The sequence below is a fragment of the Stenotrophomonas maltophilia group sp. msm4 genome (assembly GCF_032025605.1).
GTDB lineage: Bacteria > Pseudomonadota > Gammaproteobacteria > Xanthomonadales > Xanthomonadaceae > Stenotrophomonas > Stenotrophomonas sepilia.
On sequence record NZ_JAVSKK010000004.1, the window covers coordinates 229,622 to 460,307 of the forward strand.

General features: G+C 66.5%; 191 protein-coding genes, 2 tRNA genes, 1 other RNA gene, 3 pseudogenes and 1 riboswitch (2 of these 198 cut by a window edge). Of the genes and pseudogenes, 84 read left to right on the forward strand and 113 right to left on the reverse strand.

Annotated features, from left to right (window positions below):
* Positions 1-1,041 carry the 3' portion of a sigma-54 dependent transcriptional regulator gene (locus ROV93_RS19360; protein WP_312540899.1) on the forward strand. The gene continues 333 nt to the left of window position 1, outside the view, so the window shows 1,041 of its 1,374 coding nt (coding positions 334-1,374); its start codon lies beyond the left edge, outside the window; the stop codon is at positions 1,039-1,041.
* A gap of 94 nt (positions 1,042-1,135) precedes the next feature.
* Here ROV93_RS19360 and pilB read toward each other — a convergent pair whose 3' ends face one another.
* The 3 genes from pilB to ROV93_RS19375 form a co-directional block, all read right to left on the reverse strand.
* The gene (gene pilB, locus ROV93_RS19365; protein ID WP_072167644.1) at positions 1,136-2,866 is read right to left on the reverse strand and encodes a type IV-A pilus assembly ATPase PilB; all 1,731 of its coding nucleotides are present in this window, start codon (positions 2,864-2,866) and stop codon (positions 1,136-1,138) included.
* Between the two features lie 155 nt (positions 2,867-3,021).
* Entirely contained in the window at positions 3,022-3,855 is an 834-nt protein-coding gene (locus tag ROV93_RS19370) for a sterol desaturase family protein (RefSeq protein WP_176698779.1), read from the reverse strand.
* A gap of 199 nt (positions 3,856-4,054) precedes the next feature.
* The gene (locus ROV93_RS19375; protein ID WP_072167642.1) at positions 4,055-4,483 is read right to left on the reverse strand and encodes a pilin; all 429 of its coding nucleotides are present in this window, start codon (positions 4,481-4,483) and stop codon (positions 4,055-4,057) included.
* A gap of 354 nt (positions 4,484-4,837) precedes the next feature.
* Here ROV93_RS19375 and ROV93_RS19380 point away from each other — a divergent pair, with 354 nt between their 5' ends.
* The 3 genes from ROV93_RS19380 to coaE are packed head-to-tail and all read left to right on the forward strand — an operon-like array spanning position 4,838 to position 7,587.
* Positions 4,838-6,097 carry a type II secretion system F family protein gene (locus ROV93_RS19380; protein ID WP_049416954.1) on the forward strand — a complete coding sequence of 420 codons (1,260 nt, stop codon included), beginning with the start codon at positions 4,838-4,840 and terminating at the stop codon, positions 6,095-6,097.
* Positions 6,098-6,100: 3 nt separating this feature from the next.
* Positions 6,101-6,964: an A24 family peptidase gene (locus ROV93_RS19385; protein WP_005418626.1), complete on the forward strand. Its 864-nt coding sequence runs from the start codon at positions 6,101-6,103 to the stop codon at positions 6,962-6,964.
* Positions 6,965-6,975: 11 nt separating this feature from the next.
* The gene (gene coaE / locus ROV93_RS19390) at positions 6,976-7,587 is read left to right on the forward strand and encodes a dephospho-CoA kinase (RefSeq protein ID WP_180890577.1); all 612 of its coding nucleotides are present in this window, start codon (positions 6,976-6,978) and stop codon (positions 7,585-7,587) included.
* Between the two features lie 173 nt (positions 7,588-7,760).
* Here coaE and ROV93_RS19395 read toward each other — a convergent pair whose 3' ends face one another.
* The 8 genes from ROV93_RS19395 to ROV93_RS19430 form a co-directional block, all read right to left on the reverse strand.
* Positions 7,761-8,147, reverse strand: coding sequence for a hypothetical protein (locus ROV93_RS19395; RefSeq protein WP_072167640.1), 387 nt, complete (start codon positions 8,145-8,147; stop codon positions 7,761-7,763).
* Between the two features lie 534 nt (positions 8,148-8,681).
* A complete protein-coding gene (locus tag ROV93_RS19400) occupies positions 8,682-10,052 on the reverse strand; it encodes a HAMP domain-containing sensor histidine kinase (protein ID WP_053499207.1) in 1,371 nt (456 codons plus the stop codon).
* Positions 10,015-10,692, reverse strand: coding sequence for a response regulator transcription factor (locus tag ROV93_RS19405; RefSeq protein WP_005410804.1), 678 nt, complete (start codon positions 10,690-10,692; stop codon positions 10,015-10,017). Before ROV93_RS19405 ends, ROV93_RS19400 begins: the two co-directional genes overlap by 38 nt.
* Positions 10,693-10,854: 162 nt before the next feature.
* On the reverse strand, positions 10,855-11,316 hold the full coding sequence (locus tag ROV93_RS19410) for a hypothetical protein (RefSeq protein ID WP_072167639.1): 462 nt from the start codon (positions 11,314-11,316) through the stop codon (positions 10,855-10,857).
* A gap of 115 nt (positions 11,317-11,431) precedes the next feature.
* The gene (locus tag ROV93_RS19415) at positions 11,432-11,902 is read right to left on the reverse strand and encodes a hypothetical protein (protein WP_072167638.1); all 471 of its coding nucleotides are present in this window, start codon (positions 11,900-11,902) and stop codon (positions 11,432-11,434) included.
* A 94-nt stretch (positions 11,903-11,996) separates the two neighbouring features.
* On the reverse strand, positions 11,997-12,476 hold the full coding sequence (locus tag ROV93_RS19420; RefSeq protein ID WP_072167637.1) for a hypothetical protein: 480 nt from the start codon (positions 12,474-12,476) through the stop codon (positions 11,997-11,999).
* Positions 12,477-12,734: 258 nt separating this feature from the next.
* The gene (gene rimK, locus ROV93_RS19425) at positions 12,735-13,613 is read right to left on the reverse strand and encodes a 30S ribosomal protein S6--L-glutamate ligase (RefSeq protein ID WP_057494737.1); all 879 of its coding nucleotides are present in this window, start codon (positions 13,611-13,613) and stop codon (positions 12,735-12,737) included.
* 97 nt (positions 13,614-13,710) lie between these two features.
* Entirely contained in the window at positions 13,711-13,953 is a 243-nt protein-coding gene (locus ROV93_RS19430; protein ID WP_061479300.1) for a hypothetical protein, read from the reverse strand.
* A 145-nt stretch (positions 13,954-14,098) separates the two neighbouring features.
* On the opposite strand from ROV93_RS19430, the gene ROV93_RS19435 reads away from it, so the two are divergent.
* Positions 14,099-14,602 (forward strand): hypothetical protein, encoded by a 504-nt coding sequence (locus tag ROV93_RS19435; RefSeq protein WP_141653572.1) that lies wholly within the window; start codon positions 14,099-14,101, stop codon positions 14,600-14,602.
* Between the two features lie 304 nt (positions 14,603-14,906).
* Here the strand turns inward: ROV93_RS19435 and ROV93_RS19440 are convergent, their stop codons facing one another.
* Positions 14,907-15,128 carry a DUF2188 domain-containing protein gene (locus ROV93_RS19440; protein ID WP_010481480.1) on the reverse strand — a complete coding sequence of 74 codons (222 nt, stop codon included), beginning with the start codon at positions 15,126-15,128 and terminating at the stop codon, positions 14,907-14,909.
* 613 nt (positions 15,129-15,741) lie between these two features.
* Positions 15,742-16,122: a conjugal transfer protein TraD gene (locus tag ROV93_RS19445; RefSeq protein WP_231298785.1), complete on the reverse strand. Its 381-nt coding sequence runs from the start codon at positions 16,120-16,122 to the stop codon at positions 15,742-15,744.
* Between the two features lie 340 nt (positions 16,123-16,462).
* Here ROV93_RS19445 and ROV93_RS19450 point away from each other — a divergent pair, with 340 nt between their 5' ends.
* The gene (locus ROV93_RS19450) at positions 16,463-18,184 is read left to right on the forward strand and encodes a MobA/MobL family protein (protein WP_099475867.1); all 1,722 of its coding nucleotides are present in this window, start codon (positions 16,463-16,465) and stop codon (positions 18,182-18,184) included.
* 20 nt (positions 18,185-18,204) lie between these two features.
* Here ROV93_RS19450 and ROV93_RS19455 read toward each other — a convergent pair whose 3' ends face one another.
* Complete coding sequence (locus ROV93_RS19455) at positions 18,205-18,543, reverse strand: helix-turn-helix transcriptional regulator (protein WP_099475866.1); 339 nt, start codon at positions 18,541-18,543, stop codon at positions 18,205-18,207.
* Positions 18,544-18,653: 110 nt separating this feature from the next.
* Between ROV93_RS19455 and ROV93_RS19460 the strand changes: the two genes are divergently transcribed.
* The 6 genes from ROV93_RS19460 to ROV93_RS19485 all read left to right on the forward strand — a co-directional run bounded on the left by ROV93_RS19460 (position 18,654) and on the right by ROV93_RS19485 (position 24,757).
* Positions 18,654-18,977 (forward strand): hypothetical protein, encoded by a 324-nt coding sequence (locus tag ROV93_RS19460; protein ID WP_224328466.1) that lies wholly within the window; start codon positions 18,654-18,656, stop codon positions 18,975-18,977.
* 562 nt (positions 18,978-19,539) lie between these two features.
* Complete coding sequence (locus ROV93_RS19465) at positions 19,540-20,487, forward strand: hypothetical protein (protein ID WP_099475863.1); 948 nt, start codon at positions 19,540-19,542, stop codon at positions 20,485-20,487.
* A gap of 9 nt (positions 20,488-20,496) precedes the next feature.
* Positions 20,497-21,093, forward strand: a complete 597-nt coding sequence (locus ROV93_RS19470; RefSeq protein WP_143570043.1) for a hypothetical protein — start codon at positions 20,497-20,499, stop codon at positions 21,091-21,093.
* 1,011 nt (positions 21,094-22,104) lie between these two features.
* A complete protein-coding gene (locus ROV93_RS19475; protein ID WP_158490954.1) occupies positions 22,105-23,112 on the forward strand; it encodes a Fic family protein in 1,008 nt (335 codons plus the stop codon).
* Positions 23,109-24,038 carry a hypothetical protein gene (locus ROV93_RS19480; RefSeq protein ID WP_188250283.1) on the forward strand — a complete coding sequence of 310 codons (930 nt, stop codon included), beginning with the start codon at positions 23,109-23,111 and terminating at the stop codon, positions 24,036-24,038. The genes ROV93_RS19475 and ROV93_RS19480 overlap by 4 nt, the downstream gene beginning before the upstream one ends.
* Entirely contained in the window at positions 24,023-24,757 is a 735-nt protein-coding gene (locus tag ROV93_RS19485; RefSeq protein ID WP_143570068.1) for a hypothetical protein, read from the forward strand. Before ROV93_RS19480 ends, ROV93_RS19485 begins: the two co-directional genes overlap by 16 nt.
* A gap of 90 nt (positions 24,758-24,847) precedes the next feature.
* Here ROV93_RS19485 and ROV93_RS19490 read toward each other — a convergent pair whose 3' ends face one another.
* From ROV93_RS19490 to ROV93_RS19500, 3 genes are all read right to left on the reverse strand, one after another.
* Positions 24,848-26,428: a site-specific integrase gene (locus tag ROV93_RS19490; protein WP_099476067.1), complete on the reverse strand. Its 1,581-nt coding sequence runs from the start codon at positions 26,426-26,428 to the stop codon at positions 24,848-24,850.
* A gap of 106 nt (positions 26,429-26,534) precedes the next feature.
* Positions 26,535-26,608, reverse strand: a tRNA-Gly gene (locus tag ROV93_RS19495).
* Positions 26,609-26,725: 117 nt separating this feature from the next.
* Positions 26,726-28,579: an autotransporter domain-containing protein gene (locus ROV93_RS19500; protein ID WP_312540962.1), complete on the reverse strand. Its 1,854-nt coding sequence runs from the start codon at positions 28,577-28,579 to the stop codon at positions 26,726-26,728.
* Between the two features lie 210 nt (positions 28,580-28,789).
* Between ROV93_RS19500 and thiS the strand changes: the two genes are divergently transcribed.
* The 4 genes from thiS (at position 28,790) to ROV93_RS19520 (ending at position 32,547) form a co-directional block, all read left to right on the forward strand.
* On the forward strand, positions 28,790-28,990 hold the full coding sequence (thiS, locus tag ROV93_RS19505; protein WP_072167635.1) for a sulfur carrier protein ThiS: 201 nt from the start codon (positions 28,790-28,792) through the stop codon (positions 28,988-28,990).
* A gap of 153 nt (positions 28,991-29,143) precedes the next feature.
* A complete protein-coding gene (locus ROV93_RS19510; RefSeq protein ID WP_312540966.1) occupies positions 29,144-29,938 on the forward strand; it encodes a thiazole synthase in 795 nt (264 codons plus the stop codon).
* Positions 29,938-30,672, forward strand: a complete 735-nt coding sequence (trmB, locus tag ROV93_RS19515; protein WP_053501092.1) for a tRNA (guanosine(46)-N7)-methyltransferase TrmB — start codon at positions 29,938-29,940, stop codon at positions 30,670-30,672. The genes ROV93_RS19510 and trmB overlap by 1 nt, the downstream gene beginning before the upstream one ends.
* Before the next feature lie 27 nt (positions 30,673-30,699).
* Positions 30,700-32,547, forward strand: a complete 1,848-nt coding sequence (locus ROV93_RS19520; protein ID WP_005418803.1) for an SLC13 family permease — start codon at positions 30,700-30,702, stop codon at positions 32,545-32,547.
* Positions 32,548-32,938: 391 nt separating this feature from the next.
* Here ROV93_RS19520 and ROV93_RS19525 read toward each other — a convergent pair whose 3' ends face one another.
* Positions 32,939-33,274 carry a Rieske (2Fe-2S) protein gene (locus ROV93_RS19525; protein WP_072167633.1) on the reverse strand — a complete coding sequence of 112 codons (336 nt, stop codon included), beginning with the start codon at positions 33,272-33,274 and terminating at the stop codon, positions 32,939-32,941.
* Between the two features lie 178 nt (positions 33,275-33,452).
* On the opposite strand from ROV93_RS19525, the gene ROV93_RS19530 reads away from it, so the two are divergent.
* The 4 genes and pseudogenes from ROV93_RS19530 to ROV93_RS19545 all read left to right on the forward strand — a co-directional run bounded on the left by ROV93_RS19530 (position 33,453) and on the right by ROV93_RS19545 (position 36,650).
* Positions 33,453-33,734, forward strand: a complete 282-nt coding sequence (locus tag ROV93_RS19530) for a hypothetical protein (RefSeq protein ID WP_005410817.1) — start codon at positions 33,453-33,455, stop codon at positions 33,732-33,734.
* Positions 33,735-33,809: 75 nt separating this feature from the next.
* Positions 33,810-34,525: pseudogene (locus ROV93_RS19535) on the forward strand (fumarylacetoacetate hydrolase family protein).
* Between the two features lie 54 nt (positions 34,526-34,579).
* On the forward strand, positions 34,580-34,984 hold the full coding sequence (gene mscL / locus ROV93_RS19540; protein WP_072167632.1) for a large-conductance mechanosensitive channel protein MscL: 405 nt from the start codon (positions 34,580-34,582) through the stop codon (positions 34,982-34,984).
* A gap of 244 nt (positions 34,985-35,228) precedes the next feature.
* Positions 35,229-36,650 carry a M28 family peptidase gene (locus ROV93_RS19545; protein ID WP_072167631.1) on the forward strand — a complete coding sequence of 474 codons (1,422 nt, stop codon included), beginning with the start codon at positions 35,229-35,231 and terminating at the stop codon, positions 36,648-36,650.
* 126 nt (positions 36,651-36,776) lie between these two features.
* Here the strand turns inward: ROV93_RS19545 and ROV93_RS19550 are convergent, their stop codons facing one another.
* The 11 genes and pseudogenes from ROV93_RS19550 to ROV93_RS19600 form a co-directional block, all read right to left on the reverse strand.
* Positions 36,777-38,228, reverse strand: a complete 1,452-nt coding sequence (locus ROV93_RS19550) for an alanine/glycine:cation symporter family protein (protein WP_072167630.1) — start codon at positions 38,226-38,228, stop codon at positions 36,777-36,779.
* 10 nt (positions 38,229-38,238) lie between these two features.
* Positions 38,239-39,225 (reverse strand): hypothetical protein, encoded by a 987-nt coding sequence (locus ROV93_RS19555; RefSeq protein WP_072167629.1) that lies wholly within the window; start codon positions 39,223-39,225, stop codon positions 38,239-38,241.
* 166 nt (positions 39,226-39,391) lie between these two features.
* Positions 39,392-40,225, reverse strand: a complete 834-nt coding sequence (locus ROV93_RS19560; RefSeq protein ID WP_072167628.1) for a TrmH family RNA methyltransferase — start codon at positions 40,223-40,225, stop codon at positions 39,392-39,394.
* Positions 40,226-41,734 (reverse strand): alanine/glycine:cation symporter family protein, encoded by a 1,509-nt coding sequence (locus ROV93_RS19565; protein WP_072167627.1) that lies wholly within the window; start codon positions 41,732-41,734, stop codon positions 40,226-40,228.
* Positions 41,735-41,914: 180 nt separating this feature from the next.
* On the reverse strand, positions 41,915-42,511 hold the full coding sequence (locus ROV93_RS19570; RefSeq protein ID WP_072167626.1) for a GNAT family protein: 597 nt from the start codon (positions 42,509-42,511) through the stop codon (positions 41,915-41,917).
* Positions 42,504-45,629 (reverse strand): efflux RND transporter permease subunit, encoded by a 3,126-nt coding sequence (locus tag ROV93_RS19575; RefSeq protein WP_072167625.1) that lies wholly within the window; start codon positions 45,627-45,629, stop codon positions 42,504-42,506. Before ROV93_RS19575 ends, ROV93_RS19570 begins: the two co-directional genes overlap by 8 nt.
* Positions 45,626-46,732: an efflux RND transporter periplasmic adaptor subunit gene (locus ROV93_RS19580; RefSeq protein ID WP_049412714.1), complete on the reverse strand. Its 1,107-nt coding sequence runs from the start codon at positions 46,730-46,732 to the stop codon at positions 45,626-45,628. Before ROV93_RS19580 ends, ROV93_RS19575 begins: the two co-directional genes overlap by 4 nt.
* Positions 46,733-47,005: 273 nt before the next feature.
* Positions 47,006-49,070 (reverse strand): annotated as a pseudogene (locus ROV93_RS19585) (TonB-dependent copper receptor).
* A gap of 72 nt (positions 49,071-49,142) precedes the next feature.
* A complete protein-coding gene (locus ROV93_RS19590) occupies positions 49,143-49,562 on the reverse strand; it encodes a DUF2946 family protein (RefSeq protein WP_072167624.1) in 420 nt (139 codons plus the stop codon).
* A gap of 622 nt (positions 49,563-50,184) precedes the next feature.
* Positions 50,185-51,535 (reverse strand): IS3 family transposase gene (locus ROV93_RS19595; RefSeq protein ID WP_312538553.1). Its coding sequence is split into 2 segments (ribosomal slippage): positions 50,185-51,085 and positions 51,084-51,535, totalling 1,353 coding nucleotides; the frame shifts between segments, so codons are not numbered across the junction.
* 178 nt (positions 51,536-51,713) lie between these two features.
* Positions 51,714-52,697: a LysR family transcriptional regulator gene (locus ROV93_RS19600; protein ID WP_061479313.1), complete on the reverse strand. Its 984-nt coding sequence runs from the start codon at positions 52,695-52,697 to the stop codon at positions 51,714-51,716.
* A 209-nt stretch (positions 52,698-52,906) separates the two neighbouring features.
* Here ROV93_RS19600 and cysK point away from each other — a divergent pair, with 209 nt between their 5' ends.
* A complete protein-coding gene (cysK, locus tag ROV93_RS19605; RefSeq protein WP_061479314.1) occupies positions 52,907-53,866 on the forward strand; it encodes a cysteine synthase A in 960 nt (319 codons plus the stop codon).
* Positions 53,867-54,076: 210 nt separating this feature from the next.
* Positions 54,077-54,676 (forward strand): O-acetyl-ADP-ribose deacetylase, encoded by a 600-nt coding sequence (locus ROV93_RS19610; RefSeq protein ID WP_065185299.1) that lies wholly within the window; start codon positions 54,077-54,079, stop codon positions 54,674-54,676.
* Positions 54,677-54,767: 91 nt separating this feature from the next.
* Here the strand turns inward: ROV93_RS19610 and ROV93_RS19615 are convergent, their stop codons facing one another.
* From ROV93_RS19615 to gap, 8 genes are all read right to left on the reverse strand, one after another.
* Positions 54,768-55,913, reverse strand: coding sequence for an ABC transporter substrate-binding protein (locus ROV93_RS19615; protein ID WP_072168482.1), 1,146 nt, complete (start codon positions 55,911-55,913; stop codon positions 54,768-54,770).
* Between the two features lie 129 nt (positions 55,914-56,042).
* A complete protein-coding gene (locus tag ROV93_RS19620; RefSeq protein ID WP_019660018.1) occupies positions 56,043-57,047 on the reverse strand; it encodes a class I fructose-bisphosphate aldolase in 1,005 nt (334 codons plus the stop codon).
* Positions 57,048-57,244: 197 nt separating this feature from the next.
* Complete coding sequence (gene pyk / locus ROV93_RS19625) at positions 57,245-58,711, reverse strand: pyruvate kinase (RefSeq protein WP_005418863.1); 1,467 nt, start codon at positions 58,709-58,711, stop codon at positions 57,245-57,247.
* 178 nt (positions 58,712-58,889) lie between these two features.
* On the reverse strand, positions 58,890-59,543 hold the full coding sequence (locus ROV93_RS19630) for an HAD hydrolase-like protein (RefSeq protein WP_072168481.1): 654 nt from the start codon (positions 59,541-59,543) through the stop codon (positions 58,890-58,892).
* A complete protein-coding gene (locus ROV93_RS19635; RefSeq protein ID WP_072168480.1) occupies positions 59,540-60,715 on the reverse strand; it encodes a phosphoglycerate kinase in 1,176 nt (391 codons plus the stop codon). Before ROV93_RS19635 ends, ROV93_RS19630 begins: the two co-directional genes overlap by 4 nt.
* 645 nt (positions 60,716-61,360) lie before the next feature.
* The gene (locus ROV93_RS19640) at positions 61,361-62,737 is read right to left on the reverse strand and encodes a DUF3999 domain-containing protein (RefSeq protein ID WP_072168479.1); all 1,377 of its coding nucleotides are present in this window, start codon (positions 62,735-62,737) and stop codon (positions 61,361-61,363) included.
* Entirely contained in the window at positions 62,734-65,409 is a 2,676-nt protein-coding gene (locus tag ROV93_RS19645) for a DUF2339 domain-containing protein (protein WP_072168478.1), read from the reverse strand. Before ROV93_RS19645 ends, ROV93_RS19640 begins: the two co-directional genes overlap by 4 nt.
* A gap of 124 nt (positions 65,410-65,533) precedes the next feature.
* Entirely contained in the window at positions 65,534-66,538 is a 1,005-nt protein-coding gene (gene gap, locus ROV93_RS19650) for a type I glyceraldehyde-3-phosphate dehydrogenase (RefSeq protein ID WP_005418885.1), read from the reverse strand.
* 192 nt (positions 66,539-66,730) lie between these two features.
* Between gap and ROV93_RS19655 the strand changes: the two genes are divergently transcribed.
* The 3 genes from ROV93_RS19655 (at position 66,731) to ROV93_RS19665 (ending at position 69,466) form a co-directional block, all read left to right on the forward strand.
* The gene (locus ROV93_RS19655) at positions 66,731-67,360 is read left to right on the forward strand and encodes an OmpW family outer membrane protein (protein WP_049410595.1); all 630 of its coding nucleotides are present in this window, start codon (positions 66,731-66,733) and stop codon (positions 67,358-67,360) included.
* Between the two features lie 475 nt (positions 67,361-67,835).
* On the forward strand, positions 67,836-68,654 hold the full coding sequence (locus ROV93_RS19660) for a S1/P1 nuclease (protein WP_072168477.1): 819 nt from the start codon (positions 67,836-67,838) through the stop codon (positions 68,652-68,654).
* Between the two features lie 11 nt (positions 68,655-68,665).
* The gene (locus ROV93_RS19665; protein ID WP_065179072.1) at positions 68,666-69,466 is read left to right on the forward strand and encodes an MBL fold metallo-hydrolase; all 801 of its coding nucleotides are present in this window, start codon (positions 68,666-68,668) and stop codon (positions 69,464-69,466) included.
* Between the two features lie 53 nt (positions 69,467-69,519).
* On the opposite strand, the gene ROV93_RS19670 is transcribed toward ROV93_RS19665, so the two are convergent.
* Genes ROV93_RS19670 through ROV93_RS19680 form a run of 3 tightly spaced genes read right to left on the reverse strand, consistent with a single transcriptional unit; the run spans position 69,520 to position 71,640 of the window.
* On the reverse strand, positions 69,520-70,083 hold the full coding sequence (locus ROV93_RS19670) for a hypothetical protein (protein WP_072168476.1): 564 nt from the start codon (positions 70,081-70,083) through the stop codon (positions 69,520-69,522).
* Complete coding sequence (locus ROV93_RS19675) at positions 70,080-71,282, reverse strand: M56 family metallopeptidase (RefSeq protein ID WP_069139290.1); 1,203 nt, start codon at positions 71,280-71,282, stop codon at positions 70,080-70,082. Before ROV93_RS19675 ends, ROV93_RS19670 begins: the two co-directional genes overlap by 4 nt.
* Complete coding sequence (locus ROV93_RS19680) at positions 71,275-71,640, reverse strand: BlaI/MecI/CopY family transcriptional regulator (protein WP_005418895.1); 366 nt, start codon at positions 71,638-71,640, stop codon at positions 71,275-71,277. Before ROV93_RS19680 ends, ROV93_RS19675 begins: the two co-directional genes overlap by 8 nt.
* A 118-nt stretch (positions 71,641-71,758) precedes the next feature.
* Between ROV93_RS19680 and ROV93_RS19685 the strand changes: the two genes are divergently transcribed.
* Positions 71,759-72,316, forward strand: a complete 558-nt coding sequence (locus ROV93_RS19685) for a flavin reductase family protein (RefSeq protein ID WP_005418896.1) — start codon at positions 71,759-71,761, stop codon at positions 72,314-72,316.
* 34 nt (positions 72,317-72,350) lie between these two features.
* Positions 72,351-74,303: an acetyl-CoA hydrolase/transferase C-terminal domain-containing protein gene (locus tag ROV93_RS19690; RefSeq protein WP_072168475.1), complete on the forward strand. Its 1,953-nt coding sequence runs from the start codon at positions 72,351-72,353 to the stop codon at positions 74,301-74,303.
* A 128-nt stretch (positions 74,304-74,431) separates the two neighbouring features.
* Here the strand turns inward: ROV93_RS19690 and tkt are convergent, their stop codons facing one another.
* The 14 genes from tkt to ROV93_RS19760 form a co-directional block, all read right to left on the reverse strand.
* Entirely contained in the window at positions 74,432-76,429 is a 1,998-nt protein-coding gene (gene tkt, locus ROV93_RS19695) for a transketolase (RefSeq protein WP_065179078.1), read from the reverse strand.
* Between the two features lie 126 nt (positions 76,430-76,555).
* Positions 76,556-76,978 (reverse strand): hypothetical protein, encoded by a 423-nt coding sequence (locus ROV93_RS19700; RefSeq protein ID WP_227837915.1) that lies wholly within the window; start codon positions 76,976-76,978, stop codon positions 76,556-76,558.
* A 77-nt stretch (positions 76,979-77,055) separates the two neighbouring features.
* Positions 77,056-78,375: a dicarboxylate/amino acid:cation symporter gene (locus ROV93_RS19705; protein ID WP_072168473.1), complete on the reverse strand. Its 1,320-nt coding sequence runs from the start codon at positions 78,373-78,375 to the stop codon at positions 77,056-77,058.
* A 57-nt stretch (positions 78,376-78,432) separates the two neighbouring features.
* A complete protein-coding gene (locus tag ROV93_RS19710) occupies positions 78,433-80,148 on the reverse strand; it encodes a BatD family protein (RefSeq protein WP_072168472.1) in 1,716 nt (571 codons plus the stop codon).
* Complete coding sequence (locus tag ROV93_RS19715; protein ID WP_180890578.1) at positions 80,145-81,983, reverse strand: tetratricopeptide repeat protein; 1,839 nt, start codon at positions 81,981-81,983, stop codon at positions 80,145-80,147. Before ROV93_RS19715 ends, ROV93_RS19710 begins: the two co-directional genes overlap by 4 nt.
* The gene (locus ROV93_RS19720) at positions 81,980-82,984 is read right to left on the reverse strand and encodes a VWA domain-containing protein (protein ID WP_072168470.1); all 1,005 of its coding nucleotides are present in this window, start codon (positions 82,982-82,984) and stop codon (positions 81,980-81,982) included. Before ROV93_RS19720 ends, ROV93_RS19715 begins: the two co-directional genes overlap by 4 nt.
* Positions 82,981-83,430, reverse strand: a complete 450-nt coding sequence (locus ROV93_RS19725) for a DUF4381 family protein (protein ID WP_072168469.1) — start codon at positions 83,428-83,430, stop codon at positions 82,981-82,983. Before ROV93_RS19725 ends, ROV93_RS19720 begins: the two co-directional genes overlap by 4 nt.
* Positions 83,427-84,356, reverse strand: coding sequence for a DUF58 domain-containing protein (locus ROV93_RS19730; RefSeq protein WP_180890579.1), 930 nt, complete (start codon positions 84,354-84,356; stop codon positions 83,427-83,429). Before ROV93_RS19730 ends, ROV93_RS19725 begins: the two co-directional genes overlap by 4 nt.
* Positions 84,357-84,364: 8 nt before the next feature.
* A complete protein-coding gene (locus tag ROV93_RS19735) occupies positions 84,365-85,390 on the reverse strand; it encodes a MoxR family ATPase (protein ID WP_072168467.1) in 1,026 nt (341 codons plus the stop codon).
* A gap of 173 nt (positions 85,391-85,563) precedes the next feature.
* The gene (locus ROV93_RS19740; RefSeq protein ID WP_065185316.1) at positions 85,564-87,534 is read right to left on the reverse strand and encodes a type IV pilus secretin PilQ family protein; all 1,971 of its coding nucleotides are present in this window, start codon (positions 87,532-87,534) and stop codon (positions 85,564-85,566) included.
* Positions 87,535-87,555: 21 nt separating this feature from the next.
* Positions 87,556-88,089, reverse strand: coding sequence for a pilus assembly protein PilP (locus tag ROV93_RS19745; RefSeq protein ID WP_005418914.1), 534 nt, complete (start codon positions 88,087-88,089; stop codon positions 87,556-87,558).
* A complete protein-coding gene (pilO, locus tag ROV93_RS19750) occupies positions 88,089-88,745 on the reverse strand; it encodes a type 4a pilus biogenesis protein PilO (protein ID WP_049411380.1) in 657 nt (218 codons plus the stop codon). The genes ROV93_RS19745 and pilO overlap by 1 nt, the downstream gene beginning before the upstream one ends.
* Positions 88,742-89,617, reverse strand: coding sequence for a PilN domain-containing protein (locus ROV93_RS19755; protein WP_088497528.1), 876 nt, complete (start codon positions 89,615-89,617; stop codon positions 88,742-88,744). Before ROV93_RS19755 ends, pilO begins: the two co-directional genes overlap by 4 nt.
* The gene (locus ROV93_RS19760; protein WP_014038321.1) at positions 89,617-90,675 is read right to left on the reverse strand and encodes a pilus assembly protein PilM; all 1,059 of its coding nucleotides are present in this window, start codon (positions 90,673-90,675) and stop codon (positions 89,617-89,619) included. Before ROV93_RS19760 ends, ROV93_RS19755 begins: the two co-directional genes overlap by 1 nt.
* A gap of 219 nt (positions 90,676-90,894) precedes the next feature.
* On the opposite strand from ROV93_RS19760, the gene ROV93_RS19765 reads away from it, so the two are divergent.
* Together ROV93_RS19765 and ROV93_RS19770 are read left to right on the forward strand one after the other, a co-directional pair.
* Positions 90,895-93,318 (forward strand): penicillin-binding protein 1A, encoded by a 2,424-nt coding sequence (locus tag ROV93_RS19765; protein WP_312541025.1) that lies wholly within the window; start codon positions 90,895-90,897, stop codon positions 93,316-93,318.
* A gap of 190 nt (positions 93,319-93,508) precedes the next feature.
* Positions 93,509-94,153, forward strand: coding sequence for a hypothetical protein (locus tag ROV93_RS19770; RefSeq protein WP_049411389.1), 645 nt, complete (start codon positions 93,509-93,511; stop codon positions 94,151-94,153).
* 454 nt (positions 94,154-94,607) lie between these two features.
* On the opposite strand, the gene ROV93_RS19775 is transcribed toward ROV93_RS19770, so the two are convergent.
* The 15 genes from ROV93_RS19775 to gmk form a co-directional block, all read right to left on the reverse strand.
* The gene (locus ROV93_RS19775; RefSeq protein WP_072168465.1) at positions 94,608-95,354 is read right to left on the reverse strand and encodes a hypothetical protein; all 747 of its coding nucleotides are present in this window, start codon (positions 95,352-95,354) and stop codon (positions 94,608-94,610) included.
* Between the two features lie 69 nt (positions 95,355-95,423).
* Complete coding sequence (locus tag ROV93_RS19780; protein ID WP_072168464.1) at positions 95,424-100,130, reverse strand: ESPR-type extended signal peptide-containing protein; 4,707 nt, start codon at positions 100,128-100,130, stop codon at positions 95,424-95,426.
* A 65-nt stretch (positions 100,131-100,195) separates the two neighbouring features.
* Positions 100,196-100,906 (reverse strand): pilus assembly protein, encoded by a 711-nt coding sequence (locus ROV93_RS19785; RefSeq protein ID WP_072168463.1) that lies wholly within the window; start codon positions 100,904-100,906, stop codon positions 100,196-100,198.
* A gap of 18 nt (positions 100,907-100,924) precedes the next feature.
* Complete coding sequence (locus tag ROV93_RS19790) at positions 100,925-102,058, reverse strand: CfaE/CblD family pilus tip adhesin (protein WP_180890581.1); 1,134 nt, start codon at positions 102,056-102,058, stop codon at positions 100,925-100,927.
* Complete coding sequence (locus ROV93_RS19795) at positions 102,055-104,781, reverse strand: TcfC E-set like domain-containing protein (RefSeq protein WP_072168461.1); 2,727 nt, start codon at positions 104,779-104,781, stop codon at positions 102,055-102,057. The genes ROV93_RS19790 and ROV93_RS19795 overlap by 4 nt, the downstream gene beginning before the upstream one ends.
* A 51-nt stretch (positions 104,782-104,832) precedes the next feature.
* Complete coding sequence (locus ROV93_RS19800) at positions 104,833-105,342, reverse strand: CS1 type fimbrial major subunit (RefSeq protein ID WP_151354762.1); 510 nt, start codon at positions 105,340-105,342, stop codon at positions 104,833-104,835.
* A gap of 281 nt (positions 105,343-105,623) precedes the next feature.
* A complete protein-coding gene (locus ROV93_RS19805) occupies positions 105,624-105,986 on the reverse strand; it encodes a NirD/YgiW/YdeI family stress tolerance protein (protein WP_072168459.1) in 363 nt (120 codons plus the stop codon).
* A 238-nt stretch (positions 105,987-106,224) separates the two neighbouring features.
* Positions 106,225-107,502 (reverse strand): citrate synthase, encoded by a 1,278-nt coding sequence (locus ROV93_RS19810; RefSeq protein WP_005418950.1) that lies wholly within the window; start codon positions 107,500-107,502, stop codon positions 106,225-106,227.
* A 296-nt stretch (positions 107,503-107,798) separates the two neighbouring features.
* The gene (locus ROV93_RS19815; RefSeq protein WP_005410871.1) at positions 107,799-108,041 is read right to left on the reverse strand and encodes a type B 50S ribosomal protein L31; all 243 of its coding nucleotides are present in this window, start codon (positions 108,039-108,041) and stop codon (positions 107,799-107,801) included.
* Positions 108,042-108,129: 88 nt separating this feature from the next.
* Complete coding sequence (locus tag ROV93_RS19820) at positions 108,130-109,068, reverse strand: nucleoside hydrolase (RefSeq protein ID WP_005418952.1); 939 nt, start codon at positions 109,066-109,068, stop codon at positions 108,130-108,132.
* A gap of 395 nt (positions 109,069-109,463) precedes the next feature.
* Entirely contained in the window at positions 109,464-111,575 is a 2,112-nt protein-coding gene (gene recG, locus ROV93_RS19825) for an ATP-dependent DNA helicase RecG (protein WP_072168456.1), read from the reverse strand.
* A 7-nt stretch (positions 111,576-111,582) separates the two neighbouring features.
* Complete coding sequence (locus ROV93_RS19830; protein ID WP_005418954.1) at positions 111,583-111,969, reverse strand: RidA family protein; 387 nt, start codon at positions 111,967-111,969, stop codon at positions 111,583-111,585.
* 195 nt (positions 111,970-112,164) lie between these two features.
* On the reverse strand, positions 112,165-114,327 hold the full coding sequence (locus ROV93_RS19835; RefSeq protein ID WP_005410876.1) for a bifunctional (p)ppGpp synthetase/guanosine-3',5'-bis(diphosphate) 3'-pyrophosphohydrolase: 2,163 nt from the start codon (positions 114,325-114,327) through the stop codon (positions 112,165-112,167).
* Positions 114,328-114,433: 106 nt separating this feature from the next.
* Positions 114,434-114,733: a DNA-directed RNA polymerase subunit omega gene (rpoZ, locus tag ROV93_RS19840; protein ID WP_005410877.1), complete on the reverse strand. Its 300-nt coding sequence runs from the start codon at positions 114,731-114,733 to the stop codon at positions 114,434-114,436.
* 110 nt (positions 114,734-114,843) lie between these two features.
* Positions 114,844-115,509, reverse strand: coding sequence for a guanylate kinase (gene gmk / locus ROV93_RS19845; protein ID WP_005410878.1), 666 nt, complete (start codon positions 115,507-115,509; stop codon positions 114,844-114,846).
* A gap of 290 nt (positions 115,510-115,799) precedes the next feature.
* On the opposite strand from gmk, the gene fdnG reads away from it, so the two are divergent.
* The 8 genes from fdnG to selD all read left to right on the forward strand — a co-directional run bounded on the left by fdnG (position 115,800) and on the right by selD (position 126,471).
* Positions 115,800-118,868, forward strand: a complete 3,069-nt coding sequence (fdnG, locus tag ROV93_RS19850) for a formate dehydrogenase-N subunit alpha (RefSeq protein ID WP_141653593.1) — start codon at positions 115,800-115,802, stop codon at positions 118,866-118,868.
* Positions 118,869-118,878: 10 nt separating this feature from the next.
* The gene (gene fdxH / locus ROV93_RS19855; protein ID WP_012481154.1) at positions 118,879-119,796 is read left to right on the forward strand and encodes a formate dehydrogenase subunit beta; all 918 of its coding nucleotides are present in this window, start codon (positions 118,879-118,881) and stop codon (positions 119,794-119,796) included.
* On the forward strand, positions 119,793-120,440 hold the full coding sequence (locus tag ROV93_RS19860; protein WP_312541043.1) for a formate dehydrogenase subunit gamma: 648 nt from the start codon (positions 119,793-119,795) through the stop codon (positions 120,438-120,440). Before fdxH ends, ROV93_RS19860 begins: the two co-directional genes overlap by 4 nt.
* Before the next feature lie 465 nt (positions 120,441-120,905).
* Entirely contained in the window at positions 120,906-121,889 is a 984-nt protein-coding gene (gene fdhE, locus ROV93_RS19865; protein WP_072168454.1) for a formate dehydrogenase accessory protein FdhE, read from the forward strand.
* Positions 121,890-121,892: 3 nt separating this feature from the next.
* Positions 121,893-123,317 carry an L-seryl-tRNA(Sec) selenium transferase gene (selA, locus tag ROV93_RS19870; RefSeq protein ID WP_072168453.1) on the forward strand — a complete coding sequence of 475 codons (1,425 nt, stop codon included), beginning with the start codon at positions 121,893-121,895 and terminating at the stop codon, positions 123,315-123,317.
* Positions 123,314-125,245 (forward strand): selenocysteine-specific translation elongation factor, encoded by a 1,932-nt coding sequence (gene selB / locus ROV93_RS19875; protein WP_072168484.1) that lies wholly within the window; start codon positions 123,314-123,316, stop codon positions 125,243-125,245. The genes selA and selB overlap by 4 nt, the downstream gene beginning before the upstream one ends.
* Positions 125,246-125,269: 24 nt before the next feature.
* Positions 125,270-125,365: transfer RNA gene (locus tag ROV93_RS19880), tRNA-Sec, on the forward strand.
* Positions 125,366-125,391: 26 nt separating this feature from the next.
* Positions 125,392-126,471, forward strand: coding sequence for a selenide, water dikinase SelD (gene selD / locus ROV93_RS19885; protein ID WP_072168452.1), 1,080 nt, complete (start codon positions 125,392-125,394; stop codon positions 126,469-126,471).
* Between the two features lie 57 nt (positions 126,472-126,528).
* Here selD and ROV93_RS19890 read toward each other — a convergent pair whose 3' ends face one another.
* The gene (locus ROV93_RS19890) at positions 126,529-127,389 is read right to left on the reverse strand and encodes a YicC/YloC family endoribonuclease (RefSeq protein ID WP_072168451.1); all 861 of its coding nucleotides are present in this window, start codon (positions 127,387-127,389) and stop codon (positions 126,529-126,531) included.
* Between the two features lie 124 nt (positions 127,390-127,513).
* Here ROV93_RS19890 and rph point away from each other — a divergent pair, with 124 nt between their 5' ends.
* The 7 genes from rph to pepQ all read left to right on the forward strand — a co-directional run bounded on the left by rph (position 127,514) and on the right by pepQ (position 134,761).
* Positions 127,514-128,239: a ribonuclease PH gene (gene rph, locus ROV93_RS19895; protein ID WP_072168450.1), complete on the forward strand. Its 726-nt coding sequence runs from the start codon at positions 127,514-127,516 to the stop codon at positions 128,237-128,239.
* Positions 128,236-128,625, forward strand: a complete 390-nt coding sequence (locus ROV93_RS19900; RefSeq protein ID WP_072168449.1) for a VOC family protein — start codon at positions 128,236-128,238, stop codon at positions 128,623-128,625. Before rph ends, ROV93_RS19900 begins: the two co-directional genes overlap by 4 nt.
* The gene (gene rdgB, locus ROV93_RS19905) at positions 128,622-129,218 is read left to right on the forward strand and encodes an RdgB/HAM1 family non-canonical purine NTP pyrophosphatase (protein ID WP_005410891.1); all 597 of its coding nucleotides are present in this window, start codon (positions 128,622-128,624) and stop codon (positions 129,216-129,218) included. Before ROV93_RS19900 ends, rdgB begins: the two co-directional genes overlap by 4 nt.
* Positions 129,219-129,274: 56 nt before the next feature.
* On the forward strand, positions 129,275-130,501 hold the full coding sequence (gene hemW, locus ROV93_RS19910; protein ID WP_258012547.1) for a radical SAM family heme chaperone HemW: 1,227 nt from the start codon (positions 129,275-129,277) through the stop codon (positions 130,499-130,501).
* Between the two features lie 202 nt (positions 130,502-130,703).
* Complete coding sequence (locus ROV93_RS19915; RefSeq protein WP_072168448.1) at positions 130,704-132,983, forward strand: DUF1631 family protein; 2,280 nt, start codon at positions 130,704-130,706, stop codon at positions 132,981-132,983.
* On the forward strand, positions 132,980-133,354 hold the full coding sequence (locus tag ROV93_RS19920; RefSeq protein ID WP_072168447.1) for a PilZ domain-containing protein: 375 nt from the start codon (positions 132,980-132,982) through the stop codon (positions 133,352-133,354). Before ROV93_RS19915 ends, ROV93_RS19920 begins: the two co-directional genes overlap by 4 nt.
* A 75-nt stretch (positions 133,355-133,429) precedes the next feature.
* On the forward strand, positions 133,430-134,761 hold the full coding sequence (gene pepQ / locus ROV93_RS19925; RefSeq protein WP_072168446.1) for a Xaa-Pro dipeptidase: 1,332 nt from the start codon (positions 133,430-133,432) through the stop codon (positions 134,759-134,761).
* Positions 134,762-135,292: 531 nt separating this feature from the next.
* Here the strand turns inward: pepQ and ROV93_RS19930 are convergent.
* The gene (locus tag ROV93_RS19930) at positions 135,293-136,615 is read right to left on the reverse strand and encodes an aminopeptidase P N-terminal domain-containing protein (protein WP_088123875.1); all 1,323 of its coding nucleotides are present in this window, start codon (positions 136,613-136,615) and stop codon (positions 135,293-135,295) included.
* A 5-nt stretch (positions 136,616-136,620) separates the two neighbouring features.
* On the reverse strand, positions 136,621-137,169 hold the full coding sequence (locus ROV93_RS19935; RefSeq protein ID WP_005418994.1) for a UPF0149 family protein: 549 nt from the start codon (positions 137,167-137,169) through the stop codon (positions 136,621-136,623).
* A 154-nt stretch (positions 137,170-137,323) separates the two neighbouring features.
* On the opposite strand from ROV93_RS19935, the gene ROV93_RS19940 reads away from it, so the two are divergent.
* The 8 genes from ROV93_RS19940 to ROV93_RS19975 all read left to right on the forward strand — a co-directional run bounded on the left by ROV93_RS19940 (position 137,324) and on the right by ROV93_RS19975 (position 141,475).
* On the forward strand, positions 137,324-137,545 hold the full coding sequence (locus ROV93_RS19940; protein ID WP_005418996.1) for a TIGR02449 family protein: 222 nt from the start codon (positions 137,324-137,326) through the stop codon (positions 137,543-137,545).
* Positions 137,542-137,838, forward strand: coding sequence for a cell division protein ZapA (locus ROV93_RS19945; protein ID WP_006467013.1), 297 nt, complete (start codon positions 137,542-137,544; stop codon positions 137,836-137,838). The genes ROV93_RS19940 and ROV93_RS19945 overlap by 4 nt, the downstream gene beginning before the upstream one ends.
* A gap of 97 nt (positions 137,839-137,935) precedes the next feature.
* A non-coding RNA gene (gene ssrS, locus ROV93_RS19950) (6S RNA) lies at positions 137,936-138,121 on the forward strand.
* Positions 138,122-138,204: 83 nt separating this feature from the next.
* Positions 138,205-138,798, forward strand: a complete 594-nt coding sequence (locus ROV93_RS19955; protein ID WP_032954483.1) for a 5-formyltetrahydrofolate cyclo-ligase — start codon at positions 138,205-138,207, stop codon at positions 138,796-138,798.
* Entirely contained in the window at positions 138,795-139,274 is a 480-nt protein-coding gene (locus ROV93_RS19960; RefSeq protein WP_005419001.1) for an EVE domain-containing protein, read from the forward strand. Before ROV93_RS19955 ends, ROV93_RS19960 begins: the two co-directional genes overlap by 4 nt.
* A gap of 23 nt (positions 139,275-139,297) precedes the next feature.
* Positions 139,298-139,945: a ribose-5-phosphate isomerase RpiA gene (rpiA, locus tag ROV93_RS19965; protein ID WP_005419003.1), complete on the forward strand. Its 648-nt coding sequence runs from the start codon at positions 139,298-139,300 to the stop codon at positions 139,943-139,945.
* 21 nt (positions 139,946-139,966) lie between these two features.
* The gene (locus ROV93_RS19970; protein ID WP_014648292.1) at positions 139,967-140,413 is read left to right on the forward strand and encodes a DUF192 domain-containing protein; all 447 of its coding nucleotides are present in this window, start codon (positions 139,967-139,969) and stop codon (positions 140,411-140,413) included.
* 216 nt (positions 140,414-140,629) lie between these two features.
* Positions 140,630-141,475, forward strand: coding sequence for a SirB1 family protein (locus tag ROV93_RS19975; RefSeq protein ID WP_072168444.1), 846 nt, complete (start codon positions 140,630-140,632; stop codon positions 141,473-141,475).
* A gap of 40 nt (positions 141,476-141,515) precedes the next feature.
* On the opposite strand, the gene ROV93_RS19980 is transcribed toward ROV93_RS19975, so the two are convergent.
* Positions 141,516-141,740, reverse strand: coding sequence for a rubredoxin (locus ROV93_RS19980; protein WP_014038358.1), 225 nt, complete (start codon positions 141,738-141,740; stop codon positions 141,516-141,518).
* Between the two features lie 34 nt (positions 141,741-141,774).
* Here ROV93_RS19980 and thiE point away from each other — a divergent pair, with 34 nt between their 5' ends.
* Together thiE and hemL are read left to right on the forward strand one after the other, a co-directional pair.
* Complete coding sequence (gene thiE / locus ROV93_RS19985) at positions 141,775-142,401, forward strand: thiamine phosphate synthase (protein ID WP_072168443.1); 627 nt, start codon at positions 141,775-141,777, stop codon at positions 142,399-142,401.
* Positions 142,402-142,419: 18 nt separating this feature from the next.
* Positions 142,420-143,709, forward strand: a complete 1,290-nt coding sequence (gene hemL / locus ROV93_RS19990) for a glutamate-1-semialdehyde 2,1-aminomutase (protein WP_072168442.1) — start codon at positions 142,420-142,422, stop codon at positions 143,707-143,709.
* 72 nt (positions 143,710-143,781) lie between these two features.
* Here the strand turns inward: hemL and azu are convergent, their stop codons facing one another.
* Complete coding sequence (gene azu, locus ROV93_RS19995; RefSeq protein ID WP_072168441.1) at positions 143,782-144,231, reverse strand: azurin; 450 nt, start codon at positions 144,229-144,231, stop codon at positions 143,782-143,784.
* Positions 144,232-144,354: 123 nt separating this feature from the next.
* Here azu and ROV93_RS20000 point away from each other — a divergent pair, with 123 nt between their 5' ends.
* Positions 144,355-144,957, forward strand: coding sequence for an HAD-IA family hydrolase (locus ROV93_RS20000; protein ID WP_072168440.1), 603 nt, complete (start codon positions 144,355-144,357; stop codon positions 144,955-144,957).
* Positions 144,958-145,008: 51 nt separating this feature from the next.
* Here the strand turns inward: ROV93_RS20000 and ROV93_RS20005 are convergent, their stop codons facing one another.
* Positions 145,009-146,235: an acetylornithine transaminase gene (locus ROV93_RS20005; RefSeq protein WP_312541067.1), complete on the reverse strand. Its 1,227-nt coding sequence runs from the start codon at positions 146,233-146,235 to the stop codon at positions 145,009-145,011.
* Between the two features lie 63 nt (positions 146,236-146,298).
* Between ROV93_RS20005 and ROV93_RS20010 the strand changes: the two genes are divergently transcribed.
* On the forward strand, positions 146,299-147,171 hold the full coding sequence (locus tag ROV93_RS20010) for an ion transporter (RefSeq protein WP_069139259.1): 873 nt from the start codon (positions 146,299-146,301) through the stop codon (positions 147,169-147,171).
* A gap of 102 nt (positions 147,172-147,273) precedes the next feature.
* Here ROV93_RS20010 and ROV93_RS20015 read toward each other — a convergent pair whose 3' ends face one another.
* The 3 genes from ROV93_RS20015 to ROV93_RS20025 all read right to left on the reverse strand — a co-directional run bounded on the left by ROV93_RS20015 (position 147,274) and on the right by ROV93_RS20025 (position 150,300).
* Entirely contained in the window at positions 147,274-148,215 is a 942-nt protein-coding gene (locus tag ROV93_RS20015) for a YiiG family protein (protein WP_072168438.1), read from the reverse strand.
* A gap of 160 nt (positions 148,216-148,375) precedes the next feature.
* The gene (locus ROV93_RS20020; protein WP_111200506.1) at positions 148,376-149,368 is read right to left on the reverse strand and encodes a YiiG family protein; all 993 of its coding nucleotides are present in this window, start codon (positions 149,366-149,368) and stop codon (positions 148,376-148,378) included.
* A 113-nt stretch (positions 149,369-149,481) separates the two neighbouring features.
* Complete coding sequence (locus ROV93_RS20025) at positions 149,482-150,300, reverse strand: NAD(P)-dependent oxidoreductase (protein WP_072168436.1); 819 nt, start codon at positions 150,298-150,300, stop codon at positions 149,482-149,484.
* Between the two features lie 108 nt (positions 150,301-150,408).
* On the opposite strand from ROV93_RS20025, the gene ROV93_RS20030 reads away from it, so the two are divergent.
* The gene (locus ROV93_RS20030; protein WP_072168435.1) at positions 150,409-151,092 is read left to right on the forward strand and encodes a hypothetical protein; all 684 of its coding nucleotides are present in this window, start codon (positions 150,409-150,411) and stop codon (positions 151,090-151,092) included.
* Positions 151,093-151,172: 80 nt separating this feature from the next.
* Here ROV93_RS20030 and ROV93_RS20035 read toward each other — a convergent pair whose 3' ends face one another.
* Together ROV93_RS20035 and ROV93_RS20040 are read right to left on the reverse strand one after the other, a co-directional pair.
* Positions 151,173-151,679, reverse strand: a complete 507-nt coding sequence (locus ROV93_RS20035) for a DUF2867 domain-containing protein (protein ID WP_072168434.1) — start codon at positions 151,677-151,679, stop codon at positions 151,173-151,175.
* Entirely contained in the window at positions 151,676-152,338 is a 663-nt protein-coding gene (locus ROV93_RS20040; RefSeq protein ID WP_049413709.1) for a serine/threonine-protein kinase, read from the reverse strand. Before ROV93_RS20040 ends, ROV93_RS20035 begins: the two co-directional genes overlap by 4 nt.
* An 85-nt stretch (positions 152,339-152,423) precedes the next feature.
* Between ROV93_RS20040 and ROV93_RS20045 the strand changes: the two genes are divergently transcribed.
* On the forward strand, positions 152,424-154,421 hold the full coding sequence (locus ROV93_RS20045; protein WP_072168433.1) for a bifunctional DedA family/phosphatase PAP2 family protein: 1,998 nt from the start codon (positions 152,424-152,426) through the stop codon (positions 154,419-154,421).
* Between the two features lie 132 nt (positions 154,422-154,553).
* Here the strand turns inward: ROV93_RS20045 and ROV93_RS20050 are convergent, their stop codons facing one another.
* From ROV93_RS20050 to ROV93_RS20060, 3 genes are all read right to left on the reverse strand, one after another.
* Positions 154,554-155,132, reverse strand: a complete 579-nt coding sequence (locus ROV93_RS20050; RefSeq protein WP_072168432.1) for an LON peptidase substrate-binding domain-containing protein — start codon at positions 155,130-155,132, stop codon at positions 154,554-154,556.
* Positions 155,129-156,493: a UDP-N-acetylmuramate:L-alanyl-gamma-D-glutamyl-meso-diaminopimelate ligase gene (gene mpl, locus ROV93_RS20055; RefSeq protein WP_072168431.1), complete on the reverse strand. Its 1,365-nt coding sequence runs from the start codon at positions 156,491-156,493 to the stop codon at positions 155,129-155,131. The genes ROV93_RS20050 and mpl overlap by 4 nt, the downstream gene beginning before the upstream one ends.
* A gap of 328 nt (positions 156,494-156,821) precedes the next feature.
* Entirely contained in the window at positions 156,822-157,385 is a 564-nt protein-coding gene (locus ROV93_RS20060) for an adenylate kinase (protein WP_005419045.1), read from the reverse strand.
* Between the two features lie 136 nt (positions 157,386-157,521).
* Here ROV93_RS20060 and ROV93_RS20065 point away from each other — a divergent pair, with 136 nt between their 5' ends.
* Entirely contained in the window at positions 157,522-158,778 is a 1,257-nt protein-coding gene (locus ROV93_RS20065) for a 6-phosphofructokinase (protein WP_072168430.1), read from the forward strand.
* Between the two features lie 117 nt (positions 158,779-158,895).
* Positions 158,896-159,285 carry a DUF488 family protein gene (locus tag ROV93_RS20070; RefSeq protein WP_072168429.1) on the forward strand — a complete coding sequence of 130 codons (390 nt, stop codon included), beginning with the start codon at positions 158,896-158,898 and terminating at the stop codon, positions 159,283-159,285.
* 72 nt (positions 159,286-159,357) lie between these two features.
* On the opposite strand, the gene ROV93_RS20075 is transcribed toward ROV93_RS20070, so the two are convergent.
* Complete coding sequence (locus ROV93_RS20075) at positions 159,358-159,861, reverse strand: hypothetical protein (RefSeq protein WP_072168428.1); 504 nt, start codon at positions 159,859-159,861, stop codon at positions 159,358-159,360.
* Positions 159,862-160,168: 307 nt separating this feature from the next.
* Here ROV93_RS20075 and ROV93_RS20080 point away from each other — a divergent pair, with 307 nt between their 5' ends.
* A complete protein-coding gene (locus ROV93_RS20080; protein ID WP_072168427.1) occupies positions 160,169-162,196 on the forward strand; it encodes a sodium-translocating pyrophosphatase in 2,028 nt (675 codons plus the stop codon).
* 95 nt (positions 162,197-162,291) lie between these two features.
* Here the strand turns inward: ROV93_RS20080 and ROV93_RS20085 are convergent, their stop codons facing one another.
* Positions 162,292-162,759 (reverse strand): YbaN family protein, encoded by a 468-nt coding sequence (locus tag ROV93_RS20085; RefSeq protein ID WP_072168426.1) that lies wholly within the window; start codon positions 162,757-162,759, stop codon positions 162,292-162,294.
* Positions 162,760-162,790: 31 nt separating this feature from the next.
* Positions 162,791-163,378 (reverse strand): biliverdin-producing heme oxygenase, encoded by a 588-nt coding sequence (locus tag ROV93_RS20090; protein ID WP_072168425.1) that lies wholly within the window; start codon positions 163,376-163,378, stop codon positions 162,791-162,793.
* A 108-nt stretch (positions 163,379-163,486) separates the two neighbouring features.
* Between ROV93_RS20090 and ROV93_RS20095 the strand changes: the two genes are divergently transcribed.
* Entirely contained in the window at positions 163,487-163,744 is a 258-nt protein-coding gene (locus ROV93_RS20095) for a DUF2789 domain-containing protein (RefSeq protein ID WP_005410930.1), read from the forward strand.
* A 94-nt stretch (positions 163,745-163,838) separates the two neighbouring features.
* On the opposite strand, the gene ROV93_RS20100 is transcribed toward ROV93_RS20095, so the two are convergent.
* The 5 genes from ROV93_RS20100 to ROV93_RS20120 form a co-directional block, all read right to left on the reverse strand.
* Complete coding sequence (locus ROV93_RS20100) at positions 163,839-166,757, reverse strand: TonB-dependent receptor (RefSeq protein ID WP_180890583.1); 2,919 nt, start codon at positions 166,755-166,757, stop codon at positions 163,839-163,841.
* A 254-nt stretch (positions 166,758-167,011) separates the two neighbouring features.
* The gene (locus ROV93_RS20105) at positions 167,012-167,947 is read right to left on the reverse strand and encodes a FecR domain-containing protein (RefSeq protein WP_072168423.1); all 936 of its coding nucleotides are present in this window, start codon (positions 167,945-167,947) and stop codon (positions 167,012-167,014) included.
* Between the two features lie 103 nt (positions 167,948-168,050).
* Positions 168,051-168,551 (reverse strand): RNA polymerase sigma factor, encoded by a 501-nt coding sequence (locus ROV93_RS20110; RefSeq protein WP_072168422.1) that lies wholly within the window; start codon positions 168,549-168,551, stop codon positions 168,051-168,053.
* 84 nt (positions 168,552-168,635) lie between these two features.
* Positions 168,636-169,127, reverse strand: coding sequence for a hypothetical protein (locus ROV93_RS20115; RefSeq protein ID WP_072168421.1), 492 nt, complete (start codon positions 169,125-169,127; stop codon positions 168,636-168,638).
* Complete coding sequence (locus ROV93_RS20120) at positions 169,127-169,618, reverse strand: hypothetical protein (protein ID WP_072168420.1); 492 nt, start codon at positions 169,616-169,618, stop codon at positions 169,127-169,129. Before ROV93_RS20120 ends, ROV93_RS20115 begins: the two co-directional genes overlap by 1 nt.
* A gap of 184 nt (positions 169,619-169,802) precedes the next feature.
* Here ROV93_RS20120 and ppa point away from each other — a divergent pair, with 184 nt between their 5' ends.
* Complete coding sequence (ppa, locus tag ROV93_RS20125) at positions 169,803-170,339, forward strand: inorganic diphosphatase (RefSeq protein WP_005410935.1); 537 nt, start codon at positions 169,803-169,805, stop codon at positions 170,337-170,339.
* A gap of 152 nt (positions 170,340-170,491) precedes the next feature.
* Positions 170,492-171,613, forward strand: coding sequence for an HDOD domain-containing protein (locus tag ROV93_RS20130; protein WP_065178351.1), 1,122 nt, complete (start codon positions 170,492-170,494; stop codon positions 171,611-171,613).
* Positions 171,614-171,681: 68 nt separating this feature from the next.
* On the opposite strand, the gene ROV93_RS20135 is transcribed toward ROV93_RS20130, so the two are convergent.
* The 6 genes from ROV93_RS20135 to thiC all read right to left on the reverse strand — a co-directional run bounded on the left by ROV93_RS20135 (position 171,682) and on the right by thiC (position 181,223).
* Positions 171,682-171,891 carry a hypothetical protein gene (locus ROV93_RS20135; protein WP_032954496.1) on the reverse strand — a complete coding sequence of 70 codons (210 nt, stop codon included), beginning with the start codon at positions 171,889-171,891 and terminating at the stop codon, positions 171,682-171,684.
* 166 nt (positions 171,892-172,057) lie between these two features.
* Positions 172,058-174,928, reverse strand: a complete 2,871-nt coding sequence (locus tag ROV93_RS20140) for a TonB-dependent receptor (protein WP_072168419.1) — start codon at positions 174,926-174,928, stop codon at positions 172,058-172,060.
* Positions 174,929-174,977: 49 nt separating this feature from the next.
* Positions 174,978-175,877: a helix-turn-helix transcriptional regulator gene (locus tag ROV93_RS20145; RefSeq protein ID WP_053497516.1), complete on the reverse strand. Its 900-nt coding sequence runs from the start codon at positions 175,875-175,877 to the stop codon at positions 174,978-174,980.
* Between the two features lie 115 nt (positions 175,878-175,992).
* The gene (locus ROV93_RS20150; RefSeq protein ID WP_180890584.1) at positions 175,993-178,311 is read right to left on the reverse strand and encodes a winged helix-turn-helix domain-containing protein; all 2,319 of its coding nucleotides are present in this window, start codon (positions 178,309-178,311) and stop codon (positions 175,993-175,995) included.
* Positions 178,312-178,570: 259 nt separating this feature from the next.
* Positions 178,571-179,242 carry an ion channel gene (locus tag ROV93_RS20155; RefSeq protein WP_065196438.1) on the reverse strand — a complete coding sequence of 224 codons (672 nt, stop codon included), beginning with the start codon at positions 179,240-179,242 and terminating at the stop codon, positions 178,571-178,573.
* Positions 179,243-179,378: 136 nt separating this feature from the next.
* Positions 179,379-181,223, reverse strand: coding sequence for a phosphomethylpyrimidine synthase ThiC (gene thiC / locus ROV93_RS20160; RefSeq protein WP_312541101.1), 1,845 nt, complete (start codon positions 181,221-181,223; stop codon positions 179,379-179,381).
* A gap of 82 nt (positions 181,224-181,305) precedes the next feature.
* Positions 181,306-181,407, reverse strand: a riboswitch (TPP riboswitch).
* A 223-nt stretch (positions 181,408-181,630) separates the two neighbouring features.
* On the opposite strand from thiC, the gene ROV93_RS20165 reads away from it, so the two are divergent.
* Positions 181,631-183,208 (forward strand): BCCT family transporter, encoded by a 1,578-nt coding sequence (locus ROV93_RS20165; RefSeq protein WP_088497632.1) that lies wholly within the window; start codon positions 181,631-181,633, stop codon positions 183,206-183,208.
* A 564-nt stretch (positions 183,209-183,772) separates the two neighbouring features.
* Here ROV93_RS20165 and ggt read toward each other — a convergent pair.
* Positions 183,773-185,491: a gamma-glutamyltransferase gene (gene ggt, locus ROV93_RS20170; protein ID WP_072167686.1), complete on the reverse strand. Its 1,719-nt coding sequence runs from the start codon at positions 185,489-185,491 to the stop codon at positions 183,773-183,775.
* 659 nt (positions 185,492-186,150) lie between these two features.
* Here ggt and ilvC point away from each other — a divergent pair.
* The 9 genes from ilvC (at position 186,151) to leuB (ending at position 195,799) form a co-directional block, all read left to right on the forward strand.
* Positions 186,151-187,125 (forward strand): ketol-acid reductoisomerase, encoded by a 975-nt coding sequence (ilvC, locus tag ROV93_RS20175; protein ID WP_072167585.1) that lies wholly within the window; start codon positions 186,151-186,153, stop codon positions 187,123-187,125.
* A 39-nt stretch (positions 187,126-187,164) separates the two neighbouring features.
* The gene (gene ilvG, locus ROV93_RS20180) at positions 187,165-188,901 is read left to right on the forward strand and encodes an acetolactate synthase 2 catalytic subunit (protein ID WP_069139240.1); all 1,737 of its coding nucleotides are present in this window, start codon (positions 187,165-187,167) and stop codon (positions 188,899-188,901) included.
* Positions 188,885-189,136, forward strand: coding sequence for an ACT domain-containing protein (locus ROV93_RS20185; RefSeq protein ID WP_005419108.1), 252 nt, complete (start codon positions 188,885-188,887; stop codon positions 189,134-189,136). Before ilvG ends, ROV93_RS20185 begins: the two co-directional genes overlap by 17 nt.
* Before the next feature lie 96 nt (positions 189,137-189,232).
* The gene (locus ROV93_RS20190; RefSeq protein WP_072167586.1) at positions 189,233-190,324 is read left to right on the forward strand and encodes a threonine dehydratase; all 1,092 of its coding nucleotides are present in this window, start codon (positions 189,233-189,235) and stop codon (positions 190,322-190,324) included.
* Positions 190,321-191,907, forward strand: coding sequence for a 2-isopropylmalate synthase (locus ROV93_RS20195; protein WP_072167587.1), 1,587 nt, complete (start codon positions 190,321-190,323; stop codon positions 191,905-191,907). The genes ROV93_RS20190 and ROV93_RS20195 overlap by 4 nt, the downstream gene beginning before the upstream one ends.
* A 10-nt stretch (positions 191,908-191,917) precedes the next feature.
* A complete protein-coding gene (locus ROV93_RS20200; protein WP_072167588.1) occupies positions 191,918-192,691 on the forward strand; it encodes a class I SAM-dependent methyltransferase in 774 nt (257 codons plus the stop codon).
* Positions 192,692-192,751: 60 nt separating this feature from the next.
* Complete coding sequence (gene leuC, locus ROV93_RS20205) at positions 192,752-194,170, forward strand: 3-isopropylmalate dehydratase large subunit (RefSeq protein WP_072167589.1); 1,419 nt, start codon at positions 192,752-192,754, stop codon at positions 194,168-194,170.
* Positions 194,170-194,748 carry a 3-isopropylmalate dehydratase small subunit gene (gene leuD / locus ROV93_RS20210; protein ID WP_021202144.1) on the forward strand — a complete coding sequence of 193 codons (579 nt, stop codon included), beginning with the start codon at positions 194,170-194,172 and terminating at the stop codon, positions 194,746-194,748. Before leuC ends, leuD begins: the two co-directional genes overlap by 1 nt.
* Positions 194,738-195,799 carry a 3-isopropylmalate dehydrogenase gene (gene leuB / locus ROV93_RS20215; RefSeq protein WP_072167590.1) on the forward strand — a complete coding sequence of 354 codons (1,062 nt, stop codon included), beginning with the start codon at positions 194,738-194,740 and terminating at the stop codon, positions 195,797-195,799. Before leuD ends, leuB begins: the two co-directional genes overlap by 11 nt.
* Before the next feature lie 130 nt (positions 195,800-195,929).
* On the opposite strand, the gene ROV93_RS20220 is transcribed toward leuB, so the two are convergent.
* Positions 195,930-196,703, reverse strand: coding sequence for an SDR family oxidoreductase (locus ROV93_RS20220; protein WP_072167591.1), 774 nt, complete (start codon positions 196,701-196,703; stop codon positions 195,930-195,932).
* Positions 196,704-196,820: 117 nt separating this feature from the next.
* Between ROV93_RS20220 and ROV93_RS20225 the strand changes: the two genes are divergently transcribed.
* Positions 196,821-197,726, forward strand: coding sequence for a LysR family transcriptional regulator (locus ROV93_RS20225; RefSeq protein ID WP_180890587.1), 906 nt, complete (start codon positions 196,821-196,823; stop codon positions 197,724-197,726).
* 123 nt (positions 197,727-197,849) lie between these two features.
* On the opposite strand, the gene ROV93_RS20230 is transcribed toward ROV93_RS20225, so the two are convergent.
* Complete coding sequence (locus ROV93_RS20230; RefSeq protein WP_180890588.1) at positions 197,850-201,011, reverse strand: efflux RND transporter permease subunit; 3,162 nt, start codon at positions 201,009-201,011, stop codon at positions 197,850-197,852.
* Positions 201,012-201,015: 4 nt separating this feature from the next.
* Positions 201,016-202,146: an efflux RND transporter periplasmic adaptor subunit gene (locus ROV93_RS20235; RefSeq protein WP_072167594.1), complete on the reverse strand. Its 1,131-nt coding sequence runs from the start codon at positions 202,144-202,146 to the stop codon at positions 201,016-201,018.
* A 118-nt stretch (positions 202,147-202,264) separates the two neighbouring features.
* Here ROV93_RS20235 and ROV93_RS20240 point away from each other — a divergent pair, with 118 nt between their 5' ends.
* The 3 genes from ROV93_RS20240 (at position 202,265) to ROV93_RS20250 (ending at position 205,103) form a co-directional block, all read left to right on the forward strand.
* Complete coding sequence (locus ROV93_RS20240) at positions 202,265-202,945, forward strand: TetR/AcrR family transcriptional regulator (protein WP_312541117.1); 681 nt, start codon at positions 202,265-202,267, stop codon at positions 202,943-202,945.
* Positions 202,946-203,080: 135 nt separating this feature from the next.
* Positions 203,081-203,728, forward strand: a complete 648-nt coding sequence (locus tag ROV93_RS20245) for a protein-L-isoaspartate O-methyltransferase (protein ID WP_049416694.1) — start codon at positions 203,081-203,083, stop codon at positions 203,726-203,728.
* Positions 203,729-203,744: 16 nt separating this feature from the next.
* Complete coding sequence (locus ROV93_RS20250; RefSeq protein ID WP_005419128.1) at positions 203,745-205,103, forward strand: TolC family outer membrane protein; 1,359 nt, start codon at positions 203,745-203,747, stop codon at positions 205,101-205,103.
* A 101-nt stretch (positions 205,104-205,204) separates the two neighbouring features.
* Here ROV93_RS20250 and ROV93_RS20255 read toward each other — a convergent pair whose 3' ends face one another.
* Positions 205,205-206,455, reverse strand: a complete 1,251-nt coding sequence (locus tag ROV93_RS20255; protein ID WP_088497409.1) for an amino acid transporter — start codon at positions 206,453-206,455, stop codon at positions 205,205-205,207.
* Positions 206,456-206,678: 223 nt separating this feature from the next.
* Entirely contained in the window at positions 206,679-207,977 is a 1,299-nt protein-coding gene (gene waaA / locus ROV93_RS20260) for a lipid IV(A) 3-deoxy-D-manno-octulosonic acid transferase (protein WP_065178339.1), read from the reverse strand.
* Between the two features lie 60 nt (positions 207,978-208,037).
* Between waaA and ROV93_RS20265 the strand changes: the two genes are divergently transcribed.
* A complete protein-coding gene (locus tag ROV93_RS20265) occupies positions 208,038-208,955 on the forward strand; it encodes an LpxL/LpxP family Kdo(2)-lipid IV(A) lauroyl/palmitoleoyl acyltransferase (RefSeq protein ID WP_061479569.1) in 918 nt (305 codons plus the stop codon).
* Positions 208,956-209,063: 108 nt separating this feature from the next.
* Here ROV93_RS20265 and ROV93_RS20270 read toward each other — a convergent pair whose 3' ends face one another.
* The 4 genes from ROV93_RS20270 to ROV93_RS20285 form a co-directional block, all read right to left on the reverse strand.
* Positions 209,064-209,513 (reverse strand): transposase, encoded by a 450-nt coding sequence (locus ROV93_RS20270; RefSeq protein ID WP_072167598.1) that lies wholly within the window; start codon positions 209,511-209,513, stop codon positions 209,064-209,066.
* A gap of 150 nt (positions 209,514-209,663) precedes the next feature.
* Positions 209,664-210,995, reverse strand: coding sequence for an O-antigen ligase family protein (locus ROV93_RS20275; protein WP_072167599.1), 1,332 nt, complete (start codon positions 210,993-210,995; stop codon positions 209,664-209,666).
* Positions 210,976-212,091, reverse strand: a complete 1,116-nt coding sequence (locus tag ROV93_RS20280; RefSeq protein WP_061479571.1) for a glycosyltransferase — start codon at positions 212,089-212,091, stop codon at positions 210,976-210,978. The genes ROV93_RS20275 and ROV93_RS20280 overlap by 20 nt, the downstream gene beginning before the upstream one ends.
* A gap of 15 nt (positions 212,092-212,106) precedes the next feature.
* The gene (locus ROV93_RS20285; RefSeq protein WP_005410967.1) at positions 212,107-212,304 is read right to left on the reverse strand and encodes a zinc-finger domain-containing protein; all 198 of its coding nucleotides are present in this window, start codon (positions 212,302-212,304) and stop codon (positions 212,107-212,109) included.
* Between the two features lie 418 nt (positions 212,305-212,722).
* On the opposite strand from ROV93_RS20285, the gene ROV93_RS20290 reads away from it, so the two are divergent.
* On the forward strand, positions 212,723-216,067 hold the full coding sequence (locus ROV93_RS20290) for a GH92 family glycosyl hydrolase (protein WP_072167600.1): 3,345 nt from the start codon (positions 212,723-212,725) through the stop codon (positions 216,065-216,067).
* A complete protein-coding gene (locus tag ROV93_RS20295) occupies positions 216,064-216,807 on the forward strand; it encodes a basic secretory protein-like protein (RefSeq protein ID WP_072167601.1) in 744 nt (247 codons plus the stop codon). The genes ROV93_RS20290 and ROV93_RS20295 overlap by 4 nt, the downstream gene beginning before the upstream one ends.
* 392 nt (positions 216,808-217,199) lie before the next feature.
* Here ROV93_RS20295 and ROV93_RS20300 read toward each other — a convergent pair whose 3' ends face one another.
* Together ROV93_RS20300 and ROV93_RS20305 are read right to left on the reverse strand one after the other, a co-directional pair.
* Positions 217,200-219,491 carry an NADP-dependent malic enzyme gene (locus ROV93_RS20300; protein WP_005419150.1) on the reverse strand — a complete coding sequence of 764 codons (2,292 nt, stop codon included), beginning with the start codon at positions 219,489-219,491 and terminating at the stop codon, positions 217,200-217,202.
* Between the two features lie 230 nt (positions 219,492-219,721).
* Entirely contained in the window at positions 219,722-221,065 is a 1,344-nt protein-coding gene (locus ROV93_RS20305) for a dicarboxylate/amino acid:cation symporter (RefSeq protein ID WP_072167602.1), read from the reverse strand.
* Positions 221,066-221,397: 332 nt separating this feature from the next.
* Between ROV93_RS20305 and ROV93_RS20310 the strand changes: the two genes are divergently transcribed.
* The gene (locus ROV93_RS20310) at positions 221,398-222,567 is read left to right on the forward strand and encodes a porin (RefSeq protein ID WP_072167603.1); all 1,170 of its coding nucleotides are present in this window, start codon (positions 221,398-221,400) and stop codon (positions 222,565-222,567) included.
* Between the two features lie 66 nt (positions 222,568-222,633).
* Positions 222,634-225,275: pseudogene (locus ROV93_RS20315) on the forward strand (PAS-domain containing protein).
* A 444-nt stretch (positions 225,276-225,719) separates the two neighbouring features.
* Here ROV93_RS20315 and ROV93_RS20320 read toward each other — a convergent pair.
* The 4 genes from ROV93_RS20320 to ROV93_RS20335 are packed head-to-tail and all read right to left on the reverse strand — an operon-like array spanning position 225,720 to position 229,524.
* Complete coding sequence (locus ROV93_RS20320) at positions 225,720-226,370, reverse strand: response regulator transcription factor (protein WP_065185360.1); 651 nt, start codon at positions 226,368-226,370, stop codon at positions 225,720-225,722.
* Positions 226,371-226,398: 28 nt separating this feature from the next.
* Entirely contained in the window at positions 226,399-227,454 is a 1,056-nt protein-coding gene (locus ROV93_RS20325) for an ABC transporter substrate-binding protein (RefSeq protein WP_111008233.1), read from the reverse strand.
* Positions 227,451-228,842: a sensor histidine kinase gene (locus ROV93_RS20330; RefSeq protein WP_072167687.1), complete on the reverse strand. Its 1,392-nt coding sequence runs from the start codon at positions 228,840-228,842 to the stop codon at positions 227,451-227,453. Before ROV93_RS20330 ends, ROV93_RS20325 begins: the two co-directional genes overlap by 4 nt.
* Positions 228,835-229,524, reverse strand: a complete 690-nt coding sequence (locus ROV93_RS20335) for a response regulator transcription factor (RefSeq protein ID WP_072167605.1) — start codon at positions 229,522-229,524, stop codon at positions 228,835-228,837. Before ROV93_RS20335 ends, ROV93_RS20330 begins: the two co-directional genes overlap by 8 nt.
* Positions 229,525-229,766: 242 nt before the next feature.
* Here ROV93_RS20335 and ROV93_RS20340 point away from each other — a divergent pair, with 242 nt between their 5' ends.
* Positions 229,767-230,686: the 5' portion of a porin gene (locus ROV93_RS20340; RefSeq protein WP_072167606.1), read on the forward strand. It continues 220 nt past the right edge of the window; only the first 920 of its 1,140 coding nucleotides appear in the window; it begins with the start codon at positions 229,767-229,769; the stop codon falls past the right edge of the window.

Genomic DNA, 230,686 nt, shown 5'->3' on the forward strand with positions numbered 1-230,686 from the left:
CTGCGTGGCCTGGTCAAGCACGCGCTGGAACTCAACAACACCGAGCGCCCCGTGCCCGGCCCTGCCGCCGAACAGGGCGCACGCCTGCTTGGCGACTCGCCGGCCATGGACGTGCTGCGTACCACCATCGGCAAGGTCGCGCGCAGCCAGGCGCCGGTCTACATCCTCGGTGAATCCGGCGTGGGCAAGGAGCTGGTCGCACGCACCATCCATGCCCAGGGTGCCCGCGCGGCCGGCCCGTTCGTGCCGGTCAACTGCGGCGCCATTCCCGGCGAGCTGATGGAGAGCGAATTCTTCGGCCACCGCAAGGGCAGCTTCAGCGGCGCCCACGCCGACAAGCCCGGGCTGTTCCAGGCCGCGCATGGCGGCACCCTGTTCCTGGACGAAGTGGCCGAGCTGCCCCTGCAGATGCAGGTGAAGCTGCTGCGCGCGATCCAGGAAAAATCGGTGCGCGCGGTCGGTGCGGCCAACGAAGAGCCGGTGGACGTGCGCATCCTCTCGGCCACCCACAAGGACCTGGCCGAACTGGTCGAGGACGGCCGTTTCCGCCACGACCTCTACTACCGCATCAACGTGATTGAGCTGAGGGTGCCGCCGCTGCGCGAGCGTCGCCAGGACCTGCCGGAACTGGCCGCGTCGGTGCTGGCACGGCTGGCCCGCAGCCATGGCCGCCCGACGCCGTTGCTGGCGCCGTCGGCACTGGACGCACTGGCCCAGTACGCCTTCCCCGGCAACGTGCGCGAACTGGAGAACATCCTGGAACGCGCGCTGGCCCTGGCCGAAGAAGACCGCATCGGCGCCGACGACCTGCGCCTGCCGCAGCATGCCCCGCGCACGCCCGGCAGCGCAGCACACGCCGAGGCCGTGGTGGACCTGCAGCCCGGCAGCGCCGCCCTGCCCTCCTACATCGAACAGCTCGAGCGCAGCGCCATCCAGCGCGCGCTGGAAGAAAACCGCTGGAACAAGACCCGCACCGCCGCGCAGCTGGGCATCACCTTCCGCGCGCTGCGCTACAAGCTGAAGAAGCTGGGGATGGAGTAAGCACAGGGCCCGACGCGGGCCCACCAACGGGTAGTGCCGGCCGCTGGCCGGCAAACTCATGCATCGCGGCATCCACGCATGGCGTGGATCGACCTCAATCCTTGGTAACGCGGTTGATCTCGGCCAGGCTGGTAATGCCCGCAGCGGCCTTCTTCAACGCCGACTGGCGCAGATCGTTCACCCCGATCTGCTGTGCGGCCTCGGCAATCTGCAACGCATTGCCGCCAGCCAGCACGATCGTGGCGATCTCGTCGGTCATCGGCATCACCTGGTAGATACCCGTACGGCCCTTGTAGCCCTCGGTGCACTCATCGCAGCCGACCGCCTCGTACAGCTCGATACCCGCGTCCAGCTGCGCCTGGGTGAAGCCTTCGGCCAGCAGCGCATGCTCGGGCAGATTGGCCGGGCGCTTGCAGTTGTTGCACAGCCGGCGCGCCAGGCGCTGCGCGATCACCAGCGTCACCGAGCTGGTGATGTTGTACGGCGCGATGCCCATGTTCATCAGGCGCGCGATGGTCTGCGGCGCATCGTTGGTGTGCAGCGTGGACAGCACCATGTGGCCGGTCTGCGCCGCCTTGATCGCGATCTCGGCCGTTTCCAGGTCGCGGATTTCGCCGACCATGATGATGTCCGGATCCTGTCGCAGGAACGAGCGCAGGGCCGCGGCGAAGGTCATGCCGCGCTTGTTGTTCTGCTGCACCTGGTTGACGCCGGGCAAGCGGATTTCCACCGGGTCTTCGGCGGTGGAGATGTTGCGCGTCTCGTCGTTGAGGATACCCAGCGCGGTGTACAGCGACACCGTCTTGCCCGAACCGGTCGGGCCGGTCACCAGCACCATGCCGTACGGCTTGTGGATGGCTTCCAGGAACAGCTTCTGCTGGTCCGGCTCGTAACCCAGCTTGTCGATGCCCAGCTTGGCCGCGCTGCCATCCAGGATACGCAGCACCACCTTCTCGCCGAACAGGGTCGGCAACGTACTCACGCGGAAGTCGATCTGCTTGGTCTTGGACAGATTGAGCTTGATGCGCCCGTCCTGCGGCACGCGCTTCTCGGCGATGTCCAGCTGTGCCATCACCTTCAGGCGCGCGGCGATGCGCTGGTTCAACTTCACCGGCGCGCGCGCGACCATCTTCAGCAGGCCATCGATGCGCAGGCGCACGCGATAGTCGTCTTCATAGGGCTCGAAGTGGATGTCCGAGGCGCCCTTGCGGATCGCGTCCACCAGCACCTTGTTGACGAACTTCACCACCGGGGTGTCATCGCCCTTGGCATCGATGCCGGCGTCGCCGCCCCCGGAAATGTCCTCGTCACCGCCGGACACATCCAGGTTACCAATGCCATCGTCGTCACCGCTTAGCGCGTCGCCCAGCGTGTCATGGCTGGCATGCCACTGCTCGAGCGTGCGGCGGATCTGGTCTTCATCGACCAGGATCGGTTCCACCACCAGATTGGTGTGGAACTTGATCTCGTCCAGCGAATGGGTCGGGTTGCTGGTGCCCACGAACAGCTTGCCGCCGCGTTTGAACAGCGGCAGCACGTTGTGCTTGCGCAGCAGCTCCTCGCTGACCAGGCTCATCGCGTTCTGGCTGGCGTCGAACGTGGACACGTCGAACAGCGGCATGCCGAACTCGACCGCATTGGCGGCCGCCAACTGGGCCGCCCCGACCACCTTGTTCTGCGCGAACCAGGTCGGCAGCGGCTGGCGGGCCGCAGCGGCCTTGGCCATCGCGTCGCGGGCGGAAGCCTCGTCCAGCGCACCATCCTGGACCAGGCGACGGGCCAGGCCGGTGATGCCGACGAGGTTGGCGGTGGTTACGGTGTTCATCTACTGATCTCTTGCCTATCAACGCCGGTGATATCGAATTTCGTACCGTTCACCCGTAAATGCAGCGTCCCGGCACGCCCCACATTGAAGAGGATAATCCATTGCTAGTGCAGCCAGAGAGCGCACTATGACCACCCTTCGCTCCCCCCGATTGCCTACGGAACAGCATCGCTCCCGACAGCGGAGGGACGCCTCAACCTAAACAAGCGAGCGAAGGGACTGAAGATCTGATGCAAGAAGGAATCGTGGCCGGCACCGGCCACCCCCAGGGGTGCGTCGCACGGAAAGGGCACATACCAAGTGCCAAACCACTGGTCGAATACCGAGAACACTGTCGCGAAATTGTTACCCACCCCTTCCCCGTTGCGCACGTGATGCCATCTATGCATGGCGGGCGACACGAATAGGCGACCCAAGGCGCCATAGGTCCATGGCACGTTCGCGTGAATGAACAAGCCATAGTAATGACGGATGAGCGCGTTCATGAAGATGACCCACAGCGGGAACCCAAAGAGCAGAAGCGCCCCCATATCGATGAACACCGTTGTCAAACGGTTGATGGGATGAAAACGGTACAGAGAGAACCAAGTCATCCTGCGATCACTGTGGTGCATCTCGTGAAACAACCATAGCCACCTACAGTGCTCGAGCCGATGCCGGAAGTAACCGATTGCATCCCCCACAAAGAGCACTACTAAGAGCAGCAGCCACTTCGGAAATTCAGCCCACATCGCACCCATTGCACCGGTCCATGTCCATGCAACTGAATGTTGCATCAACACCATGCCTACTGCCAGAAGCGGTGCAATTAGCAGCGCGTCTAGCAGAAAAGAAAAGACGTTGACATGGAACCCTGCAGGCAGTAAACGCCGAACAACGCCCACAAGATCGTTGCGATTAATGATCGCAGCCAATAGCAGAAATGCCCCCATCTCCGGAAGGAGCCCGGATATAGCGCTCTGCAACTGTGCGACAACGTCGAAGTTCATCCCCGGCCCGATCATTCGACAGCCCTCTGCCTGTTGTGACACTACACAGAAGCCACCTTGAGCCGAGGAGATCGGAATCTCGCGGCCAACGACATCAATCCCCAGCGGCGAGTGGCCCCGTCCCCCGGACGGCTACCCCGTACAAAGCAAGAGCCCCGCAGTGCGGGGCCCTTGTTGTCTCAATCAGCGCGGCAACCGCTTACGGCGTCGGAGCGGCGGCAGCACCACACTGGCCCGGACGATACTTCGCATCGAGGCTGGTGGAGCAGGACCACAGGCCGCTGTTGGCGTCGCGGGTCCACGTAATGTTCTTGCTGTTGAACTTGGTAGCGTTGCCGTTCTTGGTGGTGCAGGCAATGGTCGTGGCAGTCACGGCCACATTGCAGTAGGAGGTGCTGGCAGCAACGCCGATGAAGCCCGCATCGGTTGCGGTGGTCGACGGAGTCTTGCCTTCGTTGGTCGCCTGTTCGAAGCCGACCTTGCCGGGGGTAATCTCAGCCAGGGCGGAAGCCGCCTGCGAACGAACGACGTAGTCCTGATAGGCCGGGATCGCAATCGCAGCCAAAATGGCGATGATCGCAACGACGATCATCAGTTCGATAAGGGTGAAGCCCTTCTGGTTCTTCATTTGGTACATCCCCAAGATGGTGGTGGTTGATGTCAGCGGACAGGTTCGACCCGGCCCATGGCCGGTTGAGCGGGCCCTGCCCCCTGCGGGTGGTTCAACGCAGGTTGCGTGCCAACCCCGGCACGCCTCCCCCTGGATTTCCCCGCGCCAATGATGGCAGCAATTTCGCGGATGGGAACCCCCCGTACTCCAATCTGCGATGGAGGCGGCAATGTGACGCAGTGCGTCACCTTTGGTCAGCGGCCGGCACGAAATCGCACAGCCCGCCATTCTCCCGCTGCCCAGACGGCCCTGAACCGGCTACCATCTTGAGCTAGACACCCGCCTGGGGATGGCGGGTCTTGGGGAGCCGATATGTCTGTCAGTGGCAGTGCAATGAAGAAAGAACCCGTGGCGCGCAGCACCACGGAACTGCAGCCGTTTGTATGGGAGGGGACCGACAAGCGGGGTGTGAAGATGAAAGGCGAGCAGATGGCAAAGAACGCCAATCTGTTGCGCGCAGAATTGAGACGCCAGGGCATCACGCCCAAAGCGGTGAAGGCGAAGCCAAAGCCTATTTTCGGCAGCACAGGCAGCAGGATTACGCCGAAGGACATTGCCTTCTTCAGTCGCCAGATGGCAACCATGATGAAGTCAGGTGTGCCTATCGTCTCTTCACTCGAGATCATTGGCGAAGGGCACAAGAACCTTCGGATGAAGAGGATGATCGGAACGATCCGCGCCGATATCGAGGGCGGCTCATCCCTATATGAGGCGATCAGCAGACATCCAGTGCAGTTCGACGAACTGTATCGCAACCTGGTCCGCGCGGGCGAAGGCGCTGGCGTATTGGAGACCGTGCTTGACACTGTGGCCAACTACAAGGAGAACATCGAAACACTCAAGGGCAAGATCAAGAAGGCGCTGTTTTATCCGATCATGGTCATGGCAGTCGCCATCCTGGTCAGTGGCATCCTACTTGTCTGGGTGGTCCCTCAATTCGAAGATGTCTTCAAAGGCTTCGGAGCCGAATTGCCCGCTTTCACCCAGCTGATTGTTGGCGTTTCTCGCTTCTTGGTGTCTTGGTGGTGGCTGATCCTGTTCACTTTTGTGGGGGCGATAGTTGGCTTCATCGCAGCCTACAAGCGCTCTCCGAAGCTGCAACACACGATGGACCGATTGATCCTGAGGGTGCCAGTGATCGGCCAGATCATGCACAACAGCTCAATTGCCCGCTTTGCACGTACCACTGCAGTGACCTTCAAGGCCGGCGTGCCCTTGGTGGAGGCGTTGGGCATTGTCGCCGGCGCGACCGGCAACAAGGTCTACGAAGAGTCCGTACTGCGGATGCGTGACGACGTGTCGGTCGGCTATCCCGTGAACATGGCCATGAAGCAGCTGAACCTATTTCCTCATATGGTCATCCAGATGACCGGCATCGGCGAGGAGGCCGGTGCTCTGGACGCCATGCTGTTCAAGGTCGCCGAGTACTATGAGCAGGAAGTCAACAACGCCGTGGACGCATTGAGCAGTCTGCTTGAACCTTTCATCATGGTCATCATTGGCGGAATTGTCGGCAGCATCGTGATCGGCATGTACCTGCCGATCTTCAAGCTCGCAGGAGCGGTAGGATAAGCAATGGCATTTCTCGACCAGCATCCCGGCCTCGGCTACCCCGCCGCGGCCGCCCTGGGGCTGCTGCTGGGCAGTTTCCTCAACGTCGTCATCCTGCGCCTGCCCAAGCGGCTGGAGTGGCAGTGGAAGCGCGATGCGCGCGAGGTCCTGGAAGAACCGGACTTCTACGAGCCCCCGCCACCGGGGATCGTGGTCGAGCCCTCGCACTGCCCGCACTGCAAGCACAAGCTGAGCTGGTACGAGAACATCCCGCTGTTCAGCTGGATCATCCAGGGCGGCAAGTGCCGCCACTGCAAGGCGCCAATCTCGCTGCAGTACCCGCTGGTCGAGGCCCTGACTTCAGTGCTGGTTCTGGCCTGCGTCTGGCAGTTCGGCTTCGGCTGGCAGGGCTTCGGCGCCATCGTGCTGACCTGCTTCCTGATCGCCCTGTCCGGCATCGACCTGCGCACCCAGCTGCTGCCCGACCAGTTGACCCTGCCACTGATGTGGCTGGGCCTGATAGGCAACATCGACAACCTGTATATGCCGGCCAAGCCTGCCTTGGTCGGCGCGGCGGTGGGCTATCTGTCGCTGTGGATGGTCTGGTGGCTATTCAAGCAGCTGACCGGCAAGGAAGGCATGGGCCACGGCGATTTCAAGCTGCTGGCCGCCCTCGGCGCCTGGTGCGGGCTGAAGGGCATCCTGCCGATCATCCTGCTGTCGTCGGTGCTGGGCGCCATCATCGGCTCGATCTGGCTGTACACCCGGGGCCGTGACCGCGCCACGCCGATCCCGTTCGGCCCCTACCTGGCCATCGCAGGCTGGCTGTACTTCATGTGGGGCGCGCCCGTGGTCGAGCAGTACCTGGTGTTGAGCGGACTGCGCTGAGGGGAATCCCCATGAGCCGGTATGTAGTGGGCCTGACCGGCGGCATTGCCGCCGGCAAGAGCGAGGTGACCCGGCGCTTCGAGGCGCTGGGCATCGTGGTGGCCGACGCCGACCTGGCCGCCCGCGCGGTGGTCGCTGCCGGCAGCCCCGCCTTGGGCCGCATCGCCGAGCGCTTCGGCGCCCACATGCTGCAGGCGGACGGCAGCCTGGACCGGGCGCGCCTGCGTGCCCATGTATTCGCCGATCCGGCCGAGCGGGTGGCATTGGAAGCCATCACCCATCCGGCCATCCGCCTGCTGATGCAACAGCAGTGCGAGCAGGCCGCCAGCCCCTATGCGATTGCCGCCATTCCGTTGCTGACCGAGGTCGGCGGGCGGCAGGCCTACCCGTGGTTGGACCGGGTATTGCTGGTGGACGCGCCCGAAGCCGTGCAGCACGCCCGGCTGATGCAGCGCGACGGCATCGACGCCGCGCTGGCCGACAAGATGATCGCCGCCCAGGCCAGCCGCGCGCAGCGGTTGGCACTGGCCGATGATGTGGTGGTCAACGATGGCCACCCCGAGGATCTGCAGGCGCAGGTGGAAGCGCTGCATGAGCGCTATCTGGGGTTGGCTGGGAGTTGAGGCCGGGTTGCCGGCCAGCGGCCGGCACTACCGGAGCGCATCCACGCATTGCGGCGATCTGCCCGGCGCCAGCGTGGAATTGCTGCAGAGCCGAGCCCATGCTCGGCTGCGATCATCAAGCCGAGCATGGGCTCGGCTCTACAAAGCGTTCTGCATCCACGCATGGCGTGGGCCTACTCCAGCTGCAGGCGGGCATAACGGGCCAGTTCTCGTGCGCCAAGCAGCAATCCATCTACGACATCCGGGCTGAGCTGCTGATGGGCACCGCCCTGCTCGCGGGCGGCTTCGGCGGCGTGCAGCACCTGCATGAGTGCATTCAAGCCGGCCAGGGTGCGGCTGAGGCCGGCCATGGTGGCCGCCTGTGCCGGGCTCAGTCCCTCCGCTTCCAGCCGTCGACCGTCGGCTGCATCGCGCCCGTCCATGCGGGCCAGCAGCGCGGGCAGCAGATCCTTGGGATCATCGAGCAGGGTTTCGATGCGCTCGGCGACGTCGGCGGGCAGCAGGTCAGCGGCTTCGCCGATCAGGGCGTGCAGCTGGGGGAACAAGGGGCGTGCGGACATGATGAATCTCCTCGCAGACGGCGAGCCACCTGCGGTTGCGAGGTGGCGGACGGTGCGGGTTGGCGTACCGGAGGTCCGACATTCAGCAAAAAGACTCCAGCGGATTCTGATGAATCCCCACGCACCGCCCGCCGAAGCAAGGCACGCGGTGCATTTTCGACGACTGACCGAGGGTCAGTTGAAGATTGCTGAATGTTGGATTTTTTTCAGGACGCCAATCCCGGCCAGGGCACCTGCCCCGGCCGCCCCATCTGGCCATCACGCAGCGCTGTGATCTGTAAGGAAATTCTCAAGCCGCAGTTGGGTGCACGAATGCGTGCATGCGGACACGCGCGCGGCGTGGCGGCGATCACGGTGATGTCGTGTTGGGCTTCTGGCCCATCACGACTGCGAAGTTATTTCGATGGCACTAGCGACACAGGGCGCAACACGAACCCGCGGTAGAGCCGGGCCAATGCTCGGCTCCGGGAAGCCACCGCAGCCGAGCGCGGGCTCGGCTCTACAAACGTGGAGCACCCACCAAGGTAAAGCCCCTTACAACGGCTTCGGCGAGAATGTCAGGGTGGCGATTACGCCGCGCTCGCCACCGGGGCGCACGCTGACCTGCCAGCCATACAGATCGCACAGGCGGCTGACGATCGACAGGCCGATACCACCGCCCTGCGAATGGCCGGCGTGCGTGCCGCGATAGCCGCGCTGGAACAGCTTGGCGGCATCCTCTTCGCTCAGGCCCGGTCCGCTGTCGGTTACCGACACCGAATTGCTGCCGACAAAGACGCGCACCTCACCATCCTGCGAGTACTTCACCGCGTTGCCGATCAAGTTGCCCAGCGCCACCGACAATGCGGCTTCCGGCGCATCGATCACCAGGTTGCGCTCGCCTTCCAGTGCCAGTTCCAATGGCTTGCCGCCCAGCTGTGCGCGGTGGGCATCCAGCAGCTGTTCGGCTACGCGCGCGACGTTGCTGGTGCCCTGCCCTCGTTCGTTGCGCGACAGCAGCAGCAGCGCGCCGATCAGGTCGCTGCACTGCTGTTCGGCACGCTGGATGCGCTGCAGACGCTGCAGCACCTTCTCATCCAGGCCGGGCCGGGTCAGCAGCAGCTCGGTGGCGCCACGGATCACCGCCAGCGGCGTGCGCAACTCGTGGCTGACGTCGGCGTTGAACTCACGGTCGCGCTGCACCACTTCGGTCAGCCGCGACGAATAATCATCCAGCGCCTGCGCCAGTTGCCCCACTTCGTCATCGGGGAAACGTGGCGCCAGCGGCTCGGGCTCGCTGGTGCCGCCGCGATAGGCGCGCAACCGCGCGGCCAGGTCCGAGACCGGCTTCATCACCTTCGATGCCGACCACCAGCCCAGCACCAGCGACAGCAGGCTGAACACCAGCACCGACAGCACCAGCGCGCGGTTGAGCTGCTGCCCACCGCGCACGCTGTCGGTCATGTCGTAGGCCAGGAATGCCCAGGCGTCAGGCGTCTTGCGTACGGCCAGCTTGTAGGAATAGCGCTGGCCGCGCTCGTCCACGCCGCCCATGTTGTACAGGCCATCCTTGAACTCGTACCAGTCCGGCTCTTCCTCGCGCAGCGCCTCGAACTTGTCAGGCTTGATCAGGCGCGCACGCATCTGCTGCACGGGCAGGTCGGGGTTGCGATCCGGGCTCTCGTAGAACCGCCGCACGTACTCGTTGATGTTGCGGTTCATCACGTCTTCCACCAGCTGGTTTTCCACGCGCATGCGGGCCCAGTTGGTGGCGAACGCGAACAGTGTCGTCAGGCAGAAGCCCAACAACACGAACGAGACGATGATGCGGCTGCGCAGGCGCCGCCGATACGGCGAACGCCGGCGCTCCCCCTTGGTTGCCACGGAATCAGGCTTCCGGGGTAGCGATGCGGTATCCGATGCCATGGCGGGTCTGGATCAGCGGCACTTCAAACGGCTTGTCGACCACCGCACGCAGGCCGTGGATGTGGACACGCAGAGAATCCGAGTCGGGCAGCTCTTCGCCCCAGACGCGGGTTTCCAGCTCCTGGCGGGTGACCACGGCCGGCGCGGCTTCCATCAGGGCCTGCAGGATCTTCAGCGCGGTCGGGTTGAGCTGCAGCAGCTTGCCCTGGCGGCGCACTTCCAGCGTGTCCAGGTTGTATTCCAGATCGCCGGTTTCCAGCACGCGGGTCTGCACGCCTTTGCCCCGGCGCGACAGCGCGTTCAAGCGCACTTCCACTTCCTGCAGCGCGAACGGCTTGATCAGGTAGTCGTCGGCGCCGGAATCGAAACCGGCCAGCTTGTTGTCCAGCGAGTCGCGGGCGGTCAGCATCAGTACGGGGGTCTGCTTGCGCGCTTCGTTGCGCAGCTTGCGGCAGACTTCAATGCCGTCCATGCCCGGCAGGTTCAGGTCCAGAACGATGGCGTCGAACTCGTGGACCACCGCCAGGTGCAGGCCGGTCACGCCGTCGGCGGCGAAGTCCACGGTGTGGCCACGATCCTCAAGGTAGTCGCCAAGGTTGGCGGCGATGTCGCTGTTGTCTTCGATTACGAGAATGCGCACTGGGACCTCTGGTTCTTGAAGGGTCGTCGGGGGGCCAGGCCCACCTGCTCAGGATGCCCCTGTGCGGGTGGACGCGACGTCTACCTGCTGAACGATACAGGTTCCATTCTTAACATTTCGTACCGAAGGGACGACACCGGCAAACGCCCCCGGGGCGAGCGCTCAGCGGCTGATGCGCTGCTGGTCGGTCAGCGCCTGGCGGCTGTCTTCCTGGGCCTTGCGACGCTGGGCCACGGTCAGGCAGACGCTGGTCGGCATGTTGCTGCCGGTCAGGCGCTCGCGGCGGCAGATCATGCGGCTGTCGGCCTGGGCGCGGGTCATGATGGTGTTGACGATCTCCTGCTCGTTGAACAGGTCGTTGCGCTCCTGCGGGGCCAGCTCATCCACCTTCTCGCGGCCATTCATCTTGATCCGGATCCGGTTCAGCGCCTGCTGCACGCGGCTCTTGTCCTCCAGCCCGATCTCGCTGTAGTCCTCGCTGCCCATGGCCGTTTCAACCCGGCGGATCTGTTCGGATACCGGGGTGAAGGAATCCATCTGCACGGTGTCCTTCTGCGCCTTGGCCTGCACGGTGGCCACCAGGCCGAGCGACAGCATCAGAGCGAGCATAGTGGTGCGGTACATGACGAGCTCCATGTTCGTCCATGAATAGGGTCTCGACTTTACGGTTCCGCCGATGCGTCCACAAGGGACGCACGGCAGGGTGACCGATGGCGGCCTGCGACCGGTCCAACCACGGTTACGGCTTGTAGTTGTTGAAGCGCTGGTTGTCGTTGAGGGCCTTGCGGCTGTCTTCCTGCGCCTTGCGGCGCTGGGCCACGGTCAGGCAGACGCTCTGCGGCATGTTGCTGCCGGTGGTGCGCTCGCGGCGGCAGACCATGCGGCTGTCGGCATGGGCGCGGGTCATGATCGTGTTGATCACTTCCTGGTCGTTGAAGATCTCGGTGCGGTCCTGCGGGCTCAACTGCTCCACCCGTTCGTGGTCGCCCATCTTGATCTTGATGCGGCCCAGCGCCTGCTGTACGCGGCTTTTGTCTTCCAGCCCGATCTCGCTGTAGTCCTCGGTGTTGATCGCCGTCTCAACGTTGCGGATCTGTTCGGCCACCGGCGCGTTGGCGTCGAACTTCACCTGCCCTTTATCGGGCTTGGCGTGCGCAGTGGTGGCCAGTGCCAGGCCCAGCATCAGGGCGAAGGGGGTCATGCGCTGCATCGTTACCTCCAGGTTCTTCCATGAGTGGAACATCGACCCTGCGGTGCCACCGATACGCCGTTACGGCACCCCGGTGGACCGAAAGGCGGTGCGGTCAACGCCCAGCGGGCGGTGGGCTGAGCGTGTTGTAGCTGCGCTGGTCGTTGATCAGCGCCTTGCCTTTCTCTTCGATCCGGCGCCGTTCGGCCACGGTCAGGCAGCGGCTCCTGGGCATGTTGCTGCCGGTGGTGCGTTGGTACCTGCAGATCTGCCGGCTGTCGTCATGGCCACGCGCCATCAGGGTGTTGATGCGTTCCTGCTCGTTGAAGACCTCGGCCTGCAACTGCGGCGGCAGCTCCTGCACGGTCTGGCGTTCGCCCATGTGCTGGCGGATACGCGACAGCGCCTGCTGCACCTGGCCGCGATCCTCGGCAGACAGTTCGGCATAGTCGGGGGCAGCCAGCGCGGTTTCCACCTGGCGCATCTGCTCGGCGACCGACCCCTGCCGGTCCATCTGTACAGCGACTTTCTCCGGCTTGGCGGCAACAGCGCCAGACAGGCCCAGCAGCAACGCGATCGTCATGATGCGGTACATCGCCAACCTCCCGATCCATCCCGGAACGAAGGGCCAACTCTACGACCGTCACGCGGCCTCCACAAGAGACCTTGGGCACAGAGCCGACAGGCATAAAAAAGGCCCAGGCGGTGCACCCGCCTGGGCCTGAAGTCGTATCCCGATACCGATCCTGCTGAGAGGCAGAGCTGCGGTTCGCTGAAGCCTACGCCGACGCCGATTAAAGCCTCGTTAAAGCCTTGGCTCATTTACCCATGAGAATCTCAACCCCATGAATAATCAGGGTTTTTTGACCTTCTCTACGTGTTCGATGATGCGTGTGGCCACGTCCACACCGCAGGCCGCTTCGATGCCCTCCAGCCCCGGCGTGGAGTTGACCTCCAGCACCAGCGGGCCGCGCGCGGAGCGGATCAGGTCCACGCCGCACACCGACAGGCCCAGCGCCTTGGCCGAACGCACCGCCACCTGCTGCTCGGCGCGACTGGCCTTGGCCGCAACGGCGGTGCCGCCGGCGTGCAGGTTGGAGCGGAAGTCGCCCTCCGGCGCCTGCCGCTGCATCGACGCCACCACCTGGTCGCCCACCACGAAGCAGCGCAGGTCGGCGCCCTTGGCCTCGCCGATGAATTCCTGCATCAGGAAGTTGGCGTACAGGCCGCGCAGCGCTTCGACAATGCCGCGCGAGGCACTGGCCTTTTCGGTCAGGATCACGCCGCGACCCTGGGTGCCTTCATTGAGCTTCACCACATGCGGCGGCGGGCCGAGCATGGACAGCAGATCGACGGTGTCATCGGGGTTGTCGCCGAACACGGTGACCGGCATGTCGATGCCCTTGGCCGCCAGCAGCTGGTGCGCGCGCAGCTTGTCGCGCGAACGCAGGATGGCATCGGACGGATTGGGCGTGCGTGCGCCCATCAGTTCGAACTGGCGCAGCACGGCGGTGCCGTAGCGGGTGATCGAGGCACCGATGCGCGGAATGACCATGTCCACGCCGGTCATCGGCCGGCCTTTGTAGTGCATGGAAAAGCCATCGGCGGCGATGCGCATGTAACAGCGCAACGGGTCGAGGATGCGCACGGTATGGCCGCGCGCGCGCGCCGCCTCGACCAGCCGACGGGTGGAATACAGGGAGCTGTTGCGGGACAGGATGGCGAGCTTCATCGCGGAGGGATCGGTCGGCAGGCGCGCAGCATAGCGCGGGCGTGTGGCGGGCGGATGATGCCCGTCGCCGACGATCTCGAGCGTTGTGGATGAAGCTTCAGCTGTCCCGTTCAGCACTGGCCTGGAAGCCACGGGCCGCTTCGCCCAGCGCCGCCACGCAGGCCATCTGCAGGGCAGAATTGCTGAACGCCTGCTGGTAGATCTGCTCGAGCAGTTTCGCGGCCTTGGGACCACCAGCACGCCCGAGCGCGCGCACGGCCTCAAGCTGCTTGTTCGAGCCGACGCCGGCTGAAAGAAAGATCCGATGGATGCGCTCGACGACGTCGTTCCGGCAATTCATGGAAGGCAGCTCCTGATCAGTATCCGCTCACGCTAGCTGCTCAGTGCCGGCCTGCCCATGGGAAAAGTTTGAAGCGTTACGCGCCCCTCCGCAGCGCCTCTAGGAGTTCTACGAAAATGTCGCTTTCGGCTGGAAGCAGGCGAGCGTGCCGATCACCATGGAAGCTCCTCCCAAAGCGGAAATCCCGATGTCGAAAATGGAGCAACTTGCACAGAAGCTGCAGCAATCCGCACACGCGGAGCAGGCCAGGGCCGCCGCCATCGAAAAGCAGTACCAGGACTGGATCCAATCGCTGCATGTGCTGTTCGACACCCTCGAACTGTGGCTGCAACCATTGGTGCAGGCGCAGGTGGCCACGCTGCGTCGGGACACGGTCACCATCACCGAGAATCCGTCATCCGGGGAACTGAAAACCTACGCGGCCCCCGCACTGACCCTGAACGTCAATGGCAAGGCCGCCGCGATCAAGCCTCTGGCCCGCTTCTGCTTCGGCTGCCAGGGACGGGTGGATATTCTGGCCCGGGAAAACCAGTGGCACCTGACACGGCACTTGGAGCCGAAAGAGGTCTGGTACCTGCACACGCATGATCGCACCCAGGGACGCGTGCTGGACGCGGACGCGTTGGCCGCGGTGTTCGCGGCGTACTGAGGCGGTCTGAAGGAACCTGCGCGGCGGAAACGCGACGCGGTCTTGAAGGATGGAGCGGGCGATGGGAATCGAACCCAAATCCACCTAACCGACTGTCCCATAAGAAAATCCCCGGAACATTCGACTAAAAAAACGATACCTCAAACGATACCTGGAAGCCTAACAGGCTTGCAGAAGGGCCAGCAAGCAGCGGGGCAATGCGTCCCACTTGCTCCCACTGCTGGGGATGGCTCGGGTGCGCATTGCCCCGTCGGCAAACCAAGCTCCAGCAAAAGACAAGGCCGCCAAACGGCGGCCTTGTTGATCAACCCTTGGGAGGATTTGGGTCGTTCCCGTAACTGTCCTTGTCCCGGATAAGGCCCTGACGGTCGTGGATCACCACTTCGCTGCGCTGGTTGATGGCGATCTCACGCGCATGCTGCCTTGCCTCTTCCTGGGTCCGGTGGTGAGAGGTATCGCGCGAGTTGCCTTCGCCACGCACCGCCCAGCCATCCGGCCGCTTCACCACGTGCTGATTCTTGCCCATTTCGACCTCGACAATGGTTTTGGGCGACGACCGCCCAAACCCATGATCTTGTGTAAAAATTACAAAATCAACACCAGATATAGTTAATTCACAAAGAAACACGCCAATTCACTCCGCAGCCGCGGATGTCGCAAACGCGTCTCAATTCACGCCGAGAGGAAAGCCTTCAAAGCTCGCGGGTAAGCCAGACCGAACGGCGTCTCGTGTCGGCAATTCGGGGCGTTTGGCTCAGCGCCTGCGGCAAGGAGCGTCGCACACGTGGCGGCAGGGTCACGCCGTTCCCACGCATCCAGAAACCTAGTGGCGTGAACGGACGTCCAGGGGCGCCCATCGGCCAGCGCGGCCAGAGCCGCCGCGGCGGGTCCGGAAGACCCAAAGTGATCTGAGCGTGCTGCCAAGTGAAGCGGGGTCTGGGCATGGCGATCACGTGCATTCGGGGAAGCACCGGCCAGCAACAGCGCGGACACTGCCTCAACGTTTCCCAGATGGGCGGCGAAGTGGAGCGGTGTCTGACCGTGGCGATCGCGCGGATCAGGAAAGATGGTCGCGGCCAGTGCAGCGTTGAGCGCGGCAACATCGCCCATGACCACGGCCTCGTGTAATGGCGTCCAAGTCATGATTGCCCTGCCCTTCGAGTGGCAGCCCTCGCCTCCAAATGGGCGATGCCTTTCTCGCGCAGGGCATTTCGTCGGGTCGGTTGTAGCAACAGCTGCTCGCTCACAACCAACAATCCTCCGACAACTTCTGCCGGATCCCAACTGTCCACCCCGGCAGCGATTACCAGACCACCCAGTTCGATCTTCCGGTGGGCATCGGCACGGCGATCCGCTTCGCGTTGCTTCAGTTCTGCACGCCGGCGCTTGCGTTGCTCTTCGCGTTCGACGAGCAGCAGCTTGGCTTGCTCCTTGGCCAGCGCCCCGACCATCCGCTCCAACTTCAGTTTCTGCTTTTCAACGTTTCCCACAGCACGCTTGCTCTTGCTTCGTTGATCCATGCAACCAGAAATGGCGCGAAGCGCAAGGGGGGCCCGCCCCACCGTGGATGCGAGCGGTTAGCGAGCATCGCTTTTGCTCTTGGCTAAAAAGTTGACAGTTCTGACGTGCATGTAACCCTGAGAAGGGGGCCCGGCGAGCGGCAGCGAGCGGCCCGGTTCTATGCAGTTGGCAGGGGGCGATTTCGCCCCCAACAACCCAGCAATAGCGCACTTATGGTTTTGCTTCGCAAAACCGTGCGGTCAGGGCTTCGCCCCGACACCCGAACGCCACGCCTTGCGCGTCGCCTTCTCCCCAATCCTCGCCCCCATAGGGGGCTGCGGTGCATCGGAGCTTTGGGCAGTGGCGATCTACAGCGTTCAAGTGAAAAGTCTCAGCCGAGGGAAGGGCGACAGCGCGACCGCTGCCGCCGCTTACCGGGCTGGTCTCGACCTGGACGATCCCAGCGGTGCACGCCACAGCTACAGCCGCAAAACCGGCGTGCTTTCCGTGGACATGCTGGCCCCCACTAAGGCGCCGGCGTGGGCACTGGATCCGCACCAACTCTGGTCCAAGGTTGAAGAACACGAGACGCGGAAGAACGCGCGTGTCGCGCGCGAGGTGCTGATGGCTCTGCCCCACGAACTCACCCCCGAACAACGCCGGGTGCTGGCTCGGGAGGTTGGCCAACTGTTGGTGGAACGTTACGGCGTGGCCGTGCAGATCGCTCTACACGCCCCGGACAAGGGAGGCGATGAGCGGAACTACCACGCGCACATCCTCATGACCCCTCGCCAAGTGGGTCCGACCGGGTTTGGCGACAGCGCGGCCAGGATCTTGGACGAGTTCAAGGCAGGCGCTCAGGAGCTGAAAGCACTGCGGGCCTTGATCGGTGAGCGCATCAACGATGCCCTGAGCGCTGCCTGCCAATCGGCACGCGTGGACCACCGCAGCCTGCGCGACCAGCAAGGCAGCGCCATCGAAACGGGCGATTTCTGCGCCGCCGCCAAGCTGGACCGTCTGCCCTCCCAGCACGAAGGCAAGGCGGTCACCCAAGCCCGCCGAAGGGGGGAGCGCCTCCCTCGTGCAAAGCGCAACGATCGCTTGAAGACGGCGGGGGAACGGCGGTTCAACCAGCACTCCCGTCGCTTCGAGGAAATCAAAGCCAAGGCCGCCGCCGAAGGCCGATTGGCAGCCGTGGACGAACAAGCCCTGCATGCGCGCGCCTTGGTTGAACGCCGCAAAGCAGGGGCTCAGCGGTTGCAGGCTGCGACCGAAGCCCTTCTGGTTCCAAACACCCCCAAAGCCAATGGCGCCGTTCCAGCACGTGAGGTCCGTCCCGCTTCCCTCCAACCCAGATCCTCATTGCCCAAAAGGACCACTCGGGTGATCAGTCACCGGGGGAAAGAGGCAGCGGCCAAACTGCCTTCGCAAGTCCACACTCGGGTCACCGGTAATGGAACGAGGGAAAGCGAACAAGCGGCCCACCTGGCCAACCTATGGCTGGCTCAGGTGGAAAAAGACGTGGCCGATCTGATCCGGCGTGCCCTGGCTTGGGCTCAGAACCATGCTGATCCCTTGCCCCGCTCGCTGGCCCGGGACTACCTCTCTGCCGAGGGAGAAGCCCAGTTGGCCCTCGTCGTACGAAACCAAGCCGCGGCTGACCTCAAGCAGGCCCGACGGATCCGGCACGATGCCCGCTACTACCGCGATCAAGGCGAAGCAGGGTTGAAGGGCAAAGACAAGCTCGCCCAGCGCCTGGGCTGGACGCCCAGGACCCTGCGGGACCTGCAAGACGCGGTGAAACTGACTGAAGAGCAAGTAATCCTCGCCAAACAGGCCGAGCACCTGGCCGTCGGCACCCAGGAAAAGACCACCCGAGAAGCCGAGCGCCAACGCCAACGCCTCCTGCAGGCGTTCCACAAGGCCCGTCCCACCAAGGACTTCCGGTTCCCAGAGCAGTGGCCGCCTGTGGCGCCGTCGCCCGCAACAGAGCAATCACCAAGCAAGCAGCCTGGGGCGGACACCGGCATTCTGCCTCCGCGGTGGGAGCCCCCGCACCTTCGACGGCCGGGACCGCGCTAAGAACGCAAATGCACGTCCTGTCAGGGTGTGACGCTGTCGCCGGTGTATCCCTTGATGAGGCCCAACACCTCTTTTTGCCGCTCAACGGGCAGTCGGGCCACCAACAAAATGACTTCCGCCAACACATCCGAGCTCGCGTGGAAGTAGGCCGGCGGCACGCCAAGCGCCTTGCTTAGGGCCTCCAAGGTTTCGCCGTCGGGCTCTCGCTCCCCACGTTCGTAGCGGGACAGGCGTGACGAAGCCGATTTCTCATTCATGCCGATCAACGCCCCCAGTTCGACCTGCGACAACCCGGCAGCCTGACGCGCTGCACGGAGGCGAAGGCCGAAGACAGAGATTGCGGGCAACGGAGCGGGCATGGGGGACGGGCAATGGATCAGCTCCTTAGTCTGCACGGACTGGCATGATAAGGCACGCATCTGCCAAAATGGCAGATGCCGCCATCCGGTGGACTGCCAAGGAATTGATCATGAAGCCCGTTCGCACCGTGCTCGCATCGCTTGTTGCCGCGTTGAGCCTTTCTGGATGCAGCAGCAACCAGCCGTCCGTCGAAGAAGCTCAAACTGCCATCGGGGCCACCTTCACTCAGGTTTCCAGTGGATCCATGACCGTGATCGGCTATCGGGACTTCACACTTTCAAACTGCCGCAACGCCGCCCCCTCTGAGGGGGTCGTTTGTGACCTTGGAGGAGAGGTCGTCCTCAATGTGTCAGGCGCCGAACTGGTGCGCCCGATCGTGGAGCCCGTTCGTTTCAGCAAGTCCCATGGCACTTGGACCGCCCACAGGCCCTGACTATGAGCTCTTACGCGAACGTGGGCTGCGCGTCTGTTCTTCTCGGAGGGGCCGGTCTCGTCTTCGTCGGTGGTGGCTTGGAGATGCTCCAGAACGGAAGCTCATTTGGGTGGCTGGCGGTCTTGGGAGGCATTGGCACCTGGCTGGTGCTGGCCTTCCTCTCCTGGATCACCCATCGGGCCAACCGACGACGGGCGTGGATCAACCGCCAGCCCTTCCCCCATCACGCAGAAGAGGAGCTCCCCCGTGGGGGCTTCTGGCGGGGCTTCCTTTGGACTTGGGCCGGGGTCATCGCCGTCCACATGCTGGTCTTCCTGGTAAGCGGCTTCGCCGATATCCTCCCCAGCCCGGCCCAAGTGCGGGGCCTGACTGCGCTGGCAGAGTTGGTGCTAGTGCCGCTCCACGTGGCCCTACCACTAGCAGGGGGCACGTTCTTCACCCTTGTCCGATCTACGTCATGTCCCTAGGCATCGGAGACGACCTGGTAGATGGGCGCATAACGTCGTGCCATGTCAGAATGCGCAAACTCGCAGGATCGCTTGTGCATTCAGGGGGATGTTAAATGGCGCTTATTCGCCGGACCTTGTTGGTAAAGAAGGTTGCTCAGATTGATGGTCAGCGGTATCCGGCCATTCCGGCCATCAATCTTCACCTCCAAATGGATGCAGTCTTCACGGCTGCTAACACTGTTTGGGATCGTCACTATCCTAAGCGTGAAAAGATAAAGCCCGGCAACAGGTGTGTGTTCTTTGAGCGCGTGGAAAGGAAAGGGCAGGCAGTACTTTTTCATGCCTATTCATATGTGGCAGGCCTCACGCCAGACCAAGCCGTGCTTGATGACATTAAAGCCCGCATATCTGCCGAGCCTATTGTCGACGAGGACGGAACTCCCAAAGAGGTAGTGGAGCGCTTCGCGATCCTTGTTTTCGGCGAGGCAATTGTGATTGAAACTGCACGGGTTGCCGGCAGTGGCCCCCTTGCGATCCATGCAATTCGCGACCTTGTTCGTCGACACGTATCGCCCAAATTCCCTAATTTGCGGCTGGAAGATGCGCCGAGCTTAGGGTTCAAGGAAATGGCAAAGTTGCATCGAGGTGTGAAGGAGGTTACGGCGCGTCTTCACAGTGGCTTTGTCGCTGAGCCGAACACCTTTGGCAAGTCGTTAGAGACGTTCATCACTCCCAAGGGCTTGGGAGCGCTTAAGCGAGTGACCACCACTGTCGAAGCTTTGGATGGCCAAGAGCTTGATGTTGACGAAGTCGAAAAGTTGGTAAATGAAAGTGAGGATGGAACTGGCCTGAGTGGGATAACCGTCACATTTGTGGACGGCGTGTCACTGGGCGACCTTGAGAAGTATCGAGAGAAGTTGATGATCGAGGTTCAGCAAGTGCGTCCAGGCGTTCCAGCAGTCACAGAAATTGAGACGGAGGTGGTGAATTATATGACCCACCTAGTGACACCCAATGCGAACAATTTCCAACTTATTGATAACACCGGAAAATTCACGTAACACGGACCTATGAGTATCGCTGTGAGCCTACGAGATCTTACGCCTCCCGAGGTTTCAGCAGCTGCTGAAACGCTGGCGGCTGCGCGTCGTGATGCACTGCCGACGAAGGCCGCCAAGCGCTCCAGGATCGCTTTTTATGCTTTAACGTTGATATCTGGTGGGGCAATCGGGTATGTGCTCTTGCAAGTCGGGCTGATTGATCCCAAGGACAAAGATCTGTGGAGAGCGGTCCTTACGGCAACCTCAGTTCTCAGCGGGTTCATGATCGCGACCATGTTGTTCACTGGCAAGATTGACGTAGCTAAGAGTCTGTCTATCTCAGAACTTCGAGATGTTTCGCTTAAGGCGAACTATCTTCTTCTTTACCAGTTCGGAACACTGATAAATCACTTTACCTGTTTGGTGATGGCTCTCCTTGTTCCCGCGATTGTTTCACGCTGGGAGCAGGCGGGGCAGCCAGCAGTAATACTTGTTTGCGGCTTGTTTTTTGCTTCATTGATTAGGTCGACCTTGATCCCGCTTCAGATCATAGAGATTCACAGATTCACGCATGCTGCTTTGCTACGTGAAAAGAGAGATGAAGTAGCGAAGCTGCCGCCCATTTAGCCAAACTTTAAAAAAACGCCCCGGGCTTGACAAAGCTCCGGGGCGTTTTACTTTGAGTTCATGGCCCCCGGGTTGGACGACCCGGAGGCGAGCAAGGTAGTGACAGCTACGACATGCCCAGGCACTGGCCCCTCAAGGCCACTCTAGCAAGCCTCGGATGGACCGCAAGCCTCCCTCTCTTCTCTCCTCCCCGTCTGTCCAGCCCAAAGGCCGTTGGTAGCCGTATCACGGTGCCGGTGGAGTGACCGGCGGTGCGCAATGCAATACTGGGAGCCCAGTGCGGGCTTGGATTGACCATCACCAGCGTGCACCGGTTTTAAAGCGAGGGGACACAGGGCGCGGTATGGCCCGGCAACTCGCGCCAGCCAGGTAACGCAGATGTCGATGGTAACTGGGGAGTGCTCAATCTGGCCCCAGCAGCGTCTCCCATTCGCGGTCCCGTTACCAATGGTTCGTTGCTAGGAGAAGCCCCAGGAAAAACGCGCCTGGGCACGGGAAAAGTAAAGCAACACCGGAGAGACGCCCTCGCATGGGGGTGACAGGACCCGGACCCGGCGCGACTGATCGCGTGAACCTGTCGAAGCGGTGCAGATTAGGGAATCACCGCGCCCTGAAGTGCTGGGGGTCGCCGCCACGGGACCGACGCACGGGCCAAGTCACCCCACCGCTTTAGTCAGCGGGGTATGGGGAGACTTTGCCCTTCGGCTGGAGGGGACACGGAGGGGACCCGACAGCCGAAGGGCAAAGCAGGGGGGGGCTTTGGCAAAGCTATTGGGGTTTAAGGAAAAGCTTGTGCACGCTTTTCCCGTTTTCGAAAAGCAGATCGGGCGAAATTTTTTTCCCAAGTTCCGCTTTCACCCGCCCGCCCCTTGAACCATGCAGCTCGGCTGAGCGTGCGCTGCGATCGCTTTCGTGGGGAAGCACACCACTCACAACCATCCAAGACGGTGACAACTGTAACGAACGGCAGTGCACGCTCAGGCGCTGGACTTCACTCGCCTGGAACGCGCCGTGACACTGCACTACATTCCTTCTCCCCTGATCCGATCAGCGGGCGAAGCACAGATCTGGGGCACCCACGGCGTCGTGGTTTCGCAACCCCAACCACTGCGCTCCGAAGCATTTGAGCTGCGGCAGGCTTACGAGCCAAAGCTCCTGGAACCGGACCTTCACCCGCTCCTGCTGCTTTCGTCACGACTGAATCGGGTTCACTCCCAAGCTTACAACGGGGACTTCCTGCTGCCCGTCAGCGCCGTTGAAAAAGCCCACAAGGCAATCGCGCCCCTGAGCCCAGCGGATCTGCGCACAACCGATGCCTTGATCGCCTCACTGACGTCCGCAGCAGGCCTACAGGCACCTTCGCTTCGATCAGATCGTGCCTGGGTGGCAGGACGAGGCCCCAAAGAGGCGGTGCTCGTGCTGCCACCGGTCACGGTCGTCGATCCGCTGCTCGCCAATCTCCTGGCCACCCTCTCCCAGCACCAATCCAACTGCAACGAGCACCTCGACGAGGCGCTGGCGCATCAACTGCTGACGATCCACCCATTGGCCGATGGGAACGGACGGATCACACGTTCCTTGCTGATCAAGCTCGCCGCTCGCAAACGCAGTTTGTTCCCGCTCTACATTTGCTGGCGGCTAATGTTTGACAACTTGGCAACCGTTGCTTCGTGGAACGACGCCTCCCTCACCGGGCAGCACACGCCCGAGCCCGCAAGGATGGAGCGGTGGTTGGCAGCGGCGCGCGCCCTGACCTCCGCGTGGCGAGAGGCACGAACAGAACTCGATCGCAGGGCCATTGACGCCCTGCTGTTCACAGGAGCCGTGAACGAAGGCGCCGTGCAAGCCGTCAGCGAGAACTGCTCCCCACCGCTTGCCCGGCGAATTGCCTCGACCTACGCCGCATCCCCCCTCCCCTCCAAAAGAGACCTCGAAGAAGCCATTCAAACATGCATTGGAACGTGCAAGAAGCTCGCATCGCCCGCTTTGAAGCCCCCAAGGACTGATGGTGATTCATGAAGAACAAACCGACGTTAACTCCCGAAGACATCTCCACATCGCAGAACCTCAAACGCCAGATCCGCGACATCCTTCGCATATCGCTGATCGTGGGCGGGTCGTTGCTCGCAGCCCAATCAGGCATGGCCGACACCACCAACGACCGAGGAACGACCAACCTTCCCCCCGTTGATGCGATACCGCCTCCCTACGTCCCCCCCTACACCCCCCCCATGGATCCTCCTTCGGTTCCCGGAATTGGGGGCTACGATCCAGGCGAGGGAGGTGGTGGTGGGGGCAGTTCCTCCCCCCCCTCGGCAGACACTTGGAAACAGCGGGTTTGCGCAGAACACATTGCCAGGAAGCCCGCCTCCTGCCCTGCACGCATCCCGTTCCCGTCGGGGGCCAGCTACGCGAAAGATCGCTTGCCTGGCGCTTCTTGGGGGGCAAAGTCTACTGTCCTGATGGCGATTTCCTTCAGCGAAGGCCGAACTCACGGGTTTGGTCGAACCGTGCCGCCTGATCCGAACGCTCAGGCTTCCATGAAGGACGCCCTGGAACGCCAAACCCAGAATTACGCCAACCTGACAAAGGACTTCAACAGCGCAACCGGGGAGTTTCGCTACGCGGTTATGCATGCATGCGAACAGCAGCTTCAAGCATCAAGCGCGACCAGGGCGGGCATAAACATCACCATTCCTGAGTCATACTGTCTCGGCATCCTTAAGGCGATAGACGATGAGGTGGGGGCACCAGGCCTCGTCGAGACCTTCGTAGAATGGGCACGTCGCTACGGCGTGCCCGTGGAGGAGTACATCACCCCGCAAGGGGCAGGTGCGGTTGAGCTGGAGAAATCCCTGAAAGAGAAATGGAAATTTGTTTCTGAAGATGCCCAGTGCTCAACATGGTGGACGCAACTGGACCAACAGCAATGTTCAATTCCTTGACAGGTGAGCGCATGAAAAACTTCGCAATCGTGGCCATGCTTGCCTGCGCACTTTCCGCTTGCGCGGATAAGTCCCCCCCCGCAGCGGACGTTCAAACGACCGAACAGAAAGCCCAGCGGGACGACCATACACCCAAAAGCGAGACCCCACGCCCCACGCCATCCTCCAACGCCGGCGCAAACGCAGCCGAGCGCTCTGCTGAAGTTCAGCAGAGGCTGTGCCCTGCGGTGGATCCGTCCTGTGCGAGTGCCGGCCCACTGAGCGCCCGCTCTCCAGCCGAGGCCCAGTGGTTGATTCAGCATGGCTATCCCTCTGAACAGGAGAACGCCAAGTTGCATGCCGCCAGCCTGCAGTCCCTCCAAGAGATGGCAGCGTCTGGTAATAGGCCGGCCGCCGTTGTCTACGCGGAGAGAATTGCCTTGGAAGCCGGGAAATTCACGGAAGGCTCCGTGCTTCTCTATGAGCAAGCCAAATCAGGCAACCTGTTCGCCTACTACGGGCTTTCCAAGATCTACTACGACGACCCCAGCCACGGCTCCTTGGTGGATAGCGCCGCGTATCTCAAGGTTGCCTACCTGCTGGGTGACTCAAGGGCCTCGGAACTGCTGGATCGTCCGAAACTTGGCACCGCTGAACTGTTGTCAGCAGACAAGCGAGCGGCAGGGCTGCTAGAGACGTTCTCAGGCGGCGTGGAACGCTCTCCTCGCCCGCTGGAGTAAGCATGGGCTTGTAGAGCGGTAACCGCTCTGCTCACCGCCAACGCCAGCAAGTGAGTAGAAGCTCCAGTGCAGCTTCGGGAAGGCCCCCACTCACCTGGGGGCCTTTTTCTTTCCTCCGCGCCGACCAACTTCCCGCAGCTTCTGCTCGGCCGAGCGCAACGCCAAGTCAAACTGCCCCGGTTGATAGCGCGGCAACACAACCGGAGGCGAGAACTTGCCCAACGTCGCCACGCGGTCCGGCAGGGTGGAGCGGTGAATGTAGTGCTTCTCCAAAACCGTCTGCCCCGCAGCATGGCCGGTGACCGCGCCTATGGCCGCTGCCGACGCACCCGCGGCGTCGAGGCGATCGGCCAAGGTGTGGCGAAAACCGTGAAAGCCCTGCCCCTTTTCCTCGACGCCTTGCCGCTTGATGTAGGTGGAGAACTGGCGCGACAGCTGCCTGCCAAATCCCAGACCGGTGCTGTTCGGTAGATTGGGGAACAACTGCACATGGCCTGCGGCCTTGGCCTCCTGCACGTAGTCCAGGAACCCGGCCTCCAGCACGGGTTGCGCCAAGGGAATAAAACGGCGCGAATGCTTGCCCTTGATCCGTTGGCCCCTGGCCACCACCCGGACGTAGAATCCGGGAACGCCATCGACCGTTGCGATGTCATCCACTTGCAACTGAGCCACTTCGTTGACCCGTGCACCGCTGTAGAGCCCGAGCATCGGACCAAACCACCGATGCGGATACTTCGACGCCCAGGGAACAAACGCGCTTCCAAAAATGGCGCCCAACTCGCTGTCGGTGAAGGGAGATCCCCTGTCTTCTTCGTCCGGGGTCGCCACCGCTCGAACGCCTGCCAATGGATTGACCTCCACTCGCTTGGCCTCGACCAAGGAGATAAAGAACACCGACAGACGCTGGCGGTGCTTTTTGATGGTCCAGGCGGCCGGCTCGGGCTCATCGTTGGTCTTTGCCAGGGCCATCACCTCCAGCACCGGCATTCCTCGGTAAGCAGGCCGCTTGGATGCATTCGAAGGCCACCATCGAATTGCGCTGAAGAACTCGCGCACGTGATCTTGCGAAAGCTCGGACACAGGCAGATCTTCCCCTACCACGCCAGCAAACAACCGCAACGTGTGACGGCTCTCCAGAACCGTCTTTGGCTGCAACTTCGCGTTGGTCAAATCCGTCAGGTGGTTTTCGATGGCCTTAGACAGTGACAGTCCAACCGAACGACCTGTCGCCTCCCTCTTCGCATGCGCCTCCTGCTGCTTGAGCAGAAAATGCTCAGGAAGCAGGCCGATGCTTTCTACTGGATCGGCGCTGGCCATCTTTTCGAGGGTCTCGCGCCAGAACGCCATGTCTTCCGGCGTTTTGATCTCCACCTCAGTCACGCCCGCGCCGTTGGGGAACGTGATCCCTTTCAAGATCAGCTGCTGAACACCATTCCGCCGCACCCTGCGTAACACCTCGTCGATGTCCACCGCCTGCCCCTGTCTCAATGCTTGGAATGCCTGAGAGAGTGCCATGCCCATGCGGGCAGCGACCAGCCTGGCCACGTCTCCGAAGGGAGCGTGCAACGGACGAACGAGGAAGCGCGAGCCAACCAATGCTCGCAAGTCTTTCGGGACGAGAAAACGGGCATAGACCCCGCTTGGTCTGGCCAAAAGCAATGGCTTTGGCATGTTTGGCGATACCTCAAACGATACCCAGGAAGGTCGTTTGAGAGGCCGTTATCCAATCCAAAAACCCTCGCGCCTCCAGACACTTAGCGCGGATCTCGGTGTTGATTGGAGCGGGCGATGGGAATCGAACCCACGTCAGTAGCTTGGGAAGCTACAGCTCTACCATTGAGCTACGCCCGCAGTGCGCGGTGAAAGTCTATGCGGTTGGCCCGGTGTTGCGCAATGGCGGCCACCGCATCCGCGAGGGGTCAGAGCCCTTTCCTCGCGGAAAGGGCTCCGACCCCCGGCGGTTGCTGCTTAGAACGTGCCGCTGAAGTTGGCGAACAGGGTGGCGTCCTGCGCGCGCTTCTGGCCGGTCGACGCGCTCAGGCCGAAGTTGCTCTGCAGGCCGAACAGTTCGGTGCGGGCACCCAGCACGACGGTGGCGTAGTTCTTGTCGAACTTCAGGCCCGGCACGCGGTAGCTGCCCAGTTCCGGCAGGGTCTGCAGCCAGGCGCTGGCCTGCTTGGTGTCCTCGAACTCGTGGTCGTAGGTCACCTGCGCGTACGGCTTGAGGGTGCCGCCATCGAAGCGGGCCTGCCAGCCGATGCGGCCGACGGTCGAATCGACATTCTGGCGGTCGTAGCCCAGCGCGGTGGCCAGCGTGCCGGCCGCGGCGCTTTCGATGTAACCGTCGATCTTCACCTTCTGCCAGATCACCGAAGCGATCGGGCCGTGACGGAAGCCGCCTTCGGTGCCGAACTCGTAACCGGCGTTCAGGGCGGCGGTCAGGTTGCTGCCGTCCGGCGAACCACCATGCTCACGGGTGGCCGGGCCGAGCTGGACCTTGCGGTTCACGTCATAGGACAGCCAGGTGTAGCTGACCTGACCGTTCACCCAGATGCGGTCGCCGTACCAGCCAGCGAACAGACCGGCCGAGGTGTCCTTCTGGGTGAAGTCGCCGCGGTTGTTGCCGAAGTCGGCGTTGAGGCGACCGAAACCGGCGAAGCCGCCGAACACCATGCCGTCGCGTGCCCAGTCGATACCGAACAGGCCGGCCGGGGCCAGCCCGTCGTACAGGTCGGCGTGGTCGTAGCGCTGCAGGTCACCCCGCACGCCACCCCACCAGGACAGGCCGTCAGCCGGACGACCGCCCAGGTGCATGCTGACCTGGTCGGCGCGCGAGCGGCCGATGGTCTGCGCCGAGTGGCTCAGCACCTGCTGCAGGCGCGGCGCTTCCAGCACCGAGACTGCGTACTGGCCCAGCAGCTGATGGCCGGCGGTGGTCGGGTGCACGCCATCGGCGAACAGGTAGGTGTTGGCCGCATCCGGGCTGACGTAGCTGGTCGGGTTGCAGGTCAGGATGCTCTGCGTCGAGTTGGCCGGATCGATCTTGCAGGCGGTGCTGGTGACGTTGGTGAAACCGTACATGCCCGGGTTGGCGGTCACTTCACGCAGGATGCTGAAGGTATCGAGCGGAATGAACTCGATGCCCGCCTGCTTCAGGCCACCGTACAGGGCCTTGTTGTAGCCGGCCGACAGTGCGGTGGCGGCGGCGGCATTGGGGCCGCGGAACTGTGGGGTGATGCCCACATCCGGCAGGTTCGGTACCAGCACGTACTGGGCGCCGGCCTGCTTCAGCGCACCCACCAGCGCGATCTGGTCGGTGACCGCTGCGCCGATGATGCCCTGCACCTGGGCCTGCGACGCGCCACCTGCCGCCGCACGGGTGGCCGCGAACAGATCATTGGCGCCTCCCCATACGGTGTACAGGGCGTTGCCGTCAGCCTTGCCACCGTTCGCGGCAAGGTAGCGGGTTGCTTGCGACTTCAGCGACGGAATCACGCCCAGGCCACCGGCCTCGTCCACCGACACGCGGGCACCGCCGACTGCATAGTTGTCACCGCTCTGGCCGTTGCCGTTGGCGGCGCCATTGAGGCCATAGTAGTTGGCGACCTGCTGCGACCACACCCAACCCGGGTTGGTGGTGAACTGGCCGGTGACCGGACGCACATCGGCCGGCAGCAGCGGGCGGAAATAGCCGGCGTCGGTCAGGCTGTCGCCGAAGAACACGGCCTTGGAATACGGGGATTCGCCTGCCATGGCCGGAACCGCGGCCAGCGCGATCGCGGCCGCCATCAGGGAGCGGATCGGGCGTTTGCTGAGCAGCATGTAAGAAACTCCTGTGGGGATATCGTTGAGGACCCGGCGGACGTACGCCGGCGCACGGTGAATGGTTTCACTGCGCCGCCTTTTGCTCACGCTGCGCCGCCGCCGCATGGATTGTCGCCCGGCAGCGTCGGACAACGCTGTGCCGGGGCTGGCGGCCGAGGCAATTTGCAAGGGTTCCGATCCGCGAAGGCCATAGGCGACAATGCGGCGATGAACATCCAGCTCAACGGCGAACCCCGTACCCTGCCCGCCTCGGCGACCCTCCACGATCTGCTGCAGGCAGAGCAGCTGCTGCAACGCCGGGTCGCGGTCGAGGTCAACGGCGAGATCGTCAGCCGCAGCCGCCATGGCGATTACGTCCTGGCCGAGGGCGACGTGGTGGAGATCGTGCACGCGCTGGGTGGGGGCTGAGACCTATCCGCGCAGTGCTGGCCGCTGGCCGGCAATCCGACGCTGTCAGGCACCCTGCATTTGCCGGCCAGCGGCCGGCACTACCCATACCGATCCGCGGCCGGCACGCCATTGCGTGACCCCATCTTCAGGCGGATAAGCGATAATCGCGCCATGAACGTTCATGTCTCCCCCGATTCGCTGGTGATCGCCGGCAAGACCTATGGCTCGCGGCTGCTGACCGGCACCGGCAAGTTCAAGGACCTGGAAGAAACCCGCCTGGCCACCGAGGCCGCTGGCGCCCAGATCGTCACCGTGGCCATCCGCCGCACCAACATCGGGCAGAACCCGGGCGAGCCGAACCTGCTGGACGTGCTGCCGCCGGAGCGCTTCACCATCCTGCCCAACACCGCCGGCTGCTACACCGCCGAGGACGCGGTGCGTACGTGCCGCCTGGCCCGTGAGCTGCTGGACGGCCACAACCTGACCAAGCTGGAAATGCTGGGCGACCAGAAGACCCTCTACCCGGACGTGATGCAGACCCTGAAGGCTGCCGAGCAGCTGGTCAAGGACGGTTTCGAGGTGATGGTCTATACCTCCGACGACCCGATCCTGGCCAAGCGCCTGGAAGAGATCGGCTGCGCTGCGGTGATGCCGCTGGCCGCGCCGATCGGTTCGGGCCTGGGCATCCAGAACAAGTACAACCTGCTGCAGATCATCGAAGACGCCAAGGTGCCGATCATCGTTGATGCCGGCGTGGGTACCGCGTCGGACGCGGCGATCGCGATGGAGCTGGGCTGCGACGGCGTGCTGATGAACACCGCCATTGCCGGTGCGCGCAGCCCGGTGCTGATGGCCAGCGCGATGCGCAAGGCGGTCGAGGCCGGCCGCGAGGCCTTCCTGGCCGGGCGCATCCCGCGCAAGCGCTACGCCAGCGCCTCCTCGCCGGTGGACGGGCTGATCGGCTGATGACCAATCCTTTTGACAGCGCCGGTTCCAAGGCCCCGCCCAAGCCCTTCACCGTGAGCGAGGGCCGCCGCGAGGTGCGCAGCTTCGTGTTGCGCCAGGGCCGTTTCACTCCCGCCCAGCAGCGCGCATTCGACGAACGCTGGCCGCGCTTCGGCATCGATTACAACGGCCAGCCGCGTGACCTGGACGCCACCTTCGGCCGCCCGGCACACAAGGTGCTGGAGATCGGCTTCGGCAATGGTGCCGCGCTGCGGTTCGCCGCCCAGCACGACCCATCGCGCGACTACATCGGCATCGAGGTGCACGCCCCGGGCGTGGGCCGGCTGCTGAACGCGCTGGCCGAGGACAATGCCGACCACGTGCGCCTGTACCACCACGACGCGGTGGAAGTGCTGCAGAACGAGATCGCCGACGGCGCGCTCGATGAAGTGCGCATCTACTTCCCGGACCCATGGCACAAGAAGCGCCACAACAAGCGCCGCCTGCTGCAGCCGGCATTCGCCGAACTGCTGGTGCGCAAGCTGCGCCCGGGGGGCCGCCTGCACTGCGCGACCGACTGGGAAGACTACGCCGAGCAGATGTGGGACGTGCTCGACGCCACCGCCGGCCTGGTCAACCGCGCCGGCCCGCGGGGCAGCGTGCCGCGCCCGGACTGGCGCCCGCAGACGCACTTCGAGACCCGCGGCCAGAAGCTCGGCCACGGCGTCTGGGACCTGTTGTACGACCGCACCTGACGATCGCCTGAGGACGCCGCGCCCCACATGGATACCGCGCTGACGCTGACCAACGACATGAAGCTCGTGCTCGGGCTGGTCGGCTTCACGATGGCGATGTTCCTGTTCGAGCGCATCCGCGCTGACGTGGTGGCGCTGGTGGTGCTGGTGGTGCTTGGTGTCACCGGCCTGATCGCGCCGGAGGAGATCTTCGGCGGTTTCTCCGGTAACGCGGTGATGAGCATCATCGCCACCACCATCCTCGGTGCGGGCCTGGACCGCACCGGGGCGCTGAACCGGCTGGCGGCCTGGCTGCTGCGGCGCGGCCACGGCGTCGAGCAACGGCTGCTGATGATGACCACCGCCATCGCCGGCCTGAACTCGTCCTTCATGCAGAACCCGTCGGTGATGGCGTTGTATCTGCCGGTCGCCTCGCGACTGGCGGCGCGCACCGGGCTGACGATGCAGCGCCTGCTGCTGCCGATCTCGGCGGCGATCGTGATGGGCGGCGCGCTGACCATGGTCGGCAATTCGCCGCTGATCCTGCTGAACGATCTGCTGGCCTCGGCCAACAACAACCTGCCTTCCGGCCTGGCCACCATCGAGCCGCTGCGCATGTTCGCGCCGCTGCCCATCGGTGTGGCGTTGCTGATCGCTTCGTTGCTGTACTTCCGCTACTACGGCGACCGCAAGCTGATCGAAGAGGAAAGCCTGGTCAATGACGGGGTCACCCCGGCGCGCACCGAGAGCTACTTCGCCAAGACCTATGGCATCGAAGGCGATGTGTTCGAGCTGGTGGTGACCGCCGAGAGCCCGCTGGTGGGCATGACCTTGGGCGAGGCCGAGACCCTGCACGATGCGCCACTGCTGCTGGCCCTGAAGACCGGCAACGACACCCGCCTGGCGCCGCCGGCGGAGATGCGCATCTGGGTCGGCAGCGTGCTCGGTGCGATGGGACCGCGCCAGCAGATCAGCGACTTCGCGCAGAACCAGTTCCTGCGCATGTCCTCGCGCCTGAAGCACCTGGGTGACCTGTTCAACCCCAGCCGTGCCGGCATTTCCGAGGCAGTGGTGCCACCGACCTCGAACGTGATCGGCAAGAGTGCGGCCGATCTGCGCCTGCGCAAGGAGCGCGGCATCAGCCTGCTGGCGATCAACCGCGACAAGCAGGTGATCCGCGAGGACGTGCGCGACGTGCAGCTGCGCGCCGGCGACATGCTGGTGTTCCACAGCATCTGGACCGACCTGGCGCAGGCCGCGCGCAGCCGTGACTTCGTGGTAGTGACCGATTACCCGACCGGCGAGCAGCGCCCGCACAAGTTCAAGATTGCGATGGCGATCTTCGCGCTGACCATCCTGATCGCGCTGACCAGCAAGCTGCCGGTGGCGCTGACGCTGATGACCGGCGTGGCCGGCATGCTGCTGACCGGCGTGCTGCGCATGGACGAGGCGTATGCCTCGATCAACTGGAAGACGGTTTTCATGATGGCCGGGCTGATTCCGCTCGGCTGGGCGATGGATTCCAGCGGCGCGGCCGCGTGGGTGGCCGGCCATACCATCGACAAGCTGCCGACCGGCATTCCGGTGTGGGTGCTGGAGGTGGCGCTGGCGCTGCTGACCACGGCGTTCTCGCTGGTGATCAGCCATGTGGGTGCGACCATCGTGATGGTGCCGATCGCGGTGAACCTGGCACTGGCAGCGGGGGGCAACCCGACCGCGTTCGCGCTGATCGTGGCGCTGTCAGCGTCCAACAACCTGATGACGGCCTCCAACCCGGTGATCTCGATGATCACTGGCCCGGCCAACTACACCCCGCGCGAGATGTGGCGGGTCGGCGGCCCGCTGTCGCTGATCTATACCTGCGTGGTGGTGCTGATGATCAACCTGATGTTCTGAGGGTTGGGGTTTGTTGGCAGGGCTGCGCCCTGCACCCGCAGAAGCCGAAGCAACAGCAACAGCAACAACGTGCATTCCGTGGGATGGCGGGGTGGGTCCGGTTGCGGGGGACGCTGCAAGTACGTCCCTGTAAGCTCGGTCGCCGCATCCATGCGGCTCACGCCCCCGCAACCGGACCCACCCCGCCTTCGACAGTTTCACGCGGCTGGTGGTGGGTGCCGACCGTTGGTCGGCACCGATCTCGCTCTGGTAGCTGTCGACCTTGGTCGAGACCGTAGATCCACGCCATGCGTGGATGCCTTTTGTAGCGTCGAGCCATGCTCGACTGCTCCTGGCTTGATGGGGTCAGAGCCGTTTTCCTGCGGAAAACGGATCCGACCCCCAGCTGGCCTCAAGCCAGGTAAACCTGCCCGTCGCGCACGTCCACCGGCACAGCGCGCAGCCGGTCGCCCTTGCAGGGGCCGGCGATGCAGTCGCCGCTGTCCAGCGCGAACGAGGCACCATGCGCGGCACACACCAGATGACCCTCGCGGCTCTTCAGGAACTGGCCCGGCGCCCAGTCCAGGCGGCGGCCGGCGTGCGGGCAGATGTTCAGGAACGCACGCACCTGCGCGCCGTCGCGGTAGAGCAGCAGCGATTCGGCATCGCCATCGACCACCGCTTCGACCTCGGCAAACGCGCCATCGGCAATGGCATCAAGGGCGATCAGGGCAGCAGCGATAGTCATGGCGAAGGCTCGGACGGTAAACCGGAATTGTCGCATGCCTGCTCAGGTGACTGGCTGCGACATGAACACAAGTCATTGATCCGTAATAAGCACAGGCTATATTTAACGAGTTTTTCACTCAATGAAAGTGGCGCGTCCCGATACTTTGGTTTCGCTGATCCCAGCCTATCGAGCCGCCATGTTCAATCGCGCATCCGCCTTCAACCAGTTCCGTACCCTGTTCGCGCCGCGCAAGCCGCGTCACCCGCTGGTGCGCGTTGCCGTTGGCCTGCTCGGCCTGGCGATCCTGGCGGCGATGGTGTTCATCGGTGTGTTCGTTGGCGCGGCGATGATCCTGGTCGGCCTGGCGTGGAAGCTGCTGGCCTCGCGCAAGCCGGGCGTTGCGCGTCCGGTTGACCCGACCGTGGTTGAAGGCGAGTACCGCGTGGTGCGCAAGCCGGTGTTGCCGGCCTCGCGCTGATCCAGGCCTTCCGCACCCGCTGACGGCGGGCGCCATGCGTTCTAGACTGCGGGCACGCCCTTCCTGGATGCCCGCATGTCCGATGTCTCCGATGTGATCCCTGCCGTAGCCCTGCCGCGTGTACCGGTAGCCGGTGGCGGCAGCTTCCCTGTGCACCGCATCTACTGCGTCGGCCGCAATTTTGCCGACCACGCCCGCGAAATGGGCGCGGCGGTGCCGGCGGCCGATGACCGCGGCCGCCCGATGTTCTTCAGCAAGCCGGCCGACGCCATCGTGGTCGGCCACGACGATGTCATCCCCTATCCGCCAGCACCGCCAACCTGCACCACGAAGTGGAACTGGTGGTGGCGATCGGCCGCGATGCGCCCGCAGGCGAGCTGGCCGTGGCCGACGCCGATGCGCTGGTCTATGGCTACGCCGTCGGCCTGGACCTGACCCGCCGCGACCTGCAGGCCGCGGCCAAGGACAAGGGCCACCCGTGGGACGCGGCCAAGGGCTTCGACGCCTCCGCGCCGATCAGCGAAATCGTCCACGCCGAGGAAGTCGGCGACCTCGCCGCGCTGAACCTGTCGCTGGAGGTCAACGGCGAAGTGCGCCAGCAGGCACTGCTCGACCAGATGATCTGGAACGTACCGGAGATCCTGCATGAGCTGTCCAAGCTGTGGCAGCTGCGTGCCGGCGACCTGGTGTTCATGGGCACCCCGTCCGGGGTGGCTGCGTTGAAGCCCGGCGACCGCTTCAGTGCCCGCCTTGAAAACGTGGCCGAGCGCCACGGCGTGATCGCCGGCTGACATCACCTGCGCTACCCTGCGCGCTGTCCACTTCCCCACCGGAGAAAAACAACAATGGGAATGCTCACCGAGTTCAAGGAATTCGCCATGCGCGGCAACGTCATCGACCTCGCCGTCGGCGTGGTGATCGGCGCGGCCTTCGGCAAGATCGTGACGGCGCTGGTCGAGAAGATCATCATGCCGCCGCTGGGCTACCTGATCGGGCGCGTGGATTTCTCCAGCCTGGCCTGGACGTTGTCGCCAGCCCGGATCGGACCGGATGGCAAGGAGATCCCGGCGGTGGTGGTTGGCTACGGCGACTTCATCAACACCGTCATCCAGTTCGTGATCGTGGCTTTCGCGATCTTCATCGTGGTCAAGGCGATCAACCGGCTGTCTCGCAAGAAGGAAGCTGCCCCGGCGGCGCCGGCCGAAGAAGTGGTGCTGCTGCGCGAGATCCGCGACAGCCTGAAGAAATGAGGTATCGGGCGCCTATGGGCGCCCCTCCCATCTGTAGAGCCGAGCCCACGCTCGGCTGATCTGCAAAAGGCAGCCGAGCATTGGCTCGGCTCTGCAGAAGCAGGCGAAAGCCCCGCCCCGGCGGGGCTTTCGCTTTGCCGGTCATGGCGGAAAACAGCGTTCGCGCCAGCCATGACCTCCCGCCCATGCGCCGGGCTGAACGACTGTTAAGCTCCAAGGCTTAGGTCCCTTCCCGGAGTTGTCCATGCGTCGCCGCGTCCTTGCCATCGCATCCTCCCTCGCCCTGCTGGCCGCCCCGGCCTTCGCGGCGCCGCACACCACTACCCTGCCCCCGGCGTCGCTGGCCACCGCCGCACAGCTGCGCGACCAGGCGCTGGCCGATGACACCGGCTGGAAGGTTGTCGAGTCGCTCACCACCGAGATCGGTCCGCGCATCGCCGGCAGCGAAGCCGACGCCCGCGCCGTGGCCTGGGCCGAAGCCAAGTTCAAGGCCCTCGGTTTCGACAAGGTGTGGAAGGAGCCGGTGACATTCCCGAAGTGGGAGCGGCGCAGTGAACACGCCGCCGTGACCGGCAGGAACCCGCAGCCGCTGCAGATCACTGCACTGGGCGGCAGCCCAGGCGGCACCGTGGAAGCCGAGGTGGTGCGCTTCGCCGACCTGGCCGCGCTGCAGGCCGCACCGGCGGGCTCGCTGAAGGGCAAGATCGCCTTCGTCGATTACCAGATGCTGCCCTTCCGCGATGGCCGCGATTACGGCCGCGGCGGTGCGATCCGCAGCAAGGGGCCGTCCGAAGCGATCCGCAAGGGCGCGGTCGGTTTCCTGATGCGCTCGGCCGGTACCGACTCGCACCGCGTGCCGCACACGGGTATCACCCGTTTCGATGACGGCCTGACCCCAGTGCCGTCGGCCGCGCTGTCGGTGCCCGATGCCGACCAGCTGGCCCGCCTGCTGGCGCGTGGCAGCACCACGGTGAAGATGGCACTGGATTGCGGTTGGGATGGCATCGCCACCTCCTACAACGTGATCGGCGAGATCACCGGCCGCAGCCTGCCGAAGGAAGTGGTGGTGATCGGTGGTCACCTGGATTCGTGGGACCTGGGCACCGGCGCGGTGGATGACGGCGCGGGCGTGGGCATCACCATGGCCGCAGGCCATCTGATCGGCCAGCTCAAGCAGGCACCGAAGCGCACCATCCGCGTGATCGCCTTCGCCAACGAGGAACAGGGCCTGTACGGCGGCAAGGCCTACGCCGAAGCGCACGCGAAGGACGTGGCCCTGCACCAGCTGGCCGCCGAGAGCGACTTCGGCGCGGGCCGCATCTACGCCTTCAATACCGGTTCGCCGAATCCGGCAGGCTCGCGTGAAGCGACGAAGCAGATTGCCGAAGTGATGAAGCCGCTGGGCATCGAGTACCAGGCCGACAAGGGTGGCCCGGGCCCGGACGTCGGCCCACTGGCCGCCAAGGGCGGTGCGTGGGCGTGGCTGGCGCAGGATGGCTCGGACTACTTCCACCTGCACCACACCGCCGACGACACGCTGGACAAGATCGACCCGAAGGCACTGGCGCAGAACGTGGCCGCGTACACCGTGTTCGCCTACCTGGCGGCGGAAGCGGATGGCAGTTTCGGTAGCGAGGCCAAGGCGACCACACCGCCGAGCGAATGATGCGCTTGCGCCGGGCCATGCCCGGCGAGCACAGCGGGACGAGCGGTGCGAACCGAGGTTCGCACCCATCGGGTGATGGCGTGAGTCAGACCCCTCGCCATGGCGAGGGATCCGCCCCCGATCCGGTCAGCCTTCCCACACGCTGGTGTTGCGCACGCCCAGCAGTTCCGGGTTGAACAGTGGATCCTTGCCGGCATGGCGATGCTGCTCGTAGTCCCGCAGCGCCGCCAAGGCCGGTTTCTGCAGCAGCAGGATGGCGATGATGTTCAACCAGCTCATCAGGCCGACGCCGATGTCACCCAGCGACCAGGCCACCGTTGCACTGTTCACCGCCGAGTAGCCTGTTGCCGCCAGGAACAGCAGCTGGAAGCCGCCGATCACCCAGGGTGCCGGACGGTTGCAGCACAGATAGCTGACATTGGTCTCGGCCATGTAGTACAACGCCAGCAGTGTGGTGAACGCGAACGGCAGGATCGCCAGCGCCACGAATGAACGGCCGAAGCCCGGCAATGCCGATTCCACCGCATGCTGCACGAAGCGTGGCCCGGCCTCGACGCCCGGCAGATTGCCCAGCAGCAGGCGCGTCTCATCCGGAATGCCGTTCACTGCCGGGTCGTAGACGTTGTACAGGCCCGTGGAGAGGATCAGGAAGGCCGTGGCACTGCACACCACCATCGTGTCGATGTAGACCGAGAACGACTGCACCAGGCCCTGCTTGACCGGATGCGAGACTTCCGCGGCAGCGGCCGGATGCGCGCCACTGCCCATACCGGCCTCGTTGGACAGCACGCCGCGGCGCACGCCCCACTGGATGGCAGTACCGATCATCGCGCCGAACGCTGCATCCACGCCGAATGCACTGCGCAGCACCAGCATGATCACCTCCGGCACCTTCTCCGCGTTCAGCACCATCACCAGCGCCGTGACCAGCAGGTAGGCCACGGCCATCAGCGGCACCACCCATTCGGCCACGCGCGCAATGCGCCGCACACCGCCGATGAGGATGGCGCCCAGCACCACCAGCAGAACCGCGGTGGTGGTCATCACCGGTACGTCCCAGGCTTCGTTCACCGCACTGGTGATCGCATTGGACTGGGTGCCGGCCAGCATCGCGCCCGCCAGCACCGTCACCAGTGCGAACAGCACTGCATACCAGCGTTGGCCGAGGCCTTTCTCGATGTAGTACGCCGGGCCGCCCCGGTACTGCCCTTTGCCGTCTCGATCCTTGTAGATCTGCGCGAGCGTGGATTCGATGAAAGCACTGGACGCGCCGAGGAAGGCGACGATCCACATCCAGAAGATCGCGCCGGGGCCGCCGAAGGCGATGGCCATGGCGACGCCGGCGATGTTGCCGACGCCCACGCGGCTGGACAGCGAAATGGACAACGCCTGGAACGGTGAGACGCCGGCATCGGAGCGCTCATGGCGGAACATCAGGCGCAGCATGTCCGGCAATGCACGCAACTGGATGAAGCGTGTGCGCACGCTGAAGTACAGGCCGGCGAGCAGGCACAGCACCACCAGGTAGGGGCTCCAGACGACGCCGAGGATCGTGTTGACGATGGATTCGATGTTCATCGGCGGCCCCTCAGAAGAACATGCCCAGGGCAACCTGGGGGCTGACGATTCGACTGGTGTTGCGGCCCGCCACGCTGAACTCCACGCCGGCGATCAGGCCCAGCGTCGGGCTGAAGTGGTACTCCACGGCCGGCGCCAGGGTGACGCTGCGGCTGGCCGGGCGATGTTCGTCGATACGCTCGAAGGCACCGCTTGCGTTGCGCGCGAATCCACTCAGGCGCTGTCCGGTCTCACGGCTGGCGGCTACTTCCATCACACCTACCCAGCGCGAGTTGAAGCTGTACTCGGCACCCACCGACAGGCCCAGCACCGAACCGCGGGAGATGTGGCCCTGGAAGGTGTCGTCGGTGCCATAGACACTGGCGCCGGAAATGGCAGTGCGCGATGGTGCCGGCCCGGCGCTGAGCTGGGCACGCCAGCGCAGCGGACGCTCGTTGCCCAGCCACACCACCTGCTGCATGCCCAGCGCTGCAGTGGTGCGCTGCACGCCGTCGCCCTGCGCATCGAGCGGATTGCCGGTGATGCGGTCATGGCTGCCGGTGCTGAAGCGCTGCACCAGCGCGACCGAGATGGCCGGGCGCGTGCCATCGGCGTTGGGCGCCTGCAGCAGGTACTGCAGCCGCGCGGTGGTATCGCCAGCGCGGAAACCGCTGCTGCGTGCGCTGCCCTGTTCGGCGCGCGATGCACTGAGATTGACCTGGCCCATCACCCGGTCGCTGAAGCCGTAGATGATCGGCACCACCGTGGCCCATGCACCGCTACGCTGCCCACTGCGGCGGCGATGGCCGCCATCGTCATAGTGATCGCGACTGTCGACCCTCACCAGATAGGGTTCGATGTACCAGTTGCCCTGCGGCAGGCCGGCCGGATTGGGGGTGATCAGCGGCCCGGTGAAGTTGACGCCGTCCAGGCTGCGTTCGCCGGCTGCGGCACGGCCGCTGGCAAGGACACTGGTCAGTACCAGCAATGCGATGAGGATACGGCGTGGGTGATGCATGGCAGCCTCTTCTGGACAACGTGGGATGGAGTTCCACCCTGCGTTGCCGGAAGCGGCTGACCAATAAGGAAACTTTCAAAACGTCATGCGCGCTTGACGCGTTTACCCCCCCTGGAAGGGGTCAGAGCCCTCGCCTGCGGCGAGGGATCCGACCCGGGATACCGGATCAGCCGCGACGGCTCGCCCATTGCGCCAGCAGCACGGCCGTGGCCGAGGCCACATTCAGGCTCTCCACGGCGCCGCTGCCGGGAATCGAGACCTGCAGGTCGCACGCCCCCGCCAGGCTGCGGTCCATGCCCTCGCCTTCGGCGCCCATCACGTACACCAGCCGCTCCGGCAGGGACGCGCGGAACACGTCATCCCCGCCCTCGACCAGGGTCGCGGCCAGGCCGAAACCGGCTGCGCGCAGTTGCGCCATTGCCTGAGCGGTCTCCGGCAGCTGCACCAGCGGCACCGCTTCGGCACCGCCTTCGGCCACGCGCGCGGCGGCGCCGGACAGGGCGAGCGTGCTGCCGGCCGGCAACAGCAGCGCCTTGGCACCGAAATGCGCGGCCGAGCGCAGGATCGCGCCGAGATTGTGCGGGTTGCCCACGCCATCCAGCCACAACGCCAGCGCCGGGCCGTCACCGACCTGCTGCAGCCACTGCGCCAGCGGCAGCGACGGTGCGCGCAGCATGTCGGCCACCACACCTTCGTGATGGGTGGTGCCGGCGAGCTTGTTCAGGTCGCCATCCTCGACCACGCGGTAGCCCACGCGGTTGGCCACGCACCACTTCAACAGCGGCTGCAGGCGCGGGATGCGTGCTTCCAGCAGGTACAACTTGCGCAGCGCCTGCGGCCGCGCTTCGAACGCAGCCAGCACGGCATTCAGGCCGTACAGACGCAGCTCATCGCTGCCACCGCGCCCACCACCGCCCGTGGCCGGCACCTCCGGGCGCGGCAACGGCGTTGCGCGCGGCGGACGGGCGGACGGGCGGCGGTTGTTCCAAGGGTTGTTCACTTACACACTCTCCTGCTTGCGCTGGCGCCAGAAATCGGCGTTCTTGATGCCCAGGGCATCAGGGTCGAACACCGGATCCAGGCCCAGCTTCTTCTGTCGTTCGTAGTCACGCAGGGCCAGCATCGCCGGCTTCTGGATGATGAGGATGGCGATGATGTTCAGCCAGGCCATCAGGCCGACGCCGATGTCGCCCAGCGCCCAGGCCAGGGTGGCATTGTGGAACGCGCCGAACACCACCATGCCGATGATGCCCAGGCGCAGCAGCAGCACGGTCAGCGGCCGCTTCCTGTTGTGGTTCACATAGCTGAGGTTGGTCTCGGCCATGTAGTAGTACGCCATGATGGTGGTGAAGGCGAAGAAGAAGATGGCCACCGATACGAACGCCGAACCCCAGCCCGGCAGCACCGCTTCCACGCCGGCCTGGGCGTAACCGGCGCCTTCCGGAATGCCGGCCAGGCCCTGGAAGATCGGCGCGGCGCCCTCCACCGGCGAGTACACGTTGTAGGTACCGCTGGCCAGGATCAGGAACGCGGTGGCGGTGCACACCATCATGGTGTCGAAGTAGATCGCGAAGGCCTGCACATAGCCCTGCTTGGCCGGGTGCGAGACTTCCGAGGCAGCCGCAGCGTGCGGGCCCGAGCCCTGGCCGGCTTCGTTGGCGTAGATGCCGCGCTTGATGCCCCACTCCACGGCCAGGCCCATCATCGCGCCGAATGCGGCATGCGTGCCGAAGGCACTCTTGAAGATGATGCCGAACATTTCCGGCACGCGGTCGTAGTTGATGATCATGATGATGATGGCCATCAGGATGAAACCGGCGGCCATGAACGGCACCACCACTTCGGCGAAGTTGGCGATGCGCTTGACGCCACCGAAGATGACCACGCCTAGCAGCAGCGCCACCACGATGCCGATCCCCAGCTTCAGCGCCTGCACCGATTCCATGCCGAAGGCCTGGCCATCGAGCGGACCGCACAGCGCGGTGCCACGGCAGGCGTTGATGATGCTGTCGGCGATGGCGTTGGCCTGCACGCCCGGCATCAGGAAGCCTGCGGCGATGATCGTGGCGATGGCGAAGGCCAGCGCATACCACTTCAGGCCCATGGCCTTTTCGATGTAGTACGCCGGGCCGCCGCGGTAGCGGCCTTCGGCATCCTTGGTCTTGTAGATCTGCGCCAGGGTGCATTCGACGTACGAGGTGGATGCGCCAAGGAAGCCCATCACCCACATCCAGAAGATCGCACCGGGACCGCCGAAGGCGATGGCGGTGGCCACGCCGGCGATGTTGCCGATGCCCATGCGGCCGGCCATCGACATGGCCAGCGCCTGGAACGAGGACACACCGGCGTCGGATTTCTCCCCCCTGACGGTGAGGCGGCACATCTCGACGAAGCCACGGATCTGCATGAAGCGGGTGCGCAGGCTGAAGAACAGGCCGGCGCCCAGGCACACGAAGATCAGTGCCTTGCTCCAGATGATGCTGTTGATGAAGTGTACGGTTGCTTCCACGCGCGCTCTCTCCAGTCGGCGGGTTGTAAGGACGTCCCGTCGGCTGGAGGGGACCGGTCGATTCTCCCTGATCGAAGGCCGCTGCGGTAGCGCTGTTTTGCAGAGCCGAGCCCATGCTCGGCTTGGGCTCCCGAGGGCAGCCGAGCATGGGCTCGGCTCTACAGCGGCCAGCCCGCGTGTTCAGGGCAGCTGGGTGCGCACCCGGGCGAAACGGCGCAGGTCGTGCAACACGCCGCGCTTGTAGACCGCGCAACGTTCCACGCCCTCTTCCTGGAAGCCGTTCTTCTCCAGCACCCGGGCCGAGCCGAGGTTGAAGTCGACCACGGTGGCCTGCAGCCTGAACAGGCGCAGCTCATCCATCACCCACGGGGCGAACAGGCCGACCACGCGGGTCATCAGGCCGTGCCCCCAATAGGCCCGGCCCAGCCAGTAACCCAGTTCGGCGGTATGCCCACGCTCGGCCACGCCCTGTTGGGCACCGACGCTGCCGCAGGCCTGGCCGTCGATCTCGATGGCCAGGTTCAGGGTGCCGGGAGCCAGCACGCGGCCGGCGAGGAAGGCCTCGCCATCCCCGCGCGTGTAGGGGTACGGGAAGCGGTCGCGCAGGCCGCGCGATACCTCGGCGTCGTTGGCGTGGCGCAGCAGGGAATCCAGGTCATCCGGGCGCCAGGGGCGCAGCTGGAAACCGTCACCCTGTAGTGGCGGGGTCAGAGCCCTTTCCGTTCCGGAAAGGGATCCGTCCCCTGGGCCGCCCCCATCGGCGCGCGGGTCAGGCATGCCCGCCCACCGACGGCGATTCCGCTTCCTGCTTCTCCAGCTCGCGCTTCACCGCTTCCGGCGAACGAGTGTACGGCGCCAGCCGCGCGTAGAACGCCGGCACCACGAACAGCGACAGGAACGTCGAAAGAGTCACGCCGAAAATGATCACGATGCCGATCGTGCCACGGCTGGCCGAACCAGGCCCCCCGGCGACCACCAGCGGGATCGCGCCGACCACGGTGGCGATCGAGGTCATCAGGATCGGGCGCAGGCGCACCATCGCCGACTCGATGATCGCCTCGCGCACGCTGCGCCCATCGTCGCGCAGCTGGTTGGCGAATTCGACGATGAGGATGCCGTTCTTCGCGGCAAGGCCGACCAGCATCACGATGCCGATCTGGCTGAACAGGTTCACCGTACCGCCACTCACCCACAACCCGACCAGCGCGCCGAGTACGCCCAGCGGCACGGTCAGCATGATGGTGAGCGGATGGATGAAGCTCTCGAACTGCGCGGCCAGCACCAGGTACACCACCAGCAGCGCCATCGCGAAGGTCAATAGCACCGCGCCGCCGGCGCTCTGGTATTCGCGCGATTCGCCCTTCCAGTTCACCTGTGCGTACTGCGGCAGCTCTTCCTGGGCGACGTTCTGTGCCCACGCAATGGCCTCGCCCAGCGGATAGCCCGGCGCCAGGCCGGCACTGATGGTGATCGAGCGCAGTCGGTTGAAGCGGTTCAGGGTGCCGGCCTCGGCCACTTCACTCAGCGTGACCAGGTTGGACAGCGGCACCAGCTCGCCGGAGTTGGCGCGCACGCGGATCGCGGCCAGGTCGGCCGGGCTGGCGCGACCATCGCGACCGGCCTGCACCAGCACGTCGTACTCCTCGCCGTTGTCGACGAAGGTGGTGACGCGACGCGAGCCCATCATGGTTTCCAGCGCCGAACCGATCGCGGTGACCGGCACGCCGAGATCGGCCGCACGCTGGCGGTCAATGTTCACCCGCATCTGCGGCCGGGTTTCCTTGTAATCGGAATCGGGGCCGACCAGGCCGGGATTGTCGGCCATGCGCAGCAGGATGCGGTCGCGCCACTGCGCGATCTCGGCATATTCCGGGCCGCCCAGCACGATCTGGAACGGTTGGCCGCCGCTGCGCACCAGGCCACCACCCACCTGCGTGCGTACGCGCACGCCGCGGATGGTATCCAGTTCCTTCTGCAGTTCGTTGGCGACTTCGGGCGTACCCTCGCTGCGCTGGCGCCACGGCTGCAGGAAGATGCTGACGCGGCCGGTATGCATTTCCTCGCTGGCGCCCCAGCCGCCCGGCACGCGGGGGTTGGCACGCACGATCGGCTTGTCCGGGCCGACATGCGGTGCCAGCAGCGCTTCCACCTGCTGCACCTGCTGCACGGTGTAGTCGTAGCCGGCGCCTTCCGGGCCGTCGATCATGATCTGGAACGAACCACGGTCTTCGGCTGGCGCCAGTTCCGACGGCAGCAGCTTGAGCAGGCCCCAGCTGGCGGCCAGCGCAGCCACCATCACCAGCAGGTAGATCCAGGTGCGGTCGACGTGGTGATCGAGCACTCGCCCATAGGCACCCGCAAGGCGTTCCAGGTTGCGGTTGATGAAGCCGTGCAGGCCCCGCGGGGCCTGCCCGGTATGCGGCTTGAGCAGCTTGGAAGCCATCATCGGCGTCAGTGTGAGCGCAACGAACGCGGACAACGCCACCGCGGCGGCCAGCGCCACTGCCAATTCGCGGAACAGTCGCCCGGTGTTGCCCTCCAGGAAGCCGACCGGCAGGAACACCGCCACCAGCACGGCGGTGGTGGCGATCACCGCGAAGGCGACCTGCGCAGTGCCGCGCTTGGACGCCACCAGCGGTGGCTCGCCCAAGTCGATGCGGCGCTGCACGTTTTCCACCACCACGATCGCATCGTCCACCACCAGGCCGATGCACAGCACCAACGCCAGCAGGGTCAGCAGGTTGATCGAGAAGTCGAACGCATACAGCGCGATGAACGCCGCCACCAGGCAGACCGGCACCGTCACCGCCGGAATCAACGCGGCGCGGAAGCTGCCGAGGAACAGCCAGATTACCGCCAGCACCAGGATCATCGCTTCCACCAGGGTGGCGTAGACGCGGTCCACTGCAGCTTCGATGAAGGTGGTGTTGTCGAAGGCGACGAAGATCTGCGTTCCCTTGGGCAGGGTCAGTGCCACCCGCTCGGCCTCAGCGCGCGCCGTGCGTGCCACGTCCAGCGAGTTGGCGGTGGAGGTCTTGACGATGCCCAGGCCGATGCCGGGCTCGCCGTTGCTGCGGTAGTACGCGCGGCGTTCGGCCGAGGCCAGCTCGATCTTCGCCACGTCGCCCATGCGCACCACGTAGCCGTCGCGGCCCTTGCCCAGCGGGATGGTCGCGAAATCCTCGGGCTTGATGTAGTTGCGCTCCACGCGCAGGGTGAAATCGCGATCGGTCGACTCGATGCGGCCGGCCGGCAGTTCCACGTTCTCGTTGCGCAGCGCGGTTTCCACGTCGCCGGTGGTCAGGCCGCGTGCGGCCAGCTGGTCACGGTCCAGCCAGATCCGCATCGCATAGCGCTGGCGGCCGCCGATGCGGACCTGGGCCACGCCATCGAGGCTGGAGAAACGATCGACCACGTAGCGGTCGGCGTAGTCGCTCAGCTCCAGCGTGTCCATGGTCGAGGACACCATGTTGAACCAGATGATCGGGTCGGCATCGCTCTCGACCTTGGCAATCTCTGGTGGCCGCGCCTCTTCCGGCATGCGGTCGGCGACGCGGCTGACCGCATCGCGCACGTCGTTGGCCGCTGCTTCGATATCACGGTTGGCGGTGAACTCGATGCTGACCTGCGAGCGGCCGTTGGTGCTGCGCGCGTTGATCGTATCGATGCCTTCGATGCCAGCCAGCGCATCTTCCAGCACCTGGGTGATGCGGCTTTCGATGACCGCCGCCGACGCGCCGGTGTAGTCCACCGACACCGAAACGATCGGAGGGTCGATGGCGGGCAGTTCGCGCAGGGTCAGGCGGGTGAAGGACATCACGCCCAGCACCAGCAGCAACAGGCTCATCACCACGGCGAACACCGGCCGCTGGATGGAGATGTCGGACAGCTTCATCCGCCGTGGCCCTCGGCCGCGACCGGCGCCGGCGCGTCAGCCGGTTTGGCGCCGGAGGCCGGTGCGGCGTCCTTCGCAGCAACCTTCAGGCCCGGGCGCAGCTTGCCGGTGCCATCGACCACGATGCGCTGGCCCGCTTCCAGGCCCTGCCTGATCTCGACCACGCCGGCACGGCGCGCGCCGGTGACCACGTCCACCCGCTCGACGCTGTCGTCGGCCTTGATGCGGTACACGAAGGTATCGCGGCCAACCTGTACCACGGCGATTTCCGGGACCACCAGCGCTGGGCGCTCGGGGCGGAACAGGCGCACGTCCAGCAGCATGCCCGGGCGCAATGCGTGGTCGCCATTGGCGAAATCGGCGCGCACGGTCACCGCACGGGTGGCCGGATCGATGCGCGCATCGATGGTACTGACCACGCCCTCGAAGGTGCGACCCGGCCAGGCCACGCTGGTGGCACTGACCTTGTCACCAACGCCCAGCGCAGCCAGCTCCACTTCCGGCACCTGGAAATCGACATGCATGTGCTCGATGTCGTCGAGCGTGGCGATGACCGTGGTCGGGGTCAGCAGCGATCCCGGGCTGACCTGGCGGATGCCGAGCACACCGGCAAAGGGCGCGCGCACGCGTCGGTCACCAATGTCTGCCTGCATCTGCATCACGCGTGCCTCGGCGGCGTCGCGGATCGACTTCTGCGTATCCAGCGTGGCGCTGGACACCAGCCGCTGGGCGGCCAGTTCGCGCTGGCGCTTGTACAGCTGATCGGCTTCATGGAAAGTGGCCTGCGCCTGCACCAGTGCGGCTTCCTGGGCCTGCCCGCGCAGCGTCACGATCGGCGCACCGGCGGCAATGTGCTGGCCGCTCTCGAAGTGCACTTTCTCGACGATCTCGCTGACTTTGGCAGTGACGCTGATCGACTCGCGCGCCTTGGCCGTGCCCAGTGCCTGCAGGGTGTCGTTCCACTGCGTGGGCTGCACGACCTGCGCGGTGACCGGCACCGCTTCGCCCTGCCGACGTGCGGCGGCCTCCTGTTTGCCTGCGCACCCGGCCAGCACGGCCAGGCTGAGGCCGAGGGCCAGGGTCGAAGCGATACGAGCCAACATGAACGGTCCTGATTGATCCACGGCCGCCGAGTGTAGGCAAGTGCCCATAAAAGCGGTATGTGCCAAGCGTTTACCGGCGTGGAACCTAGGCTGCGATAGCGCCTTGAACCCGTTCCGTGCAAGGCTGCCATGGGCAGTGTCGGCGTGTGTCGGGGTGTATCCAGTGGTGCACCACCGCGGCCGTCATCGTAGAGTCGAACCTGCCCGACCGAGGGCGTCGGGCGGGGACGGATCCTGGCGGGGATCCGGCCCCGTTTTTTTATGCCCGGCGGATCAGTACCGGTAGTTCAACTTCATCCACACGCTGCGCCCCGGCTCGTTGATCCGCACCGGGTCGGCCGGGAAGCCGAAGTCGGCGCTGCCGGCCAGGTTCAGGTGCTCGCTGTAGGCGCGGTCGAACAGGTTGTCGACGCCGGCGCTGAGCTGCAGCTGCGAACTGAAACGGTACGCGGCATTGAGCGCGAAGGTGGCAAACCCGGCGCTCGGCCCGAGGTCCTGCGCGACCACGTTGCCCTGCCCATCTGCGACACGATGCTGATGGGTCACCGCGCGCAGCAATGCGCCGGCACTCCAGCGCTGGCCCTCCCAGTTCGCGCTCAGGCGCGCTTCCAACGGCGGCATCTGCGGCAGCGGACGCTGCTGGTCGCGGTTCTCTCCCCAGGCATAGGCCAGCGTGCCGCCCAGCTTCCACTGCTCGGTCAGGCTCACTTCCAACCCGGCCTCGGCACCGGCAATGCGCGCCTCGACGTTGCTGGCCTGGCTCATGCCCATCATGCCGCTGCCGTGATAGGTGAACAGGATGTAGTCCTGGATCTGCCCGGCATAGGCCGAAACCCAGGCCTGCACGCGCGGTCCCTTGTACTGCAGGCCCATGTCGAGCTGGGTGGTGCGCTCGGGCTGGATGCCGGCAAACGCGTTCACTGCGCCGGCCGGGCCGTGGTTGGGCGAGAACAGCTCCCAGTAGTCGGGCATGCGCTCGCTGTGGCCGAGGCCTGCATACCAGGTCAGGCCGTCGGCCAGGTCCTGCTCATAGCGCAGGAAGCCACTGCCGAGCCACGCCTTGCGCTTCTCGCCGGCCGTTGGGTTGGGCCGGCTGCCCATCATTCCACGGGATGGACTGCCGCTCATCACGCACGCTGGCGCGATCGATGCGCAGCCCGCTGATCCAGCGCTGGTCGGTGCCGGCGCCGAGGGTCAACTCGGTGAACACGCCATAGCGGCGGAAGTTGGCATCGGTCTCCCAGACGGCCTGGTGGTAGGTGTCGCGGCCCATGCCCATGCGGCCACGATGGCGGCTGTCCTCGCCATCCACACCCGCCACCAGTTGCACGTCCTGCCAGCGCCACTCGGAACTGACCCGGCCGCCCTGGGTGCGGCGGCCCACGTTCGACGCCATCGGCATCGGCATCATGCTGTTGGGATTCGGCGTGCGCAGCGTGTAGTTGTCCATCACGTGGTCGGCCTCGTTGTAGTACACGTTGGCCTGCAGCGTGTCCCACGCACCCGGCAGATTGCGCTTCTCGAAGCGCGCGGCGTAGCTGGTGCGTTCGAACGCGGCACCGTCCATGCCGCGCCCCGCGTAGCGTGCGATCGCATCGCCGGCACCGGCAGAAATTTCCAGCAGCGTGTCGGCATCCGGCGTCCAGCCGATCGCCACGTCACCGTTCCACTTGCGCCACTTCGATGGCACCACATCGCCGTTGCCGTCCTTGTAGTCATCGGCTTCGGAACGGTTGCCGCTGGCGCGCACATAGCCGGCCGGGTTGCCCAGGGTCAGGTCCATCACCTGGTCGTTGCGGTTGCGCGAACCGACCAGCGCGCTGGCATCGGCACGCAGGCCCGGTTCCTCGAAGCGCGGTGTATCGCGTTCGAAGCGCACGGTGCCGGCCGAGGCACCTGCCCCCCAGCGCACGCTCTGCGGGCCCTTGATGATGGTCAGGCGGTCGAAGCTCTCCGGTGCGATGTAGGACAGCGGGTTGTCCATGCGCGAGGGGCAGGCGCCGATCAGGTTGCCGTCATTGCTGAGGATGTTCAGGCGCGAACCCAACATGCCGCGCAGCACCGGGTCACCGTTGGTGCCGCCGTTGCGGATGGCCGAGAAGCCAGGAACGGTCTTCAGGTAATCGGCGCCGTCACTGGCCGGAACCGGCTGCCGCGGCAGGCGTGGATCGGTCACCCAGTGCAGTGGCGACGAAGGCGCGGCGGCGGTGACCACCACCGTATCGAGAGTGCGCGCCTCTTCGGCGGGCGCGGCATGGGCGAGCGTTGCAGCTGCGGCCAAGCCAAGGGCAACCGGCAGGCGCACGCAGGCGCCCGCGGGGCGGGAAGTCATTTTCATCGGAACAGCTCCAAGGTACGCACGCGCACACGGCGCCCGCTCAGGCGTCGTGCGGCAGATTCGACAGGAAAATCAGCGGACGATGGAGGACCGCGGTGGCCCACGCGCGGCGTGTGCCGGCCAGCGCAGTGCCGGCAGTACCTGCTGTGACCACGGGAATACCAGCCGCGGCCGCCACAGCAGCGGCAACAGCAGCACCAATACCGCCAGCCACGGCAGCAGGCGCATGGCCAGCACGCAGTATTCGCAGGCTTCGCCATGCATGGCGTGGGGGTCGGCCGGTGGGGTCGGACTCCGTTGCCCGTGCAAAGGGCTCGGACCCAATGCGGCAGCGTCGTGGTGCATGTGCGCGTGGTCCATGCCTGCCATCGCCGCGTGGTCCATCGGCGGCGCCTGCAGCGCGCGGCTGACCAATGGCGCAAGCACCATCAGCAGCGTCGCCAGGATGGCGAGCTGCAGCAGAAGGCGCTGCGGGCGGGACAGGCGGGTCACCCTGCTAGTGTAGAGGCGGGTCCAGGGTTGCCCGTGCGACGAACCGTCGCAGGCGTTTGCGACACCCCGTCGCGGGGGTGTTCGGCAGGGCTGCGCCCTGCACCTGCAGAGACCGCGTCCACGGCAAGAGCCGAAGCAACAGCAAAAGCAAAAGCGGTTTCCTGTGGGTAGGCGGGGTGGGTCCGGTTGCGGGGGACGCCGTAAATACGTCCATGCAGGCTCGGTCGCCGCTTGCTCGTGTGCGCTGTCCTGCGCACAGGGCAAGACCGGGGTTGGGCGTCCTGCCCAACCCGCCCGAGGCATGCCTCGGGCCCATGCGGCTCACGCCCCCGCAACCGGACCCACCCCGCCTTCGACAGTCTTCTGCGGTCTGTTGAAACGGCTCTTGGGGTCAGATCCGTTTTCCGCAGGAAAACGGATCTGACCCCAGATGCATTTCCATATCTGACAGATTTCATCCACGCATGGAGTGGATCTACCGTGTCGACCAAGGTCGACACCTACCAACAGCCATCGGAATCTGTCAGAGGCGGGGCGGTGTGGGCAGGCAGGACCGTTGGCGCCATGGATGGCGCCATCGAGCCCCCAGGGTGAAGTGACCCCCGAGACTTGGACGGTGGGGTCAGGCGGCTGCTTGGGCCTGTTCCCGGTACTTTACCGGGCTTAGCCCCTTCAATTTCAATCTGATTCGCTCTTGGTTGTAGTACTTGATGTACTCCACCAGCCCGGCCTCCAGGCTTTCGATGCTGTCAAAGCTGTTCAGGTAGAAGAACTCCGACTTCAGCGTCCCGAAGAAGCTTTCCATTGCCGCATTGTCCAAGCAGTTGCCACGTCGGGACATGCTTTGCTTCAACGAGTGCTTTTCCAGCATGTGCCGGTAGTTCTCATGCTGGTACTGCCAGCCCTGGTCGGAGTGGATCATTGGCCGCTCATCCGGCGAAAGCTTCTTGATGGCCTCCTCCAGCATCTGACCTACCAGATCGAACACAGGCTGGCGCTTGATCTGATAAGCCACGATTTCACCGTTGTAGAGGTCCATGATCGGCGACAGGTACAGCTTCATGCCTTGCACCTTGAACTCGGTGACGTCAGTCACCCACTTCTGGTTGGGCCGCTCGGCATGGAACTGGCGATTGAGGTCATTGCCAACCACAACATTGGCGGCCCCTTTGAAGGACCGGTAGCGCTTCACGCGTACCCGTGATTTCAGGCCCATCTCCCCCATCAGGCGCTGTACCCGCTTGTGATTGGTCCGATGGCCCTGATTGGCCAGTTCCAGCGTCACCGTGCGATACCCATAGCGCCCTTGGCTTTGATCGTAGATTGCCCGGATGCGCTCGCACAGGGCTGCCTCATCCTGATCCGGATGGGCCAGGACATGGTTCTGGTAATAGAACGTACTGCGTGACAGCTCTGCCGCTTCGAGCAGAAGCGACAGCGGATGAACCTGCCTCAATCCTTGGATGGCTTGCGCTTTGCGTCCTGCGCCGCCTGCTCTTCCCGGATCAAGGCATCGAGTTTTTTAGGTAGTCGGTCTCCGCACGCAGATAGGCAACTTCCTTGAGCAGCTCATCGCGGCTCATTTCCTCAGGTGGCTTGGACGAACGGGTCTTTTTCATCGGCTTTCGGGGCGGCGGCGGAGGTGGTGCCAGCGCTTGGGCACCGCCTTGAGCATACAGGCGACGCCACCGACCCACCGCGCCGGCATCGCCAATTTGAAAGTAAGTGGTGGCCTCCCGCCCGGACATGCCGTCCTGGCCCATCTTCTTCAGGACAGCCAGCTTGAATGCGAGGTCATAGGACTGGGACTGGCGATGAAATCCCCGCCAACCATGCAGCCGATAGGTCGCCACCCAGCGCCTGACCGTGGAGAACTCCAGGCCGTAGCGACGAGCAACGGCTTTGACCGATGTGGAGGTCTTGCAGGCCTGTTTGGCGACCTGCAGTTTGAAACGCGCGTCGTATCTGTTCATGTATCCCTCGGGGTCGGATCTGATGTCCAACTCCCGGGGGTCACTTCAGGGATGGGTTTACGGCGTGTCCTGCCTGCCCACACCGCCCCGCCGCCCCACGGAAGCCAGCAGTTGCTGTTGCTTCGGCTTTTGCCTTTGATTCGGCAGGTGCAGGGCTGCAAGCCCTGCTCGACCCACCTCACACCGTGATGGTCTGGGTCAGTGACTCCCAGGTCGGGGGCACCGGCCACGCTGCGGCCTGGTTGCCATCCAGCACCCGCCGCAGGTCGCGCGGATCAATCTGTGGGGCCAGCACATGCACCAGCTCCAGCGCGTAATCACGCAGCACGCGGTCGCGCGGCAACACCGCCCAGGCGATGCACTCGCTGATCGGATCCGGCGCCGGCCACGACCTCAGGTCTTCGTCATTGGAACTGACCGCCATCTCGGCCAGCAGGCCTACGCCCAGACCCGTGCGCACGTAGGTCTTGATCAGGTCGGCATCGAGCGCGGTCAGCGCCAGGTCGGGCACCAGCCCATTGGTGGCGAAGGCGCGTTGCAGGGATGAGTTCGGTCGGGTTGAGGATTCGTAGCTGATCAGCGGCTGGCGGGCCAGCGCGGCCAGGTCCGGTGCGCGGCCGGCGCGGTCCAACGGGTGGCCCTTGGGTACCACCACCAGGCGTCGCCAGCGGAACAGCGGCACTGCGATGCCATCGGTTGGCTCACCGCCTGCGGTGCTGATGATGGCGATATCGGCGTCACCCTGGTTCAAGCGGTCCAGCGCGTCGGTTTCACCGGCCTGCTGCAGGTGCACGCTGACCTGCGGATAGGCCTGCTTGATCGCCGCCACCGCCGGCGGCAACACGAAGCGCGCCTGGGTGTGCGTGGTGGTCAGGATCAGCTGGCCCTGGCTTTCGCGCCGCTGGTTTGCCGCGTACGTACGGATGTTGTTGGCTTCGGCCAGCACCGCGCGGGCACGCGCGATGACTTCGGTTCCGGCCGGGGTAACCGACTCCAGGCTGCGCCCCTTGCGCACGAACAACAGGAAGCCGAGCTCGTCCTCCAGCTGCTTGAGCTGCTTGGAGAGGCCGGGCTGGGTGGCGTGCACGCGCGAGGCGGCCAGCGTGATGTTCAGCTCGGCGTCGGCGATGGCTACCAGGTAGCGCAGCTGGGTCAGCGTCATGGGCAGGCAGGCGGCATGGGGCGGACGTCCACTCTAGGGTCAATTGCCGTCACCAGCTTATAACCAAAGGTTGTTTAAGAAAGGTATCTGGTCATTTCCGGGCGTCATATGCCGGCGCTACGGTCAGCCGGCAGCCGCTGGCCTGAACGGCCAGCCCTCCCCCCTTCGCCCGCCGTAACCCGGCGCGGCCCCGTTTCCGGAGCGCTCCCATGGCCCTGTACGACTCCATCCTCGATACCGTCGGCAACACCCCCATCGTCAGGCTGCAGCGCCTGGCGCCGCCACAGGTCAGCGTCTACGCCAAGGTCGAGTCGTTCAACCCGGGCGGCTCGGTGAAGGACCGCCTGGCGCTGGCGATCATCCTCGATGCCGAAGCACGCGGCCTGCTCAAGCCGGGCGACACGATCGTGGAGGCCACCTCGGGCAACACCGGCGTAGCACTGGCGATGGTCGCCGCCGCGCGCGGCTACAAGTTCGTGGCCACCATGGTCGAAACCTTCTCGGTCGAGCGCCGCAAGCTGATGCGTGCCTACGGCGCCAAGGTGATCCTGACCCCGGCCGCCGAGCGCGGCAGCGGCATGGTGCGCAGGGCGGCCGAGCTGGCCGAGCAGCACGGCTGGTTCCTGGCCAGCCAGTTCGCCAACCCGGCCAACCCGGCGTATCACCGCAACACCACCGCTGCCGAGATCCTGCGCGACTTCGCCGGCAAGCGGCTGGACTACTTCGTCAGCGGCTGGGGCACCGGCGGCACGCTCACTGGCGTAGGCGAAGTGCTGAAGGTGGCACGCCCGCAGACCCGCATCATCGCCACCGAACCGGCCGGCGCCGCCCTGCTCAAGGGGGATGACTGGAAGCCGCACAAGATCCAGGGCTGGACCCCGGACTTCGTGCCGGACGTGCTCAACCGCGACGTAGTGGATGAACTGGTCTCGGTCGAAGATGATCGCGCGATCGCCACCGCGCGTCGCCTGGCCGCCGAGGAAGGCATCTTCGTCGGCATCTCCGCCGGCGCCACCGTGGCCAGCGCGCTGGACATCGCTGCCCGCGCTGAACCGGGCTCGGTGATCCTTGCGATGCTGCCGGATACTGGTGAACGTTACTTCTCAACACCGCTGTTCGCCGATGTGAACGAAGGATCCGACGACGACTGGCTGGCCGGCCTGCCGTAACAGCCGGGGTCAGAGCCTTTTCCGTTCGGAAAAGGATCCGGCTCCTTCCCGCTTCAGCCTGCGTGAAGGCGTCGCCCGCCATCGTGCGCGAAGGCCGTTGGATCGCAGCGCGTGAGACGGTCATGACGCAGCATCGATGCCCTGTCCCCTACCGTGGGAACAGCCGGCGCAGATGCTGCGCGGATCACCTCACAGGCAGGAGACGGACGCATGAAGATCGAGGTTTGGCAGGGCGACATCACGACCCTGGCGGTGGATGCGATCGTCAACGCGGCCAATGAAACGCTGCTCGGTGGCGGCGGTGTCGACGGCGCGATCCATCGTGCGGCCGGGCCCGCCTTGCGGGCCGAATGCGAGCAGTTGCCGGAGCTGCGCCCGGGCGTGCGTTGCCCGACGGGTGAAGTGCGCGCCACCGGTGCCCATGCGTTGCCGGCGCGCCATGTACTGCACACGGTAGGCCCGGTCTGGCACGACGGCCAGCGCGATGAACCGGCGTTGCTGGCCAACTGCTACTGGAAGTCACTGCAGCTGGCCGAATCACTGGGCGTGCACTCCATCGCCTTCCCGGCGATCAGCTGCGGCGTGTATGGCTATCCGTTGTACCAGGCCGCGCAGATCGCTGTCACCGAAACACTGGCCTGGCAGCGCAGCCATGCGCAACCGATGCGCATCGTGCTGGTGGCGTTCAATACCGCAACGGCCAAGGCCTACCAGCAGGCGTTGAGCGCCGCCGGGCAAAGTGCTGACAGCGAACCGCGTGGGTCGCTGCTGCCGCCCCTGGGTGATGCGGGCCTTGCCGCCGCGCACTGAATCCGGCGGTCAGCGTCAAGGAAAAGGCCGGGCATTGCCCGGCCTTTCCTGTAGCACCGTTGTCCACACTCCCACGGAGTGTGGAACACGTTCAACGGCTGGCAGCTTCCACCGCGGCGGCATCATCGGCCACAGCAGCGGCGGCGTCGGCAGCAGCACTTGCCGCCGAGGCCGCAGCCTCGTCGGCGCTGGCGCCGTCCACCTGCACGCGTACTTCCACCATGCCCGCGCCGTTGCTCAGGCTGGACACCTCGACGGTGTAATGACCAGCCGGCAACGCTTCTTCCAGGCGTGCGTTGGTATCGTTGCCACCGTCATCGTCGGTCAGTTCGACATCGCCGCCAACCACGCGCAGCACGGTATCGAGCTGGCCGGAGATCGCATCCAACCGCACATTGGTCGGACGGTCCAACGTCAGCAGGAAGCGGCGGACGCCATCGTTGTCGAGCATCGTGTACACGCTGCCGGACTTCGGCAATGCGGTGCCATCGCGATCGACCAGGTTGCCCGGCAGCTCGATGCGATTGGCCGACAAGGTGAACATGCCACTGACGCCGTCGCCGAGGCCGCGCGCGGTCAGCGTGTACTTGCCCGGCTTCAGTGACAGGGTCAGGCGCGAGTTGATGCTGTCGCCGCCGTCGTCATTCTCGGCATCCACGCCCTGCCCGGAAAGCTTCAGCACCGGGTCGAAGGCATCCGAGACCAGCCGGATCTCGTACAGGCCCGCCTTGTCCACCTGCAAGGTGTAGTCCTGCGAATTGCTGGCCAGCATATCGACGATCTCGCCACTGCCCACCAGCGGCTTGCCGTCATATGGCTTCAGCTTCTCGGCGCGAAGGCGATAAGGGCCGAACGCGGTCGGGCCATCGGCGTTGACTGCCACCTGGTAGGTACCACTGCCGTTGGCGCGGAAAGCCAGCGAGACGTCCCCCTCGCGCTCATAGCCGGTGTTGCTGGTGGATACCAGGCTGCCATTGTTGAACACCGCAATCGAGCCGCTGAGGGCACCAGTAAGCTTCAGGCCGACCAGCTCCCTGTCTTCCAGCTTGATCTGGTAGAGCTGGTGATGGCTGCCGTCGTTGAAGTTGATGCCGCTGCGCGAGGTGATCTCGCCGGAGACCGGCTTGTCGAAATCGAGCGACGCGGCCTTGCCCGCATCCGCGCCGCCGCCGATGCGGTTGCACCCGCCGGCGACCAGGACCGTGGCTACGGCCAGTGTGATTGCTGCCAAACGCATGTTGTTTCTCCTTGGCCTTCCATGTGGTTCCCACGCACCGGCCAGGCGCATGGGGGCGGAAAAGATACCCGCAAAAGCAAACGCCGGCGTGATGCCGGCGCTGCCTTGTTCATCCAGCGATGGGACGGATCAACCGTTCCACTTGCCCAGCGCCGCCAGGCCGTTGTCCCTGGCGCGCTCGTACACGGTCTTCTGGGCAGCAGCGTAGTTGCCCTTCATGTCCTTGGCCCACAGCTTCAGCGCGGCCTGCTGCATGGCGCGGCCGTAGGAGAAGCTCAGCGGCCACGGCAGGTTGCCCAGCTGGTTCATCGCGTTCAGGTGCTCGGTGGACTGCTCGTCGCTCTGGCCACCGGACAGGAACACCACGCCCGGCAGGATGGCCGGCACGGTGCTCTTCAGGCACATCACGGTCGACTCGGCCACTTCCTCGACATCGGCCTGCTCCTCGCAGTCCTTGCCGGAGATGACCATCGACGCCTTCAGGATGGTGCCTTCCAGCAGCACGTTCTGCTGGTACAGGGCGTCGAACAGCGAACGCAGGGTGGCTTCGGTGACTTCGTAGCAGGTCTCGATGTCATGATCGCCGTCCATGATCACTTCCGGCTCGACCATCGGCACCAGGCCGCATTCCTGGCACAGCGCTGCATAGCGGGCCAGCGCATGGGCGTTGGATTCGATGCAGGTACCCGACGGGATGCTCTCGCCGATGTTGATGACGGCACGCCACTTGGCGAAGCGCGCGCCCAGCTTGTAGTACTCCTGCAGGCGCTCACGCAGGCCATCGAGGCCTTCGGTCACCAGCTCGCCCGGGCAGCCGGCCAGCGGGTGCGCACCCTTGTCCACCTTGATGCCCGGAATCATGCCGTGGTCGGCCATGTACTTGGCGAACGGCACGCCGTCCTTGGTCGACTGGCGGATGGTTTCGTCAAACAGGATGGCGCCGGAAATGTGCTCGTTGAGCTTCGGCGTGGTCAGCAGCAGCTCGCGGTAGGCGCGACGGTTCTCCTCGGTGTTCTCGATACCGACGCCGGCGAAACGCTTGGCGATGGTAGCGGTGGATTCGTCGATCGCGATGATGCCCTTGCCCGGGGCGACCATGGCCTGGGCGGTTTCAGCCAGCTGTTCGATGCTCATGTACTTCCTGTGGCGGGTGCGGGAAAAACACAAGTATAGCCCTGCCACCCGTTGCGCCGACGTGGAGGCCAGTCTGGAAACGCTTCCAATGTCCGCATCGGACACGCGGTGTCCTGCCGTCGGGGGTCAGGGCCCCTGCGGGGATCCGCCCCCGGGGTCGGATCCGCAACGCGGCGCCGGCCCCAGGGCAGCATTACTTACAGGTCGCCCAGGCCGATGGCGCGGCCGTCCTCACCCACTTCCAGCAGGCGCAGGGTATTGGTGGCACCGTGGGTTTCCATGTGCTCGCCACTGGTGAACACGACGCGATCACCGGCCTGCAGCAGTTCCGATTCCACCAGCAGGCGGATGCTGCCGCGCGCGGCTTCGCGCGGGGTCAGGCCGCGGCTGTCGAAGTTGATCGGGAACACATCGCGCATCAGCGCCATCTGGCGGCGCGCGCCGTCATGGCGGGTCACCGCGAACACCGGCGCCTTGGCGCGGAAACGCGACAGGTAACGCGCCGTGCCACCGGATTCGGTCATCGCCACGATCGCGCGCACGCCCACGTGCTGCGACAGGAACATGGTGGCCATGGCAATCGCCTGGTCGGCACGTTCCAGGTTGCGCGGCGATGCGTTGAAGTCGGTCTCGGTCTGGAACTGGCGCTCGGCCCCCAGGCAGATGCGTGCCATCGCTTCCACGGCCTTGACCGGGTAGGCGCCAGCGGCAGTTTCCGCCGACAGCATCACTGCGTCGGTGCCGTCGATGACCGAGTTGGCCACGTCCAGTACTTCGGCGCGGGTCGGGATCGGGCTTTCCACCATCGACTGCAGCATCTGCGTGGCGGTGATCACCACCTTGTTCTGCGCCAGCGAGGCCTTGATGATCTTCTTCTGCAGGCCCGGCAGCTCGGCATCGCCGATTTCCACGCCCAGGTCGCCACGGGCGACCATCACCACGTCGCTGGCCTCGACGATTTCTTCCAGGTTCTCGATTGCCTCGGTGCGCTCGATCTTCGACACCAGCGCGGCATCACAGCCGTGCGAACGGGCGATGTCGCGCGCATCGTTCATGTCCTGCGCATTGCGGCAGAACGACACGGCGATGAAGTCCACGCCGATCTTGGCAACGATGCCGATCAGCTCCTTGTCGCGCTCGGTCAGCGCACCCAGCGAGAGGCCGCCGCCCTGCTTGTTCAGGCCCTTGCGGTCGGACAACACACCATCGTTGAGCACGGTGTTGACGATACGGTCGCCCTGCACTTCCACCACCTGCAACTGCATCAGGCCGTCGTCGAGCAGCAGCACATCACCCGGGCCGACGTCCTGCGGCAGGCCAAGGTAGCTCACGCCCACCTCGCTGGCAGTGCCCGGGCCGGCGTTCTCGCTGGCGATCAGGTCGAAGCGGTCGCCCGCCTTCAGCTGCACCTTGCCTTCGGCGAAGCGCTCGATGCGGATCTTCGGGCCCGGCAGGTCGGCCAGGATGCCCACTTCCACGCCCACGCGGGCCGCAGCGGCACGCACTTCGGCGGCGCGCTTGGCCTGGCCGGACGGATCGCCATGGCTGAAGTTCAGGCGCACCACGTTGACGCCGGCGCGGAACAGATCCTCCAGCACGCCCGGCGGGTCAGTGGCCGGACCGAGGGTGGCAAGGATCTTGGTGCGACGCTGACGCTCGAACATGGTGGATGGGCCTCTCCCGGTAAAGAACGGAAATTAGCACATCCTTCACGCCGCATGTATACGGTTACAGCCTTGTGCCGCCTGACTTCGCGGGTCATGGAGCGGACATCGTCCGGACATACGCTGGCGCAGGGGGGCGGTTCTGTGGGGCCGAGCATGGGCTCGGCTCTACAGGAAGCTAGGCCAGCAGCGTTTCCAGCTGCGCCGGCTCACGTGCCAGCTGACTGGCACCGGCTTCCGTCAATTCCGCCTCTCCGCCAAAGCCCCAGAGCACGCCGACACTGCGCAGGCCATGGTGGCGCGCGCCTTCGATGTCCATGCGCCGGTCGCCGATCATCCAGCACTGTGCCGGCTGCACCTGCAGCCGGCGCAGTGCCTCGCCGACCAGTTCCGGCTTGTGGCTGCGCGAGCCATCCAGGGTTGAACCGACGATCTCCTCGAACAGCCCACCGAACGGCAGGTGGGCGAGGATGCGGCGCGCGTGCGGCTCGTTCTTGGCGGTGACCACCGCCAGCCGGTGTCCACGGCCATGCAGCGTGCGCAGCGTGCCTTCCACCTGCGGGTACACCGTGTGCTCGCGCCAGCCTTCGACGTCGAAGCGCTCCCGGTAGTAGCCCACGGCCCGTTCCACCCGCGCCGGTTCGACGAACAACGGCGCGAAGGTGGTGCGCAGCGACGGACCGATCCAGCCCAGCAGGGTTTCCCGCGGCGGCACCGGATGGTCCATCTTCTGCAGCGCATAGGCGATGCAGGCGGTGATGCCCACCTGCGAATCGATCAGCGTGCCGTCGAGATCGAAGAACAGCACATCCTTGCCGCGCTCGGCACTCATGCGCCGCGCGCGTCGAGTGCGGCGACAGCCGGCAGGGTCTTGCCTTCCAGGAATTCCAGGAACGCACCACCACCGGTGGAGATGTAGCTGACGTCCTTGGCGATATCGAACTTGTCGACCGCCGCCAGGGTGTCGCCACCGCCGGCGATGGAGAACGCCTTCGAGCTGGCGATCGCGCGGGCCAGCGCTTCGGTGCCCTTGCTGAAGGCTTCGAACTCGAACACGCCGACCGGGCCGTTCCAGACCACGGTGCCGGCCTTCTCGATCAGCTGCGCGTACTGCGCGGCGGTCTGCGGGCCGATGTCCAGGATCAGGTCATCTTCGGCAACGGCATCGACCGCCTTCACTTCCGCGGCAGCGTCGGGCAGGAACTGCTTGGCGGTGACCACGTCCACCGGCAGCGGAATGTCGGCGCCGCGCGCCTTGGCATCGGCCACGATCTTCTTCGCGGTGTCCAGCAGGTCCGGCTCGTACAGGGACTTGCCGACGTTGTAGCCAGCTGCGGCGATGAAGGTGTTGGCGATGCCGCCACCGACGATCAGCTGGTCGACCTTGCCAACCAGATTGGCCAGCAACTCCAGCTTGGTGCTGACCTTGCTGCCGGCGACGATGGCCAGCAGCGGCTTGGCCGGTGCATCCAGTGCCTGCGCCAGCGCGTCCAGCTCGGCCATCAGCAGCGGGCCACCGGCCGCGACCGGTGCAAAGCGGATGACACCATGGGTGGAGGCCTGCGCACGGTGCGCGGTACCGAAGGCATCCATCACGAACACGTCGCACAGGGCGGCGTACTTCTTCGACAGGGCCTCGTCGTCCTTGCCCTCGCCGACGTTCATGCGGCAGTTTTCCAGCAGCACCAGCTGGCCCGGCTGCACGTCGACGCCGTCGACCCAGTCGCGCACCAGCGGGACTTCGCGGCCCAGCAGCTCGGACAGGCGCTGGGCGACCGGTGCCAGCGAATCGGCCTCGCTCCACACGCCTTCCTTCGGGCGCCCCAGGTGCGAGGTGACCATCACCGCCGCGCCCTGCTCCAGCGCGCGCTTGAGCGTCGGCAGCGAAGCGGTGATGCGCTGTTCGGAGGTGATGCGGCCATTCTCGATCGGCACGTTCAGATCCTGGCGGATCAGCACGCGCTTGCCGGAGAGGTCGAGGTCGGTCATGCGGACAATGGACATGGGCAACTCTTTGGCTCGGGGACGGGATGCCGGTCTGCGGCAGACGGCCATTGTATCGGGTGCGGCTGGTGGGAGGGCCGATGCCTGCGGCAGGCAGAGGCGAAGGGCAAATGCAACAGCAACAGCAACGGCCAAAGCGCTGGCGCTTCGTGGTGCTGTGAGTGGGCCGGGGTGGTGTGGGCTGGCAGGGGACGCCGTGATTCCATCCCTGGAGGCTTGGCAGCCGCATCCATGCGGCTGACACCCCTGCCAGCCCACACCGCCCCGGCCTCGACAGGCACCTGAGGTGATGCAGATGGCAAAGGCAAAAGCGGTTTCTGGTGTCGGAGAAAAATGTAGAGCCGAGCCCGTGCTCGGCTGGGTCTATCGCGAACAGCAGCCGAGCATGGGCTCGGCTCTACAAAGAGCGCCCTGCCAAGCAGCTTTTGCTCTTCTTTTTTTCTTTCCGTGGGTGGACGCACACGGAAATTGTCAGAGGCCGGGCGGGGTGGGTTCGCGGGGGTGTCAGCCGCATGGATGCGGCTGCCAAGCCTACAAGGACGTACTTGCGGCGTCCCCCGCGAACCCACCCCGCCCGGTCAAGCGCTGCTTTTGCTTTACGCGACCAACCGCCCACCCACGAGGGGCTGCGCCGTTCGCTGGAACCTATTCCGAAGGCGCAGGTTTCTGCCGAAGCAGGCTGAGCGCCAGGCCACCCACCACCAGTACGCCCAGGCCCAGCAACGCCCACAGCAACCACGATTTCCAATCGCGCTGCGGCTTCAGCGCCGCATCGCCGGCCAGCGGCTCCGGACTGCCTTCCAGGCGCGCCAGTGTTGGCTGCCACGAAGGATCGTTGCGCTGCCGAAGTTCCTCGATCAGCACCCCGATCGGCGCGTCCGTGCGGCGCGCGGTCGCGCTGCCCACCGCCAGTGCGTAGGGCGCCGCACCCTGGCTCAGGAACACCAGCACTTCCGGCTGGTAGCCCAGGCGCAGCGTCGGCGCGGTGGCGGTTTCCGCCGGATTCGCCACCAGTTTCCAGTAGCGGTCGCGGTGCGCCCCGCCCAGCGGCTGTGCCGCCGACTGCTGGCGCTGGCCCTGCGTGCCCTGCTGCACCTGATAGGCGATCCACGGCGCGCTGCGACGTTGCCATTCCGCACTCTCGTCATCGCGGCTGAACAGCGTCCATTGCACGAGGCTGTTATCGGTGCTGGCGACATCGGCACGCGCCACCGGGAACCGGCCATCCATCTCGAAGGTGTACTCGCCCTTGCCCGACGACGTCGGCTCCAGCGACAGCCATTCCCAGGGCAGCGTGGCCGGTGCTGGCGGCAGTTCCGCCAGTACGCCGCGCAGGGTCGGCAGGCGCGAGTCGCCCTGCGCCAGGATGCGCAGGTAGCGTGCAGCGCCGTCCACCTGCAGGCGGCGCTGCAGCAGGCGCTTGCCGGCGCGCTGCAGATCCACCAGCGGCACGTCGCGACCAATCGATCGCCAGTGCTGCAGGTCGTCACTGGCATCCAGCTGCACCTGCGCCTGCAGCGGCTGGCCGCTGTCGGTCCAGTCCAGCACCAGTGCCGCCAGCGGCTGCTGGTCGAGCATGCTGGCGTCGATCAGCCAGCCGCCCTGCCCGCTCGCCGCTGCCCCGCCACCCACCCGCGCTTCGACCCGGCGCACGCGCCCATCGGTATCGCGCTCGGTCAGCAGCTGCAGGTCGTTGCGCTGTGCATCGGCCAGCGGCGGCAGCACGAACCACGGCAGTTCACGCTGCACCGGCGACTGCGCCAGCGGCTGGTCCGGCGCCAGCAGTGCCGACGGCAACAACTGGCTGGCCGCGTTGAACACCTGCAGATCGCTGAGATCGGCGGTTACGGCACGGCGGTAGATCGCCGGCTCCAGCACGATACGGTAGGCACCGGACTGCGCACTGGACAATGTAAGCGGCCATTGCTCGGCATACTGCGTGCGGTAATCAGCCGCCTGTACCACGACGGCGGCCAGCATGCCGAACATCGCCGACAGCAGCGCCCTGCTCCACTTCCTCATTGCGTTTCCTCCACGGTCGGCGCCGCGCTTGGCGGTGCCGGTGCCAGATAACCCACGACCGTGCACAGCAGGCCGTAGGCGATGAACGATGCGATGCCCAGCAGGTTGCCCAGGTGCTGGCGATCGACAATAACCAGCTTGGCCAGCACCACGCCCATCAGCACGGCACCGACCATCCACAACACACGCTGGCTGCGACGCGAACCCCACACCCAGGCAATCACACCCAGCACGCTCCACAACACGGTCAGGCTGGTCTGCGCCAGGCTGAAGCGCATCATCGACGCATTCCACGCCAGTCCACCCCATTGGTGTACGCCATGCAGCACCAGGCTGGTCAACGCGAGGAAGGCCGCCAGTGCCAGCAGCGGCATGCGGATGTTCAGCAATGCCTGCGGTGCCTGCGGTTGCTGATCGCCGTACAGCCAGCGCGCCAGCAGCAGCAGGCTCAGCCACTGGCCGATCTCCGCCGGATTCAGCACCGGCAGCCACAGCAGCGGCGCGGCGTCGCCCGGCAGCAGCTGGCCCAACAGCCAACCGATCGCCAGCAGGCCGAACAGCACGCACTGCAGCGGGACGCGCGCGCTGTCGAAGGCCGCGCCCAGCGGCCAGCGCAATGCGTTCCAGCGCCACAGTGACAGCGCCGCCATCAGCAGCCACGGCAAGGTCACCAGCAGGGTCGTCCAACCCTGCGCCAGGCCGGCCTCGCCACCACCCCACAAGGCCAGCAGCGAAAGCAGCGACGGCCACAGCAGCCACCACAGGAACTGCGCGATGCGGGCCACGGTATCGCCGCCCTGGCGCAGGCACAGCAGGGTCCGCACGCCTAGCACCGCGAACACCGCCCAGGCCAGCGCGCCATGGCCGGCGAACGGCTGGTGGTGTGCATCGCTCTGCATCAGGGCCAGCGGGAAGCCCAGCGCGAGCATGGCCAGCGCAGTAACGCCCAGCGCACGCGCCGGCTGGCGACGCTGCGCTTCGGCCGCCAGCCAGGCAGTGACTGCGGCCAGCACCAGCAACGCGTCCACTTCGGTGCGGTATGGGAAGAAGCGGGTGATCTCATGGACCAGGCCGCCCAGCCACCACAGCAGGCCCCACAGGTAATACACCAGTGCGACCTCATGACGCGGCCTGCGCTGGTAGCTCCACGCCGACGCGAAGCCGGCCAGGGCCAGCAGCAGCGCGCCAATGGCGGTCGGGTTGATCAGGAAGCGCAGGTCTTCGTGCCAGTGATCGCCACCGGCAACGAAGGCGAATGCGGCGCCGATCTGCAGCAACGCGCCGGAGACCTGCGGCAGCCAGCGCTTCTGGCGCAGCCCCAACCACGCCAGGCCAGCACCTTCCAGTGCAAACACGGCGCCGGTGGCGCGCGCCGACAATGCCAGCGGCACCGCCAGCGTGGCAAACCCCACCGCGAGCACCGCATGCGACTGCGCCAGCACGGTGTACGACGCACGTGCGATCAGCGCCCGGGCCAATACCGCGTAGATCGCCGCCAGGCCCAGCGCGCACAGTGCCAGCGTCATCGGTTGCGCGTGCAGCATGCCTGCCTGCAGCGAGAACGCGACCAGCGGCGTGCCGAACACCAGGCTGCCATCGATCAGGTCACGGCGGCCGGCCGGCTGGCGACGCGCGTACAGCAGCGGTATCAGCAGGTAGAACACGAAGAACAGCGCCAGGAACGGCTCGGTGCTGCTGAACTTGTCCGGCGCGTACTGCAGCACGCCCCAGAAGGTGCCAATGCCGAAGGTGAAGGCGAAACCCAGCAGGTTCAGTGCGCGCCATGGCCGGAACCACGCAATGGCAAAGATGCCCGCGTTGAGCACCGCGTAATAGCTGAACAGCCCCACGTGGTTGCCACTGCCGGTGGACAACCACAGCGGTGCCATGAAGCCGGCCAGGATGCCCAGTACGGCCAGCGTGCGCGAGTTCTGCACCACCGCCAGCACGCACAGCCCGGCCACCAGTGCGATCGAACTGGCAAAGGCAAAGGCCGGCGGAATCAGGTCGAAGCGCTTGAACGCCGCGAAGATGGTCAGCAGCAGTACGCCGATGGCACCGCCCTGCAGCGCCAGCGCAAACAGCTGCCGGCGCTCGCGCTGGTGCCAGCCGAAGGCCAGCAGGCCCAGCGCAGCCACGGTGACGCCGGCCAGGCGCAGTTCGATCGGCAGCACCAGCCAGCCTTGGTCGCTGACGTACTTCAGCAGCGCAGCGACACCGGCCAGCAGCACCAGCATGCCGATCTTGACCGGCACGTTGCCTTCGGTGAACCAGCGCTTGACCGCACCGATGCCACGCTCGATGACATTGGGCAGTGCCGGTTCGGAAGGCAACGGCGGCTGCACCGGCACCGGCGGCACGGGCGGTGGCGCAGCAGGACGGGGGACAGGCACCCCGGTGGGCGTTGCTTCGCGCACCGGTGGCTGCGGGGACGGAGGCACAGCAGCGGCGGCCGGCCGCAGGAACGGTGGATCGTCGCTGGCAGGTGCGGCCACAGGCCGTTCAGGCGCGGGGGCGGTAGCGGCCGGCCTGACGGCGGTCGGCGCGGCGGCCATCGCGCTTTCCAGCGCAGCGACGCGGCGGCGCAGGCCGGCAATCATCACCAGCGCGACCACCAGCAACAGCGGGATGGCCAGAAGAACCAGTACGACCAGGGCTATCAGTGCTTCCATTGCGTGCTTCCAATGCGATCCCGCGCCCCAGCGGCGGCGGTCGACCGCCCCATGCTACGACAGGGGGGCCCCATAAACGACGAACCCCGGCCAGGCCGGGGTCCGTCTTCGATCTACACCGGCCTTACTTGGCGGCGATGACCTTGGCCATTTCCAGGCACTTGTTGGAGTAGCCCCACTCGTTGTCGTACCAGGTCACCAGCTTGACGAAGGTGCCGTCCAGGGCGATACCGGCGTCGGCGTCGAACACCGAGGTGCAGGTCTCGCCGCGGAAATCGGTGGCCACCACCTTGTCTTCGGTGTAGCCCAGGATGCCCTTCAGCGCGCCTTCGCTCTGTGCCTTCACTTCAGCGCAGATCTCGGCGTAGGTGGCTTCCTTCTCCAGCTCGACGGTCAGGTCGACCACCGACACGTCCGAGGTCGGGACGCGGAAGCTCATGCCGGTCAGCTTCTTGTTCAGTTCCGGGATGACCACGCCGACGGCCTTGGCCGCACCGGTGGACGAGGGAATGATGTTTTCCAGGATGCCACGGCCACCGCGCCAGTCCTTGTTGGACGGGCCATCGACGGTCTTCTGGGTGGCGGTGGCCGCATGCACGGTGGTCATCAGGCCGCGCTTGATGCCCCACTTGTCATTGATGACCTTGGCCAGCGGGGCCAGGCAGTTGGTGGTGCACGAGGCGTTGGAGATGATTGCCTGGCCAGCGTAGGTCTTGTCGTTCACGCCGAACACGAACATCGGCGTGTCGTCCTTCGACGGGGCCGACATGATGACCTTCCTGGCGCCGGCATCGATGTGCTTCTGCGCGGTTTCCTTGGTCAGGAACAGGCCGGTGGCTTCCAGCACCACGTCGGCGCCGACTTCGTCCCACTTCAGGTTGGCCGGGTCGCGTTCCTGGGTCAGGCGGATCTTCTTGCCGTTGACCAGCAGGTCGTTGCCCTGCACCGCCACATCGGCCTTGAAGCGGCCGTGCACGGAGTCGTACTTGAGCATGTAGGCCAGGTAATCCGGCTCCAGCAGATCGTTGATGGCCACGATTTCGATGTCGTCGCCGAAGTTCAGCACCGCCGAGCGCAGGACGTTACGCCCGATGCGACCGAAACCGTTGATACCAACCTTGATTGCCATTTCTCAAGCTCCTGCAGCCGCGACGGGTGCGGCGGGATGGATAGGGCCCACAAGTCTAGCAGGCCGTGGCTGGCCACCGTGGGCCAGGCCGGGCCGCCAGCAGGTCGGCGGACAGGATTTGATCCGGATCAAAGCGTTAGCGCGGCGTGAGGCCGAGACTGTCGCCATCCACCCAGCAACGAGAACACCCCCATGCGCAAGACCTCCCCCCTGATCGTGGCCAGCCTGGCCGCCGCCCTGTCCCTCGCCGCCGCCCCGGCCATGGCCCAGTCCAAGGGCGACTGGACCGTTTCGGCTGGCGTGCACCAGGTGGCGCCGAAGTCGAACAACGGCTGGCTGGCCGGCGGCACCCTGAAGGTCGACGTCGACAACGACGTCAAGCCGACCATCACCGGCGAGTACTTCATCGCCGACAACCTGGGCATCGAAGTGCTGGCCGCACTGCCGTTCAAGCACGACATCAACATCAACGGCCTGGGCCGTGTCGGCAGCACCAAGCAGCTGCCGCCGGTGGTGACCCTGCAGTACCACTTCAACAGCAAGGGCAAGGTGTCGCCGTTCGTTGGCGCGGGCGTGAACTACACCACCTTCTTCAGCGAAGACACCACCGGTGCATTGGCCGGCAGCAAGCTGAAGCTGCAGGATTCGTGGGGCCTGGCCGCGCATGCGGGCATCGACTTCGCGATCGGCGAGAAGGGCGCCCTGCGCGTGGACATGCGCTGGATCGACATCGACAGCAAGGTGAAGTTGAACGGCGAGAAGATCGGCACGGTCAATATCGATCCGCTGGTCTACGGCGCTTCGTACGTCTTCAAGTTCTAAAGCGGTGTGTTGAGTGCGGGGGGCTTCGCCTCCCGCTCCCCCGCTATACGCAAAACCCTCGCAGCATGTTGCCCCGGTGATTGCCGGGGCTTTTTTTGTTCCTGGGACTGAAGCAGTTCCGGAGCTGGGGCGAGGCGGGGAGCGGGGCCGGGACACGCCGTAAACCCATCCTTGGGGGCTCGATGGCGCCATCCATGGCGCCAACGGTCCCGGCCCCGTTCCCCGCCTCGCCCCTTCCCATCACCGCGTGCGTGCCAGCTCAAGCAAAGGCAAGGGCAGAGCCTGCACATCCGAGGCGTAATGGTTGCCTGCAATTGCAGAAGGCGGATTTTGATCCTGCATTTGTTTTTGATGTTGCCTTTGACGTTTGCATCCGCCTCCGCGGCCATGTTGGATGGGGGCTGCCCCTGCAGCCAGCCCCCAGCAGAAAGGAACGCGCCGCTCTTCAATCCACCTACCCCGCTAGAATGTGTGCATGAAAGCCCTGCACTCCCTGTTCCTCGCCGCCGCCCTGGCGCCGGCCCTGCTGTCCGTCTCCGCCCCCGCCCATGCCTGGGGCGCGCAAGGCCACCGCCTGGTTGCCGAAGTCGCCGACGCCCGCCTCAACCCCACCGCCCGCGCCGAAGTGGACCGCCTGCTGGCCACCGAAGCGGACGCCACCCTGGCCAGCATCGCGCCGTGGGCCGACCAGCTGCGCGCCAAGGACCCCAGCCTGGGCCGTCGTTCGGCCGGCTGGCACTACGTCAACATCGCCGAAGACGACTGCCACTACGAAGCACCGAAGCACTGCAAAAACGGCAACTGCATCGTCGAGGCCCTGAAAGCACAGAGCGCCATCCTGGGCGACCGCAGCCTGACCGATGGCGAGCGCCTGCAGGCACTGAAGTTCGTCGTGCACCTGGTCGGCGACATCCACCAGCCGATGCATGCCGGTTACGCCCATGACAAGGGCGGCAACGATTTCCAGCTGCAGTTCGGCAACCGCGGCACCAACCTGCACTCGCTGTGGGACAGCGGCATGCTCAACACCCGCAAGCTCGACGACACCGGCTATCTGCCCGTGCTGCAGGGCCAGCGCGCGCCGAAGCTGGCGCGCCAGTCCAACCCGCAGCGCGACCCGCAGGCCTGGGCCGAAGCCAGCTGCCGCATCTCCATGCAAGCTGGCGTTTATCCGGCGTCGCATAAAATCGGTGACGAATACACCGAGCGCTACCGGCCGCTGGCCGAAGCGCAGCTGCGACTGGCCGGTGAAAACCTGGCGCAGTTGCTGAACCGCGTGCTAGGCACGCGCTGAGGAGAATTCCGATGCCGGTCCAGGTGCAGTCGTTCTTCCACCGTGACAGCAATACCTTCAGCTACCTGGTCAGCGATCCGGCCAGCAGTGAGGCGGCGCTGATCGACCCGGTCCTGGACTACGACCCGGACACCGACGCCAGCAGCGAATCACCGCTGCGCGGGGCATTGCAGGCCATCGAACAGCAGGACCTTCAGCTGCGCTGGCTGCTGGAAACCCATGCCCATGCGGACCATGTGTCGGCCGGGCGCCGGCTCAAGCAGCGCTTCCCGCACGCCACGCTGGCCATCGGTGAAGGCATCCGCGCGGTGCAGGCCACGTTCGCGCCGCGCTATGGCCTGCAGCTTCCGGCCGCCGATGAGATCTTCGATCACCTGTTCAGCGACGGCGAAACCTTTGCCATTGGCGAGCTGCAAGGACAGGTGATCGCCGTGCCCGGCCACACCAGCGACAGCATCGCCTACCTGATCGGCGATGCGCTGTTCACCGGTGACTCGCTGTTCATGCCCGACGGCGGCACCGCACGCTGCGATTTCCCGGGTGGCGATGCCGCGCAGCTGTACCGCTCGATCCAGCGCCTGCTGGCGCTGCCCGATACCACCCGGGTTTTCGTCTGCCACGACTACGGCCCGGGGGGCCGTGATTTCGCCAACGAAACCACCATCGGTGAACAGCGCGCGCACAACATCCACGTGCATGACGGCGTGGCCGAGGCAGAGTTCGTCAGCGTGCGCCAGGCCCGCGATGCCACGCTGGAAGAACCGAAGCTGATGCAACCGGCGGTGAAGGCCAACATCCAGGGAGGGGCCTGACGTACGCCGGGCAGAGCCCGGCGCCATCGGTTTCCATCACGGACCGCGAGCGTTCATTTTCCCTGCGTGCGCACCACATGCTGGCCCTTCACGATCTCGAAGGTGAAGGCGTACTGCAGGGTGACCGCCACCGGCTCGACCCGTTCGGCGCCCCGGCAGTCACCGCGGTCGGCAGGCACCTTGCCAGCCGCGAAGTGGCAGACCGCTGCGGACGAGTACTTCCACATCGCCACGGCCTCCTGCGCAGCCTGCAGCAGGGGCGCATTCTCGCCCGCAGCACCTGCCGCGCACTCCGGGCGATCGGTCAATGGCAGGCTGCGCTCGACGACGCCGTTGGCATCAACCACCACCTGCAGGCAGATCGTGGTCGGCGCCAGTTCCGCACGCGGGTCACGATCGCCGACCTCCGGGGCCGGTGCCGCGTACAACTGCGGCATCCGGTAGCCCTCGGTCGCACCCAGCGAATATGCCTGCAACTGCCCACTGCCACCGCCCGCCTGCGGCTGCAGTCGCTGGTGGCCGACATTCTCGCTGCGGGTGTGCACGGTGGCCAGCCGTTCCTGGCTCGCACACCCCATCATCAGCGCCGCCACCACGAGCAGCGGCGCGGACTTCACTGGGCGTCCTCGCTGTTGTCCATCGCAAAGGTGATCGGAATCTTCACTGCGCCTGCCACCGGCTTGCCGTTCTTCATCGCCGGCCGATAGGTCCAGCTGCGCGCTGCGGTGATCGACACCGCGTCGAACACGCCCGGATTGGTGGCACTGAGCACCCTGACATCGGTGGGTTGGCCGCTGGCATCCACTTCCACGCGCAGGTTCACCACGCCCACCTGGCGCTCCTCGACCGCGGATTTCGGATAGGAAGGCGGTGGCATCTTGACGACCTGGATCTCCCGATCCATGACCGCCGCTGCCGGGCGGCCAGCCATCGCATCGCCCTGGCTGGCCCACGCTACTGCGCCCATTCCCAGGCACAACCCGACGACCAGCACCTGCCCCGATACCCACGGCAATGCCTTCCGCTTGGACTGCTTCAACATGGCGATACGCTCCTTCAACACGGGTTGGCTGCGCCAATGGCAGACCGCTGGCGCAACCGGGTGGACCAGCTGCGCCTTCAGCAGCGTGCTGGCGTAAAGCCCGCGCAGCGCAGGCTGCGGGGCGATGGTGCGGGCATCGCAGGCCAATTCCTGGTCGCGCAGGAAGCAGCGTGCAGCCCAGAGCACCAGCGGGTGGAACCAGAACACCGCACGCATAAGCAGCAACGCACCATTGGCCCAGTGATCGCCATTGCGGCGGTGGCTGCGCTCGTGCTGCAGGATCAGCCCCTGTTCCTGTGCGCTGAACTGTTGATCGAAGTCCGGGCCAACCACGATTCGCGGCCGCCACAGGCCAACCAGTGCTGGCAGGCCTGGGTCACCACTGGCCTGCCAGCTGCCATCGGCGCGCGGCTTCAGCGGGCCCATGCGCCGTTCGAAACGACGCTGTGCGCGCAGGTCGCGCAGCAGGCAGATGCCCATGCCCAGCGCCCATGCCAGCAGCAACAGCGGTGCCCATGGCAGCGACGGCCCTGCCAGTTCGTCCACGGCCCCTGGCTCGACTTTCAGCAGCACTGTCGGCACGTGCTGCAACAGCGCAGCCTGCGGCAACGGCAGCAGCAAGGTCACCAGCAGCATCGGCAACAACCACCAGCTGCGATAAGCCAGTCCAGCGCCCCCCATCCACACCAGCAGCGGTCGCAGCACGGCCAGCAGGATCACCCCCATGGCCAGCCACACGCTGGCCTGCCACAGTCCACCGAGCAGCTCAGTCATGGTCCAGCTCCTGGATCAGCTTCTTCAGTTCGGCGATGTCCTGTGCGCTCAACTGGCCGCGTTCGCTGAAGTGCGCGACCAGCGGCGCCACGCGCCCTTCGAAGACACGGCCGATGAAGTCCTGGCTCTGCGCCTCCACCCACACCTGGCGCTGCAACAGCGGGCGATACAGATAGCGCCGGCCATCGCGCTCGGCGGCGATCGCGCCCTTGGTCAGCAGGCGGTTGAGCAGGGTCTTGATGGTCGGCTCGGCCCAGTCGCGGTGGGCCAGCGCGGCCACCACGTCATCGGCACTACGCGGTGCCTGATGCCACAGCACCTCCATCACAACGGCTTCGGCTTCGCTGATCGGGGTCATGATTTACATCCGTAATCGACATCTCGATTACGCGCGTAATCGAACCGGCTGTCAAGCCCCTCGACTCCGGATTCATCGGCTTTGCGCCAGCATCGAGCCCTCCCGGCCGAGGCCTCGGATGAAAGCGCTTCCCAAGAAGGAATTCCCGGTCGAGCAGGCCCGCCGCTTCCTCGAACCCGGCCCGATCGTGCTGGTCAGCACCGCCTGGCGCGGCCAGCACAACCTGATGACGATGGGCTGGCACATGGTGATGGGCTTCTCGCCGTCACTGGTCGCCACCTACCTGTGGAATGAAAACCACAGCCATGCACTGGCCGTCGGCAGTGGCGAGTGCGTGATCAACGTACCCGGCGTGGAACTGCTCGATACCGTGGTGGACATCGGCAACTGCAGCGGCCGCGAGGTCGACAAGTTCGCCCGTTTCGGGCTCGATGCGCTGCCCGCGCGCGAGGTCGGCGCGCCGCTGGTCGGGCAGTGCCACTCGAACTTCGAATGCCGGTTGTACGACGACAGCCAGGTGGCGTCGAGCAATCTGTTCATCTGGGAGATCGTGCGCGCCCATGTTGCGCCCCGGCCGAAACTGCCGCGCACGGTGCATTACCGCGGCGATGGGCAGTTCATGGTGTCCGGCGCAGAAGTCTCGCGTCGACGGCGGTTCAAGCCCGACATGCTGTAATGCCCGCACTCCCCCACACGCAGGACCGCCGCGCATGACCGAACACCTCACCGACCTGGACGCCGCCGTCGACTGGCTGTTTGCGCGCGTGGACGGGCCGCTGCGGATCGGGGCACCGCTGGCACTGGGCAAGCCGCATCGGCTGCTCAATGCCCTCTACGCACGCGTCGAACATGATCCTTCGCGGCCGCTGCAGCTGTATACCGCGCTGTCGTTGAACCCGCCGAAGCCGCGGGGCAACGGCCTGGAGGCGCGCTTCCTGGCACCGTTCGCGCAACGCCATTTCGGCGACGACTTCCCGCGCCTGGCCTATGCCGATGCGATCGCGCGCGACGCGTTGCCAGCGCACGTGCAGGTGGAAGAGTTCTACATGCAGTCCGGCGCCCTGCTCGGGTCGCGGCAGGCGCAATCCAGCTATACCAGCCTGAACTACACCCATGCCGCCGACGCGGTCGCGCAGCGCGCGCCGCAGGTGATCGTGCAGAAGGTGGCGATGCGGCCGAATGACCGTCGGCTTTCGCTGTCGTGCAACAACGACATCACCCAGGACACGCTCGATGCGATGACCGCGCGTGGCCTGCCACGCCCGTTGCTGATTGCCGAGATCGATCCGCAGCTGCCCTATCTGGGCGGCTCGGCGACGGTCGATGTGTCGTTCTTCGATCTCGTGATCACTCCGCCTCCGCCGTACCCGGCGCTGTTCGGGCTGCCGCGGCAGCCGGTCGGCGACGCCGACTACGCCATCGGCCTGTATGCCAGCACCCTGGTACGCGATGGCGGCACCCTGCAGATCGGCATCGGCACGCTGGCCGATGCCCTCAGCCATGCGCTTGTGCTGCGCCACACCGACAACGCGCGCTACCGCCGCGTGCTGCACGCGCTGGATCCGCAGCTGGTCAGCCACCCGCTGGTGCAGGAGATCGGCGGCGTGGATCCATTCGAGGTGGGCCTGTACGGCTGCAGCGAGATGCTCAATGAAGGCTTCCGCCGCCTGGTGCAGACCGGGGTCATCAGGCGCAAGGTGCACGACGACCTGGCGCTGATGCAGCGCATCGAGAATGGCAGCACGTTGTCGATCGACCACGCCACCCTCGCCGCGGAAGGCGAGTACCTGCATGGCGCGTTCTACCTGGGCTCGCCGGAGTTCTACGAGTGGCTGCGCACGCTGCCGGAAGACGAATGCCGTGCGATCGGCATGCGCCGCATCAGCGAGATCAACCAGCTGTATGGCGGTAACGAGGCACTGGAGCGCCTGCAGCGCCGCCATGCGCGTTTCTTCAATTCCTGCATGATGGCTACCGCGCTCGGCGCGGCGGTATCGGATGCGCTGGACGATGGACGCGTGGTGTCGGGCGTGGGCGGCCAGTACAACTTCGTGGCGATGGCACATGCCCTGCCGGAAGCGCGCAGCGTGCTGATGTTCCGTGCCGCGCGCGATGACAAGGGCCGCCGCGAATCCAACGTGCGCTGGAACTACGGGCACACCACCATCCCACGCCACCTGCGTGACATCTACCTCAACGAGTACGGCATCGCCGATCTGCGCGGGCTGACCGACGAGGACTGCGTGCATGCGATGACCGCAATTACCGAAGCGCCCTTCCAGGGCGATCTGCTGCAGCAGGCACAGGCCTCGCGCAAGCTGCTGGCGGCGTCCCAGCCCGACCCGCAGCGCCTGCAGCGCAACACGCCCCAGGCGCTGGCGGCGGCACTGGCACCATTCCGCGCCGATGGCAGCCTGCCGGACTACCCGCTGGGCAGCGATTTCAACGAGATCGAGCAGGTGCTGGTCAAAGCGCTGGCGTGGCTGAAGGCCAACACGCAGACCCGCAGCGACAAGCTGCGCACCGTCTGGGCAGCGCTGCGGCAACCGGCCGGCGACGGCGATGCCGTGTACCTGCAGCGCATGGGCCTGCAGGCACCGAAAGACTTCGCCGAACGCCTGGACGCGCGGCTGCTGCGGCTGGCGCTGGCGCGTACCGCCTGAGAAAAAGGGGACGGAGGGAATTAAGTCGTTTGTGCACAAACGACTTAATTCCCTCCGTCCCCTTTTTCTTCCGGCAACGAGAAAGGCCGGCTTGCGCCGGCCTTTCCTTTGTTGCGCCGAGAGGCTGCTTACAGCGCCTTGGCAGCTTCCACCACGTGCGCCGTGGTGATGCCGAAGTGCTTGTACAGCTGGTCGGCCGGGGCCGAAGCGCCGAAGGTGTCGATACCGATCACGGCACCGTCCAGGCCTACGAACTGGCGCCAGAAACCGGTGACGCCAGCTTCCACGGCCACGCGCTTGCGCACCGCGTTCGGCAGCACCGATTCACGGTAGGCCGCATCCTGGCGCAGGAACACGTCGGTGGACGGCATCGAGACCACGCGGGTCTTGATACCGGCCGCATCCAGCTGGGCCTTGGCTTCGGTAGCCAGCGAGACTTCCGAACCGGTGGCGATCAGGATCACGTCCGGCGTACCGGCGGCATCGGCCAGCACGTAACCGCCGCGCTCGATCTGCTTGATCTGCTCGGCGCTGCGCGGCTGGTGCGGCAGGTTCTGGCGGCTGAACACCAGGCAGCTCGGGCCGTCCTGGCGGGTGATCGCGGCCTTCCAGCTCACGGCCGACTCGACCGCATCGCACGGGCGCCACACGTCGTTGTTCGGGATGTAGCGCAGCGAGGCCAGGTGCTCCACCGGCTGGTGGGTCGGGCCGTCTTCGCCCAGGCCGATCGAGTCGTGGGTATAGACGTGGATGGCGTGGGCCGGAATCAGCGCGCTCATGCGCACGCCGTTGCGGGCGTAATCGCTGAACACCAGGAAGGTGGCGTCGAACGGAATGAAGCCACCGTGCAGGGCCAGGCCATTGGCGATGGCGGTCATGCCGAACTCGCGCACGCCGTAGTACACGTAGTTGGCGTTGGCGTCGTCGCTGGCGACCGACCTGCTGCCCTTCCACAGGGTCAGGTTGGAGTGCGCCAGGTCGGCCGAGCCACCGACGATTTCCGGCAGCAGCGGCGCATAGGCTTCGATGGCCAGCTGCGAGGCCTTGCGCGAGGCGATCGTCGGGCCCTCGGCGGCCACCTGGGCGATGTAGGCATCGGCCTTGGCAACGAAGTCGGCCGGCAGCTCGCCATGCGAGCGGCGGGTCAGCTCAGCCGCCTCCGCCGGATACTGGCTGGCGTACTTGTCGAACAGCTGTTCCCACTCGGCCTGGCGCAGCGTGCCGGCGCCATTGGCGCGCCAGCCGTCGTAGATCGCCTGCGGGATCTCGAACGGGCCGTATTCCCAGCCCAGCTGCTTGCGGGTGGCTTCCAGCTCGTCCTTGCCCAGCGGAGCACCGTGGCTGGATTCCTTGCCCGCCTTGTTCGGCGAACCGAAGCCGATGGTGGTGCGGCAGCAGATCAGGGTCGGCTTGTCGCTCTGCGACAGCGCGGCCTCGATGCCGGCCTTGATGCTTTCCGGGTCGTGGCCGTCAACATCGCGGATCACGTTCCAGCCATAGGCCTCGAAACGTTCCGGGGTGTTGTCGGTGAACCAGCCCTCGACGTTGCCGTCGATGGAGATGTGGTTGTTGTCCCAGAAGCAGACCAGCTTGTGCAGGCCCCAGGTGCCGGCCAGCGAGGCCGCTTCGTGCGACACGCCTTCCATCAGGCAGCCATCACCCATGAACACCCAGGTGCGGTGGTCGACCACTTCCAGCTCCGGGCGGTTGAAGCGCTGTGCCAGCAGCTTCTCGGCCAGGGCGAAGCCCACGGCATTGGCGAAACCCTGTCCCAGCGGGCCGGTGGTGGTTTCCACGCCCGGGGTCTCGTGGCGCTCCGGGTGGCCGGCGGTGTGGCTGCCCAGCTGGCGGAACAGCTTGAGCTGCTCGATCGGCAGGTCGTAACCGCTCAGGTGCAGCAGCGCGTACTGCAGCATCGAACCGTGGCCGTTGGACAGCACGAAACGGTCGCGGTTGAACCAGTGCGGGTTGCTCGGGTTATGGCGGAGGTAGTCGTTCCAGAGGACTTCGGCGATGTCGGCCATGCCCATGGGCATGCCGGGGTGGCCGGACTTTGCGGTTTCAACCGCATCGGCGGCGAGGAAGCGGATGGCGTTGGCCAACTGGCGACGGGTAGGCTGCGTCATGGTTCTGTCGGAATCGGGAGGCGGCCGCGGACGTGCGGGCGGCCTATTGTCCCACAGACGCGGGGCCGGGTTCAGGCGTAGGACCAGATCCCTTGCCAGTGAAAGGGATCTGGTCCCGCCACCCCCTTACTTGGGCGCGGCAGCCTCGATCACGCCACACATCGACTTCTTCTGGAAGTCCTCGCCAGTGGCGTAGGTGGCCGGGGTGGTCTTGGTCACGGTGATCTTCGAACCCTTGCCCTCGGCTTCAACCAGCACGTTCCACGGCAGGGTGGTCTGGCCACCATTGAACTGGACGTTCTGTTCCAGGGTCAGCATGCCCAGGTCCTTGTCCACGCTGGCCACCTTCAGGCCCGACTTCACGCCCTCGATCTGGATACGCTTGAGAGCGTCGGCCGGGGTAACGTTGGGCACCACGTCCCAGGTGGTGAAGGTGCGCCCGGCGAAGAAGCTGCCGGTCTTGGTGTAGTTGGTTTCACAGGCCTTCTGGGCACTGGCGTCGAAAGCCAGCAGGCCCAGGGCGGCGACCATCACGTACGAAATCCTCATTTCTGCTCCCTTTCGCACGGCGCCAATCCCGACGCCTTCCATGCGTCGGGATAGTATCCATGGCATTCAGGGCGCGTTCAATCGAGGGGCGTGCCCAGCGCCGGTCCGTCATGGGACTCGCCCTTGGCCACCAACGTGGTCAGGGCCAGGTCGCCGGTCACGTTCAGGGCGGTACGGCACATGTCCAGGAAGTGGTTCACGCCCAGGATCAGGCCAATGCCCAGCGGGTTCACACCGACCATCGCGCAGATCATCGCCACCACCGGCAGCGAGCCCGAAGGCACGCCCGCCGTGCCGATGCCGCCAAGGATGCAGACCGCCATCACCATGACCTGCTGGCCAATACTCAGGTCCACGCCGAAGAACTGGGCCAGGAAGATCACCGTCACGCCCTCGAACAGGGCGGTGCCGTTCTGGTTGGCGGTGGCACCCACGGTCAGCACGAATCGCGACACGCGCTGCGGCAGGCCCATCTGGTCCGCCACGCGCAGTGCGGTCGGCAGGGTCGCGTTGCTGGAGGCGGTGGAGAACGCCATCACCGTCGCTTCCTGGGTATCGCGGAAGAACGACAGCGGCGAGCGGCCGGACAGCCATACGGCAGTACCGTAGGTCACGACCATGTGCAGGCCGAGCGCCAGCACCACCACGCCCACGTACGCGCCCAGGCGGATGATCAGCTCGAAGCCGAACAGCGCGGCCAGATTGAACATGAAGCAGGCCACTGCATAGGGGGCCAGGCGGATGACCAGGTTGATCAGGGTCATCGAGATTTCGAACACGCCTTCGATGGCGCGGCGCAACGGGGCGACCTTCTCATTGTCGGTCAGCACCATGCCGATGCCGAACATCAGCGCGAAGAACATCAGCGACAGGATCGCGCCATTGTCCGACGCGGCCTGCAGCACATTGCTCGGCACGATCGACAGCAGCATGTCCATGCCCTTCGGCGTGCCATGGATGCCAGCGACGATTTCCTTGCTGCGCTCGGCGTTCTCCGACAGCATCATCGCGGCGACCTGCGGATCCACGCCGGCGCCCGGCTTGAGCAGGTTGACCAGCACCAGGCCGATGCCCACGGCAATGCCGGACAGCAGCACGGTATAGGCCAGGGTCTTCCAGCCGATGCGGCCCAGGGCGCGGATGTCGCCCATCTCCGACACGCCCATGATCAGCGCCGAGAAGATCAGCGGCACGATCAGCATGAAGATCAGGTTCAGGAACAGGCCCGACGCCGGGGTGGTGACGTAGTCCATGACCCACTTGGCACCGGCCTGCAGGCCATCGACGCTGCCGCCCAGGGCGTGCACGATCAGTCCCAGGATCAGGCCGATCGCAAAGCCGATGCCCATCTTCCAATGCAGGGGCAACTTCTTCTTGTCGGCAGCAGCTGCTGTCATGCGCGGGTTTCCTCGAAAAATGAATGCACTCTAACAAAGCGCGCAAGCGGCGCCGGTTCAGGTTCGCCGCGTTGGATACAGCGGCGCCAGGCCAGTGTCGGCGGCGCCGGTTGCCGCCGACCAGTGCGGTCCGTCACGGAAGACCTCACGCAGGCGCGCGCGCAACGGGGCCAGTTCGCCCTGCCCGCCCCAGCGCGCCTGCTGCAGGTCCAGCAATACCTGGCGCTGGGCCGCGTCATCCAGCCGGGCGATGACCTGCTCGATGCGTTTCACACCGGCCATCGCACACAGCCGTGCCTCCACCTGGTCGAAGCCTTCACCATCCAGCGCACGGCGCAGTTCGGCCAGGCCCGCGCGTCCGCTCACTACGGTCGGCACAGAGGGCGTGCCGGCTGCAGGCGCCGCCACACGCGGGCGTCGGCCTCGCTGCCAGCCCCACAACAGGGTCAGCAGCCACAGCAGCGCCAGGCCAATGGCCGCCGCCATCCATGGCCACGGTCGCTCGGACAGGCCGCTGGCGCGTGGATCGGTCGCGGCGATACGCCCATCCTGTCCATCGCTGCCGGGCAGCGCGGCAGCGGTGTCGATCGGTGGCAGCGCTGCCGGCGAGGCAGTGGCGGCGCCGGTACCGGCCGCAACGGCCAGCGTCAGGTCCGGCAGCTTCGCTTCCTGTGCCTTGCCGTTGCGCACATCCCACCAGGGCAGGTGTGGTCCCGGCACCACCAGCGAACCCGGCTGGCGCGGCACAATCGAATAGCGGCGGGTGATCTTCAGGCGCGGCGTGCTGCCGTTGAAGGTCTCTTCGTACTGTGCCGGTTCGGCGAACACCTGCGCGTTGGCGCCGACATCCGGCACCGGCAGGTCGGTGAACTGTGCTCGGGTCGCGCCTTCGGCAACCGCTTCGACCACCACGTTGGCTGCCTCGCCGGTACGGGCACTGGTGGGCGCGCTGGTGTAGCGCAGCTGCAGGCTCTGCAGGGGCAACCACGGCTGCGGCGCCTGTGCCGGCTGTGCCTGCACCTGCAACGTGCGGTCTGCGCCGGTGGCATTCATGCGGCCATCGCCGCCCCCGAAGAAGTCATCGAAGAAACCTCCGGCGCTGCGCCCGCTGAAACGCGCACCGGACAGCCGCAACGCGCCGCTGCGCTCGGGGATCAGCAGGAAACGTCGTTCGACCACGTTGTAGCGGCGCCCGTTGACCTGGCGTACGTCGGTGCGGTCATCGCCCACCCGCTGCAACGACGCGCCCGCCGGGGTGTCCAGCACCAGCTCGCCGGAGGCCAGCTGCGAGGCGAAATACAAGCGCACCACCACGCCCACGCTCTGCTGCACGTACGGCGTATCGTCATCGACAACGGTCTCGATGAAGGCCATCGCATTGCTGTCAGGTCCGGCCACGGCGGCCGCATCGACCTGCAGCGTCAGCGGCGCGGTTCGCGCACTGCCCACCTGCAGGCCCGGTACCACCAGCGCACCGCTGCGCCGGGGGGTCAGCGCCACGCCATACAGGTTGCGCTGCTGCATGCTGCCATTGCTCCATTCCACCTGGCGGCTGCTGGTCTGGCCGCTCAGGTCGAAGTCGGTGCGCAATGGCGTGAAGTCGGGAGCGCCCTGATCGCTCTCGACATTGAGGGTGACCGTATCACCCATCGCGATGCGGTCGCGATCCAGCCAGGCGCGTGGCTGCGCCCAGGCCAGCAGCGGCAGCCACAGCAACAGCGCCGCCAGTACCGGCCGTGACCAGTGCCCGTGCATGTTGATCGCGCGCGTCATCGCCCTTCCCTCTTCCTGCGTTCGTTTTCCAGCTGGAACTTGGCCCGCAGCAACGCGCCCGGATCATCCGGCACACGCCGCATCCACGCTTCCACCGCCTGTCGCTCCTCGCGCTCGCGCGGCGTGAGGCCCTCAGCCCCCGGTACGGGTTTGCCGTCCTTGCCAGCCTCGCCTTCGCGTGCCTGCTGCATCGCCTGCTGCATGCGCTGGCGCTGCTGCTCATCGGCCTGGGCCTGTGCCTTGGCATCCTCCACCTGTGGTGGCGCCTGCTGGCCATCGCGGCCGCGCTCGCCGGGTCGTGGGCTCGACGGGTTCTTGTCGTCACCCGCCTTGGGCTGCCCCTGCTGGCCCGACGGCGGCTGGCCCTGGCCGGGATTCTGCTGGCCCTGCTGCGGCTTCTGGCCCTGCGGGTTATGCTGGCCCGGGGTACCGTTCTGCTGCTTCTGCTGCCCGCTCTGCGGTGGCTTCTGATGATCCTGGCCTTTGCCACCGGACTGCCTGCGCTTGCGCGCGGCATCGACCACGGCACGGTTGGCGACCGCATCGGCCATGCCGGGATGCAATGCCAGCGCGCGGTCGTAGGCGGCGATCGCTTCGTCGTAGTTGCCTTCGCGTGCCAGCGTGTTGCCCAGGTTGTACCAACCGGCATCGTTGTCGATGCCTTCGAAGCGTTTGCGTGCAGTGGTGAAGTCGCCGTTGCGGTAAGCCTGGACCCCCTCGGCCAGGCGCTGATGCTGCGCCTGGTCGCTACGCTTCCACAGCGTGCCCTGCGCGGGTTGCGAGGCCTGCGTCGCAGGTGCCTGCGCCTGCGCGTCATTCATCCATGGCACGAGGCCGACCGCGAGCACCGCCGCCAGCAGCGCACGACGGCGGAAGGCCAGCAATGCCAGCAGCATCACCGGCGGCAGCAGCCAGAAGCCTTCGTCACGCCACTGCTTGCCTTCGCCCGGCCGCTGCGCCGCCGTGCCTTCGCGCGCGTCGAGTACACCGAGCGCACGCAGATCGCTGTCATCGGCGGAGATGCGTGCATAGCGGCCGCCGCCTGCAGTGGCCACCGCGCGCAGGCTGCCCTCATCCAGCGCAGCCTGGCGGATCTGCCCGCTGCCATCGCGGTAGGCCGCACCGGCAGGCGTGCCCAGGCCCAGCACCGACACCTGCAGGCCCAGGCTGCGTGCCTGCGCTGCCGCCAGTGCAGCTTCACCATCCGCCTGGTCGCTGACCAGCAGGATCTGCCCCTGCAGCGCACCAATCTGCCGCATCAGCCGTGTTGCCCAGTCGATGCCGCGGTCGGCACGCTGGCCATCGCGCGGCATCACGTCCGGCGACAGCGCATCCAGATACAGCGCGACGTTGCTGCCGTCGTCGGTCAGCGGCGCCACGGTGTAGGCATCATCGGCATACACCACCAGGCCCACCTGCCCGCCCTGGCGCGCGCGCAGCAGCTGGCCCACTTTCGCGCGCGCCTGCAGCAGGCGCGACGGTGGCAGATCGGTTGCGCTGATCCGGCTGGACAGGTCCAGTACCACCAGCAGCGGTGCGCTGGCCTGGAACATCGGCTGCGCCTGCTGCCGCCAGCTCGGCCCGGCCATCGCCAGCGATGCCAGTGTCCAGCCCAGCAGCAGCGCCCATGGCAGGCGCACGCGACGCTTCGCACCGGCGGCCAGCAGATGTGGCAACAGATGTGCATCCACGGCCTGCCGCCACGCATCACTGCGTCGCTGCCGGTACAGCGCCAACGCGATGATCAGCGGCAGCGCCAGCAGTGCCCACAACCACTCGGGCCGCAGGAAGTGCAGCGCGTTCCAGTCGGGAAGATTCGAAGCAAACGCGATCATCGGCGACGCTCCGGCCACAGCCAGGCCAATGCGCCCAGCAGCAATGCCAGGCCCAACGGCCACGCATAGCGTTCCTCGCGAGGGCGCAGGCTCGGGCCCTTTGCGGCCACTGGCTCCAGGCGATCAAGCTCGGCATAGATGCCGGCCAGCTGCGCGGTATCACGCGCGCGGAAGAACTGGCCGCCGGTCATGCTGGCGATCTTCTTCAGGGTGGCCTCATCGACCGGATCCTGGTCGGTGGAAATCGGAATGCCGAACAACCGCATGCTGCCATCGCCGCCAAATGCGACCGTGTGGATGCGCACGCCCTCGGCGCGCGCCACTTCCGCGGCGCGCAGCGGTTCCAGCACACCGGCATTGCTGACACCATCGGTCAGCAGGATCAGCACGCGCTGTCCCTCCGGCTGGGTGCGCAGGCGCTTGACCGCCAGGCCGATGGCATCCCCGATGGCGGTCTCGCGCCCGGCCAGCCCGACCACGCTGTCGCGCAGCTGGTCGCGCACGCTGGCCAGGTCCGCAGTCAGCGGCGTGAGTGTGTAGGCGCGGTCGCCGAAGATCAGCAGGCCGACGCGGTCGCCCGCACGACGATCCAGGAAGTCGGCAAGCACGGCCTTGGCTGCGGTCAGGCGATCGACCGCCTGGTCGCCCAGCACCATGTCGCCCTCGCCCATGCTTCCGGACACGTCCATCGCCAACATCATCTGTCGGCCCTGCTGCGGGGGCGTGATGGCGTCGCCCAGCTGCTGCGGTCGCGCCAGCGCGATGCACAGTGCACACCACCCCAGCCACAGCAGCAGCGTGCGCAGCCACGACACGTCGACGCGGCCACCACCGGACAGCGCTTCCAGCTCGGCGGCAGCGTAGGGGACGCGTAGTGCAGCACCCGGCGCTGCACGACGCTTCCACCAGCGCATCAGCAGCGGCATCGGGAGGGCCAGCAGGGCCAACGGCCACGCCAGCTGCAGGTCCGGCCATGGCCAGTAACTTGCCAGCAGGTTCATCGGCGGCGCTCCAGCAGCATCGCCAGGTAGCGTTCGCGGGCCCAGCTGCGTATGGCCGCCACGTCGCGGTTGTCGACGCGCGGGCGATAGGCGCCTTCGGCCAACAGGCTGCGGTGGTCATCGGCCAGCGTGCGCTGCGGGTCGAGGCGTTGCCACCAGGCGTCATCGCGCAGCGATTCACTGCCCGGCCGTGCATGGCGTGCGGCACGGCGCAGCAGTCCGGCGATGGCCGCCAGTTCGGCCGCAGCGTCGGGGGCGGTTGCCAGTTCCTGATCGAACAGCTGCAACCAGCGCTCGCGACGGCGGCGACGTCGCCACATCACCACGGCGATCACCAGCAGCACCAGCACGACCACCGCGCCGATCATCAGGTAACCGGGGGCTGGCGGCCACCATGACGGTGCCGGCGGCAGCTGCACATCGCGCAACGGCAGCGCGGCGCTCATGCCGGCACCTCGGTCGGCGACGGCGCCAGCCAGGCGTCGCTGGGCGCATCGGAGGACAGCACCTGCACGTCGACGCGGCGCGCGCCGAGCTGGTGCCGCAGCTCCTGCAGCGGCTCGACAAAATGCGCCCGCCAGTGCGCCTGCACTTCGCTGCGGCGCAGGTCGAGACCGATGCGCTGCTGCGCGGTCTGGAACTGCAACGCCGCCGACGGTGGCTGCAGCTCCAGTGGATCGACCAGCAGCACCAGGCTGAGGTCGTGATGCTGGGCCAGCGCGCTCCAACGCGCGGGCGGAATGCGGATGGCCTGCTGCGGATCGGCCAGCACCAGCATGCGCGCGCCTGGGCGCAGCACGCGGCCGGCATGATCCAGCGCGCGCTCCAGGCCCAGATCATCGGCCGGCGGCTGTGCGTACCAGCGGGTCAGCGCGTCGAGCACGCGCAGCACTCCGCGTGGCCCACCCGCGGGGGTGATCGGCGCTTCGCGGTCGCTGCCACGCAATGCGCCCACGCGGTCGCCACGGCGCTGCGCCGACCACGCGGCAACCGCGCCGGCACGGGCGGCCTGCACCGATTTGAAGCGAACGCGCGTGCCGAAATACAGCGCCGGTGACGTATCGGCCACGATCAGGCTGACCCGCTCTCGCTCGGCCTGGAACAGTTTGGTATGGGCGCGGCCGGTGCGCGCCGTCACGCGCCAATCGATGTGGCGCGCGTCGTCGCCGGCCACGTATTCGCGCGACTCGGCGTACTCCATGCCGCGGCCGCGCAGCGGGGATGGTGCCTGGCCCGCGTTGCCGGTGCGGCCACGGCGCGGCGGCGGCGGACGCTGTGCCAGCCGGCGCAGCGCGACCAGTTCGGCCAGCTGCGGGCGCAGCCCGTCACCTTCGAGCGCAGACGGTGCCTGTTCCAGGGATGGATCGGTCATGCGCAGGCTCAGGGTGCCGGCACCCGGGCCAGCAGCTCCTGCACCAGGCGCTCGCCGTCCCAGCCTTCGGCGGTGGCTTCATAGCTGGGCAGCACGCGATGGCGCAGCACGTCGGCGGCGACCGCGCGCACGTCGTCGGGGGTGACGAAGTCACGGCCAGCCAACCACGCCCGCGCGCGGGCGCAGCGTTCCAGTGCGATGGAACCGCGCGGGCTTGCCCCCCATGCGATGCGGCGGCCGAGGCCGGCGTCGTAGCGCGATGAATCGCGCGAGGCCAGCACCAGTTCGATCAGGTAGCGCTCCAGTGCCGGTGCCATGTGCAGGTCCAGCACTTCGCGGCGGGCGTCGAACACGTCCTGCATCGGCATCTTGTCTGGCGCCGGCGCGGCCTCACCCAATGCGCCGCGGGCACGCTCACGGGCCAGCCGCAGGATCTCCGATTCGGCGGCCTGGTCCGGGTAACCGATGCGCACATGCATCAGGAAGCGGTCCAGCTGCGCTTCCGGCAGCGGGAAGGTACCTTCCTGCTCGATCGGGTTCTGCGTGGCCATCACCAGGAACAGCGGCGGCAGCGCATAGGTATGGCGGCCAACCGTGACCTGGCGCTCGCCCATGGCTTCCAGCAGCGCCGACTGCACCTTGGCCGGCGCACGGTTGATCTCGTCGGCCAGCAGGATCGGGTGGAAGATCGGGCCAGGCACGAACTCGAAGCGGCCCTCCTGGGGGCGCCAGATCTCGGTGCCGGTGAGGTCGGCCGGCAGCAGGTCGGGCGTGAACTGCACGCGGGCAAAGTCTGCTTCCAGGCGCGAGGCCAGTGCACGGATCGCCGTGGTCTTGGCCAGGCCCGGCGCGCCCTCCACCAGCAGGTGGCCGTCGGCCAGCAACGCGATCAGCAGGCGTTCGACCAGGGCCGCCTGGCCGACGATCTCGGTCGACAACGCATCGCGCAGCTGGGTGAACGCCGCATGCAGGCGGGAAGTGGCCGGCGCGGGCGGCGGCGAGACGGTTTCGGGCATCGGCGGTGGCAGGTTCATGGGGGCCTTTGACCGGCGCGGGACGGCACGGGTTCCCGACATCATCGCAGGGTGCCTTGCGATTGGCATCAAGAACGGCTGAACAGCGCATCCACGCAGGGCGTGGATCTACCCGCGGAAACGAGGAAGGGCCGCACAGGGCGGCCCTTCTTCGAAGACTTCGGAGCGATGGCTCAGTTCTGCTTGGCCACGCGCAGCACCTTCGGGGTGACGAACACCAGCAGTTCGGCCTTGTCCTTGTTGCGGCCGCGCTTCTTGAACAGGTTGCCCAGGAACGGCACGTCGCCCAGGAACGGCACCTTGCTGATGCTGTTGCGATCGGTGAATTCGTAGACGCCACCGATCACCACGGTCTGCCCGTCCTCGACCAGCACCGCGGTATTGACTTCGCGGCGGTTGATCGACGGCACGGTGCCGTAGCCTTCCAGCTGGATCAGCTGGTCGACTTCGTCCTTCTTCACCTGCATGTTGAGGAACACGCGGTTGTCGTTGGTGATGGTCGGGGTGACCTTCAGCTCCAGCACCACTTCCTTGAACTGGACGTTCGGCGTCGCCACGCCGCCAGCGGTACCACCACTGATGGTGACGTAACCGATCTCCTTGCCCTGCTTGATCATCGCTTCGCGCTGGTTGGTGGTGACCACGCGCGGGTTGGAGATCACCTCGCCTCGCGATTCCTGCTGCATGGCCGACAGCTCCACATCCAGCAGGTAACCGGCATTGAGGATCGACAGTGCCAGCGAACCCGGGTTGCTGGCGGCGGCCACCGGCAGGTTCCAGTTCAGGCCACGGGTGATCGCCGAGCCGGACTTCACCGGCGGCGGGCCGACCCGGCCACCGGCTTCCCAGTCACGCTCGGCCTTGGCGTTGGCCAGGTCGGTCGTCACCTGCGACTCGCGGGTCTTGGCGTTGGCATCCAGGCTGCCGCTGAAGTACACGTTGTCGCGGCTGCCGCTGACACCGAACTTCGCACCCAGTTCGCGGGCGAAGGTATCGGTGGCGATGACGATGCGGCTTTCGATCAGCACCTGGTCGACCGGGCGGTCGATCACGTTGATCAGCTCGCGCATGCGCGCGATCTTCTTCGGGATGTCGCTGATCATCAGCGTGTTGGTGCGCTCGTCGGCCACGATGCGGCCGCGCGAGGACAGGAAGCCACTGTCTTCCTGCGACGAGCTGCCCGAACCACCGCCGCTGCCACCACCACCACTGCCACCGATGCCCTTGGCCTCGGTCAGCGCTTTGAAGATCTGCGTAGCGCTGTGGTAGTTGATCTGGATGTAGTCGGTCTGCAGGTCTTCGCGGTTCTCGATGGCGATGCGCGCGTCTTCCTTCTCCTGCTCGAACTTGGCCAGTTCGGCCTGCGGCGCCACCCAGATCACGCTGCCGTCGCGACGCTTGTCCAGGCCCTTGGCGCGCAGCACGATGTCCAGCGCCTGGTCCCACGGCACATTGACCAGGCGCAGGGTCACATTGCCCTGCACCGAGTCGGACGCAACCACGTTCAGGTTGGACTCCTCGGCGATCAACTGCAGCACGGTGCGCACCGGCACGTCCTGGAAGTTGAAGGTCACCGGCTTGCCGGTGAAACCGCGCTGGCCGACGGCCTTGGCCGCCTGGGTGACGCTGCCGGCAGTGACCGCGCCGACGGCGGCCGGGGCCTGCCGCGGGCTGATCTCGACCACGTACTCATTGCCGCTCTGGTACGCCAGCGACTCCACTGCACCGCCGGTGCTCAGCACCAGCTGGGTACCGGCACCGGACGGCTTGGCGTCGATGCGCTGTACCGGCGTGGCGAAGTCGGTGACGTTCATCGGCTTCTGCAGGTTGGCCGGCAGTCGGGCATTGCCGACGTCGACCACGACGCTGTTGCCCTGCGTGCGCAGGTCAGGGATCGCGCCCTGCCCGTCGAACTGCACGATCAGGCGCCCGGCGCCGTCATCGCCACGCTTGAAATCGATCTTGGCCACCGACAGGCCTGCCGGCGCAGCGGCCGGTGCCACGGTGGCGCCCACCGGCTTTTCCGCCGGTGCGGCAGCCAGCGCCGGAGCGCAGGCCAGCATCAGCGCGACTCCCAGCGCGCTGACACGGTTCAAGGTAGAGCGCCGGATGGGACGCAGCCCCTTGGCTTGGTGAAAGGTCATCGTGCTATCCCCAGTAAACGATCATTGATCTTCAAGCGAGAGCGTTGCCGGCCGTTCCAGCCAGCCACCCGCGCCATCCGGCACCAGTTCGATCAGCTCCACGCGGTCTTCGAAGACCGCCGTGACCCGCCCGTCGCTCTGCCCCAGGTAACCGCCCGGGCGAACCCGGTAGGTGACCTTGTCCGGCCCCATCACCAGCGCCACGGTGCCTGCACCGGTACCGATGGTGCCGACCATGTCCAGCGCATCCAGCGGGAAGCCTTCCAACGGCTCCTTGCGCCGGTTCGGGTCCGGTCGCAATCCGCCGTTCCCCTGCTGCGGATTGGTCCAGGCATCGGTGAACGGATCGCGCATGCCCTGCGCGGAGTATTCAAAGGTCTCGAACTGCTGCATCACCGGCAGCGGCTCCAGCGGTTGCGCCGGTCGCGCGCGCTCGCCTTCCACCCACTTCTCAAGGTTCGGTGCGTCGCCGGGCGTGCTGGTCACGCCACGGCCGCAACCGGCCAGCAGCAGTACAGCCAGCACCATCGCACCACGTACGGTCTGCGCGCGCATCACTTCTTGCCCTCCTTGCCAGCGTCGGCCGCCTGCTGCGCCTGCACTTCGGTCTCGTCCAGGTAACGGTAGGTCTTGACCGTACCGGACAGTTCCAGTGCACCGCTGCGGACGTTGCCGCCGGTCTTTTCCTTGGGCTTGAGGTTGATGTCATGCATGGTCAGGATCACCACCCGCGGCAACGAGGCCACGCCACTGACGAATGCGCCGAACTGGTGGTAACTGCCCACCATGCGCAGCTTGATCGGCTTCTCGGCGTAGAACTCCTTGATCTGCTCCTGCTCCGGCTCAAACAGCTCGTTGGTCAGGCCGCTGGACAGCGCGGTCTGCGAGATGTCGATGATCAGGTCGGGCATTTCGGTCTTGCTCGGCAGCTGCCGCAGCATCTGCTGCAGCACCTGCTCCATCTGCGCCAGCTGCTGCTTCAGTGGCTCCAGGTTCACCGCGCGTTCCTGCTGCTTGGTGAACTCGGTGCGCAGCTCGACTTCCTTCGATTCCAGGCCGGCCAGTTCTTCGCGCTTGCCGCTGATCAGCAGCATCCACGCCACGAACATGATGACCAGCGCCAGCAACGAGCAGAAGACGATCTTGGCCTTCTGCGGCCAGTTGCCGATGTCGTTGAAATCCAGGTTCTTGATGTCGATCTTCTGGCTCATGCGCGGTCCCCCTGCAGCAGCGCATTGAAGGCCTGCGGCGGCTGCGCCAGGCGGCTGCCCTCAGGCTTCGGGGCGGGTGCCGGGGCCGGCGCGGCGGCCGGAGCGGCCGGTTGGTTCGGCTTGGCCGGCGGTGCAGCGGCCGGTGCAGCGGGAGCCGCTGCCGGCTGGCCCGCTGCCGGAGCCGCAGGCGTCGCGGCACCCGGACCTGCGGCCAACGGAGCCACCGGTGCGGGCGCAGCCGTCGCCACCGACCCATCGGCGTTCAGGCCCGGCGTCGCCGAGACCTCTTCGCTCTGTGCCGGCAGTTTCACCTTGACCACGAACACGTAGGGCAGCGCCTTGATGTCGGCCAGCGGACCGACCTTGCCATCCTTGTCCTTCTCCGGGTCACGCGCTTCGATGATCGACAGCTCCGGATTGGTCATCCAGCCGGAGGTCTCCAGGTTGCGCATGTAGGCCGAAACGCGGGCGTTGGACTGGGTGCGGCCTTCCAGCGTCAGCACATCCCCTTCCTGCTTCAGCGCGGTCAGCACCACGCCATCGGGAATGGTGCGTACCAGCGCGTCGAACAGGTGGACCATCTGCGAGCGCTTGGCCTGCAGTTCCTCGATCACCTTCTTGCGGGCCAGCAGGCGTTCCTTCTGCGCGTCGAGGCGATCGATCTCCTTGTTCTGTTCCTTGACCTTCTCGATCTCGGCTTCCAGATAGGCGTTGCGGTCCATCTGGCCGCTCACCTGGCGGTCGTAATAGAACCAGATCATCAGCGACAACAGCAGGCCACCGACAGCGGCCATGCCCAGCATTGCGTAGAACTCGCGCTGGCGTTGCTTGCGCCGCTCGGCGCGCCAGGGCAATAGATTGATGCGTGCCATCAGTCGAAGCTCCTCAGCGCCAGACCGGTCGCGATCATCAGCGCGGGGGCATCCTGGGCCAACGCATGCGCGTTCACCTTCGGCCCCAGGGTCATCTGCGCCAGCGGGTTGGCGACCACGGTCGGCACGCCCAGCTGTTCCTCGACCATCTCCGGCAGGCCACCGAGCACGGCGCAGCCGCCGGCCAGCACGATGTGATCGACGCGGTTGAATTCGCTGCCTGCATAGAAGAACTGCAGCAGGCGGCTGATCTGCTGGACCGTGGCTTCCTTGAACGGCTCCAGCACTTCCATTTCGTAGCTTTCCGGCAGGCCGCCCTGGCGCTTGGCCAGCCCGGCTTCCTCGTAGCTCAGGCCATAGCGGCGCATGATCTCGTCGGTCAGCTGCTTGCCACCGAACACCTGCTCGCGGCTGTAAAGGCTGCGGCCGCCGCGCAGGACATTGAGGGTGGTCATGGTGGCGCCGATGTCGACCAGCGCAACCACGCCGTCGATGGACACCGGCAGCTCGCTGGCGACCAGGGCGTAGGCGTTCTCGACCGCAAAGGCCTCCACGTCCATCACCTTGGCCTGCAGGCCACCGAGCTCCAGTGCGGACTGGCGCAGCTCGACATTCTCCGAACGCGACGCGGCCAGCAGCACCTGGACCATCTCCGGGTTGTTCGGGATCGACCCGATCACCTCGAAGTCCAGGTTCACTTCCTCGATCGGATACGGAATGTAGTTGACCGCTTCCAGCTCGATCTGGGCTTCCATGTCGTTTTCGTCGAGATCGGCCGGCATCGGGATCACCTTGGTGATCACCGCCGACCCCGCGACGGCGGCAGCGGCCAACTTGGCCTTGCTGCCTGAACGGTTCATCGCCCGGCGGATGGCCTCACCGACGGCCTCCACTTCGACGATGTTCTTCTCCACCACCGCATTCGGCGGAAGAGGTTCCACAGCGTAATGTTCCACGCGGAAACGATTGCCGCTGCGGGACAGCTGCAAAAGCTTTACCGCAGTCGAACTGATGTCGACGCCTACAAGCGGCGACTGACTTTTTGGGATGAGCCCCACGGTTTCTCCCCTGCCGACGGGCACTTGGACGCAAGACCTGCGTCCGAGCATTAATAACGTATTCTTAGCAAATGGCAACGGCCCTGCTGTGAAATCCCTCACGGATTCACCATGCAGCCCCTGACTGTTCCCCTTGCGCTCCCCGGTGCCGACCCCAGCCGCCACCTTGCGTAATCTATACTCTGCGACCACGAAATTCGCAATCGGAATCTGAACCCGATGACTCGACTCCGCCGCTGGCTGCGCTGGATCTTCCTGATTGTCCTGGTCCTGGCGCTGATCGGCGCGGCCGCCGTGGGCGGTCTGTACTATGCCGTTTCCTCCAAGCTTCCCGACGTGCAGACCCTGCGCGACGTGGAAATGCAGGAGCCGATGTACGTCTACGCTGCCGACGGCAAGCTGATGGCGGTGTTCGGCGAGACCCGGCGCACCCCGGTCACCATGAAGGACGTGCCCGAGCGCCTGAAGCAGGCCTTCCTGGCCACCGAGGACGCCCGCTTCTACGAACACGGCGGCGTGGACTACATGGGCATCGGCCGCGCGGTCTGGCTGCTGGCCACCACCAACGACAAGCGCGTGCCGGGTGGCTCCACCATCACCCAGCAGGTCGCCCGCCAGTTCTTCCTCAGCTCCGAGTACAGCTACACCCGCAAGCTGGCCGAGATCCTGCTGGCGCGCAAGATCGAGTCCGAGCTGAGCAAGGACGAGATCTTCGAGCTGTACCTGAACAAGAGTTTCTTCGGCAACCGCGCCTACGGCGTGGCCGCTGCCGCCGAGTTCTATTACGGCAAGAAGCTGAACGAGCTGGACCTGGACGAGATGGCCTCGCTGGCCGGTATCCCCAAGTTCCCGTCGTCGGGCAACCCGATCTCCAACCCGGAACGTGCCCGCCAGCGCCGTGACAACTACGTGCTGCAGCGCATGGCCGACCTGAAGTTCGTCAGCCAGGCCGAGGCCGACGCGGCCAAGGCCGTGCCGATGCACGCCACCGCGCATGAGCCGCCGGTGCAGGTCGATGCACCCTACGTGGCCGAGCTGGTGCGCCAGGAAATGATCGCCCGCTTCGGCGGCGACGTGGTCAACAAGGGCTACCACGTCACCACCACGATCGACTCCACCCTGCAGACCGCTGCCAACCTGGCCGTCCGTGATGGCCTGCTGCTGTACGACCACCGCCACGGTTGGCACGGCGTGGAGAAGCAGGTGCAGCTGGGCGCTGGCGACGATACCGCCGCGCTGGCCGAGCACCTGCGCGGCATGTACGGCCAGGCCGGCCTGCTGCCGGCAATCGTCGCCAGCACCGCTGCCGATGGCAGCGCCACGGTGGTGCTGGCCAACCGCACCGAGATCGTGCTGCCGGCCGGTGCCGCCAAGTGGACCAACAAGACCCCGGGCAAGCTGGTGCAGCGCGGCGACATCGTGCGCGTACGCGCCGGTGCCAAGGAAGGGGAGTGGCTGCTGGACCAGATCCCGCGCGGCCAGTCCGCACTGGTCTCGCTGGATGCCCACAGCGGCGCGCTGAAGGCGCTGGTGGGTGGCTTCAGCTTCTCCGGCAACAAGTTCAACCGCGCCACCCAGGCCCGCCGCCAGCCGGGTTCGAGCTTCAAGCCGTTCGTCTACGCGGCCGCTTTCGACAAGGGCTACAACCCGGCCTCGATCGTGCTCGACGCCCCGGTCGTGTTCCGCGATCGCCGCGGCAAGACCTGGGCCCCGCAGAACGACGGCGGCCGCTTCCGCGGCCCGATGCGCCTGCGTGAAGCGCTGGTGCAGTCGCGCAACCTGGTCTCGGTACGCCTGCTTGATGGCATGGGCGTGGACTACGCGCGCAAGTACATCAGCGAGTTTGGCTTTGCCGAATCGGAGCTGCCGCCGAACCTGTCGATGTCGCTGGGCACTGCATCGCTGACCCCGCTGTCGGTGGCGCGTGGCTACGCGGTGTTCGCCAATGGCGGCTCGCGCGTGGATACCTGGCTGATCGACCAGGTCAATGACCGCGACGGCAACCTGGTGTTCAAGGAAAACCCGGCGCTGGCCTGCCGCGACTGCGCCGGCAGCAGCGATCAGCCGGTCAACCAGGTGGTGGATGGCTTCAACTTCGGCGCCCCGGCTCCGAAGGTGGACCCGGCCGCTGCGGCCAAGGCCGAAGCCAAGACCGAAACTGCCGCCGCTCCGGCCAACCCGGATGCCCGCACCGCTCCGCGCGCGATCGACGCCCGCACCGCCTACCAGCTGGTGTCGATGATGCGCGACGTGGTCCAGCGCGGTACCGGTGTGCAGGCCAAGGTGCTCGGCCGCGAGGACGTGGGCGGCAAGACCGGCTCCACCAACGACCATCGTGACGCCTGGTTCTCCGGCTTCGGCGGCCCGTACGTAACCACCGTGTGGGTGGGCCGCGACGACTTCCGCTCGCTGGGCTACCGCGAGTACGGCGGCAAGGCGGCGCTGCCGATCTGGATCGACTACATGCGCACCGCGCTGAAGGACACCCCGATCGCGCAGAACGAGCCGCCCAGCGGCATGGTCCAGGCCACGCTCAACGGCGCGACCGAGTGGGTGAAGGTGGAAGACATGGATCGCCTGACCGACTACGACCTGAACCTCAATACGCCACAGGCCGACGCCGCCGCGTTCGATATCTTCTGAGGAAGGGTGCAGTGGGTGCCAACCGTGGGTTGGCACCGATGCGACTGTAGAGCCGAGCCCATGCTCGGCTCAGGGCCCCCGCGTAGAGCAGCCGAGCGTGGGCTCGGCTCTACATCCCCACCTTGAAATACCTACGCGGATGTCACATCCGTGCGCTAGTCTGTAGCCAGGTCGCAACAGGAGTCATCGCATGCATCGCGCCCGCCAGCATGCTGCCAGCCAGACCCGCGAGCGGCGCCACCGCCTCGCCCACGAAGCCGCCCGCCTGATGGCCGAAGGCGGCATCCGCGACTATCACCAGGCCAAGTTGAAGGCCGCCAGCCGGCTCGGCATCCACGACGATGCCTCCCTGCCCCGCAACACCGAGATCGAAGACGCCTTGCGCGAATACCAGCGGCTGTTCGCCGGGCCCCAGCACGGCAATGAACTGCAGCGCCGCCGCGAGGCCGCGATGCGCGCGCTGGAGTTCCTGCACGGCTTCGCCCCACGGCTGGCCGGCCCGGTGCTGGAAGGCACCGCCGATGCCAACAGCCCGGTGCAGCTTCACCTGCACAGCGACGACCCGGAAGCCGTGCATCGCTTCCTGGACGAGCACGGCATTCCCGCTGAATCGCGGACGCGCCGGCTGCGCATGGACCGCGAGCGCAGCCTGGACGTGCCGGTGTGGGTGTTCAGTGCCGAGGAGCTGACCTTTGACCTGGCCGTGCTGCCGTACGATGCGCTGCGCCAGGCGCCGCTGTCGCCGGTGGATGAGAAGCCGATGCGACGCGCGTCTGTCGCACAGCTGCGGCAGCTGCTGGCCGAAGCGGAGATCACCGCGTATATCGGCGGGTGACGGTTGCGCGGGTTCTGGTGGGTGCGGACCGTTGGTCCGCACGGTGCATCAGGCGTGCGGACACCTGGCCCAAGAGCAGCCGAGCATGGCTCGGCTCTACAGAAGACGCGCTACCTGCTTCATTCTTCTGGTGGGTGCGGACCGTTGGTCCGCACTGTGCATCAGGCATCCGGACACCTGACCGAAGAGCAGCCGAGCATGGCTCGGCTCTACAGAAGACGCGCTACCTGCTTCATTCTTCTGGTGGGTGCGGACCGTTGGTCCGCACGGTGCATCAGGCATCCGGACACCTGGCCCAAGAGCAGCCGAGCATGGCTCGGCTCTACAGAAGACGCGTTGCCTGCTTCCTTCTTCTGGCAGGTGCGGACCGTTGGTCCGCACGATGCATCAGGCATCCGGACACCTGACCGAAGAGCAGCCGAGCATGGCTCGGCTCTACAGGAGGTGCGTTGCCCTACCAGACATCATGGTGCTGCTCCTCCGTCTCATCGCCAAGCAGGCGCATCAGCCAGGGAGCTCCCACCCGCTGCGGGTACGCCATCATCATCCGCGCGTGCATGTTCTGCAGATCGCCCAGCAACCAGGTCTGGTTGTAGACATCGCCGAACGGATCGGACCACGCCGTCTGTATCCGCGCGCGCTCACCGCCGTTGAGGTTGGGCATCCTGTCCAGCGGCACCTCCAGCACCGGCTCCAGCGCCCGGTTGATGGCCGCGTTCTCCGCCTCCGCCGCACGCATGAGCTCCAGCCGATGGCTCACCTGCCAGCACGGGAAAGGGAAGCAGCTTCCCGTGGCATCGATGTACGCCGCGATGTCGGCCAGCATATGGGCCTTCAACTGCCACACCATCGCACTGTCAAGCAGCTGCCGCACCCGCAGTGTGCGCAGCGTACCGGCACGGACATCCTCCGGGGTGGTGAACGGCTCGCCCGGGGTTGGGCCGCCATGCCGCACCAGCACGATGCGATGGATCGCCTCCTGGGTGATGTTCTCCACGCGCAGCGCGGCGGCCTCCGGATGCACGCGCGGCGGCGGCACACTCGATACCCGCCAGGTGTACCAGGCCGCCAAGCCCACACCCGCCACGCACAGCAGGGCGAACAGCAGCCAGCGGTCCAGATTGCGGGTGTAGTAGTAAAAACGTGCCCGCCACAGATAGAACGTGCGGTAGCTGATGAACCGGCTTACCCATCGATACATTGCCATCTCCTCGGCAAGGGCCCCGGCGCGGCGGGGCGGATTACGCGCGTCACGCCGGGGCTGCATGGCTTACCAGCCGATGCCCACGCCGACACCCATGCTGCGTTCGCCGCTGTTGGTGAACGCCCCATTGAGGCTGAAGGTGGCCGAGCCCTTCTCGTTGAGCACACGCTGGTAGCCCACTGCCATCGCCGACTCACCCTCGCTGTAGCCCACGCCAGCGCCGAGGCGGTTGTAGGTGGCCAGGCCGGCGGTGTTCATCGCCATCGCGGTCTGCGCGCTGCTCATCGCCGCCATGCGGTTGAAGCGCTTGTCCATCTTGTCCAGGCGGCGTTCGAAGTTGCTGATCGCACCATCGGTGTACTCGTTGGCACGGGCCAGCATCTTCTCCAGTTCAGCGGTATCGACCTGGGGCTTCGGGGTGTCCTCCTTCTTCGTCTTCGGCTGCGGTGCAGGTTTCTCACCCTCGCCGACCGACGCCACCTGCTGGCCGCCTTCGGCCTGCGGCACCGGTGCTTCCGGTTCGGGCACTGAAGCCACCGCCATTGCCTGCGGCTGCGGCGCATCGATGCGCTGCTCGAGCCCATCCATACGACCGTTGAGCTGCTGCTGCATCGAGTGCAGCTGGCCGCCATTGACTGCATCACGGCTGCCGGCCGCGACCAGGCCATTGGCCACGTTGGAGATGACCATGCCGTGGGTTCCGGCCAGGGTGAGCTGGTTGAGACCGTCGGCGCGGACCGAGGGGGTGTCCTGGAACACGTTGCGCAGCTGGGACTCGACCTGGTTCACGCGCGAGGTGGTGCTGACCACTGCGCCATCCAGCGCTTCCAATGCGCCATTGAGCGTGGACTGGGACTGGCCCTGCACGGTGAAGCTGGGGCCGACGATGTTGCCGTTGGCATCGACTTCGCTGCCGAGGGCGGACAGTGCATCGCGCAGCTGGCCGACGGTGGCGGCGTTGTGGTTGGCGGTGCCGCTGGCGATGTTTACGAGGCGGCGCTTGATGCCAACACCGCCAAATGACGCAACTCCTTCCTCATCTGCCAGGGCACCGTTTCCAAGTGCCAGAGAGCCATGAGCTCCGCCTTCAACTCTTGCGGCAGCACCAATCGCGATACCCTCATTCGCACCGCCCGCGCCTCCACCGACCTGTGCACCGACACCCATTGCGAATCCATTCGCAGAGTCCACAGAGACAGTCGCCGCTCTACCAATTGCGGTCGAGTTCTTCCCCATGGCCTCCGCAAACGTCCCTACCGCAGTTCCTCCCTCCAGTCCCGTCTTTGCTGAATTTCCCAACGCAACGCCCGCCACACCCGCCTGGGCGCGTTCACTGAAGGGCGCTGACCCGATACTCACAAACTGTGCGACGTCCTCAAGTTCCGAAACACGGCTGTTGGTCTCATAGAGCTGACTTCCACGAACAACATCCGAACTGTCAGCCGACAACTTCGCCTCGGCCACGCCAGTCAAACGCGCACCGCCGAAATCAATCGGGCCGCTCGCATCCAATCCACGCATGGCCTGCTCGCGCATCTCCCGCTCCTTGCGCATGGCCTCCAGATCATTTCGATTCTGCGAGATCTTCTGCTCTGCGGCGTACAGCTGATTGCCCGTTACGGCATCACGGCTTCCTGGCGCTATCCGACCGTCAGCCAAGTTGGTCAGCACCATGCCATTCACGCCATTCAGCGCGATCTGGTTCATGCCATCGCCACGGGCCGAGGGTGAATCCTGGAAGATCGAGTTGAGCTGGCCTTCCACCTTGTCCGCACGGCGGCTTGAGGTGATGACGGCACCATCGAGCGCCATCAACGCATCCTCCACGGTGTTCTGCGCACCGCCTTGCACCGAGTAGGTCGGTGCAATGATGTTGCCGTTGGCGTCCATGCCTGCGCTGCCGCCTAGGGTGGCAAGGGAATCCTTCAGCTGGGAGACAGTGGTGGCATTGTGATCGGCGGTGCCACGATCAACGTTCACGAGACGGCGCTTGGTAAGGGAATTGCCAAATGATGCGGTTCCGCTTTCAGTCGCCTCTGAACCTGATCCTATCGAGACAGAGCCCGTAGCGCCGACTGACACCTTGGCGCCTGCACCAATTGCCATACCGCCGGCCGCTTCCACCCTGGAAGCTACGCCAAGTGCAAAGCCCCTCTCGGAATGTTCCGTAACCAGAGAGCCCCGACCAATTGCGACCGAGTTCATTCCCAGTGAGTTGGCAAAGGCCCCGATTGCCGTCCCGCCTTCGCTGAGCGGGCTGGCCTTGGCGGAATCACCAATCGCAACACCGAATCCCCCGGCCACAGCCCGTTCGCTGAACTCGTCAGTACCGAGCCCAACGAACTTCGATTGGCGCTCGATCATCGAGACCCGGGCATTAGTTGCGAAGAGTTGACGCCCTGATACAGCGTCAGCACTACTATCGGTCACCATGCCATCTGCAACGCCGCTGATCTTTCGGTCAACACCCATACTGTTGCGCACATCCAGCACGGTTCCGCTGTTCTTCTCGCCAAGACGGACATCGCCGTTGCCGGCGGTCTGGCTGACCAGTCCTTCCAGCGCGGTCGTACTGACCAACGCCTTGGCAGCGTCCGCCTTGGCAACCGTTGCATCGGCCTGCGCGGCCGTGGCCGCCTTCTCCACCGTAGCCACCTGCACGTTGGTAGCATTCAGCTGCCTGCCGTTCACAGCCTCATTGCTGCTGTCACCCAAGTCGCCGTCAGCCACACCGGCAACCTTTCGGCTGGCGTTGGTACTGTTGCGCACGTCCAGTACGGTACCGCTGTTCTTCTCGCCCAAGCGGACATTGCCGCTGGCGGCGGTCTCAGAGACCAACCCGGCGAGCGCGGCCGTCTCGGTCAGCGCCTTGGCGGCGTCGACCTTGGCGTCGTTGGCCGCCGTCTGCGCGCTCGTGGCCGTGTTCTGTGCAGTGGACACGGCCTGGTTGGTCGCGAACAGCTGATTGCCGGTGATGGCATCGGTACTGCCATTGCTGACCGCGCCATCGGCAATGTACTGGATCTTGCGCTTGGTGGCAGCGCTGCCCACCGAAACGGAGTTGACGGACGCCGTGACGGAGCCAGCACCCAGTGCCACCGCATTGTCATGGCGTGCGTTGGCCCGGTCACCCAGTGCAACGGCGCTGGTGTTGGCCGATACCGCAAGATTGCCCAGTGCGGTGGACCGCTGCGCCGTGGCTTTGCTCAGGTACCCCATTGCAGTGGCATGCTCGGCGGCCGCATTGGCGTCGCCGCCTACGGCGATGGAGAAGTTTCCGCTGGCAATGGCCCGGAAGCCCGTCGCGACCGCGCCATTTGCGCTGCGCGTGTTTGCACCGATGGAAACGCCGGCATTCTGGTTGTTCACCTTGTTGCCTTCTGCATCGACGCCGGCCAGCGCGTCGAATCCGAGTGCGACACTGCGACCGTTGTAGGCCTTGGCATTGTTGCCGATGGCGGTGCTGATACCGTAGCTGCCCGATTCTGCAACCGCGCCCTTGCCCAGCGCCAGGGTGGTGGCATCGATACGGTTGGTGGCCGACTGGGCGAGCGTACGGACGTCGGCAAGGTCTCCCTTTACGGTTCCCACTGCCGATTCCACTGTCCCCAGCCTGGAGTTCGTGGCGTTGAGCTGCCGGCCATTCACGGCATCCGTACTGCTTGTCGTCAACGTTCCATCAGAAACGCCACTCACTTTTCGCGTCGCCAACACTGCATTGCGCATGCTGACTTCCGTGCCGGTATTGCTGTTGGCAATACGCACTATGCCACTCGCGGAATCCTGCTTGATCAAGCCATCGACCCGCTCGTTCATCGCATGCAGTTGCTTGCCGGTAACGGCATCTGAGCTTGACGCCGTGATGCGGCCGTCTTCCACGTTCACAATCCGCCGTCGCAGCGTGGAACTGCCCACGGAAACAGTGTTCTTTTCGGTTGCGGAAGAACGCACACCCAGCGCAACTGCTCCTTGCGCGGCTGCCGACGCACCGTAGCCCAGGGCTACGCTATCAATGCGCGCCTCGGCGCCACCGCCTATGGCGATTGCACCGGTGTAGCCGGCCGTCCCGGCCTTCGCAGCAGCACCTATGGCGATTCCGGACGTGCCGCCGCCGGTATCGACCGAGGCTTTGCTGCCCAGGGCGACGCCATCAACGCCATTGGCAAATGCGTTCGCGCCCATTGCAACCGCATTCTCGCCCTGTGACAACGAGCCACTGCCGACCGCAAGCGCGTTCTGACGCGTTGCCGCAGCGCTGTTTCCGAATGCGGTGGAGCCGATTCCCCTGCCATAGGCATTTGCGCCTACAACCGTGCTGTGACCACCATTGGCAGTCGCGTTGTAGCCCACGGCAACACTGTCTACGCCGTTGATGTTGGCCTTGTGGCCCAATGCCGCGTTGTAGTTGCCAATGATCTGGGCCTTGGGACCAAAGGCAGCGTTCCAGGAGCCGTCGTTGTACGAACCTCCCCCCATGATCAGATAGTCCTTGGAGGTGGAGATCTTTGCATTGGCAGAGGTTCTTCCATCCTCACTTTGTCCTGACATGGGCACGCAATAGACGTCCGCCTTGTCCCAATCGAAGGGCGAACATCCCCAGTACATGCTGCCCGCGTTCGCGGAAATGGAGCCGGCCGCAGACATCGATAGTGGAATGACTAGTAGCCGGAGTCTTCTCGGCGATGAGGAACACTGCCTTGCGACAGCCAGCTCGCTCGCTACCACCCAGCACTGGCGTGCAGCATTCCAGATACGTCGATAGATTCGATTCATGGTCTTTCTCCTTAACAGTCTGCGGAAAAGGCATCCCGCGCCAGGCGCGGGACGCAGGGAGTGGATCAACTGGACTGGATGGCCACGTCCTGGACATGCTCGCGATAGCCGTCCTGGCTGAGCCGGTAGCGCAGGCGCAGCGAATTGCCCGGCTGCGGTTGGAACGGCAGGGTGAAATCGGCGTCCGGGTACAGGCTGTGCGAGAGGTCGTGCGGCGTGCAGACGCCGGCGGCCGTACATTCGGCCGCATGGACAATGCCCACGCGCAGGGTGCCGCTGTTGTGCAGCGTGTTGCCGCGAACACTCAGGTTGACCACGCCGTCGGCGGGCACCACGTTCACCAGCGCGCCCCACACCAGGCTGACGCCGACGTCGGCGTGCGCAGCGTCGTCGCTGCTTTCCAGTTCAGTGCCTTCCGGGCCGCGCACACCTTCGAAGTACACCCGGTATGCGGTTTCCTTCTGCACCGGCTGCAGGGGGATCAGCCGGATCAGGCGATTGCCACCGCCTGACAGCGCGAACTTGCCGGGTGTGATGGCAATGGCCGAATCGGCGACCTCGATATCCTGCTCCTGTTCGCGGGGCGTTGCCGGGTTATCGATGCGTCGCAGGCTGGCCTGTACATACTGCGGGCGGGTGGACTGCGAGTAGACGCGGATCTGCGCACCACGCTTTGTGTCCATCGCGGTTCGCATGGGGTGGATGGACAGGTTGGCGTGTGCTGATGGCGCAAGCAGCGCACTCAACGGCAGCATCCAGACGATCAGTTTGTTCATGGCAGGCTCCGTGTGGGATCAGGGTTTGGCGGTGGGTACGCGCAGTTCCACCGTCAGCTCGCCCTCGTAGAGACCGGGGCGCTTGCTGGCGACAGGGGTGGGAGGTGTCAGCAATGTCAGCGGCGTGGGCACGCAATAGACCGGCTGGCTGATGCCGGGCAGCATCACCAGGCGCAGTTCGGCGCTGTCGATGCCATGCAGCAGTTCTTCCACGCCATGCCGCATGCGGATATCGCGCCCGCCGTAGTTCAGGCTGACGTGGTAGTCCAGGCGCTGGCGGTCGTCGCTGCCACCATCGCGGTGCCAGACCGCGAAGTCGCTGCCGGGTGGCGGGCGCGGCCCGCTGTCGCGCACGGTGACGCCGAGGAACTCGCTCTGCGAGCCGAGGCCGTCGTAGAGGCACATCTCCAGCTGCTTGCGGCCGCCCACCATCTGCTTGATGGGGTCGTAGCGCAGGTCCATGTTGACCAGCGGCGCAATGGTGTCGAAGGCCGGGAAGTAGATCGAGATCGCGTCGTAGTCGGTGACGGTGAAATCGAAGTTGAAGGTGGCGGTGGCGACAGGAGCTGCGGCTGGGTCGGCCTTGATGTTCAGGCGCATCGTGGCCTTCCAGTGGCCTGCGACAAGTCGCGCCAGCTCAGCTTCTGACAAGGTCAACGCGGCGCCGGTACCAATTGCTTCGCCGGTACCGCAATAGTCCAAGCGTGATGCAAATAGCGGCCGGACCCCCGGTTGCCAGAAGTCACCCGTGCAACTGCGGTCGGTCATCGAACGCTCCAGATACCCGACCATGCGAATGTCGTTTCGTAGACCCGTTCTTTGCTCAACCAAGCGAATGACAACCTCCGAGGGAACGGTGAGCTCCCCTCCAATCCCTTCCGTCCGGCATCTGCCGAACTCTGGGTCCGTGAATGACCCACACACCACATGGATCTGCCCGTACTTCATCGCCACGTCATGACTGAACCCCAGCACCGTCCTCGGCGCCCACAGCTCCACGTCGCCGGGCACGGCCGAGCGGTCCCACGACATCACGATGTCCCGGCTCTGATCGGTGGGATGTGTCTCCGGCGGCCACTGCGCCCATGCCCGTGGCATCAGCACGGCCAGCGCGCACACCAGCATCAACACGAACAACACACGCCGGCTCATGGCGTTCCTCCTGCAGCAGCGGTCTGGGGCGTGGCAGCAATCAGCGCGCGTTCCTGCAGCAGCCGGGTGACGCGGGCCTGCTGGCGGATCTCCGCCGGCAGCTGGGCTATGGCCAGCGGTTCGCAGCGCACGGCGCCGACCAGCAGCACCACCTGGCGGCGCTCGCGCACCTGCAGCGGGCAGTGCAGCAGGCGGTCGTCCTGCAGCAGGTAGAGCGTTGTCTCGCGACGCGGGAAGTCGGCGACGAAGCCGCCATTGGCGCTGGTGCCGGGTACCGGCGCATTGAGGATGCGGGCGCCGCCCAGCGGCACGCCGGCAAGCGTGCGGGCGGTGCCGATGAAGGTATAGGTCACTTCGATCGGCACCGGCATGCGCATCAGCCGTCCTGGCGCCAGGAACATCGGGCGCGCACCGCCTGCGCCGCTCACGCGGATGGCGGCCATGCTGGTGTCGATGCTGGCGTCCTGCAGTTCGGCCCGGTGCGATTGGTAGGCGGCCAACGGCAGCAGCCGGCGCTCGCCGATCTGCAGCCGTTGCCGGCCCGCGCCGCTCACCTGCAGTTCGGCCGCCACGCCCTGCAGGTCCAGGTCATCGGTGGCGGCTACCTGTACCGCCAGCCCGGCGTCGGCGCCGGTGCCTGCGCCCCAGTAGGCACCGCGCCGGCCCAGCGCGAAGGCGGAGCTGTGCGTGCCGCTGTAAGCGGTCTCGCTGCGGCCATGCTGCTGGTAGTACGCCACGGTGGCGCCGGTCTGTCCGTAGCGGTTCTGCAGCTGCCCGCCCAGCGATGCGCTGTAGCGGTCGTTGTTGTTGGCGCGCAGCTCGGAGGTCAGCTCACGCAACTGCGCGTCCACCTCCTGGCGATAGCTCTGGCCGACGCTGTAGTTGATCTCCGGCCGCTGGTGCTGCGGCTGGCGCATGTCCACCGCATAGCGGCGCTGGCCGTTGCCAACATGGCTGCGCTGCAGGCGGGTGAAGCTTACGTTGAGGTAGATGCCACGGTCGCGCGTGCGGGTGTCACGGGCACTGTCGTGGCTGTGCTGCTGCCACAGGCCCAGCCGCGTGGAGACGCTGAAATCCTGCCAACGATGGCTGCGGCTGAAGCTGGCCTGCCAGGTGCGGCTGAGCTGCGGCTCACGGTGCGGTTGCAGCGGTTGCGGCGGCAGGAACGGATCCAGTGGCGCCAACGGATCATCGTCACCGGGACGGCTCCAACCGGTGCGCCAGGTCTGGCGCCGGGTGTACCCCAGGTACGCCGTACCACCGGCGATCGGCAGCGAGACCGATCCGCTGAGCGAGTTGGTGCAGCCCAGGCGGTCCCGTGCATCGGCCTCGAACTGGCAGGCCTTGCCGCGCATGCGCTGCTGGTAGATGTTCCAGGAGGCCTTGCGCCGGTATGACAGCTGATGCTGCTGGCCGTGGCTGCCATCGCTGCCGCGCATGCCGCTGAACGTTGCGCGCATCTCCTGCGTGGCCAGCACGCGGCGCAGGTCGATCCGCAGTTCGCCATAGCTGTGCCCGCCCAGGTGGGCGACGCCCGCAGTGGCCGCCAGATCGCGAGCCAATGGCACGCGCGTGCCGGCCACCGTTACCTGCTCACCATCGAAGCGGTCGCTGCGGCGCTCGTTGCGGCGGCCACCCTGCACGAACCACTGCCATTGGCTGTCGGTCCAATCGCCGCCCTTGTCAAAGGGGGCCTCTTCGGTACGCACCAGCACGCCATCCTCGTAGATGCGCATGCGCACCAGGTAGCTGCCGAACGGGAAGTTGCGGGTATCGATCTGGTTGATGCCGGCCTGCAGGTAGTAGGTCTGCAGCAGGCGCTCGCCGTCGAACACGTCCACGCGCGCATCGCGGGCGAGCAGGACCGTCAATGGCGAGGCCTGCACGGCAGCATCGCTGTCCACGTAAGCCTGGGTGGTGCCCACGCGGGCACCGTCGAAGCGGTCCAGCGGCAGCATGCTGAAACCGAAGGTGCCGCCCTGTGGGCTGGACAGGTTGCGGCGGTCCATGCGCCCGGCCTGCAGGTAGTACTGCTGGCCCAGGTCATGGCGGTAATAGACGTTGTCGAATTCGAAATGCGCATCGCCACCGTTGCTGCGGTAGCGCTGCTGGGTGAAGTACCAGTCGGCGGACATATGGCCCCGCTGGAACAGGCCGAGGACGCCGGTGCCGCGCGCACTGAACGACTGGTAGTCGCGCCCACCGGTGAGGTTGAGCACCTGCTGGTGCAGGAAAGCGTTCTCGGCATTGCTGCTGAGCGCGTGGAAGCGTTCCGCGGCGGGCTCGCCACCGATCCACTTGCGCGCCACGAACAGGCGCACGGCGCCCTCGCCTTCGTCATACAGCGCGCGCGCGGCCGCAGGGTCTTCCGGGGGATCCAGATAGCCGCAACCGGCCTCGGCGCCACCGAAGCGGCAGGCCAGGTGGCTGTTGCGTGGCAGCGGCTGCGACAGCGCCGGCAGCAGCGCGGCCTGCGCCTCGGCGGGCAGGTCCAGTGCCTGCAGCACGCGCGCGGGATCTTCCAGCTGCACATGCTCCAGGGTGACGCGCACCGGCGACAGCCCGGCCGAGCGGCCGAACAGCCGGATGTCGAGTTGTTCGGTCTGTCCTTCGACCAGATCTTCGAAACCGGGCGGGACGCCGCGCGCGGCCGCCAGCGGAGTGGACAACGCCAGGGCGAGCGCGACCGCCAGCCGGGTGACGGCGGGGGCGTGTGAGGTCATGAGGGTACCGCTGGAGAAGCGGCCGGCCCGGGAGCCGGGCCGGCGCGGGGATTACGGCGTGGTGGCCTTCTGGTTCAGCACGACGTTGACGATGCCGCTGTAGCGACCCTTGGTGGTGATCGGGGCCGGGGTGGCCTGGGCGATGGTCAACGGCATCGAGATCGAGGCGCCCGGGGTCGAGCCGGCGCCGGTGAACAGGTCGACTGCCTTGTATTCGATGGCGGCGGCACCCAGTGCGCGATTGTTGAGGCTGATGGTCATCGGCACGGTGACGGTGCCGGTCTCATTTGCGAGGGCAAACGCACCGTCGATGCGTGCCTCGATATCCGCGGTGTCATCATTGGAGTGAATGCGCACGCGCTGCGTGTCCGGAATCAGGCCGCGCAGCGGATCGTGGGTCAGCGTGACCAGGTCCGGCAACGGGGTGCCGTCATCACGCAGCAGTGCCAGGGTCGGGTCGACGTCGGCATAGACGGAGATCTTGGTTTCCAGCGCGTGCGCGGACAGCGAAGCGGTGGCCAGCGCTGCCGCGAGCGCGGCCTTCTTGATGATGGCGTGCATGGTTGTCTCTCTCGGACAAAGGGGGAATATGAAAGCTCCCCTCCCCAAGGAGAAAAGGGAGGGAAGCATCGCCCGCGGGGATGGGTGCGGGCGACGGAGAGAATGTTAGAAATCCATTGCCATGCAGGCCATTCAAGCATTCCTAAAACGTTGAACGTTAAGGGGAATTCTTGAATTCGCTCAATGTTTGAGGGTTATGCAATTTCCCTCATCGGTTCAATGCAACAAACCTCATTGCATTGAATTTGTAGAGCCGAACCCACGCTCGGCTGCCGTTCGCTTCAACCTGCAGGCACGACGGTGACGTGATCGACATCGATGTCGGTGGGCTTGAAGCGATGCGTGTCGACCTTGCCACGCAGCTCGACCACGGTGTCGGCACCGATGGCCTGCGGCGGCAGGTCTTCGTCATCGATCTCGACCTCGATCTGGCCGCTGGCATCACGGAACTGGTAGCGCTCGTCACCGATCTTGGCGGTGAGGGTGCCACGCAGCACCACCGGATGATCATCGCGCTGCGCACGTGCGTCAGCGACCGTGCTGGCAGCGGCCCCTGCCCCCGGCCCGGTGTACTGCGCGAAGGCCTGCGGGCTCAGCAGGGCCAGCGGCGTGGCGATAAAAGCGATGGCGAGCAGTCGGTTCATGGCGTTCTCCACACAGGGATGAGTACGCACAGGTTCTATCGCCTTCGACGTGATACCCATGCAATAGATCCGAAAAGATGTGAATGCGACATTCATTGTCAGAACGCGTTCAGATCCGGAAGCGGGCTCTTATCGTGCGGACCAACGTTCCGCGGTCGCCATCCGCCGAAGACGATCAGGGCACAAAAAAAAACGCCCCGCGGATGCGGGGCGTTCTCAGCAAATCTGCTGCGGGCGATCAGCCCTGGTAGTCGCGCACGTCGCTGCCGGTGTAGACCTGGCGCGGACGGCCGATCTTCATTTCCGGATCGACCTGCTGTTCCAGCCAATGCGACACCCAGCCGGAAGTACGGCCCAGGGCGAACATGACGGTGAACATTTCGGTCGGGATCTGCAGCGCCTTGTAGATGATGCCGCTGTAGAAATCGACGTTCGGGTACAGCTTGCGGGCGACGAAGTACTCGTCCTGCAGCGCAGCCTGTTCCAGCTTCACGGCCACGTCCAGCAGCGGATCCTGCACGCCCAGCTGCTTGAGCACCTTGCTGGTCATCTCGCCGATGACCTTGGCGCGCGGGTCGAAGTTCTTGTAGACGCGGTGGCCGAAGCCCATCAGGCGGAAGCCGGAGGTCTTGTCCTTGGCCTTGACCACGGCGGACTCGACGTTGTCGGCGCTGCCGATCTCTTCGAGCATCTTCAGCACGGCTTCGTTGGCACCGCCGTGGGCCGGACCCCACAGCGCGGTGACGCCCGCAGCGACCGACGCGTACGGGTTGGCACCGGTCGAGCCGACCAGGCGCACGGTCGAGGTCGAGGCGTTCTGCTCGTGGTCGGCATGCAGGATGAACAGCAGGTCCAGTGCCTTGACCACGTCCGGGTTCAGGTCGTACTGGCCGTCAGCGGACTCGAAGGTCTGCTTCAGGAAGCGGCTGACGTAGTCCAGCGAGGTGTCCGGCTTGTTGGCCGGCAGGCCCTTGCCGTGGCGGTAGATCAGCGCCGACAGGGTCGGCACCTTGGCGATCAGGCGCACGGCGGCCTTGCGGCGCTGCTCGGCGTCGGACAGGTCCAGCGAGTCGTGGTAGATGGCCGACAGCTGCGCGATCGCGGCCGCCAGGATCGCCATCGGGTGGGCATCCTTGGCGAAGCTGCCGATCAGGGTGTTGATCGAGTCGTCGACGTTGGCTTCAGCGGTCAGCTCATCGGTGAAGGCCTTCAGCTGCTCGGCGCTCGGGCGCTCGCCGTTGATCAGCAGGTAGGCCACTTCGACGTAGCTCGACTTTTCCGACAGCTGTTCGATCGGGTAGCCGCGGTACAGCAGCACGCCCTTGTCGCCGTCGATGTAGGTGATGGCGGACTTGCAGCTGGCCGTCGCGGTGAAGCCGGAATCGTAGGTGAAGAAACCCGTTTCCTTGGTCAGCTTCGCGATGTCGACGCAGTCGTTGCCAAGGGTGGGTTTGATGACGGGCAGAACGACGGACTTGTCGCCGGCGTTGAGCGTGACCTGATCAAGATCGGACACTGTGTGCGCTCCTTCATGGGAAGGCGCCTGCCCAAGCGCATTGGTCAGGCACGTGAATGACGTCCTCGGCCTGTGCCGGGGATCATGTCATTATCGCACAGCAGCATTTGTCGGGTGCTAGACGGAAGTCGTATACGACAGGCGGCCAGACACCGGCCGTTGAGCTGCCCGGATCGGCAAAAGCGTTGTCACACGAACGCAGTGTTCCGTCCATCCAAACGCCCGTTGGGTTGGCGTTGGGGAAAAACAAACGGCCGCGCAGAGCGCGGCCGTCGGTTCGAAGCTGGATCGACAGATCAGCGCGCGTAGCGCTTCTGGAACTTGTCGATACGGCCCGAGGTGTCGATGACCTTGTGCTTGCCCGTGTAGAACGGGTGCGAAGCCGAGGAAATTTCAACCTTGACCAGCGGGTATTCGTTGCCGTCTTCCCACTGGATGGTTTCCTTCGTCGCCATGGTGGAGCGGGTCAGGATCTTGAAATCGGAGGTGACGTCATGGAAGACGACGTCGCGGTAGTTCGGATGGATATCGGCCTTCATGGGCTCACACCGTAAATGGGCTGGTGGTCAAGAGCGGCATTATAAGCACCGGTTGCCGCTCGGGGCAACCGGTGCGGGGCAACGGACGTCAGTCCGCGCCCAGGGCCTGGCGCACCAGGGCCTCGAAACGCTGCTGGTCGTAGGCCATCAGCAGATCGCAGTTGTCCGGCTGGCCGGTCTGGCGGTTCCAGTCGACGATGGTGGCGCCGCGGCTGAACGTGCCATTCAGCTCGACGTTCAGCGGCCGCGACTCGACCTGCAGCTGCCCTTCCGGATTCAGCGCCCACGCCATGGCCACCGCATCGGCGGTATACCAGCGGCCGCCCTTGGCATCTTCCGACAGCGCGCGGGTCTTGCGCGAGATCAGTTCGTAGAAGCGGGCGCGATCGGAATCGGCCTGCAGCCATTTCTCGGCGTCCTCCAACGGCAGGCCGTGGGCAACGGTGGCCTCCCAGTCCGACACCAGCAGGTGCTTGAACGAGGTGAACACCACGTGCGCGGCTTCCGGATCGAAGGCAATGTTGAATTCGGCTGCTGGGGTGATGTTGCCGTGGCAGGTGACCGCGCCGCCCATCACCACGATGCGCTTGATGCGCTGGGGCAGGGTCGGGTCCAGCTTCAGTGCCAGCGCCAGATTAGTCAGCGGGCCCAACATCACCAGCATCAGTTCGCCGGCGTGTTCGTGCGACAGGCGCAGGATGGCCAGGGCCGCGTGCTCGGCCTCGGCCTGGCGGCTCGGCGGCGGCAGGTCCACGTCGCCGTAGCCATCACGGCCATGCACGTGGGCAGCGTCAACGGAGGGGTGCAGCAGCGGATCCGGGCTGCCGGCAAACACCGGTACGTCGGGGCGGCCGACGATGTCACAGAGCTTGAGGGCGTTGCGGACGGTGTATTCGAGGCCGACATTGCCGGCGGCGATGGTCAGGGCGACCACGTCGTGCCGTTCATCGGCAAAGGCCATCAGCAGGGCCAAGGCGTCGTCCACACCGGGATCGGTGTCGATCAACAGGGGGATCTTGTGGGTCATTATTGCCGTCTTCAGATCGGCAACGAAGTGTGGACCGGGATGATGACCGTTGCAAGTACGGAGGTTGGGGTTCTGGCAGGGCTGCGCCCTGCACCCGCAGAGGCAGGAGCAACGGCAACGGCAAAAGCTGGTTTCCTGAGCGATGGCGGGGTGGGTCCGGTTGCGGGGGACGCTGCAAGTACGTCCATGTAAGCTCGGTCGCCGCATCCATGCGGCTCACGCCCCCGCAACCGGCCCCACCGCGCCTTCGACAGATCGCTACCGCTCTTGGTAGGTGTCGACCTTGGTCGACATATCCGCGAGATGATCGAAAAGGCTGTCTGTAGCGTCGAACCATGCTCGACTCCCGCGCGCAGCGCGAACGGCAGCCGAGCATGGGCTCGGCTCTACAGGGATCAGGCCGAGGCGTAACGCACCGCGGTGCCGATCCAGCGCTGCACCACGCGATCAGCCAGGGCCGGTTGCTGGGCCAACAGGCGCTCGGCCAATTCATGCACGCCGGGCAGCAGGCCAGCGTCGCGGGCCAGGTCGGCAATGCGGAAACCGGCCAGGCCGGTCTGGCGCGTCCCGAGCAGTTCGCCGGGGCCGCGCAGTTCCAGGTCCTTCTCGGCGATGACGAAACCATCGTTGGTTTCGCGCATGGTCTGCAGGCGCTCACGCGCCATCTGCGAGAGTGGTGCCTGGTACAGCAGCACGCAGCGCGACACCGCCGAACCACGGCCCACGCGGCCACGCAGCTGGTGCAGCTGGGCCAGGCCGAGGCGCTCGGCGTTCTCGATCACCATCAGCGAGGCGTTCGGTACGTCCACGCCCACTTCGATCACGGTGGTCGCCACCAGCAGGTCGATCTCGCCGGCCTTGAACGCCACCATCGTCGCAAGCTTCTCGGCGGCCTTGAGGCGGCCATGCACCAGCCCGACGCGAACACCGGGCAGCAGCGCCTGCAGTGATTCGTAGGTGGCCTGCGCCGGGGTGGCATCCAGCTCTTCGCTTTCCTCGATGAGCGTACACACCCAGTACACCTGCCGCCCTTCCTGGCAGGCAAGTGCGATGCGCTCGATCAGCTCCGGGCGACGATCATTGTTGAGCGCGACCGTCTGCACCGGTGTACGTCCCGGCGGCAGTTCGTCGATCGCCGACACATCCAGGTCCGCGTACTCGGACATCGCCAGCGTGCGCGGAATCGGCGTGGCGGTCATCACCAGCTGGTGCGGCACGCTGTTGCCGCCCGCGCCCTTGTCGCGCAGGGCCAAGCGCTGGTGCACGCCGAAGCGGTGCTGCTCGTCGACGATGGCCAGCGCCAGGTCCTGGAACACCACCGCCTCCTGCATCAGCGCGTGGGTACCGACCACCACCTGTGCTTCGCCGTTGGCGACCTGCTCCATCACCTTGGCGCGCGCCTTGCCGGTGACCTTGCCGGCCAGCCAGGCGATGCGCACACCGAGCGGTTCCAGCCAGCCGCGCAGATTGTTGAGGTGCTGCTCGGCCAGCAGTTCGGTGGGTGCGGCCAACGCAACCTGCTTGCCCTGCTCCACCGCCAGCATGGCGGCCAGCGCGGCCACCACCGTCTTGCCGGAGCCGACGTCGCCCTGCACCAGCCGCAGCATCGGGCTGGGGCGCGCGAGGTCTTCACGGATCTGCTTGAACACGCGTGCCTGCGCGCCGGTCAGCGCGAACGGCAGCTGCTTCAGCAGCGCCTTGGCCAGCTTGCCAGGACCGGCCAGCGGCGGCGCATGGTGTGCCTGCAAGGCAATGCGCTGGCGGCGCAGGCTGAGGTGATGGGCCAGCAGTTCTTCCATCGCCAGGCGACGCTGCGCCGGGTGGGTACCGGCGGCCAACGCGGCCAGATCGGCATCCGGCGGTGGCCGGTGCACGGTCAGCAGCGCGCTGCGCAGCGAAGGCAGGCCCAGGCCATCGAGCCAGCCGCTGGGCAGCAATTCCAGCGTGCTCTCCTCGGGCAGGCGGTCCAGCGCCTGGCCGATCAGCTTGCGCATGGTCATCGGGCCGACCCCTTCGACGGTGGGATACACCGGGTCGAGGCGGTCGCCGAGTTCGGGATCGTCGTTGCGGCCCAGCACCTGGTAGCTGGGATGGACGATTTCCAGGCCGAGGTGGCCGGGCTTGGGCGTGCCGAAGCAGCGCAGCCGGGTGCCGACCGCGAACTGCCCGACCTGCTGCTGGCGGAAGTGGAAAAAGCGCAGCACCAGGGTGCCCTGCCCTTCGTCTTCCACCGCCACTTTCAGCATCGGCCGGTAGCGCATGCCGCGCTCGACCGCGACCACCCGCCCTTCCACCTGCGCCGGCACGCCGTTGCGCAGGTCTTCGATGCGGGTCAGCCGGGTCCGGTCTTCATAGCGCAGCGGCAGGTGAAGCCAGAGATCCTGCAGGGTGGCCAGGCCACGCGCCTGCAGCTTGGCGGCCACGGCCGGACCGACGCCGGCGAGCATCGCCAGGGATGCTTCGCCGGACGGTGACAGGACCGGGGTGACCGCCGCCTTGCGTGCCACGTGGCGGTCAGTCGATGACCATCACCGCGTCGACCTCGAAGCTGGCGCCCTTCGGCAGGCCGGAGACTTCGATGGTGGAACGGGCCGGGTACGGGGCCTGGAAGTAGTCCTGCATGACCGCGTTGACCTTGGCGAACTCGCCCAGGTCGGTCAGGTACAGGCCCAGGCGCACGACCTTGTCCAGCGAACCACCTGCGGCTTCGGCCACGGCCTTGAGGTTGTCGAAGGCGCGGCGGGCCTGTGCTTCGACGTCACCGGCGCCGACGATGTCGCCGGTGGCCGGGTCGAGCGGGATCTGGCCGGAGAAATACACGGTGTTGCCGGCGCGCACGGCCTGCGAGTACGGGCCGATGGCGGCGGGAGCCTTTTCGGTGTTGATGATCTGGCGGGACATGGGTCGCTCCGGTGCTTGGGGGAAAACAGAGCGGTGATTGTACCGGCTGGGGGTGCATCCACGCATGGCGTGGATCTACCGCAGTCCGGGCATGTGATGCGCCGCCTGTAGAGCCGAGCCCATGCTCGGCTGCTTCAGGCAAGAGCAGCCGAGCATGGGCTCGGCTCTACAAAATCCACCACGCATGGGGTGGGGTTATTGGCGGCGTACCGATTGCACGACCGACAGGCGGCGCAGGCGGCGCATCACTTCGGCCAGGTGGTTGCGGTCGCGCACCTGGATGTTGAACGCCAGCACGGCGGCGTTGAAGTCGCGGTCCAGGTAGTCCACGCGCTCGATGTTGGAATGGCTCTGTGCGATGGCGGCGGCCAGCTGCGCCAGCACGCCGGTGCCGTTTTCCACTTCCACCACCAGCGAGGTGTCGTAGTCGCCGGAGACGGTGGTGTCCCAGCCGATCGGCACCCAGCGCTCGGGCGACTTGCGCAGCTCGGCCAGGTTCGGGCAGTCCATGCGGTGCACCACGATGCCCTTGCCGGCGGTGTGGTAGCCCATGATCTCGTCGCCGGGTATCGGCTGGCAGCAGCCGGCGAAGGTCACCACGCCGCGTTCGCTACCGTTGATCAGGATCTTCTCCTGCGAATGGTGACGCGAATGCGGGCCGCCACGCAGTTCGGCGTAGGCCATCAGCGCCTGCGCGGCCTGGGTCGGCATCCAGTTGCCCAGTGCGACCTCGGCCAGCAGCGCTTCCAGGCGCGGGAAGCGGTGTTCGGCCAGGAACGCGTCCAGGCGGCCCTTCGGCAGGCGCTCCAGCGATGAATCCATCGCTTCCAGCGCGCGGTCGAGCATGCGATGGCCGAGCTGCACGGCATCTTCGTGCTCCAGCTGCTTGAGCTGGTGGCGGATGGCGGTGCGCGCCTTGCTGGTCACCACGAATTCCAGCCACTGCGGTTTCGGCGTGGCCGAGCGAGCGGTGATGATCTCCACCGACTGGCCCGACACCAGCTTGGTGCGCAGCGGCACCAGTTTCTTGTCCACGCGCGAGGCCACCGCCATGTTGCCCACGTCGGTATGCACGGCGTAGGCAAAATCAAGCGCGGTGGAGTTGCGCGGCAGGGCCAGGATCTTGCCCTTCGGGGTGAACAGGTAGACCTCGTCCGGGAACAGGTCGACCTTGACGTTGTCGAGGAATTCCAGCGAGGAACCGGCGGCGCGCTGCGAGTCGATCAGCTCGACGATCCAGGCGTGGGCACGGCTCTGTGCGCTGTTGGGCGAATCACCACCGAACTTGTAGGTCCAGTGCGCGGCCACGCCGCGTTCGGCGATCAGGTCCATTTCCTCGGTGCGGATCTGCACCTCGATCGGCGAGCCGTACGGCCCGAACAGCACGGTATGCAGCGACTGGTAACCGTTGGCCTTGGGAATGGCGATGAAATCGCGGAAGCGCCCATCCAGCGGCTTGAAGGTGGCGTGCACCGAGCCCAGCGCGTGGTAGCAGCTGGGCACGCTGCGCACGACCAGGCGGAAGCCGAACACATCCATCACCTGGTCGAAGGATTTGTTCTCGTCGCGCATCTTGTTGTAGATGCTCCACGGGGTCTTGATGCGGCTGATCAGCCGATGCTCGATCCCCTCCTTGGCCAGTCGCTGCGACAGCTGCACTTCCACCTGCGCCATCGCTTCGCGGCGCACCACCGGCTGGCTGCGGATGTGTTTTTCGATGATGGCGTGGCGCCATGGGTAGAGCGCCTTGAACCCCAGGTTCTGCAGCTCGCTCTTGACCAGGCTCATGCCCAGGCGCTGGGCGATGGGCGCGTAGATCTCCAGCGTCTCGCGGGCGATGCGGCCACGCGCTTCGCGGCTCTGCGCGCCCAGCGTGCGCATGTTGTGCAGGCGGTCGGCCAGCTTGATCATGATCACGCGCAGGTCGCGCGACATCGCCAGCAGCATCTTGCGGAAGCTCTCGGCGGCCGCCTCCTGGCGGTCACGGAACTTCAGCTTGTCCAGCTTGGTGACACCGTCGACCAGTTCGGCCACGGCTTCGCCGAACTCGGCGGCCAGCGCCTCGCGGGTCAGCGGGGTGTCTTCGATGGTGTCGTGCAGGATCGCGGCGATCAGCGCTTCCACGTCCAGGCCGAGTTCGGCCAGCACCTGGGCAACGGCCACCGGATGGGTGATATAGGGCTCGCCCGACTTGCGCGTCTGCCCAGCGTGCGCGGAGGCCCCGACTTCCCAGGCACGGCGCAACAGCGGCAGCTGTTCCGGCGGCAGGTAATGGGCGGCGCGTTCAAGCTGGAGGACGTAGTCGGGTACGGCGGCAGCGGGGGCTGCGGCGACCTTGGCAGTGGGGCCTGGGTTCATGCCCGAAGCCTATTCCAGCGCGACGTTTACGGCAAATCCTGAATGCGAAACAGCCCGCACGGGGCGGGCTGTTCGGTGTATCCAACGATTACGTTGATCGATGCGATCAATCGTCGTTCTTGGACATGTCTTCGTCGGCGACCACTTCGGCGGCAGCCCACTCCAGCGCTTCGCGCTCGGCGCGCTCACGCTCGGCCTTCTCGACTTCGTCGATCAGGGCGTTGTCGATCTTGCGGGCGGCGATTTCGCGCAGCGCCAGCACGGTCGGCTTGTCCTCGGTCTCGCTGTTGTCCAGCGTAGCCTGCACGCCGTTGGCGAGCTGGCGGGCACGCTTGGACGCCATCATGACCAGTTCGAAACGGTTGTTAACGACTTCCAGGCAATCTTCTACGGTGATGCGGGCCATACGGGCTCCCGGCGACCGGTCGGCCGCTCAGTCGAATGAGGGAAAGGGGACGGAGTGTACTGGCAGGGGCTGGACAAAATCAAGCCAACCCCTACCCGATTCTTTTGGAATCAGTCAGTTGCACCCGGATCGGGGGTCAGCAGCGCCTGGATCAGGCCGGCGTGGCGGACCTTCTGGGCCTCCCGGCGCAGGCGGCTGGCAGTGAAGATGGCGCACAGCTCGTCCACGGCAGTGTCGAACACCTCGTTGACGATGACGTAGTCGAACTCGTTGAAGTGCAGCATTTCATCGCGGGCTGCCCCCAGCCGCTGGGCGATGACCGCTTCGCTGTCCTGGCCGCGCTTGCGCATGCGGTCCTGCAGGGCCTGCTTGGACGGCGGCAGGATGAACACGGTGACCGTGCCCGGCACCAGCTGCCGCACCTGCTGCGCGCCCTGCCAGTCGATCTCCAGCAGCACGTCCTGGCCGGCGGCCAACTGCGGTTCCACCGACTGCCGGGCCGTACCCTTCCAGTCGCCGTGCACCCAGGCGTGTTCGAAGAAGTCGCCCGCGGCGATCATCTGCTCGAACTTCTCGGCACTGACGAAGTGGTAGTGCTGGCCGTTCACCTCACCGGGGCGCATCGCGCGCGAGGTGAAGGAAATCGACAGGGCGATCTGCGGGTCACGCGCCAGGGTGGCATTGACGATGCTGCTCTTGCCGGCGCCGGAGGGGGCGGCCACGATGTACAGCGTGCCGCGCGCAACGGCGTCCGACGGCTTCGACGGGGCGCTCATGCGCGGAACCCAATTGGTTGATTTCGCAAAATTTTTCCTCGGTGTTCCAGGTCCGGCGCGGAGGATCGCGCCAGGACGGCGGGGGCTGCGCGGAACATCCTGGAACCAGGCCCGGCAGACGCTTCCCCAGGGGGCGGGCACGCAACTTTACCAGAGCAGGCCCTTTCCGGGCCCGTCCGGCAGGCGCCGCGCCTTGTGCCACATGGGCATCCGGAGGCCTGTGCTATAACCGGCCCGTACCCAACGACAGCCCGGAGGCCTGCGCCTCCCCGCCATCCCAGGAGAACGGCATGCCATCGATGAGCCGCCGCCAGTTCCTGAAAGTGACCGGGACAACCCTGGTCGGCTCCAGCCTGGCACTGATGGGCTTCGCGCCCGGCATCGCGCTCGCGGAGGTCAGGCAATACAAGCTGACCCGCGCGACCGAGACCCGCAACACCTGTACCTACTGTTCGGTGGCCTGCGGCATCCTGATGTACAGCCTCGGCGATGGCGCCAAGAACGCCGAGCCGAGCATCTTCCACATCGAGGGCGACCCGGACCATCCGGTCAACCGCGGCACGCTGTGCCCGAAGGGTGCCGGCCTGGCCGACATCATCCACAGCAAGTCGCGCCTGCTCTACCCCGAGTACCGCGCGCCGGGCTCGAACGAGTGGAAGCGGCTGAGCTGGGACGATGCGCTGGACCGCATCGCGCGGCTGATGAAGGAAGACCGCGATGCCAACTTCGTGCAGAAGAACGAAGCCGGGCAGACGGTCAACCGCTGGCTGACCACCGGCATGCTGGCGGCCTCGGCCACCAGCAATGAAACCGCGGTACTGACCCACAAGGTCGTCCGCTCCCTTGGCATGCTGGCATTCGACAACCAGGCACGTGTCTGACACGGCCCGACGGTGGCAGGTCTTGCCCCGACGCTAGGCCGTGGTGCGATGACGAATCACTGGGTCGACATCAAGAATGCCGACCTGATCCTGATCATGGGTGGCAATGCCGCCGAGGCGCATCCGTGCGGGTTCAAATGGGTGACCGAGGCCAAGGCGCACAACAAGGCCCGGCTGATCGTGGTCGATCCGCGCTTCAACCGCTCGGCCGCGGTGGCCGATGTGTACGCGCCGATCCGCACCGGTACCGACATCGTGTTCCTGGGCGGCCTGATCAACTACCTGCTGACCGAGGACCGCATCCAGCACGAGTACGTGCTGAACTACACCGACATGTCGTTCCTGGTGAAGGACGAGTTCGCCTTCAAGGACGGCCTGTATTCGGGCTACAACGAAGAGAAGCGCAGCTACGACCGTTCCAGCTGGGACTACGCCTACGGTGACGATGGCTTCGTGCGCAGCGACCCGACGCTGAAGGACCCGCGCTGCGTCTACAACCTGCTGAAACAACACTACGCGCGTTACACCGTGGAGATGGTCGAGCGCATCTGCGGCACGCCGGCCGACAGCATCCGCCAGGTGTGGGACATGATCGCGTCCACCGCCGGCAAGGACAAGGCGATGACCATCCTGTACGCGCTGGGCTGGACGCAGCACTCGATCGGCGCGCAGAACGTGCGTGCCGGCACCATGGTGCAGCTGCTGCTGGGCAACATCGGCGTGGCCGGTGGTGGCATGAACGCGCTGCGCGGGCACTCCAACATCCAGGGCCTGACCGACATCGGCCTGATGTCCGACCTGCTGCCCGGCTACCTGACGCTGCCGAAACAGGATGAGCAGGACTACGAGGCCTACATCGCCAAGCGCACGCAGAAGCCCCTGCGCGCCAACCAGATGTCGTTCTGGCAGAACTACCCGAAGTTCCACGTCAGTCTGATGAAATCGTGGTGGGGCGATGCTGCCACCGCCGACAACAACTGGTGCTTCGATTACCTGCCCAAGCTCGACAAGCCGTACGACATGCTGCAGGCGTACGAGCTGATGAACGAGGGCAAGATCCACGGCTACATCTGCCAGGGCTTCAACCCACTGGCTTCGGCGCCGAACAAGGGCAAGCTGATCAGCGCGTTCTCCAAGCTGAAGTTCATGGTCAGCATGGATCCGCTGGAAACCGAGACCATCGCCTTCTGGCAGAACCACGGCGCACTGAACGACGTCGACCCGAGCACGATCCAGACCGAAGTGTTCCGCCTGCCCACCACCTCCTTCGCCGAGGAGAACGGCGCGGTGGTCAATTCATCGCGCTGGCTGCAGTGGCACTGGAAGGGGGCCAACCCGCCGGGCGAAGCGCGCAGCGACATCGAGATCATGTCCGAGCTGTTCCATCGCATCAAAGCGATGTACGAGAAGGATGGCGGTGCGTGGTGGGAGCCGGTGCGCGACCTGGCCTGGAAGTACGCCAACCCGGAGCTGCCGACGCCGGAAGAACTGGCGATGGAATACAACGGCAAGGCGCTCGTGGACGTGTTCGATCCGAAGGACCCGACCAGGCTGGTGCGCAAGGCCGGCGAGCAGCTGGCCGCGTTTGGCGACCTGCGCGACGACGGCAGCACCGCCTCCGGCTGCTGGATCTACATCGGCGCCTGGGGTCCGACCGGCAACATGATGGCGCGGCGTGACAACAGTGACCCGACCGGCATCGGCAACACGCTGGGCTGGGCCTGGGCGTGGCCAGCCAACCGCCGCGTGATGTACAACCGCGCCTCGTGCGACGTGGCTGGCCAACCGTTCGATCCGCGCCGCACGCTGCTGGCCTGGAACGGCAAGAACTGGGGCAACGTGGACGTGCCGGACTTCAAGGCCGACGAAGATCCCGCCGGCGGGATGGGCCCGTTCATCATGAACCCGGAAGGCATCGCCCGCTTCTTCGCCAAGGCCGGCATGGCCGAGGGACCGTTCCCGGAGCACTACGAACCGTTCGATACCCCGCTGCGCAGCAACCCCCTCAGCCCCGGCCAGGCGTTGACGCTGAACAACCCCGCGGCACGCGTGTTCGCCAGCGACCGTGCACAGATCGGTTCGCCGGACGAGTTCCCGCATGTGGCCACCACCTACCGCCTGACTGAGCATTTCCACTTCTGGACCAAGCACGGCAAGTTGAACGCCATCATCCAGCCCGAGCAGTTCGTCGAGATCGGCGCGGCATTGGCCGACGAGCTGGGCATCACCAACGGCAGCCGCGTGCGGGTGAGTTCCAAGCGTGGCCATATCGAAGCCGTTGCGATGGTGACCAAGCGGATCAAGGCCCTGCAGATCGATGGAAAGACCGTGCACCAGGTGGGCGTGCCGATCCACTGGGGCTTCCTCGGTGCGGCCAAGCCCGGATATATCGCCAATACGCTGACCAATGCCATCGGTGACGGCAACTCGCAGACGCCCGAATCGAAGTGCATCCTGGTCAAGGTCGAGAAGGTGTAGGAGAAACGCCATGTCACTGCAATCGCTGGACATCATCCGCCGCTCGGCCACCACCACGCCCTCACCGGAGGCGCGCGGTGCGCACACCGGCCAGGTCGCCAAGCTGATCGATGTGAGCAAGTGCATCGGCTGCAAGGCCTGCCAGGTCGCCTGCATGGAGTGGAACGACCTGCGCGACGAAGTGGGCAGCTGCGTTGGCAGCTATGACAACCCGCCCGATCTGAGCGAACAGTCGTGGACGGTGATGAAGTTCCGCGAGTACGAGGACGAAAAGGGCAAGCTGGAGTGGCTGATCCGCAAGGAGGGCTGCATGCACTGCAGCGACCCGGGCTGCCTGAAGGCCTGCCCGTCGCCGGGCGCGATCATCCAGTATGCCAACGGCATCGTCGACTTCCAGGAAGAGAACTGCATCGGCTGCGGCTACTGCGTGACCGGCTGCCCGTTCGACGTGCCGCGCATCTCCAAGAAGGACCACAAGGCCTACAAGTGCACGCTGTGCTCGGACCGGGTGGCGGTCGGCCAGGAGCCGGCCTGTGTGAAGACCTGCCCGACCGGGGCGATCACCTTCGGCAGCAAACAGGCGATGACCGAGCATGCCGCCGGCCGCGTGGAAGACCTGAAATCACGGGGTTACGAGAACGCCGGGTTGTACGACCCGCAGGGCGTCGGCGGTACCCATGTGATGTACGTGCTGCAGCACGTGGACAAGCCCGAGCTCTACGCCGACCTGCCCAAGGACCCCCGCATCAGCCCGATGGTGGAAGTCTGGAAGGGCGTAGCCAAGCCGCTGGGCGTGCTGGCGATCGCCGCCACGGCCTTTGCTGGGTTCCTGCATTACATCGGCATCGGCCGCAACACGGTCAATGACGAGGAAGAAGAAGAAGCCGAGCACGAGGCGAAGAAGATCGAAGAGGAGCAGCGGCCATGAAGTACGCCTCGCACCCGCGGCAGATCGTCCGCTACCGCGCGCCGACCCGCATCAATCACTGGATCGTGGCGATCTGCTTCGTGCTGACCGCGCTGTCCGGGCTGGCGTTGTTCCACCCTGCCCTGTTCCCGTTGACCCAGCTGTTCGGTGGCGGCCCGTGGACGCGCATCCTGCATCCGTTCATCGGCCTGGCCATGGTGGTGGGCTTTGCGCTGCTGGCGTTGCGCATGTGGCGCGACAACCTGCCGACCGCCGATGACCGCGCGTGGATGCGTGGCATGCGCGACGTACTGCGCAACGAGGATGAAAAACTGCCGCCGGTCGGTCGCTTCAATGCCGGCCAGAAGCTGCTGTTCTGGGCCATCATCGGCTGCCTGTCGGCACTGCTGCTGACCGGCTTCGTGATCTGGCGGCAGTATTTCAGTCATTTCTTCCCGATCGGAGTGATCCGCTTCTCGGTGCTGGCCCATGCGCTGTTCGGCTGGGTGCTGGTCTGCGCGATCGTGGTGCACATCTATGCGGCGCTCTGGATCAAGGGATCGGTGCGGGCGATGACCCAGGGCAAGGTGACCTATGGGTGGGCGTACAAGCATCACCGTCAGTGGTTCCGCGACATCCTGCGCGGGCGCCGGGAACAGGGGTAGCGGCAGGGCCTGCGGCCCTGCACCCGCTTCAAGCCAAGGCAACAGCAACAGCGGCTATCCGTGGGATGGCGGGGTGGATCCGGTTGCGGGAGACGCTGCAAGTACCCCTCCGGGGCCCGGCCCAGCCGCTGGCGGCTGTGCGTTCGGGCGCTTGCGAAGCAATGCTTCGCAAGCAAAGCGCCCTCACCCATGTAAGCTCGGTCGCCGCATGCGGCTCACGCCCCCGCAACCGACCCCACCCCGCCTTCGACAGTTGGCCGCGATCTGTCGGTGGGTGCCGACCGTTGGTCGGCACTGATCGAATCCCGACCAACGCTCGGGATCCACTTTCAACAACCGATGGGGTCAGATCCGTTTTCCTCTGGAAAACGGATCTGACCCCAACCTTTCAAATGGCCGGCAACACGCTGGACGCCAGCGCCGACAACAGCGAGGATGGAGCCTGGTTCTTCTGGCTGGCCCTGCATGGCGCAACGCATCCTTGAACCCGGTGAGATCGAGACGCTCGCCTCGCGCGATGTGCCGCGCATCATCCTGCCTGATACCGAGTCACTGTTTGCTACGCGCGCGGCACGCCTGCGCAGCCTCGCCGCGCACAGTGCCATCGGCGGCTACCTGCAGCTGCTGGCGGCGCTGGCCGATGCACAGCAGGCGCTGCTGGAGGATCTGACACCGCAGCAACGCGAGGACCTGCAGGCACAGGCGCGTGCACAGCAGTCGAGCGCGGCGGCCGGCGCCGGCATGCCATTGCGGCCGGCCAACTCGCTGCAACTGGATGGGCGCTGGCGCGACTGGCTGCGCACGCTGTGCCAGCACTGTGCCGACGAAACGGGCCTACCGCTGCAAACCCGGCAGGAGCTGCAACGCGTCGCGGCTGCTGATGATGCGTGGCTGGATGCACAGGCGCATGCGGTGCTGGAACGCGATGACGCGCCCTCGGTCGACGCCGTCGCTGCGCTGCTGGTGATGAACGCGCTGCAGGTGTACTGGGCGGTGCTCGCCGCCAGCTTCCATCCGACCGACCTGAAGCCGCTGGCCGATGCACCAGGGCTGTGCCCGCTCTGTGGCACGCTGCCGGTGGCCAGCGTGGTGCAGGCGCGCCCGCCCTACGCCGCCTATCGCTACCTGTCGTGCTCGCTGTGTGCCTGCCAGTGGCATTACGTGCGCGTGCAGTGCAGCCAGTGCGGCGCCGCAGGCAAGGACATTGCCTATCGCGCCCTGGCCGATGTGGACGGTGACCGCGGCGAGGCGGTGCGCGAGAGTGCGGTGCGCGCCGAGACCTGCGACCACTGCCACAGCTATCGCAAGATCCTGTACCTGGAGAAAGATCCGTCACTGGAGCCGGTGGCCGATGACCTCGGCACGCTGGCGCTGGACCTGCTGCTGGCCGAGGAAGGCTATGCGCGCGCCAGCCAGAACCCGCTGCTGTGGCAATCCGACGGCGACTGACCGATGCCACGCACGCACGCCACACCGGCATCGGCCGCCGCCCTGCCTTCGCTGGACCGGCTGCTGCGCCTGCCTGCGTTGTCGGCCATGATCGAACGCCACGGCCGCAGCCGCATCACCCAACTGCTGCGCGCACACCTGCAGGAACTACGCGACCGTATCAGCGCCGCGCAGCTCTCGGCCGAACGCCTCGAACAGGCCATCAACGGCCCGTCGCTGGTCGCGGCGCTCGACGCCGCACTGGCGGCCGATGCACGGCTGGACCTGAAGCCGATGTTCAACCTGACCGGCACCGTGCTGCACACCAACCTGGGCCGCGCGCTGTTGCCCGATGCCGCCGTGCAGGCGGTCACCCGCGCAATGACAGCGCCGGTCGATCTGGAATTCGACATCACCCGCGGCCGCCGCGGCGACCGTGATGCACGGGTGCAGGCGCTGGTCTGCGAACTGACGGGCGCCGAAGCCGCCACCGTGGTCAACAACAATGCGGCTGCGGTCCTGCTGCTGCTCAACAGCCTGGCCAACCGCCGCGAGGTGGTCGTCTCGCGCGGCGAACTGGTGGAGATCGGCGGCGCCTTCCGCATTCCCGATGTGATGCGCAGCGCCGGCGCGCGACTGCTGGAAGTGGGCACCACCAACCGTACCCACCCGGCCGACTTCGCCCATGCCATCGGCGCCCGTACCGCGTTGCTGATGGAAGTGCATGCCAGCAACTACGCGATCACCGGTTTCACCGCCAAGGTCGACACTGCGGCAATGGCTGCGATCGCGCACGAGCACGGCCTGCCGCTGGTGGTGGACCTGGGCAGTGGCAGCCTGTGCGACCTGGCGGCCTTCGGCCTGCCCCACGAGCCCACCGTGCAGGAAGCACTGGCGGCCGGCGCCGATCTGGTTTCGTTCAGTGGCGACAAACTGCTGGGCGGCCCCCAGGCCGGGATCATCGCCGGCCGCGCCGACCTGATCGCGCGGATCAACCGCAACCCGCTCAAGCGGGCGCTGCGCATGGACAAGATGGGCCTGGCCGCACTGGAAGCCGTGCTGGCCCTGTACCGCGAACCGGAACTGCTGGCACTGCGGCTGCCGACCCTGCGCAGCCTTTCGCGCCTGCGGGATGCCATCGACGAGCAGGCACAACGCCTGCTGCAGCCGATGCGCGCGTCGCTGGCCGCCGACTATGCGTTTGAACGGGCTTCGATGTACAGCCAGATCGGCAGCGGCGCGCAGCCACAGGCGCAGCTGGCCAGCGCCGGACTGCGCGTTACCAGCGCGCGCCGCGGCGGGCTGGATCGCTTGGCCAAGCGCTTGCGCCAGCTGCCGCGGCCGGTGCTGGGCCGCATTGCCGATGACGCGCTTTGGCTGGACCTGCGCTGCCTGGAACCCACCGACGAAGCCACCTTCCTCGCGCAATGGAGCACGCTGCAGGCATGATCGTCGGCACCGCCGGGCATATCGACCATGGCAAGACCAGCCTGGTGCGCGCACTGACCGGCATCGAAACCGATCGCCTGCAGGAAGAACGCACGCGCGGCATCTCCATCGAGCTGGGCTATGCCTATGTCCCGGTGGAGAACACAGGCGGCGGCAATGCCGAGGCGACGCTGGGTTTCGTCGATGTGCCGGGCCATGAACGCTTCGTGCATACGATGGTGGCCGGCGCCACCGGCATCGATGTCGCTCTGCTGGTGATCGCCGCCGACGACGGTGTGATGCCGCAGACCCGCGAGCACCTGGCAATCCTGCAGTTGCTGGGCGTGGATCGCGGTGCAGTCGCCCTGACCAAGATCGACCGCGTGGACGCCGCGCGCCTGGCTCGGGTCGAGATCGAGATCGCCGCGCTGCTGGCCGGAACGCCGCTGCAGGATTCCCCCGTATTCGCCTGCAACAGCACCGTACTCGACGATGCTGGCATCAACGCGCTGCGTACCCAGCTGCACGCGTGGGCGTCGGACGACGCCAACACGCGCCAGGCCGAACTGCGCGGCGAGCTGTTCCGCATGCCGGTGGACCGCGTGTTCTCGCTGGCCGGCCACGGCACGCTCGTGACCGGCGCAGTGCATGGCGGCGTCGCTGCCGTGGGTGAGCATCTGCAGCTGATGCCGGCCGCCACGGACGTGCGCGTACGCAGCATCCACGCGCAGAACCAGGCCAGCGAACACGCCATGGCCGGGCAGCGCTGTGCGTTGAACCTGGCTGCCATCGCCCGCGACGACATCCACCGTGGCGACTGGATCGCCGACCCGCGCGCCCTGCTGGCGACCCGTCGCGTCGACGTACGCCTGCGGCTTTCCGCACTGGCCACACCGTTGCGCGACTGGGCGCCGCTGCACATCCACTGGGGCACGATGCACCGGCAGGCCCATGTGGTGCTGCTGGAGGATGTCGATCATGGCGACGGACAGTTGGTGCAACTGGTGTTCGATGCACCGGTCTGCGCGATGTGCGGTGATCGATTCATCGCCCGTGATTCAGCGGCCATCCGCACGCTGGGTGGTGGCATCGTGCTCGATCCGGACCCACCACAGCGGCGCCGGCGCAGCCCGGCACGGCTCGCCTGGCTGGGCGCACTGGGGCAGCTGGCCACAGGTGCGGGAATCGGCCCGCTGTTGCAGCAGGCTTCCTTCGGCATCGCCATGGCCGCCCTGCAACGCTACTGCCGGCGCGCGGCCGACCGGATCGATCTGCCTGCAGACACACGGCGCATCGTCACCCGCGAAGACACGGTGGTCATCCTTGCTTCGCACTGGCAGGCGCTTCGCGAACAAGTGACCATGTCGCTGCGCAGCTGGCACGAGCGACGTCCGGATGAACCCGGTGTTGATAGCGGGCGCCTGCAGCGCAGTACGCTGCCCGCGCTTGCAACGAGCCTGTGGAATGCCCTGCTGCAGGGCCTGCTGGACGACGGCACCGTGCAGCGCGTGGGCGCCTGGTGGCGCCTGCCCGGCCATGACCATGCGCCGCCGGAACGCGAGCGACTTCTGCTCGAACGCGTGCTGCCGCAACTGCACGCCGGTCGCTTCGATCCACCGTGGGTGCGCACGCTGGCCTCCGACGTTGGTCTGGACGAAGACGAGGTCCGCGCCGTCCTGCGCCGCGCCACCTTGCGTGGCGAACTGTTCCAGGTAGTGCCGGACCTGTTCTATGCACCGGCCCGCATTGCCGAGCTGGCCGCGATCGTCGCGCAGCTGTCGCAGGCCACCGGCACGGTGGATGCGGCCACCTTCCGCGATGCCATCGGCCTGGGCCGCAAGCGCAGCATCCAGATCTTGGAGTTCTTCAACCGCGTTGGCTACACTCGACGCGTCGGTGACCAGCATCGGCCGCGTGGCGACCTGCAGTGGAACGCAGCCCGCGACTGAGCCCACCGGTGCCGCCGTACTTTCGGAAGGCATGCGCATCCGGGCATGCGGCTGGGCTTCAAACCCAGTAGGGGGCGTCGATCGTTCCCTGGTAGGTTCGACTCCTGCTGCCTTCCGCCATTGGTGTTTCCGCAGGAGATGTCGGCATGGCCACGCACGCGCAGTCCCCCGCCCCTTCAACGGCCGATGCTCCGCAACGACTGACTTCGCTGGCACACGGCGGCGGCTGCGGCTGCAAGATCGCGCCGGGCGTGCTGTCCGAACTGCTGCGTGGCGTGCCAGCGCTTCCGGCACCGGCCGAACTGCTGGTCGGCCGCGAGACCAGCGACGACGCCGCGGTGTACCGCCTCGATGACCGCAAGGCAATCGTCGCCACCACCGATTTCTTCATGCCGATTGTGGACGACCCGTTCGACTTCGGCCGCATCGCCGCCACCAACGCGCTGTCGGACCTGTACGCGATGGGGGCACGACCATTGTTCGCGCTGGCCATTGTCGGCATGCCGATCAACACGCTGCCGCAGGAGACCATCCGCGGCATCCTGCGGGGCGGCGAGCGTGCCTGCGCCGATGCCGGCATCGTGGTCGCTGGAGGCCACAGCATCGATTCGGTGGAACCCATCTATGGCCTGGCCGCGATCGGCGTGCTCGACCCGCAGCGGCTCAAGCGCAATGCTGATGCCCGCGCCGGCGATGTACTGGTGCTGGGCAAGCCGTTGGGCGTGGGCGTGTATTCGTCGGCGCTGAAGAAAGAAGTGCTGGATGCCGACGGCTACCAGCAGATGATCGCGTCGACCACCCACCTGAACACCGTGGGCGTGGCCCTGGCCGCGCTGGACGGTGTGCACGCGATGACCGATGTCACCGGTTTCGGCCTGCTCGGCCACCTGCTGGAAGTGTGTCGCGCCAGTGGTGTCGCTGCGGAGGTGGACAGCGCACAGGTGCCGCTGCTGCCTCAGGCCCTGGAGCTGCTGCAGCGCGGCTGCTTGACCGGCGCGTCCAACCGCAACTGGGCCTCGTATGGTGCGGAGGTGCGTTTCGCCGATGGGTTGCCGGCACACTGGCAGCCGCTGCTGACCGACCCACAGACCAGCGGTGGGCTGCTGGTGTCCTGCGCCCCGGAAGCGGTGGCCGCGGTGCTGGCCTGCTTCCACGACGCAGGGTTCGGCCAGGCAGCCGTCGTGGGGCGATTGAGCGCGGGCCTGCCGGGTGTCAGCGTCCGCTGAGACGCTGTAATGAGAAGGGCGCCCGAAGGCGCCCCGGCTGTAATGCTGGATGCAACATCACTCGATGTTCTGCACCTGTTCGCGGATCTGGTCGATCAGCACCTTCAGCTCCACCGCGGCATTGGACGTACGGCTGTCCACCGACTTCGAGCCCAGCGTATTGGCTTCGCGGTTGAACTCCTGCAGCAGGAAGTCCAGGCGACGACCGACCGGCTCGCGCTGCTTGAGCACGCGGCGGATCTCGACAATGTGGCTGCCAAGGCGATCCAGCTCCTCATCCACGTCCAGCTTCTGCAGCCAGAGCACCAGTTCCTGCTCGGCGCGGCCGGGATCGACCGGGTGCGGCAGGTCGGCCAGGCGTGCAGCCAGCTTGGCGCGCTGGCCGTCGCGAATGGCAGGAATCAGCGTGCGCACTTCAGTCGCGATGCGTTCGATGCCGTCCACGCGCTCGCTGATGGCGGCCGACAACTTGCCGCCTTCGCGCTCACGGGCCTCGACGAAGCCGTCCAGCACCTGGTCCAGCAGGGCCAGTGCTTCGGCCTGCAGGGCGGCGGCATCGGTGGCCTCGCCGCGGGTCACGCCGGGCAGCTGCAGCAGCTCGGTGAAGCTGACCTGCAGATTGGGGAAATCCGAGGTCAGCCGGTGCGCCAGGCGGCCCAGCTGGCCCAGCAGGGCCTCGTCCACCTGCAGGTTGGCCGCTGCCTCCGGTGCACGCAGGCGCATCACCAGATCCAGCTTGCCACGGCTCAGGCGCGCGGCGATGCGCTCGCGCAGCTGCGGCTCCAGCGCCCGCAGTTCCTCGGGCAGGCGGGTGCCGACCTCCAGGAAGCGGTGGTTGACCGAGCGCAGCTCGCAGCCCAGCGTGCCCCACGGGGTGACCCGCTCGCCGCCGGCATAGGCGGTCATGCTTCGAATCATGGAATGTGTCCGGTGCGTGCAAAGGGGGAATGGTACCCTAGCGCCCTCACCAGAGCCCCCTTGCCCGCCCCGTGAAGGCCGCGGGCGTGGCGGCGTACTCCCTCGCCATTACGGAACCCGCACCATGTCCGATTCCCGCCCCAGCGGCCGCCAGCCCGACCAGCTCCGCCCGGTCGTCATCCAACGCGGCTTCACCCGCCACGCCGAAGGGTCGGTACTGGTGTGCTTCGGTGAAACCCGTGTGCTGTGCACCGCCAGCGTCGAGAACCGCGTGCCGGGCTTCCTGCGCGGCAAGGGCGAAGGCTGGGTCACCGCCGAGTACGGCATGCTGCCGCGCGCCACCCACAGCCGCAGCGACCGCGAAGCGGCCCGTGGCAAGCAGGGCGGCCGCACGCTGGAGATCCAGCGCCTGATCGGCCGCAGCCTGCGTGCCTGCGTGGACCGCAACGCGCTGGGCGAGCGCACCATCACCCTGGACTGCGACGTGCTGCAGGCCGACGGTGGCACCCGCACCGCCGCCATCACCGGCGCCTACGTGGCCCTGGTCGATGCGGTGAACGTGCTGATGAAGCGTGGCGACATCAAGCGCAACCCGATCCTGGGCGCAGTGGCGGCGGTGTCGGTGGGCGTGTACCGCGGCACCCCGGTGCTGGACCTGGACTACGCCGAAGACAGCGACTGCGACACCGACATGAACGTGGTGATGAACGACGGTGGCGGCTTCATCGAACTGCAGGGCACCGCCGAAGGCCACGCCTTCCGTCGCGATGAACTGGACGCGCTGCTGGGCCTGGCCGAAACGGGCGTGGCCGAGCTGCTGGCCGCGCAGCAGGCGGCGCTGTCGGCATGAACCGGCGCCTTGCCCTGACCACCGTGGTGGTGGCCGACTATGACGAAGCCATTGCCTGGTACACCGGCAAGCTCGGCTTCACGCTGCTGGAAGACATCGACCAGGGCCACAAGCGCTGGGTGGTGGTCGGCCCGACCGATGGCAGCGCCGCCGCCCTGCTGCTGGCCCGTGCCAGCGACGAGGCGCAGCGCAGCCGCATCGGCAACCAGACCGGTGGCCGCGTCGCCTTCTTCCTCAACACCGACGACTTCCACCGCGACCACGCGGCGATGCTTGCCGCGGGCGTCGAGTTCCTGGAAGCGCCGCGCGAAGAACCCTATGCAACGGTCGCGGTGTTCCGCGATCTGTATGGCAACACCTGGGACCTGCTGGAGCCCCGTCAATGAAGAAACTGGTACTGGCCAGCCACAACGCCGGCAAGCTGGTGGAGATGCAGGAGATCCTCGCCGACCTGCCGCTGCAGATCACCTCGGCCGCCGAACTGGGCCTGGGCGACGTGGAAGAGACCGGCCTGACCTTCGTCGAGAATGCGCTGCTGAAGGCACGCGCGGCCTGCGAAGCGACCGGCCTGCCGGCACTGGCCGATGATTCGGGCCTGATCGTCGATGCACTCGGCGGCGCGCCCGGCCTGTACAGCGCGCGCTATGCCGGCCACCCGACCAACGCGGCGGCCAACAACGCCAAGCTGCTGGACGCGATGGCCGACATTCCCGACGGCCAGCGCAGCGCCCGCTTCTATGCGGTGATCGTGCTGCTGCGCCACGCCACCGACCCGCAGCCGTTGATCTGCGAAGGCCGCTGGGAAGGACAGATCATCCGCGAGCTGCGTGGCACGAATGGTTTTGGCTACAACCCGGTATTCCTGGACACCACCCACGGCCTGACCGCCGCGGAAATGGAGCCGGCACTGAAGAATGCCATCAGCCACCGTGCCATCGCCCTGCAGCAGCTCAAGCAGCAGCTGGCGACGCTGTACTGACGCCGCCTGATCGAACCAGGGAAGCCGGCCAGTGGCCGGCACTACCGATGAAGCCCATGCCGCACGCCCACGACCACTGCAACCACCTGCCCGGCGAAGCCTGCTCCGCTGCCCACGACAGCCCGCCGCGGCTGGTGCCGCCACCGCTGTCGCTGTACGTGCACCTGCCGTGGTGCGTGCGCAAATGCCCCTACTGCGATTTCAATTCGCACCAGGCCAAGGGCGAGCTGCCGTTCGACGCCTACATCGACGCGCTGCTACGTGACCTGGACCAGGACCTGCCGCTGGTCTGGGGCCGGGTGGTGCACAGCGTGTTCTTCGGCGGCGGCACCCCCAGCCTGTTCCCGCCGGAAGCGATCGACCGTTTCCTGCAGCAGGCCAGCGCGCGCCTGCGCTTCGCGCCCAATGCCGAAATCACGCTGGAAACCAACCCGGGCACCGCCGAGCATGGCCGCTTCGACCGCTACCGCGCGGCAGGCGTGAACCGCCTCAGCTTCGGCATCCAGAGTTTCGACGACGCCATGCTCAAGCGCCTGGGCCGCATCCACGACAGTGGCGAAGCCGAGCGCGCGGTGAAGATGGCGCAGGACGCGGGCTACGACAACTTCAACATCGACCTGATGTACGCGCTGCCGGAACAGACCCTGGCCGGTGCCGAGGCCGATCTGGAACGTGCATTTGCACTGCAACCGGCCCATATCTCGCACTACCAGCTGACCCTGGAACCGAACACGGTGTTCTTCGCGCGTCCGCCGCAGGGCATTCCCGATGAAGACAATGCCTGGGACATGCAGGAGCACTGCCAGTCGCTACTGGCGCAGGCTGGTTTCAGCCAGTACGAAGTCAGCGCCTACGCACGCCCCGGTCGGCAGAGTGCGCACAACCTGAACTACTGGCGCTTCGGTGACTATCTTGGCATCGGTGCTGGCGCGCACGGCAAGATCAGCTCGGGTGCCGAAGAACACGTGCTGCGCCGCTGGAAACTGAAGCACCCGCAGGCCTACCTGGACAGCGCGGGCACCCCGGCCTCGTTCGGTGGCGACGATGTGATCGCACCCGAGCGCCTGCCGTTTGAGTACATGCTCAACCTGCTGCGCCTGCACGAAGGTTTCGGCCTGCGCGATTTCGAGTCGCGCACCGGGCTGCCGCGCAGCGTGCTGGACGCGCCCCTGGGCGAGGCCGTGCAGCGCGGCTGGCTGGACGTGGCGGATGGCCACGTACAGCCAACCGAGCTGGGCCGCCGATTCACCAATGATGTGGTGAGCCTGTTCCTGGAGGAATAGACCTTCCCGCCGTTAGCGGGTAGTGCCGGGCGCTGGCCCGCACTCCGGTGGAGACAGCGCTGCCGGCCAGTGACCTGCACCATCGCTCATCCGTCGTCCCCCCCAGCGGACGTGAGACACGTTCACCCTAAAGTAGCGCCGACTGCGGCCGACACGGTAGATTCACAAGATCGATCCGCGGGAATCCGGGTACCGCTCGCCGATGTCAGCTGTCTTTTCCATTACCTCTGCCGACAAAACCCGCCTGGCCGCCAGCGACCTGCCACCGCGGGTGCGTGAGCTGCTGGGCGCGTTGATCGGCCTGTGCCGGCAGACGCTGGCCGCGCCGCTGATCCTGACCGTCGAAGCGTTGGAGCAGACGCTGCTGCACGACGCGGATCGCGCGCGCAATCCGCAGCTGCAGGCGGAGCTGATGGCCCAGCGCGGCCAGTTGCATGCCTTCTCCGGTCATTTCGCTGACCGCATGCTTGATGCCGTGGCCGATGCGCTGATACGGCTGCGCGAACCCACGGCCCACTTCAGCCCCGGTTCCACGCCGCCGCCGCTGCCCGGCATGCTCGGGCTGTCGCTGGTCGATGAGCATGAAGTGGACCGCGACCTGCTGCTGACCGAGATGGTGCGGCGGGAGACGCTGCGTTCGACCAACACGCTGAACCTGCTGGGCCAACGCCTGGGCGTACTGGCGGCAGCACCGGCCTTCGAGGCCGACACCCTGCCGCTGGCACCGCAGGCACTGTGCGCCATGCTGCGCCGGATTGCCGAACAGGATTCGCTCGCTGTCGACGTTCAGCTGGCGCTGTACCGCAGCTTCGAACGCCAGGTGCTGGAGCGCCTGGGCGACATCCTCGACCGTGCCAATGCCCTGCTGGCCCAGCACGGCGTGCTGCCCGGCCTGGTCTACACCCCCTACCTGGCGCGTTCATCGAGCACCCGGCGGATCATCACCCAGTCGGTGGGCGGTGGTCGCACCACGCAGCCGGCAAAGCGTGCCGCCGCGCCACTGACCGGCTGGAACGGATCGGCACCGGCCGGCTCCTGGTCGAGCCTGGTGCAGGACGCTTTCCAGGATGACAGCACGGCCGGCGCGGCCATGCCGGGCCTGACCACCTCCACGGGCAGCGCGCTGCATGCGCTGCTGCAGCAGGCACGCCATGCCAGCGCAGCACCTGCGGATCGCGATGCAGTGCCGAGCGCGGCCGTGGATGCGGTCCTCGCACGCCTGCAGGCGCAGTCCAGCGCCGCCACCGGCGTTGCCGACCTGCAGGCGGCCGTGGTGGCGCAACTGCGCAGCGAGCATGGCATGCAGGCCCAGCTGGGCAGCCACGACCGCGACAGCCTCGACCTGCTGCGCATGCTGATGCAGCAGGTGCAGCAGCAGCAGCGTCCGGACCCGGTGCCGGCCGCCCTGCTGGCGCGCCTGCAGGTACCGCTGGCACGTGCGGCAATGGCCGACCCCGGCTTCTTCGTGCGCGACGAGCACCCCGCGCGCGAACTGCTCAACCAGATTGCCGAAGTCGGCGCCAACTGGCTGGGCGACGATGATGTCGACCCGCAGTTGCTGCAGCGCATGGCACAGAGCGTGCAGGGCCTGCTGGGTCAGGATGCGCGGGCGCCGGAGGCCTTCGCCAGCGCGAACGAGGACGTGCAGCAGCATCAGCGCGCCGCAGCGCATCGCGCCGAGTTGGCCGAACGCCGCCATGTCGAAGCTGCACGCGGCAAGGAGCGGCTGGAACTCGCGCGGCGACAGGCCAGTGCACAGATCGACCAGTGCTGCGACGCGCAGCAGCCGCCCCGCTTCGTGCAGACCCTGCTGCGTCAGGCCTGGGCCGATGCCCTCACCCTGACCCGCCTGCGCCACGGCGACGATTCATCGCAGTGGCAGGAACGCCTGCAGCAGACCCAACGCATCGCCGCCATCACCGCGCAACCCGTTGATGCACCCGGCGGCACCGATGCAACGCTTGCTGCCGAGGTCGAGGCCGCCCTGCTGCAGGTCGGCTACCACGCCGAGGAAGCCGCCGCCGTCGCACGCAGGCTGGCCACGCCTGGCGGCGAGGACGAGAGCACCTCGCGTACCGAACTCAGTGCCCGCCTGAAGGCACGCGCGCGCCTGGGCGAGCACGCCGGTACGGCCGCCGGCACGACGCCCGCCACACCGCGCAGCAGTGCCGAGGAAGCCGCTTACCAGCAGCTGTCCTCCCTGCCCTTCGGCAGCTGGTTCGACATCGACACTGGCGATGGCACACTGCGCCGCCAGCGCCTGTCCTGGTACAGCCTGCTGACCGGCCACGCCCTGCTGGTCAATCCACGCGGGCAGAAGATCGCCGATACCGACCTGGATACGCTGGCCCGGCAGATCAGCGCCGGCCAGGCGCAGCTGGTCACTGAGGACAAGGCCCGGCTGGTTGACCGTGCCTGGGAGGCCAGCCTTGGCGCATTGCGTGCACTGGCGGCCGGCCATACGCAGGAGACCTCCGCATGATCACCCAACCGCCGCAGGACACCCGCCGCGCACCGCGCCGCCAGGTCTCGGACCTGGTACCGGTCACCGACCAGATGCGCGAAAGCGTGGTGGGCCGGCTCGGCAATATCTCCGAAACCGGCATGCTGATGCTGGCCAGCGCAACGTTGCGCGAGGATGCGCTGTACCAGTTGCGCTTCCCCTTGCCGCTGGGCGACGGCCGCCACCAGGACATCGACGTGGGCGTGCACCTGCTGTGGAGCGAACCTGCACACGCCCCCGGACAGAGCTGGACCGGCTTCCGGTTCCTCACCCTGTCGCGCGAGCATCGGCAGCTGCTGCGCCAGTGGGTGGGCGAAGACAGCGACGAGGGGCCGGTTTCGACGGCCTGAGTGCCGGTTCCAGCACAGCGGTTTTTCCCGGTATGCGGCAGAATCTAGGGCCGTTTTCCGTGTTGAGCCACCGCAATGATCCAGCAAGACCCCGGCGCCCTGTATTCCGACCACCTGGCCGTGCTGTGCCGACGTGCCGAACAGGCGCTGGCCCGCGGCGGCTTCGATCACCTGGTGGTGCCCAGCGGCACCCTGCACTACCAGGTGTTCGACGATCGCGACTACCCGTACGCGGTCAATCCGCAGTTCAAGGCCTGGCTGCCGCTGACCCGCGTGCCCAACAGCTGGATCGTGTTCACCCCCGGCAAGCGCCCGGCGGTGATCTTCCACCAGCCCTTCGACTACTGGCACGTGGTGCCGGATGCCCCCAGCGGCTGGTGGGTGGAGCACTTCGACATCCACATCATCCGCAAGCCGGAAGACGCGCTGGCGCTGCTGCCGGCCGATCCATCGCGCTGCGCGATCCTCGGCGAGCCGCAGAGCGCGCTGGGCAGCTACGTGCCGAACAACCCGGCGCCGGTGGTGAACTACCTGGAATGGCACCGCGGCAGCAAGACACCGTATGAGATCGCACTGATGCGCGACGCCCAGGTGCTGGGCGTGCGCGGCCACCGCGCTGCCGAGGCCGCATTCCACAATGGCGCCGACGAGTTCAGCATCCACATGGCGTACTGCCAGGCCGTGGGCCAGGATGCCAACGAACTGCCGTACGGCAACATCGTGGCGTTGAACGAACATGCCGCCGTGCTGCACTACACCGAGCTGGGCCGCAAGGCACCGCAACCGCTGCGCAGCTTCCTGATCGATGCCGGCGCCAGTGCCCACGGCTACGCCAGCGACATCACCCGCACCTACGCCGCGCAGGGCCACGACGAATTTGCGGCGATGATCGCCGCCGTCGACGCTGCCCAGCAGCAGATGTGCGCAGCGGTGCGCCCGGGCTTCGACTACAAGCAGCTGCACGTGGACGCACATCTTTCGCTGATGGGCGTACTGAAGGACTTCGGCGTGATCAAGGTCTCGCCGCAAACCGCGCTGGAGACCGGCGTCAGCGCCGCGTTCTTCCCGCATGGTATCGGCCACCTGATCGGCCTGCAGGTGCACGACGTGGCCGGTTTCGCGGCCAGCGACGAAGGCGGCCGCATCGAGCGCCCGGCGGGCCACCCGTACCTGCGCCTGACCCGCGTGCTGGAGCCGGGCATGGTGGTGACCATCGAACCGGGCCTGTACTTCATCGACATGCTGTTGAATGAAGTGAAGGACGCTGGCCACGGTGATGCGATCAACTGGGACCGCGTGGACTTCTTCCGTCCGTATGGCGGCATCCGCATCGAAGACGAAGTGCTGTGCACCGACGGCGAAGCGGACAACCTGACGCGGCCGGCGTTTGCGGCGGCCAACGGCTGAGCCCCTCGTGGTTGGCTGCTTGGAGCAATAGCCGCGCTTGGCGGGGCGGGGTGGGTTCGCGGGGGTGTCCGCGGCATGGATGCCGCGGCCAAGCCTCCAGGGATGGATTCACGGCGTCCCCCGCGAACCCACCCCGCCCCACCTCTGACAGTTTCCGTGTGCGTCCAACCACGGAAGAAAGAAAGAAAAGCAAAAGCGGGTCGCTTGCTGCGCTCGCTCTGTGTCGACCAAGGTCGACACCTACCAGTAGATCCACGCCATGCGTGGATGATTCATTCGATATCTGACAGATGTGCCGACCAACGATCGGCACCCACCAACAGCCGCGCGAACCTGTCGAAGGTGGGGCACTGTGGGTTTGCGGGGTGTGAGCCGCATGGATGCGGCGACCAAGCCTACAAGGACGTACTTGCGGCGTCCCCGCAAACCCACAGTGCCCCGCCATCCCACGGATAACCCGTTGTTGCTGTTGCTGTTGCTCCAGCTGTTGCCTCTGCGGGTGCAGGGCCGCAAGCCCTGCAGAAAAACACCCTACCCCGCCATCACCGCTTCGATCTCATCGGCGCTGCGCGCCAGGCCTTCGGTCAGCACGCGATGGCCATCATCGGTGATCAGCACATCGTCTTCAGTGCGGATGCCGATACCGCGCCAACGCGGTTCCACCGTCGTGTCGTCCACGCCGATGTACAGCCCCGGCTCGATGGTGAACGCCATGCCAGGCTCCAGCAGACGTGAATCACCGGCGAGGCGGTAATCGCCCACATCGTGCACGTCCAATCCGATCCAGTGGCCGGTCTTGTGCCGGTAGAAGCGCTGGTACAGGCCTTCGGACAGATTTTTTTCCAGCGTGCCCTTCAGCAGGCCCAGGCGCAGCAGGCCCTCGGTCAAGGTCTGCACTGCGGCCAGATGGCCGGCCTCGTAGGGCACGCCCGGCTTGGCCTGGGCCAGCGCCGCCGCCTGCGCTTCACCGACCAGGTCGTGCAGCGCGCGCTGCTCGGCACTGAAGCGGCCGTTCACCGGGAAGGTGCGGGTGATGTCGCTGGCGTAGCCGCGGTACTCGGCACCGGCATCGATCAGCACCAACTCGCCATCGCGCGACCGCGCGTTGTTGTCGCGGTAATGCAGGATGCAGCCGTTGCGGCCGGCACCGACGATGCTGCAATACGCAGGCACCGCATCGCTGGCGCGGAACACGCGTTCCAGCTCGGCCTGCAGTTCATACTCGTGGATGCCGGCCCTGGCGGCCTTCATCGCCGCCAGATGCGCACGCACGCTGATCTGTGCGGCGTGGTGCATCAGTGCCACTTCGGCGCCGGATTTGAACAGGCGCTGCTCGTGCAGCAGGTGGCCCAGCTCCAGGAACTCATGGGGCGGCTGCGCACCGTGGCGTACCTGCGAACGCACGCGGTTGACCCAGCCGATCAGCTTCAGATCGAAGTCGGCGTCGCGGCCGAAGTGGTAGTAGACGCGCGAGCGCCCTTCCAACAGGCCCGGCAGGATGTCGTCCAGATCATCGATCGGGTAGGCATCGTCCATGCCGTACTGCGCTACCGCGCCTTCCTGGCCAGCGCGGCTGCCGTCCCATGCCTCGCGCTCGGCATCGCGCTCGCGGCAGAACAGGATGGCCTCGCCGTGGCGGCGGCCCGGAATCAGCACCAGCACCGCTTCCGGTTCCGGGAAGCCGGTCAGGTACTGGAAATCCGAATCCTGGCGGAACGGATAATGGGTATCGAGGCTGCGCACCTTCTCGGCTGCGGCCGGCAGCACCAGGATCGCGTCCTCGCCAGCCATGTCCATCAGCTGGCGGCGGCGACGCTTGTATTCGCCGGCCGCGATGCCGGTACGCTGCTTGATATCCATCAGTTCAGGCGCTGCCGATGGCGCGCGGCCAGCACCACGTCGCCGTGCAGCAGCAGCACCGCCACGCGGATGAACTCCTCGATCTCCGACAGGGCTTCGTCGTCGTCATCGCCGCCGGCCTCGAAATCCTCACTGGACGCACGCGCCAGGCTGGCCATGTCGGTCAGCGCTTCTTCGCCCTCTTCGGACAGGGCCGGGCGGCGGCCGCCACTGCCCAGGCCGAAGCCGCCCAGGAACGAGCGGGTCCAGCTGAACATGGCATCGGCCTGCGCGGACACGTCGTCGCTGTCGGCGAGCAGCAGTTCGAAGGCGAAGTCACGGTCTTCCAGCTGCTTGATGGTGGCCTGCAGCAGCTGCCCCAGCACGCTGTCGGCGGCCACCGGCGGCAGGGTGTCGTCGGCCAGCACGCGCGCCGGCCAATCGTTGCCGGGGGCGCCGCCGGCGGCCAGCCAGCCGCACAGCGCGCCGTGCAGCTCGGCAGCGGTAGCGCCCAGGCCCAGCGCCTGGCTGGCGCGGGTAACGTCGTCGACGGAGGGAAGTTCGGTCATCGTGCGGCTCGTTCGGAATAAGAAAACCCGGGGTGCGCACGCGCGCGCCCGTGAGACCCCGTAGTGTAGCAACCCTGCAGCATCCTCTCGTGGCCGTCCGGCCTTGCTGCGACAGCGCTTGACCGCCCTCACCCGGCTTGCCTATCGTGCCCGCATGGAACCCGCCGATCCCCTTGCCCAGCTGCAGGACTTTGCCGCCCGCGTGGACGCGTTGCTTGAACGCAACCAGCGTCTGGCCGAGGAGAACCGCAGCCTGCGCCACCAGCAGGAACAGCTGGTGGCCGAGCGCTCGACGCTGTTGGCCAAGAACGAGCAGGCACGCTCGCGGGTGGAAGCGATGATCAGCCGGCTCAAATCCCTGGAGCAGCACACATGAGCGCCGAACCGGTCAGTGTCCGCATCCTCGATCGTGAATACACCGTGGGCGTCGGCGGCGATGAGCGCGACAGCCTGATGGCCGCCGCACGCCTGCTCGATGCGCGCATGCGCGAGATCCGCGGCAGCAACCGCATGGCCGCCGTCGACCGCGTCGCCGTGCTGGCCGCGCTGAACCTGGCCCACGAACTGCAGCTGCTGCGCGACGAGAACGCCCGCCAGGCCGTGGCGCTGCAGCAGACGCTGGCCGACCTGAACCGGCGCCTGGACCGCGCGATCGACGGCGGCGCCTGAAGACCGTGCACAACGCGTCTTCTCATATCTGAATTGGCACGGACTGTTGCCGACGAACGGCCTATCCAGATCCTGCGTGCTGGCTATAATGGCCACGCGTTCTCTGCGGTACTCGACGGCATGTGCAAACATTCGCCTTGTCCCTTAAGAACGACACCGGGAGCGCGACAGCGCCGGGAGTGCAGGTCCGCCTTGTAGCGGGAAGCCCGATGGTTCTCCAGCGTTCCCACTTGAGCCCCCGGGTTCAAGGTCGTTTCGCATGCATCGACATTGCGGAGAATGCAATATTCCAGCAAGGGCGGCGTCTTCGGGCGTCGCCCTTGTTCTTTCCGGCACAATGACGGCTGATCCTTGCCGCTCGCTGCCATGACCGACCCGCGCCAGGCCCTGCGCCACGACCTGCGGCAACGCCGTCGTGACCTTAACGCTGGTGAGCGCATCGCCGCCGCCGAATCGCTTGCCGATGCCCTGCTCGCCCTGCCGTTCGCCCCGCGCGAAGGCGCCGTGGCCGGCTACTGGGCGCTGGATGGCGAAATCGCCCTGCACCGCTGGCAGCTGCAGCTGCCCGAAGGACTCACCTACTGCCTGCCGGTGCTGGCCGGCGACGTGCTGCGCTTCGCACCATGGCGGCCCGGGCAGCCGCTGACCAGCAACCGCTATGGCATCCCCGAGCCGGACGTGGCCGTGGAAGACACCCTGGAACCGGAACGGATGGCGCTGGTCGTGACTCCATTGGTGGGTTTCGACGCACAGTGCCGTCGGCTGGGCATGGGGGGCGGCTGGTATGATCGCAGCTTCGCCTTCCGCCACGACCGGCCGGCGCCGCCCTGGCTGGTCGGTGCTGCGTTCGCGGTGCAGCAGGTCGAGTCCTTGCCGGTGGCGTCGTGGGACGTGCCGGTGGATGCGATCTGCACCGAAGACGGCACCCTGTTCCCCTCCGCTGCCCCCGTGAACGCATGACCGCCCGCAAGCGCTACTGGCTGATGAAGTCCGAACCGGACGCCTTCTCCATCGATGACCTGGCCAAGGTCAAGGTCGAACCCTGGAACGGGGTGCGCAACTACCAGGCGCGCAATTTCATGCGCGATGGCATGCAGGTGGGCGACGGCATCCTGTTCTACCACTCCAACACCAAGGTGCCCGGCATCGTCGGCCTGGCCACCGTCGCCAGCCCAGCCTACCCGGACGACACCCAGTTCGACCCGAAATCCGACTACCACGACCCCAAGAGCACGCGCGAAAACCCGCGCTGGATGCTGGTGGACGTGGCCTTCGACCGCAAGCTCAAGCAGGTGATCGCGCTGGACGAGATCAAGCTGCACGCTGACGAGCTCGGCGAGGGCTTCCCGCTGGTTGCCAAGGGCAATCGCCTGTCGGTGTTCCCGGTGACCGCCGCGCAGTGGAAGCTGCTGCTGTCGCTGGAAAAGAAATCCTGATTCCCCGCCTGAGAGTTCTTCCCATGTCCGAAGCCAAGCGCCTGGCCGCCGAGAAAGCCATCGAGTACGTCGAAGACGGCATGATCGTCGGTGTCGGCACCGGTTCCACCGTGGCCTATTTCATCGATGCCCTGGCCCGCATCCAGCACCGCATCAAGGGAGCCGTGTCCAGCTCCGAGCAGAGCACCGCACGCCTGAAGCAGCACGGCATCGAGGTGATCGAGCTGAACCACAGTGGCAACCTGTCGCTGTACGTCGATGGCGCCGACGAGTGCGACCCGAACAAGTGCCTGATCAAGGGCGGCGGCGCCGCACTGACCCGCGAGAAGATCATTGCCGAGGCCAGCGAGCGCTTCATCTGCATCGTCGACCCGAGCAAGCAGGTGCCGGTGCTGGGCAAGTTCCCGCTGCCGGTGGAAGTGATCCCGATGGCGCGCAGCCTGGTCGCCCGCCAGATCCGCGACATGACCGGCGGCCAGCCGACCTGGCGCGAGGGCGTGGTCACCGACAACGGCAACCAGATCCTGGACATCCACAACCTGCAGATCACCGATCCGGAAAAGCTGGAGCGCGAGCTCAACCAGTTGCCGGGCGTGGTCTGCGTCGGCCTGTTCGCGCGCCGTCGCGCCGATGTGGTGATCGTCGGCGGCGAGCCGCCGGTCGTGCTCTGACCCTTCCGAAGGAGCCTGACGATGTCGCTGTTGCGTTCGCTGCTGATGCTTCCGCTGCTGGCCCTGGCCGGCTGCGCCACCGACGCGGCCCGCCATTGGGTCGAGCTGGACGGCGCCCGCTACCAGGTCGAGCTGGCCACCAACGATGAAACCCGCGCGCGCGGGCTGATGTTCCGCGACCAGATGGCGGCCGACCACGGCATGCTGTTCATCCACGACCGCGAGGAAATGCAGGCGTACTGGATGAAGAACACCAGGATCGCGCTGGACATCCTTTACTTCGACAGCCAGCGCAGGCTGGTCAGCCAGCAGCGCGACGTACCGCCGTGCTCGGCCGGCGACATGTGCCCGCCCTATCCCAGCGGCGGTCCGGCGCGTTATGTACTGGAACTCAACGCCGGCCAGGCCGAGAAGCTGCAGCTCAAGGACGGCACGGAGCTGAAATTCGGTCCGGGCATCGAAAAGTAAACGATGCGGCCGGGGGGGGGGGGGGGGCGGGGGGGGGGGGGGGGGGGGGGGGGCGGCGGGGCGGGGGGGGGGGGGGGGGGGGGGGGGGGGGGGGTTTGGGGTGTGGGGGGGGGGGGGGGGGGGTCAGATCCCATTCGCTCGCGAAAGGCATCTGACCCCTGAACTTTTCACGCGATACCGCTTGAAACCGCCTGCGAATGACGCCAGTCTGTGGCCATGCAGGACCGGATCACACTCCCCGACTGGGATGCCCTGGCCGACCTCGAAGACGAGGCGCTGCCACTGTTGCCGACCGCGCTGCTGATCGCGCGCGATGAATACCCCGATCTGCAGCCGTCCACCTACGACGCGCTGATCCAGAGCCATGTCGAGCACCTCCGCTCGGAAGTGGAGAGCATCGACAACAGCCCGCTGAAGATGGCGGCGATCAACCGCCACCTGTTCGACGAGCTGGGCTACAGCGGCGACCACGACGAGTACTACGACCCGCGCAACAGCTACCTCAACCAGGTATTCGAGCGCCGCTTGGGCAATCCGATCTCGCTGGCGCTGGTCCAGATGGAAGTCGCGCGCCGGCTGGGTATTCCGCTCGATGGCGTGTCCTTCCCCGGCCACTTCCTGGTGCGCCTGCCGGTGGACGACGGCGTGCTGGTGATGGACCCGTTCAACGGTGGCCGACCGCTGGACGTGGACGAACTGCGCGAGCGGGCCAAGTCACACCTGGGCGGGCAGATGCCCGACGACCAGGTGCTGGCGCAGATCCTCGACCCGGCGCCCGCGCGCGCGATCCTGATACGCATGCTGCGCAACCTGCACGGCGTGTATGCCGAAGCCGGCGAGTGGGACCGCGCCGCGCGCAGTGCCGACCGCCTGCTGAAGCTGGCCCCGGAGCAGGACGATGCGCTGCGCGACCGCGGCCTGGCCTACCTGCAGCTGGAGTACCTGGCCGGTGCCCGGCACGATCTGGGCCAGTACCTGAAGCGCAACCCGGAAGCCAGCGATGCGCAGTGGCTGCGCGAGAAGCTGATCGACCTCGGCGGGCCGATGCCGCGGCTGCATTGAGGGAGTCGGTGTGTGGACCGGCAGTCCACACCTACCCTCATCAATCGACCTCGACCATCTCGAAATCAGCCTTGGTCACCCCGCAATCCGGGCAGGTCCAGGTCTCGGGAATGTCCTCCCAGCGCGTCCCTGGCGCGATGCCTTCCTCCGGCAAGCCTTCCGCTTCGCTGTACAGGAAGCCGCAGACCACGCACATCCAGGTGCGCAAGGTGGTGGGGGTGGCATCGCTCATCGGATAATCAGGACTGGATTCACGGGCCGCCATTGTCCCATCGCGGTCCACTCACCGGTAGCCATCGATGACTTCTGCTTCCCCGGCGCCCCGCGGCGTCTACCTGATCACCCCGGACGAGCCCGATACCGCACGCCTGCTGGCCCGCACCGCGCCGCTGCTGGCCACGGGCGCCACTTGGCTGCAGTACCGCAACAAGACCGCAAGCGACGCGCTGCGGCGGGAACAGGCCACCGCGCTGCAGGCACTGTGCGCAGACCACGGCGTGCCGCTGATCGTCAACGACGACCCGGCGCTGGCCAAGGCCGTGGGCGCGGCGGGCGTGCACCTGGGCGGTACCGACGGCGACATCCCCAGCGCGCGCGCCCTGCTCGGCCCCGAGGCCATCATCGGCGCCTCCTGCTATGACCAGCTGGCCAATGCCGAGAGGGCCGTCGCCGCCGGCGCCAGCTACGTGGCCTTCGGCGCGTTTTTCCCGACCACCACCAAGATCACCACCAGCCGCGCCCATACCGACCTGCTGCGGCAAAGCGCCGCACTGGGCGTGCCGCGGGTGGCGATTGGTGGCCTGACGCCGGACAATGTCGGTCCCATCATCGACGCCGGCGCCGATCTGGTCGCCGTGGTCAGCAGCGTGTTCGCCGCCGAAGACCCGGTCGCGACCCAGCGCGCCTTCCTCGCCCAGTTCGCGTAACGCCCAGGATATTCCCCCATGAACCACGACCAGTCCCACGCCCTGTTCTCCCGCGCCCAGCAGCTGTTGCCGGGCGGCGTCAATTCGCCGGTGCGCGCGTTCAAGTCGGTCGGCGGCGAACCGTTCTTCGTCGAGCGCGCCGACGGCGCCTACCTGTACGACGTCGACGGCAACCGCTACATCGACTACGTCGGCTCCTGGGGCCCGATGATCGTCGGCCACAACCACCCGGCGGTACGCCAGGCGGTGAAGAAGGCGATCGACAACGGCCTGTCGTTCGGCGCGCCATGCGCGGCTGAAGTCACCATGGCCGAGACCATCACCCGCCTGGTGCCGTCGTGCGAGATGGTGCGCATGGTCAACTCCGGCACCGAGGCCACCCTGTCGGCGATCCGCCTGGCGCGTGGCGCCACCGGCCGCAACCGCATCGTCAAGTTCGAAGGCTGCTACCACGGCCACGGCGACTCGTTCCTGGTCAAGGCCGGCAGCGGCATGCTGACCCTGGGCGTGCCGACCTCGCCGGGCGTCCCGGCCGGGCTGAGCGAACTGACCCTGACCCTGCCCTACAACGACTTCGAAGCGGCCACTGCGCTGTTCGAGCAGCAGGGCGATGACATCGCCGGCCTGATCATCGAACCGGTGGTCGGCAACGCCAACTGCATCCCGCCGCGCGAGGGCTACCTGCAGCACCTGCGCGAACTGTGCACGAACCACGGCGCGCTGCTGATCTTCGACGAAGTGATGACCGGCTTCCGCGTTGCCCTCGGCGGTGCGCAGGCGCACTACGGCATCACCCCGGACCTGACCACCTTCGGCAAGATCATCGGCGGCGGCATGCCGGTGGGCGCCTACGGCGGGCGCCGCGAGCTGATGCAGCAGATCGCCCCGGCCGGCCCGATCTACCAGGCCGGCACGCTGAGCGGCAACCCGGTGGCGATGGCCGCTGGCCTGACGATGCTGGAGCTGATCCAGCAGCCGGGCTTCCACGCCGACCTGGCCGAGCGCACTGCACGCCTGTGCGCCGGCCTGGAAGCGGCCGCCGCCGAAGCCGGCGTGGCGGTGACCACCAACCGCGTGGGTGCGATGTTCGGGCTGTTCTTCACCAGTGAGAAGGTGGAGACCTATGCGCAGGCCACCGCCTGTGACATCCCAGCGTTCAACCGCTTCTTCCACGCGATGCTGGAGCAGGGCGTGTTCCTGGCGCCGTCGGCGTACGAGGCCGGTTTCCTGTCCAGCGCGCACGATGATGCCGTGATCGAGGCCACCCTCGCCGCTGCACGCGTGGCATTCAAGGCCGCCAAGGGCTGATCGCAAAAAAGGGGACGGAGGGGATTAAGTCGTTTGTGCATATACGACTTAATCCCCTCCGTCCCCTTTTTTTCAACCGAAGACGAACTTGCCCTTCATCATCGCGAAGTGGCCGGGGAACGAGCAGAAGAAGGTGTAGTCGCCGCCCTTCTGCAGGCCCTGCGTGGAAAAGCGCACGCGCGTGGTCTCGCCACCACCAATTACTTTGGTGTGCGCCAGCACGCGCTTGTCGGCCTTCGGCAGGTAGCTATCGGCCAGGGTCATGCGCATGCCTGCCAGTGCCACCGGCTGGTAGTCGGCCGTGCGGGTCAGCACCCAGTTATGGCCCATCGCGGTAGCGGCGAGCTTGCCGGTGTGGCGCAAGGTCAGGTCCACGGCAGTGCAGTCGGCGACAAGCTTGATCTCGCGAGTGCTGAAGCTCATCTGGTCGGTGCTGTCGATGCTCACCGCACACACCCGCGCCATCGCCGACGGCGCCAGCATCAGCGCGCCCAGTCCCACTGCCACCCACCAAGCCTTCATCGTTGCCTCTCCTGCGGATTCAAGCACCATTCTAGGCAGGCCCCTGCGGCCGCGTCTGCGACCGTCTGTCGCATGCCTACTCCAGGGTTTCCCGCGCACTCACTGCAATGGCATGCTCGACCGATGCGGATCGACCTGTTGCTGCTGGATGTGGATGGCGTGCTGGTGCAGTACCAGCGCGCGCAGCGCGTGCTGCATCTGGCCCAGGCACTGCAGGTTCCGACGCAGGCCGTACAGGCCGCGCTGTATGACAGCGGACTGGAAGCGGCGCATGACAACGGCACGCTGGATGGCCCGGCCTATCTGGCGCAGCTGGGGGAGTGCCTGGGCAGGACCATCGATGTACCCAGCTGGATCGCCGCACGCCAAGCGGCCAGCCATCCGCAGCACGCGGTGCTGCAGCGGCTGCAGGTTCTGCAGCTGCCGCTGGCGGTACTGACCAACAATGGCGCGCTGATGGTGCAGGCGCTGCCCACCCTGCTGCCGGAACTGTTCCCTGCGCTGCAGGGACGCGTGTTCTGCAGCGCCGATTTCGGCCTGCGCAAACCCGCACCGGAGGTCTTCCTGCGCACGCTTGAGGCCCTCGGCGTGGCGCCTTCGCGCACGCTGTTCGTCGATGACCTGTTCGCCAATGTGCGCGGTGCACGCGCCGCCGGCCTGCACGCGGAAACCGTGCGCGATGGCCGTGGCTTGGGCAAGGTGTTGAAGCGTTACCAGATTGCGTGAACCACTGTAGAGCCGAGCCCCTGCTCGGCTCTACAGATGCCTCTGCCGGCTTCAGCGCGCGGCGATGAACGCAGCAATCGCTGCGCGCAGGCGCTTGAGGCCTTCGGCCACTTCTTCGTCGGTGATGTTCAACGACGGCACGAAGCGCAGCACGTCCGGGCCGGCCTGCAGGGTCAGCAGGCCGTGCTCGGCGGCATGGTCGAGGATCGCCCCGGCCTGGCCGGCGAAGTCCTTGCCCAGCACCGCGCCCAGCATCAGGCCGCGGCCGCGCACGTGGCTGAACACACCGAACTCGTCGTTGATGCGGGCAAAGCCATCGCGCAGTGCCTTCGACTGGCGGCTGACATTGGCGGCGATCTCTGCCGAGGCCAGCTTGCGCAGCGCCACGCGGGCCACCGCAGCAGCCAGCGGGTTGCCGCCGAAGGTGGTGCCGTGCGCGCCGAACTGCATGGTCTCGGCCACCTTCGGGCCGGCCAGCATCGCGCCGATCGGGAAGCCGCCACCGAGTGCCTTGGCCAGGGTGACCATGTCCGGCACCACATCATCCTGCCAGTGCGCGAACAGCGTGCCGGTACGGCCCATGCCGGCCTGGATCTCGTCCAGCACCAGCAGTGCGTTGTGCTGGTCGCACAGTTCACGCACGCGCTTGAGGAAACCGGACTTGGCCGGCATCACGCCGCCCTCGCCCTGGATGGGCTCCAGCATCACCGCCGCCACGTCGCCGGCGGCCATCGCGGTTTCCAGCTGCACCTCATCGTTGAAATCGATGTAGCGGAAGCCGCCAGGCAGCGGCTCGTAGCCTTCCTGGTACTTCGGCTGGGCGGTAGCGGTCACCGCGCCCATCGTGCGGCCGTGGAAGCTGCCACGGAAAGTGATGATCACCCGCTTGTCGGCGGGACGGCCCTGGCTGGAGGCCCACTTGCGGACCATCTTGATCGCCACTTCGTTGGCTTCGGCGCCGGAATTGCACAGGAACACGCGCTCGGCGAAGCGGCTGGCCTTCACCAGCTCCTCGGCCAGATGCAGCGGCGGTGCGCTGTAGAACACATTGCTGGTGTGCCAGAGCTTGCCGGCCTGCTCGACCAGCGCGGCCACCAGGTCCGGATCGTTGTGGCCCAGGCCGCACACGGCGATACCCGCAGCCAGGTCGATGAACTCACGCCCCTGGCTATCCCACACGCGGGCGCCCTGCCCTCGCTCCAGTACCACCTGGCGGGGCTTGTAGACCGGCAGGTAATAGTGCGAAAGGGAGATCAGCGGATCGGTCGCGGTGGTCATGGCAGTCGGCAGGGTTCAGGAACGCCCATTCTCGCGCCGGAGCCCCTGCTGCACAATGCGCCCATGCGACCGTTTTCCGCCCCCCAGCTCAACCCCGCCACCGAGACCGGCTGGCGCCGTCGGTGGTTCGACATCATCTACCGCCATGACTCGCGGCCCTCGCGCAACTTCGACCTGATCCTGGTGGTGGCGATCGTCGCCAGCATCCTGGTGGTGATGATCGACAGCGTGCAGCACCTGCATGCCGAGTGGTCCACCGGCCTGTACATCCTGGAATGGGGCTTCACCATCATCTTCACCGCCGAGTACCTGCTGCGCCTGGCGGTGGTCAAGCGCCCGCTGCGCTACGCGGTGAGCATCTGGGGCATCATCGACCTGCTGTCGATCCTGCCCGCCTACCTGTCGATGTTCATCCCGGGCGCGCAGAGCCTGCTGGTGGTGCGTGCGCTGCGCATCCTGCGCGTGTTCCGCATCCTCAAGCTGACCCGCTACATCGAGGAAAGCGGCGTCCTGATGACGTCGCTGTGGCGCAGCCGGCGCAAGGTGCTGGTGTTCCTGTTCACGGTGATCACCATCACCATCATCGCCGGCGCGCTGATGTACGTGATCGAGGGCCCCGAACACGGCTTCACGAATATCCCGGCCAGCATGTACTGGGCGGTGGTGACCATGGCCACGGTCGGCTTCGGCGACATCGTGCCGCAGACCGTGCTTGGCCGCTTCGTCACCTCGGTGCTGATCCTGATCGGCTACAGCATCATCGCCGTGCCCACCGGCATCTACACCGCCGAACTGGCCAGCACCATGCGCGAAGCCGAACTGGCCGCGCGCCGCGATGCCCGCGGCTGCCCGCATTGCGGGCTGGAGGGGCATGAACCGGATGCGCGCCACTGCCGCAAGTGTGGTGGCCAGCTGCCGGATGCGTTCAGCCATTGAGGCACATGCCGGCCCGCGGCCGGCACTACCGGACCAACAGGGTGCGCGCCGGGCATGGCCCGGCGCTACCGTGAGCAGATCCACGCCCCGCGTGGATCGCCCTCAACGCATGCGGTTGCTGGTGGTTACCAGGTCGTTGTAGGCATCCAGAATCGTCGACTGTGCGCCTTCAGGGTCGGTGGTGAGCCAGCTGCCCGACGCCGTGCGCTCGGCAGCCAGCGCATCGGCGGTGATCGGCTTGCCCTGTTCCAGGCGCTCGACTCCGCGCCCGGCTGTACGCACCAGCTTGTCGGCCGAGCGCTGCACATGGCCCCACATCGGGTCGTCCTTGCCGACACCACCGTTCTGGATTTCCGTCACCAGCGCCTGAAAGTCGGCCAGCTGGCCGCGCAACACCGCAACGTCCGGTGCCTCGCCCTGGAACGTCATTGCCAGCTGCTTGCCATCGCCGACAAGGCGCAGATGGTAGTACGCCAGCGAGCGGCCTTCGCTTTCCTCGATCTGCTTCAGCTGGACGGCGCGGCGATCGTTCTCGTTCTTTTCCAGTGCCGCATCCATCGCCTCGCTGGCCTTGAAGAAATCCGCATAGGCCTGCATCAGCGGGGCATGCTGGCTGCGCATCCCTTCACCACCGTCGCGACGATAGTCCTCGCGGGTGAAATAGCCATCGGCGCGCTCGATCAGGGTGTTCAGCGCCAGGAACGCCTGCTGGTACTGCCGCGCGGCCGCATCCAGCGACGTCGCCGGGGCCTTTGCCAGCGCCTCGCTCAACGGCTGGCCGCAGTACTCGACCCGGTGCGACAACACCTTGCCAGGTGAGCGCGGCTGCGCTTCCTTGCCGGTTGGACCGGCTTCGGGATCCTTCATCCAACCGGTGTAGGTCTGGAAACCCTCGTGGATGGGCTGTTCGACGCCGTTGTAGCACTCGATATAGGCGTTCACCTTTTCCAACCCGGGATCGGCGACAGCCAGCCCGGCCGGGTTGTTGCAGCCGGCCAGCGCGCAGAGCAGGAGAACAGGAATCAGGCGTGTGGATGCATTCAAATCAGTTCCTTGCACAAGTGAAAACTGCAGGCATCGTCATGCATGGCGCGAGCGCGCGCTCCAGCACCTCGGCAAGGTGCTGGCATTCGGGGCTGCAGGGCGTGTCATGCCGCAATCAACCTGCTCAATCGCGACAAAAATGAAGCGTTGAGCTTCCCGCTTACTGGCGGTTGCTCTGGAAAACCAGCGAGTTGTATTCCTGCATCAGCTTGTTGGCCGAGCCGCGTGGCGCCATCGAGGGCGAATCCAGCATGCGCCGTTCGAAATCGCTGTAGGGCGTCTTGCTGCTGACCCGCTGCAGCCGCTCCTTGCCTTCCCGACGGAAGTTCTCGGCTTCGCGCTCGAAGCTGTTCCAGTCCAGCTTGCCCGGCTCCTGATCGGCCACCTTGGCATGCGCCTCGTCGGAAATACGGTTGAAGGCGTCGAGTCGTTCACGGGCTTGGGCCGGATCAAAGTCGTCCTCGCTCATCAGCTCCACGATCGCTTTGGCTTCCAGCATCATCGCCAGACGGTAGTACTCGCGCGTTCGCCCCTCGGCCTGTTCCAATACCTTGAGCTGCTCGCGCTGGGCAGCGTCATTCTGGCGCTCCAGCTCGGCGTTGAACGTTTCGCTGGCAGCCACGAAGTCCTTGAATGCGGCCATCAAGGGCGCGTGCAGTTGCTTGCCCTTGGCAAACTGGTCGTCTTCGTAGTCCTGGCGATCGTAGTAGTCGTGCGCCTCCTTGCTGATCGGCACCAGCGCCTTCAGCGCCTGCTGATAATGGCTGGCAGCAGCATCGAGTTCGGCCAGCGCCGGCTTGGCAGCCATCGCCTCGGTCACCGGGCCATCGCACTGCTTCATGTCGTAATCGCTGATCTCGAACGGGCCGTACACCTGTGTCTCGCGCCCGGTCGGGCCGGTCTCGACGTCCTTGATCCAGCGCGTATAGGACTGGAGACTGTCGTGCGTCTTCGAATCAAGCGCGTTGAAGCAGCCGATGTAGGCGTTGAGCTTCGCCGTCAACTGCTGCTGTGCGTCGGACGGCACCGTGTTGGCCTCCGGCTTGCCCGAGGCGCCGGCGTCGCCAGCGGTTGCAGGGGCCTTGCCACCGCAGGCGGCCAGGACAAGCGACAGCGAAGCGGCCAGCGCCGCGATGGAAAGCGTACGTGTCATGTGCTCACATCCTTGTTGAAAACGATTACAGCCCAGCATTCTAGCGCAGCAGGCCGAGCGCCGCAGCCCTCGGCCCTCGGCCCTCGGCCCTCGGCCCTTGCGCAACGTAGCACTCAGTCCAGGAACAGATCCGGCAGCAACGACCGCGACGGGTCCACGGCATAGCCGGACAGATCGCTGATGCCGGCCTGTGCCAGCACTTCATCGTCGATCAGGAACTGGCCGTGGAAGCCTGCCGCTTCGCGCACCAGCACCGCATGCGCGGCGTCGGCCATGATCTGCGGCGTACGGCAGCCCGCTGCATCCACGCCCGGAATCATGTTGATTGCATCGGTGGCGATCACCGTGCGCGGCCATAGCGCGTTCACCGCCACCCCCTGCGGGCCGAATTCCGCAGCCAGGCCGAGCGTGACGAAGCTCATGCCCATCTTCGCCAGCGTGTAGCCGGTATGCGCGCCCCACCACTTTGGTTCCAGGCTCGGCGGCGGCGCCAGGGTCAGGATGTGCGGATTCGGCGCCTGCAGCAGGTACGGCAGGCAGGCCTGCGCGCACAGGAAACTGCCGCGCGAATTGACCTGCTGCATCAGGTCGAAGCGTTTCATCGGCGTATCCAGCGTGCCACGCAGCCAGATCGCGCTGGCGTTGTTGATCAGGATGTCGATGCCCCCAAAGGTGTCGACCGTGGCCGCAACCGCGGCCTGCACCTGCTCTTCCTCGCGGATATCGCACTTCAGCGCCAGCCCTTGGCCACCGGCGGCGGTAACGGCCTCGGCCGCGCTGTGGATGGTGCCCGGCAGCTTCGGATTCGGCACCGCCGACTTGGCCGCAATGGCCACGTTGGCCCCGTCACGCGCAGCGCGCAGTGCGATGGCCAGGCCGATGCCACGCGAGGCACCCGTGATGAAAAGCGTTTTGCCCTGCAGACTGCCCACGTTCCACACTCCAGCGTATGCAATGAGCCGCTAGTATGCCGCGCCGACGTGGAGTTCACCCGGCCTTGACGATACTGGCGCCTCCAGTCAACGCACGAGGTTCACGCCATGCGCCGTTCCCGCCTGTTGCTGCCTGCCCTGGGGCTTGCCCTGCTGACTGCCTGCCAGGGCCGTTCGCCCGAACCCGGCAAGGAACCGTCGGCCGGTGACACGCCCAGCGCAGAAAAAGCCGCCGCGGACGGCAAGCTGCGCTGGAGCGATGCAGTGGTGTGGGATGGCGACCTCAACGCCTGCCGCCAGGGCGAGAATGCGGCCACGCGTGAGTGCCTGCGCGATGCGATGCGCGCTGGTGGCGCAAGCGCCGATGCCATTGCTGCCGCCGAACAGTTGTCCACCGGCGGCGAGCTGGCCTACGTGACGGCCTGGCATGAGAACGAAGGCTTGGGCATTGCCACGGTCGAGTATCCGTTCCGCGCCAACACCAACGAGGGTACCCGCCTGGTCGACGCCACCGGCAAGCGCATCGATGTGGATGCCGTGCAGCTGGACGACACCCTGCGTGCCGACCCCGCCGTGCAGGCCCTGCTGAAGGACCACCCGCAGGCCACGCCGTTCGCGCCGGCGCGGTCGGCCGGGGCCACGCCGCTGGAGAACGGCGGCATCCGCCTGCTGTACCGCACGCCGCTGCGTGACTGCCACGCCTGCCCGGATGTCGGCCAGCTGCAGATCGCCTACGACTTCGACGCCAAGCGCAACTTCATCGGCCAGCAGGTAGTGCCGGCAACGCCGTAAGATCACAAGCCTCTGTAGAGCCGAGCCATGCTCGGCTCTACAATACGGTTCTCCCCTGCGCATCCACGCATCGCGTGGATCTACCGGTACACCTGCACCTGCTTCCTCAGCAGATGCGGCACGATCAGCTGATGCACCGGCGCAACCGGCAGCATGTACACGCGGCCGAACGCGTTGTGCGTATGCACCACCGTCACCACCTCCAGCACGTCGCCCTGCCACTGCAGGGCCAGCTGCACACGCAGGTGGCGGTCGTCGTCTTCCAGCACGATGGCATCGTCGCTGAGCGACTGCAGGGTGAAGATGCCCAACCGCTGCCCGGGTTGAGGATCCGCAACATCCTGCGCCGCGCGCAACGAGCCCAGGTGCTTCATGCCGAGCAGGCGCATGCCGCGATTGCGCAGCGCCATCAGCCCATCGAACCAGCCGGGAATGGTCGCGGCCATATCGCGATAGGCCTGCAAGGCCGAGCGCCCATCACGATGGGTTGTTGCCTGGCAGGCGTGCACGAAGTCGGCACCGGCCAGCTGTGGGCGCAGGACGCTGCCCGCACTCGGTGGGCCGGTCACTACCTGCAGTGGACTCACGGCTTGGGCCCCTGCCCCTCGTTGTCTTCCCAATGCAGGATGCGACGGGTAACGAAGCGGTAGACCGGCTTGCCCGTGGCGAACCACAGTTCGCGCACCCACGAGGTGCGCTTGAGCACGCGCTTTTCCACTGGGGTGAGCGACTCACGGCAGTACATGCGCTTGTGCTTGAGCAGGTGGCGCAGGTCCTCGCGGGCCAGCAGGCGCATCCAGCGCGAGCGCGGGTTGCCGATCACTGCCAGCTGGAAGTCGATCAATGCCGGGCGGCCGTCTTCGGTCACCAGCCAGTTGGCTTCCTTGGCCAGGTCGTTGTGGGCCACGCCGCGCCGATGCAGCTGCTGCAGCAGCCGACGCGCGGCGCGGAACCAGGCCAGGTCGCCACGCGGTGGGCGCTGGTACATGGCGTCGCCGGCCATGAAACTGCGGTCGAGATGATGTCCATTCCACGCCAGCAGCTGCGGCACGTCGGCCATGCCATGGATATGGCGCAGCGCGCGCGCTTCGCGGCGGGCCAGCCACCAGGCCGGCAGGCGCAACCACAGCGGCGTGGCGCCCAGGTCACGGCGTACGAAGGGGCCGGCAGGCCCTTCCACACGGAGGATGCGACCGAAGCTGTCGGCCTTCAAAGCATGTGGTGGCGTGTCTGGCGTATGCGGCATGGGCCCATTCTAGGCGATGGCGCCGGTTGCAAACGGTCACCAAGCGGCTGGGAACCAGTCACCTTCACGCCCCTATAATCGGGCAATGGACTCTTCATGGATCGACGCCACGCTTGCGTGGATTGCCGCTCACCCCGTGCTGGCGGGTGCCGTTATCTTCCTCATCGCCTTCTGCGATGCGGTGATCATTCTCGGCGCCATCGTGCCGGCGCTGCCGCTGCTGTTTGCGGTAGGCGTGTTCATCGGCCTGGGCCAGATCTCCGGACCGTACGCGGTGGCGGCGGCCGCACTGGGCGCGTTCGCCGGTGATGGCATCAGTTACTGGATCGGCCGCCGCTGGGGCGATCGCCTGCGCGGCATCTGGCCGTTCAGCCGCTACCCGCAGCTGCTCGACCGCGGCGAGAACCTGTTCCGTCGCAATGCGTTCAAGAGCATTCTGGTGGCACGCTACGTCGGCGCGATCCGGCCGTTCGTGCCGGCCATCGCGGGCATGATGAAGATGCCCGCCAGCCGCTATGTACAGGCCAGTGGTATCGCCAGCATTTCATGGGCGGTACTGTTCCTGGCCCCGGGCTGGATTCTTGGCGAGGCCTATGACGCGGTGGCCGCAGTAGCCGGTCGGCTGGTGGTGGTGGTCGGCCTGCTGGCGGTGATCCTCGGCCTGGTCTGGGCCATCGTGCTGTACGGCTACCGCTGGTCGGCCGCGCGCATGGACAACTGGCTGGCACGCCTGCTTGACTGGTCCAACCGCCATCCGACGCTGGGCCGCTACACCGTCGGTGTGCTGGACCCGAAGCGGCGCGAGTCGGTGCCGCTGGCGATGCTGGCGCTGATGCTGCTGGTGCTGGGCTGGGGCTGGTTCGCGCTGCTGACCGTGGTGGTTGCGCATGGCGAGCCGCTGGCGATCGACCTGCTGGTGCACCAGGCCATGCTGGCGCTGCGCAATCCGTTGGCCGATTACCCGATGGCCGCGCTGGCCTCACTGGGCGCCTGGCAGGTACTGCTGCCGGCCACTGCGGCGGCGATGGGCTACCTGGTCTGGCGCCGGCGCTGGATGGCGGCCGCGCACTGGCTGGCCGCCCTCGCCTTCGGCCTGGCACTGACCATGCTGCTGGGCGCCACCGTCGATGTTGTGCGCCCGGTCGACGCCAGCAGTGGCTTCGGCTTCCCGTCGGTGTCGGTGACGATGGCCACCATCACCTTCGGCTTCTTCGCGGTGCTGATCGCCCGCGAGATGCCCGGCCGTACCCGCGTCTGGCCGTACCTGGTATCGGGCATCGTGGTCAGCCTGATCGGCTTCTCGCGCCTGTACCTGGGCGCGCATTGGCTGAGCGATGTGATCGGCGGCATGCTGTTCGGCACGTTCTGGCTGCTGGTGCTGGGCATCGCCTACCGCCGCCGCTTCAACCGCTCGTTCTGGGTGAAGCCGGTGGCATGGCTGTTCTACGGCGTGTTCGCCGTCGCCGCGATGTGGTACGCACCGCGCAACATCCCGGTGAAGCTGGAACGCTTCGAGCCGACCTTGCCGGCCCCGCAGGCAATGGACACGCAGGCCTGGTGGCAGCACGACTGGGCGACACTGCCGGCGCGCCGCAACGAGTTCGATGACGACCAGCGCTGGCCGTTGGACGTGCAGGTGGCCGGTCCGCTGGCACCGCTGCAGGCGCAACTGGAAGCGCGCGGCTGGAAGCGGCAGGAGCAGGCCGGCTGGCAGCAGGCGCTGCTGATGCTGGACAAGAACACCGGCGCCGATGAACTGCCGGTGCTGCCGGCGACGCTGGAAACCCGCGTGGAAGCGCTGTTGATGGTACGCCCGGGTACACACCGTGATGAGCGCTACGTACTGCGCCTGTGGCCGGCCCCTGCGCAGTTGCAGCCGGGCAACACGCCGCTGTGGCTGGGCAGTGCACAGACCCTGCGCTACGAACGCCATTTCGAGTGGATCGGCATGTGGCACCCGCTGCGTGGCGTCGACCCGGCATTGAATGCCGTGAAGGACGCCGTGCAGGAGCTGCCGCAGCGCGAGGACGTGCACAGCGAAACCGGGTTGCCGGTGCTGCGGCTGAAGACTACAACGCCCTGACCGGTACCGGTGCGCGATCCAACAAGCCGAGCATAGGCTCGGCTCTACAGTAGATCCACGCCATGCGTGGATGCGGATTCCACGGATACCCCAGCGTGTGCCCCAAGGTGCACACCCACCCGAGGATGGCGTCTACGGCATCCAGCCCAGCAGCTGCTGCAGACGCTGGTGCGGGTCATCCAGCTGCAGCAGCTGCAACCGCTGCTGCTCGCTCAGCGGCAGCAGCTCGGCCAGCCGCCAGCCGACCCAGCTGGCCTGGTCCAGCAGCGCCGGATTGGCCGGCGCATAGGCCTCGCCGGCCTGCTCGATGATGTGCCCCAGCACCGTGGCCAGCAGTGCATGCTGCGGCCGCAGTTCGTCATCGGGGTCTTCCTCGCACCAGCGCACATCAGCCACCACCAGGCCGTTGTCGCGCACGCGGGTGCGCTCGACATGGAAGCGACGGGTGCCGCGCAGGCGCAGCTGCAGCACGCCGTCGGCGCCGACATCGAAGTCTTCGATGCGTACCTGCACGCCAAAGGCGGCCGGTGTCGCCGGTGCGCCGACCTCCTCGCCCTCGAGGATCAGGCAGACGCCAAATCCCTCACCACTGCGGCCGCTGTCGCGGACAAGGTCCAGATAGCGCCGCTCGAACACGCGCAGGCCCACCGCTGCACCCGGTACCAGCGCGGTGTGCAGCGGGAACAGCGGCAGCGAGCCGTCGCCGCTCATCGGGCGTGCAGCGCGGCGAGGAAGCGGCGCGGCGCGCCGTCGAAGCCACCGTTGGACATGAATACCACGTGGTCACCGCTGCGCGCGCTGGCCTGCAGCTGCGCCAGCAATGCGTCGGTATCGGGCACCGCGTGGGCTTGGCCACGCACCGCGGCGATCACCGCCGCAGCATCCCAGGCCAGTTCCGGGCGATGCAGGAACACCACTTCATCGGCCAGCGCCAGCGAGGGAGCCAGCGCCTGCGCATGTGCGCCCAGCCGCATCGAGTTGCTGCGCGGCTCCATCGCGACCACGATGCGCGCATCACCCACCTTGGAACGCAGGCCCTCCAGCGTGGTGGCGATCGCAGTCGGATGGTGGGCGAAATCGTCGTAGACGGTGATGCCGTCATGGCTGCCGATCACTTCCATGCGGCGCTTGACGCTGCGGAAGCGCGCCAGCGCTGGAATAACCTGGGCAGGTGCCACGCCCACTGCATGCGCGGCGGCCAGCGCAGCCAGTCCATTGAGCACGTTGTGGCGGCCCAGCAGCGACCACTGCACATCACCCAGCGCCTGCCCACGATGATGCACGCGGAACGCGCTGCCGTCGGCAGCCAGCAGCTCGGCATGCCATTCCAGCGCCGGATCGAAGCCGAAGCGCTCGACCGGGGTCCAGCAGCCCATCGCCAGCACTTCGGCCAGGTACTGATCCTCGCCGTTGACGATCAGCCGGCCACGTGCGGGTACGGTACGCACCAGATGGTGGAACTGGCGCTGGATCGCGGCCACGTCCGGGAAGATGTCGGCGTGGTCGTATTCAAGGTTGTTGAGGATGGCCACCAGCGGCCGGTAGTGCACGAACTTGCTGCGCTTGTCGAAGAAGGCCGTGTCGTACTCATCGGCCTCGACCACGAACTCGCGGCCCCGGCCCACGCGGGCGGAGACACCGAAATCCTCGGCGACACCACCGATCAGGAAGCCCGGCGAGCGGCCTGCACTTTCCAGCAGCCAGGTGAGGATGGTGGTGGTGGTGGTCTTGCCGTGGGTACCGGCCACGGCCAGCGTGTCGCGGCCCGGCAGCACCTGCTCGGACAGCCACTGCGCGCCGGAGATATAGCGCTGGCCGGCATCGAGCACGGCTTCCACGGCGGCATTGCCGCGCGACAGCGCGTTGCCGATCACTACCTCGTCGGTGCCGGCGGGCACGCTGTCGGCGCGGTAGCCCTGGTCCAGGGTGATGCCCAGCTGTTCGAGCTGGGTCGACATCGGCGGATAGATGGCCTGGTCGCTGCCGCTGACGGAATGCCCAAGTTCCCGCGCCAGGGCGGCCACGCCGCCCATGAAGGTGCCGGCAATTGCAAGGATATGTACGCTGCTCATGACCGAGGATTGTGACCGATGACGGCTGTATAGGGCCAATGTCCGCTATCGGGTAAGACAACCCCTACACGGGATGTGAGAAAACTCCAATCAACTGTCAGGGAATTCCCGATAGCGATGTTCTGTGAACCCGGACACAATTCGAACTGCCAGCCGCAGTACCCGAACCGGTCCTACTCCCCAAGAGGCCATCCCCAAGGGAGCTCATGCTGCGGGGCCCTGAGCAAGCCCTTCGCTGGCGCCTATCAAACGACACAGGCCTGATCCTCGCGGACCAGGCCTGTGCTTTTTGCGCCGGAAGGACCGGACGCGTGCCGGCCCCGCCGGATCAGGCCTTGATCGCTGCCAGGATGCGGGCTTCGATCTCGTCCAGCTCACCGACGCCATCGACGCGGGCCAGGGTGCCACGGCCGGCGTAGAAATCGACCACCGGGGCGGTCTGGTCGTTGTAGACCTGCAGGCGCTGGCGCACCGCTTCCGGGTTGTCATCGGCGCGGCCCTGCTCCTTGGCACGACCGGCAATGCGGTCGACCAGCAGCTCGGTGGGCACATCCAGCTGTACCACCGCGTCCAGCGGCTGGCCGATCTTGGCCAGCAGGCCGTCCATCGCATTGGCCTGGGCCACGTTGCGCGGATAACCATCAAGGATGAAGCCCTTGGCGACATCGGCCTGGGTCAGGCGCGACTCCAGCATGCCCAGCAGGATGTCGTCCGACACCAGGTTGCCGGCATCCATCACCGTCTTGGCCTGCTTGCCCAGCTCGGTGCCGGCGGCGATTTCCGCGCGCAGCATGTCACCGGTCGAAATGTGGGCGATCCCCAGCTTTTCCTTCAGGCGCGTCGCCTGTGTCCCCTTGCCCGAACCGGGCGGTCCCAACAGAACCAATCGCATTGACCTGACTCCAACGTGTTGAAAACAAAGAAGGTTCGCGTCCCGGACGGTCCGGTATCGCTGCACCGCAATAGCGCCACTTTACCGCATCCGGGTAATGTCCCTGCAATGTCCCCTCCCCCGAGCAGGTAGAAGCATGCGCAACGGTACTCTCCTTTATGCCCAGTCCGGCGGTGTCACCGCCGTCATCAATGCCACGGCGGCAGCGGTGATCGAGCAGGCCCGGGCCAAGGGCATCAAGGTCCTGGCCGCCCGCAACGGCATCCTCGGCGCGCTGCGCGAGGAGCTGATCGACACCAGCAGGGAGAGTGCCGCCGCGATCCGCGCCCTCGCCCATACCCCGGGCGGCGCCTTCGGCTCGTGCCGGGTCAAGCTGAAATCGCTGGACGCCGACCGCGCCCGCTATGACCGCCTGCTGGAGGTGCTGCAGGCCCACGACGTGCGCTGGTTCCTCTACAACGGCGGCAACGACTCGGCCGACACCGCACTGAAGGTCTCGCAGCTGGCCAAGGCCTCCGGCTACGACCTGACCTGTATCGGCGTGCCCAAGACCATCGACAACGACCTTGCCGTTACCGATACCTGCCCCGGCTTCGGATCAGCGGCCAAGTACACCGCGGTCTCGGTCCGCGAGGCGGCACTGGACGTGGCGGCGATGGCCGAAACCTCCACCCGTGTCTTCATCTACGAAGCGATGGGTCGCCACGCTGGCTGGCTGGCCGCCGCCGCCGGCCTGGCCGGCAACGGTGATGACGAAGCGCCGCACATCATCCTGCTGCCTGAGCGCGCCTACGACGAGGCCACGTTCCTGGCCAAGGTGAAAGCCGTGGTCGAGCGCGTCGGCTACTGCGTGGTGGTGGCGTCGGAAGGCATTGCCACCGCCGATGGCCGCTTCGTTGCCGATGCCGGCGGTGGCAAGGACTCGTTCGGTCATTCGCAGCTCGGCGGCGTGGCGGCGCACCTGGCCGGCCGGGTCAAGGATCAGCTGGGCCTGAAGGTGCACTGGGCACTGCCCGATTACCTGCAGCGCTCGGCCCGCCACCTGGCCAGCAGGACCGACTGGGAGCAGGCGCAGGCGGTGGGCAAGGCCGCGGTGCAGCTGGCCCTGAAGGGTCAGAATGGCGTGATGCCGGTGATCGTGCGCAGCAGCGATTCACCGTATCGCTGGAAGATCGAAGCCGCGCCGCTGTCGAAGATCGCCAATCACGAGAAGAAGATGCCGGCTGGTTTCATCCGCCGCGATGGCTTCGGCATCACGGCCAGGGCACGCGCCTACCTGTCACCACTGATCAAGGGCGAAGCACCGCTTCCCTATGGCACCGATGGCCTGCCGAAGTACGTCACCCTGAAGAACGTGTCGGTGAAGCAGAAACTGCCGGCCTTCGAAGGCTGACCTGAAAAAGGGGACGGAGGGGATTAAGTCGCATACGCCCCTCTGTCATCTCCAACAGCATCAGCAGTGGGTCGGATACGACTTAATCCCCTCCGTCCCCTTTTCATGGAGGTCATCATGGCACTGCGTGTTGTTCGACTCGGTACGCCGCGCCAACCCGGCGAGGGACTGCGCATCGGCACGGTGCGGCGGCCGCCGCGCGGCGTGCCGCGCAGCGAGTTCGCCCGACAGGACGGGTACGACGTCTGGTTTCCGACCCTGTCACCCAGCGCGGAGCTGGTGAAGCGGGCACATGAGGCAACGACGGCGGCCGATTGGACCGCCTTCTTCCGCCATTACAAGGCCGAGATGAAGGCGCCCGATGCCGCCCACGCGCTGGACCTTCTGGCCGCGATGTCGCAACACAGCGACATCAGTGTGGGCTGCTACTGCGAGGATGAAGCGCACTGCCACCGCAAGGCATTGCGCGAGCTGCTGGTGGCGCGGGGGGCAATGCTGGCGGAGTGATCAGCCGGATGCCGGCCAGCGGCCGGCACTACCACGCGTGGATGACGGCGTGGGCGTAGCGCCCGCGCCACCTCAATTGCAAGCCTTGCCTTCCATCTGCAACTGCGCGGCGAACATCGTCACCTGCGGAATCTGGCCGGCGGCGGCCTGCTTCTTCGCCTCTTCCAGATAAATGCGCGATTGGCCCTGCCCGTCCAGCTCGACCTTGTGGCTCGACGGCAGGCGCCACACCCGCACCACCGCCTGCTGCGCCGGGCACGCGGCATTGGGCACGCGGATCACATCATTGAGCTTCCAGCCCTTGTCGGCACTCGGCTGCGCCTTGGTGTAATCGACGAAGCGCGCGCGTGGCTGGCATTGCTCGCTGGTCCGGACGGCGGAGAAGCGATATGGCGCGGCGGCATCACCGGTGAACGCACCTTCCAGCCGCGCGCAGGCCTCGGGGATCTGCCGCAGCGTATGCACCGCGCCCACCGCCTGCGGCGCACCGACCGCACGCTGCAGTTCCGGCGTTTCCGCAGCGAAGGCCGGTGCGGCCAGGACCAGGGCGGCAAGCATCAACAGGGACAGGCGCATGGGGATCTCCTACGGGGCTGTGCGCAGGCTTGCAGAGGCTGCCTTAACGGGGTGCAAAGGCCGTTGGCTCGCCAATCATGCCCAGGGCCCGACGGCATGCGCCGCGGCTCCCAGGAGCCAGTCGAGCATGGCTCGACTCTACAAGTGGCGGCACGCATACTGCGGGCACCAGGGAACGCTGAACACCGCCATACGTCGGACGACCGCCAAGGTCGGTACGGGTTGGTTCCAGGCTGCAGCCCGTCGTCCCCCTCGTGGTGCCGTTCATCGCCACTGGATGCCTACATCCAATCTGCGGAGGGGTCTAATGCTGGAACGTCACGGGCTGTCACTGGCGCTGGGCTGCGCCATTCTCGCGATCCTGTTCGGAATCGTCTCGGCGCGCTGGATCCTGCGCCAACCCACCGGCAATGCGCGCATGATCGCGATCGCCACCGCGATCCAGGAAGGTGCGCGTGCCTACCTCAACCGCCAGTACCTGACCATCGGCGTGGCCGGCGTGGTGCTGTTCGTACTGGTCGGTGTGTTCCTCAGCTGGTACACCGCGATTGGTTTTGCAGTCGGCGCGGTGCTGTCCGGCGCGGCCGGCTACATCGGCATGAACGTGTCCGTACGCGCCAACGTTCGTACCGCAGAGGCGGCGCGCAACGGCATCAGCGCGGCGATGGACGTCGCCTTCCGCGGCGGTGCGATCACCGGCATGCTGGTGGTCGGGCTGGGCCTGCTGGGCGTGGCCGGCTACTACGCACTGCTGCTGCGCATGGGCCTGCCGATGGAACAGGCGCTGCACGCGCTGGTCGGCCTGGCCTTCGGCTCTTCGCTGATCTCGATCTTCGCGCGGTTGGGCGGTGGCATCTTCACCAAGGGCGCCGACGTGGGCGCCGACCTGGTCGGCAAGGTCGAAGCCGGCATTCCCGAAGACGATCCGCGCAACCCGGCGGTGATCGCCGACAACGTCGGTGACAACGTCGGCGACTGCGCCGGCATGGCGGCCGACCTCTTTGAAACCTATGCGGTCACCGTCATCGCCACCATGCTGCTGGGCAGCCTGATGCTGGCCGAAGCCGGTGCCAATGCCGTGCTGTATCCGCTGGTATTGGGCGGCGTGTCGATCATCGCGTCGATCATCGGCGCGCTGTTCGTCAAGGTGAAGCCCGGCGGCTCGATCATGGGCGCGCTGTACAAGGGCGTGATCGTTTCCGGCGTGCTGGCCGCCATCGCTTTCTACCCGATCACCTCCGGGCTGATGTCCGACAACGTGCATGGACCGATGGCGCTGTATGGCTGCGCGCTGATCGGCCTGGTCCTGACCGGCCTGATCGTGTGGATCACCGAGTACTACACCGGCACCCAGTACAAGCCGGTGCAGCACGTGGCGCAGGCCTCGACCACCGGCCACGGCACCAACATCATCGCCGGACTCGGCATCTCGATGAAATCCACCGCGCTGCCGGTGGTGGCGGTGTGTGCGGCGATCTGGGGTGCGTTCGCACTGGGCGGCCTGTACGGCATCGCCATCGCCGCAACCGCGATGCTGTCGATGGCAGGGATGATCGTCGCCCTCGATGCCTACGGCCCGATCACCGACAACGCCGGTGGCATCGCCGAAATGGCCGAGCTGCCTTCGGAGATCCGCGACATCACCGATCCGCTGGATGCGGTGGGCAACACCACCAAGGCCGTGACCAAGGGTTATGCGATCGGCTCGGCGGCGCTGGCGGCACTGGTGCTGTTCGCCGACTACACCCACAACCTGCAGGCAGCCAATCCCGGCCAGGAGTTCCGCTTCGATCTCAGCGACCACACGGTGATCATCGGCCTGTTGATCGGCGGCCTGATTCCCTACCTGTTCGGTGCGATGGCGATGGAAGCGGTCGGCCGCGCGGCAGGCGCAGTGGTGGAAGAAGTACGCCGCCAGTTCCGCGAGATCCCCGGCATCATGCAGGGCACCGGCAAGCCGCAGTACGACAAGGCGGTGGACATGCTGACCCGCTCGGCGATCCGCGAAATGATCGTGCCCTCGCTGTTGCCGGTCGCCGTGCCGGTGGTGGTCGGCCTGCTGCTGGGGCCGCGCGCACTGGGCGGCCTGCTGATCGGCACGATCGTCACCGGCCTGTTCGTGGCCATTTCGATGACCACCGGCGGCGGCGCCTGGGACAATGCCAAGAAATACATCGAGGATGGCCACTTCGGTGGCAAGGGCAGCGAAGCGCACAAGGCCGCGGTGACCGGCGACACTGTTGGTGACCCGTACAAGGACACCGCCGGCCCGGCGATCAACCCGCTGATCAAGATCATCAACATCGTGGCGCTGCTGCTGGTGCCGCTGTTGTAGATCCACGCGGCGCGCGGATGGCAGGCTCGACGGGGTCGGATCCCTTTCCTGCGGAAAGGGATCCGACCCCGATGGCGGCCACCGCCCGGGCCCGGTCAGCAGGCAGCATCGTCTCGGGTTCCAGCGGTATCGGGGGATGCGGCGCGGCGGCGGGCCGCGCGAGGATCGTTGGCGTCGTCCACTTCCACGACCGGATTGGGCTCCGGTCGCGGTGCCGGCCGGCTGAGCACGTAACCGGCGCTGGCGGCAAAGAACAGGCCCACGCCAAGCAACAGGCGCCACGACGGATGCGCGCCCCAGCAGAACAGGGCAAAGCCCGCCGCCATGCCTGCGCTGGCAAACGCCTTGCCCTTGCCCGACACGGCGCCCTGCTCGCGCCACAGCCGCAGCGACGGGCCGTAGCGTGGATGCGTCAGCAGGCGCTGCTCGAACTTCGGCGAGCTGCGCGCGAAGCAGCCCACCGCGAGGATCAGGAAGATGGTGGTCGGCATGACTGGCAGCAATGCGCCGATCACCCCGAGGCCGACCATCAGCCAGCCCAGCGCGAACCAGAGCCAGCGCATCAGCGCTGCACCTGTGGGCGCGCGCCGCGCATCAGGCGAATTCCACTTCGACGTGGCGATGCACGCTGCGGAACGCAGCGTCGGCTGCATCGATCACCTGCTGGTCCTGCTCGGCACTCAGCGGCACCGCGTCCAGCGCAGCGGTGAACTCGCGCCAGTGGCGCGCTGCGCCATCGGGATGGGCGGCCAGGTGGCGGGCGCCGAAATCACGGTCCAGGCCGAGCTTGGCCGCCATCTTGTACAGAATGGTGCCGCCCAGATTGGAGCCTTCGGCCACGTACAGCCAACCCAACGCAGTCGGCAGCGCGAGGTCCGAGGGCAGCGCGTCGATGTCCGCGCCCGGGAGCGTCTGCTCCAGATCCTGCAGGTCGCGCGCGACCTGTCTCAGTCGGCGGCGCGCGCCCAGATCGGGCAGCAATGCGTCCAGCGCAGGATTGGCATACAGCGCATCGATGCTGCGGTGGAAGCGATACTGCACGCGCAGGAAACGGGCGAAGTTGCTGCGGTCGGCGAAGATGTCACCGGCCATGATGCGCTTGTCCAGCGCACCGTGGCTGTCGCGGGTGGCGGCCTTGAGCCGCAGGCTGCGGCTGTCTTCGGGAGCGATGTGTGCGTTCATGGGGGAATGCCAGGAGGGTCGTCCTGCTGTAGACGTCCGCCGCAGGGGTTTCCCCAAGCCCATGTGTGCCGATAATGGGCCATCCCCTTCTTCCACCCGGAACCGATAATGATCACCACCGAACCGCGCATGACCAACCTGTTCCTGCAGCTGGGCCTGGACGCCAGCGCCGAGGGCATCGCCCGCTTCATCCGCGAGCACCAGCTGGCCACCGACGTCGAAGTGGTCGAGGCGCCGTACTGGAATGATGCCCAGCGCCAGTTCCTGTCCGAGTCGCTGCAGGCCGATGCGGCATGGACCACCGTGGTGGATGAGCTGAACGAGTCGCTGCACGAAGATGCGGTGAAGGCGTCGAGCGGGCTGTAAGTGCCCTGATGGGGCGCCGGGCCTGGCCCGGCGCTACCGTTGTCTCCCGCTGGGGTCAGAGCCCTTCCGCAGGAAAGGGATCCGACCCCGCAGATCAGTACTTCCAGGTCAACGCCAGCCTTGCGGTGCGACCCGGCGCCGGCATCACGCCCAGAGCCAGCGGGTCCAGGTAATAGCGGTCGGTCAGGTTGTCCACGCCGGCTTCCACCGACAGCTGGTCGTTGAAGCTCCAGCTGGCGAACAGGTCGACCAAGGTGTTCGGCCGGTACAGCTGTTGGATCGCCGACAGGCCCACGTTCCAGTCCTTGTCCAGCCTGCTGATCGGGCCAGCGTTGTGGACCATGCGGGTGCCGAAGGTCAGGCGCTCGTCGAACAGGCGCGAGCCCAGGATCAGGTTGACTGTGTAGCGCGGCGGGTTCTGGGTGTTGGTGTACGAGCCCTCGAAGCCACCGTCCACGCAGTTGGGCGTATTGGCCAGCTCATCATTCCTGCGCTGCGCACCATAGGCACGACGCTCGGCGGCGATGTCAGGCGCGCAGGTCTTGGCCTTGACATAGTAATGCGCGGACAGGTCGGCGAAGACCTTGCCGCTGTCATAGCTGGACTGGAACTCCATGCCCGCGACCTTGAACTGATCGACGTTGCGGATCAGGCCGGCCGACAGCGTGCGGTAGTCACGGGTGATCAGGTCGTCGATGCGGGTATCGAAGTACGCCAGCTTCAGCGCCAGGCGGTCGCCGGCGGTGAACAGGTCGTAGCGGAGGGTGCTGGCACCGATTTCCCAGCTGCGCGCACGCTCCGGCTTCAGCTCAACCGCCGGCTTGGCGGCGGTGAACAGGCCCAGCGTGGTCTCGAACAGGCTCGGCAGCTTGCTGCCCTCGGCGTACTTCACATAGACCAGAGTGTCTTCGCTGAAGCGGTAGGCCACACTGGCGGTCGGCGAGAACGCGGTATCACGGCGGCGGATCGGCTGCGACCAGGTCCAGCTGACCGGCACTTCCAGATCCTGCGGCTTGCCGGCGTCATAGAAGTTCCACCCACCGATGTCGCCCACCGTGCCCTTCTTGTACGGCGAGGCCAGCAGCGATTCCTGGGTGAAATTGCCATTGGCATCCGGATACCAGTTCAGCAGCGCAATGCGCTTTGCACGCCACGACGGCAGTGCCGGGTTGCCGTTGAGAAGCTCGGTGTAGCGGTACTGGCCCTGCACCTCATAGGTATCAGGCGTGGCCAGGCGGTTGCGGTCATGCACATCCACCCGGTTCCAGCGGCCACCGGCCAGCAGCTCCCAGTGTTCGTCGGGCTGCCACTTCAGCGAGGCCACGGCGCTGTATTCCTTGCGCTCGGCGTTGCGCAGGAAGCGGTTGTTGACCAGGTCGTCATGCTTGATCGGGCCCGATCCGCCCGGGGCGATGTCTTCGTCGCTGTAGGACAGGCCATAGTCGAGCGTGAACGCACCGGCGCGGGTGCCGAACGTCGAGGTGTTGCTGGCATCCAGGTTGAAGCGCTTCTGCCGCAGCGGGTTCCGGTAGGCATCCTTGTAGCCGGGATCGCCACTGAAACTGGGCGCGTCGTACCACTCGGTGCGGCGATCGAAGTACCACGGCGTGATGCCGGTCAGGCTGTTGTACATCACGCTGTCGGTGTCGGTGTACGCTGCATTGACGCGCAGGTCGATCAGCTCGCTGTCCGGATCGAAGCGATAGCGCAGGGTGTAGCTGTCCATGTCGACGTGGCCCGGGTCCCACTGCGGGATGCGGTCACGGTCGACGCGGATGATCTGCGAGGCCATGATCTCGCCGGCCGTGCCTTCATAGCGGCGGTAGCCGGCTTCCAGGCTCTGCGTGTCATCGATGCGCCAGGTGCCCTTGAGCAGCGCCGACTTCGAACGCGAGGAGGTATTGAACACTTCGGTACGCGGCGGATTCAGCGGCGCCAGCGTACGACGGGTCTGCGGGAAATCATCGTAGCCGTGCTTGCCGGAGAAGTAGTTGCCGTTGTCCCGGTACGCGTAGGCCGCAACCAGGTCGAAGCGGTCCCAGTGACCGGCACCGGCCACGTTGAAGAACTGGCTGCCGGTGGCGCTGCGATCGGTGCGCGGCGTCGCACTGTAGGACGGCAGGTTGTTGGCATTGCCATTGGCCAGGCCACTGCGCACGCGGACGCCGAAGTCGCGCCCTTCGCGCAGCACGTCACCGATCTTCAGCGTCTCCATCTCGACCACACCGCCGATGCCACCGGAGGCATTGGCCTGCAGGCTTGGGCCCTTGGTGATGGTCAGGCTGGAGATCAGGTCGGGGTCGAGGTAGGTGCGCTGTGACTGGCCCGCATAGCCGCGGTAGGTATCCATGCTGGACTGGCCACCGTCGATGATCACCGGTACGCGGCCCTGGCCCTGGATGCCACGGATGTTGACGTCGAAGCCATTGCCGACGCGCGGATCACCGGCGGTGACACCGGCCACACCCTTGACGATGTCACCGTTGGAGGTGCCGCGGAAGCGCTCCAGATGCGCGCGGTCGAGCGTGGTGGTCGAACCCACGCTGCGGTAGCTGTCGAGCAGGCGTGCTTCATCGTTGTTCGCACCGCTGTCGACGCGGTCGCCGGCCACACGCAGCGTGCCGGTGACGATCACACCGCTATCGGCCCGCACCGGCGTTGCTGCCTCCAGAGTGACCGCATCGGCGCTGACCCGGCGCACCGCCACGCCACTGCCCTGCAGCAGGTGCTGCAACGCCTGGTTGGCCGACAGGCTGCCGCTGACCGCGTGGGAGGTTGCGCCGTGTGCCAGCGATGCGGGGTACACGACCTGCACGCCGGATTGGCGCATGTAGCTGCGCAGCGCCTCATCCAGCGGTTGTGCAGGAATTTCGAAGCGCAGTACAGCCGCGTGGTCGCTGCGGGCGCTCTGCGCCAGTGCGGGTGGCGTCGTGCTGGCCAGCCCGGCGGCAAGCAACGCAATGCACAGACGGGACGGGCGCAGTACGCGGCCCGAGCGGTGGGAGTCGAACATGGAAGAACCTGTCAGGTAATCGGTGCCGCGAACGCGGCGTCATCCGCAACACGGGCGGACACGGCGACGTACGTGGCGACGGCGGGTACGTTCGCCGGGTAAGACGGCTGGGCGCGCGACAACCCCAAGAGCGATTTGCGGTCGCAGGGGATGCCGACGGGGCGCGGCGGGTGCCGACCGTTGGTCGGCCGGTGGTAGCGGTGGGTGCCGACCGTTGGTCGGCACAGGGACGCTCATCCACGCGTGGCGTGGATCTACTGCACGATGGCGACGCCGAATGGAAGACGAGTAACCTGAAGACCTGCCGTTGCCGCCAGTGCATCCAATGCCTGCTCCGGGCGGTCGATGCGCAACGCAGCACTCACTGCAGGCAGACGTGACAGATCGCCGCGCACGAAGGTCGGCCCCGCGCGATAGCGCCCCACCCACTGCACGGCATCGGCGACGCTGGCCTGCTCCAGCAGCAGCTCGCCCTGGCGCCAGGCGCCGACGCTGTCGGCGGTCACGTCAGCCCGTCGCATGACCCCGCCACGTTCAGTGTAGACGGCACGCTGCCCCTGCTGCAGGTAGGTCCAGCCACCGTCGGCCGGGCTGGCCACGCGCACCCTGCCCTGCCCAACCTGGGTTTCCACCCCCTCGTCTCCACGCGCCACGGTGAACGCGGTCGAGATGTCCTCGACCAGGCCATTGCCGGCGCGCACGCTGAAACGCCGCTGTGCATCCGGGCTGACCTCGAACCAGGCGCGCCCGCGCAGCAGCTCGACCTCGCGGGCGTTCGCATCGAAGCGCACGGCAATCGCACTGTCCGCATCCAGCACCGCCCGACTGCCATCGGGGAGCCGCACGTGCTGCACCTGATGCGTGCTGCGATGATCGGACTGCAGGCGCAGCCACGCCTCCGGCAATGCCACCAGCATCGCCAGCATTGCCGCCACAGCCATCGCCCAGCGCAGTCGATGCGGCCCACGCCATCGGCTGGCCCCGGCGGCCTGTGGGCGCGGCCCGACACTGCGCCACAACGCGCGCTCGTGTTCGAAGGCCCTGCGGTGCCCCGGCTGTTGCAGCCAGTGCTCGAACGCCTGCATGCGTGCATCGCTGATGTCACCCGAGGCCAGCCACGCGATCCAGTCCCGGGCCTGTTCGGCCAGGGCATCGTCATTGGCGGCGGGCTGCATGTTCGGCGGGCTCATCGGCTGGCGGACAGGCGCATTCAAGCGCAGGCGGGGAACTAGACCGCGTCCACGGTCCAGTGATCAAGACGTCTGCGCGAAGGCCAGCCCCAAGCCGGCGCGCTCATCGACCGCTGCGCGCCCAGGCCAGGCGCTGCAGCGCGGAGCGCACATGATTCTCGACGGTGGTCACCGACACCCCCAAGCGGCGTGCGATCTCGGCCTGGGTGAGGCCCTGCAGGCGGTTGAGCCGGAAGATGGTGCGGGTCGGCTCCGGCAGGTGACCCGCCGCATCGAGCACCCGCTGCAGCTCATCCTGTGCCATGGCCTGCTCCTCGGTGGAGATCACCTCGTCGGCCCCCCACAGGTAGTGGTCGGCCAGCAACCGGTTGCGGCGGCTCGATTCGCGGCCGTGGTCAGTGGCAAGGTTGGCGGCCAGCCGATACAGATAGGCCCGCGGATTGTCGATCGCCTGGCTGTCATCGACCCCTCGCGCCTTGAACCACACCGCCTGGATCACGTCCTCGGCGCCGTTGTCGCCCCCGAGGATGCGCTGCACCCGGCGCAGCAGCGCGGGCCGCTCGCGGATCAGCAGCTCAGTGAGGGAGGCAGCATTGGAGGACATGCGCGGAGCCGGGACGACAGACGGGAGGCACCGCGCATGCTACTCCGGTAATGCGAATAAGTCACATTCTTGTCTATGCCGGGACTACAGGCAATCAACCAGTGCGTCGTAGGTATTGGCTTTCGTGCCGGGCAGCGGCGCGTGCAACGCATCGAACCCGTCCCCCGTTTCCCACACCTGCAACAGGGTTTCCAGGCGTGTTCCTGTTGCCAGCGGCAGCACGCAGGCATAGCGTCCGCGGTTGACCGTGATCAGGCCGCTGGGCTTTACCCTGGTGTTGCTACCGGCGAAGGTCCATACACACTGGACAACCACCCCCGTGGCCTGTTCCACGGAACAGCGCAGGCGCATGGCCCACAGATTGATGTACTCGCCCTCGCAGAAGGTATCGCCACATACCTCATCGAAGCCACGCACCAGTTGCCGCTCGGCAGCAAGGAAACGCTCGTTGCCGCCCCCCGGGCCGGCGTAATCCCGCGCATCGACGAACGCAGGCGCAGCCTGCGCGACACCGGCGCACGGCAGGCTGACAGACAGCACGCCACACAACAGCCAGCATCTACGGAAGCTCCCCATCAGCCCACCCTCCTCTGCGTGCGCAGGCATTCAGGCAAGCCATCGAAGATGCCGTGGTCAAGCCCAGGCAAAGGCGCGGTCAGGCCGCCCGGCGCTTCCAGGGAGGCGTAGAACGCGTCGACGGGCACCCCGGGCTGCATTTCGACCGGACAGACCCAGCTCCCGTTGTCGATCCGCACGTGTCCCGTGTCGGGCTCAACCTCCAGCTCGCTGGCGGCCACCACCCAGACACAGCGCTGCACGGTGCCGCGGTGGGCGAGCACGGCGCAGCGGAACTCCATCACCCGGTAGTTGCTGTAATCACCTTCACACAAGGTGTCGGCACACCATGCGGCGAATTCGCCGGCCACCGCGTCCTCCAGCGCAAAGGCCCGGTCCCATCCGGCTTCGTCGGAGGGATAGTCGATCAGGTTGACATGCGCCCCGCGCGCAAGCGCAGGCAACGGCGCCAGCAGCAACAAGGCGCAACAGCCCAAGCGGTTCCAGTTCATGGCAAGTCTCCTTGGCAAGGACGTCCAGCCTGCCGCGGGGACCGGGTGGAACCCATCGGGAAACCCCGCCCCATTCGCTCCGCCAGGGGCGGGCGCGCAGGTCGGTCCAGCCCTACCCTGCACAGCGCCCGGCAAAGGCATAAAATGGTGAGCTATCCGTCTATATCCCCACCTGGAGCACACCATGGGCCTGGAACTCGTCTCGCCCGGCAAGAACCCGCCGGAAGAAATCAACGTCATCATCGAGATCCCGAAGGACTCGGAACCGGTGAAGTACGAAGTGGACAAGGAAACCGGCGCGATCTTCGTCGACCGCATCCTGTCCACCCCGATGCGCTATCCGTGCAACTACGGCTACGTGCCGAGCACCCTGTGTGGCGACGGCGATCCGGCCGACGTGCTGGTGGTGCTGCCGCTGCCGCTGGTGCCGGGCTCGGTCGTGCGCTGCCGTCCGGTCGGCGTGCTGAAGATGAGCGATGAGGCAGGCAGCGACGAGAAGATCCTGGCCGTGCCGGTCTCGAAGATCTTCAGCGGCTACGCCCACGTCGAAGACATCGCCCAAGTCTCGAGCCACTGGCTGGAGCGCATTGGCCACTTCTTCGAGCATTACAAGGACCTGGAGAAGGGCAAGTGGGTCAAGCTGGACGGTTGGGGTGGCGCCGCTGAGGCCAAGCAGATCCTGATCGAGGCGCACCAGCGCCATCTCGACAGCAAGGCCTGAGCCTGAACCGCATCGCTCCGGCGATACCCTGCCGGAGCGATGCGGGTCACGTTTCATGACGACGGCACATCACTCTTGCTGCCGTATTAGGTAAATTGCGTCACTTCACACGTCATCGACATCCATCGTCGAGACAGCCAGGGGAACGTGTCGTGCGTATTCTGCTTGTTGGGGATGCAGCCAGCCTGCCGGCTGAGCTGACCGAATTCATTGCCGATCTTGGGGAAGACTGGCAGCCGCTGACCGCCGCCGATGGCCAGACCGCGATGACCGCGGTGGCCACGCAGGGCGTGGACGCGGTGATCGTCTGCCCGCAGTTGCCCGATCTCAATGCCACCACGCTGCTGGGCCAGATCCGGACACTGCGCCCGGAAACCATCCGCATCGCGCTGGTCGATGCACACCATGGCAACCGCCCGCCGCCGGCGCGCCTGATCGGTGTCGCCCACCGCTTCCTGCCGCTGCCGCTGGCGCCGGAAGTGCTGCTGGAGGCATTGACCAGCCTGGAAGAACTGCGCGAAGTGCTGGACAGCCCGCGCCTGCGCGATGCCATCGGCCGTATCGAGAAACTGCCATCGCCACCGCACCTGTACCTGAGCCTGACCCAGGCCCTGGAACATGACGACGATACCGACAGTGCCGATGTGGCCAAGCTGGTCGCCGCCGATCCGGCCATCGCGGCCAAGGTGCTGCAACTGTCGAACTCGGCGTTCTTCAGCCAGGGCCGCACCATTGCCGACCTGCGCACCGCGGTCACCCGGCTGGGCCTGGCCACGCTGCGTGACCTGGTGCTGGCCAGCGAAGTGTTCTCCGCGCCGACGCTGTCGGCTGCCGAGCGCAACTCACTGCAGCAGCGCGCCCTGCTCGCCTCCCGGCTGGCCGCACGCCTGCTGCCCGAGTCCAGCGCCGAACTGGGGGCGACCGCCGCACTGCTGGCCGACATCGGCCTGCTGCTGCCCGGCGTGCGCAACGAGCGCAGCGAGCCCGCACTGGCCGGCGATACCCGCCCAGGCCATGCCGAGGCCGGCGCCTACCTGCTGGGCCTGTGGGGCCTGCCGATGCCGATCATCGAAGCGGTGGCATTCCACCTGCAGCCGCAGCGCGCCAACACCCGCAGCTTCTGGGTGACCGGCGCGGTGCACGTGGCCCTGGCGCTGGTCAATGGCGATCCGGTGGACGAGGACTACCTGCAGCGTGCAGGCGTGCTGAACAAACTTCCGCAATGGCGCGAGCACGCCAATGCACTGATGGGACTGACACCCACTGACGCCTGAGCGGCACGCGGGCGCCTGCCTCCGCCTCGCATGAGGGCGCGTCCAACGGACGCGCCCTTTTTCCTGTCTCAGCGCTGCGGACAGGCGTCCAGCACGCACAGACGCCATTGGCGCTCGCACAGGGCCGGGGCGTTGCCCTTGGCCAGGCACTCCAGCCGGAATTGCTCGCAGTACACACCGCCGCCGCAGACGATGATGTTCTGTGCGGACAGCGAGCCCACCAGCGTTGCATAGATCAGGACTGCGGCCGATACCTGGCGGAAAAGCGTGCGCTTCATATCCATCTCCCAGTGTCCGGTATTGGACGCGCCTACTGTGCTGAATGTGACAAGAGCAGACAGTGACTGCACTCACCTTCTCGACATGATCAGAGTTTCCTTACAGAAATGAAAAGGGCGGACCTTGCGGGCCGCCCTCCTCGTTCTGCTATCGCACTTCGATGGATCAGAAGCGCTGGGTGTACTTCATGTACAGGAAGCGACCCACGTCGAAGCCGCCGTAGTAGGCGAAGCTCGAGTTCGGCTGGGTGAACATGATCGGACCCTTATGGTCGAACACGTTGTTGGCGCCCAGCGCGATGGTGGCATCCCACGGTGCCTTCCAGCTGACCTGCAGGTCGTGGAAGGTGTTGGAGCCGGTCTTGCGCAGCGGCGACTTCTCACCGTTCTGGTAGCGGTCGGCGTCGTCGCACGGACGGTTGGCCACGCAGGCTTCGTTCATGCCCGAGTAGTAACGCGCGGTGTACGCCACGCCGAAGTCACCCTTCGACCAGGTCAGGCCCAGGTTCGAACGCACGCGGAACAGGCCCGGCTCACCCACACGGCCGATGGTGATGTTGTCACCGTCAGCGTTCTGGCCCTGCTCGTCGTACTTGGCCAGGTAGCTCGTCTGCCAGTCGATCGCGAACTGGCCGATGGCCAGCTCCGGCAGGCGGTACTTGATGCCCAGGTCGTAGCCCTGGGTTTCCATCTGGCCGAGGTTGGCCAGGCCGTAGGTCATGCCGTTGATGTGGCCATCGCCTGCACGGGTGTGTGCGGCGCAACGCGAAGCATCGCCCAACACGTAGCAGTCACGCAGGATGCGGTCGACGCTGTCAGCGATGATCATGTCGCTGATTTCGTACTTGTACCAGTCCAGCGAGATGTCCAGGCCCTGCACCCAGCGCGGGCTCCAGACCAGGCCGATGGTGGTGCTCTTGGAGGTTTCCGGGGTCAGGTTCGGGTTGGCACCCGAGATGAACTGGTCCGGCGTCGCACACGGGGTCGAGGTGCACGGAATCAGGCCCTGGCCCAGCTGGGTGTAACCGACCGGGACGCCCGCCGCCGAGCAGGCCGCGTTGCCGTTGACCGAACCCGGCGCGGTGATGCCGCACGGATCGGTGTACGACTCGAAGCTGCTGCTCAGGCCACCGTACAGGTTGTCGATCGTCGGAGCACGGAAGCCCTCAGCCCAGGTACCGCGAACCAGCAGCTCGTCCAGCGGACGCCAGGTGAAGCCGAACTTGGAATTCAGGGTGTCGCCGAAGTTGCTGTAATCCGAGTAACGGGTCGCAGCATTCAGGGTCAGTTCCTTGGCAAACGGCATGTCCGCCAGGACCGGCACGTTCAGTTCCAGGTAGACCTCGTCCAGCGAGTACTCACCCTGGGTGGTCTGCGCACCCAGGCCGGTGGACTGGCCCGACTGTGCGAAGGCGTCCGGCGAGAAGCGGCCTTCTTCCTTGCGGTGCTCGACGCCCACGGCGAAGCCCAGGTCACCGGCCGGCAGGGTCACGATCGAACCCGACAGGTTGGCGGTGAAGCTGGTGGTCTTGGTCAGACCGGTATCGGTGAAGTACGGGAACAGGAAGTCCTGGGTGGCCTGGTCGGCCAGCGACCCGGCACCGGCAACGCCGAACGGCAGCAGCGGGTTCCACGGACGGCAGCCGCTGGTGGCGAGCGGATCGGACATGCTGGTGCCGCAGCGGGCGACGCCATCAGCACCGATGAACGAAGCGCCCAGCGCCTGTTCCGATGCGATCAGGCTCATGTCGCCGTGACCACGCTTGGTGGTTTCGTTGCGGTTCCACAGCGCGCCAACGTCCCAGTCGAAGGTCTTGCCGGCGAAGTCGAAGAAGCCGCTGATGCTCGGGGCGAAGCGCAGGGTCTTGACCTGGCTTTCGGTGGTGCGCGGCACTTCCCACAGACGGCGGCGGAAGGTCAGGTCTTCACCGGTCGGGTTGAACGCGCTGTCGGACGACAGCGGGGTGCCGAAGGACGCCGACTGGTACGGATAGCCCGCGATCTGCTGGGTGGTGTTGCGCTCGTTGTAGAGCACGTCAGCGTTGAACGAGATCGCGTCGGTGAAGTCGTAGTTGCCGTTGACGTACAGCGACTTACGCTCGATACCGGTCTGCACCATCATCTGCTCGTTGGCATTGACGGCGTCAGCAGAGGTTTCCAGACGGTAGTCGGCGCGGTTGGCCGGGTTGCCGCCATCACGCAGGGTGTACCAGCGCTGGTCGCTCGGGCCGACATAGCCCGGCTCGCCCTGCTTCAAGTTCGGGGTGACGCACGGGTCGCAGAAGCCACCCTTCTGGTTGATCGGGCTGGCGCCCGAACCCGGGTAGTTCGGGCCGGCGTTGCCGTCACGGCTGAACCAACGATCCTTCGCCCACACCGGATCCTGCTTGGAATACTCGGCGGACATGGTGACACCGCCGCGCTCGCCCATGCTGCCGAGGGTGAACGAATAGGTTTCGGTGTCGCCGTCGCCCTTGCCGTACTGACCGACATAGACGCTGGCTTCAGCGCCGTCGAAGCGCTTGCGGGTGATCACGTTGACCACGGCCGCGATGGCGTCCGAACCGTAGATGGCCGAGGCGCCATCCTTCAGGATCTCAATGCGCTCGATGGCCGCCATCGGGATCTGGCTCAGATCCTGGTAGCCGGCGGTGGTCGCGCCCAGGCGCTTGCCGTTCATCAGCACCAGGGTGCGCTGGGCGCCCAGGTTGCGGATGTCGACGTAGTAGCCGCCGACGTTTTCGCCCGAAGCCAGCGACTCCGAACGCGAAATGGCCGGGGAACCGGCCGAGGTCAGGTTCTGCAGGACGTCAGCAACCGAGGTGTAGCCCTGCTTTTCCAGGTTCTCACGGCTGAGGGTGACGATCGGCTGCTGGGTTTCAACGGCAGCGCCGCGGATGCGCGAGCCGGTGACCGAAATGCGGTCCAGGTCGGTGGTGCCCTTTGCTTCCTGGGCGGAAGCAAAGGCCGGCGCCAGCGCCAGCGCAATGCCGGCCGGCAGCAGGCCGAACCGCACTGCGGGATTACGAACGTTCATCTATCTCTCCAAGGTACGTGTTAGCAGCGTGTTAAAACACCCCAGCACGTTACGATTGCGTTGCAGCGCTGTATTTGCGCGAACCAACCGGAGACTTTGCGGATTGTGGCGGGAGCAAGCCGCCGTTCTCCCTGAAGCGCGATGCGGACTGGCCGTAGCGGGCGCGGAACGCACGCGCGAAGCTGCAGCAGTTGTCGAAACCGCTGGCGGCAGCGACCTCGCCCACCATCATGTCGGTGTCGCGCAGCAGATCAGCGGCGCGTTCGAGGCGCAGTCGTGCCGAAAGCGACTGCGGGCTTTCCTCGTACAGGCTCTGGAAGGTCTTGGACAGGTACCAGCTGGAGAAGTTGGTCAGCTCGGCCAGTTCGCCGATGCGCACCACCCGGTGGCTGTTGCCTTCCAGATAGAGGCGCGCGCGCTGCATGCGGCCGAACACCTGGCGCTTGCGGCTGCGCGAGCGGCCCGGGCAGCGCTGCACGTTGTCGGCCAGGCCACGCTGCAGGCCCGCGAGGTGCAGCAGCAGCGGGCGCAGGGCCTGCGCCGGCTGGCCGCTGGCCAGCGCATCGCGCCACAGGCGCAGCGCCACGCGGGCATCAGTACGGTTCATCCGGCCACGACCTGCATACAGGCCGCAGTCGGCCATCTCGGTCAGCACGCGAAGCGCTTCGATGTTCAGGTTCAGGCCGACGCACAACCCGTTGCGACCGGCCTGCACCAGCGGCCGCGATTCCTTCTCGAAGGCGATCCACTCGCCCTGGCGCAGGCGGAAGCGCCCTTCCTTGGCCTCGACCCACGAGCTGCCACGCACCTGCATCCAGACAGTGAAGCTGGAGCCGGCGGTCTGCAGGCTGCCCAGCCGGGCCACGCCCAGGCAGGTCGGTGCGACGTCGTCGAGCGACCGGTCCAGGGAAACAGTTTGGCCGCGATCGGCCAGCGAGAGTTGACGCATGGGGGCACCACGGATTTGCCTAGTACAGGACTCCGTTTTGCCAAATCAGGCGGCACCGCGTCAGGAAGGTCCGACGAGATCGCCACGAATTCGCGACGAGATCCCGACGAAGAAATTACGAAGGCCCATTTCCCTTGAACAACAACAACTTGGAGAATGCGGGGAACAGTGCAGGCGGGCGTTCAGGCAACCGCATCACGCCGATGTCAGCGCCATCGCTGACCGCCATCGCCACGAACAGGTCCTTTCCGTCGGCGCTGGCACTGAGCCCGTTGCCGGCGCTGAGCCGTTCTGCGTCCAGGCAGCGTTCCGCCTCCTCGCGGCCGGGCTGGATGCGCACGAAGGTGGTGCCACACGTGGTCGAGGTACCGAGGTAGCCGATGCCGCTGTTGCCGGTCACGGTCCAGGCCCGGTATCGCCAGCGGCTGGGCCGGTCATCGCTGATCTGCTGCACGCTGGCCGGGGACAACGCGGCATCCGCCGACCACAGGCCTCCGGCGGCCAAGCGGGTGAACAACACGCGGCCACTGCTCCGGTCAAAGCGCGCCTGCGACACCCCATCGATGCTGGCCAAGCGGCGCCAGGGCTGGACGCTGCGATCGAACAGGCTCAACCGCGTGCGCTGGTCGGCATCGCGCTCGACCACAAACAGCTGCTGCGGCGAGGCGCCATACAGTGCCTGCAACGGCTGTTCGGCCGGAACCGGCAAGGGTTGCAGGCGTTCATCGCGTGGCGCGATTTCATAGAGCACCGTGCGCCCATGCGCATCGCGGCCAACCACGAGCAACTGCCGGCTGTCGGCCGACCAGTCCGGCGCCTGCCGCGCCTCCGGCCGCAGCCCTTCGATGGGACGCAGCGAATCCGGTCGCTGCATGTCCGCCCACCACAGGGCGAAGCTGCCGGAACGATCGGAGGTGAAGACCAGCTGGCGGCCATCAGGCGCTGCCATCGGCTGCCCATCGCGGCCACTGGAGGCGAACAGGCGCTCGGGCGTGCCGCTGCCCTGCATCGGCACCTTGAACACGCCGAACTGCGCGCGCCGGTGGACGAACGCCAGCATGCCACCGCGTCGCGACACTGCTGGCCACTGCGCATCATCCAGGCCGGCATCGCGCAACGTGTGCCGCTCGACGTCCAGGTAATAGAGCCGCGCCTCGCTATCGACACGGCGGCCGAACACGATGGTTCGGCCATCGTCCAGCCAGGCCCAGCCGCGCAGTTCTGCCGCTTCATCGGTCAACTGCTCGGGCGTACCGCCCGCGGCTGGCACCCGCCACAGATCACCCAGCTGCGGGTTGCGCACGAACACCAGCCATTGCCCATCAGGCGAATAACGCGGTGCGTAGTCGAAGTCATCCTGATCGACGCTGTAGGCCAGCGCGCGCCACTGGCCACTGGCCAGGTCCAGCACGCGGATGCCACGGTGCGCGTAGCGACCGACCATGCTGCCGAACACCAGGCCACGCCCATCCGGCGTCCAGTCGAAGCTGAGCAGCTCCGTGCCATCGCAGCGTGTGGCCTGGCGCAGCGCGCCACCGGTGGCGCTGGCGATCAGTACCTGGCATCCGCCGTCGGCGTAGAACCGCGCGAAGGCGATTTCGCGACCATCCGGCGACCAGTTCGGGAAGCGATCGACGGCACCGGCTGGTGGCGCCAGCAACTGGCGCGCCGGCGCGTTGCCGGAGGTCTGCAGCTTGATCGCGCCACCGCCGTTGCCATCCTCGTTGGCGCCCTCATAGGCCACCAGCGAACCGTCCGGTGACAGCGTGGGATAGGTTTCAAAGCCGCTGGTCGCGGTGATCAACCGATACGGCCGCTGCGGGCTGCCGATCACCCGCGTACCGTTCTCCACGGCAGCCTCCATCGGCGAACTGCCGGCCGGTGCACGGCGCAGCAGCAGCGTGGTCAACACCAGCAGCGTGGCCAGCATCAACACGCCCAGCGCCAGCAGCACGCGCCGACGGATATGGCGCCAGCGGCGGCGCGCTGCCTGTGGATGCGCAGGCAACGCAGCAGTGGTCACCGGCTGCGCGGTCATGCCTTCGTCGTCGCGGACGCCTGCGACCACGGGCTCGGCATCGTCCAGCACCTGCACCGGGACCAGAAGCCGATAGCCTGTCTTGGCGATGGTTTCGATGTAGGCCTGGCCGTTGTCGTCGTCGTTGCTGAACGCCTTGCGCAGCTGGGTGACGGCCTGGGTCAGCACATCGTTGGTCGGCAGCGTGTCCGGCCATACCTCGGCGAACAACTCGTCGCGGGTGACAACGCGGCCCGGCTGCCGCAGCAGCACGCGCAGCACGCCCAGCGCCTTCGGCGTCAGCCGGCGCGGGCGACGCGCACCGACGACCTCGACTTCGCGCGAGGACAGAGTGACGGTGCACTCTCCTATCCGTATCCGATCGGATACCGGGGGCTGGATTTCGCTGCTGTTCATTTTCTGCTACACAGTAGAGACAGGTCCCGGGCAGTGTTTGCCTTCGATACCGCCCCGTCCTGGGAACAGCGAAAAGCCAGACTCCGCACAAAGCATCGGCGCATACCGCAAAAACAATCGAGCGCGCGAATACTAGCCTATGCAAGTTACCTCGCCTATCGCGTGGTCGACATCAGGCTCTCTCTCGCCGACGCATTCACATAATTTGCGACATCATTCGCGCCCTTTCGGGCGCGAAATTTTTATCTGGCGTTCATTTTCACATGCGCCGCAACATGGTCAATCCGACCAGCCGCGAAACCACCAAAGCCACGTACATCACGCCGGAAAACTGCTCCAGCATGACCAGTGCGCGTGCCTGTGGATGCAACGGCACGACGTCACTCAAGCCGACGCCAGACAGCAAGCTGAAGCTGAGATAAAGCAGCTCCATCCAACTGCGCTGCGCGCCTCCGCCGGTGCCCTGGAAGCTGCCCGGGTACCACTGCTGGCATACCGCGAATGCGAACGCAAATGCCCATGCAAGCAAGGTGAATGTCGCGCCTGCGGCGAACAGTTCGTCGCGGGTGACCTTGTGGTCCTGGAGCATGTAGGCGATCAGCGCGCCGGCCGTGTAGAAGTACAGCAGGCTCTCCAGCAACTGCGCGGTGGTCAGCAATGCGCTGCGGTCGAGCAATGCACCGGCCAGCGAGAACACCACCGACGGGATGGCCAGCACCAGTGCCAGCCAGGTGCCCAGCGGGCTGCGCTGCACCACCCACAGCGCCAGGCCCAGTACCGCCATGCCGAACATGCCCAGCGCCGCGCGGCCGGCAGCGGTGTCATCCAGCGCGGGGTACAGCAGCACCGCGATCAACTGGGCACCCAGCAGCCAGGCCGAAGGATGACGGCGGGCGATGGCCAGCCAACGGGTGGTCATGGCAACAGGCATGGTGTCCTTTCCCCAGGGTGATGCGCGGAGCATAGCCGGGAGAGGCGTGATGAGCGGTGGTGCCGGCCGCTGGCCAGCACGCTTCCCGGCCCCCGCACAACCGGCTGCCGGCCAGCGGCCGGCACCCGGCTACTCGTCATCCCTGGTGGTAGACCTCTGCGCCAGCCGCGCGGAACTCCTCCGACTTCTCCTTCATGCCGGCCTCGGCGTAGTCACGCACATCCTGGGTGATCTTCATCGAACAGAAGTGCGGGCCGCACATCGAGCAGAAGTGGGCCAGCTTGTGCGCATCCTTCGGCAGCGTCTCGTCATGGAACTCCTTGGCCTTCTCCGGATCCAGCCCGAGATGGAACTGGTCCTCCCAGCGGAACTCGAAACGCGCCTTGCTCAGCGCGTTGTCACGCACCTGCGCACCCGGGTGGCCCTTGGCCAGGTCGGCCGCGTGCGCGGCAATACGGTAAGCCATGATGCCGTCGCGCACGTCCTGGCGGTTAGGCAGGCCGAGGTGCTCCTTCGGCGTCACGTAGCAGAGCATGGCCGTGCCGAACCAGCCGATCATCGCCGCGCCGATCGCGCTGGTGATGTGGTCGTAGCCCGGTGCGATATCGGTGGTCAACGGCCCCAGCGTATAGAACGGCGCCTCGCCGCACTCACGCAGCTGCTTGTCCATGTTCTCCTTGATCAGCTGCATCGGCACGTGGCCGGGGCCCTCGATCATGGTCTGCACATCGTGCTTCCAGGCAATCTTCGTCAGCTCGCCCAGCGTTTCCAACTCACCGAACTGCGCGGCGTCGTTGGCATCGGCGATGCAACCCGGGCGCAGGCCATCGCCCAGCGAGAAGGTCACGTCGTAGGCCTTCATGATTTCGCAGATCTCTTCGAAATGCGTGTAGAGGAAATTCTCCTTGTGATGCGCCAGGCACCACTTGGCCATGATCGAGCCCCCGCGGCTGACGATGCCGGTCACCCGCTTGGCGGTGAGCGGCACGTAGCGCAGCAGTACGCCGGCGTGGATGGTGAAGTAGTCCACGCCCTGCTCGGCCTGCTCGATCAGGGTGTCGCGGAAGATTTCCCAGGTCAGTGCCTCGGCGCGGCCATCAACCTTTTCCAGCGCCTGGTAGATCGGCACGGTACCAATGGCCACCGGCGAGTTGCGGATGATCCATTCACGGGTCTCATGGATGTGCTTGCCGGTGGACAGATCCATCACCGTGTCGCCGCCCCAACGGATCGCCCACACCAGCTTTTCCACTTCCTCGGCGATGCCGGAAGATACGGCGCTGTTGCCGATGTTGGCGTTGATCTTGGTGAGGAAGTTGCGGCCGATGATCATCGGCTCGCTTTCCGGATGGTTGATGTTGTTGGGCAGCACCGCGCGGCCGCGCGCGATTTCATCCCGCACGAACTCCGGGGTGATGATCTTCTGGATCGAAGCGCCGAACGCCTCGCCCGGATGCTGCTGCAGCAGGCCCGCATCGCGGATCGCTTCCAGCCACTGGTTCTCGCGGATGGCAACGAACTCCATTTCCGGGGTGATGATGCCGCGGCGCGCGTAGTGCATCTGGGTGACGTTCGCGCCTGCCCGTGCACGACGCGGCAGGCTGCGCGCGGGGAAGCGCACGGCATCAAGCTTCGGGTCATGCTCGCGATCACGCCCGAACGACGAACTCAGGCCTTCGAGCTGCTCGGTATCGCCACGTTCCTCCACCCAGCCGCGACGCAGTGCCGGCAGGCCGGCGGACAGATCGATACGCACGCCCGGATCGGTGTAGGGGCCGGACGTGTCGTAGACCGTGACCGGTGCATTCTCTTCGCCGCCGAACAGCGTCGGGGTGCGGGTCAACGCGATCTCCCGCATCGGCACCTGCAGATCCGGGCGCGAACCGGGCACGTGGATCTTGCGTGAGCCGGGAATGGGCCGGGTCACGGATTCGGAGAGTTGCTGGGCCTGTTGCTGCAGGGCGGAGAGCTGTGCGTTCATCGGGCATCGTCCAGGAAGGTCAGGGACGAAGCGGCGGCGCACTGCGACCGCGCCCGGACGGTCCTTGGGCGGAGTCCGGGAATGGCTGCATTGCAAAGCTTCCCTACGCCGGTATGAGCCGGATCAGGTTCCAAGGGACTGTCTCAACCGTGGCCACATGGCCGCGGTACCCCCGCTTCTTGGCGTGCATTAGAGCATAGACCGCCCGCCTCCGGAGTTGCCCCCAATCGCCATTCGTTAACGGAATCATGACGTCGCGTTCAGTAACGTGCACGCGCATCGTGTCGCTGCGACCGGTGCTTCCCTTGCCGCCCCTGCGGCCCCTGCCCGGTTCCGCTGTATACCGCCGGCCCTTCGCTGCAAGCTCTGCTCGCTCCCCTCAATCCCTTGATCGGAGAAGCTCCTTCATGGTGTTTCGTGTTTCCATCGCACTGGTTCTGATGCTGGTGCTGCTTGCCGGTATTGCACCCGGCCCCTTCAATACCGTGGTGCAGAGCATCCTCGGCGAGCTCATCCGCGGCATCGGCTGGCTGTACCTGCTGGTCGTGTTCCTGGCCCTGGTATTCCTGATGTACCTGGCCTTCGGTCGCTTCGGCAACCTGCGCATCGGCGGCGAAGACGCCGAGCCGGAGTTCTCGCGGGCCAGCTGGATGTCGATGCTGTTCGCCGCCGGCATGGGCATCGGCCTGGTGTTCTGGGGCGCCGCCGAGCCCATTTCGCACTTCAGCAAGCCACCGGAAGGGCTTGCTCCGCAAAGCCTGGACGCGGCACGCGCCTCGATGCGCTATGCATTCTTCCACTGGGGCCTGCACCCGTGGGCCATCTACGCGCTGATCGGGCTGGCAATGGCCTGGTTCCAGTTCAACCGCAACGGCCGTGGCCTGGTCAGCGACATGCTGCAGCCGATCATCGGCCGCCACCATCGCGGCTGGATCGGTCGGGTGGTCAACATCGCTGCAGTGGTCGCCACCGCGATCGGTGTCGCGACGACGCTGGGCTTCGGCACCATTCAGATCGCCGCCGGCATCGAGCGCGTGTTCGGCGTGCAGGCTACCGTCCCAGTGCAGATGACCATCATTGCCGTCGCCTTCGTGCTGTATATGGCGTCCACCGCCAGTGGCGTGGAGCGGGGTGTGAAGTGGCTGTCCAATTTCAACCTGGCGCTGGCTGCCCTGCTGGCAGCCATCCTGCTCGTGCTGGGGCCGACCGGCTTCATCTTCGATACGTTCACCACCACGCTGGGCTCCTACCTCAACCAGCTGGTGACAATGAGCCTGCGCATGTCACCGTTCTCGGGCAGCACCTGGGTGGCGGACTGGACAATCTTCTACTGGGCCTGGTGGATCTCGTGGGCACCGTTCGTGGGCTCATTCATCGCACGCATCTCGCGCGGCCGCAGCGTGCGCGAGTTCGTGATCGGCGTAGTGCTCGCGCCGACGCTGCTGGGCTTCTTCTGGTTCGCGGTGTTCGGCGGCACCGCGCTGTGGGCACAGATCTTCGGCCATGCCGACCTGGTGCAGGCGCTGGGCAATGGCTACGAGACGGTGCTGTTCACGCTGTTCGACAGCATGCCGCTGCCGCTGCTGCTGTCGTGCGTCGCACTGGTACTGCTGATGATCTTCTTCGTAACCTCGGCCGACTCGGCGGTACTGGTTCTGGCCAGCATGTCCACTGACGAAGCAGGCGATCCTCCGTTGAAGCGCAAGCTGGCCTGGGGCATCGCGGTGGCGTTGATCGCAGCGGCGTTGCTGCTGGCCGGTGGCCTGGATGCACTGCAGGGCATGATCACGATTGCGGCGTTGCCATTCGCGCTGCTGATGGTGCTGGTGATGGTGTCGCTGTACCGCGTGCTCGACCAGGAGTACACGCGTGAGCGACGGCAGGCGCAGCGCCAGCGGCACATGATCGATGCGTGGATCGCACGCGAGATGGCGGCGCAGGAGGAGACGCAGGCCGAGGCCGCACGCGCGCACGATCAGGATTGAGGGTGTTTTGCAGCCTGCGGCTGCACCGCTTTTTCAAGCAAGTGCAAGTGCAAGTGCAAGTGCAGAAGCCAAGGCGGCTCTGGGCTTCTGCTTGCTTGACGGGGAGGGGGCAGATGGCGGGACACGCCGCAAGTACGTCCCTGTAGGCTCGGCCACGGCATCCATGCCGTGGACGGTCCCGCCATCTGCCCCCTCCCCGCCTCCGACGATCTCCCAGTGACGGCAGTAGATCCACGCCATGCGTGGATCAGGTGTATCGGAAAACAAGAAGGGGTCGGATCCGTTTTCCTTCGGAAAACGGATCCGACCCCAACCCACAGCGCGCGGCTGTTGCTGTTGCCTTTGCTCTTGATCTTCTTCCTTCTCTTCCGTGGCTGACGCGCACGGAAATTTTCGGGGGGCGTGCGGGTGGGAGTGGCGGGGGTATCCGCGCCATGGATGGCGCGGCTAAGCCTACAAGGACGTATTTACGGCGTCCCCCGACACTCCCACCCGCACGCCCCAGCGCATGAACCTGCTCCAGCGCTCAGCCGCGAGGGGGCTCAGCCCGGTGGCCGGTAAACCTCAGTACCCCGCCGCCTGCCCATCCTTTCGGCTCTCCGAAGCCCCGTAGTAAACCCCGGTCTCGGGATCGCGCATGATCGCCTGGTAACCGCCATACGGCCCATCTGCGAACACGATGCGATGCCCCTTGCGCATCAGCGCACGCACTGTTTCATATGGGAAGCCGGTTTCCAGATTCACTTCACCACCGTCGGTCATCGCCGTGGCTTGGCCGGTCGGCTCGGTCGAGCCTTCATGCTGGATGCGCGGTGCGTCACCGGCTTCCTGCAGGTTCATGCCGAAGTCCACCAGGTTCATCACGATCTGCGCATGGCCCTGCGGTTGCATCGCACCGCCCATCACGCCGAAGCTGGCATACGGCTTGCCACCCTTGGTGATGAACCCCGGAATGATCGTCTGGAAGGGGCGCTTGCCCGGTGCGTATCCGTTGGGATGGTTCTTCTGCAGCACGAACATCTCGCCGCGGTCCTGCAGGATGAAGCCCAATCCCGGCGGCGCCATGCCGCTGCCCATGCCGCGGTAATTGGACTGGATCAACGAGACCATCATGCCGTCGGCGTCGGCCACGGTCATGTAGATCGTGTCGCCTTCCTCCAGCTGCTTCGGTGTGCCTGGCTGCACTTCCTTCAAGGCCTTGTCCATCGAGATCAGCGCCCGGCGCTGCGCGGCGTACTCCTTGGAGATCAGCTTCTGCACCGGCGCCGGCTGGAATGCCATGTCGGCGTAGAAGCGCGCACGGTCGGCGAAGGCCAGCTTCTTCGCTTCGACGAACAGGTGCACGTGCTCGGGTGAGCCGAACGGAATCTTTGAAAAGTCGTAGCCTTCCAGCACGTTGAGAATCTGCAGCGCAGCGATGCCCTGGCTGTTCGGTGGCAGCTCCCACACGTCGTAGCCACGGTAGTTGCTGCTGACCGGTTCGACCCACTCTCCGTGGTGGTCGGCCATGTCCTGGTAGCTCAGGTAACCGCCGTTGGCCTTGAAGTAATCGCCGATGGTGTGGGCGATCTCGCCCTTGTAGAACGCATCACGACCGCCGTCGGCGATCTTCTGCAGGGTGCTGGCCAGGTTCGGGTTCTTCCACATCTCGCCCTTGCGTGGAGCATGGCCGTTGATCGTGAACTGCTCCTTGAAGCCCGGGTACTGCGACAGCTTCGGCACCGAGCGATCCCAGTAGTAGGCAATCACCTCGGCCACCGGGTGCCCTTCGCGGGCGTAACGGATGGCCGGCGCCAGGTTGTCGGCCATCGGCTTGCGGCCGAAGCGATCGTGCAGGGCGAACCAGCCGTCGACCGCACCGGGCACAGACACCGGCAGCGGGCCGGTGGCCGGGATGTCCTTCAGGCCGCGGCGCTGGAACTCAGCCAGGGTGAGCGACTTCGGCGAGCGGCCCGAGCCGTTGTAGCCATAGAGCTTCTGCGTCTTCGGGTCCCAGACGATGGCGAACAGGTCGCCGCCGATGCCGTTGCCGGTGGGCTCCATCAGGCCCAGCGCTGCGTTGGCCGCGATGGCGGCATCCACCGCCGAGCCACCGCCCTTCATCACGTCCAGCGCGATCTGGGTGGCCAGCGGCTGCGAGGTGGCGGCCATCGCATGGGGGGCGATCACCTCCGAACGGGTGGCGAAGGTGTGGCCGGTGATGCGGTCGGCGGCAAAGGACAGCGCGGGCACGGCAGCCAGCACGGCGGCGGCGATCAGGGAACGGGCAAGGCGTCGGGACACGGTCGGGTTCCGATGGACGGGTGGTTCCCCGATCTTCGCCGCTGCGGCCTTCACGCGGTATCGGACAGACGTCATGGACGTTGATCCTGGGGTGGAAGAACCCAACGGATTCCGCGCAAAAACTGCCCAGAAAGGAGTGAATTCGGGTTCACCGAAACACTTTCAGCAGCAACCATCCTTGTGCCGCAAGCGATTGCGCTGGATTCACTGGAAACCGATAAAAAAACCGTCGCGAGGGTTGACACCGCCAAAACGGCTGTGTTTCTCTCGATCACATGTTGCATCACAACACGCCACTGCGAACCCACATTGAAGCCGCCGACACCGGCGCCGCCTCGCTGCGTTCGATTCTTGTGCTCGTACTTATTACCCAGCCACCAGGTGCGGGACGAGCCAGCGTGTAAGCAACAAACACACCGGAACTCATCAAAACCCGCACCCGCCCCGGTGCGGGTTTTTTCATTTCAGGACCTGGTTTCAGACGCAACCACCATGACCAACGCTCAGTGCAAAGCCCGGCCCCAGACCACCACCACGCCTCGTGGTGGCTGTGCCTGTGCGATGCGCAGCGCCTCCTCCACCGCTTTCCCCTGACCGGCCGGTACGTCACCTCGACGACCGGCCGTTCTTTTTTCTTCCCACCGCAAGGAACCTCCCCCATGAGCACCAACGACCTGCCCCAGACCAAGATCGCCGTCATCGGCTACGGCAGCCAGGGCCGCGCCCACGCACTGAACCTGCGCGAATCCGGCTTCGATGTGGTGGTAGGCCTGCGTCCGGGCGGCCCGACCGAGGTCAAGGCGCAGGCCGATGGCTTCACCGTGAAAGCACCGGCCGATGCGGTGAAGGATGCCGACCTGGTCGCCGTGCTGACCCCCGACATGGTGCAGAAGAAGCTCTACAACGATGTGCTGGCGCCGAACATGAAGCAGGGGGCGTGCCTGCTGTTCGCCCACGGCCTGAACGTGCACTACGGCATGATCGAGCCGCGCGCCGATCTGGACGTCGTGCTGGTCGCGCCGAAGGGCCCGGGTGCGCTGGTGCGCCGTGAGTACGAGATCGGCCGTGGCGTGCCGTGCATCTGGGCGGTCTACCAGGACGTCAGCGGCAAGGCCGCGCAGCATGCCCAGGCCTATGCGGCCGGCCTCGGCGGTGCCCGCGCCAACCTGATCCAGACCACCTTCAAGGAAGAGACCGAGACCGATCTGTTCGGCGAGCAGGCGGTGCTGTGTGGTGGTGCGTCGGCGCTGGTGCAGGCCGGTTTCGAGACCCTGGTGGAAGCCGGCTACCAGCCGGAGATCGCCTACTACGAAGTACTGCACGAGCTGAAGCTGATCGTCGACCTGTTCTATGAAGGCGGCATCTCGCGCATGCTGGAATTCATCTCCGAGACCGCGCAGTACGGCGACTACGTCAGCGGCCCGCGCGTGATCGACGCCGGCACCAAGGCGCGCATGAAGGAAGTGCTGAAGGACATCCAGGACGGTACCTTCACCAAGAACTGGGTGGCCGAGTACGAAGCGGGCCTGCCGAACTACAACAGGTTCAAGCAGGCCGACCTGGAGCACCCGATCGAGAAGGTGGGCAAGGAACTGCGCGCCAAGATGGTCTGGTTGCAAGGACAGGCCGCGTAACCGCGCGGCCCTCCCCCACCCGCTTTGCAAGGTTCCCCCATGAACTCTTCCACACACCGCAGCGCGCCGCCCAACGGCGCGCGCTGGCTGACCCAGGCGCTGGAGGCCGAAGGCGTCCGCACGCTGTTCGGCTATCCCGGTGGCACCATCATGCCGTTCTACGACGCGCTGGTGGATTCGTCGCTGAAGCACATCCTGGTACGCCATGAGCAGGGCGCGGCGCTGGCCGCCAACGGTTTCGCCCGCGCCAGCAACCAGGTGGGCGTCTGCGTGGCCACCTCCGGCCCGGGCGCGTCGAACCTGGTCACCGGCATCGCCGATGCGATGCTGGATTCGGTACCGATGGTCTGCATCACCGGCCAGGTCGGCACGCCGCTGCTGGGTACCGACGCCTTCCAGGAACTGGATGTGTTCGGCCTGACGATGCCGATCGTCAAGCACAGCTGGCTGGTTCGCAGCGTCGATGACCTGCCGCGCGTGGTGGCCGATGCGTTCCGGATCGCCCGCGAAGGTCGCCCCGGCCCGGTGCTGATCGACCTGCCCAAGGACGTGCAGCTGGCCGACGCCAGCCATCTGCCGGCGCATGCGCCCAGCAGCGTCGAACCACCGCCGGCGCCGGCCGAGGCTGCCATTGCCGAAGCCATTGCCGCGCTGGCCGCAGCCGAGAAGCCGGTGGTCTACGCCGGCGGTGGCATCGCCCTGGGCGACGCCGTACAGGACCTGCGCGACTTCGTCGAGGCCAGTGCCATCCCCACCGTGATGACCCTGCGCGGCCTGGGTGCACTGCCGGCCAGCCATCCGCAGTCGCTGGGCATGCTGGGCATGCACGGCACCCGCGCGGCCAACATGGCGGTGCAGGAAAGCGACCTGCTGCTGGTGCTGGGCGCACGCTTCGACGACCGTGCCACCGGCAAGCTGGCGGAGTTCGCACCGTTCGCCCGTGTCGTCCACATCGATGCCGATGCGTACGAGATCTCCAAGCTGCGCAGTGCCGATGTCGCCGTGCCCGGCAATGTCGGCCATGCCATCCGCGCCCTGCGTGCGGCCTTCCCCTCCCCCAAGGCCCACCAGGAGGCGTGGCGCAAGCGCTGTGCGCAGCATCGCGATCGCTTCGCCGCGCGCTACGACGCACCGGGCCAGCACATCTACGCGCCGGCCCTGCTGAAGCGCCTGAGCGAGCTGGCCCCGGCCGATGCGGTGATCGCCTGCGACGTTGGCCAGCACCAGATGTGGGTGGCCCAGCACTGCCGCTTCAACCACCCGCGCAACCACCTGACCAGTGGCGCGCTGGGCACCATGGGCTTTGGCCTGCCGGCCGCGATGGGTGCGCAGTTCGCCTGCCCCGATCGCACCGTGGTGCTGGTGTCCGGCGACGGCAGCTTCATGATGAACGTGCAGGAGCTGGCCACCATTGCTCGCTGCCGCCTGCCGGTGAAGATCGTGCTGCTGGACAACAGTTCGCTGGGCATGGTGCGGCAGTGGCAGGAGCTGTTCTTCGCCGAGCGCTACAGCGAGATCGACCTGTCCGACAACCCGGACTTCGTGGCGCTGGCGCAGGTGTTCGGCATTTCCGCCACCCGCATCGACGCGCGGGATGACGTCGAGGGTGGCCTGGCCGCGCTGCTGGCCGAACCCGGCCCGGCACTGCTGCACGTGGCCATCGATGCACGCGCCAACGTATGGCCGCTGGTGCCACCGAACACCGCCAACAGCACGATGCTGGAAAGCAACCCCGCCCATGCCCGCCAGGAGATCCCCAATGCACTACCGGCTTGACCTGGTGCTGCACCCGGCCGAAGGCGCGCTGTTGCGCGTGATCGGCATGGCCGAGCGCCGTGGCTTCGCGCCGCGTGCGATCAGCGGTGCGCCGGTGGCCGCCGACGATGGCCGCTGGCACCTGCAGCTGGTGGTGGATGGCCAGCGCCCGGCGGAAACGCTGTGCCGGCAGATCGAGAAGATCTACGACTGCGTGTCCGTGCAGGTCACCGCCGTGGAAGGAGCATCCGTATGAACACCCGTACCGTAGTGACCACGGTGCCGGTACGGAGGCGTCTTCTTCGCCGCCCGTGCCCGCATGCGGCGGTCGCCTGCACCCCGCTGGTGGCCCATGCCGGCCGCTGATGCCAGCCAGGAAAGCGATGTCGGCGACGTAAGCGTCGCCGACGTACTGGCGGCGCAGGCCCGGCTGCGCCGCTTCCTGCCGCCTACCCCGCTGCACCATGCCGAGCGCTTCGGCACCTGGCTGAAGCTGGAGAACCTGCAGCGCACCGGGTCCTACAAGGTGCGCGGCGCGTTGAACGCGCTGCTGGCCGGCCGCGAGCGCGGCGATACCCGGCCGGTGATCTGCGCCTCGGCCGGCAACCATGCCCAGGGCGTGGCGTGGGCGGCCTACCGCCTGGACGTCCCGGCCATCACCGTGATGCCGCATGGCGCACCGGCCACCAAGATCGCCGGCGTCGCTCACTGGGGCGCCACCGTGCGCCAGCATGGCACCAGCTATGACGAGGCCTACGCCTTCGCCGTCGAACTGGCACAGCGCCATGGCTACCGCTTCCTGTCCGCGTTCGACGACGCCGATGTGATTGCCGGTCAGGGTACGGTCGGCATCGAGCTGGCCGCGCACGCACCGGACGTGGTGATCGTGCCGATTGGTGGTGGCGGGCTGGCCTCCGGCGTTGCACTGGCGCTGAAATCACAGGGCGTGCGCGTGATCGGCGCCCAGGTGGAAGGCGTCGACTCAATGGCGCGCGCCATCCGCGGCGACGCGCGCGAGATCGCCCCCGTCGCCTCGCTGGCCGACGGCGTGCGGGTGAAGATTCCCGGTTTCCTGACCCGACGCCTGTGCACCTCGCTGCTGGACGACGTGGTGATCGTGCGCGAAGCCGAACTGCGTGAAACTCTGGTCCGGCTGGCACTGGAAGAACACATCATCGCCGAGGGCGCCGGTGCGCTGGCGCTGGCAGCAGGCCGCCGTGTCGCTGGCCGCCGCAAGTGCGCGGTGGTGTCCGGCGGGAATATCGATGCGGGTGTCCTGGCCGGCCTGCTCACCGACATCCGGCCGCGCCCGCCGCGCAAACCACGGCGACGGCGTAGTGAAACCCCACGCTCGCCCGGCAAGGCCAGCGCCCTCGCGTCCCCCACCTCTTCCCCTTCCCCCCTGCAAGCCGCCGCACCCGCTGTCGAGGAGATTTCCCTGTGACCACCATCGAACGAATTACCACCCCGCGCATCCGCATCTTCGACACCACCCTGCGTGACGGCGAGCAGTCCCCCGGCTGCAGCATGAGCCCGCCGCAGAAGCTGGTGATGGCGCGTGCGCTGGACGAACTGGGCGTGGACATCATCGAGACCGGCTTCCCGGCCAGCTCGCAGTCCGACCGCGAGGCGATGGCCCTGATCGGCCGTGAGCTGCGCCGCCCGAGCCTGAGCCTGGCCGTGCTGTCGCGCTGCCTGCAGGCCGATATCGAAACCTCGGCGCGTGCCCTGGAAGCTGCGGCCAACCCGCGCCTGCACGTGTTTCTGTCCACCAGCCCGCTGCACCGCGAACACAAGCTGCGGATGACCCGCGAGCAGGTGCTGGAATCGGTACGCAAGCATGTATCGCTGGCACGCTCGTACATCGACGATGTCGAATTCTCGGCCGAGGATGCCACCCGCACCGAGCTGGACTACGTGATCGAGGTCTCGCGCGTGGCCATTGTCGCCGGCGCCACCACCATCAACCTGCCCGACACCGTCGGCTTCACCACGCCGGAAGAGATCCGCGCGATGTTCCAGCAGGTCATCGCCGGCGTCGCCGATGTGCCGAATGCCGCCAACGTGATCTTCAGCGCGCATTGCCACAACGACCTGGGCCTGGCCGTGGCCAACTCGCTGGCCGCCATCGAAGGCGGTGCACGCCAGGTCGAGTGCACCGTCAACGGCATCGGCGAGCGCGCCGGCAACTGTTCGCTGGAAGAGATCGCGATGGTGCTGAAGGTGCGCCAGGCCTTCTACGAACAGGACAGTTCGATCAACACCCCGCGCATCGTCGGCACCTCGCAGCTGCTGCAGCGCCTGGTCGGCATGCCGGTACAGCGCAACAAGGCCATCGTCGGTGCCAATGCCTTCGCCCACGAATCGGGCATCCACCAGCACGGCATGCTGCGCCATCGTGGCACCTACGAAATCATGCGCCCGGAAGACGTGGGCTGGGAAGATTCGCAGATGGTGCTGGGTCGCCACAGTGGCCGCGCCGCCGTCGAAGCACGCCTGCGTGCACTGGGCTTCTGGCTGGACGAAGACGAACTGAAGCTGGTGTTCGAGCAGTTCAAGGGCCTGTGCGAACAGCAGCGCGTGGTCACCGATGCCGACCTGCAAACCTTGATGCAGGGCGGCTCCAACGCGCAGGGCTATCGCCTGGCGTCGATGACCATCAGCGACGTCGGCAGCCGCGCCAATGCACTGGTCGAACTGTCCGACCCGGACGGCAACCGCGTGGCCGAGACCGCGCAGGGCGACGGCCCGGTCGATGCGCTGTTCGGCGCGCTGTCGGCTGCCACCGGCGTGCAGCTGATGCTGGACAGCTACCAGGTGCACAGCGTCGGCATCGGCGCCGATGCGCGCGGTGAAGCCAATCTGAGCGTGCGCCACGACGGCGTGGAGTACGACGGCACCGGCACCAGCAAGGACATCATCGAAGCCTCCGCGCTGGCCTGGCTGGATGTGGCCAACCGCCTGCTGCGCCAGCGCCAGGCCACCGCCCACAGCAGCACCGACGTTCCCACCCCTGCCACCGCCTGAGGAACCCGAGATGAGCGCCTTCGACACTCCTACCGCAGCCGCTGGCCAGCAGTGGAACGCCCAGGACTATGCGATCGATGCCGGCTTCGTACCGTTGCTCGGTGGCGCGGTCGCGCGCCTGCTCGATCCGCGCGCCGGTGAGCGCATCCTCGACCTGGGCTGTGGCGACGGCGTGCTCAGCACCGAACTGGCCCTGAGCGGCGCGCGCATCCACGGCGTGGACGCGTCGCCGGAACTGGTGATCGCCGCCCGTGCACGTGGCGTCGACGCGCAGGTGATGGACGGCCACGCGTTGTCGTTCGACAGCGAGTTCGATGCGGTCTTCAGCAATGCCGCATTGCATTGGATGGGCAACCCGGACCGCGTGCTGGAAGGCGTGCGTCGCGCGCTGCGCCCCGGTGGCCGCTTCGTCGCCGAGTTCGGCGGCCATGGCAACGTGGCCACGATCGTCGCGGCGGTACAGGCCGCACGCGTGGCCCACGGCCATGGCGCCAGCACCTTCCAGTGGTACTTCCCGAGCGCCGATGCCTATGCCGACCGCCTGCGCCAGCATGGCTTCCAGGTGCAACTGACCGAATGCACGCCGCGCCCGACCCCACTGCCGACCGGCGTAGCCGGCTGGCTGCGGGTATTCGCCGCGCCGCTGCTGGATGACCTGCCCGCCGAGGCCCGCGCCACCGTGCGCGAGGCGGCCACCGCGTTGCTGGCCGACCTGCCACGCAATGCCGCCGGCCAGCCGCTGGCCGACTACGTGCGCCTGCGTGTGCTCGCCCGCCGTCGCTGACTTGACCGTTCCGCTTTCTTTACTGATGTTCGCTATCTCGTACTTCTGCCAGGCATACGCATGACTTCCGCACCCCGCACCCTGTACGACAAACTGTGGGACGCCCACGTGGTGGTTCCCGAATCCGAGAGCGCGCCCGCCGTGCTGTACATCGACCTGCACCTGATCCACGAGGTGACCTCGCCACAGGCATTCACCGAACTGCGCGAGCGCGGCCTGGCGCCGCGCCGCCCGGACCGCACCAAGGCGACGATGGACCACTCCACGCCGACCTTGCCGGCTGCGGCCGACGGCACGCTGCCCTACGCCAGCGCCGCTTCCGAGGCACAGGTCGCCACCCTGGCGCGAAATTGCGCCGAGCACGGTATCGAACTGTTCGACATGGCCTCGGACAACCGCGGCATCGTCCACGTCATTGCGCCGGAACAGGGCTTCACCCAGCCGGGCATGACCATCGTCTGCGGTGACAGTCACACCTCCACCCACGGTGCATTCGGCTCGCTGGCCTTCGGCATCGGCACCAGCGAGGTCGGCCACGTGCTGGCCACGCAGTGCCTGCTGCAGCGCAAGGCCAAGACCTTCGCGATCACCGTTGACGGTGCGCTGGCACCCGGCGTCGGCGCCAAGGATGTGGTCCTGCACATCATCGGCGTGATCGGCGTCAACGGCGGCACCGGCCACGTGATCGAGTTCCGTGGCAGCACCATCGAAGCGATGGACATGGAACAGCGCATGACCCTGTGCAACATGTCGATCGAAGCAGGTGCACGCGCCGGCATGGTCGCGCCCGACCAGGTCACCTTCGACTTCGTCGCCGCTACGCCGCGCGGCCCCAAGGGCGCCGACTTCGACGCTGCCGTGGCGCGCTGGCAACAGCTGCGCAGCGATGATGGCGCGCGCTTCGACAGCGAAGTGCACATCGACGCCGCCGACATCCGCCCGACCCTGACCTGGGGAACGCATCCGGGTACCGCGATCGCCGTGGATGCGCCGATTCCCGCCGCCAACGATGCCGCCGCACAGAAGGGCCTGGACTACATGCACTTCCAGGCCGGCAAGGCGCTGGCGGGCACACCGGTGGACGTAGTGTTCGTTGGTTCGTGCACCAACGGCCGCCTGAGCGACATGCGCGAAGTCGCACAGGTGCTGCGCGGCCGTCGTGTCGCCGAGCGCGTGCGCATGCTGGTGGTACCGGGCTCGGAGATCGTCAAGCGCGAGGCCGAGGCCGAGGGCATCCACGAGATCGTGCGCGCGGCCGGTGCCGAATGGCGCGAGCCGGGCTGCTCGATGTGCATCGCGATGAACGGCGATCTGGTCGCCCCCGGCCAGCTGGCCGTGAGCACCAGCAACCGCAATTTCGAAGGCCGCCAGGGCCCCGGTTCGCGCACGCTGCTGGCCTCGCCGATGAGCGCCGCATGGGCGGCGGTGAACGGGCACGTCGCAGATACCCGCGAACTGTTCGCACAGGAGGTGGCGTGATGGCCGGTTTCCGTACCCTGACCTCGGCCAGCGTGGTGCTGCGCCAGACCAACATCGACACCGACCAGATCATCCCGGCGCGGTTCCTGTCCACCACCGAGCGTGCCGGGCTGGGTCGCAACGCGTTCAACGACTGGCGCTGGCAAGCTGATGGTTCGCCGGTGGCCGACTTCGCCTTCAACCAACCGCACAACGCCGGCCGCAGCATCCTGCTGGCGGGCCGCAATTTCGGTTGCGGCTCGTCGCGCGAACACGCTCCCTGGGCACTGACCGACCTGGGCCTGCGTGCCATCGTCAGCAGCGAGATCGCGGACATCTTCCGCGGCAACGCGCTGAAGAACGGCCTGCTGCCGATCGTGCTGGACGAGGCCGACGTGCAGGCGCTGATGCAGCGCCCGGACGATGCGCTGACCATCGACGTGGCTGCGCGCGAACTGCGCACCCCCGATGGCCGCGTCTATTCCTTCCCGCTGGATGGCTTCTCGCAGACCTGCCTGCTGGAAGGCGTCGACCAGTTGGGGTATCTGCTGGGCCGTGTCCCTGAAATCGAACGTTACGAGAGTGAGCATGCACGCTGAAATTGTTGTCCTGCCCGGTGATGGCATCGGCCCGGAAGTGGCCGCCGCGGCAGTTGCCGTCCTGAAGGCGGTCGCCGGACGCTTCAACCACACCTTCACCTTCAGCGAGCACGACATCGGTGGCATTGCCATCGACCGCCACGGTGAACCGCTGCCGGCGTCGACCCTCGCCGCCTGCCAGGCCGCCAATGCGGTGCTGCTGGGCGCGGTCGGCGGCCCGAAGTGGTCCGACCCGAACGCCAAGGTGCGCCCGGAACAGGGCCTGCTGGCGATCCGCAAGGCGCTGGGCCTGTATGCGAACCTGCGCCCGGTGCGTACCCACGAGGCCGCGCTGCACGCCTCGCCGATCAAGGCCGAGCTGCTGCAGGGCGTGGACTTCGTGGTGGTGCGTGAACTGACCGGCGGCATCTACTTCGGCGACAAGACCCGCGACGCCGACAGCGCCAGCGACCTGTGCCGCTACACCGTGGCCGAAATCGAGCGCGTGCTGCGCAGCGCCTTCCGCCTGGCCCAGCAGCGTCGCGGCAAGGTCACTTCGGTGGACAAGGCCAATGTGCTGGAAACCTCGCGCCTGTGGCGCGACGTGGCCGCACGCATCGGCCGCGAGGAGTTCCCGGACGTGGCGCTGGAGCACCAGTTGGTCGACTCGATGGCCATGCACCTGCTGGCCAAGCCACGCGAGTACGACGTGATCGTCACCGAGAACATGTTCGGCGACATCCTCACCGATGAGGCCTCGATGCTGGCCGGTTCGCTGGGCCTGCTGCCGTCGGCCTCGCTGGGCGAGCCGGGTGCGGTGGGCATTTACGAGCCCATCCACGGTTCGGCCCCGGACATCGCCGGCAAGGGCAGTGCCAATCCGTACGCGACAATCTTCAGCGCCGCGATGCTGCTGCGCCATTCGCTGGGGCTGGAGGCCGAAGCGGCAGCCGTGGAAGCCGCCGTGCATGCGGTGCTGGATGACGGCGTGTTCACTGCTGATCTGGCTGCGAAGGGCAAGGCGGTGAGCACCGCGGCAGCGACCGACGCGGTGCTGGCGAAGCTGGGCTGATCCGGTAGGGGGGGGGGGGGGCCCCCCCCCGCCCCCCCCCCCCCCCCCCCCCCCCGCTTCCCGTCGGATATCGTGCGCAGCCCCCCCATGGGGTGGCTCTACTGGTAGACCTACGCCATGCGTGGCTGCGTTACTTGGTGGTGTACCCACCATTGACCAGGATCGTCTGCCCGGTCATCCACCAGCCATCCGTCACCAGGAAGCGGATCCACGGCACGATATCGGCGATGTCGGTCAGCCCGGTGCGGGTGAACGCCGACAACGCCGCCGCAGTCTTGTGATACGCCTGCGCATCGGCGCTCTCGGCCGGATAGAAGAACGGCGTGTCCATCGGACCGGGACCGATCGCGGTCACCGAAATGCCGCGCTCGCCGAACTCCTTCGACGCCGCGCGGGTGAAGTGCTCGACCGGCGCCTTGGTGCCGGCGTAGCTGGAATAGAACGGCGTGAACGCACCCAGCAGCGAGGTGACCAGGGTGCAGATGCGGCCACCGTCATTGACGTGGCGACCTGCCTCCTTCAGGAAGAAGAACGCGGCCTTGGCATTGACCGCGCTCATCTCGTCGTACTCCACTTCGCTGATGTCCAGCAGCGGTTTCTTCAATACCTTGCCGACCGTATTGATGGCGATGTCGGGACGGCCGACTGCGGCCACGGCATCGGCGAACAAGCGCTCCATCGCTGCCGCCGAGGTCAGGTCGCCCTGCAGGGCCACCGCCTTGCTGCCGGCGGCCTGCACCGCGGCTACCGTCGCTTCTGCGTCGGGCTGGGTAGCGGCACTGTTGTAGTGGATGACGATGGCTTTGGCGCCCTGTGCGGCGAAGTCGCGGGCGATCAGGCCACCCAGGTTCTTGGCGCCACCGGCGATCAGCACGGTCTTGCCCTTGAGGGAATGCTCGGTCATGGCTTCGGTCTCGGGAGGGGGCTGCCCGGGGTGGCAACCCTGCCCTGACGACGATATCGTGCAGAAAATGCGGATAAAGCCCGCCACTTTGACTTAACTTTCCAGAGCCAGCGAACAATGGACCGGATCGATCGCTTCCGCATCTTCACCCGGGTCGTGGAGTGCGCCAGCTTCACGCGCGCCGCCGACCAGTTGGGCCTGCCCCGTTCCACGGTCTCGGCAGCCATTGCGGAGCTGGAGCAGCGGCTCGGCACCCGCCTGCTGCAGCGCTCGACCCGCCGGGTGTCCACCACCCACGACGGCGACGTGTTCCATGCGCGCTGCCTGCGCCTGATCGCCGAGGTCGAAGACGCCGAATCGCTGTTCCTCCAGGTCGACGCCCAGCCGTCGGGCCTGCTGAAGATCGACGTACCCAGCCGCATCGGCCGCCGCATCATCGCACCGGCGCTGCCCGGGTTCTTCGCGCAGTATCCGCAGGTGGAAGTCGACCTGGGCATGACCGACCGCGCGGTGAACCTGATCGAAGACGGTTGCGATGCGGTGCTGCGGGTCGGCCAACTGGGCGATTCCAGCCTGGTGGCGCGCACGCTGGGCCAACTGGATTTTGTCAACGTTGCGGCGCCGGCCTACCTGCGCGAACACGGCGTGCCGCAGCATCCTGCCGACCTGCCGCAGCACCGCGCGGTGAACTACGCGTCGCCGACCACGGCACGGGTGGAACCGTGGGAGTGGCAGGACGGCGGCCAACTGCGCACGCTGCCGATGCCTGGCTGGGTGCGTGTGAACAGCGCCGAGGCATCGATTGCGTGCTGTGTGGCGGGGTTGGGTCTTTTGCAGATTCCGCGCTACGACGTACAGGCCGAGCTGCAATCCGGCGCGCTGGTGGAAGTGATGCCACAGCACGTCGCACAGCCATTGCCGGTCACCCTGCTGCAGCCGCATCGGCAGCACCGTGCGCTGCGCGTGCAGGTGTTCATCGAATGGTTGCTGCCGGTGCTACGGATCGGTCTGCAGCTGCGGTAGATCCACGCCATGCGTGGATGACGGAGCCTGGAAATCCGCAGCCACCCATGGGGTGGCTCTACTGGAAGATGTGCCAGCCAGGGTTGGCACCTACCAGGGGCCGCGGCCGCAGAACCCGGGGCATCACGCCCCGGATTCATCGGGCTTCACCCGGAACCACGCCGCGTACAAGGCCGGCAGGAACACCAGGGTCAGCACCGTACCGACGATCAGGCCGCCCATGATCGAGATCGCCATCGATCCGTAGAACGCGCTGCGCGACAGCGGAATCATCGCCAACACGGCTGCCAGTGCGGTCAGCACGATCGGGCGGAAGCGGCGCACCGTGGCGTCGATGATCGAATGCCAACGGTCATGCCCGGCATCGATGTCCTGCTGGATCTGGTCGATGAGGATCACCGAGTTGCGCATGATCATGCCGGCCAGTGCGATCGTGCCCAGCAGCGCGACGAAGCCGAACGGCGCCCGGAACAGCAGCAGGAACAGGGTCGCGCCGATGATGCCCAGCGGCGCGGTCACCAGCACCATCGCTGCGCGCGAGAAGCTGCGCAGCTGCAGCATCAGCAGCGTGGCCACCACCACCAGGAACAGCGGCATGCCGGCCTTGATCGAGTTCTGGCCACGCGCCGAATCCTCCACGGTACCGCCGGTTTCCAGCAGGTAACCACTGGGCAGCTCGGCACGGATGCCGTCCAGTGTGGGCAGGATCTGATGCACCACGTCCAGCGCCTGCATGCCATCACTGATGTCGGCGCGCACAGTCACCGTCGGCAACCGGTTACGGTGCCAGATGATGCCGTCCTCGAAGCCGTACTCCATCGTCGCCACCTGCGACAGCGTGATGCTGCCACCGTTGGCGGTGGGCATCGACAGGCTGGACAGCAGCTCCAGCTGGTTGCGCTCATCGGCCGGCCCGCGCAGCAGCATCTCGATCTGGCGATTGCCCTCGCGATACACGCTGACCGATTGCCCGGCCAACGAACTGGACAGGAACTGGCTGACCTGGGCGCTGCTCACGCCCAGCGCGCGGGCGCGCTCCTGGTCGACCACCAGGCGCACCACCTTGCTCGGCTCGCTCCAGTCCAGGTTGACGTTCATCACGTGCGGGTTCTCCCGCACCTTGGCCTCGACCTGGCGCGCGATCGCCTGCACCTTCTCGATGTGCTCGCCGGAGATGCGCATCTGCACCGGATAGCCGACCGGCGGGCCGTTCTCCAGGCGGGTCACGCGCATCTGCACGTCCGGGAACTTCGGGATCACCTCGTGCAGCAGCCAGTCGCGGGTGCTTTCGCGTGACCTGATGTCCCTGGCCAGCACCACGAACTGGGCGAAGTTGGTCGCCGGCAGCTGCTGGTCCAGCGGCAGGTAGAAGCGCGGCGAACCGGTGCCCACATAGGACACGTAGTTGGCAATGCCCTCGCGGCTGGACAGCAGCTTCTCCAGCTTCTCGGCCTGGGCCTGGGTCGAGCGCAGCGAGGCGCCCTCGGCCAGCTCGATGTCCACCATCAGTTCCGGCCGGGTCGAGTCCGGGAAGAACTGCTGCGGCACGAAGCGGAACATCATCAGCGAGAACACGAACAGGCCGATGGTCGCCGCGATCACCCACCAGCGATGCCGCAGGCAGGTATCGAGGAAGCGACGGAAACTACGATAGAACGGGCGCTGGTACGGATCGTGGTCGTGCCCGTGCTGCGGCGGCGCGATCAGGTTGGCCAGCGCCGGATAGCGGTCGGCCCACTGCTGGCGCTTGGCGTGCCAGCGCGCGGACAGGCTGCCCGGCTTCGGCGGCTGCGGATTGAACAGGTCCGGCAGCATCTTGTCGCCCAGGTAAGGGATGAACAGCACCGCTGCGATCCACGACACCACCAGCGCGATGGTCACCACCTGGAACAGCGAGCGGGTGTATTCACCGGTACTCGATGCCGCAGTGGCAATGGGCAGGAAGCCGGCCGCGGTGATCAGGGTGCCGGTCAGCATCGGGAAAGCGGTCGACTCCCAGGCGAAACTGGCGGCGCGCAGGCGGTCGTAGCCCTGCTCCATCTTGGTGGCCATCATCTCCACCGCGATGATCGCATCATCCACCAGCAGGCCCAGCGCCAGCACCAATGCACCCAGCGAGATCTTGTGCAGGCCGATGTCGAAGTAGTGCATGACGAAGAAGGTCATCGCCAGCACCAGCGGGATGGTCACGCCCACCACCAGGCCGGTGCGCAGGCCCAGCGAGAAGAAGCTGACCAGCAGCACGATCACCACCGCCTCGGTCAGCACCTGCACGAACTCGCCGACCGACTCTTCCACCGATTGCGGCTGGTCGGACACCTTGCGCAGCTGCATGCCGGCCGGCAGGGTCTTCTGCAGGCGTTCAAACTCGGCATCGAGGTTGGCGCCGAGCTTGAGGATGTCACCGCCATCCTTCATCGCCACCGCCAGGCCGATCGCCTCTTCGCCCATGAAGCGCATCTTCGGCGACGCCGGATCGGCGAAGCCGCGCTTGACCTCGGCGATGTCGCCCAGGTGCACGGTGCGGTCACCGGCGCGGATCGGGAACTGACGGATCGCTTCGATGTCGTTGAACTGGCCGGTCACCCGCAGCTGCACCCGATCGGTGGCGGTCTCGAAGAAGCTGGTGCCGGTCACTGCATTCTGGTCGGCCAGCGCCTGCTGCACCTGCTGCATCGACACGCCCAGCGTGGCCAGCCGGGTGTTGGACAGTTCGATCCACACCTTCTCGTCCTGCAGGCCGACCAGGTCGATCTTGCCGACGTCGGGCACCCGCTGCAGTTCCAGCTGGATGCGGTCGGCGTAGTCGCGCATCACCGCATAGTCGAAGCCCTTGCCGGTCAACGCATAGATGTTGCCGTAGGTGTCGCCGAACTCATCGTTGAAGAACGGACCGACGATCTCGCGTGGCAGCGTCGGGCGGATGTCGCCCACGCGCTTGCGCACCTGGTACCACAGGTCCGGGATCTGCCTGGAGCGCAGGCTGTCGCGCGCCATGAAGATGATCTGCGATTCGCCCGGACGCGAGTACGAGCGGATGAACTCGTACTCGCCGGTATTCATCAGCGCCTTCTCGAGCGGCTCGGTCACCTGCCGCGACACCTGCTCGGCAGTGGCCCCGGGCCACAATGTGCGCACCACCATCGCCTTGAAGGTGAACGGCGGGTCCTCGGACTGGCCCAGATGCTTGTACGACCATGCGCCGATCAGCGCGAAGGCCAGCATCGCAAACAGCACCAGCGGGCGGTTGGACAACGCCCACTCGGAAAGATTGAAGCGGCGCACCGGCTTACTCCCTGGCCTTGGCGGCAGCGGCCGGCGTAGCCGGCTTCAGCACGGGACGGTTCTGCCGGTCCACGGCGATCACCGGCTGGCCGGCCCGCAGCAGATGGCCACCCGCAGCAACTACCCAGTCACCCGCGTTCACGCCGGACAGCACCGGTACCGTCTCGCTGCCAAACGCACCGGTGGTAACTGTTGCGGCCCTCAGCGTGCTGTTGGCCGGATCGACCACCCATACGCTGGCGGCACCGTTGGCACCGCGCTGCAGCGCGCCCAGCGGCAGCTGCAGGGTGCCGTGGCGGCCGGCGCTGCTGTAGACGCGGGCGCTCTGGCCCAGTTCGACGTCGGCCAGCGCATCGGCCGGCAGGCTGACCCGGGTCGCATAGGTGCGTGCCTGCGGATCGGCGGCGGCGGCGATCTCGCGGATCGTGCCCGACAGGCGCTGGCCAGGGCGGTTCCACAGCTCCACCTCGACCGGCTGGCCCACCGCATAGTCGCGGATGGTGGCCTCGGGCAGGTCGATCAGCACTTCACGGCCACCGTCGGCGGCCAGGTTGAAGATGGTCTGGCCGGCCGACACCACCTGCCCGGCTTCGGCCTCGCGGCTGGCGATCACACCGTCGGCTGGCGCGCGCAGCTGTGCGTAGCCGGCCTGGTTGCGCAACACATCGAGGTTGGCGCGGGCGGCGTTGGCCTGGCCCTGCGCGGCCTTGAACGCGGCGGACTGCTGGTCCAGCTGCGAGCGGCTGACCAGCTGCTGGTCGGCCAGCACCTGGTAACGCTTGAGGTCATCGCGGGCACGCACCAGATCGGCTTCGGCTGCCGCCAGCTGCGCCTGCGAGGCACGGGCCTGCAGCGCGAAGTCGGCCACGTCCAGCTCGGCCAGCACATCGCCCTTCTTCACCCGTTGCCCGGCATCGACGTGGCGCTTGACCAGGTTGCCGCCAACGCGGAACGACAGCGGGCTTTCCTGCCGGGCACGCACCGTGCCCGGGAACGCCGCCGGCGCCTGCCCGGCCTGCTCGCCGGGGTGAACCACCAGCACCGGTACGGCCGCCGGTGGCGCCTGTTCCTGCCCCGAACAGGCTGCCAGCGCAGCCATCCACACCATACCGCCCATCCAGCGCACGATCTTCATCGGTCAACGTCCTGAAACGCAGGGTTGCAACTAAGGAGGGAGCCGCGACTGCCGGCCCAATTTAATAAACCGGCCGGTATAGTATAAATATCGAACCGCTTGGTCTAGTATTGTTGCGATGAGTTCTCCCACTTCCCGCAAGCCGTCGGCCAAGCCCGCTGCCAAGGCCGCCGGACCCGGGCGCCCCAAGGACCTCGGCAAGCGCGCGGCGATCCTTGAAGCAGCCAAGGCACTGTTCATCGAACAGGGGTATACCGGCGTGAGCATGGACACCATCGTCGCTCAGGCGGGCGTCTCGAAGCTGACTGTGTACAGCCACTTTGGCGACAAGGAGACGCTGTTCTCCGAGGCGGTGCAGTCAAAGTGCGTTGAAATGCTGCCCGACGCGTTGTTCGTAGCCGACGCGGACGGCCCGCTGCGCGACCAGCTGATCGGTATCGGCCTGGCCTTCTTCGAGCTGATCACCTCCGACGCGGCGATCTCGATCCAGCGCATGATGATGGCGCCGGAGACCGACGAACGCCTGCGCGCGCTGTTCTGGAAAGCCGGCCCCGAGCGTACCTGCGAGGCGCTGGCCGATTTCCTGCGCGCCCGCGCCGAACGCGGCGAACTGGAGATCACCGACTGTGCTCTGGCCGGCGAGCAGTTCCTGACCCTGGTCAAGGGCGAAGTGCACATGCATATGATGTGCGGCATGCCACTGTCGCCCGTGGAATGCGACCCTGTTGCCCACGTGACCGCCAGCATCGACTTCTTCCTGCGCGCCTACGCGCCGCGAGGGGCCGGAACGGCTGAATAACCAAAACTGAACGAACCGGAGGTCGCGATGACTTCCGGCACTGCGACCCCGGCCCCCGGCAGCTGATGCTCTGGGCGCGCCGCCGGCCTCCGGCACCGGTAAAATGGCCGGCCCACTGCGCTGGATTTGAACCTCATGACGATTGATTACGCCCACGCCCGCGAACTGATGGTGGAACAGCAGATCCGTCCCTGGGACGTGCTGGACATCAAGGTGCTCGACGTCCTGGCCCGCCTGCCGCGCGAGGCCTTTGTCGCCGACGCGCACCGGGCACTGGCCTACGCCGATGTCGAACTGCCGATCGGCCACGGCCAGAAGATGATGAAGCCGGTCATCGAGGGCCGTACCCTGCAGGCACTGGACCTGCAGCCGGGTGACGAAGTACTGGAAATCGGCACGGGCAGCGGCTTCCTGTCGGCCTGCATCGGCGCGCTGGCGCGCGATGTGCTGAGCCTGGAAATCGACCCGGAGCTGGCCGCCGCTGCGCGTGCCCGCCTGGACGCCTCCGGCCTGGGCAGCAACGTCCGCGTGGAAGTGGCCGATGCCCTGTCCTGGCAGACCGAACGCCGCTTTGACGTGATCTGTGTCACTGGTGCGGTCGACGTGGTGCCGTCACAGTTCGCCTCGTGGCTGCGTCCGGGTGGCCGCCTGTTCGTGATCCACGGCCGCTCGCCGGCGATGGAGGCCCTGCTGGTCAAGGCCGACGGCAGCTCCGAGTCCCTGTTCGAGACCGATATCGATTACCTGCGTGGTGCCGCCCCGGCCCCCCAGTTCCACCTCTGAGTCCAAGGAAGCCGCAATGATCCGCCGATCCCTCGCTGTTGCGCTGGCCACTGCCCTGCTGCCGTTGTCCGCCCATGCCGCCGACCTGCTGCAGGTCTACGAAATGGCCCGCAACGGCGATCCGCAGCTGTCGGCCGCCGAATCGACCCGGCTGTACGACAAGGAAGGCGCCGTGCAGGCGCGTGCCGCCCTGCTGCCGCAGATCAACGGCCAGGCCGCGCTGAACCGCACGCGCAGCGAGCCGAACGCCGACGCCAACTCCGGCTCGTTCACCAACAAGCGCCGCACCTACACGATCGACGGCAGCCAGACGCTGTTCAACTGGACCCAGATCAACAACCTGCGCTCGCAGCGTGAGCTGAGCAAGGCGGCGGACTTCACCCTCGAATCGGCCAACGACAACCTGATCGTGCGCACCTCGGCGGCCTACTTCAATGTGCTGGTGGCGATCGAATCGCTGAACGCCGCACAGACCAATGAAGCGGCCGCGAAGAAGCAGTTCGACTTCGCCGACAAGCGCCTGGAAGTGGGCCTGGCGCCGATCACCGACGTGCACGAAGCACGCGCCCAGTACGACCAGGCGCGCGCCAACACCATCATCGCGCAGAACACCCTGGCCGATAACTACCAGGCCCTGACCGAACTGACCGGCCAGCCGGTGACCAACCTGCGTGGCCTGCCGGCGGACTTCCGCCCGGAAGTGCCGGCCAACCGCGGCAACATCGACGAGCTGGTGCAGCAGGCCACCACCCAGAATCCGGCGCTGAAGGCGCAGGAGCTGAAGGTTAGTGCCGCCGAAGCCGGCGTGCAGGCTGCCCGTGGTGGTCATTACCCGACCCTGTCGCTGGGCGGCAGCTGGGGCAAGAGCGCCACCTGGGGCGACAGCACCGGTGCCGGCTCGCTGTCGCCGGATGCGCGCACCAACAGCATCGGCCTGACCCTGAGCGTGCCGATCTTCTCCGGTGGTGCCACCCAGTCCGGCGTGCGCCAGGCGCTGGCGCAGCGTGACATCGCCCAGGACGGCTACGAGCAGCAGAAGCGTGCCCTGGATCGCAATACCCGCAATGCCTACCAGACCCTGGTGCAGGGCATCAGCGAAGTGGAAGCCCGCCGCCTGGCGGTGGTCTCGGCGCAGAGCGCGTACGACGCTTCGCAGGTCGGCCTGGAAGTCGGTACCCGTACCGTGCTGGATGTGATCCAGAACCAGCGCATCCTGTTCTCGGCGCAGCTGGACTATGCCCAGGCCCGCTACACCTTCCTGCAGAACCGCCTGCTGCTGAGCCAGTCGCTGGGTGCGCTGGACGTGGCCGAACTGCAGGACGTCAATCGGCTGCTGACCCAGGACGCGGGCAACCCGGCCACGACCACGCACTGAGTCGCCGCCCCTGCAACGAATAAGCCACCCGCGAGGGTGGCTTTTTTGCAGGTGCTGCATCCACACACGCGCCCCCCCCCCCGGCGTGGCCCCACGAACCGTCAGCCCGGCCATGCGCGCAGGCGTTCCAACGCCGCAAGCACGCACAGCGCGGCTGCCAAAGGGGCCAGCATCGACATCATCAGCCCGCAGCCGGCTGCGCCTTGCCGGGTGTCATCCCGACGCCGCCGCAGCACCGCCAGGCACAGCGCCGCCATCACCGCCAGCGTTGCCGGACCCGGCAGCGCCGGCAAGGTGCCCTGCGGCAGCCACAACACCAGCATCACCGCCGGCAGCGCAACCACCATTGCGCTCAGGCGCGTGCGGGATCGTCCCGCCGCGTCAGCTGCGCGGAGCCACAACGATGTGGCCAACCGGACGGCCAGCATCAGCAGCACCAACTGCAGGGCGGCCAGGCCCGCTGCCCCGGCCAGGGGCAACAATGGCAGCATCCACTGCAGCTCGGGGTGCACCTGCAGCGCCACCGCCAGTGGCCGGGTACTGGCGAGCGCGGAAAACTCGACCAGCCCGGCCTGCAATGCTGCCAGCACGATCAGCAGCAGCATCGCCAGCAACGAGACCAGCGCCAGCACCGCCGGCTGCCACATCGCGCCCTGGCGGCGCAGCGCAGGAAAGCCCAGTGCCAGGCCCACGCTGGCAAATATGCCCAGCAGCGGCACCGCAGCCGCCAGCACGCCCCCCAGCCCGAAGCGATACGGCGCGGTCGCCGGAGGCAGCCAGGGAATCCAATGCCCGTAGTGCACGTGACGTGCCGCCAGCGCCAGCAGCAACACCCCCACACCGATCTTCACCGTCAGCAGCGCACAGGCCGCCAGGGCCACACCCCGCGGCGGCAGCAACGCGAGCGCGCTCAACGTCAGCAGGCCCACGGCCGCCGCTATCTGCACGGGCAGCCAGTCGTTGGCATGGAGGCCTCCGGTAGCCAGCACCGCATGTACATGGCGGGCCATGGACTGTGCCGCGCCCGCCGTGGTCGCCGTCAGCTCAAGCAACAGGATCGTGCCCAGAACGACGGCCACCCGTGGCCCCCAGCTGGCGGCCAGCAGCCCGTACAGGCCATCGGCCGCCGGCAGTCGCAGCACCAGATCCTGCAGGCAGCACAGCACCAGGCCAGCCCCCAGTGCGGCCAGCAACAGGCTCAGTACGATGGCGGGGCCCGCCTGTGCCGCCGTGTGCTGGCCCACCAGCGCGATCACGCTGCCGCCCACCAGCAGCGTCAGTGCCACCACAGCCAGGTGGTCCATCCCCAAGCGCGCCCCACCGGTGCCGTCCCTGCCCCTGTCGCCGTCCATCGCAAGTTCCCTTGATATCCGCCCAAGCGCGGTCGACAGCAGGCTGGCAGCCTGCGTCGTCCTGCGGAATCGGAATCGGTGCTGCGTGCGCCACGATGTGATGGCAGGCACGCTGCCATCGGCAGGGTCGGTCCAGCAACGACAGAAAAATCGTCGCTAAGCAGAATTGATGAAGTTGATCACGACAACGCAGCGCAGCGCCGCCGACGCCGCAACGCCGGGATCACTCGCGTGGCGGTGGCAGGTGCGGTGCGACCAGCGCAAGCGTGCGCTGCAGCGCGCCACGGCCATTGCTGACCAACGTGCAGCCCGCACGCGCCATGTCTTCGCGGGCCTGCGCATCTTCAAGCAGATGCTGCAGCAGGTCGCCCACCGCCTGCGCATCTTCGCCGATCAGCAGCGCACCGGCCTCGCGCATGCGCCGGGAGATTTCCGCGAAGTTGTGCAGGTGCGGGCCGGTCACCGCCGCGGTTCCCATCGCAGCGGGCTCCAGCAGGTTGTGGCCACCGATGGCCTGCAGGCTGCCGCCGACGAAGGCGACCTGGGCGCAGGCGTAGAACGGCATCAGCTCGCCGAGGGTATCGATGACGAACACGTCAGTGGCGGCGTGCGGCCACTGGTCCACGCGGCGGGTCGCCACGCTCCAGCCCTGTTCGCGCGCCAGTGCTTCCACCTTGGGGAAACGTTCGGGATGGCGCGGTGCCCACAGCAGCAGCAGATCCGGATGCTGCTGGCGCAGGCGCCGGTGCAGGTCGATCACCGCCTGTTCTTCGCCATCATGGGTACTGGCGGCGATCCATACCGGGCGCGCGCCCGGCACCCGTGCATGGAACTGTTCGACGAAGCCCTGCACGTCCGGCGTGGTGATGTCGAACTTCAGGTTGCCCAGTGCCTGCACCTGGCCGGGCTCCGCCCCCAGCTGCACGAAGCGCTCGGCATCGTCCTGCGACTGCGCGGCCACGCAGGTGACGGTGCGCAGGGCGCGGCGGATCAATGCGGCCAGCAGCCGGTAGCCGCGCAGCGAACGCGCCGACAACCGGGCATTGAGGATGTAGACCGGAACGCCACGGTCACGGCAGCCGAACAGCATGTTCGGCCACAACTCGGTTTCCAGGATCAGCGCCAGGCTGGGCTGGAAATGGCCGAGGAAGCGGTTGACGCTGCCCGGCACGTCGTACGGCAGGTAGACATGGTCCAGCGCGTCGCCCCAGAGCGCACGCACGCGCTCGGAGCCGGTCGGAGTGATGGTGGTGATGACCCAGCGGATGTCCGGGCGCTGCTGGCGCAGGGCGTTGACCAGCGGCGCGGCGGCATTGACCTCGCCCACCGAGACCGCGTGCAGCCACACCCGTGGCTGGCCGGTCGGCTGCGGATAGGAGGCGTAGCGTTCGTCCCAGCGCCGGAAGTACTCACGGACCCGGAAACCGCGCCAGACCAGGTGGTACACGGTGATCGGCAGCAGGATATAGAGCACGACCGAGTACAGGCCGCGCAGGATCCATTCGACAGGGTCTTTACGCATGCGGCAAGGATACGGGAGCCCCCCGGGAAAGACACGCGGCCGCCTTGGTAGAATGGCCCCATGTCAGATGCCTCCACCGCCGTCCGCCCGTCGCTGCGCGATCCGCGCAACTGGCCGATGTTCGCCGCCATGTTCGGCGCCTTCGCCATCGCCCGCCTGCCGTGGATGCTGCAGCGCGCGCTGGGCCGGGGCGTCGGCTGGATCACCTGGCGCCTGCTCGGCAGCCGCCGCCGCGCCGCCGAGGTCAACCTGCAGCTGTGCTTCCCCGAGAAGGACGAAGCGTGGCGGCAGCGCCTGGTGCGCGACAGTTTCGATGCGCTGGGCGTCGGCGTGTTCGAGTGCATCCGCGCCTGGTGGGGCAGCATCGACAGCATCCGCCCGCAGGTACGGGTCGAAGGCCTGGAACACCTGCGGCAGATGCAGGCCGAAGGCCGCGGCGTCCTGCTGGTCTCCGGCCACTTCATGACCCTGGAGATGTGCGGCCGCCTGCTGTGCGACTACGTCGATCTTTCCGGCATGTACCGCAAGCACAAGAACCCGGTGTACGAGTGGGCGGTCAAGTTCGGCCGCCTGCGCTATGCCAAGGCGATGTTCGCCAACGAGGACATCCGCGCGACCGTGCGCCACCTGAAGAAGGGCGGTTTCCTCTGGTACGCGCCAGACCAGGACATGCGAGGCAAGGACACGGTATTCGTGCCGTTCTTCGGCCACACCGCTTCGACCATCACCGCCACCCATCAGCTGGCGCGCATGACCGGCTGTGCGGTGATTCCGTACTTCCACCGGCGCGAAGGCGGAAAGTACTTCCTGAAGATCGGCGCGCCGCTGGAGAACTTCCCCAGCGAGGATGTGGAAGCCGATACCACCCGGGTCAACCAGGCCATCGAAGCGATGGTGCGAGAGGCTCCCGACCAGTACCTGTGGATCCACCGCCGCTTCAAGCGCCAGCCCGGCGGCCGGAGTGATTTCTACAAATAGCGGTGCGGCGGGAGGGTTTCATCCACGCATGGCGTGGATTTGATGACGCGGAGCATTCTGAAGTAGATCCACGCCATGCGTGGATGCTCTACATCCGGATGGCGGCACCTACAACGGCCAACGGCACCATGCGTGCGGGTACTCACCCAACGTGCTGGCCAGGCCCGCACGGACCGGATTGGCCATGATGTACATCGCCTTCTCATGAAGGGATTCATCGCTGCGTACGGCGTGATCGTGGTAACCGCGCTGCCACAGCGGCCCTTGTCGCTCCAATCGCCGGTTCAACAGACGGCTGCTGCGTGATTTGAGCAGGGCCATACACTCGGCCAGGGTTCCTCCGCGCAGCTCCATCAGCCAGTGCAGATGGTCGGGCATGACCACCCAGGCGAGGCTATGGCTGAAGCCCTTGCGCTCTACGAAGCGCAGTGTGTCGATAAGGATCGCAACGTTTGCCGCATCGGCGAACAACGGTTCGCGGCCGAGGGTTGCTGTGGTCAATGAGTACACGTTGCCGGATCGGGAATACCGACCGTAGCGAAGTCTGGGGCTGGCCATGCCTCCAGCGTGCGATACGCATGGAAACACCGGTAGTGGTGGTTGACCGGTATTCGCGTCGGGAATGCTCCATCCACGCATGGCGTGGATCTACCAAAGCACGCTCCGTTCGGTACATGCAGTAGAGCCGCGCCATGCGTGGATGGACGATCAGAGCACCGTCGGCGTGTCGTCCGCGTCCCGCGCCAGCAGGCTGCCGGCGAACAGGGCTGCCAGCAGCACCGTCAGGCCACCCCAGAAAGCGGAATAGAACGCCAGGTGCGTATTGAGCGGGAACACCGTGACCGCCAGCGCCAGCATCGCCGGCCGGGCGCGATCACGCGCAGCCGCCGGGGCATAGCGCCAGGCCCGCCAGGCCTGCGCCACCGCCGCCAACCACAGCAGCAGGCCCAGAACGCCGGTCTCGGCAAGGATTTCCAGCACGATCTGGTGGGCGTGCAACGCCGGTTGGTTGCCCCACACGGCGGGGCCCTCATCTGACACGCAGGCCGGATACGCATCGCGGAAGCCGCGCGCACCGACACCGTTGACCGGATGCTCCTCGATCATGCACACCGCCGCGGTCCAGATGCGCGCGCGCCCCGAAAGCGCCTCGTCAACGCCCTGCCCGTCTTCGTTCCATGCCTGCGCCGTGCGCGCGACACGCTCGCGCAGCTGCGGCACGCCCGCTGTCAGTGCGGCCGTACCCAGCGCTGCCACCAGGGCCAGCAGCAGCAGCCGCTTCCAGCCGAACTGGCGCACGCCGCTGTAGGCCAGCACCAGCACGAAGGTGATCCACGAGGCGCGCGAACCTGCCAGCAGCAGCACGCACCCCAGTGTTGCAGCGGCCAGCAGCCACCCTGCATTGCCGAAACGCCGCGCCATCGGCAGCAGCAGGAACGGTGACAGGCTGGCCAGCACCTGGCCGAATTTCAGATTGCAGGGCCCAAGCGCGCCACTGAGGCGGTCGGCCAGTGCGGCTTCGTCGGCCGGGCACAACGCGTGGCCACTCACGGCCAGCTTCAGGTGTTCCAGCGACCAGAACCACGGGCTGGTGCCAGCCAGCGCCTGCACCAGCGCGTCCAGCGTCCACACGCCGGTGATCAGCGCCAGGCCACCGAAGGTCAAGCGCCGCCGTTCCGGCGTGGCCACCGCGATCGCCACCAGCCACATGAAGGGCAGGTAGCGCAGTCCGGCGGCCGCCTTGGTCCACGAGGCCGAAGGGTCGATCGCATCGATGGCCGAAATCGCCTGCGGCAGCCAGTAGCCGAGGAACAGGATCGAGGTCAGCGCCCACGCCGCCGTGCTCAACAGGTGCGGGCGGCGCTGCAGCCGGCGCATCACCATGCGCGCGGCAGCATAGACCGCGCCAAGGCCCAGCACGGTTTCGGCAATGCCCGGCAGCGGCCACATCGCCACGTACGCCAGCACCCACCAGGGCGCCCAGCGCCCGGCACGGTCGTCGCGCACGATGGCAGCGGGGTCAGCCGGCGAGATCGGCATAGAGGCGGAGGGTGTCGCGCTGCATGGCCTGCAGGGTAAACGGGATGCGGGTCGGCAGGGACGGCGGCTGCGCCAGCAGGGCCAGCGCACGTTCACCCAGCGCGTGCGCGTCGCCCAGCGGCACCGCACCGCTGGGCTGCAGCTGCTGCAGCAGTTCGCCGACGCCACCGTGGTCCCAGCCCAGCACCGGGCGGCCGACCGACAGCGCCTCGAGCACGGTGCGGCCAAAGGCTTCCGGCTTGTCCGACAGCTGCAGCACCAGATCGCTGGCGGCGTAGGCCTGGGCGATGCGGACGGTAGGCGTGCTGATCTGTACGGCCTCGGCCACGCCCAGCGCCGCGGCCTGGCGGCGCAGGCCAGCCACGTAGGCCTCGCGCCCGGGTTCGTCGGTGCCCAGCATCCACAGCTGGGCAGGCACGCCGGCGGCACGCACGTCGGCCAGCAGCTGCAGCGCGTGGGCGTGGCCCTTCAGCCGGGTGCCGCGCCCCGGCAGCAGCAGCAGCGGGCCCTCAACCTGCGCCAGCCAAGGGTAGTCGGCCGCCAGGGCCAGCCGCGGGCGGCGGTCGGCGCGCGCCACGCGCGGGAACTGGTTGACGTCGACACCTCTCGGTACGACCCGCAGTTTTTCTTCCGGCACCGTCGGGTAATGGCGTTGCACGTAGGCACGCACGGTGTTGGACACGCAGATCACGCGTTCGCCACTGGTCATCACCGCGCTGTAGCGGCTGGGTGAGTTCAACCCGTGCACGGTGGTCACCCAATGCGGGCGCTGTGCGGCGGGCATGGCGCGGATCGCGTACAGGCCCAACCAGGCCGGCAGCCGCGAACGGGCATGCACGATGTCCGCACCAACTTCGGCAAACAGCCGGCGCAGGGTCGGCAGATGGCGCAGGGTCAGCAGCGACTTGCGGCCGATATCCAGGGTGAGGTGCTCGGCACCGCTGTCCAGCAGCGGCTGCACCAGGCGGCCGCCGGCAGACACCACCAGCGCGCGATGGCCGGCGGCAACCAGGGCCGCAGCGATTTCCAGGGTCGAGCGCTCGACACCACCGGAGTGCAGCGCCGGCAGCAACTGCACCACGGTCAATCGGCGCATCGAAGGGGCCGCCGTTTAGTCGGCCAGCACGAACACGGACCCGCAGTACGGGCACTGCGCTTCGCCGTTGGGCTCGTCCTCGATCGGCAGGTACACGCGCGGATGCGAGTTCCACAGCGCCATTTCCGGGGTCGGGCAGCTCAACGGCAGATCGCTGCGGTGCACGGTGTAGCGCTTCTCGGCGTTGGCGGGCGCGGTGGCGGTATGGCTCATGGCGGATTCGGTGAACGGGTTGCGAGGCCTGTGATTCTAGCATCTGGGCCGCAACGACATTGCCCCGCAACGGGCCTTTGCACGCCGCCGCCGATGCCTCGCATCTCCCCGCCGCACGCCGGGCGGCGGTGATTCCGGGGATTTCGCGGTCGTTCCGGCAGGTTCGCTCGCCAGAATCGGCTCCAGCGATATTTCCCGCATTTGGATCGAACTAAATGGCACTTGCCAGCGCGCGGCGGCTGTTGCAGGATCGGGCCAGGTCGCACCTCGACCCACCCAATCCAACCCGATCGCATGGCCCGCCCCCACCGGACCGGCATCGCCTCTTCCACTGCCAGCCTGGCGGGCGGAGCGATGCTGTCCGTGGTGTCCGCCGATGCGGGTTCGCCCGCCGCCAGCCCTTCCGGGAGACCCTTGCATGACCCTGTCCGATCCGCGCCGCGCCCTGCTTCCGCTCGCCCTGGCCCTGGCCTGTGCGACCACTGCGATGCCGGCGCGGGCGCAGGGGCTGCAGACCTCGTTCGAACCGGGCGAACCTGTCCCGGCGCAGGCCACCGGTGCGCTTCAGGTCACGATCGGCAATGGACCGGCCGCGCCCTACGCCGCCAAGCGCAATGCCGGCTACAGCGGCCTGCATGCGCTGCGCTACAGCAGCGAAGGCGGCAGCGCGCGGCGCGAACTGTTCAAGGCCGACCTGCCCATCGAGGCCGATACCACGCTGTCGTGGCTGGTGCTGCCGGAAATCGTCGGCAAGGACACCGTCGCCTCGACCTATGTATCGCTGGACCTGCTGCTGGACGATGGCAGCCGCGTTTCGGCCGGTGCGGCACGCGACCAGCATGGCGTGGCGATCGGCGCGCGCGCGCAGGGCGAATCGAAGACGCTGTACCCGCAACAGTGGGCCCGCAAGGCGGTGCGGCTGGGCGACGTGCCCACGCTGAAGGGCCGCCGCGTGGTGGCGATCGAGCTGGAGGTGGCCAGCGCCGAGGGTGCGCCGGTCTCTGGCTGGATTGATGACGTGCGCCTGGATGCCCAACCGCGGCAGCGGCCGCAGCGCGTCTCCGACTGGGTGCTGACCACCCGCGGCACCCAGGCCAACGGCACCTTCTCGCGCGGCAACAATTTCCCGGCCACGGCGGTGCCGCACGGGTTCAACTTCTGGACCCCGGTGACCGACGCCGGCGCACTGAACTGGCTGTACCGCTGGAACGAACAGAACGATGCGCAGAACCGCCCGCAGCTGCAGGCACTGGCACTGAGCCACCAGCCCAGCCCGTGGATGGGCGACCGCCAGACCTTCCAGGTGATGCCCTCGGCCAGCCGTGGCGTGCCGGACGCCGACCGCCGCAAGCGCGCGCTGTCGTTCGACCGCGGTCATGAAAGCGCGCGCCCCTACCGCTACGACGTGCGCTTCGACAATGGCATCGCTGCTGCCATCGCACCGACCGACCATGCCGCGCTGTTCCGCTTCCAGTTCCCCGAGGGCGGCGACGCCAACCTGCTGTTCGACAATGTCGATGCGCGTGGCGGCCTGACCTTGGACACGGCCACGCAGACCCTCAGCGGCTACACCGATACGCGCAGTGGCCTGTCCAACGGCGCCAGCCGCATGTACGTGGTGGCCAGCTTCGACAAGCCGTGGCGCAGCAGCGGCCGCCTCGACACCGGCCGCCCGACCGGTTACATCAAGTTCGATGCCGGCAGCGACCGGCAGGTGACGATGCGTATCGCCACCTCGCTGATCTCGGTGGAACAGGCGCGTCACAACCTGGCGCTGGAAATCGCCGCCGCCGACACGCTGGAAAGCGTGGCCGGCCGTGCGCAGGATGCATGGGACGCGCGCCTGGCCCGCTTCGACATCGGCGATGCCACTGACGACCAGAAGACCACCTTGTATTCCAGCCTGTACCGGCTGTACCTGTATCCCAACTCCGGCCACGAGAATGCCGGCAGCGCGGCCGCGCCTGACTGGCGCTACGCCAACCAGGCCAGCGCCAGCGACGACAACACCGAGGGCAGCGCGAACCGCAGCTTCACCGGCGTGCGCGATGGCAAGGTATTCGTCAACAACGGCTTCTGGGACACCTTCCGCACTACCTGGCCAGCCTATGCGCTGTTCACGCCCGACGATGCCGGGCAGATGGTGCAGGGCTTCATCGAGCAGTACCGTGCCGGTGGCTGGATCGCACGCTGGTCGTCGCCGGGCTACGCCGACCTGATGGTCGGCACCAGTTCGGACGTGGCCTTCGCCGATGCGTGGCTGAAGGGCATCGGCGGCTTCGATCCGGCCGAGGCCTACGCCGCCGCGCTGAAGAACGCGACCGTGGTACCCCCCGACCGCCATGTCGGCCGCAAGGGCATGGACCGTTCGACCTTCCGTGGCTACGCCAGCGCGGACGTGCACGAAGGCATGTCGTGGACGATGGAAGGCGCACTGAATGACTTCGGCATCGCCAACATGGCCGAGGCCCTGGCCAAGCGCGCGACCACGGCGGCGGCACGCGAGCGCTACAGCACCGAGGCCGACTACTTCCGCCATCGCGCCGCCAGCTACGCGACGATGTTCGATCCGGCCGCCGGCTTCTTCCAGGGCCGCAAGGCCGATGGCCAGTGGCGCGTGGACGCCAGGGCCTACGACCCGCGCGTGTGGGGCCACGACTACACCGAATCCAATGGCTGGACCTTCGCCTTCACCGCCGCCCACGATGGCGAAGGACTCGCCGCGCTCTATGGTGGCCGTGACAAGCTGGCAGCGAAGCTGGATGCCTTCTTCTCCACCCCGGAAACCGCCGACCCCGCGTTTGCCGGATCCTACGGCGGCACCATCCACGAGATGACCGAAGCGCGCGATGTGCGCATGGGCATGTACGCGCACAGCAACCAGCCGGCGCACCACATCCCATGGATGTACCTGTACGCCGGGCAGCCGTGGAAGACCCAGCAGCACGTGCGCGAGATCCTGTCGCGGCTGTATGTGGGCAGCGAGATCGGCCAGGGCTATCCGGGCGACGAGGACAACGGCGAGACCTCCGCGTGGTACGTGCTGGCTTCGCTGGGCTTGTATCCGCTGCGCATGGGCGCCCCGGAGTACGTGATCGGTTCACCGGCGTTCGAACATGCGAGGGTGGAACTGCAGGGCGGTGCGGTGCTGACCGTGAACGCGGCCAACAACTCACGCGAGAACGTCTACGTGCAGTCGCTGAAGATCAATGGCAAGCCGTGGACGAAGACCTGGGTGCCGCACGAGCTGATCGCCAAGGGCGCGACGCTGGACTTCGTGATGGGGCCGCAGCCGTCGCGCTGGGGCAGCGGCGTGGACGATGTGCCGCGCTCGCTGACCGCGCGGGGCCAGCGCCCGCAGCTGCTGCACGACCTGCTCGGCAGTGGCGCCAAGGCGACGCTGGCCGATGGTCGCGCCCTGCCAGCGCTGGTCGACGACGATGCCGCCACGACCGTCGGCCTGGGCGGCGGCGCAACCATCGCACTGACCGGCCTGGGCGACGGCGTGCCGACCATGTACACGCTCACCAGCGGTGACGGCCGCATCCAGGGCGGCGAATGGACGCTGGAAGCGCGCAGCGGCAACGGCCGCTGGATCGTGCTCGACCAGCGCAGCGGCGAAGCCTTCGAGTCTGCCCGCCAGACCCGACCGTTCCACATCGCCAAACCCGGTCGTTACAGCGAGTATCGGCTGCGCCTGGCCGCACCGGGCCGGCTGCCGCTGGCGGAGATCGAACTGTTGGCGCCCAGCGCCGTACAATGAGCCCCATGCGCTACCGTCTGCTGCCTCTGGCCCTTGTTGCCCTTTCCTTCTCCAGCTTCGGCCAGACCCAGGCCTTTGATGCGCAGCTGATCCGCGACGGCGTGACGCTGAACTACCAGGACGCCCGTGGCGCCCTGGCCGCGCCGCAGCGCAAGCGGGTGATCGATACGTTCTACTTCGCCTACCTGCGCGAACGTGCGGACTTCCACCCGGCCGCGCCGTCGATGGTGCGCATCGTGATCGACCCGGCCTACACCGGGATCGCCTTCGTCGGTGACAAGGACCAGGCCGCAACGATCACCATCAACCCGGGTTGGCTGGCGCAGCACCCCAACGACATCGACCTGGTCACCCATGAGGCCATGCACATCGTGCAGGGCTATCCGGGCTATGGCGACGCACGGGTGCCGGGTTGGCTGGTGGAGGGCATCGCCGACTACGCACGCGACCGCTACGGCATGGACAATGCCGCCGCGGGCTGGGCACTGCCGGGCAAGGTCGAGAAGGGGCAGAACTTCGACAGCGGCTACCGTGTCACCGGTGCGTTCCTGAAATGGGCCGACGCCGAACATCCAGGCCTGGTGCTGGCACTGGACAAGGCCCTGCGCGACGGCCGCTATGCACCGGCGCTGTGGCAGAAGCACACCGGCAAGGCACTGCCGGCGCTGTGGGCGCAGTACGCCAAGCCGCGTTCCGACGCTCCGCCGCCGGCCCCTGCACGCCGCGGCAAGCGGCGCTGACGCCCACGCTGTCGCCGGCGCCTCAGCGCGACTGCACGAAACCGGCGTACAGCGCGAACAGCTGCTGGAAGTACCGCCGCGTCACTCGATTGCGCATGACACCCTCGCCGATGGGAAGTTGGTCGGGCCCAGGGTGGGAAGGCCGGTCCGGTCCCTTCCCACGGCCGGGCCGCGTGGGCGTATTGGGCCGCAGCGGCGTTGCAGGGAAATGACCGGGTTGCGTATTGCGTGTGGCACAGCCCGGGGTAGAACCGGCCGCTGGCCGGCTGTCGTCGTGTATCTGGACATGATTGAGGTTGCCGGCCAGCGGCCGGCACTACCCGTTTCCGCTGCGCGGAAACAAAAACGCGCCCCGTGGGGCGCGTTTCCGCAGCTGTCGCTGGAAAGAAGGCTTATGCCTTCTTTTCCGCTTCCAGCTGCTTCCTGATCTGCGCATCGACCGCCGCAATGGCGGTCATGTTCAGGATCCGGCGCGAGGTCGCGCTGGTGGTCAGGATGTGCACCGGCTTGTTCACGCCCATCAGGATCGGACCGATCGCCACGCCGTCGGTGAACACGCGCACCAGGTTGTAGGCGATGTTGGCCGCTTCCAGGTTCGGCAGCACGAACAGGTTGGCGCGGCCCTGCAGGGTCGAGCCCGGCAGCAGCTTCTGGCGCAGCGCTTCATCCCATGCGGTGTCGCCCTGCATTTCGCCATCCACGTTCAGGCGCGGGTTGCGCTTGAGCAGCAGCTCGCGCACCTGGCGCATCTTCAGCGCATCCTTCGAATCATGGCTGCCGAAGTTGGAGTGTGACAGCAGCGCCACCTTCGGCTCGATGCCGAACAGCTTCATGCGATAGGCCGCCTGCAGGGTCGCCTCGCACAGCTGCTCGGCGGTCGGGTCTTCCTGCACGTGGGTATCGACGAAGAAGAACACGCCCTGCTGGTTGATCACGCCGGTCATCGCCGAGGTCGAGGTGACCTTCGGCTCCAGCGGCAGCACGCTGCGCACGTAGCCCAGCTTCTTGTGGAAGCGGCCGACGATGCCGGTCAGCATCGCATCGGCTTCGCCACGGGCGACCATCACCGCTGCGATCAGGGTCGGGCGCGAACGCATCAGGTTCTTCGCCGCGGCCACGGTCACGCCGCGACGGCCGGTCAGGCCGTGGTAGTACTGCCAGTATTCGTTGAAGCGCGGGTCGTCGTTGATGTTGGTGACTTCAACGTTCTCGCCGATCTTCAGGCGCAGGCCGAGGCGCTCGATGCGCGACTCGATCACTTCCGGGCGACCGATCAGGATCGGATGCGCCAGGCCGTCATCGACCACGTTCTGCACTGCCTGCAGCACCACTTCCTCTTCGCCCTCGGCGTACACCACGCGCTGCTTGTCGCTGCGCGCGCGGTCGTACACCGGCTTCATCATCAGGCTGGTGCGGTAGACGAACTGGGCCAGCTTGTCGCGGTAGGCGCCCATGTCCTCGATCGGGCGCGAGGCCACGCCCGAATCCATCGCGGCCTGGGCCACGGCGGCCGACAGTTCCACCAGCAGGCGGCGGTCGAACGGGCGCGGGATCAGGTATTCACGGCCGAAGCTCGGGGTCTCGCCGCCGTAGGCCGAGCCCATGTCGGTGGCTGCACGGCGTGCCAGTGCAGCGATGGCGCGCACGCAGGCGATCTTCATTTCCTCGTTGATCGCGGTGGCGCCCACGTCCAGCGCACCACGGAACAGGTAGGGGAAGCACAGCACGTTGTTGACCTGGTTCGGGTAGTCCGAACGGCCGGTGCCGATGATCGCGTCCGGACGCGCAGCGCGCGCCACCTCCGGCATGATTTCCGGGGTCGGGTTGGCCAGCGCGAAGATCACCGGATCCGGCGCCATGGTCTTGACCATGTCGGCGGTCAGGATGCCCGGTGCCGACAGGCCCAGGAAAATGTCCGCGCCGTCGACGATCTCGGCCAGGGTGCGCTTGTCGGTGTCGCGCGCATAGCGCTGCTTTTCCGGGTCCAGGTCGGTACGACCGGTGTGGATCACGCCCTCGCGATCGAAGGCCAGGATGTTCTCCGGCTTCAGGCCCAGCTGCACCAGCATGTTCACGCAGGAAATGCCGGCCGCGCCCATGCCCGTGGTCGCCAGCTTCACTTCCTCGATCTTCTTGCCGGTGATCGCCATCGCGTTGAGCACGGCCGCGCCGACGATGATCGCCGTGCCGTGCTGGTCGTCATGGAATACCGGGATCTTCATGCGCTCGCGCAGCTTGCGCTCGACCACGAAGCATTCCGGCGCCTTGATGTCCTCCAGGTTGATGCCGCCGAAGGTCGGTTCCAGCGAGGCGATGATGTCGACCAGCTTGTCCGGGTCGGTCTCATCCACTTCGATGTCGAACACATCGATGCCGGCGAACTTCTGGAACAGCACGCCCTTGCCTTCCATCACCGGCTTGCCGGCCAGCGCGCCGATGTTGCCCAGGCCCAGCACCGCGGTGCCGTTGGAGATCACCGCCACCAGGTTGCCGCGGGCGGTCAGCTCGCTGGCCTGCTGCGGGTCGGCCTTGATCGCTTCACAGGCGTACGCCACGCCCGGCGAATACGCCAGCGACAGGTCGCGCTGGGTCAGCATGGGCTTGGTAGCGGAAACCTTGATCTTTCCCGGCGGGGACATCCGGTGGTAATCGAGGGCGGCCTGTTTGAAATCTTCGTTGGACATCGATGTGGGTTACATGAATGGGCAGAAGGGACAGGGGATGATACCCCCGTTGGAGCGTCCGGACCTGTCGCAATCCTGTCGCAAGCATGCTGCGACCGCACAATTCCGTGCCGTATGCGACGGTACCGCGATACCAGCTTCGGCGCTGCCCATGACAGCCATGGGACGCCCTGAAACGCCGCGGGGCCGTACCACTGACGTGATCGGCCCCGCGGTACCACACACCTGGATCAGCCCTTGGCCGGCAGCGCCTCGGGCAGCGCATCGACCGGCGGCGGCAGTTCGCTCTCGCGGCCATCCAGCGCCAGCTGCAGGCGGTTGCGGTCCAGCGCGCCTTCCCAGCGCGAGACCACCACGGTGGCCACCGCATTGCCGATGAAATTGGTCAGCGAGCGGCATTCGCTCATGAACCGGTCCACGCCCAGGATCAGCGCCATGCCAGCCACCGGTACCTCCGGCACCACGGCCAGGGTGGCGGCCAGGGTGATGAAACCGGCGCCGGTGACACCGGCCGCGCCCTTGGAGCTGAGCATGGCGACCAGCAGCAGGGCGATCTGGTGGCCCAGGGTCAGTTCGGTGTTGGTGGCCTGGGCGATGAACAGTGCCGCCAGGGTCATGTAGATGTTGGTGCCGTCCAGGTTGAACGAGTAGCCGGTCGGGACCACCAGGCCCACCACCGACTTGCTGCAGCCGGCGCGTTCCATCTTCTCCATCAGCGACGGCAGCGCCGACTCCGACGAGGAGGTGCCGAGCACCAGCAGCAGTTCGGCCTTCAGGTAGCGCGCCAGCTTGAACACCGAGAACCCGCACAGGCGGCAGACCACACCGAGGATCACCGCCACGAACAGGAACGCGGTGAGGTAGAACGAGCCCACCAGCCAGGCCAGGTTGATCAGCGAGCCGACGCCGTACTTGCCGATGGTGAAGGCGATCGCACCGAAGGCACCGATCGGGGCGGCCTTCATCAGGATGTGCACCAGCTTGAACACCGGGGCGACCAGCGCCTCCAGGAAGTTCAGCACCGGCTTGCCCTTCTCGCCCACCATCGCCAGCGCGATGCCGAACAGCACGGCCACGAACAGCACCTGCAGGATGTTGCCATCGACAAAAGCGCTGAGCAGCGTCTTCGGGATGATGTCCATCAGGAAGCCGACCAGGGTCAGGTCATGCGACTTCTCGACGTAGCTGTGCACTGCGGTCTGGTCCAGCTCGGCCGGGTTGATGTTCATGCCCGCGCCGGGCTGCACCACGTGCGCCACAATCATGCCGACAATCAGCGCCAGCGTGGAGAAGAACAGGAAGTACGCCATCGCCTTGGCGAACACCCGGCCCACCGTGCGCAGGTGGGTCATGCTGGCGATGCCGGTGACGATGGTGAGGAAGATCACCGGCGCGATGATCATCTTCACCAGGTTGATGAAGGCATCGCCGAGCGGCTTCATCTTCTCGCCGACCAGCGGTTCGTAGTGGCCGAGGATGGCACCCAGGACGATCGCCACGATCACCTGGAAGTACAGCTGGCGATAGATCGGCAACGGCTTTGCAGGCACCGGTGCTGCGGTCGGGATGTGCATGGCGGACTCCGGAAGGGGCGTTTTCAGGCACGTACGGCCCCGGGACTGCACGGGAGCCGTTACCGTGGAAACTGATCGCAGGCCCTGTACTGCACGCACAGGGGGTGCGACCAATGGACGCCTTTGTACGCGCCAGGCACGCCGGCGCAGATAACCTATTGGTACTAGCCCCCCGGTTCAGGTGGCACAGGTGCCTACACTGGCGCCGCACCGCCCGGAAACGGGAAGGCCGGTGGCCCGGGCTGAACGGCTGGGCATGTCCCTGCGAAAGTTTCGGCCCCTGCGGCCGTTGATGTCCTGTCCACACGCAATCTGAGAGAGCCGCACCCAACATGCGCCCGAATCCCACCTTGCTGGCCCTGTCGCTGGCCGCCCTTCCCGCCTTCGCCTCGGCCGCCGATTTCGACAACTGGCCGACCAAGTACACCTTCGGCGATGGCACCGAGCTGGCGGCCACCGCCAACATCGCCTACGACTACAACGACTTCTCCTCGGCCAGCGGCCTCGAGGACGACGACGCTGTGCGGCGCAAGGAATTCGGTGCGACGCTGAAGAAGAAGGGCGTGTACGACGCGATGGTCTACTACGACTTCCAGGCCGATACCTGGCTGGACGTGTTCGTGCGCTTCGAGAGCAAGGCCTTCTTCGGCCGTGACGTCGGCCGCTTCCGCTTCGGCTACATGAAGACCCCGGTCGGCCTAGATGCGAACACCTCTTCGCGTGCCGGCAGCTTCCTGGAAACCTCGCTGCCGGTGCAGGCCTTCTACGAAGGCCGCCGTACCGGTGTGGAATGGGTGCTGGAGCGCCCGCAGTACCTGCTGCAGGCAGGCGCCTATGGCGGCAAGGACCTGCAGGGCGACAACCCCGGAACCACCCAGGCGGTGCGGGCGGTGTGGACGCCGGTGAAGGCACCGGGTGACGTTATCCACCTGGGCCTGGCCTACTCGCAGGAGAACCCACGCGGCTACAGCGACGGCCGCGACGTGCACCACGAGGCCAGCGCCCGCCTGCGCGCGCGCCCGGAAGCCGGCCTGACCGACATCCGCTACGTCGATTCCGGCGCGCTGGTCACCGCCGACCAGATCCGCCGCACCGGCCTGGAAGGCATCTGGATCCGCGGCCCGTTCTCGCTGCAGGCCGAAGCGCTGCGCGCCACGGTCACCCGCCATGACGGCAAGCCCGACTTCACCGGCAGCGGCCAGTACGCGATGGCCAGCTGGGTGCTGACCGGCGAATCGCGGCCGTACAACGCCGGCGCGGTGGCCAACATCAAGCCGGCGCACAACTACGGTGCGGTCGAACTGGTGGCGCGTTACAGCCGCCTGGACCTCGACGATGGTGACATCCTGGGTGGCCGCCAGCACGACCTGACGTTGGGTGCGAACTGGTACCTGACCAGCCACTTCAAGTTCCAGGCCAACTACGTGAAGGTCGACGCCAGCCGTCGTGGCGTGCACAGCACGCCGGAGATCTTCGAACTGCGCGCGCAGATGCACTTCTGACCCCTTCCACGTCAGACCCCGGCGGGCGTGCACGCCGCGCCCGCCGGCCCTGCGTAGACTGCCGCCATGTATTGGCTCAGCCGCCACCGGATGCTGTTGCTGACCATCCTGGTGATGGTCGGTGGCACCGTGCTGTGCGCGGTCGCCGCTGGCCATTACGCCTGGCGGCGCGCGCTCGGCGACGAAAGCAGCCAGGTGCAACGCCAGCTGCAGCTGTATGGCCAGGGCCTGCAACAGCGCATCGACCGCTTCGGCACCTTGCCGCAGGTCATGGCGCTGGATCCGGATCTGCTGCACGCACTGCGTGTGCCGCCCTCGCCCGGCGAACGTCAGCGACTGAACCTCAAGCTGCAACGTGCCAATGAAGTCACCCGGGCCTCGACCCTGACCCTGGTCGGCCACGATGGTGTGGCGGTGGCGGCCAGCAACTGGGACCAACCGACCAGCAACGTCGGCGAGAACTACAGCTACCGCCCCTACTACCGCCAGGCGCTGGCGCAGGGCCGTGGCCGCTTCTACGGCATCGGCATGACCACCGGCGTGCCCGGCTATTACCTTTCGCAGGCCATCGAGGCTGACGGCAAGCGGCTCGGCGTGGTGGTGATCAAGGTCGAGCTGTCCGCGCTGGAACAGGAATGGTTGAGCAGCCCGGACGTGGTGCTGGCCAGCGACGACCATGACGTCGTATTCCTGTCCAACCGGGACAGCTGGCGCTACCGGCTGCTGCGTCCGCTGCGTGCCGGTGAGCGCCGCGAAATGCTCGATGCACGTCAGTACGCCGACCGTGCCCTGCAGCCCTTGCGTGCACGTACCGAAGACGTGCTGTCCGATGGCGGCCGCATGGTGCGGCTGCTGGATCCTGCGCTGCCGCAGCCGAGGCTGTGGCAAAGCCTGGCGCTGCCCGCCGAGGGCTGGAACCTGCACCTGCTGCACGACGCCGGCGCCGCTACTGCAGCAGGTCGCGCGGCCGCCCTGACCGGCGGTGCCGCGTGGCTGGCCTTGGGCTTCCTGGTGCTGTTCGTGCAGCAACGCAGGCGCCTGGCCAAGCATCGCCTGCGCAGCCGCCGCGAACTGGAAACCCTGCTCAAGCAGCACGCACAGGAGCTGCGCACCGCACAGGATGGCCTGCTGCAGGCCGCCACCGACGCCGACAGTGGTCTCAGCCGCAGCCTCGAACACCTGCCGCAGGGTGTTGTGGTGATCGACCGCGACCTGCGCCTGGTCGCGTGAATTCGCGCTATCTGGAACTGTTCCGGTTCCCGGCAGACCTGGTGCGCGTCGGCCGGCCGATCGAGGAACTGTTCCGTTTCAATGCCCGTCGTGGCCTGCTCGGTCCCGGCCCGGTGGACGAGGCCATCGAGCGCCGCCTGAACCACCTGCGCAGTGGCCGCCCGCACATGCGCGAGAGCGAAAAGGACGACGGCACGGTGCTGGAGATCCGCGGCAATCCCCTGCCTGATGGCGGCTTCGTCACCAGCTACGCCGACATCACCAGCTACAAGAATGCGGCGCGCGAACTGCGCTCGCTGGCCGATGCGCTGGAACACCGCATCGCCGAGCGCACCCGTGACCTGGACGAGGCGCGGCGCGAGGCCGAGCAGGCCAACCGCTACAAGACCCGCTTCGTCGCCTCGGCAGTGCACGACCTGCTGCAGCCGCTCAACGCTGCGCGCATGTTCGTCTCAGTGCTGCGCGGCAAGCTGGGCGACCCGGTGCAGCAGCAGACTGCCGATCATATCGATGCCGCGCTGGCGGCGCAGGACGCGATCCTCAACAGCCTGCTGGATATCGCGCGGCTGGAATCAGGCAGCCTGCCCACCCGCGTACAGGCGTTCCGGCTGGGCCCCCTGCTGCAGACACTGGCGCGCGAGTTCGGCATCGCCGCGCAGTCACGCGGGCTGGTGGTGGACTGGGTCGATAGCCATGCCGTGGTGGTCAGCGATGAAGCGCTGCTGCGCCGCATCCTGCAGAACTTCCTGTCCAACGCGCTGCGCTACAGCGAACGCGGTCGCGTGCTGCTTGGCTGCCGCCGCCGTGAAGGACTGCTGTGGATCGAAGTGCACGACCAGGGCCCGGGTATTCCCGATGCGTTGCAGGGCGAGATCTTCGAGGAGTTCCGTCGCCTGCACGACGGCCAGCAGCGCGGCGCCGGCCTTGGCCTGGCCATTGTCGACCGCATCGGCCGCCTCCTCGGCCATCCGATCCGGCTGCGCTCGCAGCTGGGCCGGGGCAGCGTGTTCGCGGTAGGCGTACCGTTCGGCGAAGCCAGCGCGATTCCGGCCACCGCGCCTGCGCCGGTACTGGCGCAGGAACCGGGCGCGGACAACCCGCTGCGTGGGCGTCGGGTGTGGGTGATCGACGACGATCCGCACGTGTGTGCGGCCAGCCGTGCGCTGCTGGAGCGCTGGGGCTGCGAGGTGGCGCTGGCCGATGGGCCACAGGCGGCGCTGCAGTTGGCCAGTGCCGAGACGGTTCCGGAGCTGGTGCTGCTGGATGTGCGCATGGGCGATCACCACGGGCCGGTGCTGTACGAGACGCTGGCGGAGTTGTGGCAGGCACGCCCACCGGTGGTGCTGGTCACTGCAGAGCGCGATGCGGGATTGCGTGAGATGGCCGCCGAGCGCGGCTGGGGAATGATGGCCAAGCCGGTGAAGCCGCCGGCGCTGCGGGCGCTGATGAGTCAGTTGTTGATCCGGCATCGCGGGTAGTTTCCAGCCAACGGCGCAGCCCCTCGTGGGTGGACGCGCAAAGCAGTTCATCGGTGGGGCCGGGTAGATGGGCTGCACAGGGGGCGCTGCAAGTACGTCCCTGTAAGCTCGGTCGCCGCATCCATGCGGCTCACGCCCCTGTGCAGCCCATCTACCCGGCCACGGACACGTGCCGTGCGCGTCCACCCTCGGAGAAGAAAATAAGATCAAAAGCGAGTCGCGCGCTGCGCTTGCTTGTGTAGAGCCGAGCCCATGCTCGGCTTCGCGGACCGGCCGCAAAGCAGCCGAGCGTGGGCTCGGCTCTACAAAAAGCGGCCTGCCAGGCTGCCTTTGCTTTTGATCCTCTTTTCTCTTCCGTGGGTGGACGCGCCCGGAACCTGCCCAGCCTCTCCCATGAACTGCTCTACGTGTCCACCCACGAGGGGCTGTGCCGTTGGCTGGAAATTACAGCCCGATGCCGGCGTCGCCTTCAGGCTCCAGCGCCTTCACCAGCACCGCGGCCTGGGTGCGGCTATGGCACTCGAGTTTTTTCAGGATGGCGGTGACATGCACCTTCACCGTGTTCTCAGCCAGCCCCAGCGTGTAGGCGATCTGCTTGTTGAGCAGGCCATCGGCCAGGCAGAGCAGCACGCGGAACTGCTGCGGGGTCAGCTGGGCCAGGCGGCTGGCCAGCAGCGCATCGGCCTCCGAGCGCTCGGCGGCCATTGCCGGGAACCACAGGCCGCCGTCGAGCACCGCCTGCACGGCCTCGCCGATGGTCTCGGCCGGGGCCGACTTCGGGATGAAACCGGCCGCGCCGAACTGCTGGGCACGGCGGATCACCCGCGGGTGGTCGTTGGACGAGAGGATCACCACCGGAATGTCGGGATGCGAGCCACGCACGTGCAGCAGCGCGGAAAAGCCGTGCGCGCCAGGCATGGTCAGGTCGAGCAGCACCAGGTCCACGTCCGGCTGCGCGTCGAGCGTCTCGGCCAATGCCTCGGCGCTCGCAACCTCGCGCACCTGTGCCAACGGCAGGCTCTGCCGCAAGGACTGCACCACCGCCGAACGCAGCAGCGGGTGGTCATCGGCGATCAGGATGGTGTATTCGCTCATACCGCCATTGTACGGGCAGGTCGCCGCCTCAGCGCCCGGCCGGCTCGACGCTGCTGCGCCAGGCATCGAGGAACTGGCGACGCTTGAGCGCGTCCAGGTACACCAGCAGGCCCGGGCCGAGCTGGATCGGACGGCGGCTGCGGCCCGGCGCATCATCGCCGCGTGCGTTGCCGGTCACGATCGGCATCAGCCGCGCTTCGCGCGACAGCACCTGCTGGCCACGCGGCGACAGCAGGTAATCGAGGAAGCGCCGCGCTTCTTCCGGGTGTGGGCCGGTGCGCGGGATGACTGCGGTGCGCAGCACCACCAGCGTGTAGTCCTCGGGCTCGATGATGGCCAGTGGCGCGCCGGCATCGACACGTGCCTGCGCGTAGGAGCCGAGCACGTTGTAGACCAGCGACAGCTGGCCACTGGCCACCTGGTCCAGCAGCACGCCAGTACGCTCCTCGCGCACCACGTCGTTGTCGCCGAGCGCGCCCAGCAGCGCGCCGGCAATGCTGCCGCGCTGCGCGTCCTGGGTCGCCAGCAGGTAGCCGACACTGCTGCGCTCGATGTCATAGGTGCCGACCTTGCCGCGCAGCGGTGCACCTTCAGCACGCAGCCGGTCGAGCAGCTGGCGGCGCGTGTGCGGCACCTTCGCCGCCGGCAGTGCGCGGGTGTTGTAGACCATCACCACCGGCTCGTAGCTGATGCCGAATGCCTCGTTGCGCCATTGCGCCCACGCCGGCAGCGCCGCGGTCTGCGCCGAGCGGTGCGGCAGCGCATGGCCATCGTTGACCAGCTTGGTCTGCAGGTCCATGCCGCTGGAGATCAGCAGGTCCGGTGATGCCGGCCCGCCACGGTCGTGCAGGTAACGCGCGTACAGGTCCTGGGTGATGATGTCCTCGTACACCACTTCGGTGCCGGGGTGAAGGCGCTGGTAGTCGGCGATGACCACCGCGAACACTTCGATGTCGGTGGTGCCGTGGATGCGCAGCTGAGCGGTGGCCGCTCCCTGTGCGGGAAAACGGCGCACATCGCCGGGCGCAGCCAACACCGGCAGGGCCAGCAGCAGGGCAACGGCCGTCGCGAACAAGCGGATCATGGACTGCTCCGGGGCAGGCGGATGGTGGCGACCAGCCCGCCCTGCGGGCGGTTGCTGAGGTCAATGCGGCCGCCATGGCTGTCGACCACGCGCTTGACGATGGCCAGGCCCAGCCCCGCACCACCTGAGGGCGCGCCTTCGCCACGGGCGAAACGCTCGAATACGCGCTCGGCATCGGCCGGGGCGATGCCTGCGCCGTGGTCGGCGATGGTCAGCACGGCCTGCTCGCCTTCCACGGTAAGGGCAATCTGCAAGTCGCCGTCACCGCCGTACTTCAGTGCGTTGTCGACCAGGTTCTTGATCGCCTCGCGCAGCAGCAGCGCATCGCCGTGCACCAGTGCCGGTTCGGCGGTCATCGCCAACTGCACGCGCGGCGCCGGACCGGCCTGCGGCAGCGCTTCATGCAAGGCCTGGTGCACGGTCTCGGCCAGGTCCACCGCTGCAAAGCGCTGCAGATGCGAACGATGGATCACGCTGGCATCGCTGAGCAGCTGGTTCAGCAGCCGGCTCATATGGGTGGCGTTGCGCTCGATCGCCTGCAGGCTGCGCCGCATGTCCTCCGGATCGTCATCATCCAGCGCCAGCTGTGCCTGTGCGCGCAACGCAGCCAGTGGCGTGCGCATCTGGTGCGCAGCCTCGGCCATGAACGCGCGCAGTGTCTCGTTGCTGCTGGACAGGCGTTCCATGAAGCGGTTCAGCGCCGCCACCATCTGGTCCATCTCGCGCGGAACGCGGGCATCCAGCGGCTTCAGGTCGGACGGCTCCCGTCGCGACAGCTCGCGCTCCACCCGCACCAGCGGCCGGAATGCGCGATGCACGCCGAACGCCACCAGTGCCAGCAGCAGCCCGGACAGCACGCCGATCGCGAGCAATGCGCGATTGACCATGTCCTGCGCGACCGCTTCACGCGCACGCCGGGTCTGGCCGACCTGGACCTGCACCTCGCCCTGCGCCGAGGCAGCGGCGAAGCTGCGACCGACCACCACGAAGCGCACGGTCTCGCCGCTGTAGGTGGCATCGAACAGCTGCGGCTGGGTACCGGGCCGGCGCGGCGGTGCCGGCAGGTCGCCGTAGCCGGTGATCAGGGTGCCGCGGCTGTCGGCCACGCGATAGAACACGCGGTCCTCGGGCGCCATCGCCAGCAGGTCCAACGCCGCATACGGCAGATCGACCTGCCACTGCCCATCGACCAGGGCCACCGAATCGGCAATGGACAGCGCCGAGGACACCAGCAGGTGATCGTAGGATCGATTGGCGGCGCGCTGGCCGTAATCGCGCGCGGCGAACAGCAGGGCCACTGCGAACACCGCCAGCAGCACGCCGAGATAGAGCAGCAGCGTGCGCCGCAGCGAACCCGGCGCCGCAGTCGCAGCGCGCGCGTCAGCCATCGGCGTCGGCATGGGTATCGCTGGCCTCCAGCAGATAGCCGACACCGCGCACCGTGGTGATGCGCAGCGGTGCGCCCGCCAGCTTCCTTCTCAGGCGGCCAACATACAACTCGATGGCATTCGGGCCCGCTTCGTCATCGAAACCGAACAGGCCGTTGCCGATCTCATCCTTGCCGACCACTTGGCCGAGGCGCCCGACCAGGATCTCCAGCAGGCGGTACTCGCGGTTGGGCAGTTCGATCGGTTCGCCGTCGAGGCTGACCCGGTGCGCAGCGTTGTCGAACTGGAAGCCGCCGATCTGCACCACTTCGCTGGCCTGGCCACGCGCACGCCGCAGCAGCACGCGGCAGCGCGCTTCGAACTCGCGGAAATCGAACGGCTTGCCCAGGTAATCGTCGGCACCGACATCCAGCGCCTGCACGCGATCCTCGATGCCATCGCGCGCGGTCAGCATCAGCACCGGCGTGCTGTCACCGCGCTCGCGCATGCCGGCCAGCACGCGCAGGCCATCGAGCTTGGGCAGGCCGATGTCCAGCACCACCAGGTCGAAGCTCTGGTAGCGCAGCACGCTGGCGGCGGCCAGGCCATCAGCCTGCCAGTCCACAGCGTGCCCGCTACGGCGCATCCGGCGGATGATCGCATCGGCCAGATCCGGGTTGTCTTCGACCAGCAGCAGGCGCATGGGCACACGGGTGGGAGGGGAACCGAATGCTACCGCATGCCGCCGCCGCGCTTGCCGGGCACGGCACGGCGAGATCGACGACAGGCTTTTCGCTGCACCGCACAAACCGCTGACAGGACGATGACAGCTTGCCCGACCCAGACTGCGGCCGCGCACCGTCCGGTGCCCACGATTGCCGCGCGCCTGGCGCGCACCTGGGAGGGTTTGTGGAATTCACGTTTGCCTGGCGGCGTCCTGCCGCCATGATGGCGCTGGCTGCCCTGTCGGCGCCGGCCTTCGCTGCCGAAGCCGACCGCCCGGTCACCGCCACTCTCGGTGGCCGCCTGCACCTGGACTTCGCCACCTTCGACAACGACAACCGCGGCACCCCGAACAAGGACGACACCGAGGTCCGCCGCGCCTGGCTGGACGTGTCGGGCAAGTTCTTCGTGGTCGACTACAAGCTGGAAGCCGACTTCTCCGGCGACCGCGTCGAGGCCAAGGACGTGTACCTGGCACGCAGCTTCGGCGAGGCCGGCAAGCTGACCGTGGGCCAATTCAAGCAGTACTTCTCGCTGGATGACCGCACCAGTTCCAACTACGGCAGCCTTCTGGAGCGCGGCAACGCCGGCACCACACTGGCGCCGCTGTATCGCCTGGGTGCGTCCTGGCAGGCCAACCCGGGTGACTTCACCTGGGCCGCCAGCATCTACAGCCTGGAAAGCATCGACGCCTGGCAGGTGAAGGGCCGCGCGGCGGGTGGTCGCGTCACCTGGGCGCCCTCGCCCAGCGACGGTGACGTGCTGCACCTGGGCCTGTCGCTGGCCCGCGAGGCCTACGACAACCCGGGGGCCAACGGCGTGCCCGGCCTGCGTATCCGCCCGCGCCCGGCCGGTCACCTGTCCGACAACAGCCGCCTGACCCTGGTCGACTTCTCCGCCGGCCGCGATACCGACGTCAACAAGTGGTCGCTGGAATACGCGCAGGTGCGCGGCCCGCTGTCGTGGCAGGGCGAGTTCAGTGGCGCCACCTTCGATGACGGCGCCCAGCGCGGCGACGTGATGGCGGCCTACGGCATGCTCAGCTGGTTCGTCACCGGCGAAAGCCGTGCCTACGACCGCAAGACCGGCCGCTTCGCACGGGTCAAGGACATCCGCCACAAGGCTGGGGCCTTCGAAGTGGC

Excerpts from the sequence above, each read along its gene's own strand:
- ROV93_RS19715 (WP_180890578.1), bottom strand. The coding sequence starts at position 81,983 with ATGATCGCGTTTGCTTCGAATCTTCCCGACTGGAACGCGCTGCACTTC.
- ROV93_RS19920 (WP_072168447.1), top strand. The coding sequence starts at position 132,980 with ATGATCACCCAACCGCCGCAGGACACCCGCCGCGCACCGCGCCGCCAG.
- pilO (WP_049411380.1), bottom strand. The coding sequence starts at position 88,745 with ATGAGCCAGAAGATCGACATCAAGAACCTGGATTTCAACGACATCGGC.
- ROV93_RS20000 (WP_072168440.1), top strand. The coding sequence starts at position 144,355 with ATGCGGATCGACCTGTTGCTGCTGGATGTGGATGGCGTGCTGGTGCAG.
- ROV93_RS19735 (WP_072168467.1), bottom strand. The coding sequence starts at position 85,390 with ATGAACCTGCCACCGCCGATGCCCGAAACCGTCTCGCCGCCGCCCGCG.
- ROV93_RS19700 (WP_227837915.1), bottom strand. The coding sequence starts at position 76,978 with ATGAGGATTTCGTACGTGATGGTCGCCGCCCTGGGCCTGCTGGCTTTC.
- ROV93_RS20275 (WP_072167599.1), bottom strand. The coding sequence starts at position 210,995 with ATGCCGATCTCGCCGGCTGACCCCGCTGCCATCGTGCGCGACGACCGT.
- gmk (WP_005410878.1), bottom strand. The coding sequence starts at position 115,509 with ATGAGCGCCCCGTCGAAGCCGTCGGACGCCGTTGCGCGCGGCACGCTG.
- ROV93_RS19490 (WP_099476067.1), bottom strand. The coding sequence starts at position 26,428 with ATGCCAAAGCCATTGCTTTTGGCCAGACCAAGCGGGGTCTATGCCCGT.
- ROV93_RS19775 (WP_072168465.1), bottom strand. The coding sequence starts at position 95,354 with ATGTATCGATGGGTAAGCCGGTTCATCAGCTACCGCACGTTCTATCTG.
- ROV93_RS20135 (WP_032954496.1), bottom strand. The coding sequence starts at position 171,891 with ATGAAGCGCACGCTTTTCCGCCAGGTATCGGCCGCAGTCCTGATCTAT.
- ilvG (WP_069139240.1), top strand. The coding sequence starts at position 187,165 with ATGAACTCTTCCACACACCGCAGCGCGCCGCCCAACGGCGCGCGCTGG.
- ppa (WP_005410935.1), top strand. The coding sequence starts at position 169,803 with ATGGGCCTGGAACTCGTCTCGCCCGGCAAGAACCCGCCGGAAGAAATC.
- ROV93_RS19445 (WP_231298785.1), bottom strand. The coding sequence starts at position 16,122 with ATGGATCAACGAAGCAAGAGCAAGCGTGCTGTGGGAAACGTTGAAAAG.
- leuC (WP_072167589.1), top strand. The coding sequence starts at position 192,752 with ATGACTTCCGCACCCCGCACCCTGTACGACAAACTGTGGGACGCCCAC.
- ROV93_RS19620 (WP_019660018.1), bottom strand. The coding sequence starts at position 57,047 with ATGAGCATCGAACAGCTGGCTGAAACCGCCCAGGCCATGGTCGCCCCG.
- pepQ (WP_072168446.1), top strand. The coding sequence starts at position 133,430 with ATGATCCAGCAAGACCCCGGCGCCCTGTATTCCGACCACCTGGCCGTG.
- ROV93_RS19660 (WP_072168477.1), top strand. The coding sequence starts at position 67,836 with ATGAAAGCCCTGCACTCCCTGTTCCTCGCCGCCGCCCTGGCGCCGGCC.
- ROV93_RS20010 (WP_069139259.1), top strand. The coding sequence starts at position 146,299 with ATGCGACCGTTTTCCGCCCCCCAGCTCAACCCCGCCACCGAGACCGGC.
- ROV93_RS20305 (WP_072167602.1), bottom strand. The coding sequence starts at position 221,065 with ATGCACATCCCGACCGCAGCACCGGTGCCTGCAAAGCCGTTGCCGATC.
- ilvC (WP_072167585.1), top strand. The coding sequence starts at position 186,151 with ATGAGCACCAACGACCTGCCCCAGACCAAGATCGCCGTCATCGGCTAC.
- ROV93_RS20115 (WP_072168421.1), bottom strand. The coding sequence starts at position 169,127 with ATGGGGAGCTTCCGTAGATGCTGGCTGTTGTGTGGCGTGCTGTCTGTC.
- leuB (WP_072167590.1), top strand. The coding sequence starts at position 194,738 with ATGCACGCTGAAATTGTTGTCCTGCCCGGTGATGGCATCGGCCCGGAA.
- fdxH (WP_012481154.1), top strand. The coding sequence starts at position 118,879 with ATGTCACTGCAATCGCTGGACATCATCCGCCGCTCGGCCACCACCACG.
- rph (WP_072168450.1), top strand. The coding sequence starts at position 127,514 with ATGTCCGATTCCCGCCCCAGCGGCCGCCAGCCCGACCAGCTCCGCCCG.
- ROV93_RS19640 (WP_072168479.1), bottom strand. The coding sequence starts at position 62,737 with ATGAGGAAGTGGAGCAGGGCGCTGCTGTCGGCGATGTTCGGCATGCTG.
- ROV93_RS19935 (WP_005418994.1), bottom strand. The coding sequence starts at position 137,169 with ATGACCGAACTTCCCTCCGTCGACGACGTTACCCGCGCCAGCCAGGCG.
- ROV93_RS19780 (WP_072168464.1), bottom strand. The coding sequence starts at position 100,130 with ATGAATCGAATCTATCGACGTATCTGGAATGCTGCACGCCAGTGCTGG.
- ROV93_RS19380 (WP_049416954.1), top strand. The coding sequence starts at position 4,838 with ATGTCTGTCAGTGGCAGTGCAATGAAGAAAGAACCCGTGGCGCGCAGC.
- ROV93_RS19570 (WP_072167626.1), bottom strand. The coding sequence starts at position 42,511 with ATGCCTGACCCGCGCGCCGATGGGGGCGGCCCAGGGGACGGATCCCTT.
- ROV93_RS19770 (WP_049411389.1), top strand. The coding sequence starts at position 93,509 with ATGCATCGCGCCCGCCAGCATGCTGCCAGCCAGACCCGCGAGCGGCGC.
- ROV93_RS20290 (WP_072167600.1), top strand. The coding sequence starts at position 212,723 with ATGACCCTGTCCGATCCGCGCCGCGCCCTGCTTCCGCTCGCCCTGGCC.
- ROV93_RS19645 (WP_072168478.1), bottom strand. The coding sequence starts at position 65,409 with ATGGAAGCACTGATAGCCCTGGTCGTACTGGTTCTTCTGGCCATCCCG.
- ROV93_RS19890 (WP_072168451.1), bottom strand. The coding sequence starts at position 127,389 with ATGATTCGAAGCATGACCGCCTATGCCGGCGGCGAGCGGGTCACCCCG.
- ROV93_RS20120 (WP_072168420.1), bottom strand. The coding sequence starts at position 169,618 with ATGAACTGGAACCGCTTGGGCTGTTGCGCCTTGTTGCTGCTGGCGCCG.
- ROV93_RS19410 (WP_072167639.1), bottom strand. The coding sequence starts at position 11,316 with ATGTACCGCACCACTATGCTCGCTCTGATGCTGTCGCTCGGCCTGGTG.
- ROV93_RS20110 (WP_072168422.1), bottom strand. The coding sequence starts at position 168,551 with ATGTCCTCCAATGCTGCCTCCCTCACTGAGCTGCTGATCCGCGAGCGG.
- ROV93_RS20310 (WP_072167603.1), top strand. The coding sequence starts at position 221,398 with ATGCGCCCGAATCCCACCTTGCTGGCCCTGTCGCTGGCCGCCCTTCCC.
- mpl (WP_072168431.1), bottom strand. The coding sequence starts at position 156,493 with ATGAGCAGCGTACATATCCTTGCAATTGCCGGCACCTTCATGGGCGGC.
- ROV93_RS20240 (WP_312541117.1), top strand. The coding sequence starts at position 202,265 with ATGAGTTCTCCCACTTCCCGCAAGCCGTCGGCCAAGCCCGCTGCCAAG.
- ROV93_RS19725 (WP_072168469.1), bottom strand. The coding sequence starts at position 83,430 with ATGAGCGCCGCGCTGCCGTTGCGCGATGTGCAGCTGCCGCCGGCACCG.
- ROV93_RS19375 (WP_072167642.1), bottom strand. The coding sequence starts at position 4,483 with ATGAAGAACCAGAAGGGCTTCACCCTTATCGAACTGATGATCGTCGTT.
- ROV93_RS19525 (WP_072167633.1), bottom strand. The coding sequence starts at position 33,274 with ATGACTATCGCTGCTGCCCTGATCGCCCTTGATGCCATTGCCGATGGC.
- ROV93_RS19815 (WP_005410871.1), bottom strand. The coding sequence starts at position 108,041 with ATGAAGGCCGATATCCATCCGAACTACCGCGACGTCGTCTTCCATGAC.
- thiS (WP_072167635.1), top strand. The coding sequence starts at position 28,790 with ATGAACATCCAGCTCAACGGCGAACCCCGTACCCTGCCCGCCTCGGCG.
- ROV93_RS20080 (WP_072168427.1), top strand. The coding sequence starts at position 160,169 with ATGCTGGAACGTCACGGGCTGTCACTGGCGCTGGGCTGCGCCATTCTC.
- ROV93_RS20220 (WP_072167591.1), bottom strand. The coding sequence starts at position 196,703 with ATGACCGAGCATTCCCTCAAGGGCAAGACCGTGCTGATCGCCGGTGGC.
- ROV93_RS20145 (WP_053497516.1), bottom strand. The coding sequence starts at position 175,877 with ATGCGTCAACTCTCGCTGGCCGATCGCGGCCAAACTGTTTCCCTGGAC.
- pyk (WP_005418863.1), bottom strand. The coding sequence starts at position 58,711 with ATGTTCGAGCGTCAGCGTCGCACCAAGATCCTTGCCACCCTCGGTCCG.
- ROV93_RS20140 (WP_072168419.1), bottom strand. The coding sequence starts at position 174,928 with ATGAACGTTCGTAATCCCGCAGTGCGGTTCGGCCTGCTGCCGGCCGGC.
- ROV93_RS20245 (WP_049416694.1), top strand. The coding sequence starts at position 203,081 with ATGACGATTGATTACGCCCACGCCCGCGAACTGATGGTGGAACAGCAG.
- ROV93_RS19805 (WP_072168459.1), bottom strand. The coding sequence starts at position 105,986 with ATGAACCGACTGCTCGCCATCGCTTTTATCGCCACGCCGCTGGCCCTG.
- tkt (WP_065179078.1), bottom strand. The coding sequence starts at position 76,429 with ATGACGCAGCCTACCCGTCGCCAGTTGGCCAACGCCATCCGCTTCCTC.
- ROV93_RS19710 (WP_072168472.1), bottom strand. The coding sequence starts at position 80,148 with ATGACGCGCGCGATCAACATGCACGGGCACTGGTCACGGCCGGTACTG.
- ROV93_RS19755 (WP_088497528.1), bottom strand. The coding sequence starts at position 89,617 with ATGGCACGCATCAATCTATTGCCCTGGCGCGCCGAGCGGCGCAAGCAA.
- ROV93_RS19730 (WP_180890579.1), bottom strand. The coding sequence starts at position 84,356 with ATGACCGATCCATCCCTGGAACAGGCACCGTCTGCGCTCGAAGGTGAC.
- ROV93_RS19900 (WP_072168449.1), top strand. The coding sequence starts at position 128,236 with ATGAACCGGCGCCTTGCCCTGACCACCGTGGTGGTGGCCGACTATGAC.
- ROV93_RS20300 (WP_005419150.1), bottom strand. The coding sequence starts at position 219,491 with ATGTCCAACGAAGATTTCAAACAGGCCGCCCTCGATTACCACCGGATG.
- ROV93_RS19655 (WP_049410595.1), top strand. The coding sequence starts at position 66,731 with ATGCGCAAGACCTCCCCCCTGATCGTGGCCAGCCTGGCCGCCGCCCTG.
- ROV93_RS19800 (WP_151354762.1), bottom strand. The coding sequence starts at position 105,342 with ATGCACGCCATCATCAAGAAGGCCGCGCTCGCGGCAGCGCTGGCCACC.
- ROV93_RS19665 (WP_065179072.1), top strand. The coding sequence starts at position 68,666 with ATGCCGGTCCAGGTGCAGTCGTTCTTCCACCGTGACAGCAATACCTTC.
- ROV93_RS19960 (WP_005419001.1), top strand. The coding sequence starts at position 138,795 with ATGACCGCCCGCAAGCGCTACTGGCTGATGAAGTCCGAACCGGACGCC.
- waaA (WP_065178339.1), bottom strand. The coding sequence starts at position 207,977 with ATGCGTAAAGACCCTGTCGAATGGATCCTGCGCGGCCTGTACTCGGTC.
- trmB (WP_053501092.1), top strand. The coding sequence starts at position 29,938 with ATGACCAATCCTTTTGACAGCGCCGGTTCCAAGGCCCCGCCCAAGCCC.
- ROV93_RS19395 (WP_072167640.1), bottom strand. The coding sequence starts at position 8,147 with ATGTCCGCACGCCCCTTGTTCCCCCAGCTGCACGCCCTGATCGGCGAA.
- ROV93_RS19830 (WP_005418954.1), bottom strand. The coding sequence starts at position 111,969 with ATGTCCCGCCAGATCATCAACACCGAAAAGGCTCCCGCCGCCATCGGC.
- ROV93_RS19795 (WP_072168461.1), bottom strand. The coding sequence starts at position 104,781 with ATGACCTCACACGCCCCCGCCGTCACCCGGCTGGCGGTCGCGCTCGCC.
- ROV93_RS20165 (WP_088497632.1), top strand. The coding sequence starts at position 181,631 with ATGGTGTTTCGTGTTTCCATCGCACTGGTTCTGATGCTGGTGCTGCTT.
- ROV93_RS19550 (WP_072167630.1), bottom strand. The coding sequence starts at position 38,228 with ATGAACATCGAATCCATCGTCAACACGATCCTCGGCGTCGTCTGGAGC.
- ROV93_RS20075 (WP_072168428.1), bottom strand. The coding sequence starts at position 159,861 with ATGCGCCTGTCCCTGTTGATGCTTGCCGCCCTGGTCCTGGCCGCACCG.
- ROV93_RS19740 (WP_065185316.1), bottom strand. The coding sequence starts at position 87,534 with ATGACCTTTCACCAAGCCAAGGGGCTGCGTCCCATCCGGCGCTCTACC.
- ROV93_RS19975 (WP_072168444.1), top strand. The coding sequence starts at position 140,630 with ATGCAGGACCGGATCACACTCCCCGACTGGGATGCCCTGGCCGACCTC.
- selA (WP_072168453.1), top strand. The coding sequence starts at position 121,893 with ATGCCACGCACGCACGCCACACCGGCATCGGCCGCCGCCCTGCCTTCG.
- rpiA (WP_005419003.1), top strand. The coding sequence starts at position 139,298 with ATGTCCGAAGCCAAGCGCCTGGCCGCCGAGAAAGCCATCGAGTACGTC.
- cysK (WP_061479314.1), top strand. The coding sequence starts at position 52,907 with ATGGCCCTGTACGACTCCATCCTCGATACCGTCGGCAACACCCCCATC.
- ROV93_RS20185 (WP_005419108.1), top strand. The coding sequence starts at position 188,885 with ATGCACTACCGGCTTGACCTGGTGCTGCACCCGGCCGAAGGCGCGCTG.
- ROV93_RS19980 (WP_014038358.1), bottom strand. The coding sequence starts at position 141,740 with ATGGCGGCCCGTGAATCCAGTCCTGATTATCCGATGAGCGATGCCACC.
- ROV93_RS19465 (WP_099475863.1), top strand. The coding sequence starts at position 19,540 with ATGGCGCTTATTCGCCGGACCTTGTTGGTAAAGAAGGTTGCTCAGATT.
- ROV93_RS19945 (WP_006467013.1), top strand. The coding sequence starts at position 137,542 with ATGAGCGCCGAACCGGTCAGTGTCCGCATCCTCGATCGTGAATACACC.
- ROV93_RS19480 (WP_188250283.1), top strand. The coding sequence starts at position 23,109 with ATGAAGAACAAACCGACGTTAACTCCCGAAGACATCTCCACATCGCAG.
- ROV93_RS19430 (WP_061479300.1), bottom strand. The coding sequence starts at position 13,953 with ATGAATTGCCGGAACGACGTCGTCGAGCGCATCCATCGGATCTTTCTT.
- ROV93_RS20225 (WP_180890587.1), top strand. The coding sequence starts at position 196,821 with ATGGACCGGATCGATCGCTTCCGCATCTTCACCCGGGTCGTGGAGTGC.
- ROV93_RS20280 (WP_061479571.1), bottom strand. The coding sequence starts at position 212,091 with ATGCGCCGATTGACCGTGGTGCAGTTGCTGCCGGCGCTGCACTCCGGT.
- ROV93_RS20335 (WP_072167605.1), bottom strand. The coding sequence starts at position 229,524 with ATGCGCCTGCTGCTGGTCGAAGACAACCCGGATCTGGCCGATGCGATC.
- ROV93_RS19520 (WP_005418803.1), top strand. The coding sequence starts at position 30,700 with ATGGATACCGCGCTGACGCTGACCAACGACATGAAGCTCGTGCTCGGG.
- ROV93_RS19420 (WP_072167637.1), bottom strand. The coding sequence starts at position 12,476 with ATGTACCGCATCATGACGATCGCGTTGCTGCTGGGCCTGTCTGGCGCT.
- pilB (WP_072167644.1), bottom strand. The coding sequence starts at position 2,866 with ATGAACACCGTAACCACCGCCAACCTCGTCGGCATCACCGGCCTGGCC.
- ROV93_RS20005 (WP_312541067.1), bottom strand. The coding sequence starts at position 146,235 with ATGACCACCGCGACCGATCCGCTGATCTCCCTTTCGCACTATTACCTG.
- ROV93_RS20155 (WP_065196438.1), bottom strand. The coding sequence starts at position 179,242 with ATGCCTGTTGCCATGACCACCCGTTGGCTGGCCATCGCCCGCCGTCAT.
- ROV93_RS19615 (WP_072168482.1), bottom strand. The coding sequence starts at position 55,913 with ATGCGTTTGGCAGCAATCACACTGGCCGTAGCCACGGTCCTGGTCGCC.
- ROV93_RS19460 (WP_224328466.1), top strand. The coding sequence starts at position 18,654 with ATGAAGCCCGTTCGCACCGTGCTCGCATCGCTTGTTGCCGCGTTGAGC.
- ROV93_RS20325 (WP_111008233.1), bottom strand. The coding sequence starts at position 227,454 with ATGATCCGCTTGTTCGCGACGGCCGTTGCCCTGCTGCTGGCCCTGCCG.
- ROV93_RS20295 (WP_072167601.1), top strand. The coding sequence starts at position 216,064 with ATGAGCCCCATGCGCTACCGTCTGCTGCCTCTGGCCCTTGTTGCCCTT.
- ROV93_RS19545 (WP_072167631.1), top strand. The coding sequence starts at position 35,229 with ATGCGTCGCCGCGTCCTTGCCATCGCATCCTCCCTCGCCCTGCTGGCC.
- ROV93_RS19820 (WP_005418952.1), bottom strand. The coding sequence starts at position 109,068 with ATGACCCACAAGATCCCCCTGTTGATCGACACCGATCCCGGTGTGGAC.
- ROV93_RS20235 (WP_072167594.1), bottom strand. The coding sequence starts at position 202,146 with ATGAAGATCGTGCGCTGGATGGGCGGTATGGTGTGGATGGCTGCGCTG.
- ROV93_RS19370 (WP_176698779.1), bottom strand. The coding sequence starts at position 3,855 with ATGAACTTCGACGTTGTCGCACAGTTGCAGAGCGCTATATCCGGGCTC.
- ROV93_RS19720 (WP_072168470.1), bottom strand. The coding sequence starts at position 82,984 with ATGAACCTGCTGGCAAGTTACTGGCCATGGCCGGACCTGCAGCTGGCG.
- ROV93_RS20190 (WP_072167586.1), top strand. The coding sequence starts at position 189,233 with ATGCCGGCCGCTGATGCCAGCCAGGAAAGCGATGTCGGCGACGTAAGC.
- ROV93_RS20270 (WP_072167598.1), bottom strand. The coding sequence starts at position 209,513 with ATGGCCAGCCCCAGACTTCGCTACGGTCGGTATTCCCGATCCGGCAAC.
- ROV93_RS19630 (WP_072168481.1), bottom strand. The coding sequence starts at position 59,543 with ATGAGTGCCGAGCGCGGCAAGGATGTGCTGTTCTTCGATCTCGACGGC.
- ROV93_RS19510 (WP_312540966.1), top strand. The coding sequence starts at position 29,144 with ATGAACGTTCATGTCTCCCCCGATTCGCTGGTGATCGCCGGCAAGACC.
- ROV93_RS19790 (WP_180890581.1), bottom strand. The coding sequence starts at position 102,058 with ATGAGCCGGCGTGTGTTGTTCGTGTTGATGCTGGTGTGCGCGCTGGCC.
- ROV93_RS19455 (WP_099475866.1), bottom strand. The coding sequence starts at position 18,543 with ATGCCCGCTCCGTTGCCCGCAATCTCTGTCTTCGGCCTTCGCCTCCGT.
- ROV93_RS19860 (WP_312541043.1), top strand. The coding sequence starts at position 119,793 with ATGAAGTACGCCTCGCACCCGCGGCAGATCGTCCGCTACCGCGCGCCG.
- ROV93_RS20085 (WP_072168426.1), bottom strand. The coding sequence starts at position 162,759 with ATGCGCTGGCTCTGGTTCGCGCTGGGCTGGCTGATGGTCGGCCTCGGG.
- ROV93_RS20065 (WP_072168430.1), top strand. The coding sequence starts at position 157,522 with ATGCGCAACGGTACTCTCCTTTATGCCCAGTCCGGCGGTGTCACCGCC.
- ROV93_RS20285 (WP_005410967.1), bottom strand. The coding sequence starts at position 212,304 with ATGAGCCATACCGCCACCGCGCCCGCCAACGCCGAGAAGCGCTACACC.
- ROV93_RS20150 (WP_180890584.1), bottom strand. The coding sequence starts at position 178,311 with ATGAACAGCAGCGAAATCCAGCCCCCGGTATCCGATCGGATACGGATA.
- ROV93_RS19575 (WP_072167625.1), bottom strand. The coding sequence starts at position 45,629 with ATGAAGCTGTCCGACATCTCCATCCAGCGGCCGGTGTTCGCCGTGGTG.
- ROV93_RS19765 (WP_312541025.1), top strand. The coding sequence starts at position 90,895 with ATGACTCGACTCCGCCGCTGGCTGCGCTGGATCTTCCTGATTGTCCTG.
- ROV93_RS19555 (WP_072167629.1), bottom strand. The coding sequence starts at position 39,225 with ATGCATCACCCACGCCGTATCCTCATCGCATTGCTGGTACTGACCAGT.
- selB (WP_072168484.1), top strand. The coding sequence starts at position 123,314 with ATGATCGTCGGCACCGCCGGGCATATCGACCATGGCAAGACCAGCCTG.
- ROV93_RS19635 (WP_072168480.1), bottom strand. The coding sequence starts at position 60,715 with ATGTCCATTGTCCGCATGACCGACCTCGACCTCTCCGGCAAGCGCGTG.
- ROV93_RS19680 (WP_005418895.1), bottom strand. The coding sequence starts at position 71,640 with ATGACCCCGATCAGCGAAGCCGAAGCCGTTGTGATGGAGGTGCTGTGG.
- ROV93_RS20105 (WP_072168423.1), bottom strand. The coding sequence starts at position 167,947 with ATGAGCCCGCCGAACATGCAGCCCGCCGCCAATGACGATGCCCTGGCC.
- ROV93_RS20250 (WP_005419128.1), top strand. The coding sequence starts at position 203,745 with ATGATCCGCCGATCCCTCGCTGTTGCGCTGGCCACTGCCCTGCTGCCG.
- ROV93_RS19415 (WP_072167638.1), bottom strand. The coding sequence starts at position 11,902 with ATGCAGCGCATGACCCCCTTCGCCCTGATGCTGGGCCTGGCACTGGCC.
- ROV93_RS19955 (WP_032954483.1), top strand. The coding sequence starts at position 138,205 with ATGACCGACCCGCGCCAGGCCCTGCGCCACGACCTGCGGCAACGCCGT.
- ROV93_RS19970 (WP_014648292.1), top strand. The coding sequence starts at position 139,967 with ATGTCGCTGTTGCGTTCGCTGCTGATGCTTCCGCTGCTGGCCCTGGCC.
- ROV93_RS19940 (WP_005418996.1), top strand. The coding sequence starts at position 137,324 with ATGGAACCCGCCGATCCCCTTGCCCAGCTGCAGGACTTTGCCGCCCGC.
- azu (WP_072168441.1), bottom strand. The coding sequence starts at position 144,231 with ATGAAGGCTTGGTGGGTGGCAGTGGGACTGGGCGCGCTGATGCTGGCG.
- ROV93_RS20200 (WP_072167588.1), top strand. The coding sequence starts at position 191,918 with ATGAGCGCCTTCGACACTCCTACCGCAGCCGCTGGCCAGCAGTGGAAC.
- ROV93_RS19470 (WP_143570043.1), top strand. The coding sequence starts at position 20,497 with ATGAGTATCGCTGTGAGCCTACGAGATCTTACGCCTCCCGAGGTTTCA.
- selD (WP_072168452.1), top strand. The coding sequence starts at position 125,392 with ATGGCCACGCACGCGCAGTCCCCCGCCCCTTCAACGGCCGATGCTCCG.
- ROV93_RS19685 (WP_005418896.1), top strand. The coding sequence starts at position 71,759 with ATGAAAGCGCTTCCCAAGAAGGAATTCCCGGTCGAGCAGGCCCGCCGC.
- ROV93_RS20060 (WP_005419045.1), bottom strand. The coding sequence starts at position 157,385 with ATGCGATTGGTTCTGTTGGGACCGCCCGGTTCGGGCAAGGGGACACAG.
- ROV93_RS19530 (WP_005410817.1), top strand. The coding sequence starts at position 33,453 with ATGTTCAATCGCGCATCCGCCTTCAACCAGTTCCGTACCCTGTTCGCG.
- ROV93_RS20255 (WP_088497409.1), bottom strand. The coding sequence starts at position 206,455 with ATGGACGGCGACAGGGGCAGGGACGGCACCGGTGGGGCGCGCTTGGGG.
- thiC (WP_312541101.1), bottom strand. The coding sequence starts at position 181,223 with ATGAACGCACAGCTCTCCGCCCTGCAGCAACAGGCCCAGCAACTCTCC.
- ROV93_RS19400 (WP_053499207.1), bottom strand. The coding sequence starts at position 10,052 with ATGGCATCGGATACCGCATCGCTACCCCGGAAGCCTGATTCCGTGGCA.
- ROV93_RS19705 (WP_072168473.1), bottom strand. The coding sequence starts at position 78,375 with ATGACAGCAGCTGCTGCCGACAAGAAGAAGTTGCCCCTGCATTGGAAG.
- ROV93_RS20095 (WP_005410930.1), top strand. The coding sequence starts at position 163,487 with ATGATCACCACCGAACCGCGCATGACCAACCTGTTCCTGCAGCTGGGC.
- ROV93_RS19610 (WP_065185299.1), top strand. The coding sequence starts at position 54,077 with ATGAAGATCGAGGTTTGGCAGGGCGACATCACGACCCTGGCGGTGGAT.
- ROV93_RS20030 (WP_072168435.1), top strand. The coding sequence starts at position 150,409 with ATGCGCCGTTCCCGCCTGTTGCTGCCTGCCCTGGGGCTTGCCCTGCTG.
- ROV93_RS20070 (WP_072168429.1), top strand. The coding sequence starts at position 158,896 with ATGGCACTGCGTGTTGTTCGACTCGGTACGCCGCGCCAACCCGGCGAG.
- rpoZ (WP_005410877.1), bottom strand. The coding sequence starts at position 114,733 with ATGGCCCGCATCACCGTAGAAGATTGCCTGGAAGTCGTTAACAACCGT.
- ROV93_RS19915 (WP_072168448.1), top strand. The coding sequence starts at position 130,704 with ATGTCAGCTGTCTTTTCCATTACCTCTGCCGACAAAACCCGCCTGGCC.
- ROV93_RS20320 (WP_065185360.1), bottom strand. The coding sequence starts at position 226,370 with ATGAGCGAATACACCATCCTGATCGCCGATGACCACCCGCTGCTGCGT.
- hemL (WP_072168442.1), top strand. The coding sequence starts at position 142,420 with ATGAACCACGACCAGTCCCACGCCCTGTTCTCCCGCGCCCAGCAGCTG.
- ROV93_RS20090 (WP_072168425.1), bottom strand. The coding sequence starts at position 163,378 with ATGAACGCACACATCGCTCCCGAAGACAGCCGCAGCCTGCGGCTCAAG.
- coaE (WP_180890577.1), top strand. The coding sequence starts at position 6,976 with ATGAGCCGGTATGTAGTGGGCCTGACCGGCGGCATTGCCGCCGGCAAG.
- leuD (WP_021202144.1), top strand. The coding sequence starts at position 194,170 with ATGGCCGGTTTCCGTACCCTGACCTCGGCCAGCGTGGTGCTGCGCCAG.
- ROV93_RS19500 (WP_312540962.1), bottom strand. The coding sequence starts at position 28,579 with ATGCTGCTCAGCAAACGCCCGATCCGCTCCCTGATGGCGGCCGCGATC.
- ROV93_RS20100 (WP_180890583.1), bottom strand. The coding sequence starts at position 166,757 with ATGTTCGACTCCCACCGCTCGGGCCGCGTACTGCGCCCGTCCCGTCTG.
- hemW (WP_258012547.1), top strand. The coding sequence starts at position 129,275 with ATGCCGCACGCCCACGACCACTGCAACCACCTGCCCGGCGAAGCCTGC.
- rimK (WP_057494737.1), bottom strand. The coding sequence starts at position 13,613 with ATGAAGCTCGCCATCCTGTCCCGCAACAGCTCCCTGTATTCCACCCGT.
- ROV93_RS20045 (WP_072168433.1), top strand. The coding sequence starts at position 152,424 with ATGGACTCTTCATGGATCGACGCCACGCTTGCGTGGATTGCCGCTCAC.
- ROV93_RS19485 (WP_143570068.1), top strand. The coding sequence starts at position 24,023 with ATGTTCAATTCCTTGACAGGTGAGCGCATGAAAAACTTCGCAATCGTG.
- ROV93_RS19600 (WP_061479313.1), bottom strand. The coding sequence starts at position 52,697 with ATGACGCTGACCCAGCTGCGCTACCTGGTAGCCATCGCCGACGCCGAG.
- ROV93_RS19580 (WP_049412714.1), bottom strand. The coding sequence starts at position 46,732 with ATGTTGGCTCGTATCGCTTCGACCCTGGCCCTCGGCCTCAGCCTGGCC.
- ROV93_RS19385 (WP_005418626.1), top strand. The coding sequence starts at position 6,101 with ATGGCATTTCTCGACCAGCATCCCGGCCTCGGCTACCCCGCCGCGGCC.
- gap (WP_005418885.1), bottom strand. The coding sequence starts at position 66,538 with ATGGCAATCAAGGTTGGTATCAACGGTTTCGGTCGCATCGGGCGTAAC.
- thiE (WP_072168443.1), top strand. The coding sequence starts at position 141,775 with ATGACTTCTGCTTCCCCGGCGCCCCGCGGCGTCTACCTGATCACCCCG.
- ROV93_RS20050 (WP_072168432.1), bottom strand. The coding sequence starts at position 155,132 with ATGAGCGGCGACGGCTCGCTGCCGCTGTTCCCGCTGCACACCGCGCTG.
- mscL (WP_072167632.1), top strand. The coding sequence starts at position 34,580 with ATGGGAATGCTCACCGAGTTCAAGGAATTCGCCATGCGCGGCAACGTC.
- ROV93_RS19785 (WP_072168463.1), bottom strand. The coding sequence starts at position 100,906 with ATGAACAAACTGATCGTCTGGATGCTGCCGTTGAGTGCGCTGCTTGCG.
- ROV93_RS19690 (WP_072168475.1), top strand. The coding sequence starts at position 72,351 with ATGACCGAACACCTCACCGACCTGGACGCCGCCGTCGACTGGCTGTTT.
- ROV93_RS20020 (WP_111200506.1), bottom strand. The coding sequence starts at position 149,368 with ATGACACGTACGCTTTCCATCGCGGCGCTGGCCGCTTCGCTGTCGCTT.
- ROV93_RS19675 (WP_069139290.1), bottom strand. The coding sequence starts at position 71,282 with ATGACTGAGCTGCTCGGTGGACTGTGGCAGGCCAGCGTGTGGCTGGCC.
- fdhE (WP_072168454.1), top strand. The coding sequence starts at position 120,906 with ATGGCGCAACGCATCCTTGAACCCGGTGAGATCGAGACGCTCGCCTCG.
- ROV93_RS20330 (WP_072167687.1), bottom strand. The coding sequence starts at position 228,842 with ATGGCTGACGCGCGCGCTGCGACTGCGGCGCCGGGTTCGCTGCGGCGC.
- ROV93_RS20265 (WP_061479569.1), top strand. The coding sequence starts at position 208,038 with ATGTCAGATGCCTCCACCGCCGTCCGCCCGTCGCTGCGCGATCCGCGC.
- ROV93_RS19440 (WP_010481480.1), bottom strand. The coding sequence starts at position 15,128 with ATGGGCAAGAATCAGCACGTGGTGAAGCGGCCGGATGGCTGGGCGGTG.
- ROV93_RS20040 (WP_049413709.1), bottom strand. The coding sequence starts at position 152,338 with ATGCCGCATACGCCAGACACGCCACCACATGCTTTGAAGGCCGACAGC.
- rdgB (WP_005410891.1), top strand. The coding sequence starts at position 128,622 with ATGAAGAAACTGGTACTGGCCAGCCACAACGCCGGCAAGCTGGTGGAG.
- ROV93_RS19745 (WP_005418914.1), bottom strand. The coding sequence starts at position 88,089 with ATGCGCGCGCAGACCGTACGTGGTGCGATGGTGCTGGCTGTACTGCTG.
- ROV93_RS19835 (WP_005410876.1), bottom strand. The coding sequence starts at position 114,327 with ATGAACCCAGGCCCCACTGCCAAGGTCGCCGCAGCCCCCGCTGCCGCC.